This is a genomic window from Pseudomonas sp. FP1762, from assembly GCF_030687105.1.
GTDB lineage: Bacteria > Pseudomonadota > Gammaproteobacteria > Pseudomonadales > Pseudomonadaceae > Aquipseudomonas > Aquipseudomonas siliginis.
In genome coordinates this window covers 2,799,857-3,030,542 of sequence record NZ_CP117458.1, presented here as the reverse complement: position 1 = coordinate 3,030,542, position 230,686 = coordinate 2,799,857, and the positions used below count along the sequence as shown (strand labels likewise).

Genomic DNA, 230,686 nt, shown 5'->3' with positions numbered 1-230,686 from the left:
AGACCGACGCCAACTCCAACCTGTTCGTCCCCGACACCCTGCCCACCGGCAACGGCGTCTGGTCGATCACGCCGGGTATCTCGCTGGTCAAGACGTTTGACCCGGCGGTGCTGTTCGGCAGCCTTTCCTACACCCACAACCTCGAGGAGTCGTTCGACGACATCAGCTCTACGGTCAATCAGAAAAACCCGGGCAAAGTGCGCATCGGCGACAGCTTCCAGATCGGTGCCGGTATCGCCTTCGCGCTCAACGAGAAGATGAGTATGTCGTTCTCGGTCTCCGACCTGGTGCAACGCAAAAGCAAGCTGAAACAGGACGGCGGCGATTGGGAATCGGTAGTGTCCAGTGATGCCAACGCCGGTTACTTCAACGTCGGCATGACCATCGCAGCCACCGACAACCTGACGATCGTGCCGAACTTGTCGATCGGCATGACCGATGATGCGCCGGACTTTTCGTTCAGCCTGAAATTCCCGTATTACTTCTAAAAGCAAAAGATCGCAGCCTTCGGCAGCGCCTACAGTTCGTGTAGGCGCTGCCGAAGGCTGCGATCCTTTGATCTGTCGGCGTTTCGCTGCTGGTGCAACTCGCGACCACTTATCGGAAATACGTCCGCACCTGTCAGATCTGACAGGTGCGCCCTACCGCTGAATCCGCTTACATGACTCCAGCGCCTCGCACCGTGCAACAGGCCGTAATGGAGCATCGACATGAACCAGACGCCGGATGAAAACCGCATTCTCGCTCTGAATCCACCCTTTGTTTTGAAACAGGCCGTTTTGAAGGATGGGGGCTACGACGGTGGCATTTCGCTCGAGACCGTCGAAAATGATTTGCTGATCATCGTAGATCCGTGGGTAGGGATGGCGATGTATGACAACTGTAAAATGTATTTTGATGGCGTCGAGGTTGGGACAATTCCGGTCGATGAAAGCAACTTGAATAAGCGGCTCGAATTCAAAGTCCCCAAGGGTCAAGTCACCAATGGCGAAGCACTGATCGTTTACACCGTACAGCGCTTGGGTCAGGACCCGGTTAGCTCCGAGCCGGTACGGCGTGTGTGGGTCCAACTCACACAACCAGGTGGCACCGATAGCGACAGCGAAGAAGGCAACTCCGGCCTGATCTATACGCTTAGTCCGGATCCGTCCAATGGCGTGAATGAGGATTTGGCCCGGCGGGGAATCCGCATGAACATCGTACCCTATGAGAACATCGCCATCTTCGACACCATTCGGTGCCGTTGGGGTGATCAGGTGGTGACGTACTACCCGGTCACCAGAGAGCAGATCGACGATCCGGTCAACCATCCGATCTTCGCTACCTTCACCGAGGACGTCATCAGGGCGCAGGGCAACGGCAACAATATCGAAGTGAGCTATCAGGTCGTCGACCGGGTGGGTAATCTGCCGGATCCGAAGGCGCGGTGGGCGAAAATCACTTACGTCTCGGTGGATCTGAACAATCGCTTGCCGGCGCCGACGATCTGGGTCAACGGCCAGAACGTCACCACCATCGACCTGAAGGTACTGGGCACGAGCGACGCCGCTGCCCGGGTTTACTTCACAGGCCCCGACTACCAGGCTGGTGACAAGGTCGTCCTGACCTGGTCCGGCACGACGTCTGGAGGACAGCCCGTGACCGTCGGCCCGCTGGAAAAAACTGTCGACAGCGTGCCCGGCCATCACGACTTCCCGATCCCGAACGACAAGATCACAGCGATCGTCAACGGTTCGGCCAAGGTCGGCTTTCAGCTGCTGCGCGCCGGCGCACCTGCGCGCCCCTCCAATGACATTGTGATCGCGGTCACCGGCGAAGCCAGTCAGTTGAAACCGCCAACGGTTGTGCAGGCGCCCGATTACAGGCTGAACCCGAATCTGCATCAAAGCGGATTTACCGTGGTGTTTGACACTTCGACGTTTGGCGCCAATCACGAAGTGCAACTGGAAATCGCCGGCGGACCCGGCGCCGGCTCAGTGCCTCCCCAGCACAAGCCGGTGGCGGGACAGTCGAAAGTGCAATTCGATATCGATTCTTCTATCACCGGGGCAAATCTGCAGCGCAGTGTGGAATTGAAATACAACTTGATCGTCAATGGCCAGCCGACGCCTGTGCAGAGCGTGACGTTGTTGATTGGCGAGTTGCTGCAATCGAGCATGCCGATGCCGAAACTTGAGGGTTTTGATGGTGAGGTGCTGGATGTTGGAATGCTCAACGATGACACGAAGGTTTTGTGTGAGGCTTGGCCATTTCAGCAGGCGGGATTACCGATCTGGTTAAGGTATGTGGAGACGTTCACGAGTGGTGGAGAGCGCGTCAAGGAGCAGTTTGTCGGGGCGGCGCATGATCAGGAAGGGGGGCTTGATTATTTGGCTGAGGTGGAGTGGTTGCGCGGGTGTAAGGCTGATTCGAAGTTGGCTGTTGTATTGAAGGTGGGATTGCATGCGGGGGCGGTTGAGACTGACGCGGTGGCGTGTCGGGTGAGGAGTTATGGGGTCAAGGCTGGGTTGGATGATTTGACTACGTTTGAGGACTATGACTGGAATCATTGGTCGCTAAGTTCAGCACCTCATCACTCTAGAATAACATTGCTTTCCGGCGAGTACGTCCTAGAGGCGTTACCATTGCCAACTGTGAACTATAGAAAGATTTATATTACCAAGCCCTTCCAAAGAATCGAAACAGGTACGGAGCTTGAGTTGAGTTTCGATTATATAGTGCCAGTTACTCTAAGCGTGACCGTTGACCAAAATCTCTCCAAACAGTTTGAAGAGATTCCTCGAGCTACATCGTGGCAAACCAAGATTTTTCGGTTCAGCGTCGCGAAGTCCTCTACGCCAAGGTCACTGATGCTGTGTTTGCAAATGACGTCACATAACGAAACTGGTCCTACATACCTGAAAAATATAAGAGTCAAAGAAATATGATTGCTCTCAGAGTTTTTGGCCTGCCTGAGAGACGGTAATTATGAAATATTTTGGCAACTTAGCGCCTCTCCAGATTAATTAAAATCACCTGATTTGATGTTTATGCAACAACCGATAAAAAGTAGGCCGCGAAACTCCGAGGACTTTCGCGGCCACACTCAAATTATCACTGTGCCGGTTCAACACATCACACAACGCCTGCCGTTCCGCCCGGGTCTTGTAGTCTTCCAGCGTGCCCATCGGCGTGGCGATGGAATGCTGACTGATCAATCCCAAATCCCGCGCCTCGATTTGCCTCCCCTCCGCCAACACCAACCCACGCCTGACCCGGTTAGCCAGCTCGCGCACATTGCCCGGCCAGTCGTGCTTGCCCATGGCAATCAGCGCGTCTTCGCTGAAGCTTCTTGGTCGGCGCCCGGTTTCATGGCTGTAGAAGTGCGAGAAATGGTTGGCCAGCATCGATAGATCGCCATGACGTTCACGCAACGGCGCGGTCACCACTTGCAGGACGTTCAGCCGGTAATAAAGGTCTTCACGAAAGCGCTTCTTCTCGATTGCTGCTTCCAGGTCAACGTGGGTAGCGGCCAACACGCGCACATCCACCGGTATCGGCTGACTGCCCCCTACCCGTTCAATATGCTTTTCCTGCAGAAAGCGCAGGAGATTGGCCTGCAATTCCAGCGGCAGGTCGCCGATTTCGTCGAGGAACAACGTGCCGCCATTGGCCGCTTCGATGCGTCCGACCTTGCGCTGGTGCGCGCCGGTGAACGCGCCTTTTTCGTGGCCGAACAATTCTGACTGAATCAAATGCTCGGGAATCGCCCCGCAGTTGATCGCTACAAAAGGTTTGTTGTGGCGCTGGGATTGTCGGTGCAGGGTGCGCGCGACGAGTTCCTTGCCGGTGCCGCTTTCGCCGCGAATCAGCACGGGCGATTCGGTCGGGGCCAGTTTGCTCAGCAGTTTGCGCAGTTCGCGGATCGGCTTGCTGTCGCCGAGCAGTTCGTGCTCCGGCTGATCGACATGAATCGTACCCTGCCCGCGCAGGCGTGCCATGCCGAAGGCGCGGCCGAGGGTGACCTGTACGCGGGAAACGTCGAAGGGCAAGGTGTGGAAATCGAAAAACCATTCACAAACGAAATCGCCGACGTTCTGCAAGCGCAGGACTTCCTGATTGAGCACAGCGATCCATTCGGTGCCGCTACGGCTGATCAGTTCTTTCACGGCTTCGGGTCGTTCCAGGTGAAACGGCTGCAAACGCAGCAGGCCGACATCGCAGGCCCGGGATGCGGCGTTTTCCAGATTACAACTGTCGACATCCCAACCCACAGCGCGCAATCCGGGCAACAGGCGATAACAGTCGTCGCAGGGATCGACCACCAGTAAACGTCTCGATGCAGGCGCTTCGCTCATGACTGTTCCTTGGCGCCAAATTTGATAAATGATCGTAAAAACAGTCATTTGGCAGACCCGGTTGTAACACTAGCAAGATTTTGACGGGGGCTTGTACCGATTGCTTATAGGCTGGGTATTAAAAGAGTTATAAGAAAGTTGGTTGTTAGTTAGCTATCGACTATTTGCGGTGAATCCAAGAGCGGCCCCTCACCCTAGCCCTCTCCCGAGGGAGAGGGCTAGGGTGAGGTATACGCGAGGTCAGCCGATCTGAAAGACCGAGCCGAACTCGAGTTTGAAAAGCCCACAACTCGGCTCCCTCTCCTCGGGGAGAGGGCTGGGGTGAGGGGTGAATTCAGCGCGGTGTTCGGACATGTGCAGGTTTAACGAAACGAACTTACGTTATGTAAAGAATCTGAAATTTCTTTGTTTCACTTGTGACCCGCCCCCCGGTTGCGTGCATCAGTACAAGTAACCAGCCGCACGGTAAGCCCAACCGACGGCACATCATTTGATTGGGCGCCAATAGAGAGAAGACCCCATGACTGCCCCGCTGCGTATCAACGAAGCTCTTTTGATTGCCAACCACGCGTTCAAGCCTTTTCAATGCGTGGCCTGGGCGCCGCAAGACGGCAATGGCGAACTGAGCCTGACCGTCGTCGACCGCACCAACTCCCACATCGGTCGCAAACAGATCCCGAGCAGCGCCTACTCTGACCCGGCGCAACTCGAACAACTGCTGCAGCAGGCCCGCGCCGAGCTGAGCGAAGACGGCCACAAGTTGCAATCCTGGTCGATGCCACACTGATAACCGAACTAGGGCGGATGACGTTAAAGTCATCCGCCCTTGTTGTATGCGTAGTCAAATAAGCAACGTACTTGCAGCGCAGTTTCATCCAAAGTACTTGGCTCGCTTGCGACTGGTTCAACAAGACACTGTTCTGGCACAGTGCGACCGTCGTCTGTTTATTCGTCCAGTTGTACTTCTCGCGGTTCAGGGATTGAATGTTTCGCTCGTGCAGTCAGCCTCCCAACTACCGGGTATCGGCTCAGGCACAAGGAGACGCGTGCATGTCCACCCTGAGCCCTTACGCGCTGCCTACTGCATGGACCGCCCCCGGTTCGCTCGACCCGACATTCGCCATTGGCGGTGTTGCGCAGGTGTACTTTGCCGGCAGTTTGTCCAGCCAGACCCAACATGTCGAGCTTGATGCACAGGGCCGGATTCTGGTGGCCGCCAAGGTCGGTACGGCCAAGGGAAGTCGGTTCGGCCTGGCGCGGCTGCTGGCCGATGGGTCGGCGGATTTGTCGTTCGGCTTTCAGGGCAGCGTGATCGGCAGTTTCGTCGAGGGTTTCGAAGCCAAGGCCGGCAAGGTTCAGGTGTTAGCCGACGGCAAGATTCTGCTGGCCGGCCTGCATTATGAAGACACCCAACGCACCCTGCCCGCCCTCGCCCTGTTCGATGCCAACGGCCAGCCAGACCGATTCTTCGGCGATGACGGTTTCCAGGTGGTGCGACTGCCCGGCGAGCTGTCCATGGGCACCCGCGACAACTGGTTGCCGCCGGGCGTGCCGGGCGTCGAAGCCTGTGACTTTGTGGTGCAGGAAGACGGCCGTATTCTGCTGATCGCCAATCATCATTTCAGCCTTGCCGACCACGCCGGCATATTGATCCGCCTGCAGCCCGATGGATTTCTCGACGAATCATTCAACGGACGCGGATTCGTCGTGGTCCGCCACCTGCTGCTCAATACCTGGCTGAGCACGCTGTTGTTGAAGGAGGATGGGCGCATCGTCGTCGCAGGTTCCATCGACTTTCCTCAGCATGGCCTGCTGGCGGTGTATCGGCCCGATGGCAGCCTGGATGAGCGCTTCGCCGTCGATGGCTTCATGGCCTTCAAGGCTCACGGCAACAGCGCTCAGGTCAGCCAGATCATTGAGTGCGATGACAGGCTTTATTGCTTCGGCAGCAGCCGCGATCCAATCCGCTGTTTGACGTTTGTCCTGCACGCCAACGGTCGACCGGACCTGCACTGTCATCATGGCCAGCCACAGGTGTTGGACATCGGCCCCAGCGGATGCCAATGGAACGCCGCCCAGCAAATGAGCGACGGCCGCATCGTCGCCGTGGGCGCGACCATCGGCGGAGTCGAAGCTGACTTCATGGTGGCGCGCTATCAACTCGATGGCAGCCTTGATCCAGCGTTCGGTGAGGGCCATGGCTGGTTGCGCACGCGACTGGGGCGAAGTCTCGATACCGCCAATTCACTGACCGTACATACTGACGGGGCGATTGTGGTAGGTGGCTATTCGCTGGATGGCAACTACCGGGCAATGGTTGCGCGTTATCTGAATCCATAGAGCATTCAACAGGATCGAGGTTATCGGCGACTTGATCTTCCTTGAAACATCCGGCAACTTTCGCGCTTCTAAATAAAAGGAGCAGCCGATGTCCGGTTCAATCGCCCAGGCGTTCGCGCACAACTTCCTCGGGCAATCGCCACGCTGGTACAAGGCGACCATCGTCGGTTTTCTCATTCTCAACGCCGTGGTGCTGTTCACCATCGGCCCGGTCGCCGCAGGCTGGTTGCTGGTGATCGAATTCATCTTCACCCTGGCCATGGCGCTCAAGTGTTATCCGTTGATGCCCGGCGGCCTGCTGTTGATTGAAGCGTTGCTGTTGAAGATGACCACGCCGCAAGCGCTTTACGATGAGTTGCTGCACAACTTTCCGGTGATCCTGCTGCTGATGTTCATGGTTGCCGGCATCTACTTCATGAAAGATCTGCTGCTGTTTCTCTTCTCGCGCCTGCTGTTGGGCGTGCGCTCGAAAGCAATTCTGGCGCTGATGTTCTGCTTCTTGTCGGCATTTCTTTCGGCATTTCTTGATGCGCTGACCGTGACGGCGGTGATCATCAGTGCGGCTGTCGGCTTTTACTCGGTGTATCACCGGGTCGCGTCGGGCAACGATCCACGTGAGGACAGCGAATTCGCTGACGATGAGCATTTACCGTCGCGACACCATGAGGACTTGAATCAATTCCGCGCTTTCCTGCGCAGCCTGTTGATGCACGGTGCGGTCGGCACAGCGCTCGGTGGGGTTTGCACCTTGGTCGGTGAGCCGCAGAACCTGCTGATCGGTCATGAGATGGGCTGGCATTTCGGTGAGTTCTTCACCAAGGTTGCCCCGGTATCGCTGCCGGTACTGGTGGCGGGTCTGGTTACTTGCGTGCTGCTGGAGAAGCTGCGCTGGTTCGGATACGGCACGCTGCTGCCGGACAACGTCCGCGCTGTGTTGGCCAACTACGCTGCCGAGGACAACGCCAAACGCACGCCTCGTCAGACGGCGGCGCTGCTGGTGCAAGGTGCGGCGGCACTGATTCTGATTGGTTGCCTGGCGTTTCACCTGGCTGAAGTCGGCCTGATCGGATTGATGGTGATCGTATTGATCACCGCGTTTACCGGGATCACCGACGAGCATCGCCTGGGCAGCGCGTTCAAGGACGCCATGCCGTTTACCGCGCTGCTGGTGGTGTTTTTTGCCGTGGTGGCGGTCATTCACGATCAGCATCTGTTCGTCCCACTGATCGAGTGGGTGTTGGCGCTGCCGATGGATCAACAGCCGGGCATGTTGTTCATCGCCAACGGCTTGCTCTCGGCGATCAGCGACAACGTATTCGTTGCGACCATTTACATTACCGAAGTGAAACAGGCTTTTCTCGCCGGGCACATGACTCGCGAGCACTTCGAGACATTGGCGATTGCGATCAATACCGGCACCAACCTGCCGAGCGTGGCGACCCCTAATGGTCAGGCAGCGTTTCTGTTCCTGCTGACCTCGGCGATTGCACCGCTGGTGCGGTTGTCGTACGGGCGCATGGTGTGGATGGCGGTGCCGTATACCGTGGTGATGGGACTGCTGGGCTGGTATGCGGTGAGCTATTGGCTCTAAGCAACACTGAATAAACCTGTGGGTTACCGGGGTTTGCACGCGCCGCGAAAACCTGTGGGAGCGAGCCTGCTCGCGAAGAGGTCGTGTCAGGCAACGAATCTGTTGAATGACACACCGCCTTCGCGAGCAGGCTCGCTCCCACATTGGTTTTGGTGTTGGGTCAGTGCGGGAGGATGTATTTCTCGATCGCCAGGACCACGCCGTCTTCAGTGTTTGGCGCTGTAACGACATCAGCCTGGTGCTTCACCGCCTCTTCCGCCTGGCCCATGGCAATCGAAAAGCCAGCGCATTTGAACATCGCCGGGTCGTTGCCGCCGTCGCCGATGACAGCGGTTTGCTCCAGCGGCACGCCGAGGTATTCGGCGATGGTCGTCAATGCCGTGCCTTTGTTGGCCTCAAGCGCCGTAACGTCGAGATACACCGGCTGCGAGCGCGACACTTGCGCCATACCGTTGACCTTGGGCAGCAGCTGCGCCTCCAGCTCAATCAGCAACTCAGTGTTGTTGCTGGTGGCAACGATCTTGTCGATGCGCTCCAGATACGGTTCAAAACTCTCGACCACCACCGGCGGATAGCCGAGGCCACTCTGTTCACGTGGGACCATCGGCCCGTGCGGGTCCTTGAGCAGCCAGTCGCCGCCGCTGAACACCCAGATTTCCACCTCCGGTTGATCGGCAAACAGTGCCAGTGCGATCAGCGCTGTGGTCGCCGGCAAATAATGCGCGGCCAGCAGCGTGCCGTCCGCTTTGACGATGGTGCCGCCATTGAACGCCGCTGTCGGCAGATCAACGCCTAGCGCCTCGATCTGCTGCAACATGGCTTTCGGCGGACGGCCGCTGGCGAGGCTGAACAGCACGCCGGCATCGCGCAGCGAGCGCACGGCTTCGATGGTGCGTTGGTTCAGCGTGTGATCCGGCAGCAACAGCGTGCCGTCCATGTCGCTGAGCAGAAAACGTATGGGTTGTTTCGGCAAATCACTCATCCCAGGCCGTGCCAGACGCGACCATCGCGAGTCAGGAGATCTTCGGCTGCTTGCGGGCCATCTTCGCCAGCCGCATACGTCTCGACGCTCGCATCCTGCTGCCAGGCATCAAGGAAAGGCTGCACGGCTCGCCAACCGTTCTCGATGTTGTCGGCACGCTGGAACAGCGTCTGATCACCGGTCAGGCAGTCGTAGATCAAGGTTTCGTAGCCGGTGGAAGGCTGCATCTCGAAGAAATCCTTATACGCAAAACCCAGCTCGATATTGGCCATGTTCAGCGCCGGCCCCGGCCGCTTGGCCAGCAAGTCGAACCACATGCCTTCGTTTGGCTGGATCTGGATGCGCAGGTAAGTCGGTTGCAACTCGTCGACTTCGGTGTCGCGGAACTGTGCGTACGGCGCCGGTTTGAAGCAGATGACGATTTCGGTGTCGCGCACGCTCATGCGCTTGCCGGTGCGCAGATAGAACGGCACGCCGACCCAGCGCCAGTTGTCGATCATCACCTTGAGCGCGACGTAGGTTTCCGTGGTGCTGTCGGGCGACACGTTGGCTTCTTCGCGATAACCCTTCAATGGCTGGCCATCGCGCTCGCCGGCGCTGTACTGGCCGCGCACCGAGTTGGCCCGGGCCTCCTCTGTCGACCAGGGACGAATCGCCCCGACCACTTTGGCCTTCTCGCCACGCACCGCGTCAGCGCCGAAAGCAGCCGGCGGTTCCATGGCCACCATGGCCAACAGCTGGAACAGGTGATTGGGCACCATGTCGCGCAGTGCGCCGGTGTGTTCGTAAAAGCTGCCACGGGTTTCCACACCGACAGTTTCCGCCGCGGTGATCTGCACGTGGTCGATGTAATGATTGTTCCAGAACGCTTCGAACAGGCTGTTGGAGAACCGGCTGACCAGGATGTTCTGCACGGTTTCCTTGCCCAGGTAATGGTCGATCCGGTAGATCTGCTTCTCGCTCATGACCTTGAGCAGGCACGCGTTCAAGGCTTCGGCGGTGTGCAGATCGGAGCCGAACGGCTTCTCGATCACCACTCTTCTGAACGCTTCGGGGGTTTCTTCCAGCAAACCGGCGCTGCCGAGGCGGCGCACCACTTCACTGAAGAAACGTGGCGCGGTGGCCAGGTAGAACACCGCGTTGCCGGTGCCGCTGTCGGCGATTTTCGCCGCCAGGGCTGAATAGGTGCTGTCGTCCAGGAAATCGCCCTGGACGTAGCTGATGCCTTTGGCGAGCTTGGCCCACAAGACCGGATCAAGCATCTGATCGCCCTTGCCGACCTTCGCCGCCACTTCGGTACGGATGAAGTCTTCGAGCTTCTGCGCAAAGGCTTCATCGGTAATGGCGTTGTGATCAACGCCGACGATCCGCAGGTTTTCGTCGAGCAGACCGTCGCGACTGAGGTTGTACAGCGCCGGCATGAGCAGGCGCTTGACCAGGTCGCCGTGGGCACCGAACAGGAATAGCGTGGTCGGTGGTGCGGGTTCTGCCTTGGATTTTCTGCGGATCGTATGGGTCATTTTTTCGCGGTCTCCACGTGGCCGCCGAAGCCGAAGCGTTGTGCCGACAGGATCTTGTCACCGAAGGTGCCCTGCCCGCGCGAGCGGTAACGGGAGAACAGCGAGTTGGAAAGCACCGGTACTGGCACTGCTTGCTCCATGGCCGCTTCGATGGTCCATTGGCCTTCGCCGCTGTCAGCCACGGAACCGGAGAAACCGTCGAGCTTCGGATCGCTGGCCAGTGCGTCGGCAGTCAGGTCAAGCAACCACGACGACACCACGCTGCCACGACGCCAGACTTCAGCGATATCGGCCACGTTCAGATCAAATCGCTGATCTTCCGGCAGGCGTTCGCTGGATTTGGTCTTGAGAATATCGAAGCCCTCGGCGAACGCGGCCATCATGCCGTACTCGATGCCGTTGTGAATCATCTTCACGAAGTGCCCGGCGCCGGCGGGACCGGCGTGGATGTAACCGTGCTCGGCACGGTGGTCATCGGACTTGCGATCCTTGGTGCGCGGAATGTCGCCCATGCCCGGCGCCAGTGCGGCGAACAGCGGATCGAGACGCTGCACGGTTTCGGCATCGCCACCGATCATCATGCAATAACCGCGTTCCAGGCCCCAGACGCCGCCGGAGGTGCCGACGTCGATGTAGTGCAGGCCCTTGTCGTTCAGGGTTTTGGCCCGGCGAATGTCATCCTTGTAGTTGGTGTTGCCGCCGTCGATGATGGTATCGCCGGGTTCGAGCAGTTCGCTCAGGGTGTTGATGGTGTCTTCGGTCGGTGCGCCCGCCGGCAGCATGACCCAGACCGCGCGTGGCTTGTCGAGGCCGGCAACCAGTGCTGGCAAGTCGGCGACGCCGGTGGAGCCCTCGGCGACCAGGTTATCGATGAAAGCGGTATTGCGGTCGTAAACAACGGTGGTGTGCCCGTTGAGCATCAGACGTCGCGCAATATTGCCGCCCATGCGGCCCAGTCCAATAATCCCGAGTTGCATGTGCTGATGCTCCTTACTACAAATAAATGTGTGTCATTGGTTATAGCCCAACGCGACTGATGGAGGTTAGTCCAGAGCGTTGCGATGAAGTTTCCGGGCATTGTGCCCGATCCAGAGTGATAACGCCCCGAATCCTGCCGAAGACACACCGACCATGAAAAATAAAAAAGTTCCCTTCCAGGGCAAAAGAAATCAAAATTGGCGCCGATAGTAAGTCAAGCGCCTCAAAACGAGGAGTGACTTACAGTTGATGCACGCCATTTGCGAGGTGAGCAATGGGCACAGTACATACAGCAATGCCGCCACAAACCCTCTACGTTACGATCCGTCGCGATGAATTGCGCCAGTTGAAAGACGAGCGCGACCAGTTGAAGCACGAATTGGCGCAATTGCGCGCATTGACCCAGGGCTCGCAGCCGCAACCGCGTCCGGTTGTGCAGCGCGCACCCCACGCCTGATCCCCGCCTGCTTCGGGAACGGCCCTCGTCGTTCCCGACACGTTGCACCCCTGACCGCTTGATACACACCAACAGCGGCGCTTAACAAATCTTTCACAAGCCCTTGGGGATACTTCGCCCCATTCTGGCCGTGCCTGCGTGTACGGCCTCTGTTCGTCGGTGTCATGGAAGCGTTTCCGGCGTGGGTCTGATGATTGAGCTGGAGCGCTGAATGGCATTGTTCAAACGCAGCAAAACGACTGCGACCGGTTTCGACTGGGCCGGATTCATCTGGTTGTTCGTCTTCTTCTGGTACTTCTCGGGCATCACTCAACTGCTGATCCAGCTGACCGGCACGTCTGGTTTCACGGGATTTCGTCAGGCATTCGTGATGAGCGCGCTGTGGCTGGCGCCGATGCTGCTGTTCCCCAAACAGACGCGTCTGCTTGCGGCAATCATCGGTGTGGTGCTGTGGGCTTGCTCGATGGCCAGCCTGGGTTACTTCTTCATTTATCAGCAGGAATTCTCGCAGAGCGTCATCTTCATCATGTTCGAGTCGAACGTGTCGGAAGCGGGCGAGTACATGACGCAGTATTTCGCCTGGTGGATGATCCCGGCGTTCCTCGCCCATACCGCGTTCGCTTACTTTCTGTGGACGCGGCTGCGCCCGGTGTACATGCCCCGTGGTCGCGCACTGGTTGCAGCCACCGCAATCGTGATCGCCGTCGCCGGCTACCCGCTGATCAAACAAACCATGCGCATGGGCAATTTCGCCGAAGGCTTCGAGAAATTCGAAACCCGCATCGAGCCCGCCGTGCCGTGGCAGATGGCCGTGGCGTATCACCGCTATCTGGAAACGCTGGGGGACATGCAAGGCATGCTCGACAGTGCCAGCAAGATCCCGCCGCTGAAAAACCTCAAGGACGCCTCGGCCGGGCAACCGGCGACTTTGGTGCTGGTGATCGGCGAATCGACCAACCGTCAGCGCATGAGCCTCTACGGTTATCCGCGCAGCACCACGCCGGAACTGGACAAACTCAAGGATCAACTGGCGATCTTCGACAACGTCATCACCCCGCGCCCTTACACCATCGAAGCGCTGCAGCAAGTGTTGACCTTCGCTGACGAGCAGAACCCCGACCTGTACCTGTCGACGCCATCGCTGGTCAGCGTGATGAAACAGGCCGGTTACAAGACTTTCTGGATCACCAACCAGCAGACCATGACCAAGCGCAACACCATGCTCACGACCTTCTCCGAACAGGCCGACGAGCAGGTGTACCTGAACAACAACCGCAACCAGAACTCGGCGCAGTACGATGGCGACGTCATCGAGCCGTTCAACAAGGCGCTGGCCGATGCGGCGCCGCGCAAGCTGATCGTCGTGCACCTGCTCGGCACGCACATGAGCTACCAGTACCGATATCCGCCGACGTTCGACAAGTTCAAGGATCGCCAGGGCGTTCCGGCTGGCGTGCGTGACGATCAGGTACCGACCTACAACAGCTATGACAATGCCGTGCTGTACAACGACTTCGTGGTCTCGAGCCTGATCAAGGACTACGCCAAGACCGACCCGAATGGCTTCCTGCTGTACCTCTCCGACCACGGTGAAGATGTCTTCGACTCCGCCGGTCACGGCATGCTGGGGCGCAACGAAAACAAACCGACCGCGCCGATGTACACCATCCCGTTCATGGCCTGGGCCTCGCCGAAGTGGAAGGAAAACCACGACTGGAACTTCGCCGGCGACCTCAGCCGCCCGTACAGCAGCTCGCAACTCATTCACACCTGGGCGGATCTGGCCGGGTTGAGTTCCGATGAACTGGATCGCAGCAAAAGCCTGGTCAGCGACAGCTTTGTACCGCGCAAGCTGTTGATTGGCGACCCGTACCAGGCGCCGAGGCGCGCGTTGATTGACTTCAGTTTGATGAAGCCCAAACACCCTGCTCCGGCGGAAGTCGCGCAGAAGTAAAACGACAAAGGGCCGAGAAGGCCCTTTTTTGTGCCCATCGGCCGCAGTGTTTCTGTAATACGCCGCAATATTTGCGCTGAACCAGCGTTAACCCATTGTTAATGGCCGCGACGCAGACTTCTTTCGCGGTCTGCTTCACGGACGAACCGACTCCCACTTGTTCAGTAGGAGGCACCATGAAAACCACTACCTTCATTCTCACCACCCTGCTCGCCCTCGGCTCCACCAGCGCCTTCGCTGAAGGCGGTGCCGAACGCATGCGTTATTACTACGACAATTTCCCGGTCCAGCACGCGCAAAGCGAGCAGAAGGCCGACGCCAGTGCGAAAGAAATTCGCGTCCCTGCTGACCAGACGGCGCAGGTGACCGAGTCCTATCGCGACTGAGCTTTACCGAGCAACCGATGGACCTTCCGTGTCTCCGCTCTGGCCCGGAAGATGACAGTTCAGGCGCCCTGATCGGGGCGCCTTTTTTTATGTTGGTGATTGGCGGTGAGGAGCCTTCAGGCCTGTAAATCCTTTATCCAGAACAGCATCCGCCCGTGATCTGGATTGAACATCCCCGGTGCAAAGCCGAATTTGCGATATGAACCCTGCGCCACCGCATTGCCTTCCAGCACTTCCAGGGTGATCTTGCAGCAGCCGCGCTGACGGGCGATCTCTTCTACCCTCTGCAGCATTTTCTGACTGAGCCCCAGGCCGCGAAATTTGCCGACCACGGCGACGTCGTGAACGTTGACCAGCGGTTTACAGGCGAAAGTAGAGAAGCCTTCAAAGCAGTTGACCAGCCCGGCCGGTTCGCCGCCGACGAAGGCCAGCACGCTGAAGGCATGCGGGCGGCGGGCGAGCTCTTCGGGCAGGCGTTGCAGCAGTTCGGGCGCGATCGGATGACCGCCGCCCATGGGATCTTCGGCGTAGTGGTTGAGCACGATGCCGATGGCTTCGGCGTGCACCGGGTTGCTGTAGCTGGCCTGAAGTACGAGTATTTCTGCGGAATCCATTTCCATCCCCGATAAGCAAAAAGCCCCGGCGCGCAAGGTGCTAGCTGAAAGGCCTGGGGGGGACCTTAGCTTGGGTGCGCCGGAGAGGGCAACTTGAAAAGCTGCGATCTTTCGTGGTCAGTGGCCCCAGATGAGCTCTTCGGTCCAGCCCAGTTCGGCGAAGTCTTCGGCACGCAATGCGCTTTCGCCGACACAGAAAAATTCATCCAGTTGCGGTGGCTTGACCGCCGTGCCGCTGAGCATGGCGTGCACCTGGCCACGATGATGGAGCTGGTGCTCGAACAGGTGCGAGAGCATGCGCAGGCGGCTGTCATGTTGCGGCATGTCACGGGCGATGGTGACGATTCTCGACAGGTCGGCATCGCGCAGTTGCTCGCAATAGGCGATCAGGCGGCGATCAACGCGGGCCTGTTCTGCACGCAGCGCCGCAGCCTCGGTAAACGGCTCGTCTGCATTGAAGAAAACATAGCAATCAGGGTGTGGCTCGTCACCGCGCAATTCCCGCTCCAGCGCGTCGACGTAGAACCAGTCGCAAGTGAGAATGTGGTTGAGCGTGAGGCGGATGCTGGGGAAGAAGCTCACCCGTGCCGCCGCCAGTTCAGTGGTGTCGAGCTGGCTCCAGGCCTTTGCCAGGCGGTGATTGGCCCAGGCATTCTGATAGGCCATGGTCAGCAAATGATGGGACAGCGGTTGACTCATGTCGGCGCCCTCTTCTTTCAGGCTTCAGCGAAGCGCTGCAATTGCATCTCCTGCAAACGGCTGAGGGTGCGGCGGAACGGGAATTCCAGGTAGCCCTCGGTGTATAGCGCGTCCATCGGTACGCTTGCCTCGACGTACAGCGGCACCTTGCGGTCGTAGCATTCGTCGACCAGCGCGATAAAGCGGCGAACGCCGTCGTCATGCACCGATAACTGCGGCAATTCCCGGTCACCGGCGACCACGCGCTCAGCGCCATCTTCGGTGCCCCGCGCAATGCGCCCTTCGCGTTTTTGTGCGCTGAGGTTCGGCACTTCGCTCAACAGAATAGCCCGGTAGCGATCACACAGGGCAATGAAGTCCATGGCGGCGAAAGGTTGTTCGCACAGATCGCTGTAGCGGCACCACAGCACCGATTCGCTGGCTTGCACGACGTTGAGCGTGCGGTGGCCCACGGCGACTGGCTCCTCACTGACAGTCTCATCTACAGCCAGCGACTTGAACACGGCACCCAGTGCGCTCGGTGAATCGGCTTCATTGACAAAATAGCGCTGCTCGATCGCTCCGGGATGCAAGCGATGATCCTCGGCGCCATTCACCGCGACCACTGTCATGTGTGCCTTGATCGCCGCAATCGCCGGCGTGAAACGGTCGCGATTGAAGCCGTCCGCGTACAGGTCATCAGGCGGCAGGTTGGACGTGCAGACCACCACTACGCCTTCCTCGAACATCACCTGAAACAGCCGGCCGAGAATGATCGCGTCGCCGATGTCATTGACGAACAGTTCATCGAAACACAGCACCCGCACTTCGCCGGCCAGCTCTTTGGCCAAGGCGCGCAACGGATCGGCGATGCCACTGAGTTGAAACGAACGCTGATGTACCCAGCCCATGAAGTGATGAAAGTGTTGACGCCGCGCCGGCACGCGCAGGCTCTGGTAGAACTGATCCATCAACCAGGTCTTGCCGCGCCCGACCGGCCCCCACAGGTACACGCCGCTGATCGAAGGGGCACCGGCGTGCAAGGCTTCATGGCATTTCTGTAAGGCCCAGACCGCGTGTTCCTGAGCTTCATCCTGGATGAAACCCTTGTGGTCGACCGCGTATTGCCAGGCACTGAGGGGAGAGTCGAAAGTCATGCGCGGGAGTATGCCACGGGCGATTGGCCATTGCTGATTAACGGGCGTGGACGATCATTGTGGGAGCGAGCCTGCTCGCGAAGGCGGCTCGTCAGTCACCGAGATGCAGACTGAGCCACCGCTTTCGCGAGCAGGCTCGCTCCCACATAGGCAGTAAAACCTGACCTTTCAGGCAGTTATTGCTCGTTGCCCTCGCCGCCCTCTTCCGGCATTCTGCGCACCCATTTTCTGACCCGGCCCCGCCTTGCGGCGCGCACATCACCATGACCGCCTCTGACAAAACCCCGCGCAACAACGACCTGATCTACGGCCTCAACGACCGTCCGCACCTGACCGCCACGGTGTTCGCCGCGTTGCAGCACGTGCTGGCGAGTTTCGTCGGCATCATCACCCCGACCCTGATCATGGGTGGCGCCCTCGGTCTGCACAGTGAAATCCCCTACCTGATCAGCATGGCGCTGTTCGTCTCCGGCCTTGGCACCTTTGTCCAGGCCAAGCGCTTCGGCCCGGTGGGTTCCGGTCTGCTGTGTCTGCAAGGCACCAGTTTTTCCTTTATCAGTGTGATTCTCAGCGCCGGTTTCATGGTCAAGGCGCGCGGCGGTGGCACTGACGAAATCCTCTCGACCATCTTCGGCGTGTGCTTCTTCGCTGCCTTCATCGAAGTGGTGCTCAGCCAGTTCATCGGCAAGCTGCGCATGCTGATCACCCCGGTAGTCACCGGCACGATCATCACGCTGATGGGCCTGTCGCTGATCAAAGTGGCGATGACCGACATCGCCGGCGGCTTCGGTGCGCCTGATCTCGGCGCGGCCAGCCATGTGTTTCTGGCGGCGCTGGTGATCGGCACCATCGTTGTGTTGAACCGTGTCGACGTGCCGTTTCTGCGCCTGGGCGCGATCGTCATCGGCCTGACCCTTGGCTACGTGGTGGCCTGGCTGATGGGTACGGTGGATTTCGCTTCGATGCCCGAGGTGCCGTTGGTCAGCGTGCCGGTGCCGTTCAAGTACGGTTTCAACTTCGATTGGGTGGCGTTCGTGCCGGTGGCGGTGATTTTCCTCGTGTCGCCGCTGGAAGCGGCCGGTGACCTGACCGCCAACTCGATGATCTCCCGGCAACCGGTGAAAGGCCCGTTGTACATCCGCCGGATCAAATCCGGCCTGCTCGCCGATGGTCTCAACTCGGCCATGGCGGCAGTGTTCAACAGCATGCCGATGGTGACCTTCGCGCAAAACAACGGCGTGATCCAGTTGACCGGCGTGGCCAGCCGCTACGTGGCGTTTTTCATCGCCGGGCTGCTGGTGTTGCTCGGTTTGTTCCCGATGATCGGCGCGGTGCTGCAACTGATGCCGAAACCGGTGCTGGGCGGCGCTGAGCTGGTGATGTTCGGCACCGTCGCCGTGGCCGGGATCAAGATCCTCGCCGAAGCCGGCCTGCATCGACGCAACATGCTGATCGTGGCGATCTCGCTGGGCATGGGCCTGGGCATCGCGGCGGTGCCGGAAGTCCTGCGCGAACTGCCGCAAGCGCTGCGCAACATCTTCGAATCGCCAATCACTGTCGGTGCGTTGTGCGCTATCGTGCTGAACATCTTCCTGCCGGAAGAATTCATCGAGCTGGAAGAAGATGATTTCGACCCGGAAGCGTCGATTCTGCAGGTCATGGAAAACCCCGACGTCGCCGCCAAAGGTGAACCCGGCCAAGCGGCGGCTGTCGCACAGTTGAACCGCTGACGTCACGCCTCGAAAAAAAGGGCTGCACCGGCGACGGTTCAGCCCTTTTTTTGTCGAGAGATTTTTATGCGCCGCGTCCACGCCGTCATCCTGTCGCTTGTGCTGTTGTCGCTCAGCGCCTGCGCGCTGTTTCCCAACCGCGATCCGGTGAACATCAACGTGGTCGGCCTCGAACCGTTACCCAGCCAGGAACTGGAGGTACGCTTCGCGATCAAGCTGCGCGTACAGAACCCCAATGAAACGGCGATCGATTACAACGGCATCGCCCTGGATCTGGAGGTCAATGGTCATTCGCTGGCTTCGGGTGTGAGCGATCAGAGCGGCTCGATCCCGCGTTTCTCTGAAGCCATTGTCACGGTGCCGGTCAGCGTCTCGGCGTTCTCGGTGCTGCGCCAGACATTGGGGCTGAGCCAGACGCAAAGCCTCGATAATCTGCCCTACGTGCTGCGCGGCAAACTGGCGGGCGGGTTGTTTGGCACGATGCGCTTTACCGACAGCGGCAAGTTGAGCCTGCCTAAAGCGAGTGCGGCGACTTGGTAAAAAGTTTTCTGATCGGACACCGATCCCTGTGGGAGCTGGCTTGCCAGCGATAGCGGTGCATCTGCCAAAAAAAGATGTCGACTGACATGGCCCCATCGCTGGCAAGCCAGCTCCCACAGGTTCAAAACAAGTATCAAGGTCAGGAGTTGAACCGCACCCCCGGCTTCGCACGCTCATCAACGGTCAACTCGAAGACATCCGGCCGCGCGTAGTGGCCGACCACATCGTAGTCATACCGCGCGCGGATCAGTTCATCAGTGTCGATTTCCGCCGTGAGCAAGCCCGCTTCCCCGCGCAACGGCCCCGCCAGCACATCGCCCATCGGACCGACGATCACGCTGCCACCGGCAATCAACGGTCGATCACCCGGCCAATTGGCAATCTCCACCCCCAAATCATCCGGCGAGGCCTGCACCTGACAGGCGCTGACCACGAAACAGCGGCCTTCGTGGGCGATGTGGCGCATGCTGACCTGCCACATCTCGCGCTCGTCCACGGTCGGCGCGCACCAGACCTCAACGCCCTTGGCATACATCGCCGTGCGCAGCAGCGGCATCATGTTTTCCCAGCAGACCACGGCGCCAAGCTTGCCGACCTGGGTGTCGAACACCGGCAGCGTCGAGCCGTCACCCTTGCCCCAGATCAGTCGCTCGGTGCCGGTGGGCATCAGCTTGCGGTGTTTGCCGAGCAGCCCGGCCTGCGGATCGAAATACAGCACCGTGCAATACAACGTGCTGCCAGCGCGCTCGATCACGCCGATCACCAGATTGGCTCCGGTGCGCGCTGACAATCCGGCCAGCGCTTCGATTTCGGCGCCCGGTACATCGATGGCGTTGGCAAAATAACGTGCGAACGCCTCACGCCCCTCGGGCAGTCGGTAGCCCAATTGGGTGCCGAAGCCCTCGCCCTTCGGGTAGCCGCCGAGCAAGGCTTCCGGCATCACCACCAACGCGGCGCCGGATTCGCGGATTGCGTCTTCCCAAGCAAGGATCTGTTCCAGGGTTTCGCCTTTGCCGCCGGGCAATGCACCGATCTGCAACGCCGCCACTATGGATCTGGCCATCGTATTTACTCCATCAGGTTCAGGTGTTGCCGATTCTCCAGCGTCACGCGATCATGAATAAAGCCCTGCCGACTGCTGAATGATATGAGCCAAATGAATATCGCCGACATTGACCTCAACCTGCTGAAAGTCTTCGAAGCGCTGCACGACGAATCCAGTGCCAGTCGCGCCGCCCTGCGCCTGGGCGTAACGCAATCGGCAGTCAGCGCGGCATTGCGCCGCTTGCGTGAGGTGTATGGCGATCAGTTGTTCGTGCGCACCGGGCGCGGACTGGCGCCGACCCTGCAAGCCAATCAGCTGAAACCGGTGATCAGCGATGCGCTCAACAAATGCCGGCAAAGCCTGGCCATGCTCGATCCGGTGGCCAATCAATACGAAGGACGTTCGGTGGCGATCGGTCTGTCAGATGATTTTGAAATTGCCTACGGGCGCCACTTGATCGAGGAAATCGCCCGCCGTGCGCCGAAGCTGCGGTTGATATTTCGCCAGACCCACAGCCAGATCGTTGCCCGCGCGCTGATGGAACGCAGCATCGACCTGGCGATCACTGCCGGCGGCTTTTCCGAGCGCCTGCTCAGTCGTCAGGTGTTGGGGGAAGGCGGCTATGCGTGTCTGGTCGACCCGGCCAGTCTCGCGCCAGGCCAACAGCAGATCGCGTTGCAAGAGTTCGTTGAACGCGAGCACATTCTGGTGTCGTCGGGCGGCTTTATCGGCATCACCGATGAGGGATTGGCGGCAGTGGGCTTGAGCCGGCGAGTCTGCGCGTCGACCACGCATTTCGCCGCGCTGCCCTTCCTGCTCAAGGGCAGTCAGGCGGTGGCGACCATCCCGGCCCATGCCGCCGCAAGCATCGCGACGCTGAGCGGGCTGGCGTTGCTGCCCTGCCCTCTGGCTTTACCGCGCTATCCGGTGGAACTGGGCTGGCGCACCAGCACGCAGATCGATCCGGTGCTGGTCAAGGTTCGCGAGGCGATTGCCGCCACGTTCAGCCAGGCGTGAAGCGTATTATTTGTTCGCCGCCATCAGGCGATTGACTTCACTGCGCACCATGTTGGCGAACTCCGGCGGCGACATGCCGTCCAGTTCGGCGCGGACCCACTCGGCCCATTTGCCCTTGCGCTTGGAGCGCTCCCCAAACAAGCGCGCGGCTTCGCCTTTGGCTTTGCCCAGATTGTTCTGCCAGAGTTCGAACAGACGGGATTTCTCATCTTCCAGCGCTGCGCGCTCTGCGAGGGATTTGTCGGCCAGATTGAAACTCATGGGGATTTATCCTGCTGCGTAAAATGGCGACATCTTACACGCTCGATGGAAATCTCCGGTGCAGGTTTTTCCCTTCTCCGCGAATGACATGCAACTTTTGGCCTGCCGCTACACTCCATTGGTCACTGTCCATTCACCTGCAAGGAGTCACCCAATGGCCCGTAAAACCGCCTCGCAAGCTGCCGAAGAGCAAATCAAGGATCAAGCTTTCAGCGAGCTTCAGGCTCTGATCGAAGAATCGGACAAACTGCTCAAGAGCAGCGCTTCACTGGTCGGCGAAGAAGCAGAAACGCTGCGTGCACAAATCGCCCAGAAACTGCAGCTGGCACTGGATTCGGTGTCCAGCGTGCGCGATCGCACCAAACCCGCCGTCGAAGCCACCGAAAACTACATCGGTGGTCACCCTTGGCAAACCGTGGCGATCTCCGCCGGTTTCGGCCTGGTGGTGGGCCTGCTGCTCGGCCGTCGCTGAGTCAGGCGCACAGAAAAAGGCGAACCTCAGGGTTCGCTTTTTTAATGCCCACCGCTTTGCTTTTCGATTACTGAATTCAACTCGGTATCCCAAGTCGGCGTACCTCGCTCAAACCACGCGGTCAGTCCCCTCTCCCCCCGGGAGAGGGCTAGGGTGAGGGGCTTTTGACCTTGTCACTGCAATCGTCAGAACAACAAAAGACTCACTCCCCCGCCAACTCCCGCAACTGCCCCAGCGTCTGCTCATCCAGTACGATCCCTTGCGCCATTGAACGACTGCGCTGCAAATGCCGGCGATCCCCCGGCAAACGCTTGAGCCCGACCCCGTGCATCTGCCGCACCAGCTCCTCACTGCGCTGGGCAAAGCTCTGCCCCGCCGCTTTGCTCGGGTCGATGACGATCAACAGCTGGCCGGTCCATGGCGTTTTCGCGCCGGGATGGTTGGACCAGTCAAACTCGAATGAGAAATTGCCGCCGGTCAATGCCGCCGCCAGCAACTCGACCATCATCGACAGCGCCGAGCCTTTATGGCCGCCAAACGGCAACAAGGCGCCGCCTTCGAGAATCGCTTTGGGGTCCTGGGTCGGCTGGCCGAGGCTGTCGACGCCCATGCCGGCCGGGAGTTTTTCACCCTTGCGCGCTGCGATTTGCACATCGCCATGAGCGATGGCGCTGGTGGCAAGATCGAACACAATCGGCGCGGCGTTGGCCCTTGGCGCGGCGAAGGCAATCGGATTGGTACCGAACAATGGCCGATCAGCGCCATGGGGCACCACGCAGGTCATGCTGTTGACCACGCTCAGCGCCACCAGACCTTCGTCGGCGAAGGGCTCGACATCCGGCCACAAAGCGGCGAAATGATGCGAGTTGCGAATCGCCAGCACCGCGATCCCGGCATGACGCGCCTTCTCGATCAGCAGTGGTCGGGCCGCTGCCAACGCTGGCTGGGCAAAACCGTTGCCAGCGTCAACCCGGACAAACCCCGGCGCGACATCTTCAACCTGTGGCACGGCATGGCCATTGACCCAGCCGCTTTTCAGCGTCGAGACATAACCGGGGATGCGAAACACGCCATGACTATGAGCGCCGTCGCGTTCGGCGTTGGCGCAGTTGACGGCGAGTACCCGTGCGACTTCGCTGGAGGTGCCGTGGCGCAGAAAAATCGTTTCAAGCAGTTGCGTCAGTGCTTCGAGGGACACTGTGGACGAGCCATGATCGTGTGGCGCAGACATCTGAAGCTCCAGAATGATTATTGGAGGGAACAACAGCGTACGGTCGATTTTGCCCACCGATTAACCCTGTCCGAGCTGCCAGCTGTCAACCCTTCGATTCATTGCCATCGGTTGGCGCGCCCTGATGCACATTTTGATCTCGGCACGTGCGGTCACTATCTACCGCAAGTGCTCCACTCTGCGCATTTACTGTTGAGTTCCAGCCCAATGGCGCCCTGTTCAGAGTTGCAATGATGTCCACCCCGACTGCCCCGCTGTTGTTTCCAGTGATATTCGATTCACCCGGCCTGCACGCTGACCTCGGTCCGGCACACGGTCTCAACAGCAAAGACTTCGACTGGCTTGCACATGCGCAACTCGCTACGCAATCGCTGCGCAACAAGCAAACCCCGCCAATGCTGGCCGAACGCATCCTGCTCAACGCCGACAAGCAACTGGCCGTGCCGCTGGCAGGCAGCTTCATACTCAGCGCAGGGCCGGATGACAACGGCGTGTTTCTCTATACGCCCTACGATGGCCTGAAAAAATTCGCTGACCGGCAAGCCCTGACTGATGCCCTGCAGACACGCCTCGACAACGCCAGGGAAAACGATGATCTGCTGGCTTTCCTCTCGGTTTCATTGCGCAAGGAACTGGTGGAGAAACGCGGTATCACTCTGACTTGCGAAACCATCGAAGGTGATGTGTTCGAGGACCAGCAATTGGCAATCGGCGACTCTCTGGAGAGGTGCGCCCGTGACCTGCTGGACGAGCTTAAACGCCTGCCATCCCTTGCAACGCTGCTGGAAAAGATTCTCGACGAACTGCTCGAGGCGCATTTTGGCGCCTTGCAACAGTCGCTTACCCGGGTCGGTTTCTATTCGGTGACTTCTTCGGATGGGAAACAGTGGGTCGACTCGCTGTCGCTGACTGAAGCGCTGTTGGTGCACTTTCACCGTCAGGGCTGGCCCCACGGTCAGGCCGTAGAATTCACCCATCCCGCCCGTTCGGTACGCGAAGACGATCAGTCGGCCTGGACCAATGCGGTCAAGTCGGCGTCGGGAAAATTGACCATGCTGTTGTTTCGACAGCTTGAGGTGTTTTGGAACGGCGCCTCATTCGAAGGCTCGCCCAGACGTACTTTCTTCAGCCAAACGCTGCAGGATCAGGCGCGCGCGGATCTGATGATCAAGCGCGAAACGCAGATCCTCACCGCCAGCGAGTTCGACGCCCTGCACAGCCTGGTACGTGAGCCAACCGTTGCGGTACGGCGGCCAACGTTTGAAACCGTGTGTTTGAGTGAAGAGACAGCCTGTGTCGAGCTGGCCGGTTCACTGATGATCAATCACGACAAGGCTTATCTCTATACGCCCAGCCAGGGCCTGCAGGTACTCGCCGACTACGCGGATCTCAAACAGACACTGACCGCGAAAATGCGGGCTGCCGGACACGAAGACGAACTCTACGGGCTGATGAATCTGCAAGAGCGCAATCGTTACCTTGGCTTCGCTAACGCGCAGGTATCCGGGGAAAACATTGGCGGTGAGATCATGACCACGCTGTTCGAGGCCATCATCACCAAGCAACGTCAGAACGTTGAATTCGTTCTGCAGCGTTTTCGTCAGAGCGAGCGCACCACTGACATCCATGCGCTCTTCGACAAGGCGCTGGATATCCGCTCAATGATTCATGAACGGCTGCTCAAGCTCGACGTCAATCAGCGCTGGAGTACCCGGCCGTTGTTTACCAGTACACCGCCATCGTCACTCGTGCAGGCAGACAAGGCTGCGCAGCAGGCGGCACTTCTGGGGCGGACGCTGGATAATCTGACCAGCCACTTCAAAGACCAGCCGACCGCGCACGCCGCAGAACAGCGCGTCTTTCTCGAAGGCATTCTGTGGAAACTGGCCCAGGCATTCGAAGACGGCCTGCGTGGTGAGGCGTACCTGCGCAGCATCAGCGGGTCATGGCTGGAGGCAGAACAAAAGATCGTCGACACCGTGTTCGATTCCAGGCACCCGACACGCAGGGACCGCCAGTCACTCAATGGTTTTCGCCCCGATGCCTGGTCACTGACCCTCAACGGGGCCGAGCCCAACGCTGCGCTGCCGCTCGCTCACTGCGTGCTGCTGACCGAGCGCGGCGGCATGGACGTGAAACATTCCGGGCGCGCCATCCTCTGGACACCGGCCCTGGGCCTGGAGCTGTTTGACGACATCGCCAATGCGCAAAAGCAATTGCAACAACGACTGGACGACAACAATCAGAGTCACACGCTGCTGGAAAATCTGCCAAAGGCGCAACACAGACTGGACCAGCAATACACTCTGGGCGAGTTTCAATTGATTAATGGCAGTGTCTCCCGAGACCGCATGCAATCTGCCATTGAACAGTTCCTGGCGGAATGTGAACTGCTGCGAGTTTGCATCAAGGAGCCAAAGACATTGGCGAGCTTCCTTGATGAAATGAAGAATGCTGTCATCGATACCAACCTGCGACGCGCGATCGATCTTGCACGAACCCTTTCGCGTCATCTGGATTACCCGGACTGGTTGCGAATGGCCTCGGCGACGGAGCAACGCACGCAACTCGCGCTGCTGGATGAACTGCGGCATGCGTTCATCGATGGCAAGGATTTCCTCGATGAGGTCCCGGCGCTGGCCACTCATATCGAGCAGACCCTCAAAACCCTGCTCGATGCTCGCTTTCCAGGCAACGGGCTCAAGCCACAGGACATACGGATCACCCCCAATCTGATATTGGCCGGCCCTGCCTGCAACTTGCTGGAATTTGCCTTGCATCACTACAACGTCGTGCAGGGCAGCGGTTTCAAAGTCGCCTCGACAACGGCCACAGCCTTACCAAAAGAGTTTGCCCAGGCCGCGGTACGGCAATTACTGCAATCTCTTGATGTTGCTACCACCTACACCGCGAAAGTCACCGAAGCGCTGTCAGCCGACAGCCCGTCTGCTCGCACCAGCAAAGAACGATTCTTGCGCCAGTTGCCCTGGCAACTGATGCAACACGCCCACTCGATGAAATTGCAGCAACAGCTCTCGGATACCGGCTATGACTACATTTGCCAGGTCCTCGACATGCCCGACGCGATAGCGCGCGCTGCGGTCGAGGGCGCTCATGCCATCGCCTGTCCGCTATCGTTGATCAAGACCCCAGGCGCTGATTGCGTCGACACACTCGGTTTGTATGTCTTCGGTCCGGGCGCAGGGCAAACAGGCCCCCGGGTCCTCTATGCGCCTTACTCCAGGTATGTGTTTCGCGAATTCGAAAACGAAGCGCAGCTGATCGAAGCACTGAATACCCCCGGGCACTTCCAGGATTTGGTTATCCGGCGCCTGCCTGAGGCTCAGCAGGCGATATTCAAGAGCCTGTTGAAAACAACGATCGGCAAAGACAGTGAAATCACTCTTCATGGCGCGCCCATCAATGGCAACGTGCTCGAGCGGTTTCACCAGGACACTCTGCGTCTTCTGCCGCAACTGTTGCGCAGCCAGCCACAGGTCAATGGCCAAGCGGATTGGGAAGCGGTGAAGTTTCTCTTCAGTCACGGCGTGCGCCTGGTGCCACATTTGCTACCGGGCAAACTCGCGTCCGGTTTTTTTCTGTGGCGAAGCTACCAGGACTTCAAGGCGTCCGCCGAAGGCCTTCAGGATCACCACTGGGCAAATGCCCTGAAAAGCTTCATCGCAGGGGCGATTACCCTCTTCAGCCTGGGACGTCTGTCATGGGAAAGCGAGGCAGAAACGGCCGGCTCCGAATTCGCCGCAGAGGCGCAAGCACCTGCGGGTACAGCCACAACGGTGCAAGTCGCCTCTGGCTGGGCAAAGGTGTCGCCCGTCACGCCCGCTCGGATTGATTTGCAGCCCTTTGAAAGCAGTACGGCGCTGGAATCCCTCAAGCTTGATGCCAATAAGCTGGTCTATGGGGATTCGTCAACGACGCAGAAATACGCCGCCATTGCCGGCAAGGTGTATCCGGCAGTCCAGCTCGAAAAAAACTGGTATTTGCGCAAAAAAGACGGCAGTCAGGGGCCGGCACTCGAAGAGAAAAATGCCCGTCTGGTCGTTGCAAGCGCCAGCCAGCCGGTTCATCGCTGCCGATCAAAACGTCGTGACCCTGCTCAACATGAAGTCGAGGAAAACCGCTCAATAGAAATGTATATCCAGGCCAGAGGCATGGCCCAGATCCACCGTCGCTATCCGGCCAGGGCGTTCGTGATACAGCAAGCCGTAAACCGTGCAAGAGAATACGCAGTCAACTGCCTGCATAACTACGTTACACAGCGCAGCCACCCTGCGGGCACACGGCTGGAGAGGGTTTTGAAGGAGTTCTTCGAGGTGCATGAGGTAACGCCCTTGCTGCTCACAAAACTCGAGAAAGTGATAATTCCTGTCTGCCAGGAACTGACGAACCCAAAAGATGATTTGCTCTACACCGAGCGCTTCTTTACTGGTCTGAATGGGCCTGGCAGCGCCAATACCGTTGCTTTCGTTTTCAAACAGGACAAACAAAAAATAATTCATCTCACCGAGGTTTTTTTCAATCCCAGAATGGACAAATACACCGCCCATCTGCCTCCTCGATTCAATGTTGATTCACACGCACGCGCGGTAACGATTATCCATGAACTCTCGCATCTGGTTTGCGACAGCGAAGATCTGGTAACGATCCAGGCCATGGGGCCTTATCTCGACCTTATCGACACGACGACGGCAGAGGGGCAAGCGGCCAAGGACTCGCTTGAACGTTATCGCAGGTTATTGTCGCGCTACGGCAATCTCTCGCACCTTTTTGCGGTGAAATCCGATAACCACGTCTGGACCGATCTGGACAAAATGCCGACGCATGCCGCGGATTACCTGAAAGTCCTCAGCCTTACCAAAACCACAAACCTTGCAGACGCGCGCCGAGCGTTTCGCAGTCCTGTTTCAGCAGATGCGCGGGTCGACGTGATGCTCGCCAACGCCGACTCGATCGCCCTGCTCATCAGCGAACTGGGTCGTCAGCTCGACCCGCTTCCCGCGCCCATACCGCTATCGGCGCCGGTTGCAGATCAGGCGGGATCCTCGCAAGCGCTGGCGTGACGACAAAAAAAATGCGCCGGCGTAACGCCAGCGCATTGCTCATGCCAAGAATCAACGAGTGAGACGGTGCGTTAATCCTTCTGATCGCGCAGTACATTGCCCGAGGCGCCGTCGATGCGGAACTCGTAGACAATGCCGTCAGCCTTGCGCCCTTCGCCTTCCCAGTAGCCGTCATTGTCGGCGCCGATCTCATAGACTTCGACATAGCCGGCCTTGGTCTTGGCGACCTCGATGGCTTTTTCGATGGTGATCCAGCCTGCGCCCGGCTTGTCCGCCAGAGCGGCACCGGCGCTGAGCAGACCGGCAGTGGCAATCAGGGCTGCGAATGTCTTTTTGATCATTTTTTCACTCCATTTATGGATAGTAGGCAGTTGCTTCCTGTTTTTTTGGGCGCCACAGGGAAAAATAAGTTCCACGTTGATGGGTAAATGCCATGACGGATGTTCTCGGCAGCCTGCCGGCGAGGTTAGAATGAGCGAAATCAGGACGAGTCAATGACCCAAGACACTCTCTCGGAAGCCGAATACGATGCGATCACCGATGCCGCCGCGCACTGGTGCATGCGTCTGCACGCCGCTGACTGCACGGACGAGGAGCGTCGCGCATTTGAGACCTGGCACGCTGCACATCCTTTGCATGCCTTCGAATACGAAGCCATGCAAGAAATCTGGGAAGTCGCCGGAGATCTGCCTCGAACCGAGCCCGAGGCACTCGCCGCGCAGCGCAAGCCTTCGCGTTCGTGGCGCAAGTTCGCGGTCATTGCTGGCGCCTGCGCCCTCACCTTGCCAATCGCGGCTTACAGCGGCTGGAGTCTGGGCTGGGTGCCCAACAGTTATCAGCATTACGCCGCCACCGACAGTGTGCGTCAGATCACCCTGAGTGACGGCAGCCAGCTCGAACTCAACCTGCACACCGACCTGAGCTTCAGCAATTACAAACATGAACGTCGCGTCACCCTGAACAAGGGCGAGGCGTTTTTTAATGTCAGCCATGACGCGTCTCATCCGTTCGTGGTTCGCGCCGGCGACGGCAAGATCCGCGTGACCGGTACGCGGTTCAATGTGTGGATGTACGAAGATCAGGTGCGGGTCAATCTGATCGAAGGTTCGGTGCTGGTCAGCAGCAATCGCGACTTGCCTGGCGACGGTCTGCGCCTCAGTCCCTCGATGCAGGCGCGCTACCGGCATGGCGATTACGCGCCGCAAATCAGTCAGACCTACCCTGGCGATACTTCGCTGGCGTGGCGCAGCGGCCGATTGGTGCTCGACAACCTTGCGCTGCACGACGCCCTGCCGCTGATCAACCGTTACCTCGACAAGCCGTTGATGCTGGCCGACACCAATACCGGCGCGATCCGCGTGGGCGGCGTCTACAACATCAAAGAGATGAACCACCTCGCCAACAGCCTGCCGAAAGTGCTGCCGGTCTATTTGACCCGCAACAAGGAAGGCAACCCGGTAATCAATTCGATGCCGCAACGCCCGCCGAAAAGCTGAAGGCCGCGTCCCTTGCGGGAGGCGGCCTTCGTTTGTTTCGAGCTGTGACTGTTTTACTGCGCTGCCACCTTCCCTGCCTGATCCTGCTTGATCGTCTGCACCTGATATTGCGGATCCGCCTGGATCTGCTGTTCGGTGAACGGCAGAACACTCCACTGCTTCTTCGAAAATGCAGCAGTCTGATCCCGCGAGTATTTCGACATCGGATCACTGGATAACGAGAACGCCAGCAGCCCTTGGGCGTGCGGGCCTTTTTCATCGAAGCTCACAACTTGCAGATAGCTGGTTCCGCTGACCACTTCAAGTTTGCCGTCTTCGCGGGGCACGCTTTGCATCGCGTTGTAGATGCCCAGCGTCCCCGGCCCGCCATGAATCGGCGTTTGCTGCCCGCCGCTGCTGACCACCTGGACATCACCCCAGCGCGTGTCAGGTTTCAGGCCCATTTTTGCGACCCGCTCAACCGACGAGAGCATCGCTTCACGCAGTGCTTTGGCGACGGCAGGTTGTTCGACTGCCAGGCCGCGAGGAGTGTGTTGCGCATCTGCCGGATTGAATGCAACACGCCAGATATCCGCTGATTCAAGCAGCGCCTGCATGATGTTCTGAAAATGCACCAGACCGAGCCCGGAATCCAGATTTGCGCGGCCGTCCCAGGCTTTGAGGCTGGCGCACGCAGACTTGAGTGACGCGGCATCGCTGCCCAGATCGGCGCCGCAGAACTTCAGCAGATCGGGCATGACCTGCGCGGCCAGATAGACCTGATCGTCCATGACCATGTGCTGCAGATCCTTGACTGCCAGCGGGCCTTTCTTGCTCAGTTCACCCAAACGATCAAGCGCAAATCGTGAGCGCAGGCCCAGCGGTTGTCCTTCCTGACTGATCAGCGGTGAATAGCCGGTGAGCGGTTGCGCCGGGTTGGCCAGCCATGCCGAGTCGTTGGAGTGCTGAACGAAATCCTTGCGCAGCAATTGCGGCAACTGGCTGGAAGCGAAGATGCCCTTCTGCGCCGCGTGCGGATCGACATCCCAGGCACAGCCGCTGTTGGCACCGTCCAGCACGATCATGCGCAGACCGAGGCGTGGGTCGCTGCACTTGGCCAGTTTTTCCGCGCTTACGTTCGGTACCACCGACAGGTTCATGTACAGCGTCTGGCCCTTGTCATCCACTGCCAGGGTGTTGACCCACGGAATGCCCTGGACTTTGTGCACCGCGTCTTGCAGATCCTTGAGATTGCTGGCCTGGTTCATCGCATACCACTGTTCGAGCACGCGGTCGTTGTCGAGGTTGGCATCGCGCAAGCTGTAGGCATATTGCCTGTCCCAGTCGAGCTTGCCCGGCCATTGCACGATCGGGCCGAACTGCGAGCTGTAGATGTCGCGCGCAACCGCTACGACCTGTCCGTCAGCCTGCTTGACCTGCACGGTAACCGTCTGTTTGTTCAGCGGCAGCGACTTGCCATCGAGCAAATACCGAGTCGGATCCTTTGGATCAAGTTGCAGGCGATACAAGGTGAAGTGTTTCGACGAATCGACGGTGTGGGTCCAGGCCAGATGCTGGTTGAAACCGATGTTGATCATCGGCAATCCCGGCAAAGCGGCGCCCATCACATCAAGCTTGCCGGGGATGGTCAGGTGCATCTGATAAAAGCGCATCCCCCCGACCCATGGGAAATGCGGGTTGGCCAGCAACATGCCACGGCCATTGAACGAGCGCTCGCTGCCGACCGCCACGGCGTTGCTGCCGCGATCCAGGGCGAAACGTTGCTGGCGCGCGTCGGCCAACTGGAACGCCTCGGTGTCGCGCTTCACCTGCGCGGTCACTTGCGGCGGCGTCGCGCCAGCAAGGGCTTCGGCGAACTGCCCCACCCCACCTTCAACCAACAGGCGCCGCGTCAGTTTGACCAGATCCTCGGCGCTGATGTCACGTACCCACTCGCCTTGGCATTGCTGCGGCAACCCGTGCTGACGGCGTTCAGCCAGATAGCGGTTGTAACCGGCGGCATAGCCTTCAACCAGATCATGCACCTGCGCCGGTTGTGCCTGCCAAAAGGCTCCGACCGCTTCAGGAGTATTGAGCCAGGTGAAGAACACATCACTGACGCGGTTTTGCCGTTGTTCAACAGTCAACTGCTCCGGGCCGAAATATTGGGAGCGCTGACCATTGACCGTAACGATCTCGTTAGCCAGCAGGCACAGATTGTCCTGGGCGTAGGCGTAACCGATGCCGAAACCCAGACCGCGCTCGTTTTCAGCGCGAATGTGCGGCACGCCGAAACTGGTGCGGCGAATATCGGCGCTGGTTTGTGCAGCCGGGCTCAGTGCATGGGCTGACAGGCTCAGCCCGAACAAGGTGCTGGCGAGGGCCAGCCCGGTGAGTTGCCTGGAAATAATCACGCTTGCTCCTGATCGAAAGGTCGATTGCCCCTGCGTCCACGCGCAATGAGCCTGTCGAAGAAACGAAGCTGAGGGAAAAAATTTAGCGGGTAGCCCATTGGGGCAATGCCGTCATCACAAGGCTGAGACGAATTAGCGACGAAATTTCTACATCTTTTCTTTCATGATTTGTCGTGCTGAAACGTCTTGTTTAGAGAGCGCAACAAAACCTTTCCCGATCTGGCTCTGAAAAGGAGTAATCGCATGTACAACTCGCAACTACCAACGGACGGTAGCCAGACGCCACAGGGCGTTTCCATGGGTTCGCACACCGGCAATTTCACCCAGCGCGGCGAGCGTCCGGGCAATGAGCGTATTCGCGTGCTACTGAAGAGCTTCGGCCTGCGCACCAGCCTGATTCGCCTGAAAGTCATCGACGCCCTGCTGGTGGCGGCACAGAGCAATCGTCGCCTGGGCGTACGTGGCGTACATAGCCAGTTGCTCGATCTGGACGTGCCGCTGTCGTTTCTCAGCGTGCGAGAAGTGCTTAAACGCTTGTGCGCCGAAGGCGTGATCACCTTCAACGCCGACAAGAGTTACAGCCTGCACCCGCAGGCTGCAGCGGTCCTCAACCACGAATGAGGCTCGCCTTCAGGGCTTGACCTTGCGGCGCATCACGCCGTTGATGATGACCACCACGACCGCCACGCCGATTGCCACGTACTGGAAAGTCTTCTCGGTGATCATGCCGGCATTCTGCAGCCAGGACAGGCCCAGCATGATCGCCAGTACCGACAGAGCGATCAGAATCGAATAAATCAAGCGTTGCTTCTGGGTCATTGCGGTTTCCTGAAACATTGAAATGTAGCCGGTTGCACGCCGAGCGTTCCCCGGATTACGGGTATGCGCCGGGGCAAACGGGTGCTCATGTTACCGCCCCTGAGGTTTTTTGGCTGCATGGGCACCCAACCCTGAGACATGCCCGCCCTCCCTGATCCAGCGCAAACAATGCCCGCACTGACGAGGGCATCGTTGTTTGCGCCGCAATGGCAGCCAGGTAAACAGGTTTCACGCCGCGCCAATCCTTTAAACATGCCGTAAGTTTTTGAAATCTGCTGACGCAGCAAACGGCTAGGTCGGCTGTGCGCCTGCGCCTAGGCTCTGCGAACTTCCTACCACTCATAAAACAGGGATGTTCATGCAGAGAACACTTATCAATATCGGCCCCAGACAGGTTGCGGGTTTCTGTCTGGCGCTGACCGCTTTCGAACTGCTCACTTACATGGCCAGCGATGTGATCATGCCAGCGATGCTGGATGTCACCACCGACCTCGACGCGGACGTACGGCATGTTCCCCATGCCTTCAACCTGTATCTGTTGGGTGGCGTGTGCCTGCAATGGTTGCTCGGCCCGTTGTCCGATCAATACGGCCGACGACCACTGTTGTTATCGGGCAGCGCGCTGTTCGGATTGTCGTGCGCGGCAGCTTTTTTCACCGACAGTATTGGAGCGTTCAACCTGTTGCGGCTGTTGCAAGGCATGGGTCTGGGGTTTGTCGTCGCAGTCAGCTATCCGGCGCTACAGGAGGTGTTCTGTGAAGCGGACGCCGTCAGGCTGATGGCGTTGCTCGGCAATGTTGCGTTGTTATCGCCGCTGCTCGGGCCGCTACTGGGGATCCTGTTGCTGGAATGGCTGAGCTGGCGGGAAATCTTTCTGCTGCTGGGATTCACGGCAGCGCTGGTCTGGCTCGTTCTGTTGCTGTGGATGCCGGAAACCGTAGGCGTCGAGCGCCGCGATGGTCATCGAACACCCCGTGTGCCCTTCTCCTGGCGTTGCACTTCACGGCGCTATGGCGCGTTGTTAGGCAACCCGCGTTTTCTCTGCGCCAGTCTGGCGCTGGGCCTGATGAGTCTGCCCCTGATCACATGGATAGGCCTGGCACCGTTGCTGCTGGTGCGGGTGCTGGAACTGCCGCCGCTGGAATATGGCCTGTGGCAGATTCCGGTTTTCTCAGCGGTGATTGCCGGCAATCTGATTCTCGACCGCTTGCTGCAGACTCATTCTCTGACGCAATTGATTCAACTGGCGCTCTGGCCGTTCTGTCTAGGCCTTCTGTTTCTGGCCGCGTGCGCATTGTTCGGCGCGGGGCTTGGTCCGGTGGTGGCGAGTCTGTCGCTGTACGCCGTCGGGCTGGGCATGAGCAACGCGGCGGTGTATCGCCTGGCGCTGTTTGCCAGCGACGACAGCAAAGGTCTGGTGTCGGCGCTGACCGGCATGATTTCGATCGCCGTCATGGGCCTTGGCGGTTCGCTGATTGCGGCCATCGGTGGCGGCGGCCGTCTTGAATACTTCGCTCTCTGGGCCGCATTCGGCGGGCTGATGTGCCTGCCCATGGTTTACCGGCTCCTGCAAACCACCACAGCTGATGTGGCCTCGCCTCAGTAAGGAACACTGATGACTCACCTACCCTATGCCGACGCGCTGTGCGCGTTGAAGCAACCCTATTGCGCGGATTCAGCCGCGCCCGGTCTGTTTGATCGGGCGATGACTGAAATCAGCCGCTTTCACTGCGACCACACCCCGGGTTACGCCCATTGGCTCAACGCCCATGGGCTGGCACCGCAAGACCTCGACAGTCTTGATGACTGGTCACGTCTGCCGCCGATCTTTGCCAGTTTCTTCAAGCAACACCTGCTGCTCAGCAGCACCGGCGCAGACGCCCTCGAACTGACTTCGTCGGGCACCAGCGGGCAGAAAAGCAGGATGCGTTACGACGAACGCAGCCTGGCGCGGGCGCAGTTCATGGTTGCGCAGATCTTTCGCCATTACGGTTGGGACACTCCGGATACGCCGTGCAATTACCTGCTGCTGAGCTACGAACCCGAGGGTCACATTACCCTCGGCACTTCGTTTACCGACCAGTTTCTCTGTCGGTTTGCCCCGGTCAATCGCGTGGTTTACGCCTTGCGCAACACCGGTAGCGGCCATCAGTTCGACGTATTCGGTGTCATCGCCGCATTGCAGTCATTCGCTGAAGAAGGTTTGCCGGTGAGGATTTTCGGCTTCCCGGCGTTTCTCTGGCAGACCCTGCAACGCATGCAGGCTAGCGCTGTGCAGGATGTGCAATTGCCCGCCGGTTCGCTGGCCTTTTTTGGCGGCGGCTGGAAAACCCAGGCTGCGCAGGAAATTCCCAAACAGCAGCTCTACGCCCATATCCATCGGCAATTGGGCATCGAACCCGCCCGCTGCCGCGACGGTTACGGCGCTGTCGAGCATGCGGTGCCTTACATCGAATGCGCCCGTCACCGCTTTCATGTGCCGGTGTATTCGCGGGTGCTGATTCGCGATGCGGCGGATTTTTCTCTGCTGCCCTATGGCCAACAAGGCCTGCTCGGCTTCGTCTCGCCTTACATCTCATCCAGCCCGGCCCACGCCGTGGTCATGAGCGACCTTGCCACGCTGCACCCGGGCGCAAGTTGCGGCTGTGGATTGACCAGCGACTGGTTCGAACTGCACGGCCGCGCCGGCACCACAGCGGGCAGAAGCTGCGCAATGGCCGCCGCCGAATTATTGGGAAGTCACTGAAATGTTTTTGATCGATGGACAACTGCACGACATTTACAGCCTCGACCAAGCGCTGCAAGACCTGCAACACAAGTTGCCCCAGCGTTTGGCGACGTCGCTAGACAGCAGCACGGTCATCAAGGCGATCACTGTTTTTGCCCAGCTGCTGCGTGACTCGCGCACGGATCTGCCCCTCGACAGCGAACAACGGCAGGCCTTGATCGATTTCTGCCAACCTGAAGCCTTGACGACCAAACGCCAGCGCGAACTCGGCGTCGCTGCCGACTCCCTGCGCCGTATCGATTATCGCCTGCCACGCTTCGAAGCCTGGCGCCCGCTCGGGCTGGTGGTGCACATCACCCCGGCCAACGCGCCGCTGCTGGCCTTTTGCGCGGTGGTGGAAAGTCTGCTCGCCGGCAACGTCAACTGGTTGCGCCCCAGCCGCAGCGATCAAGGCCTGACGGCGCGACTGTTGCGCGCGTTGGTGAACTGCGATGCGAGCGGACAACTGGCCGGTCACGTGGCGGTGATTCCAGCGAGCACCGAGCAGATCGGCCAATTATGCAAATCTGCCAATGGTGTCGCGGCGTGGGGTGGCGAAGCGGCCTTGCAAGCCATTCGGCAACAGCTCGCGCCGGGTTGTCGCTGGATCGACTGGGGGCATCGCATCAGCTTCGTCTATCTCACTCCTGCATCGGCTACGCCAGAGGCGCTTGATGCCATCGCCGACGAAGTTTGCCGACTGGATCAGCAGGCCTGCTCCAGCCCGCAATGGCTGTTGGTGGACAGCGACGACACGCAAGTCTTGCGCGATATCGGTGAACGCCTGGCGCAGGCCCTGCAACGACGCGCCGCACAGTGGCCGGCACTGGTGCCGACACGCCAGGAAGCTGCGCAAATTACCACGCACACGCAAATGGCCCGCCTCGGTCAGAGTTTTGCCGGTCACACCGGGCAAGTGTGGAATGGCCCAGGCTGGCGGGTGATCTGGAGCCATGATCGGCAACTCGCACCTTCGCCGCTGTTTCGCAGCGTATTGCTGCACCCGGTGCCGCAGGCGCTGCTGCCCGCCACTCTGCTGCCGTGGCGCAACGTCCTGCAAAGCTGTGCGCTGGTATGCGCACAATCGCAAATTGTCGAGCTTACCCATGCGTTGATCGCTGCCGGAGTCACGCGGATCGCAACGATCGGCAACATTCACGACGGGTACGAGGGCGAACCCCATGATGGCGTCTATGCGCTGCAACGTTTGAGTCGACGGGTATCGTTGAGTCTTGCAGCCACGCAACTGCCGAATCAGGCCAGTCTCGATCCAGCACCATCAGCGGCGACGCCGTGCGCTGCGATCATGGACAAAGAAGCCTTCGTCGCCCAGCCCATCAACGATCAGGCGCAGTTGTATTTCCGCTCCGGAGGCAGCAGCGGCACCCCTGCTCTGGCCGGCTACAGCTATCGCGACTTTGATCGGCAGATGCGCGCGACCGCTGATGGCCTGTTCGCTGCCGGTCTGGATCCAGCACAAGACCGAGTCATGAACCTGTTCTTCTGTGGCGGGCTGTACGGCGGCTTTCTCAGCTTCAGCAAAACGCTGGAACTGCTCGAGGTGACGCACCTGCCCATGGCCGCCCCTGCTGATGACGATTATCGGGAGATTGCCCAATTGATCATCGACCAACGGGTCAACGTGCTGGTCGGTATGCCCGGCACCCTGCATCGTCTGTTCCTCAATCAACAGGAGCGTCTGCGTGCTTATGCCGGAGTCGAAAAGGTCTTTCTCGGTGGCGAGCACCTGAGCGAGCAGAACCGTGAATTGCTGCGCAGTTGTGGCGTCTCGACCATTCGCTCGGCGATTTACGGCAGCGTCGACGCCGGTCCGCTTGGGCATGCCTGCGAGGATTCGGCGGATGGGGTTTTCCATCTGATGAGCGAGATCCAGCAGTTGGAGATTGTCGCGTTCGATGAGGATGTGCCGGTGGCGGATGATCAGGTGGGCCGGCTGCTGGTGACCTCGCTCGCCCGCGAGGGTGGTCAGCGCGTGCAGCGTTATGAGATTGGCGACAGCGGACGCTGGCTCCCGGGCGTCTGCGCCTGCGGGCTGAAGTCGCCCCGCTTTGAACTGTTGCAACGCCACGGCAAGTTGTTGCGTATCGGCACTGACTTTATCTCCCTGAGCGAATTGGCGTCACGGCTGCAAGTGCCGTTTCAGTTGCATCTGGACCACAGCGCCGAGGGCGTCGAGCGCATGCAACTGCATTGCGAACTTACAGCCGCCACCGTTGAAACACGTCTCGCCGATTACCTGACCCTGACGACCATCATCGACAGCGGATTGCTGGTGCTGCAGATCGAGCAATGCTCGCCTGAACACTTCGTTCGAAACAAACACAGTGGCAAGACGCCGCTGGTCATTGACTCCCGCCGCTGACGCTTGCCGTGAGCTGGCTCATTCGAATCAAGAAGAACACACCGTGAAAACAACCGACTCGATTAGCGAATTAACGGGTTTCGCCCGTGAGCATTCGCCCTACTACAAGAACAGTCTCGCCAACATCCCCGAGGCGATAAGTTCACTGTGCGAACTGCCACTGCTTGATCCGGCAGACTTCTGGAAAGACAGCGCGGATCTCGCGCAATGGCCGGTCCTGACGGCCCCCATTGGGCACGCCTTGGTGTTCAAGACCGGTGGATCAACCGGCGGTGGCAGGCTGTCCGTGTATGCCCGCACGGAATGGCAGCGCACGGTGGAAGATTTCGGCCGCAGTCTGAGCGAGCAGTTCAGCCCCGGGGACCGTGTCGCCAACCTGTTTTTCGCTGGCGACCTCTACGCCAGTTTTGTGTTTATTCATGACTCACTCGCCCATGTTCAAACAGCTGTCAGCGAGTTTCCGTTTACCGGCGAGGTTGATCCACCGAAGTTGGCCGACGCCATCAACCAGCATCGAATCAATGTACTGGCTGGCGTGCCCGCGCAATTACTGACTTTCGCCAGTTGGCTCAAACAACGCGGCCTTACGTTGCCCCTGGTTGATAGTGTGCTTTACGGCGGGGAGAGCCTGTTTGCCTCACAACGCCAGCTCCTTGAGCAAGTGCTGCCCAACGCGCGCATTGCCTCGATCGGCTACGCCAGCGTCGATGGCGGATTCATTGGCGCCAGTCATCCTGAATGCATCGAAGGAGAACATCGCACACCCGACGGTCACGTCCTGTTGGAGATTGTCGATCAGCACAGCGGCGCAACGATCGAGGCCTGCAATCAAACCGGTCTGCTCGTATTGACCAATCTGCATCGCCGCTTGATGCCGCTGATCCGCTATCCCGTCGGAGATCTAGCGTGCTGGCGCGAACCGCCGGGCACTGCACGACGCAAATTCGCCCTGAGAGGACGCAGCGGCAATAGCCAGCGGGTGCGGGTCGGCATTCTGTCGCTGATGACCGATGAAATCAGCGAAAGCGTACGGAGCATTACTGGCAGCGACGATTGGCAATTGCTGATCGAACAAGCCAACAGCGCTGATGTCTTGACGTTGAAATACGCAGTCATCGAACGATCGGCGCTCATCGACGAGAAACTTGAGGCCCGCTTGATCGAACTGTACCCGCCGATCGCGCAACTGCGGGCTGAGCGGTTATTGGAGCTGCGCATCAAGAGTTGCCGGTTTGAGGACTTGGCGCGCCATCCTCGCGCAGGGAAAAGCCTGCGGATCGTCGACTTGCGCTGCTATGACCAGGAAGAGCGGGAGGTGCGTGATGGAGTCGTTGATTCTGCGCAATTACCGTGACACCGACGCCAAGGCCGTCAGCCAGCTGTTTCGCGAGGTCTACGGTGATCATTACGTGCAAACCGACGTTTACATGCCCTGCCTGATCAATCAGAACCACGCCGACAAACGCTGGCATTCACTGGTTGCAGTGGAGGGTGAGCGGATTCTTGGTCATGCCACTTTGTATCGGCAAAGCGAAAGCTCGCACGATGCCGAACTGGCCTTGAGCGTCGTACATCCCGATACCCGTGGAAAGAACATTGCCACGCGGCTGGGCGGACAACTGCTGACTCATGCGCAGGCGTTGGGTTGTCGCAGCGTCTCGATCAAACAGGTCACCCATCACCCTTACACCCAACGCATGGCTATCAACCTCGGTTTTCACAACACTGGATTGTTGCCGGACTATGTCCGCTCACCCTTTGGCTGCAAAAAACCCGAGTCGATCGTGTTGGGTGTACGTGCTATCGATGGCTATCAACGGCCATTGCCAGAACAGGCATGGCCAGCCAGTTGCCGCCCCTTGATGGAGCGTCTGAGCGCTGTGTTCGGCGTCGGGGCTGATGCAGGACGCTGGCGCGGAGCTTCGGTTCAGGTCCAGCAGCACGGCAGCCGCCATGAAATGTGGCTGGAAAAACTCAATCCGGAACTGCTCGACCAGTTGCGATCACTGCCCGGGCATTGGCTGGTTTCGATTCGTCTACAGCTTTCGCGACAGTTTGCCGTGGATCTGCACAGCCTCAACGCCATCGGTTTTGCTTTCACCGGCCTGGCGCCTGCACAGGATAATCGAGGGGGATGGCTGGCGCTGTTTCATCGTGGCTACCGCACGCGCAGGCTGACATTGCATTGTCCGCACATGCAGCAGTTGCATGACCAGGCACAACGTCACATCACTCGGCAAGCCGTGCCGGCGGCGTAAACAGCATGAGCCCGCACACGGATGAGCGGGCGTCATCAGCAGACGTTACGCCTTTGCCTTCAGGCCTTTGTCAGACGGAACTGCCGCATTGCCTTCGCCATAGGTCTTGAGATTCTGCAGGACGTAAATGGCTTTCTTGAATTCGGGGATCAGGCTCTTGCCGTAGTAATTGCCATTGAGACTGTTGGTCTGGATGGCATCGAGCTGAGTGGCGAAATATTCCAGCGCGTTGAACTTCGCCTCCGGGTCTTTCTGCACGCCGAAGCGGTCGAATTTGTCGCCGGCATTGAGCAAAGTGATCGAGGTGATCTCGGAAATCAGGCCGCGCCCGCGCAGGAATTCGCTGAGGTTGCCCAACTGCTTGACGGAAACGTTGGCCGGGTCGAAGCCCTTGATCTGCTTGCGCAAACCCTGCTTATCCATCTCCGCCACATTCAGCGCATTCGGATCGTTGCCGACCAGCGTCAGCATCTGCTGCACTTTGACGCTCTGCGAAACCTGCTTTTTCGCGCCGGTATCACGGACCATAACGCCCGCCTTGCTTTCCCAGGCGCCGGTATAACCGATCGTCATGCGAGGATTCCTTGTGCGATGAGCATGAAATGTCCTTGTTCCAACCAATTGAATGGGCGCGAGTATCGGCCGATGCGCCTGATCGCACCAAGTCTTTTGTGCGCTTTTTTACAAATCTCGTACATTCGTGACACAAGCCTGCATCCCGTAAACATTGGTTCAGAGCCGTCATCTTGATGTAACAAACGTGGCAATCCGGGGATTTGTACCCATCCCGATACCAACCGGTCATCGCCCAGCGTTGTTTCGGCGCGCGAGCACCTAAAGCTTCGGCCCGCAACGACGATACGCTGTGATACCCGCCCTGTTTTATTCCTGCCCTCCAACAAAAAAGCCGCTCAAGGATCAGTTCCATGCCCGCACTGCGCACTATTCAGGCTCGCTACACGCTGTTTCTGATTCTGTTCATTCTGCTGTTGTCCGTGCTGACCGTGGTCGGCATCAGCCAACTGGTGGCACCGACCCTGCGCGATACCGAAGAGAAGGTCGTGCTCAACCGCATCGCCGAAGTCGCCGTGCAGATTCAGGGCGAACTGAACAAGGTCCAGGCGCAGCAACGCAGCATCACCCAGACCATCCCACTGCTCGACAGCGCCGCCATCGACGTGGTGCTGCCAGGGCTGGTGGATCAGTATGGCGAGCTGAAAGTCTTCGGCGGCGGCATCTGGCCGTTACCGGGCCAGCGTGAAGCCGGGCGCAACAAATTCAGCACTTTCTGGCACCGTGACGCCTCTGGCCAACTCAAGGTCAACACGTTCTGGAACAGCGATGCGGCGCCCAACTATTACGACCAGAGCTGGCACAAGGGCGGCATGGCCACTCCGCGCGGCCAGTGCGCGTGGGCCGCTGCCTATAAGGACGACGCCAGCGCCGAGCCGCGCACCAACTGCGCCATGGCGATCTACAAGAACGGCAGCGCCTGGGGCGTTTCGACCATCGACGTGACCCTGGGCTTCTTCAACGACCTGGTGGCGCGCAAGGAAAAAGACCTCAACGCCGAAATGCTCATCGTCGAGGCTGACGGCAAGATCATCAGCAACAGCTCGCGCATCAGCGGCCCGATCGTGCTGAAGAACATCAGCGAACTGGCGGCCAGCTCGACCTTCGTCAGTCAGATCAAGACCGGCCTGCAGAATCGCGATACAGCGCAACGCGTCGAGTTCGATAACAACGGTGAAGACGCTACATTCTTCATGCGCCCTATCGAGGGCACACCGTGGTTCCTCGCCACCGCCCTGCCGACCAAGATGCTCACTGCCCAGCGCGACGACGTGCTCCATAGCCTCAGCCTGATCCAGATTCCGCTGGTGATCCTGCTGGTGCTGTTGCAGGTTTACGCGATTCGCAAACTGGTGCTGCGCATGAAAGCGCTGAAGGCCAACATTGATTCGCTGTCCAGCGGTGACGCCGACCTGACCCGCCGCATCACCATTCGCGCCGAAGACGAACTGGGCGCCATCGGTCACTCGGTCAACACCTTCATCGCCTATCTGCAGAACATGATCGGCGAAGTCACCCAGGCCACCGGCGCCATGGCTTCCAGCCTCGACAACCTGCAGCGCACCTCGGCACATACCGGCCAGATTCTGCTGCGTCACGCTTCGGAAACCGATCAGACCGTCACCGCCATCAACGAAATGAGCTCGACTGCTGAAAGCGTCGCGCAGAATGCCGCTGAAACCGCTGCATTCACCCAGCGTGCCAATGAGAACGCAGACCGCTCGCGCGTTGTGGTGGGGGAAGCGACCAACAGCGTGGTCGCGCTGATCGACGAAGTGGCCAGCGCTACACACAAAGTTGAAAACATGCAGCAGGACGCCCAGCGCATCACCGAAATCCTCGGCGTCATCGGCGCGATTGCCGGCCAGACCAACCTGCTCGCCCTCAACGCCGCGATTGAAGCGGCCCGGGCCGGTGAACAGGGGCGCGGCTTTGCGGTGGTGGCGGATGAAGTCCGCGCCCTCGCCGCCCGTACTCAGGCCAGTACCTCGGAAATCAACGAAATGTTGACCCGTCTGACGCAAGGCGTGAGTTCCTCGGTCAGCGCCATGGAAAACACTCAGGCCAGTTGCCAGTCCGCTGCTGACGCCACCGCCCGAGTCAACTCGGGGCTGGACGAAATGGCCGGTTCGGTCAGCCACATCAACAGCCTCAGCACGCAGATCGCCACCGCCGCCGAACAACAAAGCGCAGTGACTGAAGAGATCAACCGCAGCATGGTACAGATCCGTCACATGGTCGATGAACTGGTGCAGAGCGGCCAGGCCAGCGAGCTGAATACCCGCCAGTTGCTCGAAGCCAATAGCCGCGTGAGCGCGATCATGGGGCGGTTCAAGGTTATTTGAGCCAACCGCGACCACGGGGATTTCGGCCTTTACACCAATCCCCTGTGGGAGCGAGCCTGCTCGCGAAAGCGATTTTTCAGTCACTGTATCTGCGGCTGGTCAACCGCATTCGCGAGCAGGCTCACTCCTACACTGGTCCGGGTGTTTTGTAGCAACTGGAAACACTCAGTTGATGCCGGGATGGAAAAACCGGTCAAAATGCGTTCTTGCTGACCTTCACCGAGTCGAGAGCCCATTCCCATGCGAAGCCAACTGCGTCTGCTCGCCCTGAGCGCCCTGTTCATCTCCTCCCTGGCGCAAGCCGCCGAACTGATCCCGATCGAAGTGCACCGCGATGCCAATTGCGGCTGCTGCAAAAAGTGGATCAGCCATCTCGAAGCCAATGGCTTCAAAGTCGAAGATCACGTCGAAAGCGACATGAGCAGCTTCAAACAGCAGCACGGCGTACCACCGCGTCTGGCGTCCTGCCACACGGCGATCATCGATGGCAAATTCGTCGAAGGCCATGTGCCGGCCGATCAGGTGCTTGCGTTGAGCAAGCGCGACGATCTGCTGGGTGTGGCAGCGCCAGGCATGCCGATCGGCTCGCCGGGCATGGAAATGGACGGCATGAGCGATGCGTACCAAGTGATCGGTCTGAAGAAGGACGGCGCCGACGTGGTGGTGGCGGACTACCCGGCCCGTTGATGGGTGCGGCTTACTTCGGCCTGTTCTTTGCTGCGTTTGGTGCGGCGACGTTGTTGCCATTGCAATCCGAGGCGCTGCTGGTCGGTTTGATCGTCAGCGAGCGTTACTGGCTGTGGGGTTTGCTTGCGGTGGCGACGCTGGGCAACGTACTCGGCTCGCTGGTCAACTGGTGGCTGGGCCGTGGCATCGAGCGGTTTCAGGATCGACGCTGGTTTCCGGTCAGCCCTGGGCATATGGCCAAGGCACGCAAGCACTATGAGCGCTATGGGCATTGGTCGCTGCTGCTCAGTTGGCTGCCGGTGATCGGCGATCCGCTGACCTTGATAGCAGGCGTCATGCGCGAACCGCTCGGGCGCTTTCTGTTGATCGTCACCCTTGCCAAAGGCGCGCGCTATGGCGTGCTGGCCTTGCTGACACTGGGCTGGCTAGGTTGAACCAACCCTCAGTGTGATTGCCTTTGTTTAACGTCGGCGTAATCCCCGCCTTCCAGAGTCGGCCAATTTTCAAGGAGTTTGTGCTTATGTCCGTCACGCTTTCCCGCTGGCTGCCCGGCCTCGTCCTCAGCGCTGCCCTGCCATTAATGGCGCACGCGGCCACTGAAACTGCCCCCGCCGAAGGGCCTGCCTATGGCCCGGAGCTGCAAGGTTTCCAATATCCCTACACGCTTAAACACTTCGCCTTCGAATCCCAAGGCCAGAAGCTGCAAATGGGCTACATGGACGTCGCCGCCAATGGCAAGGCCAACGGCCGCACCGTGGTGCTCATGCACGGCAAGAATTTCTGCGCAGCGACCTGGGGCAGTTCGATCAAGGCCCTGAGCGACGCCGGCTACCGCGTGATTGCGCCGGATCAGATCGGTTTCTGCACCTCCAGCAAACCTGCGCACTATCAATACAGCTTCCAGCAACTGGCGACCAACACCCAGCAATTGCTCAAGGCGTTGGGCATTCAGAAAGCCACTGTGCTCGGCCACTCCACCGGCGGCATGCTCGCCACCCGTTATGCGCTGCTGTTCCCTGAGCAGGTCGATCAACTGGCAATGGTCAACCCGATCGGTCTGGAAGACTGGAAAGCCCTCGGCGTTCCGTATCGCACCGTCGATCAATGGTATCAGCGTGAGTTGAAGGTCACGGCCAAGGGCATTCGCGACTATGAGCGCACCACCTATTACGACGGCCGCTGGAAACCGGAATTCGATCGTTGGGTCGACATGCTCGCCGGCCTGAGCAACGGTCCGGGCAAGACCCAGGTTGCGTGGAACTCGGCGCTGATCTACGACATGATCTTCACCCAGCCGGTGTACTACGAGTTCAAAGACCTGAAGATGCCGACCCTGTTGCTGATCGGCACCTCCGACACCACCGCCATCGGCAAGGACCTCGCGCCGCCGGAAGTGAAAGCCAAAATCGGTCATTACGAGGTGCTTGGCAAACAGGTCGCCAAGCTGATTCCGCAGTCGACGCTGATTGAATTCCCGGGCATGGGTCATGCGCCGCAAATGGAAGAACCGGAGAAATTCCATCAGGCGCTGCTCGGCTGGCTGGGCAAGACTCCTTCCGCTCCTTGATGAGGCAAGCCGATGACGGTGCAGATTGCAGTGATCGATGACTGGCAAGACGTGGCCCGCGACGTGGTCGACTGGTCCGTGCTGGAGAGCATCGGTGAAGTGACCTTTGTGCATGATTACCCGGCCGACAACGCCACACTGGCCGAGCGCCTTGGCAAGTACGAGGTGATCTGCGTCATGCGTGAACGCACGCGCTTCGACGCCGATTTGCTAGGGCGCTTGCCCAATCTGAAGTTGCTGGCCACCGGCGGCATGCGCAATGCCGCGCTGGACATGCCGGCCGCAGCAGCTCTGGGCATCAAGGTCTGCGGCACCGATAGCTACAAACACGCCGCGCCGGAACTGACCTGGGCGCTGATCATGGCGGCCACCCGTGATCTGGTGAAGGAAGCCAATGCGCTGCGGGCCGGCCAGTGGCAGCAGGGCCTCGGCGGCGATCTGCACGGCAAGACGCTGGGTATTCTCGGTTTGGGCAGCATCGGCCAGCGGGTCGCGCAATTCGGTCAGGTGTTCGGCATGCGGGTGATCGCCTGGAGCGAAAACCTCACCGCCGAACGCGCTGAACAGGCCGGCGTGACGTACGTCAGCAAGCAACAACTGTTCGAGCAGGCCGACGTACTGTCGGTGCATCTGGTGCTCAGTGAACGCAGTCGCGGTCTGGTTGATGCCCGGGCGCTGGACTGGATGAAACCGACCGCATTGCTGGTCAACACCGCACGCGGACCGATCGTCGATGAAACCGCGTTGATCAAGGCGCTACAGAAACGGCGCATTGCCGGGGCAGCGCTGGACGTATTCGAGCAAGAGCCGTTGCCGGCCCTGCACCCGTTTCGCACGCTGGACAATGTCCTCGCCACGCCGCATGTGGGGTATGTCAGTCGGCAGAATTACGAGCAGTTCTTCCGGCAGATGATCGAGGATATTCAGGGTTGGGCAGCTGGGGAGCCGATGCGTCTGTTGAACTGAGTCCATCACTTTGAAGTTGAGTTGCTTCAACCGCCCTCTTCGCGAGCAGGCTCGCTCCCACAGGTTGTACGCGGTCCAATGTGGGGGCGAGCCTGCTCGCGAAGAGGTCATCTCAGATACCACGCTGAAATACCCTCGCACCACAACGGTGCAACCCGCCCATCCCCTAGCACAAAACCGTGACTGCCCAGTCACTGTTTTGGCCCACTCCGACCGAAAAACATGCCCTTCGTCGGAGCGTTTTCCCTCCTGAACCCTCGCTTACATCCCGACACAACCGATTGTCGAACAATTTACCCATTTGCCCCGACCCGCTCTAGGATCTGGCCTAGACTCATTTTTCAGTGGCCAAACCACTCGGTCATACCGACGAAAAAAAGTCGAAACTTTTGCTTCACGCCACAGGTCATCAGAACAACTGGGCGAAAGCGACTGGTGTAATCCTTGCAACGGCCTCACCACCCATTCTGCTTGCGCGTGTTGGGTCAGCATTTGCTCACCGATGCGTGGCGCCTTTGCGCCCGGCCACAGGACTTGGCCACGAAACAGCTTGTTCGAGACAAGAATCAGATCACACACGGGAGATACATATGATCAGTGCGGCATTGGATATTCAGGGAGAGCGTGCTCACCAGTCGCTTGGAGAATCGAGCACCATCAGTGTTCCCGGCAGCCGACAGATCAACGTACCCGGCACCAAGACGCTTGCTCCGGTAGCAAGCCAGAATCCCAACAAGAAAAAAGTGTTGTTCGTGACCTCTGAGATCGCCGATCTGGTCAAGACCGGTGGCCTCGGTGATGTCTCCGCCGCCCTGCCCCGGGCGATGGCCCACCTGCATGACGTGCGGGTGTTGATTCCCGGGTATCCGCAAGTGGTGCACAGCGAAAACCCGATTCACATCATCGGCGAGCTGGGTGGCCACGCCGCGCTGCCACCTTGCAAGATCGGTCGTATGGACATGCCCGATGGTCTGGTGATCTACGTGTTGATCTGCCCTGAACTCTACGAGCGTGAGGGTGGCCCTTACGGCGCCAACAACGGTCGCGACTGGCCGGACAACCATATCCGCTTCGCCCGTCTCGGCCTGGCCGCCGCCGACATCGCCGCCAATCTTGCGCAAATCCACTGGCGCCCGGATCTGGTGCACGCCCATGACTGGCCGGCTGGCCTCGCGCCCGCTTACATGCACTGGCGCGGGCAGCGCACGCCAACGCTGTTCACCATTCACAACCTTGCCTACCAGGGCGTGACCAGCCTCGGTTCCTGCCCGGAGCTGGGGATTCCCACCCATGCCCTGCAACAGGAAGGCATGGAGTTCTACGGCAAGATGTCGTTCCTCAAGGCCGGCATGGCCTATTCGAGCCATATCACTACGGTCAGCGCGACGTATGCGCAGGAAATCACCACGCCTGATTTCGGTTGCGGCCTCGACGGTTTCCTTGCCGCCAAGACCCAGCAAGGCCTGCTCAGCGGTATCCCGAACGGCATCGACGAGAGCTGGGATTCGGCGACCGACCCGCACCTGTTTGCCCCGTTCGCCATCGGCGACTGGGAAGGCAAAGCGGTCAACGCCGCCCACGTCCGTGAGCTGTTCGGCCTGAATGACTCCACCGGCCCGCTGTTCGCCGTGGTCTCGCGCCTGGTCTATCAGAAAGGTCTGGACCTCACCGAAGCGGTGTCCGAGTTCATCGTGCAGAACGGTGGTCAGATCGCGATCATCGGTCGCGGCGAGCCGGAGGAAGAGCAAGCCATGCGTGAACTGGCCCTGCGTTTCCCAGGCCAGATCGGCGTGCGGATCGGCTTCAACGAAACCGATGCCCGACGTATGTTCGCCGGCAGCGATTTCCTCTTGATGCCGTCGCGCTACGAGCCTTGCGGCCTGAGCCAGATGTACGCCCAGCGTTTCGGCTCGCTGCCGGTCGCGCGCAACACCGGCGGCCTGGCCGACACCATTGAAAACGGCGTCACCGGTTTCCTCTTCGATGAGTCCACCGTTGATAGCTACAAGGAAGCCCTGAGCCGCGCGTTCAAGGTGTTCGCCTTTCCGGAACTGCTCAACGCCATGCGCTGCCGTGCCATGGCTGCACCGTTCAACTGGAGCAAAGCGGTTGAACCGTACGCCGAACTTTACGAACAACTGGTCGCCAAGGCGTTGGGTAAAGCCAGCCACAAATAACCAGGGAGTTGCAGAAAATGCCGTCAAGGACCCAAGAAACCTGGCCCCACGGCGCGATCATGCTGGATGCCGAGCACACGCAATTTGCGTTGTGGGCGCCTGACGCGTTCTACGTCAGTGTGGAACTGGAAGATGGAAAATCGTTGCCCATGCTGCCTCAGGGTGACGGTTGGTTTGTAATCAAGGCCAATTGCCCGGCGGGCAGTCGCTACCGTTACTGCATCGATGGCGAACTGGAGGTGCCGGACCCGGCCTCCAGAGCGCAGGATGGTGACCTTGACCGCCACAGCGTGGTGGTCGACCCCCATGCCTATCAATGGCGGCACACGACCTGGAATGGTCGGCCGTGGAGTGAAGCGGTAATTTATGAGTTGCACGTCGGTGCGCTCGGTGGATTTGCAGAAGTCGAACAGCATATGGCGCGGCTGGTGGCGCTGGGCATCACCGCGATCGAACTGATGCCGCTGGCGCAATTTCCGGGTGATCGCAACTGGGGTTACGACGGGGTGCTGCCCTATGCACCTCAAGCCTCCTACGGCACCCCCGAACAACTCAAACACCTGATCGACAGCGCCCACGGCCATGGCCTGGCGGTGATTCTCGACGTCGTCTACAACCACTTCGGCCCCGACGGCAACTATCTGCATCGTTACGCCAAAGGCTTTTTCCGCGAGGACAAGCACACGCCATGGGGCGCAGCGATCGATTTCCGCCGCCCGGAAGTGCGCGAGTTCTTCATTGAGAATGCACTGATGTGGCTGCTCGAATACCGTTTCGACGGCCTGCGTCTGGACGCGGTGCACGCGATGGAAGACCCGGATTTCCTCAGCGATCTGGCCCGGCGCATTCGCCAGCAGATCGACCCGACCCGGCACGTCTGGCTGACCGTCGAAAACGAGCTGAACCAGTCGAGCCTGCTGGAAAACGATTACGACGCGCAATGGAACGATGACGGTCATAACGCGTTGCACGTGCTGCTGACAGGCGAAACCGACGCCTATTACGCTGACTATGCCGCGCAGCCCACCGAGCAACTGGTGCGCTGCCTGAGTCAGGGCTTCGTATTCCAGGGCCACATCACTCGCCATGGCGAACCTCGCGGCGAGCCGAGCGAACATCTGCCCTCCACCGCTTTCGTGTTGTTCCTGCAGAACCATGACCAGATCGGCAACCGCGCCTTTGGCGAACGTCTGCATCAGCTTGCCGACCCGCGTGCGGTGCAGGCGGCGACGGTGTTGTTGCTGCTGTCGCCGATGATTCCGCTGATGTTCATGGGCGACGAGTTTGCCGCCGAGCAACCGTTCCTGTTTTTCACCAGCCACCACGGTGAACTGGCGGAACTGGTGCGTGAAGGTCGGCGCAACGAGTTCGCCGCATTCAGTGCCTTTACCGATCCGCACAAGCGCGAACAGATCCCTGATCCAAATGCCGAAAGCACCTTCCACGCTTCGCAGCCGCGACTGTCCGGGAGCGGCACGCCATTGCAACAGCAGACCCATGAGCTCTACCGGCAACTGCTGAAGTTGCGCCATCAGTACATCATTCCCCATCTCTCCGGGACCCAGGCTCTGGGCGCGCAAATGCTCGGCTATGGAGCGGTCAGCGCGCGCTGGCGGCTGGGCAACGGCAGTGAGCTGCGAATTGACCTGAACCTCAGTGACACGCCAGCGGTCAACCCTGCACAGACCGATACCGAGTGGCTGTTTCAACAGCCAGCCGCGATCGAACTGTCGGACCCGAACCAACTGCCGGCGTACACCGCGCTCGTCAGCCTCACGGCCGCACCCCTTTTGCACCCCCTGGATGGAGAGCGCCTATGAGCGATGCGCAACTGGAAATACTCGCCAGTCGAGCCGGCCTTGCCGTCGACTGGATCGACGCCAACGGGCGTCAGCAAAAAGTCGCTCCCGCTGTGTTGCGCAATGTCCTGATCGGACTCGGCCACCCCGCCAGCACCGCGCAAGAAATCGATGCCAGCCTGTTGCAACTGCAAGAAGTCCAGCAAGACCGCCATCTGCCGCCCCTGCTGACCTGCGACGTTGGCGTTGCCCTCGACCTGAGTCGCTACTTCACACCGGAGACGCCCTGCGAGATTCATCTTGAAGACGGCTCGCAGATGAACCTCAAGCTGGACAACGAAGCCATGTTGCCCGGCTTGATTCCGGTCGGTTACCAGCAAGTGCACATCGGCGATCAGTATTTCACTCTCGCTGTGGCGCCTGAGCGTTGTTTCAGCGTTGGCGATGCGGTCGATAGCCCGATCCCGCGCGCCTGGGGTCTGAGCGCCCAGTTGTATTCGCTGCGCCGTCCGGGTGACGGTGGTTTCGGCGACACCCAGGCGCTGGAGGAATTGGTTCGTGTAGCGGGTGAACGCGGCGCCGATGCGCTGGCGATCAGTCCGATGCACGCGATGTTCAGCTCAGACAATGGCCGCTACAGCCCTTATTCGCCGTCCAGCCGCTTGTTTCTCAATTCACTGTACGCAGCGCCGGGCAGCATTCTCGGCGAGCGCGCATTGCGTGACGCAATCGATGCCAGTGGCCTGGCCGCGCAGTTCGACCAGTTGGAAAATCTCAAGCTGATCGACTGGCCTGCCGCCGCCCAAGCCAAGCAGAAACTGCTGCAAGCCTTATATGATGGTTTCGTCGCTGGCGAGCATCCGCTGCACGCCGACTTCGCCAGTTTCCGTCATGCCGGTGGCGAAGCGCTGGAGAATCATTGTCGCTTCGAAGCGATTCAGGAAATGCGCGCCGCCCGTGGCGAAAGCCTCGACTGGCGCGAATGGCCGGAGCACTGGCACGACCCGCGCGGCGCGGCGCTGGGCGCTTTTGCCGAAGAATATGCCGAGCGCATAGGTTATTTCGCCTTCTGCCAATGGCTGATCCATCGCTGCCTCGAGCGCGTGCAATCTGCCGCGCGCAGTGCCGGCATGGGCATTGGCCTGATCGCCGACCTCGCCGTCGGTGCTGACGGTGCCGGCAGTCAGGCCTGGAGTTTCCAGGATGAATTGCTCGCCTCGCTGACCGTTGGCGCGCCGCCGGACATCCTGAATCGCAGCGGCCAGGGTTGGGGCATTTCCGCGTTCTCGCCGGAAGGGCTGATCCGCAACGGTTTCCGTGCCTTCATCGAGATGCTGCGCGCCAACTTCGCCCACGCCGGAGGCCTGCGCATCGACCATGTCATGGGCCTGCAACGCCTGTGGGTGATTCCCAACGGCGCCGCCCCGGCCGATGGCGCCTATCTGTATTACCCGTTCGACGACATGCTGCGTCTGCTGGCCCTCGAGTCGCATCGGCATCAAGCCATCGTACTTGGCGAAGACCTCGGCACCGTGCCGGAAGGCCTGCGGGAAAAACTCGCCGCGCGCTCGATTCTGGGCATGCGCGTGCTGTTGTTCGAACAGGACAATACCCGCTTCAAACCGATTCTCGACTGGCCGGATGATGCCCTGGCCACCACCAGCACCCATGACCTGCCGACACTCAATGGCTGGTGGCATGGCCGCGATATCGACTGGAACGCGCGCCTCGGTCTGGTCGATGCCAACGGCGAAATCGACTGGCGCCGGCATCGCGAGCGTGAACGCGAAGGCCTGCGCGATGCGCTGCGTCAGGATCCACAGAACTTCCGCGAAGAGTCTCACGAAGCAGATCAAGTGGTCGATGCTAGTGTGCGTTTCCTCGGGCACACCCGCGCGCCGCTGGTGCTGCTGCCGCTGGAAGATGCCCTGGGTATCGATGAACAGCCGAATCTGCCTGGCACCACCGATTCACATCCGAACTGGTCGCGACGTTTGCCCGGTCCCAGCGAAGCGTTGCTGGACGGCCCCGATGCCGCCCGCCGCCTGGAACTGCTGGCCTGCGCGCGCCTTCAAGCCTCTGAGCGTGACCAATGAATCAACAGCAAATCCAGCCACTGCGCGCCACCTTGCGCCTGCAATTTCATAAAGGTTTTACCCTCGAACAAGCGGTGCCACTGGTGCCGTACTTTGCCCGACTCGGCATCAGCCATATCTACGCCTCGCCACTGCTGGCGGCGCGCGCCGGTTCCATGCATGGCTACGACGTGGTCGACCCGACCCAGGTCAATCCGGAGCTGGGCGGCGAGCCGGCATTGCGCCAACTGGTCAGCACCCTGCGTGAACACAACATGGGGCTGATCCTCGACATCGTTTCCAACCACATGGCCGTGGGCGGCAATGACAACCCGTGGTGGCTTGACCTGCTCGAATGGGGACGCCTGAGTCCGTACGGCGAATTCTTCGACATTCAGTGGCACTCGCCGGACCCGTTGATGGAAGGCCAATTGCTGCTGCCGTTCCTTGGCAGTGACTACGGGGTGGCGTTGCAGGAAGGCACACTCAAGCTCAAATTCAACGCGCAGACCGGGACTTTTTACGTCGAGCATTACGACCACCACTTCCCGATCTGCCCGAACAACTATGGCGAGCTGCTCAAGTCCGACGACACGCTGAAATCGCTGGCAGATCGTTTCAGTACGCTCAGTTACCAGACCGATGCTCACTCGCTGGCGATCCCGCTGAAGCAGGAGTTGCGAGAGCTGGCAAGCGATCCGCGTGTTCTGGCCACCATCGAAAGCAATGTCGCCCAATACGATTCCACCACTGACGAGGGCTTCCACAAGCTCCACGAGTTGCTCGAGCGGCAAAGCTATCGCCTGGCCAGTTGGCGCACGGCGGCGGACGACATCAACTGGCGGCGCTTCTTCGACATCAACGAGCTTGGCGGTCTGCGCGTGGAGCGCCCGGCAGTGTTCGAAGCAACCCACGGCAAGATCTTCCAATTGGTTGAAGAAGGTCTGGTCGACGGCCTGCGCATCGACCACATCGACGGCCTCGCCGACCCGCGTGGCTACTGCCGCAAGTTGCGTCGGCGTCTGGATCACTTGGCACCGGGACGTCATCTGCCGATCTATGTCGAGAAGATCCTCGGCGAGGGCGAAACCCTGCGCCGCGACTGGAGCGTCGACGGCACCACCGGTTACGAGTTCATGAATCAGCTGTCGCTGCTGCAACACGACCCGGACGGCGAACATGTCCTCGGCGAACTCTGGCAGCGCCGCACCGAGCGCCCGGCAGCGTTCATGGAAGAAGCGCAACTGGCCCGTCAGCAAATCCTCAATGGTTCGCTGGCCAGCGACTTCGAAAGTGTTGCCCAGGCGCTGCATCAGGTAGCACGTGATGACTTGATGACCCGCGACCTGACCCTGGGCGCGATTCGCCGCGTGCTGCATGCGTTGATCGTGCACTTCCCGGTTTACCGCACCTACATCAGCGCCTTGGGCCGCTCGGAACAGGACGAGGCGATTTTTCAGCACGCCATGGACGGTGCGCGGCAGACCCTCAGCGAAGCTGACTGGCCCGTGCTCGACTCGGTTGCCAGCTGGCTCGGCGGCACGCCATGGCGACGCAAGCCGCGCGGGCGCTCGCGCAAGATCCTCAAGCATGCCTGCGTGCGGTTCCAGCAACTGACTTCGCCGGCAGCGGCCAAGGCTGTGGAAGATACTGCGCTGTATCGCTCGGCGGTGCTGCTGTCGCGCAATGATGTCGGTTACAACACCGAGCAATTCAGCGCGCCGGTCAGCGAATTCCACGAAGTCAATCAACAGCGCATGGCCGAGTTTCCTGACAACCTGCTCGCGACTGCCACCCATGACCATAAGCGCGGCGAAGACACCCGCGCCCGGTTGGCCGTACTCAGCGAGCGCAGCCATTGGTACGCCGATCAGGTCGAACTGTGGCGCGCCCTCGCCCGCCCCGTGCGCATCGAAGATGACGCGCCTTCCGCTGGCGACGAACTGATCCTCTATCAGGCATTGCTCGGCAGTTGGCCGCTGGACCTGCAGGACGACGACAAGGCCGGTTTCGCCGATTACGCCAAGCGCATCTGGCAGTGGCAACAGAAAGCCCTGCGCGAAGCCAAGCTGCAAAGCAGCTGGAGCGCGCCGAATGAAGCCTATGAAAACGCAGCGCAAGCCTTCACGGAAAAACTGCTGACCGGCGAAGAAGGCGAATTGCTGCGCGCGGCGCTGAGCAAGACCGTCAACAGCATCGCCGCTGCCGGCGCGCTCAACGGGCTGGCGCAAACCTTGCTGCGCATGACCGTGCCGGGTGTGCCGGATCTCTATCAGGGCAACGAGTACTGGGATTTCAGTCTGGTAGACCCGGACAACCGCCGCCCGGTGGATTACGCCGCCCGCGAGCAAGCGTTGCAGGCATCCGTGCCGGGTACCGAACTGCTCAAGGACTGGCGTGACGGGCGCATCAAACAGGCGCTGATCAGCAAGGTGTTGAACCTGCGCAAGGACCACGGCGAACTGTTCCGCCGTGGCGATTACCAGCCATTGGAAGTACTGGGCAGTCAGGCGCACAACGTGCTGGCGTTCGCGCGTGAACATCTGGGCGTGCGGGCGATTGTGGTGGTGCCGGTGCGTTGCGCTACGTTGCTGGAAAACAGTGCCATCCCGCAGGTCGATGCGCTGCGCTGGGGCGATACGCGGGTGGTTTTACCGTCTGCCGCTTCGGATGCAAACCTGAAGGGACTTTTTGCAAGCAGCGTAGTCACACAAAACAGGGAGCTGAATGTCAGCGAAGCGCTGGGGGATGTCCCGGTCAATCTCTTTATCCAACACTTAACACAAGCATGAGTTCAGTTCAGGAGCATTGCGATGAGCACCGACGATAAACGCATTCGCGAATTCGCCTATCAGATCTGGGAGTCGGAAGGGAAACCTGAAGGCCACGAAGAACGTCATTGGGAAATGGCGCGCAAGTTGGCCGAGGCCGAAGCGCTGGCACCCAAGAAGCCACCCAAGGCGGCTGGCAGCAAAGTGGCTGGCAAGACTACAGCGGCAACAGCGAAAAGCACCGACGGCAAGACACCGGCAGCCGCCAAAGCCAAACCAGCGGCGAAAGCCAAGCCTGCGGCCACGGCAAAAGTAGTCCCGCCGGGCGAAAAGGCTGCCGAGAAAAAGCCGCGAGCAGCGAAGAAGCCTCCGGCGAACTGACCCGATCCATTTTTGAACTGAATGACTGTGTGGCGAGCGTGCTCGCCACAAGGGGTTCTTGCGCCCCGAAGAAAGCCCTTCTTGGGGCAAAACACACCACCCTGTGGGAGCGAGCCTGCTCGCGAAAGCGCTAGGTCAGTTGGTGAAAACGTCGAATGTACCGACGCTTTCGCGAGCAGGCTCGCTCCCACAAGGAAATCTCATTGCCTGAACTGTCCCGTTTTTTTGCAGGAGCAATCATGACCCGTCCAAAGAAAGCCGAACCCGCTGCGCACGCCGAGCCATCGAGAATCCGTGAAGGCCTGCCCTTCCCGCTGGGTGCGACCTGGGATGGTCTGGGGGTGAACTTTGCTCTGTTTTCCGCCAACGCCACCAAGGTTGAGCTGTGCATTTTCGACGATGCCGGCGAAGTCGAACTCGAACGCATCGAGCTGCCGGAATACACCGATGAGATCTACCACGGCTACCTGCCGGATGCGCATCCTGGCTTGATCTACGGCTACCGCGTTTATGGTCCTTATGACCCGGCCAATGGTCACCGTTTCAACCACAACAAACTGCTGATCGACCCTTACGCCAAACAATTGGTCGGTGAGCTGAAATGGTCGGAAGCCCTGTTCGGCTACACCATCGGCCACCCCGACGCCGACCTGAGTTTCGACGAGCGTGACAGCGCGCCATTCGTGCCCAAGTGCAAGGTCATCGACCCGGCCCACACCTGGGGCAATGACCATCGCGTCAGCGTGCCGTGGGACAAGACCATCATTTACGAAACCCACGTGCGCGGCATCAGCATGCGTCACCCTTCGGTGCCGGAAAACCTGCGCGGCACCTTTGGCGGCTTGATGGTCGACGACGTGCTCGAGCACATTCGCAAGCTCGGTGTTTCGTCTGTCGAACTGCTGCCGATTCACGCCTTCGTCAACGATCAGCATCTGCTGCAAAAGGGCATGACCAACTATTGGGGCTATAACAGCATCGCGTTCTTCGCCCCGGACCCGCGTTATCTGGCCAGCGGCAAGATTGCCGAATTCAAGGAAATGGTCGCGCACCTGCACGATGCCAATCTCGAAGTCATTCTCGACGTGGTGTACAACCACACCGCCGAAGGCAACGAGCAAGGCCCGACCCTGTCGATGCGCGGTATCGACAACGCCTCTTACTACCGCTTGATGCCCGACGACAAGCGCTACTACATCAACGACTCCGGCACCGGTAACACCCTGGACTTGAGTCACCCGTGCGTGCTGCAAATGGTCACTGACTCCCTGCGCTACTGGGCCAGTGAGATGCACGTCGACGGTTTCCGTTTCGACCTGGCAACCATTCTTGGCCGTTACCACGATGGTTTCGACGAGCGCCACAGCTTCCTCGTCGCCTGCCGTCAGGACCCGGTGCTGCGTCAGGTGAAGATGATCGCCGAACCCTGGGACTGCGGTCCCGGCGGTTATCAGGTCGGCAACTTTCCGCCGGGCTGGGTTGAGTGGAACGACAAGTTCCGCGACACCGTGCGTGCGTTCTGGAAAGGTGACGACGCTCAGCTTGCCGATTTCGCCAGCCGCATGACCGCTTCCGGCGAAATGTTCAACCAGCGCGGGCGCCGGCCGTATTCGTCGGTGAACTTCATCACCGCCCACGACGGTTTCACTCTCAACGATCTGGTCTCGTACAACGACAAGCACAACGAAGCCAACGACGAAAACAATCAGGACGGCAGCAACAACAACCTGTCGTGGAACCACGGCGTCGAAGGCCCGACCGACGATCCGGAAATCAACGCTCTGCGCCACCGGCAGATGCGCAATTTCTTCGCCACTCTGCTGCTGGCTCAAGGTACGCCGATGATCGTCGCCGGTGATGAATTCGCCCGCACCCAGGACGGCAACAACAACGCCTATTGCCAGGACAGCGAAATCGGCTGGGTCAACTGGGACCTGAGCGAGGACGGCAAGGCCCTGCTCAAGTTCGTCAAACGCCTGATCAAGCTGCGCCTGACTTATCCGATCCTGCGTCGCGGACGGTTCCTGGTCGGCGAGTACAACGAGGACATCGGCGTCAAGGACGTGACCTGGCTGGCACCGGACGCCACCGAAATGACCACCGAGCACTGGCACGATGCGCACAATCGCTGCCTGGGCATGCTGCTCGACGGTCGCGCACAGGAAACCGGCATCCGTCGCAAAGGTGCCGACGCAACTCTGCTGCTGGTGGTCAACGCACACCATGACATCGTCAACTTCACCCTGCCGGAAGTACCGGATGGTGGCTTCTGGACGTGCATGATCGATACCAATCAGCCGTCGATTCGCGGCCAGGAACGCTTCGAATTCGGCCACGAGTATTCGGTGACCGGGCGTTCGTTGCTGTTGTTCGAACTGCAACGTGACGAAGAAGATTGATATGGACTTTCAACATTATCTGGCTCGCCGTCCGCCAGATTACGCCGATACCAATGCCCTCGGCCGTTGCTTGCGGGCAATGGTCGAGGCCGGCCTTGACCGCTTGCCGTTGCCCGGCAGCGGTCACACGCTGGAGCGCTTCCAGCGTCTATCGGAGGTGGGCGGACACGATCTTGGGCTGTGCAAACTCTATGAAGGCCACACGGATGCGCTGGCGATCATCGAGCAATTGGGCGGTACGCCAACCCCAGGCAGCACGTGGGGCATGTGGGCTGCCGAGCCGCCGCAGGCGCGGGTAAAAGTTACGCCGGCCGGGCATATGGTGACGCTGAACGGGCGCAAGGCCTGGTGTTCTGGCGCGGCGGTGCTCAGCCACGCCTTGCTCACTGCATGGGACGCTGATGATCAGCAGCAATTGGTTGCAGTCGCACTCGATCAACCCGGCGTGACCATCACCGATCAGGGCTGGCAAGCCGTGGGCATGGCGGCCACCGGCAGCGTAGAAGTGCTGTTTGAAAACGCCGAAGCGCAGGCCATTGGCAACCCCGGTGATTACCTGCAACGGCCGGGGTTCTGGCAGGGCGGGATCGGTATCGCGGCTTGCTGGTACGGCGCTTCACGGCGGATTGCCGAAGGGCTGCGTCAGCATTGCGCGCAACGCGATGAACCGCACGCCCTCGCCCATCTCGGTGCGACTGACACAGCACTGCAAGCAGCGGCCGACGTGTTGCGCTTCAGCGCGTTGCAAATCGATGCGCAGCCTGAGGCTGACGCTGAACTGCTGGCCCGTCGCGCCCGCGCGGTGGTCGAACAGTCTGCCGAACAGGTCATGCGTGAAGTCGGGCGGGCGCTGGGTGCCGGGCCGTTTTGTCAGGATCGGCATTTTGCGCGACTGAGTGCCGACTTGCCGGTGTTTCTGCGCCAGAGTCACGCCGAGCGCGACCTTGCTGCGCTGGGCCAGCGGATTGCCGGTCAATCCTGCGAGGTCTGGGCGTTATGAAGGACAACCCGATCGTCGGCCAGGGCACTTCACTGCAGCAATGGCAGGGTTCGCGGCGTCTGGCCGAACTGCCCGCCATCGACGTTCTTGACCTGGTACCGCTGGGTTCGCGGGCGGTGATCATCGCGCCGCATCCGGATGACGAAGTGCTCGGTTGCGGCGGCATCATGCAGTTGCTGGCGGCAGCCGGACGGCCGTTGCAATTGATCTCGGTTACCGATGGCAGCGCCAGTCACCCCGGCTCGCAACGCTGGACGGTCGAACGCTTGAGCGTGGTGCGACCGCAGGAATCCGCCGAAGCTCTGCGCCGCCTCGGCTTGCCGATGCACAGCCTGAAATGGCTGCGCGGCGGGTTTACCGACACCCAAGTGGCGGCTCAGGAAACCGGGTTGAGCGAATTCATCGCCGGGTATCTGCATGCCAGTGACGTGGTTTTCACTACCTGGCGCCAGGACGGCCACAGCGATCATGAGGCCGTCGGCCGCGCCAGTGTCGAGGCGGCGCGACGCGTCGGTGCGACCTGCCATGAACTTCCGGTCTGGACCTGGCACTGGGCAACCCCGGAAGACGCCTCGGTACCATGGGAACGCGCGCGCAAGATTCTTCTGTCACCCACGCACATCGCGCGCAAACGCCACGCGGCCCACGCGTTCGCCAGCCAGTTGGAAGGCGACCGCGACGTCGGGCTCGGGCCGGTGCTTGCGCCCTATGTGCTTGATCGTTTGCTGCAACCTTTTGAAGTGGTGTTCCTGTGAGCGTCGATGATCGCTATTTCGACGGCCTGTTCGCGGGCAATGACGACCCATGGGCGTTCCGCCAGCGCTGGTACGAGCAGCGCAAGCGCGCGATCACCCTCGCCGCCCTGCCGCGTCCGCGCTACAGGTCGGTGTTCGAACCGGGTTGCGCCAACGGCGAACTGAGTGCAGAACTGGCTCCGCGCTGCGACCGCCTGTTGTGCTGCGACACGGCGAGCGCGGCAGTGAAGCTGGCGCGTACGCGCTTGAGCGTGTTCGAGCATGCCGAAGTCCGTCAGGGACGCCTCCCGGCTGACTGGCCGGAGGAAAAATTCGACCTGATTGTATTCAGCGAAATCGGCTACTACCTCGACGAAAAAGATCTGACAGAAATGATCCGCCGGATCAGTGAGTCACTGACCGCCGACGGCCAATTGCTGGCCTGCCACTGGCGCCCGCCGATCGAGGGCTGCCCGCTGAATGCACGTCAGGTCCACGATCAGATTCACGATCAATTGGCTTTGCCGCGTCTGGTGCTGCATCAGGAAGCGGATTTCATTCTCGAACTGTGGAGCCGCGAGCCACGCTCGGTGGCGGCACTGGAGGGCTTGCGTTGATCGGTATCGTGATTCCTGCACACAACGAAGAAGCGCTGCTCGATGAATGCCTGCGCGCCGCCCTGCGGGCCAGCCAGCATGGGCAACTGGCCGGCGAGCCGGTGGAAATCCTGGTGGTGCTCGACAGTTGCAGCGACGCCTCGGCGCAGATTGTCAGCGCTTATCCGGTGCTGAGCCTGCAGATCGACGCACGCAACGTCGGCGAAGCCCGAGCCGCCGGTGCGCGACTGCTGCTCGAGCGCGGTGCCCGCTGGATCGCCTGCACTGACGCCGACAGCCGCGTCGCCGATGACTGGCTGGCGGCGCAACTGGGACTGGAGGCGGACGCAGTGTGCGGCACGGTGACCGTCGAGCACTGGCACGAATCGATCGATGAAGCGGCGCAGATTCGCTATCACCGCCATTATCAGGCCCGCGATGGCCATCGACACATTCACGGCGCCAACCTCGGTGTCAGCGCCGAGGCTTATCGCCTGGCCGGCGGTTTCAAACCGCTGACCTGTGACGAGGACGTGCAACTGGTGCGTGCGCTGGAGCGCAGCGGTGCGAATATCGCCTGGAGTCATCGCCCGCAAGTGCACACCAGCGCCCGTCTCGACAGTCGGGCCAAGGGCGGATTCGGTGACTTTCTGCGCAATCTGGCACAGCTGGAATAAAAAAATACGGATCAGATTGATCTGTGACGCGACGAATCGGCTGTCTTGAGCAATACTCTGCCTCGCAGTAATCCAAGGGTTGGAGCACTGCACCGTTGCTATTCATTTGCCTTCACGGGCCGCGATCAGCGTTGGCTGCTCACGACTGAGGGCGAGCTACCACAAGGACGTCGCACTCATGAAATCGTCATTGCTCAACGAACACGGCCTGCCAGCACAGATCTGGAACAGCGCGCCGCAACTCGACAATATTCCCGTCATCAACACCCACAGCCTGGTTCCCGCCGGCGCCCGCGCCGTGGTCATCGCCCCGCATCCGGGCGATGAAGTGGTCACTTGCGGCGGTTTGCTGCAATTGCTCTCCAGCCTTGGCCATCCCCTGCAATTGCTCTCGATTACCGACGGCAGCGCCAGCCACCCCGGCTCGCGGCAATGGTCGGAACAACGCCTGAGTGTATTCCGCCCGCAGGAAAGCGTCGAAGCCCTGCGCCGCCTCGGCCTGCCCATGCACAGCCTGAAGTGGGTGCGCGGCGGCTTTACCGACAACGCACTGAGTGATCAGCAAAGCCAGCTCACCGAGTTCATCGGCCGCTACCTGCGACCGGGCGACGTAGTGTTCAGTACCTGGCGCAAGGATGGCCCGCCGGATCATGAAGTGGTCGGCCGCGCCAGTTTCGACGCGGCGCAAAAGGCCGGGGCGACCTATCACGATGTGCCGGTGTGGGCCTGGCACTGGCCGGAGCGCGAGCAGCGCATGATTCCCTGGGAACGCGCGCGCAAGCTGCGTCTCGACACCTGGACCGTAGCGCGCAAAAGCCACGCGACCCACGCCTACGCCAGCCAGCTCAAAGGCGAACCGGCCATCGGCATCGCCCCGCTGCTGCCGCCGGTGCTGCTGGAGCGGATGCGCTTGCCGTATGAAATCGTCTTCTTCTGAACGGCGGAAGCTCACAATACCTGTGGGAGCGAGCCTGCTCGCGAAAGCGGTGTGTCATGTGTCAGATGTATTGAACGTGATGAAGTCTTCGCGAGCAGGCTCGCTCCCACATTGGCCCAGCAGTGAATCATCGGAAGGAACTGCCACCCCCTCAAACCAGTCGCATGAACAGGCATGGCCCAAATCAGAGGAGTGAACGTGTCCAGCGATCCCAAGCGTCAAGTGGTCGACGCGCCAGTCATTCATCGCCTGCGGGTACTCACGGTCAACACCCACAAGGGCTTCACCGCGCTGAATCGACGGTTCGTTCTCCCGGAGCTGCGCGAAGCGATGCGCAGTACCTCGGCCGATCTGGTGTTTCTGCAGGAAGTGGTGGGTGAACACGAACGCCATTCGAGTCGCTACAACGACTGGCCGCAGACCTCGCAATACGAATTCCTCGCCGACAGTATGTGGAGCGATTTTGCCTACGGCCGCAACGCCGTTTACCCCGACGGCCACCACGGCAACGCGCTGCTGTCGAAATACCCGATCCGCGAATATCGCAACCTCGACGTGTCGATCACCGGGCCTGAACGGCGCGGGCTGTTGCACTGCATCCTGGATGTGCCCGGGCATGCCGAGGTGCACGCGATCTGTGTGCATTTGAGTCTGCTGGAAAGCCATCGGCAATTGCAGTTGCAGCTGCTTTGCCAGTTGCTTGAATCACTGCCCGACGATGCGCCGGTGATCATTGCCGGTGATTTCAATGACTGGCAGTTGCAGGGCAACGCCGCCCTCGCCCGTCGCGACTATTTGCACGAAGCTTTTGAACGTCATCATGGGCGCCCGGCGAAAACCTATCCGGCGCGTTTTCCGCTGTTGCGCCTGGACCGGATTTACCTGCGCAATGCCAGCAGCCACGATCCAAGGATTCTCGGCAACAAGCCGTGGACGCATTTGTCGGATCATCTTCCCTTGGCGGTTGAAGTGCACCTCTAGCTGCATTTTTGACAGCCATCTAATGACAGATCGTTCCGGCAATTACCGCTCGGAAGGACCTTTCGTCGGCGGCAAAAAACCGTCAGATGCACCCTTCGCAAGCGTTTTTCCATGCAAACAAGCACTTAGTTATGTGCAGAAAAACAAACGCTTGCGGTTGCTGATTTAAGCGCGCCATTCATCGTGCATTTTCTTGACGCGCAGGCGTCGCTCTTCTTATCTCTACCTTACTACCCCCGGAATCACTACTGGGGCTGACCTTCCGGCACTCGCGAAATCGAGCAGCCGCGGTTCGCCCCGCTCTATTCGGTCGCCCCTCGTTCGGGGTAGGAGAGACGCCAAACTCGAGATGACGCATGCGCTTGCAAGGTAGACCTCCATGAAAACTTCACTGACCCCACATGAATTGAAAATCACCTTTTGCACAGTGTCAGGTTCGCTGTTGCTGTGCTCGTCCATGGAGGCGCATGCGGAATTTTCGGCGGATGAACGCGCGTGGTATCGCGCCGATGTCCCTGTGATGACCTTGCCAGTGACCGTGATAACGCCCGGACCGCTGCCATTGAGTCAGCAGAGTTCGCGCCTGATCACCGAAGATCTTGCGCCCTCCGCATGGGACGAGCTGTACGGCAAAAGCGCCCGGCGCGCGCAGACGGATGCATTGTCCTCCGGTTACGCGATGCCTGGCGGCGAGTTCAAAGGCCCGGCGGTGGTCACGTTGAAAAGCAGCAGTGGTGCCACCCAGACCCTTGGTCTGATCGGCGGCGATAATCAGATTCAGATGAATGCCGGTGGTGCGCTGACCCGACGCGCCCTCGCCGACCGCAACACTGACAGCCTCAACCTGCAAGGCCAGAGCCTTGGCGCCTATTACAGCCTGGTCGGTGCGCAGGGCTGGCACGTCGACCTGTCGGCCAGTGGCGGTCGGGTCAGCGGTTTCAGTCGGAGCCCACAAGGCAATCGGCAAGCCACCGAAGGCAACGCGATGACCTTTTCCGTTGAAGGCGGTTATCCGATCGGCTTGAGTGACAACTGGGTGATCGAACCACAGGCGCAACTGATCAACCAGCGCATCAGCCTCGACGCGCCTTATGCCGGCTCGGGCAACGCCTCGTCGACCGACCTGACCGCGTGGAGTGGCCGTGTCGGTGCGCGATTGAAAGGCAGTTATGACTTGAACGGGTTGCCTGTTGAACCCTACGTGCGCACCAACCTTTGGCACACGGTGTACACCGGCAGCACGGTGACCCTCGATCAGGTCGACAAGATCAGCAGCAGCCGCAAGTCTTCAACAGTGGAATTGGGCTTGGGACTGGTGGCGCGGGTCACACCGGCGGTAAGCCTGTACATGAGCGCCGATTACAGCAGCGATGTGGATGACAATGACCTGAACGGCATTATCGGCAGCCTTGGAGTGCGGATGCGTTGGTGATCTGCTGAACGCTGAAGAACCTTGTGGGAGCGAGCCTGCTCGCGAAAGCGGTGCCACCTTCAACATCATCGTTGACTGACATGGCGCCTTCGCGAGCAGGCTCGCTCCCACAGGTGCTAGCCCTGCGGCTTGAGAATCAACACCGCCAATGGTGGCAGGTTCAGTTCCAGCGACAACGACTGACCATGGCTTGGCACTTCTTCGGTCACTGCCCCGCCGCCATTGCCATAGTTGGAGCCGGCGTAAATGTCGGCGTCACTGTTGAACAGCTCGGTCCAGCGCCCGGCAAACGGCACGCCGACCCGATACGCCTGGCGCGGTACCGGGGTGAAGTTGGCAACCACCAGCACCGGCGAGCCATCCTTGCTCCAGCGCAACCACGCGTAAACGCTGTTGATCGCATCATCGCCAATCAACCACTGAAAGCCCTGCGGCGCATCGTCCTGGTCGTGCAGTGCCGGCTCTTCGCGATACAGCCGATTGAGATCGCCCACCAGTTTCTGCACGCCTTTGTGCTCGGAATACTGCAGCAGGTACCAGTCCAGTTGCTGATCGTGGTTCCACTCGCGCCATTGACCAAACTCGCAGCCCATGAACAGCAATTTCTTGCCCGGGTGCGTCCACATGAAGCTCAGATAAGCACGCAGGTTGGCGAACTTCTGCCAGCGGTCGCCGGGCATCTTGTCGATCAGCGAGTGTTTGCCGTGCACCACTTCGTCGTGGGAAATCGGCAGGATGAAGCGCTCGGACCAGGCGTAGACCAGACCAAAGCTCAACTCGTTGTGGTGATGGGCGCGGTACACCGGGTCCTGCTGGATGTAGTGCAGCGAATCGTGCATCCATCCCATGTTCCATTTGTAGGCAAACCCGAGACCGCCCTGCTGGGTGCTCTGGCTGACGCCCGGCCATGCGGTGGACTCTTCGGCAATCACCAGCGCACCCGGCGCTTCCAGCTCAACCACGTCGTTCAAATGCCGCAGGAAGTCGATGGCCTCCAGGTTCTCCCGACCGCCGTGGCGATTCGGCACCCATTCGCCCGCCTTGCGCGAATAGTCGCGGTACAGCATCGAAGCCACCGCATCGACACGCAGGCCGTCGATATGGAAGTGTTTCAGCCAGTGCAGCGCCGAGGCCAGCATGTAACCGTGCACTTCGGTGCGACCAAGGTTGTAGATCAGCGTGTCCCAATCCTGATGGAAGCCTTCCAGCGGGTTGCCGTATTCGTAGAGCGCGGTGCCGTCGAACTGCGCCAGACCATGGGTATCGGTGGGGAAATGCGCCGGCACCCAATCAAGAATCACCCCGATGTCGGCCTGGTGACAGGCGTTGACGAACTCGGCGAACTGATCCGGCGTGCCATAACGCGCACTCGGGGCGAATTGCGAAAGCAACTGATAGCCCCACGAACCGCCGAACGGGTGCTCCATGATCGGCATCAGTTCGATGTGCGTGAAACCCAGCTCTTTGACATAAGGAATCAGGCGCTCGGCCAGCTCCGGCCAGGTGTACTGGCGCGCGACCTCACCGAGATCATCCAGCTCGCACTGCCAGGAACCGGCGTGCAACTCATAGATCGACAAAGGCTTGGATCGCTGCTGGCGATCCTGACGGGAATTCATCCATTCGTGATCCTGCCAGTCGATCTGTAATGGCGAGGCGACTTTCGAAGCGGTATCCGGCGGCAGGCTGGTGGCCAGTGCCATCGGGTCGGCCTTGAGCGGCAGAATGCCGTGGGCGCCGAGGATTTCGTACTTGTACAACTCCCCCGCTTGCAGCCGCGGGATGAACAGTTCCCAGACCCCGGAAGGATGGCGCAGCCGCATTGGGTGGCGACGACCGTCCCAGACGTTGAAATCGCCGACCACCGAAACACGGCGGGCATTCGGTGCCCACACGGCAAAACGCACACCGTCCACGCCATCAACGGTTTTCAGCTGTGCACCGAGGCAAGCGCTGAGGTCACGGTGATTGCCTTCGGCGAACAGATACAAATCCATCTCGCCGAGCAACTGGCCGAAGCTGTACGGATCTTCGGCGACCTGCTCGCCACCGGCCCAGCGCGTGCGCAACAGGTACGGTCGCGCCTGATCGAAATGGCCGACAAGCAGCCCCGGCGTCTCGGTCATCTCCAGCGGGCCAAGCTCTTCGCCGCTGTCCTTGTCCAGCACTGCCACACTCAGCGCACCGGGCAGATAGGCGCGGATGAACTGCCCGCCGGCGCCATCGCCGTGCGGGCCGAGAATGGAAAACGGGTCCTGATGTTCAGCGCGCACCAAAGCATCGATGTCGCGCGCCGAGGGTAACAATGCTTCCTTTACCACACCCTGTTCCTTGTTCGAGAAACTCATGACTACTCTCCACCAAGATCGGAAAAGGGTTTAAGCCCTGTCAATAATCCATACAAGCCGTGCAATGGCACGGGCAGCCACGTTGGGCGGTTTTCTGCCTCGTAAGCCACTTCATAAGCGGCTTTTTCCAGGCCGAACAACGCCAGCGCGGCGTCGGCACCCTCGGGATCCTGCCAGGCATGCTCAAGACTAGCTGCTGCCTCGCGGTATGCCTGGACAAATGCCTCGCGTGCCTCACGCAGATAACGCTCGGCGACCCGTTTGCGCGCCGCTTCGGCTTCGACGCTGTTATCAACGTTATGCACATTGATGGTCATCGCCGCTGCGTAATCGAACGAACGCAGTACGCCGCTGACGTCCTTGTACGGGCTGTGTTTACCGCGACGCTCGCTCAATGGCCGCGCCGGTTCGCCCTCGAAGTCGATCAAGTAGGCGTCGCCCTTGATCACCAGCACCTGGCCCAAATGCAAGTCGCCATGCACCCGAATGCGCAAGCCGCCGGTGGCTTTCTTCGCCAGATCCTGCACATGGGCAAGAATGGTTTTCTTCCCGTCGAGCAGACGCTTGACCAGTTTCTGATCCGCCGCATTCAACTCGCCTTGATGCTGTTTGAGCAGTTTCAAGGCGTGTTCGACCTGGGCGGTGACGTCCTTGCCTGTCGTGGCCATGTCCTTGCTCGACGACACTTGCGGCGCGAAGTCGGCATTGTCGGTTGGCGCAGCGAGCACCTGATGCATCTCGCCCAGACGCTGACCAAGCATGCCGGCGAAGTCCTTCAACTCGCCGAGGGCGTTGTAATGCTGCTCCTGCTCGGACATGGCGTCGGCCAGTTCATCGCGCAGCGCCCGTTCCAGGTTGTTCTGCGTCCATTCCCATGCGTCACCCTGATTGCTCAGATAGCCTTGGGCGATCATCAGCAAGTTGTCTTCGCCTTGCGCGTCGCGGCGAATCACCGAACCGAGCAGTGGAGAGATATTGGCAAACCCGGCCTCGGTCAGGTAAGCGCTCATCTCCAGTTCCGGGTGTACGCCAGAAGCGACTTTGCGTATCAGCTTAAGCACCAGACTGTTGCCGATTACCACTGAACTGTTCGATTGCTCGGCCGACAGGTAGCGCACATCCGACTCGGCGCCGAGGCCGAGTTTTTCCAGATGATCTGTCTGTTCGAAGCGGATTTCGCCTTCGATCGACTCCAGTACGGTGTTGTTCTGCATGCCTTGCAGAACGGCGCGGACGAAGGTTTCCAGGGTGAACGCATCGGTGATCAGGCCAACCTGACGCACACGGCGTACACGCGACAGCGCCAATTGCTGCGGCAACGGCGGGCCGACATGGTCTTCGCCAATGAAGCCGAACGGCAGTTGATAACGATTGGTCTGGCCACCGCTGGTGACTTCGATTTCGCTGAGCAGCACCGGATGCTGGGCATCGCCAAAACGCACGCCGTAAGCCAGATTGACCTTCTCGATCGCCGCATCCTTGCCGGCAAACCAGCGACGATTCTGCAGCCAGCTCGGCAGGATGCTTTGCTCCAGCGTCGTCCGCGATGGCGCTTCGAGCAGTTCTTCCATGCGTTTTTTCAGTACCAGCGTGGTGAAGTCCGGCAGGCTCTGTGCCGGCTCGACGTGCCAGCTCGGCATCTGGTTCTCTGCTGCCAGTGCAAACCAATAGAAACCGTACGGCGCCAGGGTCAGGAGGAAATTCAACTGACCGATCGGCGGGAACGCGTTACCACCGAGCATTTCCACCGGCACCATGCCGACATACGCCGACAGGTCCAGTTCGACCGCTTGCGCACTGCGCGAGACGTTCGCCACGCACAGAATGACTTCGTGCTTGCCGTCGGCATCGGTGTATTCGCGGGTGTAAGCCAGCACGCGACGGTTGCTCGGCGAGAGCATTTTCAAGGTGCCACGGCCGAACGCTTTCGACTGCTTGCGCACCGCCAGCAGACGGCGCGTCCAGTTCAACAACGAGTGCGGATCGCCGGACTGGGTTTCGACGTTGACCGACTGATAGCCATACTGCGGGTCCATGATTGGCGGCAGTACCAGACTGGCCGGATCGGCGCGGGAGAAACCGCCGTTGCGGTCGATCGACCACTGCATCGGCGTACGCACGCCGTCGCGGTCGCCGAGGTAGATGTTGTCGCCCATGCCGATTTCGTCGCCGTAGTACAGGGTCGGCGTGCCGGGCATCGACAGCAGCAGGCTGTTGAGCAGTTCGATGCGGCGACGGTCGCGTTCCATCAACGGTGCGAGACGACGGCGAATACCGAGGTTGATCCGCGCGCGACGGTCAGCCGCGTAGTAGTTCCACAGGTAATCGCGCTCACGGTCGGTGACCATTTCCAGGGTCAGTTCATCGTGGTTGCGCAGGAAAATTGCCCACTGGCAATTCGCCGGAATTTCCGGGGTCTGCCGGAGAATGTCGGTAATCGGGAAGCGATCTTCCTGCGCGAGCGCCATGTACATGCGCGGCATCAACGGGAAGTGGAAGGCCATGTGGCATTCGTCACCATTGACGCCAGCAGCGTCGGTGTCACCGAAATACAGCTGGGTGTCTTCCGGCCACTGATTGGCCTCGGCCAGCAGCATGCGGTCGGGATAGTTGGCGTCGATCTCGGCACGGATCTGCTTGAGGACGTCGTGGGTCTCGGGCAGGTTTTCATTGTTGGTGCCGTCGCGCTCGATCAGGTACGGAATCGCGTCGAGGCGCAGGCCGTCGATGCCCATGTCGAGCCAGTAACGCATCACCGACAGCACGGCTTTCATCACTTGCGGGTTGTCGAAGTTCAGATCCGGCTGGTGCGAGTAGAAGCGGTGCCAGAAGTATTGGCCAGCGACCGGATCCCAGGTCCAGTTGGACTTTTCGGTGTCGAGAAAGATGATTCGCGTGCCGTCGTATTTCTGATCGTCATCGGACCACACGTAGAAATCCCGCGCCGCTGAACCCGGCTTGGCTTTACGCGCACGCTGGAACCACGGGTGCTGGTCGGAGGTGTGGTTGATGACCAGCTCGGTGATCACCCGCAGCCCGCGCTTGTGCGCTTCGGCAATGAAGCGCTTGGCATCGGCCATGGTCCCGTAGTCGCTGTGCACACCACGATATTCGGCGATGTCGTAACCGTCGTCGCGACGTGGCGAGGGATAGAACGGCAGCAGCCAGATGGTGTTGACGCCGAGGTCGGCAATGTAATCGAGTTTGGCGATAAGCCCGGGAAAGTCACCGATCCCGTCATTGTTGGAGTCGAAAAACGATTTGACGTGAACCTGATAGATCACCGCATCCTTGTACCAGAGCGGGTCTTTGATGAAGGCGGCTGCCTTGGGTTTCTTCGCCATGTGGAACTCCTGAAAAATTCTCTGATACACCGAGGGACTCGCAGTGGTGAGCCCCTGTGGCGAGGGGATTTATCCCCGTTCGGCTGCGCAGCAGTCGCAAATTGTTAACGCGGTGCAGCTTGAAAAAAGGGGCCGCTGCGCGCCCCAACGGGGATAAATCCCCTCGCCACGGAGGCGGTGCAAATGTTACGAAGCGGTAATCCGCCAAATCCCGAACGGCTGATACGCCGGATCGATGCGCATGAACTGATATTTGCCGTGCCAGTCCCAGCGATGGCCGTTCATCAAGTCTTCGCCATGGGTGGTGGCATCGTCCGGCAGGCCCATTTCCCACAGCGGCAGTTCGAAATTCGCTTCCTGCACGTTATGCGGATCGAGGCTGACCGCGACCAGGATGAAATTGCTGCCATCGGCGCTGCGCTTGCCGAAGTACAGAATGTTGTCGTTCCAGGCGTTGTAGATCTTCAGGCCCAAATGGGTGTGCAGCGCCGGGTTCTGCCGACGGATGCGGTTGAGCTGGGCGATTTCGGCAATGATGTTGCCCGGTGCGGTGAAGTCGCGGACGCGGATTTCGTATTTCTCCGAATCCAGGTATTCCTCTTTGCCCGGCACCGGTGCCGATTCGCACAACTCGAAGCCGGAATACATACCCCACAGGCCCGAGCCCATCGTTGCCAAGGCAGCGCGGATGAGGAAACCGGGACGCCCCGACTCATGCAAAAACGCCGGGTTGATGTCCGGGGTATTGACGAAGAAATTCGGCCGGTAGCATTCGCGCCACGGCGACTGATTCAGCTCGGTGAAATATTCCGCCAGTTCGGCCTTGGTATTGCGCCAGGTGAAATAGGTGTAGCTCTGCGAGTAACCGACCTTGCCCAGACGCGCCATCATCGCCGGCGTGGTGAAAGCCTCGGCGAGGAAGATCACTTCCGGATACAGGGTGCGCACATCGGCGATCAGCCATTGCCAGAACGGCAGCGGTTTGGTGTGCGGGTTGTCGACGCGGAAGATCTTCACACCTTCCTTGACCCAGCCGACGACGATGTCGCGCAACTCGACCCACAGACTCGGAATTGCATCCGGCGCATAGAAGTCGACGTTGACGATGTCCTGGTACTTCTTCGGCGGGTTTTCGGCGTATTTGATCGTGCCGTCCGGGCGCCAGTTGAACCAGCCCGGATGCTCCTTGAGCCACGGATGGTCCTGGGAGCACTGGATGGCGAAGTCGAGAGCGATTTCCAGGCCATGGTCGGCGGCGGCGGCCACCAAACGGCGGAAATCTTCACGGGTGCCGAGTTGCGAGTGAATCGCCTCGTGGCCGCCCTCCTCGCTACCGATCGCGTACGGGCTGCCAGGATCGTCCGGGCCGGCAGTCAGGGAATTGTTGCGGCCCTTGCGGTGGGCGCGGCCGATCGGGTGAATCGGCGTGAAGTACAACACGTCGAAACCCATGTCCTGAATCATCGGCAGACGCGAGTGCACATCGTTGAACGTGCCGTGACGCTGGGGATCGTCAGTGATCGAGCGCGGAAACAGCTCATACCAACTGGCGAACTCGGCGAGTTCGCGCTCGACGTCCATGGGGAATTCGGCGCTGATGCTGAGGTAGGCGCGGTGATCAGCCTGGGCCATCAGCTCTGCACTGCGCGAGTGCAGAAACAGCGCAACCTGCTCGGTTTCGAGCAGGCCGGACAATTCATGGTGCAGCGCGGCAAGCTGCTCGCTGAGCTGACCTTCGCTGCGTTCTGCGGCCTGTTGCACCATGGTCCGGCCTTCCTGCAGCTCCAGGGAAACCGGCACAGCAGCGTTGTGCTTCTTTTCCAGTTCGTACTGGAAGCTGGCGAAATGGTCGATCCACGCTTCGATGCAATACAGATAGCGGCCCTGCTCTTCGGGGCGGAACTGGCCTTGCCAGGTGTTGTTGCCCTGATCGGACATGACCTCGGTCTGCCAGGTTTCCTGGCCTTCTTCGCGCCAGCGGATGCGTACGGCGAGCTTGTCATGGCCGTCGGCAAACACTTTGCTGGTCACCACCACTTCGCGCCCGGCAATCGACTTGACGGCAAACTGGCCGCCGTCGAGGGTCGGCATGGTGTTTTCGATGACGATTCGAGGCAGCAGCAACGCCTGCGACAATGGCATGTGCGGGTTGTAACTCAGCTCTGAAGGTCTTTCAGCAGTCATTGAGCATCTCTCCTTAACGCCCCAAGGACGCTCTTGTGCCGGAACAGTATTCGCGACAAAGCGCCGGCCCTGTCATGAACTCACTTAGGTTCCGAGCAACCGGCGCGGGGAAAAGTTCAGATGAAATTAACAAGACAAACCGGCGGATCGAATTTGCCGTGGCCGGGTCAACTTACTTAAGCACGTCCCACGCCATGTGCCATACGGAGGTCATCAGATGAACATCCCGATCCCGGCGGAAACGCCTGATCCGAACATCGACAAACCCACCCTGCCGGATACCGAGCCGCCACCGGTGCCCGAGCAAGAGCCACCCGGCACCACGCCACCGCCGAAAGAAGAGCCACCGAATACGATGCCGCCAGTGATCGTCTGACCCTGCCCCCCTGATCGTTCCCACGCTCCGCGTGGGGATGCCTCAACGGACGCTCCGCGTTCGGCTCCAGAAGGGACGCGGAGCGTCCCGGGCTGCATTCCCACGCGGAGCGCGGGAACGATCAGGCAACGATCAGGCAACGATCATTAGCCGGCGGGAAGTCAGAGGTGGTCGTTCTTGTCGACATCCTTTTCGAACACTCTCACCACGTAAGGCATCACGCTGAAAATCGCCAGTGCCAGAATGGTACTGAGCAATGCCGTCGCTTCCTTGCCCAGCCCCGCCGCCACGCCGATCGCCGCCGTCATCCATAAGCCCGCCGCCGTGGTCAGGCCTTTGACATGGGCCTCGTCGCCCTGCTGATTTTTCAGAATGGTGCCGGCGCCGAGAAAGCCGATCCCGGCAATCACACCCTGCAAGACCCGACTCATGGCATCGGATTCTGCGCCCGAGGTCTGCGGCACCAACACGAATAGCGCAGCGCCCAACGCCACCAGCATGTGCGTGCGCACGCCCGCTGCCTTGCCTTTATGCTCGCGCTCAAATCCGAGTATCCCGCCGAGAATCGCCGCCATCAGCAGGCGTACGGTGATCCGGGTCATTTGCGAGGCGTCGCCGATATCGGCAAATTCGGCTTGCATCGTGGCCCACACTTCATCCCACCAGTCTTCCATCGTGCTTCCCTTGTTATTGGCTTGATAAGCGATGGACAACAGCGACCATTAATCGGTTGCGCAGAACGAACTGCGCGCTGCGTTTCCTAACGTGCAGACCTCACTTGAAAGGACTGCCGCCATGACCGTTCGAATCGATGAATCCAACCCTGAGCAGAAAGTGTGTTTTTTCACCGTCGAGCATGGTGAGGAAATCCGTATCTGCGACACGTTGACAGTCGAGACCGATAGCGAAAAAGCCATGTCGTTCGTGGAAATCGAAGGCAAACGCGCCTACATCACCGAAGCAGAAGCCGATGTCTTGACCGTCGCCGGGGCCAAGGACGGGCGCAAACATCTGAAGGCCGATGACAGTGATTCGGTGGTTTGATTGATCTCGATCAACACCCGGCGCAGGCGCCTGCAATAGGCGTTTGCGCCGCGCCCACCCTGATGCTTCAAGTTGTCGCAGGGATTGCGCCAAACCCCATCTGATCCGCTTTTTATTGCCAAACCTGAGTCTGTTCTGCAAACAGATCGGCGCTCATAGTGCATCGGCCTGATGGAGGCTGATGAGCGAACGAACATGAGCGAGCAAATCCCCGTCCGAACCGTAGAAGCAGCGCCGACGATAAGAAGCGTACCCGCACGCCCTCTGAAAGCGACTGCCGGATCCAGCGACAAGCAGATCCACACCCGCAGTTTCACCGGCCTGTTCCGCAACCTGCGTATGAGCGGTGCCGGGTTTCTGTTCCTGCTGTTCTTCGGCACCGTGTGGCTGAACTGGGGCGGTCGGCAGGCGGTGCTGTGGGATCTGGCGGAGAGCAAATTCCACATCTTCGGCGCGACGTTCTGGCCGCAGGATTTCATTCTGCTCTCAGCATTGTTGATCATCGCTGCGTTCGGACTCTTCGCGATTACCGTGTTCGCCGGTCGCGTCTGGTGCGGTTACACCTGCCCGCAGAGTTCGTGGACGTGGATCTTCATGTGGTGCGAGAAGATCACCGAAGGCGAGCGCAACCAACGGATCAAACTGCAAGCGGCGCCGTGGAGCCTGAACAAACTGGCGCGGCGCGCCGCCAAGCACACGTTGTGGCTGGCGATCAGCGTGATGACCGGCCTGACCTTCGTCGGTTACTTCACCCCGATCCGGCCGCTGGCTGAAGATTTGCTGACCCTGCAGATCGGTGGCGTCAGTCTGTTCTGGGTGCTGTTCTTCGCCGCCGCCACCTACATCAACGCCGGTTGGCTGCGTGAAGCCGTGTGCATGCACATGTGCCCGTATGCGCGGTTCCAGAGTGTGATGTTCGACAAGGACACGCTGACCATTGCCTACGACGCCGCCCGTGGCGAAAACCGTGGTCCGCGCAAGCGTGACGTGCGCCCGGTCGAAGCCGGCCTGGGTGATTGCATCGACTGCCAGTTGTGCGTGCAGGTCTGCCCGACCGGCATCGACATCCGCGATGGCTTGCAAATGGAATGCATCGGCTGCGCAGCGTGCATCGACGCCTGCGATTCGATCATGGACAAAATGCATTACCCGCGCGGCCTGATCCGCTACAGTTCCGAGCGCGAATTGCAGGGCGGCAAAACCCATCTGCTGCGTCCGCGTTTGATTGGCTATACGGCGGTGTTGTTGGTGATGATCGGAGCGTTGGCGCTGGCATTGATCGAGCGGCCGATGGTGTCGCTGGACGTGACCAAGGATCGCGGGTTGTTCCGCGAGAACGCTCAGGGGCAGATCGAGAATATTTATTCGCTGAAAGTGATCAACAAGACTCAGCAGCGACAGGAATACCGGTTGAGTCTGGTTGATGGGGACGGGTTTGAGTTGCAGGGCAAAACGGCCCTGAGCCTGGCGCCGGGAGAGATTGTCGATGTGCCGGTGTCGGTGGCGATGACCACCGAGCGCCCGGCGAGCAGTTCGCAGACATTGAGTTTCAGGATTGAAGACAGTGACGAGCCGCAGGTATACAGCGTGGCGAAGAGCCGGTTTGTGGCGCCGATAAATCGTTGAGAATTTGGCATTGCTGCCCTCACCCCAGCCCTCTCCCGGAGGGAGAGGGAGCCGACCGAGGTGTCTGTCGCTATGCATCGACCTGAAAGACCGAGTCGATTATGGATTCGGCAAAGCACTGTCAGGTCGGCGTATTTCATCAGCATCCCCCAATCAGTCCCCTCTCCCGGAGGGAGAGGGAGCCGACCGAGGTGTCTGTCGCTATGCATCGACCTGAAAGACCGAGTCGATTATGGATTCGGCAAAGCACTGTCAGGTCGGCGTATTTCATCAGCATCCCCCAATCAGTCCCCTCTCCCGGAGGGAGAGGGAGCCAACCGAGGTGTCTGTCGCTATGCATCGACCTGAAAGACCGAGTCGATTATGGATTCGGCAAAGCACTGTCAGGCCGGCATATTTCATCAGCATCCCCCAATCAGTCCCCTCTCCCTCTGGGAGAGGGCTAGGGTGAGGGCTCCTTCCCTGACACACCACAAAATCATGTCCACCAAGGCCCACCGATGAAACGCTACGAAAAATTCGCCGACGACATCGCTGAACTGATCCGCTCCGGCGTCCTCGGCCCCGGCCAGCGGGTGCCGTCGGTGCGCTACGCCAGCCAGACCTACGGCGTCAGCCCGTCCACGGTGTTCCAGGCCTATTACCTGCTCGAACGCCGCGGCCTGATCCGCGCCCGGCCGCGCTCCGGTTACTTCGTCAACGCCCATACGCCGAGCACATTCTCCGAGCCGGTAATCAGCAGCCAGGTCAACGAATCCACTGAAGTCGACGTCAGCGAGTTGGTGTTCTCGGTACTCGATTCGATCAAAGACCCCAACACCGTGCCCTTCGGCTCGGCCTTCCCCAGCCCGACGCTGTTCCCGCTGCAACGCCTGTCGCGTTCCCTGGCCAGCGCCGCGCGGGAGATGGACCCGCGCATGGTCGTCACCGACATGTCGCCGGGCAATCCGCAACTGCGCCGGCAGATTGCCCTGCGCTACATGGTCGGCGGGCTGATGTTGCCGATGGAAGAATTGCTTATCACCAACGGCGCCCTCGAAGCGCTGAACCTGTGTTTGCAAGCGGTGACCGAGCCCGGTGATCTGGTGGCCATCGAAGCCCCGGCGTTCTACGCCAGCCTGCAGGTGCTCGAGCGCCTGAAACTGAAAGCCGTGGAGATCCCCGTGCACCCGCGCGATGGCATCGACCTCGGTGTGCTCGCGCAGACGTTGGAACGCCATCCGATCAAGGCCTGCTGGTGCATGACCAGTTTCCAGAATCCGATGGGCGCGACTGTGCCCGAGGCGAAGAAACAGGAACTGGTCGAACTGCTGCGTCAGCATCAGGTGCCGTTGATCGAAGACGACGTCTACGCCGAGCTTTATTACGGGCAACAGGCGCCAAAACCGGCCAAGGCTTTTGATACCGAAGGATTGGTCATGCATTGCGGCTCGTTCGCCAAAAGTCTCGCCCCCGGTTATCGCATCGGCTGGGTGGCAGCCGGACGTTTCGCGCAGAAAATCGAACGGCTGAAGCTGATGACCTCGCTGTGCGCTTCGATGCCGGCGCAAGCGGCTATCGCCGATTATCTGCAACACGGCGGCTACGATCGGCATCTGCGCAAACTTCGTTATGCCCTGGAAGAACAGCAGAGCGCGATGCTCGCGGCGATTGCCCGCTACTTTCCGGCGCAGACCCGGGTCAGCCAACCGGCGGGCGGCTACTTTCTGTGGCTGGAATTGCCGGAGCAGATGGATTCGCTGAAGTTATTTCAAATGGCACTGGCACAAGGCATCAGCATCGCGCCGGGGCCGATCTTCTCGCCGACCCAGCGCTTCAGGAACTGTATTCGCTTGAACTACGGCAGCCCGTGGACCGAGGAATCGGAAAAGGCCATGGAGACGTTGGGGCGGATTGTGCGGTCGTTCTGAGGGATAGATGTTGTCTGGACTGGCCCCTTCGCGAGCAGGCTCGCTCCCACATGGGGTCTGTATTCACAAATCCACTGTGGGAGCGAGCCTGCTCGCGAAGAGGCCGGTTTTAACACTGCAAACCCACCGGTTTACCGCCCACCCCCCAAATCAACAAACGTCCCGGTCGCATACGATGCCTTGTCCGACAGCAACCAGACAATCGCCTCCGCAACTTCATCCGGCCGCCCGCCCCGGGCCATGGGAATCGCCGATTCGAGCTTGCTGACCCGATCCGGGTCGCCGCTCAGCGCATGGAAGTCGGTATAGATGTAGCCCGGACGCACGGCATTGACGCGAATGCCCTCACCCGCGACTTCTTTCGACAGACCGATAGTGAAGGTGTCGAGCGCACCCTTGGATGCGGCGTAATCAACGTACTCGTTCGGCGAACCGAGGCGTGCCGCGACCGAGGAGACGTTGACGATGCTGCCGCCCTGCCCGCCGTGTTTGGGCGACATGCGCAGGATCGCGTGTTTGGCGCAGAGGATCGGCGCCAGCACGTTGGTTTTCATGATTTTGAGGATGCGGAATTCGGACATTTCATCGACTCGCGACTTCTGCCCGACGGTGCCGGCGTTGTTGACCAGCGCGGTAACCCGGCCCAGTTCGGCGTCGACGCGCTGAAACATCGCGATCACTTCGTCTTCGATGCTGACATCGGCGCGAACCGCGATGGCCTGCGCGCCCAAGGCTCGAACCTGTTCGAGTACGCTGTGTGCGGCCTGCTCATCCGACTGGTAGTTGATGCAGATCCGGTAGCCCTGTTCGGCTGCCAGCAATGCCGTAGCCGCGCCGATTCCGCGCCCGCCCCCGGTGATGACAATGACTTTATCCATGCTGGCCTTCCCCCACGTGCACACGTAACAGTCGGGGGAAGAATAACTGCCATTCATGGCTTTTGCATGAGTTCTATGGTGTTTGCACAAGCGCCTTCGCGAGCAGGCTCGCTCCCACAAGGGAATGCGATCACCTGTGGGAGCGAGCCTGCTCGCGAAGAACGATGACTCGGTATCTCAGACCACCGCCAGCCGTTGCCCACGCACGATGTCCTGCATGAAGCGCTCCGCCGGCATCGGATGGCCGAGCAGATAGCCCTGCAGCGAATCACAGCCCAGTTTGGTCAGGAAGTCCTGTTGCGCGCCGGTTTCGACACCTTCGGCGACAATCCGCAAATCCAGGGCCTGCCCCAGCGCAACAATCGCCGAGACGATTGCAGCATCATCGCTGTCGTGCTCCAGATCGCGGACGAAACCGCGGTCGATCTTCAGCTCATTGGCCGGCAGGCGCTTGAGGTACATCAGGCTGGAATAACCGGTGCCGAAGTCGTCGATCGACAGGTCGACACCCATGTCCGACAGCTCTTGCAGCACGGTCATGCTCGCATCGGCGTCGCTCATGGCCGTGGTTTCGGTGATTTCCAGAGTCAGGCTGTTGGCCGGCAGGTGATGGGTCGCCAGCGCCTTGGCCACGCTTTGCACCAGCCCGGCATGGCAGAACTGCAAGGCCGAGAGGTTCACGGCGATGCGCCAGTCGGTGTAACCGAGCACGTACCATTCGCGCATCTGCCGGCAGGCTTCGTTGAGCACCCATTCACCCATCGGAATGATCAGCCCGGTTTTCTCCGCCAGATCAATGAACTTGTCCGGCATCAACATGCCGTACAGCGGATGCTTCCAACGCAGCAGCGCTTCAGCACCGACCGGACGGCCATTGGCGGCGTCGAACTTGGGCTGGTAATGCAGACAGAACTGGTTGTGCTCGATGGCCGCGCGCAGATCCTGTAACAGTTGCAATTGTTTGCGCGCGTTGGTGTTCATCGATGCATCGAAGAAGCTGTAGCCGTTCTTGCCGCCGCCCTTGGCGTGGTACATCGCGGCGTCGGCGTTCATCAGCAGTTCCTGGGCGTTGTCACCGTTGCCCGGGTAGAGGGCAATGCCGACGCTGGCGGAAATCTGCAGATCATGTTCAGCGACGCGGAACGTGCGACCGATCAGGCTGACCTGACGCGCAGCCAGGCTCAAGGCGTCATTGGGCTCGCTCAAACGCACCAGCAGAACGAACTCATCGCCGCCGATTCGCGCAAGAGTGTCCTGGCTGCGCAAGTCTTCACGCAGACGCGCGCCGACCTCGCGCAGCAATTGGTCGCCCATGTGATGGCCGAATGCGTCGTTGACCGGTTTGAAGCCGTCGAGGTCGATGAACATCAAGGCGAAGCAGCCACCCTGCTCTTGCACCTTTTTGATCGCCTGATTGATGCGGTCGTCGAGCAGCATGCGGTTGGGCAGACTGGTCAGCGGATCGTGCAGGGCCAGTTGGGTGAGTTCGCGGTTGGCCACCGTCAGCGAGTGCGCCAGATCAGCCGTGCGCGCTTCGAGGCGGGCGTCGAGGATCGAGGTCAACAACGCAATCGACAGCACCGCCAGCGTGGTCACCACGACCAGACTGTCGAGGCCATTGCCCTTCAAGCCATTGAGCGTCGCGCCGCAGAAACTGCCGTCAGGAAATTGCGCAGCAGCCATGCCGGTGTAATGCATGCCGACAATTGCCACACCCATGATCACCGCCGCACCTGCGCGAATCAGCCGCACATAGGGCGAGTGCTGACGCAGGCGAAAGGCAATCCACAATGCCGCTGCCGAGGCGCCGACGGCGATCAGCAGGGAGGCACTGAACAGGGTCGGGTCGTAATCGATGCCCGGTGTCATGCGCAGCGCGGCCATGCCGGTGTAGTGCATGGCGCTGATGCCCGAACCCATGATCAGCGCACCGAAAGCCAGTTGCGCCAGCGGCAGTTTCGGTTGGCTGACCAGCCACAACGCGAAGCCGCAGGACAGCACCGCGATCAGCAGCGACAGCGCAGTGAGGGCGAAGTCGTAGCCCAGGTCGATCGGCAATTTGAAGGCGAGCATGCCGATGAAATGCATCGACCAGACGCCAACGCCCATCGCCAACGCCCCGCCCGCCGTCCAGAAATGCACGGCCCGGCCTTTAGCCGTGGCAATGCGCCCGGTGAGATCGAGCGCCGTGTAGGAAGCCAGAATGGCCACGCACAACGAAATGAAAACCAGGGTGAAGGAGTAGCTGCCGATGAGCATGGACGTTCTCGTGACAAGCCGAAACCGTACTGCTTCCATTCTCGGTCGGGCAAATGCGGCGATTGTACTGATTGCGCGGAAGAACGCACTGACAAAGTAACCAAATTGCCATCAAGCCGATGAAACGCTTGTTCGATCGTCCTACAAGGCTCTGCGGTGGGCTTTAACCTCACCCTGTGAAAGCGATCTCATGCCAGACAAAAATCCCCGTGGGAGCGAGCCTGCTCGCGAAGGCGTCGGCACAGCCACCATCGTAGTTGCCTGACCCACCGCTTTCGCGAGCAGGCTCGCTCCCACAGGTTCAGCGGTTGTCGCTGACGTCGAGTTGGCCGTCCCAGCCGCCGCCCAGCGCGGCGATCAGTTGCACGCTGGCGATCAGTCGGTTCTGCAGAATATTCAGCACACTGCGTTCGTTGCTCAGCGCCGTGGCTTGCACCACGACCACGTCGATATAGGCAATCAGCCCGGCCTTGTACTGGTTTTCCGTCAGGCGCAGAGAATCGCGGGCAGCATCCAGCGCTTCCTGGCGCACTGCCGCTTCGTCCTCATACACCTTGAGCTGGACCAGGTAGTTTTCCACTTCGCGGAAACCGTCGAGCACGGTCTGGCGGTAGCGCGCGACGGTTTCGTCATAGGCCGCCTCGCTGCGGTCAACCTCGGCCGAACGAATGCCGCCGTCGAACAGCGGCAGAGAAAGCTGCGGGCCGACCGACCAGAAACGGTTCGGCAGGCTGATCAGGTTTTTCGAGGTACTGCTGCTGTAGCCGCCGCTCAGGCTCAGGGTCAGGTCCGGGTAATACGCGGCTTTCGCCACGCCGACATTGGCGTTGGCGGCGATCACAGAGCGCTCTGCCGAAGCGATGTCAGGACGGCGTTCGAGCAATTGCGAAGGCAGGCTCAACGGCACTTGCGGCAGATTCGGGATGTTCTGGCTTTCGGCAATGCTGAAGTTGGCCGGGGCTTCGCCAGTGAGCACGGCAATGGCGTTTTCAAACTGTGCGCGCTGCCAGATCAGGTCGACCAGATCGGCCTGGGTGCTTTTCAACTGGGTTTGCGCCTGCGCCACCGCATCGCGCCCGGAAACCCCGGCGCGGTACTGGTTCTGCGTCATCTTCAGTGATCGCTCGTAAGCGGCAACCGTGGCTTCAAGCAAACGCTTCTGCTGATCGATGACGCGCAGTTGCAGGTAGTTCTGCACCAGCTCCGACTGCTGACTCAGACGCATCGCCGCCAGATCGGCAAAACTCGCCTGGGCGTTGGCCTCATCCGCCTCCAGCCCACGGCGCAGCTTGCCCCAGACATCGGCTTCCCAACTGACGCCCAGTTGCGCGGTGTAGGTATCACGAATACCGCTTGAGGAACTGCTCAGGCTCGAACTGCTGCTGCCGGTGCCCTGACTCGAGCGGTTCTTGCCCAGACTCAGGTCGACACTGGGGTAAAACGCCCCGCGTGCACTGCGCACCAAAGCCTGCGCCTGACGAAACTGCGCTTCGGACTGGGCGACGGTCTGGTTGGAGCTGTTGAGTTTTTCCACCAAGGCGTTGAGCTGCCGATCGCCGTACAACTCCCACCAGGCGCCCCGGGCCAGCGAGTCGCTGGGATTGGCCTGACGCCAGCCTTCGGCTTCCTTGAACTGAGCGATTTCGGCAGTTTGCGGGCGCTGGTAGTCCGGGCCGACTGCGCAAGCGCTGAGCAGCGCCACGCACAGCGACAGGCTCAATAGGCGCGAGCCGCGGACGGTGGCCAATTGGATAAGCGAACGGTCAGTCATAGCGGAGTTTCCAGAGCGGCATCAGTACGCACGCCACGCCATTTGTTGAAGCGATGGCGCAGCTTGTCGAGATAAAGGTAAACCACCGGGGTGGTGTAAAGGGTCAGGACCTGGCTGAACACCAGGCCGCCAATGATGGTCAGGCCCAGCGGCTGGCGCATTTCCGCACCCTCGGCGCGGCCGAGCAGCAACGGCAAGGCGCCGAGGATCGCCGCCAGCGTGGTCATCAGGATCGGCCGCAAGCGTTGCAGACAGGCGCTGCGGATCGACTCCAGCGGCGACAGGCCCTGATGACGCTCCAATTGCAGCGCCAGATCGATCATCAGAATGGCGTTCTTTTTCACCACGCCGATCAGCAGGAATATCCCCAGCAGGGAAATCAGGCTGAACTCGCCCCCCAATGCATAGATCGACAGCAACGCGCCAACCCCGGCCGAGGGCAAAGTCGAGAGAATGGTCAGCGGGTGAATGTAGCTTTCATACAGCACACCGAGCACCAGATACACCGCCAGCAACGCACCGAGGATCATGAACGGCTGGCTCTTCTGCGTCGCGGCGAAGGCGTCAGCGGTGCCGGCCATTTTCGCAATCACATCCTCCGGCAAACCGACCTTGGCGATCGCTCGTTCGATGGCGGCACTCCCCTGCTCCACGGTCACGCCTTCGGCCATATCAAATGAAATGCTTTCGGACGCAAACTGGCCTTCATGGCTGACGCGGTCGTTTTCCAGGCTGTTTTCGTAATGGGCGAACGTCGACAGCGGCACGCGCGCACCGTCAGCGGTAATCACCTCGACCTGCTTGAGCGTCACCGGATCCTGGGCGTATTTCGGATTGACCTCCATCACCACCTGATACTGATTGAGGCTGTCGTAGATCGTCGAAATCTGCCGCTGGCTGTAAGCGTTGTTGAGCACGGCGGTGACCATGTTCATGTCGACCCCCAGGCGCTTGGCCTGATCCCGGTCGACAATCAGTGTCACCTGCTGCGCCCCGGCACCTTCGCGGGCATCGATGGCGGTCAGCTCGGGCAAAGCGCGCAACGCGGTGACCACTTTCGGGAACCACTTGCGCAGCTCGGCGAGGTCGCCGCTTTGAAGGATGTAGGTGTATTGCGAACTGGTCTGCTCGCGGCCGCCGCCAAATTGCAGGTCCTGGTCGGCCATCAGCATCAACTGCGCCCCGGGCACCTTGGGCATTTCCTTGCGCAGACGCTCGATGACTTTCTGTGCCGACAGCTGGCGCTCCTTGATCGGTTTCAGGCGCACGATCATGAAGGCGTTGTTGGTGCCGTTGTTGCCGCCGATGAACCCGGCCACGCTTTCCACCGCTTCATCCTTGAGCACGGCGCGGCGGAAGGTTTCCATTTTCGGCTGCATGACGTTGAAGGACAGACCGTCGTCGCCACGCACGAAACCGATCAACTGGCCGGTGTCCTGCTGCGGCAGGAAGGTTTTCGGCACCACCACATACAGCGCAATGTTGACGCCAACAGTGAGCAGCAGACTGAACAAGGTCAGACGGCGATGACGCAATACCCAGTCGAGGCTGGTGGCGTATTTGCCGACCATCCAGTCGTTGGTCTTGTGGCTCCAGCGTTGCAGGCGGTTTTCCTGGCCCGGCGTGTGCGGCTTGAGCCAGCGCGCGCAGAGCATTGGCGTCAGCGTCAGGGAAACCACCAGCGACACCACGATTGCCGCCGCCAGGGTGATGGAAAATTCGCGGAACAGGCTCTCGACCAGCCCGCCCATGAACAGGATCGACAGGAACACCGCCACCAGCGAGACGTTCATCGACAGCAGGGTAAAGCCGACTTCCTTGGCCCCAAGGTACGCGGCCTGCATCGGCTTGACGCCTTCGTCGATATGCCGGGAAATGTTCTCCAACACCACGATGGCGTCGTCCACCACCAGTCCGGTGGCGAGAATCAGCGCCATCAGCGACAGGTTGTTCAGCGAGAACCCGTACAGGTACATCACCGCAAAGGTACCGACCAGCGACACCGGCACCGCCAGGGTCGGGATCAGCGAGGCGCGAAAGTTACCCAGAAACAGGTAAACCACCAGCACCACCAGGGCGACGGCGATCAGCAAGGTCATTTCGGCTTCGTGCAGCGTGGCCTTGATCACTGGCGAGCGATCCATGGCCAGATTGAGTTTGACGCTGGCCGGCAGCACCGCTTGCAGCGCGGGCAACTGCGCTTTGATCTCGTTGACCGTCTCGATGATGTTGGCGCCGGCCTGACGGTTGATCACCAGCAATACCGCCGCGTCGTCGTTGAAGAAACCGCTGTTGTAACGGTCTTCGACGCCATCGCTGACTTTCGCCACGTCCTTGAGACGCAATGCGGCGCCGTCAGCGTAGTGAATGATCAGCGACTCGTAATCCTTGGCTTTCTCCAACTGGTCGTTGGCCTGGATCTGCCACAGGCGCTCGCCGTCCTCGACCGAGCCCTTGGGCCGGCGCACGTTAGCGTCGGCGATGGTCTTGCGCACATCGTCGAGGGCCACGCCGTACTGGTTCAGCGCCTGCGGTTCGAGTTCGATGCGCACCGCCGGCAGCGAACTGCCACCGATCTGTACTTCACCGACGCCCTGCACTTGCGACAGGCTTTGCGAGAGGATGGTCGAGGCCAGGTCGTAGAGCTGGCCTTTTTCCAGCACATCCGAAGTCAGCGACAGCACCATGATCGGCGCCTGCGACGGATTGACCTTTTTATACGTCGGCATGCTGCGCATCCCGCTCGGCAGCAGATTGCGCGAGGCGTTGATCGCCGCCTGCACTTCCCGCGCCGCGCCGTTGATGTCGCGGTCGAGGTCAAACTGCAGAATCACCCGCGTCGAACCCTGACTGGAGCGGCTGCTCATGGTGTTGACACCGGCAATCGCACCGAACGACCGCTCCAGCGGCGTCGCCACCGTCGAAGCCATCACCTCGGGACTTGCGCCCGGCAGACTGGCCTGGACGACAATCACCGGGAAATCCATCTGCGGCAACGGCGATACCGGCAACAGCCCGAAGCTGACCCCACCGAGCAACATGATTGCCAGGGAGAGCAGCATGGTTGCCACGGGGCGTTTGATGAAAGGGCCGGAGAGGTTCATCGACTCTTGTTCTCCCCGCATACCTCTGTGGGAGCGAGCCTGCTCGCGAATGCGCCCTTACCTTCAACTTTGGCAGTGACTGACCTCCCGCTTTCGCGAGCAGGCTCGCTCCCACAGGGGAGATATATTCCGACAGTCATACCGCGACCTCTTCACCTTCGGCTTTGGATTTGCCAAAGCGCCTTCCGAGGCGGTCGAAGTACAGGTAAATCACCGGTGTGGTGAACAGCGTCAACACCTGGCTCACCAACAAGCCGCCGACCATCACCAGACCCAACGGCTGACGCAGTTCCGCGCCAGACCCCGTGGCCAGCATCAGCGGCACTGCGCCGAACAACGCTGCCAGTGTGGTCATCAGAATCGGCCGGAAGCGCAGCAGCGCCGCTTGATAGATCGCCTCTGCCGGGGCCATGCCCTGGGTGCGTTCGGCGTCGAGGGCGAAGTCGATCATCATGATCGCGTTCTTCTTGACGATACCGATCAACAGAATGATGCCGATGATCGCGATCATGCCCAGGTCGTTGCCACTGAGCAGCAACGCCAGCAAGGCACCGACTGCGGCGGACGGCAAGGTCGAAAGAATGGTGATCGGGTGGATGTAGCTCTCGTAGAGCACGCCGAGGACGATGTACATGGTCACCACCGCCGCCAGAATCAGCAGCAAGGTGCTCGACAGCGAAGCCTGGAACGCCTGCGCCGCGCCCTGGAACTGAGTCTGCACGCCGACCGGCATGCCGATGTCCTGCTGCACCTGCTCGATGATGTCCACAGCGTGCCCCAACGCCACGCCCGGCGCGAGGTTGAACGACATCATCACCGCCGGGAACTGGCCGATGTGAGTGATCGCCAATTGCGCCTGACGCTCTTCAACATGCGCCAGACTCGACAGGCGTACCTGCGCGCCGTCGGTGGTCTTGACGTGAATCTGATCCAGCGCCTGCGGGCCGATCTTCTCCCCGGCCTGGGCTTGCAGCACCACGCGGTACTGGCTGGCCTGGGTGTAAATGGTCGAAATCTGCCGCTGGCCGAAGGCGTCGTACAGCGCATCGGTGATATTCGCCACCGACACGCCAAGGCGCGATGCGGCGTCGCGGTCGATCACCAGATAGACCTGCAAGCCTTTGTCCTGCAGATCACTGGCCACGTCGGTCAACTCCGGACGCTGGGCCAGGGCTTCGACCAGACGGCCACTCCACTGGCTGAGCAATTCCGAGTCCGGCGAGGACATGCTGAACTGGTACTGGGTGCGGCTGACCCGATCCTCGATGGTCAGGTCCTGCACCGGCTGCATGAACAGCCGAATGCCGACCAGTTTGTCCAGTTGTGGTTGCAGGCGTGCGATCACTTCGCTGGCCGTCAGATCGCGCTCGCCATGAGGCTTGAGGTTGATCAGCAAGCGGCCGCTGTTGAGCGTGGCGTTGTCGCCGTCGACGCCAATGTAGGACGACAGGCTCTGCACCGCCGGATCTTCAAGAATGATCTTCGCCAGTTGCTGCTGCCGCTCGCCCATCGCCGCGAAGGAGATCGACTGCGGCGCTTCGGAAATACCCTGAATCACCCCGGTGTCCTGCACCGGAAAGAAACCCTTCGGCACGATCACGTAAAGGAATACGGTCAACGCCAGCGTGCCGATGGCGACCAGCAAGGTCAGCGGCTGATGCTTGAGCACCCAGCGCAGCATCCGCCCGTATTCCTTGATCATCCAGTCGATGAACGCACCGCTGGCGCGGTAGAAACGGCCTTGCTCGTGTTCTTGCGGTTCACGCTTGAGCAGGCGCGCGCACATCATCGGCGTCAGGGTCAGCGACACCACCAGGGAAATCAGGATCGCCACCGCCAGGGTAATGGCGAACTCGCGGAACAGGCGCCCTACCACGTCGGCCATGAACAGCAGCGGAATCAGTACGGCGATCAGCGACAGGGTCAGGGAAATCAGGGTGAAGCCGATCTGTTTCGCGCCCTTGAGCGCGGCCTGCATCGGGCTGTCACCCTCTTCGATGAAGCGCGAAATGTTCTCGAGCATGACGATGGCGTCGTCGACCACGAAGCCGGTGGCAATGGTCAGCGCCATCAACGTCAGGTTGTTCACCGAGAAACCGGCGAGGTACATCACGCCGAAGGTGCCGATCAGCGACAGCGGCACGGCGACCGAGGGAATGATCGTCGCACTGGCGCGGCGCAGAAACAGGAACGTGACCATGACCACCAGCGCGATAGCGATCAGCAGTTCGTGTTGCACGTCGGTGACCGAGGCACGGATGGTCTGGGTGCGATCCGTCAGCACCGTGACGTCGAGGCCGGCCGGCAGGTTGTCGGTGATGCTCGGCAGCAAGGCCTTGATGCGGTCGACCACTTCGATAACGTTGGCGCCTGGCTGACGCTGGATGTTGAGCAGCACCGCCTGATTCTGGTTGGCCCACGCGGCCAGACGCTCGTTCTCGGCGCCATCGACGATTTCCGCGACGTCCTTGAGCCGCAACGGTGCGCCGTTCTTGTAGGTCAGGATGAGGTTGGCGTAGTCCTCGGGCGAGGTCAGTTGGTCGTTGGCATCGAGCATCGACACCCGGGTCGGGCCGTCGAAGTTGCCTTTCGGCTGGTTGACGTTGGAGGCGCCGATCAGCGTGCGCACGTCCGACAGGTTGAGGCTGTTGGCCGCCAGCGCTTCGGGGTTGACCTTGATCCGCACGGCCTGGCGCTGGCCACCGGCAATGCTGACCATGCCGACGCCGCTGATCTGGGCGATTTTCTGCGCCATGCGCGTATCGACCAGATCATTGAGCTTGGGCAGCAGCATGGTTTTCGAGGTGATGGCCAAGGTCAGAACAGGCGTGTCCGCCGGGTTGACCTTGTTGTACACCGGCGGTGCCGGCAGGTCGGTCGGCAGCAGGTTGGTCGCGGCGTTGATCGCGGCTTGCACCTGCTGTTCGGCGACGTCCATGTTGATGTCGAGGCTGAAACGCAGGGTCAGCACCGAAGCGCCGCCGGAGCTGGTCGAGGCCATTTGTGTGAGGCCCGGCATCTGCCCGAACTGGCGTTCAAGCGGCGCGGTGACGGCGCTGGTCATCACGTCCGGACTGGCGCCGGGGTACAGGGTCATGACGCGGATGGTCGGATAATCGACCTGCGGCAAGGCCGAAACCGGCAGCAGGCGATAAGCGATCAGGCCGGCCAGAACAATGGCCAGCATGCTCAGGGTGGTGGCTACCGGACGGAGGATGAACAGCCGCGAAATGTTCATGCGCCCTTCTTGGCCTTATCGGCTGTGGTCGCATCGGGATTGGCGGCAGATTTGCCTTGCAGGTGTTCGGTCGGCGAGGTCGGCACTTCGCTGCTGTCATTGACCACTTCGACTTCGCTGCCCTCCTTCAGGCGATCGGTGCCTTCAAGCACAACGCGATCACCCGCGGCGAGGCCTTCGGTGACCACGGTGTTGTCACCGTCGCTGGCACCGATTTTCAGTTGGCGAATGGTGACTTTCTTGTCGCCGTCCAGCGCATAGACAAAGGTGCCATTGGTGCCGAACTGAATCGCTGCCGACGGTGCCAGCACTACACCTTTGAGCGTGTCGGCCAGCAAATGAACGTTGACGAACTGATTGGGGAACAGCGACTGGTCGCGGTTATCGTAACGGGCCTTGAATTTCAGGGTGCCGGTGGCAACGTCGATCTGGTTGTCCAAGCTTTGCAGCACGCCAGTGGCTTGCAGCTTGGTGTCGCCGCGATCCCACGCTTCGGCAGGCAACTTGGCGCCACTGCGGTAACGGGCGAGCACGGTGTCGAGGCTGTTCTCCGGCAAGGTGAAGGCCACGCTGATCGGTTGCGTCTGGGTGATCACTGCTAGGAACGTCGTGTCATTAGCGGCGACGAGGTTGCCGACGTCGACCTGACGCAGACCGACGCGACCGGCAATCGGTGCGCGGATCTTGGTGAATTCGAGATTGAGCTTGGCGTCGTTGACCGCCGCCTGATTGGTCTTGACCGTGCCCAGGTACTGGCCAACCAGCGCTTCGGCGGTGTCGAGGGTCTGTTTGGCGATGCTGTCTTCTTTATACAGACCGCGGTAACGCTCGACGTCGACCTGGGCGTTTTTCAGTTGCGCCTGATTCTGCAGCAACGTGCCTTCGGCCTGGAGCAAAGCGTTCTGGTAAGGACGCGGATCGATCTCGGCCAACAGGTCGCCCGCCTTGACCATCTGCCCTTCTTCGAAATGAATCTTTACCAGTTCGCCGCCCACGCGGCTGCGCACGTTGATGGTATTGAGCGCGGTAACCGTGCCCAGTGCCTTGTAATACAGCGGGAAGTCGCCCTTCACCGCCGGCGCCACACGCACCGGAATCGGCCCGGTACCGCCGCCGAAGCCGGGCCGCATCATTCCCGAGCGGCCGGTATGCCCAGCGGCCGCTTTGTCGCCTCCCGCCTTGTCAGCAGAGCCGGCGGGCCAGAATTTCCAGCACAGGACAGCGATGACCAACAGGACCAGCAGGCTGATCAGCCAGCGACGGGATTTGCGGGGGGACGATTGCATGGAGTTATTGACCATTGGGCGCGTGGGCTTCTATTACGGGAGGCTGAACGATAAGCACTGAGTGGATTTAAGCAAAGCAGCTTTACCGGCAATTTACCTTCCACTTACGTTTCAAGGTGTGAGGCAAAACCCTGATACACAAATGAAAACGGCCTGGACAGGGCCAGGCCGTTAACAATTGTAAAAGCCTTACTTGAGAACGGACAGTGCCGCTTCGTAGTTAGGCTCCTCAGCGATTTCCTTGACCAGTTCGCTGTGCAGGACGGTGTCGTTTTCATCCAGCACCACAACCGCGCGAGCGGTCAGGCCTTTCAGCGGGCCGTCAGCGATGGCCACGCCATAGTTTTCGATGAACTCGCTGCCGCGCAGAGTCGACAGGTTCTGTACGTTTTCCAGACCTTCAGCACCGCAAAAGCGTGCTTGGGCGAATGGCAGGTCAGCGGAGATGCACAGCACCACGGTGTTGCTGATGTCGTTGGCCTGGGCGTTGAACTTGCGCACGGAGGTGGCGCAGGTCGGGGTGTCGACGCTTGGGAAAATGTTCAGGACTTTGCGCTTGCCGGCGAAGTCTTGCAGGGTGACGTCGGACAAATTGCCGGCTACCAGGGAAAAGGCTGGCGCCTTGGAACCGGCTTGTGGCAACTGGCCGTTGACTTGAACCGGATTGCCTTTGAGGGTGACTTGAGCCATGACTTGAGTCCTTCTGTTTTTTGATTGGAAAGCATGCAAGAGGCGGAAGTTAACCACGAAATCGGCTGACGACCTATGCCCTGTTGGAAATTGTTGGGTGCTGAACGGTGACATTGTATACAACCCACCGCAGCTTCCCTGTAGGGCTGAGCCTGCTAGCAAAAGCGTTGTGCCAGGCAGCACATTCGAAACTGATACACCGAAATGCGAGCAGGCTCACTCCCATACTGAATACGAGTCCAGTGTGGGAGCGAGCCTGCTCGCGAAAAGGCAACCGGCCTTACTGCATCATTTGGCTTCAGATTTGAGTTTCAGATACGACTGATGCAGATCGCTCGCCCAGCCATCGATCACCGCTTTCATGTCGTCGGCTTTCATCACCTGGGAAGAGTTTTCCAGCGGTTTGCCGGTACCTTTGCGCACTACCTGCGCGATGACATGATTGGTCGCGCCGTCCATGAATACCGCTTCGGTGGCCAGCGTGGTTTCCTGGTCGCGGATGCCAGAGGCCGTACTTACCGCTGCGGCGACCAGTGCGATCGGGATCACTTCATAGACTTGCAGGCCTTCGGTCTTGCTGCTGACTGCGGTAATCGCCGGACGCACCACAATTACGCCCGGCCCGGGACCTGCGGCCAACGGCAGCGATTTGCCGAGTTCGCGCTTGAGCGCCTGATCGTAATAACTGGTTATGCCATTGAGAGTCTGCTGGGGGATTTTCTCGGTGGCTTGCGGCTTCGGGTAGAGCTGGCTTGGCTCTACGTAAACGCTGGTGAATTTATTGATGTCGAGTTTCGGGTCCATCCAGCGCATCACCTCGGCACCAGAGGGTGACTTGGCCTCCTTCAGCTGGCTGTAATCCTTGAGAAAGCCGGAATACTGGTCAGGCTCGACGGTTTTGCTGGAACAACCCACCACGCCAAGGGTGGCAATGCACAGCGTGCCCATCACGACGGCTAGCTTCATGCTGTAATTCCTTTGAGAAGGCCAAGACATTTTGCATAGGGGAGATACAGGTATAGCCAAAACCCCGGCAAATGCGATGGCCAATTGCAAAGTTCACATCCGACAGCGCGTGTGCCTCGCCAACCGGTATTACCAGGACGATGTCTCGCCACTGCGCAACGCCATCTCTCGCCGGCTATTGGCGCGCATCGCCTTGATCAGCGATACCGTTCCCACCAGCAGAATCGCCGCACCAAACAAGAAGTCGATGTTGTATAGCTGGAAATCTTCCACCGGCCCGATCAGCAATGTACGCACCACCGCAATTCCCACCAACGTCGCGAGAAAGTCGATCCCCGGTTCATCGCGGTAGAACACCAGCATCAGTGGCAGGCACAGCACCAGCAGAAGCAACAGCACCACGACCTTGAACGAGCCTTTGCGTTCGACGCTGAACGCGCACTCATGCGCCCCGTACGGCTTGTAGTCCTCATCGCGGATCATCGAGTTTTTCTCGTTGATGTAGTCGGCGCGGTTGTACTTCTGGATCGGCGTAAAGGTGTTGGACATCTCCATCAGCGTGGTGATGTTCTTGAAGCGCAAGTCGATGCGCTCGCTGCCCTTGAGGTAATACAGCACCGGTTTATAGCCGTAGCGATAGGTATCGAAGGGGAACGCGGCAGTCTGAGCGTGCACGCCGATTGCGCGAGGCTCAAGTTCGGCGAAGGCGCTTTTATTGGTCGACGAGAGGTTGCGGCTCAGCGGCTGCACCTTGACCTGCTCGAGGAAGATCGGCGTGACGCCGAACGACCACTGCAGCGGTTCCAGACGCAGGCGTAGTTCGTTGCGGCCCAGGTCGTAGCGGTTGAAGGTTCGTTCGGAAACCACCAGCGAGCCGCCAACCATGAATTCGCCGCGCAGGTTGTTGGTGACGCGCAAGGTCAGTTGATCCTTGCCCAGCAACGCCGCTTCACTGGTCGGCGGCGTGCCGCACCACGCGGTGCTTTCGCCGACACCGCCGAGCTGGCCGTTGCGGTTTTCCTTGAATACATAAAAGTAACTGGCCCACAGCGTCAGCAGCAAAAGCGACGCCGTGAGACCGAGGATTTTTTTACCCGGACTCACTGATCAGACTCCCTTCTTCGGTTCCATCGTCCAGCCGAAAACCCGCTGGCGACGGCGACTCTACCAAAAGGCCATCAGTGACCCAAGGGAAAATGCCGGATTGGCACCGAACCTAAGGGTTTCCCCGGTCTACGCCTCACTCCTCCTGCGGATGTGGCGCTGGCCCGGCGTCATGCTCAGATTGCTTGAGGGCTCAGGTGATGGAGATGCTTTTTGATGCGCTGGGCGTGATGTTTTTGTGGCTGGCGGCGGGCTGCCCTCACCCTAGCCCTCTCGCAGAGGGAGAGGGGACTGACCGAAGTGTTTGTAGGACTCACGTCGACCTGAAATATCGCGTCGAGCTCAAGTTTTGAACATCACTCGGTCTGCCCCCTTTCCCCCTCGCCCCCTTGGGGGAGAGCGCTGGGGTGAGGGGGTAAGCTTTTGATCTTAACCGCGATCGCGAGGTATCAGGCTCTGCAATTGCTGAGCAAGGAAATCGGCGTCGAAGGCAAACGTATCCGGATCCTTCAAGCCATTGGTCTTGCGCCACTGCCATGCGCCATCCGCCAGGCCAACCAGGGAAATGCTCCCGTACCGCGCCGCCGTCAGCCCCATCACTGCCAAAGAAATCTGCCCGCCGCTGCCCATCACATCCGGCACAAATTCCACCGGTTTGCCGGCAATCACAATGCTCAATTTTTCCGTCTTGAACGTCGAGGTTTCCACCGGCACGCTCGGCCCGGATGCGACATACGCCTCGCGACTGACCTCCAGCAGATTGGGCGCCTTGACCGGTTCAAGCCATTGTTCGATCTGGTCGAACAGCGCGCCAATCCGAGCCGCCCAAGCAGCCGATTGCGTGGTGAACAGTTGCTTCTTGTGCGCTTCGCTTTCGGCATAGTGGCGCAGCATCTCGCCCAGTTGCTGTACGTCGTTCATTGCGGTGTTCCTCGGAAAGGGCCTGCGAAGGGTGATAGTGGCAGATCCCCGGCGCGGCGTACGTTTAGTTCTTGCAGATGCACAGTTGCGGGAAAGATCGGCGGTACAGTCAGTCGGTACTGGCGTCGAGTCTCGAACAGAAGGAAACTTCAGGCAGCCCTGAATGCTCGACACTGACATTTGCTTGAGGAAATCCAATGCGCACCATCGGCCTTATCGGCGGCATGAGCTGGGAGTCCAGCGCCGAATACTATCGCCTGATCAACCAACAGGTTCGCGAGCGCCTCGGCCCGTTGCGCTCGGCGCAGTTGCTGATGTACAGCGTCGATTTCGGTCCGGTCGAACAGGCCCAGCACGCCGGGCGCTGGGACGATGCAGCGGCGATTCTGGTGGATGCCGCGCGCAGGCTTGAAGCCGGTGGCGCAGAATGCGTGGTGCTGTGTACCAACACCATGCACAAGGTCGCCGAGCAGATTCAGGCCGCGATCAGCATTCCGTTTTTGCACATTGCCGAACCCGCCGCGCAGGCTGCACTGGAAATCGACGCGCGCACCGTCGGGTTGCTCGGCACCGCGTTCACCATGGAGCAGGACTTCCTCAAGCAGCGTCTGATCGCCCAAGGCCTGACAGTGCTGGTGCCGGATGATGCCGAGCGCAAAGAGGTGCACCGGATCATCTACGACGAACTCTGCGTGGGTGTGATCAGCGAACAATCGCGAAAAATCTACCAAGGCGTCATCGAATCCCTGACCGCCCGTGGCGCCCAAGCGATCATCCTCGGCTGCACCGAAATCGGTCTGCTGATCAAACCCGAACACAGCGCCCTGCCCCTGCTCGACACTACCGAGCTGCATGCGCAGTCGGCAGTGGCGTTCGCACTGGGCGACTGACTCAGGGTTTCGACGAACCGCGCAGACGGGCCATGCTCAACGTGTCGACCCACTGTCCGTCGCGCACCGCGTAATCACGCAACAGCCCTTCGGTCTCGAAACCGAACTTGCGGTAGAGGCCGATGGCTGCCTCGTTATCGGCGTAGACCGTGAGTTCGACGCGGTGCAGATTCATCCAGTTATCGGCGACCTCCAGCGCCGCCGCCAACAACATCGATCCGACGCCCTTGCCCTGCCAAGCCGCCCCGACTGCCATGCCGAAGCTGCCGGCGTGGGCGCGGCGCATGCGGGAATAAGCTTCCAGGCCCAGATTGCCGATCACCACGCCTTGGTCCAGGGCAACCAGTTTCAGCGCACGTTCGTTATCAGCCTGAAGTCGCTGGCGCCAGACCTCGGTGGATTGAAACGGCATTTGCAGCACTTGCCGTGCAACGACGAGGTCGTTGTAAAGCGCGGTGATACCTTCGAGGTGGGATTCGTTGGAGCGTTCGAGATGGATCGTGGAGGTTGGGTCTGACATGGGATCGGTCCTTGATCAGCGTGTGGCTGGTCACTCTAAACCGCTGATCTGGAATCTGGCGAGATGAAATTGTGGGAGCGAGCCTGCTCGCGAAAGCGACCTCATAGCCAACACCTGCTTCCCGGCAAAAACGTCTACCGTGCTGTCGCCAATTTTTTGTTTTTTAAACGCCGCTGTTTAAATGACACCTGCTGACACGCCTTCCAGGCTACAAATCCTTGCGTCGTTGTCTACAGCCAAGCCAGAATCCGCCGGCTTGTGCGCCTTGGGGGCGGGTTCTATTGTGGTGCGGTCGCTGACGAATCAGCGATCGGGTCTCGCAGCCCGTCGATCTCTGGACGCACAACACCCGCTGTTTTTATGGCGGCTGTACGTGGGAGACCTTCGGGTCTGCCGGTTCTAGAGTCCCGGTCTGCGACCCGCGTACAGCTGCCACCAACCATTTCGTATCGCAGCGAAAGGTGGCGGCTCCGTCGACTCTAGGAGCTTCACCATGATCAAACCCACACCCAACCCACCCCAAACCGACCCCACCTCTCCCTACGAATCCCTCGACTCAAAAAAACTTCACCAAGCCGCCGACCGCGCCCTCGACCACTACTTCTGCCCACCCGGCTCCACCCCGCCGCCCTTCAGCCCCCGCGCCATGTACGCCGTCACCGCCGACACCAAAAACGAAGACCTTCTGGCCAACGCCTGCGAAACCCTCGCCTCAGCGAAAACCATCGCCCAGGAATTCGCCGGATTGGTCAAGCCATCCCAGCGCCGAACGCTGATGGGGATTGCGCAGTTGATCATGCTCGGCGAACTGGCGGTGAATCGGGTGCTTGATAATCTGGAGTTGCCGCAGTAGCGGGCCTTTGATGATCGTTCCCACGCTCTGCGTGGGAATACCTCAAGGGACGCTCCGCGTTCCAGCTCTGGTGGGGACGCAGAGCGTCCCGGGCTGCATTCCCACGCAGAGCGTGGGAACGATCAACGCGTAAGCAATGAAGATTCCTGTGGGAGCGAGCCTGCTCGCGAAAGCGTCGGAGCAGTCAGCATTGCAACCGAACATTACGACAAATTCGCAAGCAGGCTCGCTTCCGCAACTGCCGCGCGGACAAGATCCGGCAAGACCGCTCGTCTGAATACCGCCTGTACCTGTCAGATCTGACAGGTGTGCTTTTTTTCAAACTGGAGTGAGATGGATCCCATTCAATGCACGGCACGGCACGGCACGGCAAAATTCTCAGGGAGCGCTTCCATGGATATCCAGTCTTCGATTTTCAACGAATTGTTTGTCTTGTATCCGGTCATCATCAGGGGCTGGGTCACACCGGTGAAGCCGCAGGGCATTGCCCAAGGCGGGATTCCCAAGGTGCTTTACGATGGCGAGACGCAGGGTCTGGAATGTCTGATAGATCCGTGGACGGAAATGCAGCTCGCTTCCTGGACCATGGCCGCTGATGACCGCGTCGATCTGTACGTCAACGACAACCCTACTCCCGCAACGGGCAAGACCGTTGCCCCGGGCGAAGAACAACAGCGGGTGCGCTTGTACTTGCCCCACGGCTGGCTCAATCAGGGCGTCAATCGCCTGTATTACAAGGTCACGCGCGTAGGAGGTAACGATGAATCGTCTCGGGACACGCTAGCCCTCTACCATTTGCGTCTGCCGGAATCTCTGGATCTGATCATTCCGCCGGAAGTAGTACGTGAAGGCGTGGGGCCGGAGCTCGCCGCACGAGGTGTGACATTTGCGTTTACTTACACCAACCGACGCCACTTCGACTCCATCGTTTTTGCGCTCGGCGATACCACCGTGCGCTTCGACGTGCCCGACGCGCCGGCCCCGGTCAACCTGACGCTGTTCACCGATACCTTCCAGCGTGCCGGTGACAATCCGAATGCTGTGGCGGAATTCAGAGTATTTGACCAATTGGGCAATGCCGTCATGTCAGGTGAAAAGCGCGTGGACATTCACCTCGGTCGCCTTTCTCTGCTGGCACCACCGTCCGTGGCATGAACGGCAATCAGTTCAGTCCGACCACTCCGGAAATCAGAGTCCTAGTACCGCAGGGTTCGTTACTGCCCACCGACACGTTGTGGGTGAACTGGCAAGGCGCGACGGCTGTCCCTGAAGGCTCCTACCCAAGCCCACCTCGGCTGGTCAGTGCCGGCCTGGAGATTGCGGTACCGCGCTCGGTGCTCGCCTACAGCCTGGGCCAACGGGTTGCAGTCAGTTATTTTATCGACCGCGACGACAAACCCGTGGAGTCGGCTGTGTTGCTGCTGGACATTCTGCCGCTGCCGGCAACCGCTTTGAACTCCCCGAAAATTGTCGAGGCCGATGCCAACAATTTTCTCGACATAACGGCGCTTGGCACCAAAAACGCAACCATTCATGCGCTGCTGCATACCTTGATTGAAGCCGAACAGCCCTGCTGGCTGCGGCTAGAGGGCAAGAAGGCGGACGGCACTGCACATGACTTGACTCTCTGGGCTGGGTTGCCAGCTAGAGTCAACAGCACTTGGATCAACCAGGGTTTCTGGCCACAGACACTGGCAAACAGTTATCTCGTTCAATTGGGGCATGGCACGACGCTGACGCTTAAATACCTGGTGGCGCTGGACAAGAGCAATATCGAAACGAACGCAGTGAAATTTCCGAATCGGGTTTACACGATCAAGTCTGTAGAACTGGTTGTGCCGACACTGGACAGGGTATTGGACTCGAACGGTGAGGAAGTGCTGGAAGGGGGATGGACGGTCAGCACTAGCTTAACGTTGTCGGGAACTGCCAGTAAGGGACTGGATATCGAGGTGTTCGATGATGATGGGTCGAGCACGGTTGCCAAAGGCCGAGCGACGGCGGATCCGCTGACGGGAATCTGGACACGGGAAGTAACTGTTGCTGAAGGGAAGCACCGGTTATTTGCGAGATCGTTGTATCACAGTGGTGAGGTGGATTCTGACGCGCGGAGTTTTACGGTGACAGCGGATGTTGCGCCGACGATTGATTCGGTTAAAGGCTCTCCGAGTGGCAATGACATTAGTCATGGAGGCGTCATCGTTGAAACGGCTGTGGACCTCACTGGCACAGCGGCGAAGGGCGAGAAAGTCCAGATTCTGGACAATGGCGAGTATGTAGCAGAATCCTCAGCGGATACCAATACGGGCAAATGGGTTCTGGAAATCACAGGGCTGACAGAAAAAAAACATAGTTTTACGGCAGAGGTGAAGTACGGCCCAGGACAAAGCTCAGCCACATGGACGCTTACGGTAACGGCGCTGGTGATACCCTCCCTAACTAATATAATTGACGATATGGGTATGGACATTCCCAGCGGCCAAACTACCGCAAGCACGACATTGACACTCAAGGGCAAGGCAAGCAAGGGTTTGAAGGTTGAAATATTTGATGATAATGGTACGAGCGTTGAATCAAAAGGCGATGCCACAGCCGAGGCGTTAAATGGCACGTGGATGCTGCGACTGTTTGACCAGCAACTGGGTGCTCACAACTTCCACGCCAAATCCAAATACAGCGACGGCCATGTATCAAATTTCCACAAATTAACAATCGTTAACTATGTAGAAGAAACCTTTGATGACTTGCCTACCGGGCCTGCAACGGAAACTCCGACCATGTTTATATCTGGAACCGTTAGCATCCAAAAGAATTACCACTTCGCACCTGGTTACCCGACAGGTCACGCACTTACATCAGGCAGCTTCATTTACGAAAATCAAACATGCCGCATGCAACTTAAAAGGAGCTATAAAAGAATCACACTATTAATGCACTCTTCCAGCATCAGAGCACCTGGACATATACGCATTTATCGAGACAATACATTAATAAAAACCATACCAATCCATTACCTTGCCGGCAACACATCGGACTCACTCCAACTTACAGAAGAAGGAGGAATTGACCTTGTAGAAATTTATGGAAGTTATCTGGGGACGGTAGGTGCCTTTCAAATTGACAGCGTCCGAATGTATAAGTAATCGTTGGCACATCATGCAGATTTGCCGCGATGACTGCGATTTATTAAGTAATGGATATGGTGGTTGGGCTGACGTCATCGGGTGCACAAAAGGGACAGATTTAATTAACCAGTGATTGATGATCGTTCCCACGCTCTGCGTGGGAACGATCAACGCGTAAGCAATGAAGATTCCTGTGGGAGCGAGCCTGCTCGCGAAAGCGTCGGAGCAGTCAGCATTGCAACCGAACATTACGACAAATTCGCAGGCTGGCTCGCTCCCACAACAACCGCGCAAACAAGAGCCGGCTCGACCGCTCGTCTGAATACCGCCTGTACCTGTCAGATCTGACAGGTGTGCTTTTTTTCAAACTGGAGTGAGATGGATCCCATTCAATGCACGGCACGGCACGGCACGGCACGGCACGGCACGGCAAAATTCTCAGGGAGCGCTTCCATGGATATCCAGTCTTCGATTTTCAACGAATTGTTTGTCTTGTATCCGGTCATCATCAGGGGCTGGGTCACACCGGTGAAGCCGCAGGGCATTGCCCAAGGCGGGATTCCCAAGGTGCTTTACGATGGCGAGACGCAGGGTCTGGAATGTCTGATAGATCCGTGGACGGAAATGCAGCTCGCTTCCTGGACCATGGCCGCTGATGACCGCGTCGATCTGTACGTCAACGACAACCCTACTCCCGCAACGGGCAAGACCGTTGCCCCGGGCGAAGAACAACAGCGGGTGCGCTTGTACTTGCCCCACGGCTGGCTCAATCAGGGCGTCAATCGCCTGTATTACAAGGTCACGCGCGTAGGAGGTAACGATGAATCGTCTCGGGACACGCTAGCCCTCTACCATTTGCGTCTGCCGGAATCTCTGGATCTGATCATTCCGCCGGAAGTAGTACGTGAAGGCGTGGGGCCGGAGCTCGCCGCACGAGGTGTGACATTTGCGTTTACTTACACCAACCGACGCCACTTCGACTCCATCGTTTTTGCGCTCGGCGATACCACCGTGCGCTTCGACGTGCCCGACGCGCCGGCCCCGGTCAACCTGACGCTGTTCACCGATACCTTCCAGCGTGCCGGTGACAATCCGAATGCTGTGGCGGAATTCAGAGTATTTGACCAATTGGGCAATGCCGTCATGTCAGGTGAAAAGCGCGTGGACATTCACCTCGGTCGCCTTTCTCTGCTGGCACCCACCGTCCGTGGCATGAACGGCAATCAGTTCAGTCCGACCACTCCGGAAATCAGAGTCCTAGTACCGCAGGGTTCGTTACTGCCCACCGACACGTTGTGGGTGAACTGGCAAGGCGCGACGGCTGTCCCTGAAGGCTCCTACCCAAGCCCACCTCGGCTGGTCAGTGCCGGCCTGGAGATTGCGGTACCGCGCTCGGTGCTCGCCTACAGCCTGGGCCAACGGGTTGCAGTCAGTTATTTTATCGACCGCGACGACAAACCCGTGGAGTCGGCTGTGTTGCTGCTGGACATTCTGCCGCTGCCGGCAACCGCTTTGAACTCCCCGAAAATTGTCGAGGCCGATGCCAACAATTTTCTCGACATAACGGCGCTCGGCACCAAAAACGCAACCATTCATGCGCTGCTGCATACCTTGATTGAAGCCGAACAGCCCTGCTGGCTGCGGCTTGAGGGTAAGAAGGCTGATGGCACTGCGCATAATCTGACGATCTGGGCAGGATTACCGGCCAAGGTCAACAGCACTTGGATCAGGCAAGGCTTCTGGCCGAAGTCGCTGGCTAACAGCTATCTCGTGCAATTGGGGCATGGCACGACACTGACGCTTAAGTACCTGGTGGCGCTGGACAAGAGCAATATCGAAACGAACGCAGTGAAATTTCCGGATCGGGTTTACACGATCAAGTCTGTAGAACTGGTTGTGCCGACACTGGACAGGGTATTGGACTCGAACGGTGAGGAAGTGCTGGAAGGGGGATGGACGGTCAGCACTAGCTTAACGTTGTCGGGAACTGCCAGTAAGGGACTGGATATCGAGGTGTTCGATGATGATGGGTCGAGCACTGTTGCCAAAGGGCGAGCGACGGCCGACCCGCTGACGGGGATCTGGACACGAGAAGTAACTGTTGCTGAAGGGAAGCACCGGTTATTTGCGAGATCGTTGTATCACAGTGGTGAAGTTGATTCAGGCGCGCGGAGTTTTACGGTGACAGCGGATGTTGCGCCGACGATTGATTCGGTTAAAGGCTCGCCCAGCAACGTCGAAATACCTGAAGGAGGTTCAACGTCGGATACAAGTGTGACGCTGACAGGGAAAGCAGCCAACGGATTGAAAGTGAATATTCTGGACGGATTGACCTCCATTGGCGGCCCCACAGCCGATCCTGCCGATGGTGTTTGGACGATGACAGCCACTTTCAGCGTAGGCCTCCATGAAATCACCGCTGAGGCAGCGTATGGCTCAGGCAATAAGTCCGCAGTCAGAAAATTCAATGTTGTGGCTGCGCTGACCATCGACGAAAGTGTTATGAATCTAGACGCAGTGAAATTCGTACAAAGCTACGGCTGGGGCACTAAAGAAGTTCCCGGAAACGTTCTGACTCGTCAGGCACAAGGTGGCACTCCACCCTACACCTATCAATCAGATAATCCGGCCGTGGTTTCAGTGACATCTACAGGAAAGGTTACCGGATTAAAAAATGGCACAACAACGATTCGAGTGCGCGATGTCTCAGGCGCCGCCGTTTCGTTTAGTGTGAATGTTAAAAACGTTTATCGAATCACCAAGGGAAGTACGACGTATATCGGCGATCCTGGAGGCATTGCCGCGCAGCAATGGATCGGAAGCCAAGGTGGCCTCCATCTCGGCCAAATCCACAACGTTTGGCACGCCGCAACCCTTAACGCTAACTTCACAAACGTTTTCGGCGATTTGTTCGAGAGCATTCAATGGGGAAGCCCATTGTCATCGTGGGTGTACACTCACGGTCTCCCCAATGGGACTAGGTATATGTCCTGGTCAAATGGCATATCCTTTCACACCGGGACCTTTGCCCCCCCATTTCGGGCACTGTTCGTTGTCCCGACATGATGGTTGAAACTGTCCAATCGGCTTATTGATTTAAAGCCACCTGTCGCCTAAACCACACTCCGAAAAAGTGCCTAAATTACTGATGGAGGCCATACTCGCGCACCGGCAATCACCAAGTCTTACGGATGATGATCGTCCCCACGCTCTGCGTGGGAATGCCTCAAGGGACGCTCCGCGTTCCAGCTCTGGTGGGGACGCAGAGCGTCCCGGGCTGCGTTCCCACGCGGAGCGTGGGAACGATCAACGCGTAAGCAATGAAGATTCCTGTGGGAGCGAGCCTGCTCGCGAAGGCGGTGGGTCAGTCACTGAGGCTTCGACTGGCGGATTGCTTTCGCGAGCAGGCTCACTCCTACAGGGGGTCGGGTTAAGGCTGGAACCATTCGTGGCGTTCGTTGAAGGTTTGCTGGATGAGGTCGGTGAGGGCTTTGATTTCGGGGGAGTTTTGCGAGTCGGTGTTGACGGCGAGCCACGCGTGTAGCTGCATCGGTTCGGCGAATAATCCGGGCAGTGCGATGAGGCCACGGTCGAAGCGGCTCATGTATGCCGGCAGCAACCCGATGCACGCGCTGCAGCGAATCATCTCCAGCATCAATTCATAGGACTGCATCTGCACCACTCCAGCCAACCTCTCCTCCACCAATTCATTCCACGGCCGAAAGCTCTCAACCTGTCGGTCATGCTGCCATTGCACCAACATGAAATCAGCCAGATCTTCCGGCGTTTCCGGTCTAGCTGTCACCCGCGAATAGCGCTTGGCAATGTGCGGCAGATACTCGATCCGCGCGAGGTGTTGCGGTTCGCTGGTGGAAAAGGTCGGGCCGGGATTTGGGCATTCGCCTGGAGCAAGCCACAGGACAATGTCGGCGCTGACCGCACGCAATGCCAGTTCGCTATCCAGCGCGATAATTTCCAGACGCAGACTGGCATTGCGCCGCAGCAGTGCGATGAGGTCGCGGCCAAGGATGTCGTGGAGGATGGATGCGGCGACGGCGAGGCGGATCAGTGGCTGTTCGATGACCGGGAGTTTGCGTTCGTGGGCCAGGGTGATGAGTCGGGCCTGCAACTGTTGGCCTTCGCGGGTCAGGCTGAGGGCGCTGCCCTGGAAGCTGAACAGGCTGCGTTGCAGTTGCTGTTCGAGTTGCGCGAGTTGTTTGCGCAATACAGTTGAGCGCACGTTGAGGCTGCGCGCGGCTTGCATGAAGCAGCCGCAGCGAGCACTGACCAGGAAGTATTGGGCGACTTCGCTGTCGATGGTCGCGGCCTGGTTTAGCCAGGGCTCGGAGCGGGATTGCGGCGATTGATAATCAACGGTGCCCGGGCGTCCTGCGGGTTCGGTGAATGACATTGATGACTCCCTGTCGATCTAATGTGGTGTCGTTACGCAAATCTTTGTAGGAGCTGCGGCACGCTGCGATCTTTTGATCTTTAAAAGCAAAATCAACAGATCGCAGCCTCGTTTCACTCGACAGCTCCTACAGAAACACCGTGTGTCAGTTACCTATCACTTTGTTCAGTTCGGCACCGTCAATGCTCAGCGTCGCGGTGTTGAGCATGCCGTCCAGGTAAGCCTGGGCGATCTGTTCCTGGCGTTGTGCGCGCAGGGCCTGGGTCAGTTGGTCGCGCAGTTCCTCCAGCGTCGCGGTGCGGGCCGGTTGTTGTTCGGTGAGCTTGATCACGTGGAAACCGGCGGCGCTTTGCACCGGATCAGACACGGCGCCCACCTTGAGCCGCGCCACGGCGCCACGCACTTCCGGCACCAGCTGTTGCAACGGTTGCAGGCCGGTATCACCGCCCCGCTCTGCCGTGACGCGATCCTGCGAATGTTGCGTAGCGAGCGCCGCAAAATCGCCCGGTGCTGTCTGCGCCTTCTTGCTCAATTCAGCGGCTTGTTTGCGCACGGTTTCCAACGAAGCGGAATCGCTGACAGCAAGGAAAATCTGACTGACCCGATACAGCGCCGGCGTCTGCCAATTGGTCTTCCCCGCGTCATACGCCTGCTGCAACTCAGCCGCGCTCGGATACTCCGCCGGCACCTGACTCACCGAGCGCAAATAATCACGAAACACGATTTGCTCAGTCGCTGCGCGAGTCTGCCGGGCAACGTCCGGCCGCTGCGCCCAACCCTGCGCATCGGCCTGTTCAAGCACGGCTTTTTCCGCCAGCCGCGCACGAATCCAGCGCTCCAGCGCCTCACGGTTACCGCGCAATTGCTCGCGGGTTTGCGCCGGGACAGTGGCCAGCAGCGCCTGCAATTCCTCTGGCGAAACCTGCTGATTGCCCAACCGCGCCACCGCTGGCCCGGCTGCAACCGCCATTACCGGCGAGGGCTGCTGAGCGGCGACCGGATCACTGCCCGGTCGCAGCACCAGCGCCACGGCCACCACCAACAACGCCAGCGCTCCGGCGCCGATCACCATGGCAGGCTTTTTCACAGCGCGACTTCCTGTTGTTCGGCGACAGCGGGTTTGGCGGTTTGCACACCAGTGGCCTGACTGAAGTCGCGCAGGTAAACGATGAATTCCTGCAACAGGCGATCCCACAACTCCAGGTTGCCGCGCAGGTGCTCGTTGCTCACGCCTGCAGCTACGACCACGTCCATCTCCATGACCAGAAACTCACCCTGCAACGACAACCGTGCAAAACGTCGAGTAGCATTCCACTGCTCTGCAACTCCCTCAGGCAACTCACCCTGCACGCGCAGCGCACAGCTGAAGGTGAAATCAACAAAGCTGCCCTGCTCCACCGCAGGGTTGCCGAAACGCACGGCGTAGCCGATACCCTGACTGGCGCTGAGCAACTGGACGATGCCGTTCTGTTCACTCTGGTTGACGCGGTAACCGGCGGCCTGGAGGACGTCGGTCAGCGATTGCGGAGAAACGTGGGTGATCAATTGAGTCATGGCTTTCTTCCTTGCTATCAGTGAGCGATCGCCGCTTGCGGCGCGTCGAATTGGGTTTTGTACAGCTCGTCGCCGAAGCCCTGGGCCAGTTCATCGAACTTGACCCGGGCGCTGCCGGCGAAGGGCTGGCGGATCTTCATCACTTCGGCGACGTCGATGTTTTCGTAGGCCGTGAGGATCTGTTTGGCGACGCCGTACATTTGCTGATTCTTGGCTGAACATTGCTGCACTTGTGTGTCACGTTCCGCCAGTTGCGCTTGCAGCTTCGAGCGTTCGGCTTCCTTGCCGCGAGCGAGGACCAGCAACTCGTCGTAGGCTTTCTTGAACTTGCCGGTCTGCTCGGCACTGGCCGCGACTTGCGCCTGCGCCTGGCTGTGCAGGCTCTGTTGCTGCCCGGCGAGTTGCTCGGCGAGGCCTTTGGCCTTGGCCAGTTCGGCGGTCAATTGCTTGATTTGCGCTTGCGCTGCCTTGGCTTCGTTCTGCGCCGCCAGTTGCGCGGCGCTGGCCTGGGCCTGTTGGCTTTGCAGGGCCTGCAATTGCTGGGTGGTGCTGCGCAATTGCGTGCGCAAGCGTTCTTCCATGCCTTCGGCGCTCGCCCCGGTGGCAATCAACAAACCCAGGCCCAGCGCGAGAAAACGCGTGTTCATAAAGCTCTCCCGGCGCCTTAGAAGCGCGTGTTGATCTCAAGCTGCAAGACGTCGATGTCGAACGGCGCGCCGTACACCGCTTCGGTGCTCATCCAGCGACCCGTGGCGGAAACGTTCTTCGCCAGGCCGTAGTTGCCGCCCATGAAATAGCCCTTGGCGTTGGTGCCGCCGAGGTGGAACGACGAGTCGTTGAAGCCGTCGGGCAAGGCGTCCGGCTGGATGTACTTGTAGCCGGCGAACAGGTTCCAGTCGCCCTTGCGTTTGAGGTCCAGTGCGTTGCCGAGGGTGAACTGCACCATCCATGCATTGGCGCCGCTTTCGATCTCGCCGTTGCTGTCGAGGTTGTTGACGATCTGCCCGGCGGAGCGCTTGCGCATGTCGCCTTCGTCGTAGCTGAGGTTGTGGATGTAGTTGCCCTGGCTACGCAGTTTGAAGTCCTGCGGCAGGTCGGCGTCCCACACGACGTTGAGATCGAGCAGGTTGAACTCGGACGCAAGCCCGACGAATTGCGGCTGCGGTGTAGCGCTCGGGTTGAGCGGGTTCGGCGTGATGTCACGCAGCAGGAACACGCTGTTGCCCTTCTGCATGAACGCCGCGCGGGTGCCGTCGCTGTCGCAATCCGGCGCGCCGGCCCACGGTTCGCAGGGGCTGGAGCGCTGGCCCTGTATGTCATCGAAGCGGTAATAGGCCAGCGCGCCTTTGAGGCGGTTGTTGCTATTGATCGCCCATTTCGCGCCGAGCTGCGCGCCGTACAGCCACTTGTTGTCGCTCTCTTCCTTGTCGAAACCGTTGCTGCTGGAGGTGTCGTTGGTGTAGTCCACCGGGAATGCGCCGACGGTGCCGAACACCCCCCAATCGCGGTTGAGCTTGTGGTCGAAGATCGCTGCCACACCGTCGAAATTCAGGTCGTTGGAATAGAGCATGTCGGTGGACATGAACGGGTTGGCGAAGCGCCCGCCGGTCAGGGTCAGTTCGTCCGTTGGCTTCCAGCTCAGGTAACCCTGATCGAGCCAGATGTCCTTCTTGGCGAAGCCGCCACCGAGGTTCTGCGTGGTCGATACCGGGTTGTTGTCCGAACCGGTGCCGATGCGAATGCCGGCGGTCCACTCTTCCGAGATCAGCGCTTTCATGCCCAGGCGTGCGCGCAGGCGAAAGAGATTTTCGCGGTCTTCGCGGGTGTTGAGCAACGGCGGCAGGCTGGTGCTGCTGTTGGGATTCACGTCGTACGGGCCATTGTTGTTGAGCTTGGCGAAGTCGACGATTTCGTTGCTGTTGTTGCCCGAGTAGTAACGCGATTCGTCACGCAGACGAATGTCACCATCGAAACTGATGCGCGAGGCCCAGTCCGGAAAGGTATTCGGCGCTGCCCAGTTTTCCTGTTTGGCGGTGGCCATGACCTCGGCTTTGACCTGATCACGGATCTGGTCGCGCACCGCTGCCGGCACGTACTGCACGCGCACATCCCCCGGCGCGGCGACCGGTCCAGCCGCTACGGCAGTGGACGCGGCAGCCTGTTTGGCCTGCGCCGCTTCGTTCTGGGCCTGGGCGATCAGCGCGTCGGCCTTGTCCTGTTTGAGAATGCCCTGCTCGACCAGCAAGCGGATCAGATTGATCGTGGCGTTCTCCGAAGGCGCAGGCGCTGCCACGGCCTGACCGACCAGGGTCGCAATGACCATGCCGACCGCCAGGGACAATCGATTCACGTTGGAAATCATCTGCACACAACTCCTTTTGCCAAAGCTTGAATAAGTGAATTAACCCGGACGCCGCCCTTGCAGGGACAGGCGCACGGGCAAAGTAATGGAGGCCGGAGGCCGTTCGCTGAGGGCTGGCGCACCGCGTAAAGCGGCCAGCACCTGGGTATCGATTTGCGGGTTGCCACTGGACTTGATCAGCTCGACACGGGTGATCTCGCCGACGCTGCTCAGCCATACATCGGCCTGTAGCGAGAACGCGAGGTTGCGCAGCTCGGGGTTCTCGCGCAGCAAACGCTGGAAGGTGAACGCGAGAAACTGGCTGTACGTGCCCGTACCCAAACGCCCGCCGCCGGCACCGGCCATGCCGCCGCCCTTGCCCGCGCCGATGTTGAAAGCGTCGCTGCCGGCCTGCGCGTCGCCGTCCATTTGCATCGGGTTGGCCAGGTCGTCCGCCGGCGATGGCGGTGCTTCTTCTTCAGGCTTGACCTCCTCCGGCTCCGGCGTTGGCTCGGGCTCGACGACTTTTTCTTCCACCGGCGTTTCCGGCTCTGGCGGTTTCTCCGGCGGCGGTGGTGGCGGTGGCGGCAACGGAATGATCGTCGGCACCTTCGGCGCTTCGCGACGCACGCCGGCCATGTCGTTGGCCCACTGCCAGAGGAACCACGCGGCGAGTGCGCCGACCAGCAATCCGGCGCCCCACTTCACATAACGCAACGGCGACTTTTTCACGGGCGGCGGTTCGATCGGGAGTTGTGCGGTCATGACTCAGCCCTGACTCGGTTTGCCGGTGACGAGACCGACCTGGGACAGTTCGAGCCGGCGCAGCAGGTCCAGCACTTCGATGACTTTCTGGTACTGCACCGTCGCATCGCCACGCACGATCACCGGAAAATCCGGGCTCTGCGCTTTCTCGATGCGCAGGCGTTCTTCCAGCTCCGCCAACGTCACGGGATAGGCATCGAGAAACACCTGGCCGCCGTCGTTGACCGAGATCGCCTTGGTCTTGGCCTCCGACAGCGACACCGAAGCGCTGGCCTTGGGCAGGTTGATCTGGATCCCGGAAACCTGCGCGGTGGCAGTGAGGATGAACATCACCAGCACCACCATCAGCACATCGACCAGTGGGGTGATGTTGATGCTGTCGACTGCGGCATCGTCATCATCGTCGTGGGAGGCATTTACGGACGCCATGGCAGTACTCCTCAGGCCGGTACGGAGTGGTTGGCGTGATGGCCGCGCTGGTGCGACGCCTCACTGAACTGGCTCTCGCCATGCATCTCCGCCAGACGAGTGATGAACTCGTCGACGAACACACGCATGTCGGCGCTGACTTCCTTGTTGCGAGTGATCAGGCGGTTGTAGCCAAACAGCGCCGGGATCGCGACGAACAGGCCCATCGCTGTGGCGAGCAGTGCTGCGGCCATGCCCGGCGCGATGGCGTTGATGTTGACGTCGCCGGCCATTGCCGTGCCGAGGAACACCACCATGATCCCCAGCACCGTGCCTAGCAGGCCGATATACGGACCGCCGGCGATGGCGTTGGACAGGGTCGAGAGTTTCGAACTCAGTTGCTGGTTCTCGCGGGTGCGCACGCCGTCCATCGAGCAGCGAATGGCCTCGATAGTCGCGGCAGAGACCGAAGAGGTATCGGCGCCCTGCTCGCGGCGGGTGCGGATCTCTTTGACCGCCACCAGATAGAGGCGCCACAGCGACGAATGCTGCAGACGCTGAGCCAGTTGCGCGTCGTCGGCGAACATTTCCAGACGCGTGCCGACCTTGGCGAATTGCACGCGAAAGTCTTCGTTGGCCGCAGTGACGCGACTGAGGCTGCGGTTCTTGCGCAGCATGATGATCCACGACTGGAACATCATCAGCACCAGCACGGCGATGATCACCCAAGCGTCGATCGGCACCGCGTTGAGGAGGAAGCCGAGGCTGCCGAAACCGAAGCCGGATTGTTCTTCATCGACGCCGTAAGCGACCAGTTTCGACTCGGCGCCTTGCGAGGTGGCATCGGCCAGCAACAGCGCAGCAGGACGGGCGACCTTCGACAGGCGCAGCTCATCAATAGCGCCAGTGAATGGCTGCAACGCGCCTTCCTGCAGATCGGCGCCGATGGCCATGACCGAGTTGAACGCCGGCATCGCCTGAGCCAACGCAGCACTTTCGCGACCGTTGATGTACAGGGTGACTTTCGAGCCCTCGGCGGTCAGCGCAACGTGTTGCCATTGCGCCGGCGCCAGCGCCTGCGTGGCAGCGGCGCGCTGGCCGTCGATTTCGACGAACGGCAGGCCTTGGCTAACGCCGATCAGCAGGCTCTGCGAGCCTTCGCGCCGAGCCAGGATCAGTTGTTCGCCAGTGGCCTGATCCAGACGCAGCCAGGCACTGAAGGTGAACGCGCTGCCGGCGTTGTGTTGCAGTGAAGGACTGGCCGGTAGCAGTAACGGTTGACCGCTGAACTGTAACGCACGGCCGACGACGCCATCGATCGCTGTGCCGGTCGCGCTTTGCGCGGTGTTGCCGTACGCAGTGGTGTCTTTCGCCGGGGTGCCGGTGGCGCTGTCGAAGTGATACAGCGCGGTGTAACTCGGATCGAAGGTCAACTGGCCGTTGCCGGTAGCCGGGGCTTTCTGGTTGCCGTAATACATCCAGATGTCCTGACGCTGACCGCCCTCGACATTCGGCACATCGACCCAGATCAGCGCCATGCCCATCAGCGCATCGAAACTCTCGATCTGGTGGTTGAGCACGGTTTTGTCATCGGCAGCGACAAAGCGCAGATCGGAGCCGTCCTCTTTCACGCCGTCGAAGGTGAAGTTGCCGGTGTGCAGGCGCACCAGCAGCGCGGTGCGGCCGAGGGCCTGATTGATCGCCGCGCCTTGTGGCGTGGTGTCGACGGCGATCTGTTTGCGGTAATGCCAGTCGTCCTGCCACCAGGCCTGAGCCGTGGCCGGGAGCACGAAGCCCAGGCAGATCAACAACGAAAGGAAGAGGCGTTGCATGGACGTGCTCCGTTAGAAAGTGGCTTGAAGGTTGAAGTGCAGGCGCGATTCCTGCTTTGAGGTGTTCGGCCCTTCGAGTAGCGGGTAGCCCCAGTCGAGGCTGCCGGACAGCCATTTACTGAGGCTGGCGCGGGTGCCGAGGCCGACGCTGGCCAGGGCGTAATTGGCGTCCTGATCCGGCAGTTCGTCGCGCAGGTACAACTGCGCGCCTTCGGCGAAGGCATAGAAGCGCCAGTCCTGCATCCACGTGCCGGCGAATTTCGCCAGCGACGGTGTGCGCAATTCCTGGCTGAGCAGGTAGCCGTCATCGGCGGTACGTTCAGCCGCGAGATAGCCGCGCACCGAGGTGGCGCCACCGGCGGAGAATTGTTCGTTGGAAACCAGCGGCCCCGAGGCGAGTTGGAATGCGGCTTTGCTTGCGCTCTGCCAGTCGCTGTCGAAGGTCCAGGTGTAGTTGGTGTCGCCCTTGAGCACGGCGAAACTCGGTTTGGCGCGATAGCGTTTGTAGTCGAAGTCTTCGTCGTCGCTGCCGTAGCCGAACACGCTGCGCGTGGCGGCAACCAGACTCAGGCCGAGGCCGAGCTGGCTCTTTTCGCTGTAGCGATAGCCGTTGTAAGCGAAGGTGAACGGCGCATATTTGAGCGGTACCTTGTCGCTTTCGCCGGACAGGCTCAGGCGCTCGTCGAAGTCCTTGAAGTCGATGCCGGCCGACAGCGAGTTCGACCAGTTGCCACTCGATGGCAGCGTGTAAATTGCCGCGACGCCGTAGCTGTGACCCTTGCCGAGCACGTTGCTGCCGCCGATGGTGGCGACGTTGCTGTCGGACTGGTAACCGGAGAATTGCACGCTCCAGCGCTCGCTCAGCGGCGCGGTGTAGGACCCGGACCAGACCTTGGCGTTGTCGGTTTCCTGCGGCGCGGTGAAGAACGTCAGGTTGACGCTGTGACCGAGTTGCCAGAGGTTGTTGTAACCGAGGCTGGTGACGCTGCGCAGCTTTTCGGTGTCGGCGCTGTAGTCGTTGTTGAGGCCGACGCTGGCCGTCCATGGGTTCTGGTCTTCGACCTGCAAGTCGACATCCATGGTGCCGGGGCGCTGACCTTCGCGCACCAGCGGCATGACCTGGCGACCGGGGGTCTTGTTAAGTTGCGCGAGTTCGCCCTGGACCTTGGCGAAGTCCGGCACCTCGCCTTCTTTCAGCGCCGGGACGTTGTCGCGAATGTCCAGCGGCGAATAGTGTTTGGCGCCGACCACGCGCACCCGGCCGACCTTGGTTTCGCTGACTTGCAGATAGACGATGCCATCAGCCACGGCCTGCTCGGGCAGCTCGACAAATACCGATTGATAGCCGCGCTCCTGATAGGCCTTCTGCAACGCATCGCGGGCGCCTTCGATATCGCTCAAGGCTTTCTGCGGGCCGAGAAACGGGTACACCGCTTCTTCGATCGCCCGCGCATCAAGCACGGTGTTGCCGCGCACGAAGTATTCGTTGACGTCGACCAGTCGCTGCGCGGCGGGCGCTTCTGTGCCCTCCTCGGCCAGCGCCGGCTGCGCGCCCGCCGTCACCAGCAGCCAGCCCCACAGTGCCAGCCGTGACGTGAAAATCCGTTCCACACTACCCCCTGAAATTCGCGATGACCTGTAGGCGTTAGCGCCCGATGTGATGCGTCAATTGCTGATCGTTGTGGCGCAGGCATGCTTGCCCAGCCAGGTGTGCAACAGCGCAAAGTTCAGCGAGAACTCGGGCATTTGCAGCAAGGCACCGCAGAACACTTCGCCGATGATTTTCTGAATCAGCAGCACCGCACGCGGCTCGTTGAGCAGCGTGGCGATGTCACGGCTGAGGGCGGTGAAACTCCAGACCTTCTGGTTCAGGCCAAGGCCGACGAACCAGCGGAACAGCAGGTTGTAATTGAGCTGTTCATAGAGCTGCTGTTCGCTGGGCACCGAATACAGCAATTGCAGGAGCAGGATGTGCATCACCGTCTGCGCGGGAATGAGCATGCCGGGTGCGGCATTGAGGTCGCGCAGCAGGTCCTGGTGGGCGTCGAGCAGATCGTCGATCTGCGGGCGCAGCAGCACCAGCGAATGGCCCGGCGGAATGTAGCTGGAGACCTCTTTCAAAGCGCCCTGCCAGTCATCCTGCGAGACGATCCAGACCCACGGCGCGCCGTAGCGATACACCGAAACCGGCTTCTTGCGCGCGGCTTCGACGATCTTCGACAGGCGTTGATCGAGCTCCTGCATGCCCACTTTCCAATAGCGTTCCATAGTCCCCATTGCCTCACTCCCGGCGTCCCGCCTCGGCTTGCAAAGTGCGCCCCGAAAGGCCCCTCAAGCGCGTTACACAGGCATGACCGGACTGGCAAAGGGCTACCGAACTTTTGTCATAAAAGCTTCATTACCGAAGATGGCATCGGTGGTGCCGATGCCCTGTAGGAGTGAGCCTGCTCGCGATGGCGTCAGGTCAGCCAACTTCTCTGTGACTGATACACAGCGATCGCGAGCAGGCTCACTCCTACACGGGAATTGTGTGTGGCAGGCCCTCCTGGTTGTGCACATGAACCTGTGGGAGCGAGCCTGCTCGCGAAAGCGCTGTGTCAGGCAATGAGGATGTTGGATGTGCCGCCGCCTTCGCGAGCAGGCTCGCTCCCACAAGGTGGACTGTGGTTGCACCGTTGCGTGACATTCGCGTGACATTCACGGGGTTAAATCCCGGCCCGTTCAGGCGTATAACCTTCACAAGACTTTCAATCGGCACGCCGACTTCAACACAGGGTAGTGACATGACCACAGCAAACATCCTTGGCAACCTGTTCCCTTCGGTCAGCGACATCCCGGAAAAATATCGCCTCGACGCTCAGGTCGAGCAGCGTGAATATCTGGTCGATGGCCAGTTGCGCCGCTGGGACGGCCCGCTCGCGCAGGTGCGCAGCCCGGTCTATCTGAAAAGCGAAAACGGCGAAGAACAGGTGATCCTCGGCAGCACGCCGCTGCTGGATGCCGACACCGCCCTCACCGCCCTCGACGCTGCCGTTCGCGCTTACGATCGCGGCCAAGGCCTGTGGCCAACCATGCGCGTGGCCGAACGCATCCAGCACGTCGAAGCATTCCTTGGTCGTATGCGCGAGCAGCGCGAAGCCGTGGTCAAGCTGCTGATGTGGGAGATCGGCAAGAACCTCAAGGACTCGGAAAAAGAGTTCGATCGCACCTGCGATTACATCGTTGACACCATCAACGCATTGAAAGAACTCGACCGCCGCTCCAGCCGCTTCGAGCTGGAGCAGGACACCCTCGGCCAGATCCGCCGCGTGCCGCTCGGCGTCGCCTTGTGCATGGGGCCTTACAACTACCCGCTGAACGAAACCTTCACCACGCTGATTCCGGCACTGATCATGGGTAACACCGTGGTGTTCAAACCGGCCAAGCTCGGCGTGCTGCTGATTCGGCCGTTGCTCGAAGCCTTCCGCGACAGCTTCCCGAGCGGCGTGATCAACGTCATCTACGGCAGCGGCCGCGAGACCGTCAGCGCGCTGATGGCCAGCGGCAAGATCGATATCTTTGCCTTCATCGGCACCAACAAGGCTGCCAGTGACCTGAAGAAGCTGCACCCGAAACCACACCGTTTGCGCGCCGCTCTCGGTCTGGACGCCAAGAACCCGGGCATCGTTTTGCCCGAAGTCGATCTCGACAATGCAGTCAGCGAGGCCGTCACTGGTTCGCTGTCGTTCAACGGCCAGCGCTGCACCGCACTGAAAATCCTCTTCGTCCATGAAGACGTGGTCGACAGCTTCATCGAGAAATTCAACGCCAGACTGGCCACGCTGAAACCAGGCATGCCGTGGGACAGCGGCGTGGCGCTGACGCCACTGCCGGAGTCGGGCAAAGTCGACTATCTGCACGGTCTGGTCGCGGATGCGCAAAGCAAAGGCGCCCAGGTGGTCAACCCGAATGGTGGCGAGTCCCACGCCTCGTTCTTCTACCCGGCAGTGCTGTATCCGGTGAATCCGCAGATGCGCGTTTATCAGGAAGAACAGTTCGGCCCGGTCGTGCCCATCGTGCCGTACCGCCACCTCGATACCGTGATCGACTACGTACTGGAATCGGATTTCGGTCAGCAGTTGAGCATCTTCGGCACCAACCCGGTGGCGGTCGGCCGGCTGGTTGACACCTTTGCCAATCAGGTCGGGCGGATCAACCTCAACGCCCAGTGCCAGCGCGGCCCGGACACTTACCCGTTCAATGGCCGCAAAAACTCCGCCGAAGGCACGCTGTCGGTTCACGATGCATTGCGAGTGTTTTCGATCCGCACCCTGGTGGCGACCAAGTTCCAGGAGAGCAACAAGGATCTGATCAGCGAGATCATTCGCGGGCGTGATTCGAGCTTCCTGACCACCGATTACATCTTTTGACGGGTGATCGGCAGGATTGAATGATCCTGCCGATCCGTCAGCCCCCCGGCGATTCAGTGACTACACTCAGCCCAGCATTGCTGGATGCCCGGGAGGCTGACCATGCTCGATTACTTCGCATTGGGTCTGTTGGTTTTTGTCGGTCTCGTGCTGTTTTACGGGATCATCGTGCTGCATGACATCCCGTACGAGATCGCCGTCCACCGCAACCACCCGCACCAGGACGCGATCCATGCCACGGGCTGGGTCAGTCTGTTCACCTTGCATGCACTCTGGCCGTTTCTGTGGATCTGGGCGATGGCTTATCGCGAGGACCGCGGTTGGGGGTTCGGCGATGGCAAACCCATTCAGAATCACGTCAATCAACTGGAGCAGCAGGTCGTCGAGCTGCAAGCCCGGATCGAGCGGCTCGAAGCGCAGTCGCCGGTTGCGCCGCAATCTGACAGCCGGGGGATCTGAGCATGGATCTGTTGCTCATCCTCACGTATGCCGCGCTCTGCGTCGCCATCTTCAAGATCTTCCGCATTCCGCTGAACAAATGGACGGTGCCCACCGCTGTGCTGGGTGGCGTGCTGATCATCGGCGCGCTGATTTTCACCATGAACTACAACCATCCCTATTCCGAGGTGGCGCGCTCCTACTTCGTCTCGGTGCCGGTTATTCCGATCATCAGTGGCCAGGTGATCGACGTACCGGTAAAGGGCAACGAACCCCTGGAAAAAGGCGACGTGCTGTTCCGCATTGATCCCACGCCTTTCCAGAACCGCCTGAAATCGCTCAAGGCGCAACTGGTTGCAGCCAAAGGCGACCGCTACCGCATCACCGAACTGATTCGCCGCAACTTCGGCACCCAGCGTGAACTGGACGCGGCCATCGCCCGCACCGACGATCTGCAGGCGCAACTGGACAATGCGCAGTTCGAGCTGGACAACACCGTGGTTCGAGCACCGAGCAAAGGCTTCGTCACCCACGTTTCGCTGCGACCGGGGATGATGGCGAGCAAGCTGCCGCTGCGCCCGTCGATGGTGTTTATCCCGCAGGAAGGTCAGTACTTCGCCGCTTGGATGCGTCAGAACAGCCTGCTGCGTCTGACCGTGGGCGACGAGGCCGAAGTCGCCTTCGACGGCATTCCCGGCAAGGTCTTCGCCGGTCGGGTGAAAAGTGTGATCGGGGTGATCGCCGAGGGCCAGGTGCAACCTTCCGGTACCCTGATCAGCTACACCGGTTCGCCACCGGCCGGACGGGTGCCAGTGATCATCGAGATAACCGATCCGGCGTTCGCCGAATACAGCGCGCTCATGCCGGGCGGCGCCTACGGGCAAGCGGCGCTTTACAGTCAGCACTTTCACCACATCGGCGCGATGCGCAAAATCCTGCTGCGCATGTCCGCCTGGATGAATTACATTTTCCCCTTCCACTGATTTGACTGACTCACGAGGTTCGCACTGACTACTTACAGCACCCACCGCCTGCCACCGCTGTTGCGCCGTATCCTGCGTCCGTTGCTGGACCCGTATCGGCGCTACCGTCACGCCCGACTGATCCATTCCGTGCGGGTGGCCTTGGGGTTGCTGGCGACGATTCTGCTGACCACTGGCATCAATCTGCCCCACGGCGAATGGGCATCGGTGACCATGCTGGTGGTCATCGGCGGTTTGCAGCACCACGGCAACATCGGCAAAAAAGCCGCCGAGCGCGCCATCGGCACCCTGATCGGTGCAGGGGTCGGATTGGCCCTGGTGGCGCAGCACGCCTGGCTGGGCATGCCGTGGCTGACCTATTTTTCCATGGCTGTGGTCTGTGGTTTTTTCTCCTATCACGCGATTGGCAAGGGCGGCTACACCGCCCTGCTCTCGGCCATCACCGTGTTCATCGTCGCCGGGCATGGCGACAACCCGATCACCGATGGACTGTGGCGCGGGGTCGACATCCTGATCGGCATCGCCCTCGCCCTGGCGTTTTCCTTCGCCCTGCCGCTGTACGCGGTCTACTCGTGGCGCTACAACCTCGCCGATGCCTTGCGCGACTGCGCCACGGTGTACGGGCGCATCATCAACGGTGAAGCGGTCAGCGCCGACGAACACGTGCGGCTGATGAGCAAGGTCGGTGCGGTGATGGTGCAGTTGCGCTCGCTGATGCCGTCGGTGTCCAAGGAAGTGAAAATTTCCATGACCGAGCTCGACGCCATTCAGCGCAACCTGCGCATGTGCATCAGCACGCTGGAGATCCTCGGCAATATCCGCCCCAACGCAAGCGACCCGCAGGCCACGGCACATCTGCAAACGGCACTGAAGGCTGAGCACCGGCAAATTCGTGTGCAGCTGATCGGCATGGCTCGCGCGTTGAAAACCGGGGCCTCGCAACGGCTGGAGCGACCGATGGAGCTGCCAGCAGTGGACCTTGATGCGCCGGTTGCCAATACGCTCGACGGCTACCGGATGTTGACCCGACAACTGGCGGCCAATATCAGCGAGATGCGCCAGCGCCTGGCAGCGACCGCACCGCGCTGGAACATCTGATCCTTACTGCGCCGCCAGCCGCCGGGCTTTCCCGCCCCAACCTTGTTGCATGCCGGCGGCCGCCAGCAGGATCGCTGCGACGCCTATCCATTGCAGCAATTGGAGGCGATGGCCGAAGGCGAACCAGTCAACGAAAATCGCCGCGATCGGATATATAAAGGACAGCGCGCCGGTCAATGCCGTCGGCAATTTTTGAATCGCGCCGTACAGCAAAACGTACATCAGACCGGTGTGCACGATCCCGAGAGTCAGCAGACTCGCCCACGCATCGGCGCCTTGTGGCAACGCATCGAAATGCGCGAACGGCGCGAGCAACAACACACCGGTGCACACTTGAACCAGCGCGATGAGGTGCGGCGGCGTGCCGGTCAGGCGCTTGATGATCAGTGCGGCAATCGCATACAGAAACGCCGCGCCCAACGCCAGGGCAATTCCCAGCAGATAGTCATTGCCGCTCTCGCCTTGGGTACCATGGGCGCTGACAATCGCCAGCATGCCCAGAAACGAAATCGCCAACCAGAACAGCTTCTGCAAGGTGATTTTTTCGCCGAGGAACAACGCCGCCAGGCCGACCAGCATGAACGGCTGCACGTTATAGACCGCCGTACCAATGGCAATCGAGGCGCGGGAATAGGATGCGAACAGCAGCACCCAGTTGCCGACAATCGCCATTCCACTGAGCACCGCCAGCAGAAACGTTGTGCGGGTCAGAATCCCCGGACGCAGGAATCCGAACGCGGCGCAGACCAACAGCAAGGTGCCGGCGCCGAACACGCAGCGCCAGAACACCACGTCCAGCACCGGTTGCCCGGACACCAGCACAAACCAGCCGATCGTCCCGGATATCAGCATGGCGGCGGTCATTTCCAGCGAACCGCGGCGGATTGCGTTGTCCATCATCTTCTCCTGAGGCTGTGAGCGAAGCATGGCAAAAGTATGCCAAGCGCACCTCGGGCTGCTCCAGCGCATAAAGCAGGCTAAACTTGGTTTTCGCCTTTTTTATCGAGGGTGATTCGCGCCCTTCGCCTAATCCGGAGTTTGAATGTGACTGACGATATCGATCAGATCCTTATCAGCGCGCTGATGGAAGACTCGCGTCGCTCGCTCAAAGCGCTGGCGCAGATCAGCGGCCTGTCATCGCCCAGCGTGGCCGAGCGGTTGCGGCGTCTGGAAGAACGTGGCGTGCTCAAGGGCTACACGGTAGAGATCGATCCGAGATGCTTCGGCTATCAGTTGCAGGCGATCGTCCGTGTGCGGCCGCTGCCAGGGCAACTGCAGGAGGTTGAGCGGCAGATCATGTCGATCCCGGAGTTCACCGAGTGCGACAAGGTCACCGGCGACGACTGCTTTATTGCCCGCCTGCACGTGCGCTCGATGGAGCAGCTCGATACCCTGCTCGACCGACTGAATACGTTGGCCGAAACCAACACCGCGATCGTCAAGAAGACCCCGGTCAAGCGGCGACTGCCACCGATGGCGTAGGTGTCTTTTACCAATGATCAGGGTAGATTGGGTTTTTTTGCGGCTAAGGAATGGCGCTATGAAAATTCAGGCAATACTGCTGGCCGGCATGCTGCTCGGCGGCTGTGGCACGATTCAAACAGTAGCGCGCAACGATCAGGCTGCCGTTGACGGACTCAAGCAGCAGAAAAGTTATTGCGGCGCGGTACCGAGAATCTACAGCGGCCTCGCTTATGACTTCTGCACGCTGAACGCTCCGCTGGCCTCAGGCATCGATCCCGATGATCACCGCAACGCGGCGATTCCGGTGGTGCTGGTGGACGCCGTGGTCTCCGGCGCCCTAGATACCTTGCTGCTGCCCTACACGATCTACCGTCAGCAAGTGGACGGCAGCATCGTCATCAACTGAGCAGACACCTTTGTCCAGACGATAAAAAACCCGCCGAAGCGGGTTTTTTATTGCAGCCATTACGATCAGTCGTCGCGGCTCATGATGCCGAACAGTTGCAGCAGGCTGACGAACAGGTTGTAGATCGATACATACAGGCTGATGGTCGCCATGATGTAGTTGCGCTCGCCGCCGTGGATGATCGCGCTGGTCTGGAACAGAATGCAGACCGACGAGAACAGCACAAAGCCGGCGCTGATCGCCAGTTGCAGGCCGCTGATCTGGAAGAAGAAGCTCGCCAGCGTAGCGCCCAGCAGGACAAAGAAACCTGCGGTGATGAAGCCGCCAAGGAAGCTCATGTCCTTGCGGGTGATCAGCACGTAGGCCGACAGACCACCGAACACCAGTGCGGTCATGGCGAAAGCCGAGCTGACCACTTCAGCGCCGCCCTGCATGCCCAGGTAACGGTTGAGGATCGGGCCGAGCAGGAAACCCATGAAACCGGTCAACGCGAAGGCGGATACCAGGCCCCACGCGGAATCACGGAGTTTGTTGGTGAGGAAGAACAGCCCGTAGAAGCCGATCAGCACCACGAAAATGTTCGGGTAGCCGACACGCATCTGCTGGGCTACGAAGGCCATCACACCGCTGAATGCGAGGGTCAGAGCCAAGAGACCATAAGTGTTGCGCAGGACGCGGCTAACCTCTAGCTGCTCAGCCTGCACGCTGTTATTAACTGCGTAATCCTGTTCGCGCATGGCGACACTCCTGTTGGTTTGAAACGTTCAGTCGCAAAGATCATAACAGACGCTCTGTAACAAGCCATGCAGAGAGTTTGACAGTGTGTTTCATTCAGGTATTATGGCGCCCGCAACGCAAACGGAGGTGTGGCCGAGTGGTTTAAGGCAACGGTCTTGAAAACCGTCGACTGTAACAGGTCCATGAGTTCGAATCCCATCGCCTCCGCCATCTTATGTACGACAAAGCCCTGATTATGCAGGGCTTTGTCGTTTCTGGCATTCAGGAAATTGGCTCCTCTGTCTACGGATCGTTTCCGCATCTTTTCGGGCATTTCCGCAACCCTACCCTTCTGACACCGTTAAGTGCTCAACAAAACTAAGCACAGCGCGACGGCAGCATTGAATGCTCAGTAGACCGCTTTCGGCCATAAGCAGCCGTTCAAGACGGCTCGTTTTTCAGGCGGCAGAGGCCCATCCCGTCGCCGCTACCTGGCGCTCACCCTCCACAACTGATCCAGCTTCGTCGTATAACTCTGGTAGGCTCCCTGATCAGCAAAGACTGAGGGGGGCAGGCAGCGCCTTTACGCTTTCCGGCTTCGAGTCTCCTAGCCCAATTGGCTCCCTGGCGCTTGCCGACCGATAATCAGCGTCTTCGATGCCGCTCGTTGTGAGGGCTATGCTTGGCATTACGCCCATTTAAATTGGGGAAATCTCATGATCAACGTACGCACAGCCCGCATGCTTGCCGATTACAAATGCTGGGCCGATCAGCGCCTCTTTGACAGCCTGGCCGCACTGCCTCCTGGCGAAGTCAGCAAAGAGCGAGTGTCGGTGTTCAAAAACGTAATCGGCACTTTGAATCACATTTACGTCGTGGACTGCATTTGGCAGGCTCACCTCGAAGGCCGGGGGCACGGCTTCGAAACTTCACATGATCTGCTGCATCCCGAACTCGCTGATTTGCGCTTGGCACAAAAGGAGATCGATCACTGGTACAGCGACTGGAGCGCCCGGCAGAGCGAGGCATCGCTGGATAGACTCGTCGAGTTCACGTTTGTGTCTGGGGAACGCGGCACCATGAGTGCCGGAGCAATGCTGATGCATGTGGTCAACCACGCCAGCTATCACCGTGGGTGGGTTATCCAGATGTATTTCGACATTCCGGCCATTCCGCCAATGACAGACATGCCGATATTCCTGCGCGAGACCGATCCAAATTTCAATTCGCTCAATACACCGGCAGAGGGGTCGCCATGTGTTGGGCAATTAATGAGCGCAACCAACGCTCTGCCGGATCGTTATCGTTGACCCCGCTCCAGACCATCGACAACTCCGACGGCACGATGTCAAAGGGCGGGTCATCAGCACGCAACTGGCTGCTGCCATCGATCAGCGCGCACGCCGCGTAGTCCGGCACTGCGGCTAGCATTTCCGTGCCCGCTAATAAGGCACGCAGTCCTGAGAACTGGGGTACCGCCAGCATCACTCGCCGCGAGCGGCCGATGCGTGCCAGGTCGGTATCGATGGCACCGGTCAAATCCCCGGAAAACGACACCAGGGCGTGAGGTCGTTCGCAATACTCATCCAAGGTCAGGGGGCCAGGACGATTATCGCCGCGCAGTATCTTGACGCGCAGATCCCGCAGCTTCTTGCGCTTGGCGTTGGCCGGCAACTCGGTGGTGTAACTGACTCCGACGGAAATCTCTCCGGAGGCAAGCATGGTCGACATCAGCAGAAAGTTAACCCGCCGTACCACTACGATAACCTTTTGCGCCTCTTCGCGAAGTTGATTGATCAATGGTGGAAATAGGCCGAATTCGGCATCGTCGGAAAGGCCGATTCGGAATACGTCCCGGCTGGTGGATGGGTCAAAATCCTTAGCTCGGCTGACAGCTCCGGAGATGGTGTCCATGGCTGGTTGCAACTCTTTAAGAATTGCCAGCGCTCGCTGGGTCGGCTCTAAGGTACGACCGTTGCGTACTAGCAAGGGATCGTCGAACAAGTCGCGCAACCGCGCTAAAGCGGCACTGACGGCGGGTTGGCCTAAGAACAGTTTCTCCCCAGCCCGAGTCAAGTTCCTTTCGAACATTAAGGTTTCGAAAATAACCAGAAGATTCATGTCCACGCGACGCAAGTCGTTTCGATTCATTCCCAGGCCCTCGCAGGCAGCATAATTTTCAAGTAAAGCAGCTACGCGGCAGAACACCGTGTTTCTGCTGCAACTAGACTTTGAATACGCCTTATTCAATCTCTTTACATTTGACCGGAAATGGATCGGGTGCGTGTAGCTCAAATTGGCGTGGGGAGTACGTCACGTATTTCCCTTAGCGAAGCATTAGGACTCAGAGAGCTCTCCCCTCCAAGCTATGTCCGATGTGCAAAGCGGCACGCCACTTCTTGTCGCTCTTTAACCTTCGCATCTAATGACAGGCTGAAGTCATCAGCAAAACGAGCTAAGTGCGATTCCCGTGCCCGCGAACCAAAATTTTTTGTTTCAATTTTGCAGCAAAATCCGAGGGGCAGTCTGTGTTAGACCAGTGCTCGCGACTTTATTGATAAAAACGAAATCCAGTGGTCCTTTTCCTCGCTTGTCCGCCTTCTCTCCCGAGTGGATCTTTGTACTAATCAACCCATGATCTGCGTTGCGGTGTTCCTAGGCAGGTAGAGCAATTTCGTAACAATTGCTGCCAACAAAATTACAAAAGGTCGGAGGACTTATGCGCCAAGATCAGCTTGATGGTCTTGGTTAAATTCTTAGAGGTAGCAAAGCAGCGCAGCTGCACTTGGGCATCCCACCATTGGGGGGGGCTCCCCCTGCTGTAAGCTAGGTAGAGAGAAACCTCGAACGAAGGCTCGGTGTTGTATTGTTCAAACGTACTATCCGGAGTGTCAGTCTGACGTAAGCAGGTGGTCAGTGTCTCAGTAAGAGTCCAGTGAATGCTTCAACTTTGAAATGTCTGTGCGTAACCAGCGCACTTTGACTCGCTGCCGGCCTGCTTAATTTAATTAGGAGTGATGGCGGGGCGTACAACTGGCCGGCTAATGTGCAATTCAAATCATACTATTCAGCCATGCTGACAACCTGCGCGCTTATTGCCACTCAGCCCCTCGTGTCCATAGGAATGGGTAGAAAGACACGCATTGATCTCCGCCCACTCACTGAATGTCGTTGCGCCAGGATTACCAACGTAGGCCCTCTTAGTAGGCCGCCGTACGATTGCTCACAGCTCATTCCAAGAAGGCGGTATAATCGATGCCCAATGGCTCCCACTGCAGAATATCGGGCGCCTAGTAGTACACCGCTCCCACATCATCACCCAAGCCGCCGCCGTTGATGGAAAAGCATCCACCTGCTTCGTCATCTGCCACCAGCAGCTGCCCTTACGCCCGTCCCTCGCTCCATCCCGCCAGGCCCCGATCAATCAGTATCCCGCCAGTCTCAAATGCTATAGCCCCCAAAGTAGACTTGGTTGTTACCTGTAGCTGTAGAAGAACGCTGGTGTTTTGAGGTGAGGTGGAAGCAAGTCTTAGGGGCGGTCGGCAAGCTCCAGCATCTCCCGTATGTAGATCATGGCGGGGTCATTAATTTCAAGCGACTTGGCTGCACCATGTGAAGTTTGAAACCAACTGAGGCGACTCATGATCAATTCCTCTCTGTAGGCGGTATTAAGAGGGGGACATGCGGCCCATGGCTGCCGACCCGGGCGAACAGCTCTCCCGAAAATCAAAAAGCTAGGCTCAGCTTCAGGCATCGCTGCCGACCTTTGTACTTCGGCCGTCTGGGGCACCGGCTTCAGGCAACTGTTTCATGAGTCCTAGTTTCGATTTCCTCATGAAAGAACGTGTGCACATCGTCGTACCCTATTTTCTGCGCCGTTTTTAGCGCGTCCGTCCCTTTTGCTGTGCCTTCAACGGTGAAGTAATGCACCTGATTGAGACCGATGGTTTTCAGCACTGCGGATAGGTAGGGACGAAGAAAGTCGGGTTGCCGTGCCCTCTCACCGCTAATGTAGCCGCCGGTGGCTACGGCAACGTAGACGGGGCGATCCAATAACGTTCCAACCTTACCTTTTGATGTGCTGAGGAAAGTTTTTCCGACGCGTACGACGTGGTCAATCCAGGCCTTGAGCGGCGAGGGCACGCTGTAGTTGTGCATGGGAGTAGCGATAAGCAGCACATCGCAGGCATTCAACAGGATGATCATTTGGTCGGAGCGACTCAATGTACCTTTCTGATCCTCGGTAGCTATTTCGCTCGGATGGGCCAAGGCATGGGCATAAGTCGCATCGACTGGCGATAACGTGTTCAGGTCTATATCCGTCAGTTCAATCCCGCGTATGCCAGCGCGTACTGTCAGAGCGTGCAGAATCCGCTCAGACAGTTTCAAGCTTTCAGATGCATTACCGTTGGGACTGGCAATCAGGCGAAGGATTCGCAAAGGAGCGAGGGGCTTCTGAGACGGGTTCATGATATTGCCTCCTGTACGGGTGATGCGGTCATGGGGTATCGAACTGTTTTTGAAAACGCAGCGCGCCGGTATAAAGGCCTTCGCGGAAGTAGAAGCGTTGGGCGCGCGCGTTGGCCAAACCCGTGTCAAGCACAAGGCGAGCACAACCGCTGGCACGAGCCAGTCGTTCCAGAGCTCGCAATAACCGGGAGCCCCACTGGCCGCCGCGCTGGGCTTCATCGGTGATGAGGTCATCGACATACAAGAATGGGCCATAAATCAGATTCTCCTGAAGGCGGTAACCTGCAAGCGCCACGAGAGCCGATGACTCGAAGGCTCCAACCAGGCGATAGCCGCCGGCTCGCATTCGTTCGATACGACTCATAAAATCGGCCTCGCTTGTTAGGTGGGGGCGCAATTGCTGCATTACCGGGAAAGCGATTTTCAAGTCATGGCGGCTGTCTAGAGGACGCAGGGCAGTGTCGGCCAAGTCGAGCACGCTGGGCACGTAGTCTTGAAGATTGAACGTCATGGGAGAGGCCTTAGTGGGTTGTGATGGTCAAATCTTGAACTAACATTGCCTCAATTTATTGAACCAAGAAGTGAGATATGAACTAGGCCATGATGACTTCCTGTTCGCACCCTTTCGCCTCCTTGGATGGGCAACCCGGTTCGCCTCTGTACCGTCAGTTATATGACCGAGTACTCGCCGCCATCGCCGCTGGCACGCTTTCCCCTGGTGACCGATTGCCTTCGGTGCGAGCTCTCGCCAAGGATCTCGGCGTTGCTCGTGGCACCATCGAACTGGCCTATTCGCTGCTCACGAGCGAGGGCTACCTCTTGGCCCTGGGGCAGAAGGGCACCGTGGTCAATCCCGAATTGCAGAAGCCGCTACTGTCTGCCCCCGCTTTATCCGTCAGCAGCGAGGTGATTGAAAACTCCCCAGACGCACTATGGCGTCCACCGCAACTTTTGCCGTTTCAGATGGGAGTGCCTGCAATGGATGAGTTCCCACGCAAGATCTGGGCGCGCTTGGGTGCCCGTTATCTGCGAGGCATGCGTTCAGGCGATCTGGACTATCCGCCGCCGCACGGCCTGCCTGCCTTACGCAGCGCCATCGCCTCATATCTGCAGGTGTCTCGAGGTATCGATTGCGGCGCCCATCAGGTTTTTATCACCAGCGGCTGGCGCAGTAGCCTGTCGCTGATCGCACATACTTTGCTGCGCGCAGGGGAGCGAGCCTGGGTCGAAGATCCTGGCTACCCAACCACGCGCCAAGTGCTTCGTCAATTCGGTATTGAGCTTGAGGCAGTGCCAGTTGATGCCGAAGGTATGGATGTGGAGCAGGCCATTGCCAGGCATCAGGCTGCACAGGTCGTCATGGTGACGCCGGGGCATCAAAGCCCACTGTGTATGGCGCTGTCTTTGCCTCGGAGACAGTTGTTACTCGATTGGGTGGCCCGGAGCGATGCCTGGGTTGTCGAGGATGATTACGACGGCGAGTATCGCTATGTCAGTCGCCCCTTCCCGGCGTTGGCGAGCCTGGATCGCAACGGGCGCGTGCTGTACGCCGGGACTTTCAGCAAGGTGCTTTTCCCCGGTATCCGCCTTGCCTACCTAGTGGTGCCTCAGGGGCAAGTGGCAGCGTTTGAGCGTGTAAGTCGGGCGTTATTCTCCGCAGGCTCGCCAGCGATTACTCAAGCGCTGGTCGCAGAGTTCATTGTCGAGGGGCATTTCACTCGGCACATTCAGCGCATGCGAAGGCTCTACAGCGAACGACGCGCTTTGACTATTGAAGCGTTGGAGCGGAGTTTACCCAATGGACTGCTGGTGGAGCGCTCGCCAGGGGGGATGCACTTGGTACTCCGTTTGCCGGAGGGAGTAGTCGACACTGCCCTGACTGAGCAACTGCTGGCCAAAGGCATCGCCGTGCAACCCTTGTCGCGATGGAGTGTTTCGTCGCGGCGTCAATCTGGGCTGCTGCTGAGCTTCACCAACTGCGCCTGCGCTGCTCAGGGCGAGCAGCTTGGCGCGTTGATAAACCGTGCGCTCAGTTGAGGTTGGCTTTGGTCAGGCCGAACACCTCATCCGACGAACCAGGGACTGCCTGAAAGGCCACATTGAGGCGATTCCAACCGTTGATGGCGACAATCAGGAACGACAAATCCGACAGATCCTGTTCGGAAAACTGCTCACGCACATCCGCGTAGAGGCTTTCAGGTACACCATGGGATGGCAGTTGGGTCAGGGCTTCTGTCCAGGCGAGCGCCGCGCGCTCTATTGGCGAGAACAGTTGCGATTCACGCCAGACCGCAATGTGATGGAGGCGCAATTCGCGCTCGCCATGGATCTTGGCTTCCTTCACGTGCATATCCACGCAGAACGCGCAGCCATTCAATTGAGACGCCCGCAGCATTATGAGGTGGGCCAGGTCAGCCAGTAGCGGCTTCTTACTCAGTTGCATCGTCAGCTCCACCAGCTTATTGGAAGCCTGAGGCGACTGTTTGAAGTAATCAATACGGTTGTTCATGGCGGTCACTCGCAGCGGGTTTAGGGTTGTTGGAGCCCACTGTAGCCACGCGTGGTCTAGTCAGACAGGGCCAAGAAAAGACCTTTCAACTAAGCCATGCTGTTCTGATTCGCGATTTGCCGTTCGCCGATGTTGCCAAGCCGGTTGTCCGTGAACCCGGCGGAAGGCGACCCAAAGCCGGTGTATAAACTGGCACAGTAAGCGGCAACTGAGTTGCGATGCGCGATAGTTCTGGGGTGGATAACAGGTGCAGCGCCTTTGTGAAGACTGATTCCTCTCGCCGGTCGACAAAGCCGAAACAGATCGCAAGAGAGTGGGGCGGTGGGCGGTCAATCCGCAGTTCGCGGAGCAACTCGGGCGTGTTTACGAAGAGTGGAGTGGTATTTTCCTCTCAAAGAAATTCGATGCGACCGGATTTTCAGTCCTATAACGCACTTGAGAACACAGCCATTGGTGCGTGTCAAAAAAACCTATTTGTCGTCATTTCGACTAAAACGAATAATGGTCAAATTGACTCGGTATAGCTTCTGCACCCTGATTTTTATGACGTTTTAGGTTGGCATGAAATGTGTCAGTGATGGGTAAATGGTTTAATACCCAAGGAGCTGAAACATGAAAAGTGAGTTCGACAATCGTGTCGCTGTGGTAACCGGAGCAAGTTCAGGCATCGGACTGGCAGTCGTTCAACGATTACTAAGCTATGAAGCGACGGTAGTGGCGATGTCCCGTGGCCGGGGCGGCCTGGCTGCACTCAAAGACGTTCATGGTGATCGCCTCCATATTGTCAGTGGCGATGTTACGGTAAGTTCGGATCTTGAGAAGCTTGCACACTGCGTCTCCAGAATCGGGCCTGTAGATTTTCTAGTACCGAATGCAGGAGTCGCTGTACTTGAAGACAGCTTGGCGAGTAAGGGATTCGAGCGAAATTGGGCCATCAACGGAGCAGGTGCGCTTAACACGCTTTCAGCTTTGCGAGCCCAATTGGCGAGACCCGCTTCGGTAGTATTTGTGGGGACTTTTCTTTCCGCTTTGGCCTTCCCAGGCTTGGCTGGCTACATTGCGTCGAAAACAGCACTGACAGCGCATGCTCGAACCTTAGCCGTCGAACAGGCTGAGGCCGGAATTAGAGTGAACGTCGTATCGCCAGGGCCAACAGCTACGCCGATCTGGCGATCACTAGGGTTGGATAATGCGACGTTGTCCTCAGTCGCGGAAACGGTCAATCAGCGCTTACTAGAGGGTAAGTTCCTTGAGCCGGAAGCGGTGGCAGATGTGATTCTGTTCCTTCTATCAGAGCGAGCACGTGGCATTTACGGCCAAGATATTGTGGTAGATGGTGGGTATACCTTGCGGTAGGGCATAGAAACGCGAAGAGGTCGTGTAGACATGTATTCGGTGCGGATCGTGCGCTCGGCCTCTTATTTTTTCTTGCGCTAACTTTACCTCGATTGACGCGATCAACTCGGGCCCTTGATTACGTACATTCCCCCCATGGTTGCCCACCTTGTATCTATGAATCCTCAGCTGGCCGGTGCCGACACGCCCAGCACGCCTTGAACGAAAGACCCACATGGGCAAGCCCGCAGCGGTGACCACCTTTGCTATATGCATGCCTCATTTATGTCCGCTTTTGGCCGAAAGCGGTCATTCATAAGCGTCTGCTTCCGGCCAAAAGCGGACGTTCGACTGATTAGAATGAAGTGATTAAAGCTGCACGACTAAGTTGGTCAGGGGAAATGGTAAAGGCTTAATACTCGCCCGAACGACTGACGCCACCCTATCTAACCCGAACATCCTGGCCGGTTGCTCGGGTCGAGTCCGCTTGTGCACTTGACTCCTTGGTTCGCCTCCAGCCATTTCGTATGATGAGCAACCTTAGTTTGGGATGCTTGGCGTGAAACCAACATCAAAAAAAGCTTCAATCAATCCGCCCGTACCAATCGGCGTCACCCAGAATTTAAGCGATGCTGTAAGTCAGCTTTCTTGGGACGACTTGCGAATCATCAAAACGCTAAGCGAATGCGGTAATAGAGCAACGACTGCAAAGAGGTTGGGGATTAATGTATCCACCGTATCGCGTCGTGTGGCTCAAGTGGAAAAGACACTTGGGGTCGCTTTATTTGACCACCGCCGCTCTGGGTACATGCTGACGCCCGAAGGTATTGAATTAAGAGCGCTCGCCGAACGCGTCGAGCTTGATATCGTCAGCGTTACACGTCGGGTTTCTCGGGCAGGTCAAGGGCTGCTTGGAAAGCTTAGGATCACTACCAGCGACTCGCTGCTGCTGTATTTTCTCACGCCGATCATCGCCGACTTCAAGGCACTTAATGAAGGAATTGCCATCGAGGTTCTGGTTGGCAACGAGACGTTAAGTCTGGCTCGCGATGAATCTGACGTAGCGGTGAGAGCGACCAAAAAACCTGCCGAAAGTCTAGTCGGGCGCAAGCTCGCTTCGATCGCATGGGCGCCTTATGGCAGCATAAAACAAGCGACTAGTGCCCCGTTCGCAGAAGGCCAACCGTGGGTGTCCTATTCCGCAGGATTATGTGGACTGAAGGCCAAAAGCTACGTCGAAGACAGAGTCAGCGCCGACTGTATTTCTTATCGTACGGACTCAGTCGCGGCCGCGAGCGTCGCAATTGCGGCAGGACTTGGTTATGGGTTTCTTCCGTGCATGCTGGGTGACATTACGCCTGGGTTAACACGCGTAGGGCCAGTTGTGCGCGAGCTACAGGACGAGCTCTGGCTGCTTACGCATCAGGACATTCGAAAGTCATGGAGAGTCAAAGCATTCATGACTTTTTGTGCAGCAGCCGTAGCGCATCAAAAGCCTTTGATCGAAGGGCAGCTGAATCTCCCGGTTGCGCAGGGCGAAACCGGGAGCGTCTCTTAGTCGGCGCTAGATCCGATGACAGCCTTGCAGACAATTTCAATCAGCTGTGAACGTTGAGCCAACCTGGATACACCGATGATATTGCTCGCGCACTGGGGCCGCTCAGTGCGATATGCGGCTTTGCGCACATCACCTACCACGGCGAATGCCGCGTCCATATCCAAGACGTAGAGCGTTTCTTCGACGACATCATTAAGGGTTGCTCCATAGAGCGCGAGCAACTTGGCGATGTTGTCGTAGGAGACGCGCATCTGCTCTCCTATCGATGAGAAATCGCTCGGTTTGCCCTCGCTATTCAGGGGCGCGGGAGCAACGAGATTACCCGCCTCATCGTGGTTGAACTGACCCGAGATATAGATCTCGTTTCCAACTTTTCTGGCCTGGGGGTAGCCGTAGCCCTCCTCCCATGAGACTCCCCAGTAAGCGGTGTTTTTGCCGTGCGGTTGTGAAGCAGCCATTGCTTTCTCCTTGCAGATGACGGATCGAATGACGTCGATTCGAGTTGTCGGGAAGCAGAGGCTAGCACTGGAAACACTACTGAAAATGCGCAATTTTGCGCCTCCAGCAGCGCAAAAATGCGCCCCCATCTCGACGCGACTTCCGTTAAATTTTTCCCAATCGACTGACCGCTGGATTGAGCTAATCAACCGGCTACTGGGAAAAAGGAATCAGGATGAAAAAGGAAACATGCGCGTCCTCACTTAAGGATTTGACTAAACAAACCGGACATTTGAAACCTTGGCAGATCCAGCGCGCCAAGCAGGTGATGCTCGATAACTTGGACGCAGGTATCTCCGTGGCAGCTATCTCACAAGCGTGTGCGCTATCGCGCAGCCATTTCACCCGTCAGTTTAAAAGAAGCACTCTCGTCTCACCCAAAGAATGGATGCGAGAGCAGCGGATTTTGAGGGGCAAGCAGCTACTTCAGACGTCGAGATTGCTAATTGCGGACATTGCACTGGAGTGTGGCTTCTCTGACCAGTCACACTTCTGTCGAACATTCGTGCGAACCGAAGGTGTAACTCCGCGGGCTTGGAAACAGAACAATCAATCGCCTGCGCTGTGACTTGATGAGCTGGATAGCGGAGCTAAGTCGTACCTGGAGGCTTAACCCTAGGAGGCGACGCATGGGAACGGCGCCTCGGTCGCATTACGGTAAACACACAATCATCGCCCGCTAGTGGCCGTTAACGGTCGAGTGCGAGCGTCTGCTTTTGGCCGAAAGCAGCCGTTCACGAACGACTACCTTCGGCCAAAAGTAGCCCTGATGGAGGGCTATAACTCTCTGATGCTCAGAATAAACGGGGGATGACAGCGGGGTAGAAAAATAGGCTGTAAGTCGACGCTGCCTCATAACACCACCCACGATAGAGAAGCCATCGGGCTTTCTATTTTAGGCGAACGAAAGACCATTCAACGCTACAGGTGAGAATTGGCGGTATGTGCTTCTCCCTTAATAATACTGGCCTACGGCGAGCAAGCTCTCGAGACACGTCTAATCATAACCCCTATCCTCCGAGCTTGACCGGTTGAGGAAGGAGCTCTCGGCTGAAGAGGGATTGCGACGGCGAAAAGTCCGTATCCCAGGCGAACGCAGTGGCGCTCGAACAATCTCGGTCGGTACCCAGGTGACGGTTAGCGGCGAAAGAGCCACTGCAATGGCGAACGCATTCAGTCCCCCTGTGCCGATAACATCAGAGCAGATAGCCCTTTTTTCGCCATTGAAGGTACATGCGGCAAGATTATCAAAGAGCATCCGAGTGCGAGCTTTATCTGACTGTTGTAAAGGTGGCCTGGACTGAGCCTGCAAGAGAGATTGGAAATCTGCTCCATCACTCGTTGCCCGCATCCTGGGTTCTGATGTTGGCCAGTCGGATGGTGCTGGCGGTACTGCAGAAATACCGGTCATCGGCATGCCTCATATCACGCTTGGTGTCATGAATCTCGCCAGTGTTCCTGGCGTGACAGTTCCGTTCTTTGCTTCATCAGATCCCGCTGAACCAGTTGTAGCCCTGGTCTTCCCAATACCCGCCCGGGTTGTCGTTGCTGACGAAAATCTCGACAACATGCTTGGGGTTTTTGAATCCCAGTTTGGTGGGGACCCGAACCCTCAGCGGATAGCCGTACTCGGGCGGCAGCGCCACGTCAGCGTAATCCAGTGCCAACAGCGTCTGCGGGTGCAAGGCAGTCGGCATGTCCAGACTGGAGTAGTAACGATCGGCACATTTGAAACCGACAAATTTCGCTGTGGTGTCGGCGCCGATGTGTTCCAGGAAGGTTTTCAGCGGTACACCTCCCCATTGACCGATCGCGCTCCAGCCCTCAACACAGATCAGCCGAGTGATATCGCTGCGTTGCGGCAGCTTGCGCAAGCTTTCGAGTGTCCACGGCGCCTTGTCCCTGATCCGGCCGGAGACGGCGAGCGAGTAACTGGTCAGGTCTACTTCAGGGATATCGTCCTGACCATAGAAAGCGTTGAACGGAAACGGCTTGGTGATCTGCGCGCGGGCGAAGGTCGGCGCCAGTTTCCGTCCACTGAACAGCCACGCCTGGACCCGGTCGTTCCAACGCGACATGGCCCAAAGCACTTTGTCGACCTGATCGCCGTCCTGCAGGTTGCAACCGGTCAGCATCGACATCGCGCCAACCGTCAGGCCGGCCCGAAGAAAATGCCGGCGCTGAATGTTTTCCAGTTCAAGCTGTTGCGCAGGTTCAATCCTGACGCGCTGACGCGTTGTTATTTTAAATTCAGTCATGACCCATTTTTCTCGTTATTAGGCGTCCGCACTCCACCCGTGATCATTGGCACCAGGGTTTTTGGTACCAGAATCACCAAGACCAGGTGAATCACTACAAACGCTGCAATCATCGCCATGGCCGCAAAATGTACGTAACGAGCAACGTCATAGCTGCCCAGTAACGCGACCAGCTCTTGAAGTTGAACCGGTTTCCAGATCGCTACACCCGAGATCACGATCAGTACACCTGCCGCCAGCACGATCCAGTACATCAGGCGCTGTACTGCGTTATAGACACCCTTTTCATGCACCAGCCGAAAGCGCAAGGCATCGGTCAGATCATGCTTCAATGCGGCAATGCCGATGGGCAGCAGCTCACGTTTGAAATGACGACTGGCCAACCCGTACAGCACATAGATTGCGCCGTTGATCAGCAGCAGCCACATGAACGCAAAATGCCAGGCAAGTGCCCCGCCCAGCCAACCGCCCACGGTCAATGACACCGGAAACCTGAAACTGAACATTGGCGAGGCGTTGTAGATAGCCCAACCGCTCATGAACATGCAGACCATGCAGGCCGCATTGAGCCAATGGGTGAGGCGAACCGGCCAGGGATGCAGTTTCTTCTGTCTCACGTGGTTCCCCTTGCAAGCCTTCCGTGTAGCGGAGCGTTGCCAGACGGCAACGCTCAAGCTTTCTCAGATGATTACATCGGTGGCTGGAAGCCATCCTTGCCGACTGCAATGCCGCGTGCGGTGCCATCTGCAGCGGGGAACACGACGATTTTCGTTCCTTTGACCAGCTCATCGGCTTTGCCTGGCTCGACGTAGGCGATAGGCACGTCATCCGGCACGACGATTTGTTTCTCGCCGCCCTGGTAGTTGACGGTCAACGTGCGGCCGTCGGTTTTGGACAGTTTGCCAACGGTGCCGTTGGTCATGGTGCCAGTGCTGCCGTCTGCGTTCTGCCAACCGTAATGACCTTCGCCGCTGCCCTTGAGCCTGGCGTCGAATACCGTGACCTCAAGCGCCTTCAAGGTTCCGTTGGCCTGCGGGATGGCCGCCGAGCCGATGAAGCTGTCGGATTTGATCGAGTCGATATTGGCCTTCGATACCCGGCTGATACCGGTCTTGTCAGTCAGTCCGATCGTCTGCTGGGCGCCAGAGCGGACAGTGAAGGTCAGCGTGTTGTTGCTGACGCTTTCCACCGTACCGCGCAGTGGTTTGATGACCGGCATGTCGGCGGCGGTGGCAATGACGGCAGCGCTGAGCATCACCAAACCGAACGTGGTAGACAGGGCGTTTTTGAGTTGCATGGCGACGATTCCTCATGGGTTGATGTGTCGCCATCCTCGACCGCAGACCGGGACGTCACGATGACCGTCGAATGACATTTTTGTCATTCGCCAACCCTGACCATGTATGACAGAAATGTAACCGACTGCGCCCGCTCATCCCGTTACACTGCACAGCCGAGATACCGATGTCGCGGACTTAACCCCGTCATGAAGAAACCCGAGCGCGCCTGACGATGCATATCCTGCTGATCGAAGATGACACCAAAACAGGTGAGTACCTGAAAAAGGGGCTCGGTGAGTCCGGTTACAACGTCGACTGGACCCAGCATGGCGCTGACGGCCTGCACATGGCCTTGCATACGACCTATGACCTGATCGTGCTGGACGTGATGTTGCCCGGGATTGACGGGTTTCAGATCATCGAGCTGTTGCGCGCCAGACAAGACGTACCCGTGCTGTTCCTTACCGCGCGCGACCAGTTGCAAGACCGCATTCGCGGTCTGGAACTGGGCGCCGATGATTACCTGATCAAACCTTTTTCGTTTACCGAACTGCTGTTGCGCATCCGCACTATTCTGCGCCGCGGTGTCGTGCGCGAAGCCGACCATTTCCACCTTGCCGATCTCGAACTGGATCTGGTCCGGCGCCGCGTGACCCGCCAACAACAGGTGATCGTGCTGACCAACAAGGAGTTCGCCCTGCTCCATCTGTTTCTCCGTCGAGCCGGCGATGTGTTGTCCAGGACACAAATCGCTTCGGAAGTCTGGGACATGAATTTCGACAGCGATACCAACGTGGTGGACGTCGCTGTCAAGCGCCTGCGCAACAAGGTCGACCAGCCCTACCCGATCAAGCTGATCCATACCATTCGCGGTATCGGCTATGTCTGCGAGGTGAGGCCATGCGGTCCCGACGCCAACCCTCGCTGACGCTGCGATCGACCGTGGCGTTTGCCATGGTCGCGATGCTGGCCGTGGCCGGCGCGGGCTTCTATCTGTATCAGACGATGAAGGCCTCGGTATTGGTCTACAGCGATCACGCGGTGATGGGCCGTCTGGAGCATTTTCGCAAGCTCCTGCATTACGAACTCGCCATCGAAAAGCTGCGCGACAGCCCGCAGATTTTCAAGAACATGCTCGACAGCGAAGACGACATCTTCATCATTGAAGAGCCGGGGCAGCCACCGGTCATCCAGGTCAATCCACTCAACGTCACGTTGCCTGAACTGCCGGTGATCGGCCAGGACACAAAGCTGAGCGTCAGTGATCTGCGCAGCGGCGTGACCGACTCGGGAACAAGGCTGCGCGCCGCCTCCGTAGTCACGACGTCGGGTGGCCGTGTAGTCCGATTGACGGCCGCCCACCTTATGGGCAAGGAAATGGCGATGCTTGCAGCGTATCGCGAGCGCATCTACCTGGCCGTGGCCCTTGCCTTTCTGGCAACCGCGTTGCTGGGTTATCTGTTATTGCGTCGCGGGCTGCGTCCGCTGCGCAAAATGGCCGCCCATGCCGCAGCCATAACGCCTGAGCGTCTGCACAGCCGTATGGACAGCGCCGATACGCCGGTTGAATTGCAACAGCTGAGTGACGCCTATAACGCGATGCTTGATCGTCTTGCTCAGGGTTATCAGCGACTGACGCAATTTTCCGCCGACCTTGCCCATGAAATCCGCACGCCGGTCGGGTCGTTGATGGGACATTGTCAGGTTGCCCTTCGCCAACGCCGTAGCGAGGACGAATATCAGGCGCTGATCGCTTCGAACCTTGAAGAACTCGAACGGATCTCGCGCATCGTCGAAAGCATTCTATTTCTGGCGCGCGCCGATGAAGCGCAAGCCGTAGTGGAGCGCCAGCAACTGTCGCTGCATGACGAATCACAGCGCATCGCTGAGTATTTTGAGGGTTTGGCTGAAGAGCGGCGAATGAGCTTCCAAATAACGGGCGATGGTATCGTGCTCGCTGACCCCTTGCTGCTGCGCAGAGCGTTGAGCAACCTGGTGGCGAACGCTGTTCGCTACGCTTACGAGGGCACCGAGATTCTGATACGGGTATTGGAAACCCACGGAGGTGCCCGGATTGAGGTGGAGAACCAAGGGCCGGTGCTGGGCGACGAAACCCTGGGCAAACTCTTCGACCGCTTTTACCGTGGCGATGCGTCTCGGCACCAGAATTCCGACTCCTACGGGCTTGGCCTCGCCATTGTCGTGGCCATCATGCAACTGCATGACGGCCACGTGGGTGTCGAACAGCCAAGGGCCGGGACTATTCGTTTTTCGCTGTCGTTCCCTTGAGCTGCTCGAACGGTGCAAACTGTTCTTCGCCCGCTGCGGGTACCCAATCTTTTAACGGCGTCAGGAAATGCATTTCAAAACGACGTGACAGGAACGCCCACTTTCCGTCCCGACGTTCAAACCTGTCGTGGTAAAGACCGCTGACTTGCACCGGGCCTTTTTCAATGTCATGAAACAGGCAATCCGCAGCTACCGTGCCCACTGCGCTGTCACCCTCGATTTCAATCAGCGGGTTGGCCATCCAGTGGTGCATATGGGGCATCTGGCGCCAGCTGTTTTGCGCCATCGCCAGGATTTCGTCACGGTTTCCAGCCTGGCCAAAACCCGGTAGATCCAGTGTCGACTCTTCGTGCCAGATTGAGCTAAGAAGCGAGGCGTCGATGCGGTCGAAAGCATTGGCGTAGGCGCTGATCAGCGACTCGATGGCGGCGCGACTTTCCAGGGCGTCCAGTCGGGCTGTCAGTTGTTCATTGTTCATGATGAGGTTTCCTGCAGGGGCTGCGCATAAGCGAGGAAGGCAGCCCTGCGCGAGGGCTGCGCTACGGTTGAGCACGTGGTCAGATCTGCGACAGGCCGCCGTCGACCATCAACTCCACACCGTTGACATATTTCGCATCGGCAGACGCAAGAAACAGCGCCGACGAGGCGATTTCCTCAGGCTCGGCCATGTACCCCAATGGCGTGATCTGCTCGACGTGCTGACGCAGCGCGGCGACGTCGCTTTCGCTCATCTTCAAGCCGTTATCCATCAGCGGTGTGCGGGTGAAGCCAGGGCTCAGGACATTCGCTCTAATCTTGCGACCTTTGAGTTCGTTGGCCCACGTCCTGGCAAAGGAACGTACCGCGGCTTTGGACGCGTTGTAGAGGCTCAGTCCTTCCATGCCATTGCTGGAACAGATAGAGGCCGTCAGTACGATCGAAGCGCCATTTTTCAACAATGGCATCAACGTCTGTACAGTAAAAAAGACTCCCTTTACGTTGATGTCGAACATGTTGAAATAGGCGGCCTCGGTGGTCTCGCCCAGCGGGTTCTTTTCACAAATACCCGCATTGGCAAACACTGAGTCCAGTTGATCGTCGTACGCCTCAATCGTCGCCTTGAGCTCGTCCAGATCAACCTGGCGCGCGACATCGGAAATGACCGCGACCGCCCTGTCGCCAAGCTTGGCCACCGCAGCCTCCAGCGTGGCTGCAGAACGCCCGGTGATGTAAACGCGCCTGGCGCCCTCGGCAATCAAACCCTGTGCAATCGCAAATCCGATCCCGGTGGACGCGCCGGTGACGACTGCGCCCTGATCAGCGAATTTACCTGACATAACTGACTCCTCGATTTCGATTGTGTGGCTCGACTGGAACCACAGTGCGGCCATTTTGCGAGGAGGCAGGGGCGCAGCGGCACTGCCATAAATGAACATTGGCCGTTCATTTATGTGAGGCGTCAGCCAGGGTTTGATCGTTTAGATTGAAGTCAGCTGATTCAAAGCATGACGCGCAATCGAAAATATTCTGGAGCCGAAGGGTTTCAGAAAGGAGACCTTATGCCTGAGAAAATAGTAGCCCTTCCGGAACAGCGGCGCTGGCTGATGTTCGCCATCCTGTTGGTCGGTGCATTCTTGCCGCCGCTGGATTTCTTCATCGTGAACGTAGCGCTGCCTTCGATTCAGCAATCGCTAGGCACGGCCTCCTCTGCCGAACAGTTGATCATCTCTTCTTACGCGACGCTGTATGCCGTGACACTGATCACCGGCGGACGGCTTGGTGACATCTTTGGCCGCATGAGAATGTTCTTCGTTGGCCTGATTGGCTTTGCCGTCGCTTCACTGATCTGCGGTGTCGCCGAGTCACCCTGGGTGTTGATCGCCGGACGCTCGCTGCAAGGCGTGACGGCCGCTGTCATGGCGCCGCAGGCACTCGCTTCAGTGCAGGCGATATTCCCTGAGTCGGAAAAACCCTTGGCGTTGAGCCTGTACGGTGCGGTGTTTGGTTTGGCGTCGGTAGTCGGCCAGGCACTTGGCGGGATTCTGATCTCGCTCAACCTGATGAACCTGGGCTGGCGGACGATATTTCTGGTGAATTTACCGATTGCGTTGCTGGTCATTCTGATCGCCATCCCCGTGGTCAAGGAAACCCGCGCACCCCAGACCAGCAAGCTGGATCTGGGTGGAACGCTGTTGTCGATGGTGACGCTTGCGGCGCTGATCGTTCCGCTGATCGAGGGACGTGAAGCGGGCTGGCCGTTGTGGGCCTGGCTGTCGCTGGCGGCGGCGCCACTGCTTGCCTGCCTGTTCTGGCGCTACGAAGCCCGTTTGTATCAAGCGCAAGGCGCGCCGTTGCTGAACCCTGCTGCACTGCGTGCGCCCGGGATGGGCCGGGCATTGCTCGTCGCACTGACCTTCTACGCAATCGGTGTGTTCTTCCTGCTGTTTTCCATCTATTTACAGGGCGCGCTGCATACGAGCCCACTCAGTGCAGGTCTGGTCTTCCTTCCATTCGGCGCAGGTTTTTTGCTCGGGCCGCTCACCACCCATCTGTTTCGGCGTTTGCTGGGGTCTTATGTGAATCCCTTCGGAATGTCACTCGAAGTGCTGGGGTTCGTGCTATTGGCCTGGCTCGTGGCGCACACACCAACGGCCGTCACGCCCTCTGCGCTGCCCCTTGCCGTGATTCTCTTTCTGATCGGCTTCGGACAAGGACTGGCCCTTCCGACATTGATGCGCATCATCACAGGACGCGTGGCACCGGCGTATTCCGGCATGATTGCGGGCATCACCAGTTCCACCCTGCAAATCAGCACGGCACTGAGCGTGGCGATCATCGGTGGCATTTTTTACACGCTTCTGGGCAAGGACACGGACGCGGCGGCCATCACCCACGCCTTCACCGTCGCCATACTGTGCATCGCTGCCTGTCTGGCCGTAGGCGCAGGACTGAGCCTGAGTCTGGCGCGCCAACCTGCCGAAGAGCTGCAAACGGCGGCCATGCACCCGGCAGAGTGAATCAACCGCCTGCCTGAGTGCCAATCATGACGGAGGCCAGGTCGGCAAGCGCGCGCAGACTGTCCATCTGGCGCATGTCCTGATGGTAGCCCATCCAAATGTCGCGGCCTGGTGGCGGTTCATCTGAATCGATCAGACGCAGCTCCGTCAACTGGTCGCCCAAAGCGCGGGGCAATACCGCGACGCCCTGCCCCTGCGCGCACATTTGCGCCTGGACTGTGCGGCTGCTACTGGTAAACACGGTACGCGCCAGAGGGTAACGCTGCCGCAGCCACTGCACATCGGGATAATGAGACTGGGCAACACTCATGGTGATCAGACCCAGCCCGGCGCCCTGTGGCTCAGGGTCAGCAGATCCAACGGCTGCGTATAATCCGTAAGTCAGGGAGATCAGCTTGCGGTGCACGATATCGGGTTCGGTGAACGGAACGATTCGAAACGCGATGTCGGCGTCGCGGCGAGCCAGATCAAACAATCGATGCCCGGCAATGACCTCGGGCACGATCAATGGATAACGACGGCGCAGTTCACTCAGCACCGGGGCCAGGACATAACAGGCGAACCAGTCAGCGCAGGAAATGCGCAGCACACCTTCAGGCTGTGCGCTGCCCCCCGCGAGGCGCCTTTCGATGGCCAACGCACTTTGCTCCATTTCCTGCGCGAGGCTGAGGAGCTTCTCGCCGCTGTCGGTCAACACGAGACCTTGGTTGGTACGCAGGAAAACGGGTTGGCCACTGAGCTGTTCCAGCACCTGCAAGCGCCGCCCCACGGTCGGATGGCTGACCCCCAACAGCTTGGCGGCAGCCCCCAATGACCCGCTGCGGGCAATCGCGAGAAAGACCCGCACATCACTCCAGTCCATGCTCTGCCCCCTTACAAAAATGAACAGTGAGAGTGCAGCAATGGCAGTGCCGTAGCAATCCCGTGCCCGACATACTTGTCTGCATTCACCGTCGTCGAATACCAACCGGAGACTGCAAATGAAGATTGGTTTTATCGGAGTGGGAAGCATGGGCAGAGCGATCATTCCACTGCTCGTTCGCGCTGGCCATCACGTCTCGGCATGGAACCGCAGTCACGCGGCGATCAAGGATCTCGAAGGCATCAGCGTTATCGAAACGCCGGCCTCGGCGTTCCAGCAAGAGGTAGTCATCACTCTTCTGGCCGATGACGCCGCCGTCAGGCAAGTGCTGCTCTCCAGCGCTGTTCTGGAAACTGCAGACAAAGCTTGCGTGCATGTCGTGATGTCGACCTTGTCGCCTTCGCTGATGTTGGAGTTGCAGCGAGAACATGAAGCCGTCGGCATGCCATTGATCGCGGCGCCGGTTTTCGGCGTGCCCGCCGTGGCGGCCAAGGGCGAGTTGAATATCCTGGCGGCCGGATCGCAGGCCGCTGTCTCGACCGTCCAACCGCTGCTCGACCTGCTCGGGAAAAAAACCTGGTATCTGGGCGATCAACCTGAACAGGCCTGTATCGCGAAAATCGCCGGCAACATGATGATCACCCAAGCCATCCAGTCTCTGGGCGAAGCCAGCGGACTCGTTCAACGCCACGGACTGAGCCCTTCGATTTTCATCAAGCTCATGACCCAGACCCTGTTCGCCTGCCCCAGTTATCAACGTTATGGGCAGAACATCGTCAGCAGCAATTTTGAACCGGGATTCAAACTGTCGCTTGGCCTCAAGGATATGAATCTGGCGATCGATGCGGGTCGTCTCAAAGGGCTGGAGTTGCCAGCGGCGGATGCCGTTCGATTGAAAATGAAGTCGGCGGTAGCCAGGGGGGATGGCGACAAGGACTGGTCGGTTTTCGTTCAGCAGACGAATCATTGAGAAGCTCTTTCGAACACCTGCCACGAGGTCATTCATGGAAAACTCCGACATCGCGCGTCAACTCTCAACATTCAGGAAAACCATCGACAATATCGACGCCGCGCTCATCCATCTGCTCGCGGAACGGTTTCGCTGTACCGATGAGGTCGGATTGCTCAAAGCCCGATATCAGTTGCCTGCGGTAGACGAGGCCAGAGAGCAGCAGCAATACCAGCGTCTGGCAGCACTTGCTCAGGAGGCTGAGCTGGATACGGCCATCGTGCAGAGGCTGATGCAGTTGGTCATTGGCGAAGTGGTCGAGCGCCACAGGCAGATCGCCGCCAGGCATGCCCCGACACCCCCAATAACCCCACCCCTCGGGGCTGACCCCGGCGCCACTTATCGAAGCAATCAGACAAACGAGCAGAACCGCATGAAATGGCCAACGATCGAGCAAATTCGCAGCTTCACCGATTTACCCTATGGCTACAGTTGGGATTACCTGAAACGTGAGGAGATCAATGTCGCGACAGATTTTTTCCGGACATGGTTTCCCTCCATTTCGGTGGGGTTGGCAAGCCCGTTTCTGGACCAGCAGTTCTACGCAGACAACGTGGTGCTCGAAGACGATCCGGATCGAGGCATATTCGCTACCGTCGTCCGCCAGAACGATGAAATTGTCGCTATCGCCACGTGGGAAAAAATTGACGGTGCTGACGTTATTTTCGGGCGGGTCGGCGCGGTAGCCAAACCGCACAGACAAGCCAGATTGGCCGTTGCGGCCCAGGACCTGGGAGAAAAAATCGGCACGTTCATGGGCGCGGGGCTGATCTATGGCATGGCAACAACCCGCACGCCGTATATGCAACAAGCACTGGAGCAAGCCGGTTACAAAGCGGTAGGGATAATGCCTGGCCTGGACCGGGAAGAAACAGCACCTGGAATCGTGCGCAGGGTTTACGAAGTCATCTACGTAAAACGGCTCGCACCACACGCCGACTTTCTCATTCCTACCGGTCATAACCTTACCCCTACAGTCGCGCGACTTTACGCAGATATATTTCAAGGTGATGACGACACGAACTGACGAGCCAGCCTAGTAGCGAACCAACCATCGAAATGCTTCTGATCAGTAACGCTCCCCGCTCGCGCCTTTTGCATCGATCGAGGTAGCCACATTAGGTAATGAGTTCAAAAAGACTCAGCAGCGGCTAAAAGCACCTGTGGGGTTGATTAATAGATGAGAAGTGAACTGAGTGGACGCGGCTCTGGCCCCTGAGTTAGCTTTCGTAACCGTTCTAACTTGGGGCTCCGCAATCATGACTGACCGTCAGATCATTGTTCCAGATGGCATGAGATTGATCTACGAGCGCGCGGGTTATGCACCAGCAGTAAAGGTAGGAAAAACTCTTTACTGCGCAGGTCAGGTAGGCAGGACGCCGGAATTATCCGTCATTGAAGAACCTGAGCAGCAGTTTTTAGCTGCATGGAACAATCTCCGGATCGTCTTGGAGGCAGGTGGCTGTAAATTTGAAGATGTCGTAGAAATGACAACTTACCACGTCGACATGCACCGTCACATGCCAATTTTCAGACGCGTAAAGGATAAAGTCTTTCCGAGAAGCACTTGTGCATGGACCTGCATTGGTGTCAGTGAATTAGCTCGACCTGGCCTTCTCGTGGAGATCAAGTGCGTCGCAGTAGAGCGATAACCTTCTGACAAGCACCTGCATATCCAGATCTTAAAATGGGTGACTACGCATGCGGTGGTAGATTCAAAATTACACTCGCCTGCTGCATCGGTAGGCGCGTGATAACACTTTACGCCGACGGCTAATACTGACTGGAAGCAGGCGCCAATCAATTCCGATGCGAGCAGAAAAATGCCTATCAGCGGATATCCTTAGCACTCGCTCAACGCAAATCCAAAGTCATCGCTTGACACTTGTGCCGCTTCGTTAAGTCGTTGGCGCAGCGCAGCCGTTAGCTGCCTCTCCACCTCCCACGGATCCGACAGCGCGGCGAGTTGTGGCGCCAATTGCGGCGACAGGCTCATTAGCGAATGATTAAGCGATCGCGCCGTTTCAAAAGCGGCTTTCTGCACAAAGCTGATTTCCACCAGCTCCCCCTGCGCCTTGCGAAACTCCATCTCAGCCATCCGCGCCAAGTAGTGCTCGCGATGTGCACGCGCTTTCTGAAAGTCCGGGGACTGCCCTTGCGCGAGATCAACGGGCGGGGGCGCAGCCATGTTAGTCGACTCGGATTTTGCAGCGACGTGGCTGTACACATCACGTTGAAGCCGCTCCTGTTGGTGGCGAGCAGCGACGGAAGCCTTGCTCGGGTCAGCGGTATCGCGGATCAATGCTTCAGTGGCCAGAACGTCGACCTGCTTGCCATTGGGAGACAGGACCAGTCGACCGTTTTCCTTCAGCCAGGTGATGTAACTCGGCGACCGTCCGATGTGCGCAGCAAAGGCGCTCTTTGACAGGTACGTAGCTGTGCTCATAAGCCCTCCTTTTCAGCGGCTTTTCAATGAATCCTTTCAAGATTTCAGTGGATTGAAATTTCAGTAAGCTGGCGGGTCTCCCACTAACACGATCCCGCGGGTTTCCGACCCCGTGTCTTTTGAAAATCCCTAGGGTCCCCCGCCCTTTCAGCTCCATTATCGTTGCGCTAGTCTGCGTCAACGATCCTCCATCACATCAGGGAAGAAACGTGTTCTGGAACAAGCAAAAGAAAGTTCAGGTGGAGCTCATGACTCCGATAACTATCACTCATCCGAACTGTGCCAGTCCGCAGCTCCCGAGCCCGGTGCCACCAGCCGTGAAAGGACTAGACAAAGACTTTGCACTGAAGCTGATGATCAGCATTGCGCTATTCCTACAGGCAGCCCTCTTTGTGGATGGCTATCTGGGGTTAACCACTTACTACGAGCAGTTTGGTGTACAGACGGGTGAGCTTGATTTAGCTAGCCCAACCATCTTGGCGGCAGGCTATCTGCATAGCTTGACTGGTGTGATGAACTGGGTTGATGGAGTGCCATTCATTGGTCCTTTGCTCCCATGGATGCCATTTGCGGCCGTGGCACTAATCTACGTTCGCGTGCTGGCAAATCCTGAAACGAAAGGGCAGGCACTTTTCGTGAAGGGATTCCTGGGCGGGATATCACTGTTCACTTTGTTTGTTGCGCCTATGTGGGGAGTGCAGCACGGCATCGACAGAGGTCGAGAGGACATCACCTCAACAACAGGGTTAAACGCTATAAAAGGTGTCATTACGGAGCATAGCCTTGTAACCAAGGATGGCGAGAAAATCATCGGCCATCTCCTCGCGGCAGACACCAAGAGCACTTTCCTACTCTCTAATCACACCGTTTATAAAATCGACAACAGGACAAACCGAATAATGAGACAGGTACTACTGAAGGAGAAACCTATCAAACCTCTCTGAGCCTTTACCAATCCAAGCCATGCCCTCTCCCTTTGGAAAGACGGACATCCCTGCAAAGGTTTCAGCTAGAGAGATCTCGCGAGTTCGATAACCCGTGTAGGGGGCGGCCCTCGGGGAGGACCCGTAAAAATCGGCGCCCCACCCGGCCTGCCCTGCTCATGCCTTCGGCTCGGCCTCGCTCAGGTCCAGACGCTTGGCCACCCAGCGTTCGTACAAGCCGATGGCGACATCCGCGCCGGCCATTGCGGTCAGGCAACCCAAGGCGCCCGCCGTCCAGATCGACAGGCCTGCACCGAACAACAACATCATCGCTGACACGCCGCAGACGATGCAGGCGCCGGACCGAAGTGCGAGGCGCCGCAGTAACGCCCAGCCTCGTGCCCCATCCTTGTCGGCGCGCCACATCTCGCCGGAGACACCTCCAACCAGGGACAGGGCAATCACCAACCAGATCGGCATCTCTGCCAGTGCCTGTTGCTCGTTCGTCATTGCCCTGCCCCTTAAACAAAAAGACCCGGCGCAATGGCCGGGTCAGGTGGTGGATGGCCTGCCGCGCTTTGCGGTCGCACCCATCGAAGATGGCCCCTTTTTACAGGTCGATTCTGGTGGCAGCAAGACCGTTTTAATGCCATCCGGTGAATGTGTGGGTTACGCCCGGTGAACGGCTGGCGAATGTCGGTGAATATCTATCCCGGCTGTCTTTTGCTTTTCTGGCGTCCCATGCGTCCCACTTCTCTAAAACAAGGTGGGACGTCTGAAAGCCCCGTAGATTGGGGCTTTGCCCCACCGTCCTACTTTTATCTCTCTTTTCTCGTGTATAGAGAGAATATTTAAAAACACGCGTGCGCGTGAACACGCGCATTGATGCCCGCTACGCATACATGGGCGGGAGGCATGAAAAAGGTGGGACGGTGGGACAACCCAACAACGACGTGGCCTGCGCCCGTCTCACCACTGCAAAAAGCAGTGGGACGGAGGCAGGCCGGTGGGACGGCGTGAGCCAGAGGGATGCCCACGATCAAGCCGCTTCCCCAAGGAGGAAGTGCTCGACCACGATGTGAGCGTCATGCAGGCGCTGGTAGTAGAGGTTGCGTGTGCAGCCACTCTCAGCCAGACGCGCAGTCAGAGGCGCATCAGGCTGGAAGTAATGCACTTGGACCACCGTCATCAACTCGGGATCAAGGCGTTTTTTGACGATGCGCTCGATGTCCAGGGAGGCCTCCAGCGGCACCCTGCTCCCGCGCCTTCCGCGCACAATCTGGCCACCGCTTTCCATCATCATCGCGACCATGTTGCCGCCCGAGTAACCGGCGGCGACCTCATCGCTGTGCAGCTCCTGCGCCCATTGCTTGAGGGCCATATCGATTGCCTTAATCATCGAAGCACGGCTCCTCGAACTCAGGTTGTTCCAGCGCAGGCGCCCTGCCCCAACCCTCCGGTTTCTTGTACGCCCAAGGCCGCTGACCGCTCTTGCTCAAGGCACCCAAACGGAACCGTCGCCACCCCAATCGATGCAGGATCGCTCCCACACGCATCTGCTCCGGTTTACCCCAATGACCGGGATCGAGCTTGAGCGCCTGACTCATCACCTCACTGCCGGTAGTGGTCTCGCCGATCTGCGACTCTTCGAGCCAGGTCAGGATGGGCGTTTCCCATTCGTCCACCACAAAGCGTTCGTCCTGCTCCTCGCTGAACATCGGCGCTTCTTCTCGCGTTACCCACCAGAGGTCGCCGGCCTCAAAGCAGAACATCGCTTCGGCCCACAGCTGATCGCGAATCTCGCGCAGCAACGCCACGTCGACCTTGGTACAGGCCACCGGCCAATACCGGCGGTTGCCGGTGGCATCCTTGAGGTACTCGTCCTGGTTGGTGGTACCGACGAAGACACACTGACGTGGCACGTCCAGGGTTCTGCGGCCATAGCTTTCGCGGTAGGTGTCGGTCGACGCCGAGAAGAATTGCTTGGCCTTGGTGCTCTCGGCCTTGTTGAAGCTGTCCAGTTCGCCCAGCTCGACGATCCACTTGCCGCGGATCGCCTGAAAGCCATCCTTGTCACCGAGAGCAAACGGCGTATCCATGAACCACTCACCGCCGAGCACGCTCATGGCGGTCGACTTACCGGCGCCTTGTACGCCTTCGAGGATCATCACCGAGTCCGCCTTGCAGCCGGGTTTCATCACCCGTGCCACGGCCGAGATCATCCAGCGCTTGCCGACCTTGGACGTGTAGTCCGTTGTCTTCACGCCCATGACATCCGTCAGCCACCGCTCCAGGCGCGGCACACGATCCCATTCGAGTTTTCTCAGGTACTCGCGCACCGGGTGAAAGGCGTGGTCGTGTGCAACCACGCTGACAGCCTCGATCACGTGCGAGGACTTCACGCGCAGGTTGTACTGCTGCGCGAGCCACTTCATCACGCGCACGTCGTCGATGTCGGCCCATTCGCCGGTACCACCGCCATAAGGAGCGGCCCGCAGCTTGACGATCTTCGAGCTGAAGGCGCAGTAGCTGATCACCCCGGCCCAGCGTTCGTCGTGAGCGAGGATCAGTTCGACGTTCTGCATGTGCGCGATCAAGGCGCCGCTTTCACTGCGGGCCAGTTGATCTTTCCAGCCACCAGCCGCCGGTGGACGGACCACGGCCAACACCTGACGGCGCACAGCATCAAGGCCTTCGGCGACGTGCAGGTCGTTGAAGTCGGTCCACTTGTCGTGACGTTCGACCGAGAAGATCGGCGCAACAACTTGGGCGCCGACGATCAACGCGGCGTTGCTGGCCTTCTCCTCACCCGGGTTCCACGCATCGCCGTTGGGCTTGGTGGTCTTCCAGTCGTCATCGCGGCAGATGATCAGCGGGCAGCCGGCAAAGCGCTCACGCATGACCTTGCACACGGCCAACAGGTTGCCCGCATCGAAGGCCACCGCTACCGCAAGCGACGTCGCCATGTGCAGGCTGGCGCCGGTGGCGTAACCCTCACAGACCAGCACTGGTTCGCCCGGTACCGGGTGCGGACCGAGCAGGTGGAATGTGCCCTCCTTCGCCATGCCGTAAGGCCAGTAGGATTTGTCGCGGCCGGTGTCTTCTTGCTTGTTCGGGAAGATCACCTGCAGGCCCATGATCTGGTCACGGGCGTTCTTCATCGGCACCAGTACTGCACCAGTGCGTGGCGCATAACGTACGTTGATGCCAACAATCTGTTTGCGATCCAGGTAGTCGCTGCGCCCGGTGGTCGGCATGCGCTCGAACAAACCCTGCGCCCTTTTCGCGGCCCGCCGCGCAGCGTTACTCGCGATTTCGGCGGCGCGGCGCTTGGCTTCCTCCTGGCGGGCGCGCATCACTTCACGCACTTCCGGCGACATGCGACCGGCCTTGACCTTGATCTTCTGCGTCTCACCCGAACGCCAGTCACCGAAAGCGCCGAAGATCAGCGTATCGCCCTTCTCCGTGCGCTGCTCGTGAACCACGTACCAGCCGTTCTTTTCCTTGCCCTTGTCCTGCGATGTCTTGCAGCGGGTCAGCTTGCCGAACACCAGCGGTTGCGCTGGTTCCAGACCGTAATCGGCGAATTGGCCCAATACCTCATCGAGCATGCTGAATCCCCCGCTCAGAGAGAGACTGGCAGCTGATGCACTGCGAGCAACCCGGTTGGGCCAGGCGGCGCGCTTCCGGAATCGGGTCGTCACAGGCTTCACAGAACAGCAAGGAATGAGCAGCGCTTTCGGCCTTGGCAGCACTGCGCGCCGCCATGGCCTGATCGATGCGTTCCTGCACCAGATCGTTGGCGAAATCGGCGATGTCAGCCACGGTCAGCACCTCGCGTCGTCTGGTTGACGTAGGTGGCGCGGTTGAACAGCCCCAGCAGCCCTTGAATGCCCCGGAACACCTGCAGACGAATCGCAGCCAGTTCCTGATCAGTCACCACACCGTCGCCGATGCTCTTGGCCCACGTCTCGGCCAGATCAGCGACCTGGCGGAAGTATTCGGCGATACCCGTGGTGAGAGTTTCGGGCATGTCGTTGGTGTAGGTGTCGGCCAGCTCCTGCCAGACCGTGTCACCGACCAGCGCATGCACCGCATCGAGAATGCGGCGATCCTTTGTCAGTTCGAGGATCTCGCCAAACTCCTGAATGTTGATGGAGTGGCTCGGATGGGTAGGCGACAGTTTGTGCTGCAGCGTGGTCGGGTTACGACCGGTCGTGGCTGCGATGGCGGCAGCGCCGCCCGGGTAATCGCGAGCGGCGTGGTATAGCGCTAAATCGAGCGGCAGGATTTCCCGCTGCGCCCGTTCCAGAGAACTCAGAGCGATACGGCTCATGGCATTAATCCTAAAAGTTGCCAGTGCCGCGCGACAGAAGTTGGTGATACATTTGCCGCGTGGTCTGGAGAGGCCCAAACGCCGGCTAGGTTCGTAAGACCAACACCGGCACCGTGCCGAGGCGAACAATCCGTTGTTCACCCCTGGCGCAACAGCTGCCAGCTCTGTGGTAAGAACGGCAGCAACACCAAGGCTTCCGAGCCTTGGAACGCGATGAAAGTCGGCGGCATGTGGTGTGCTCGCCTTCTGACATCGCGACCCGATAGCATTGTGGTGATGCTATCGGGAGAAACTGGGCGACCCTTGGGTCGCCTTTTTTCTATGCAGCTTGTATTTGAGCGTCGGATTCGGCTGGGAATATCTCGGGTAAATCCGGCCTAAGCTGATGAGGTAGAAGCGCTCCAGAAAGTGCTTTCGATAGATGTCGAACCTGTGCGACTGGAATACCTCGCCGACGCCAATTAAAGAATCTCTGAGGGCTGATTTTGCACTCTCGCGAAAGCTGGGAAGGGCTTTTGCCGGAGGCCTCAGCAACCTGCAGTACCAAATCGAATATCTGAGCAGGTGTACTCATGACGTTATCCATACCAAACAATTTGAACGGAAAGACCAAACAATACGTTTGTTATCATCTGAATGCAAGCGCTGTAACATTCTGTTTATGAGTAAACAAACGCAAAACCTCAAAGGCCAACGCTTCCGTGAAGCGCTCGAAGACTCCGGATTGACGGGGGCCCATCTCGCTCGAATTCTCGATCTTGAGAACGACCAGAACATCACGAACTGGAAAGCTAGGGGCGTCCCCGCGTACATGGTCGGCGAAGTTGCGCTGACACTTGTCGTGGAGCGCGAGTGGCTAGAAGGGAAAGATGTACCAATGCGGACCAAGAGCACTGAGCGAAACCCATTACGCCCGGCTGCTAACGATTCGCCGCTTTACGTACTGGAGCCAATGGCTCCTTGGGACTCAGAAACACCAATAGACAATGACGAGGTGGAGCTAAGGTTGTACAAGGAAGTGGAGTTATCCTCTGGACCTGGAAAGGTTGCGCGTACAGAGGTTCAGGAGATCGCTGGGCCCAAGCTTCGTTTTTCACGAGCTACGATGAGGACTTGCGGAGTAGATCCCTCAAACGCTGTATTTGCCACCAACAGCGGGAACAGTAATCACCCACTGATTCTTTCGGGAGCGACAGTCGGCATTGATACAGGAATGACGCGAATCGTTGACGGCGAAATGTACGCAATCGACCACGACGGGCATTTTCGGATTAAGTTTCTTCAACGTACTGCCAACGGCATCAAGATGAGGAGCTTCAATTCACAGGAATACGCTGACGAAGACTATGACTTCGATCAGATCATGGCTCAACGAGTGGTAATTCTTGGCCGCATATTTTGGTGGTCATCAATACGTCCATTGAAAGGCCCCTCTCTGATCTGACACCAAACAAAATGTGTTGACCAAAAACCAAACAGATTGTTTACTTGCCTCACTCTCCAACCACAGTGAGGCATCACCATGCGCGCCACCGCATCCCTACATGTCCATCCTGCATGCGTCAGCAATCGCAAACTGATCGAACAGCTGCAGCTCGCCACGGGCTGTCTGGTCGTCATTCATAACAGCAAACCAACGCTTGTCGCAAAGTCCTGCCAGCCCTCTCCTATCGATCCGAACGGTGGAGGGCACGCAGCATGATCAAGTACAAGATCGACAACCGCACCCTGCAGCTGCTCAACGCCCAGGTCAACCTGACCGAGACCTTCAACCATGTCCTGCGCACAGCACCGAAGCGTGAATGCCTGGCATTCCGCCTGAAAGCTGAACGCGGCACCGTGAAAAGCACTTTTGTCATTGAACTGGGCAGCGAACGCCATACGCTGACCCTGCCAAACGACAAGAAGATGCACCTCAAGCTGGCCGACTTTATTGAAGAGATTGCCAACGGTCCGTTCGACGCGAGCAACTCCAGCGACCCGGCGCCTCTCCCGCACGCCGATCGCCAATACGGCCGTTTTGAGGTCCGGGACAAGCAGCGCGTGTTCGAGCTGGTGCACACCGGTGGCGTGCTGAGCCTCGACATGGGTATTGAGCTTCCCCTGCATGTGGCGCTGCATCGCACACATACACGCCGCGGCGTCACCGTCATCTTGAGCATCGGCAACAAGAGTCCGAATACGCGCTGCTTCACCTTGTACGACCCCGATGCCGAGATCTACGCAAGGCTCATTGAGTCCATCAACCACCTTGCTGCGGCGGCCACTCCAGCTGCGCACGCAGCATAAGGAGGACGCTATGGAACGCACCCTCGCCCAAGCAGCCGCTCAACTCGGCCTCACTCGCCCCAAACTGATGACTCTCATGCGAGAAAAAGGTTTGCTCAAGGGAAACCTGCCGGCGGACCCGAAGCGCGATAAAGCGTACCTGCGGGTCAAGGACAGTCCCTGGTATGACGAGAAACACGGAATGCAGTACAGCCAGTCGACTCGGGTCAAGCAGGCAGGTATCCGCTGGCTGGCCGAGCAGTTGGACATCGATCTTCCTGCCATCCCGGCAGATCGCCGTGACGTGGCCTAGGGAGTACGCCCGCCAGATCGTTGCCATGCGCACACGCGAGGAGCGCAACGCCGCGCTTCTCGAAGTGCCCGAACATCTGCGCGAGCTGACCAGACGCCACTGCCTGAACGCCTGGAACCACCCGGCACGACTACAACGCAAGGAGGCTCGACAAGGCCATGAGTAACGCTGCACAGAATCCGCTTCGCCTGCATCCGGCACCCGAATCGGCCACCGTCGAACTGCTCTATCGCATCTTCGGCGACGTCCTGATCCCGCTGGAGAAAGTCCGCGAGCAGTACTTTCGCAATCTCAACGAGCAGTCGTTCGTGACAGAGATCAACAGCGGCCGGATCCAGCTTCCGATCACCACGCTGGACACCAGCCGCAAGGCGCTGAAGTACGCACACATCCGCCATGTTGCCTCGCTGATCGACATCCGCGCCTACAAGGCTGATGAAAGCATGCAACACCAACAGGACGCGCCCAAACAAGCAGAAGCGAGTTTAGAAAGGGAAAAGCATGGAAATTCATAACGAAACTCTTGCCGAGGACGAGTTGGTCGCAATCACCGGATATCAACGACCTTCATTGCAACTGGACTGGCTCAATCGGAATGGCTGGAAGTACGTACTTACAGGCGCAAGACGCCCCGTTGTTGGCCGCATATACGCTCGAATGAAACTGTCTGGCGTAAAGCCTTCATCTGAAAATATTGCGGCCGAAGCTTGGTCGCTTGATCTTTCACGCGTGGGGTGAAAATGAGACCAAGAAAGTCAGTAAATCGAGATCTGCCACCTCGAATGATCAGGCGAGTTAGGTTGATGAAAAGTGGCTCAGAGTGGGTCGGATACTATTACGACGGGAGAGACGATCAGGGAAAAAGAAAGGAAATTCCTCTTGGAACAGATCTGGATGTCGCCAAGGCGGAATGGGCCAAACTCGATTGCAAGCCTATTCCACAAAAGAACGCCTTACTGGGTAAAATTTTCGACCGGTATGAGGCCGAGATCATTCCAGGAAAACAGCCTAGAACTCAAAAGGACAACTTGCTTTCGCTGAGGCAGCTTAGGAAAGCATTCAGTGAAGCACCAATCAATGCAGTAACACCCCAGGTCATCGCGCAGTACCGCGACAAGCGAAGCGGAAAGGTTAGGGCTAATCGGGAGATTTCGCTGCTCTCGCACATCTATAACATCGCCAGGGAATGGGGTATCACTGATAATGAAAACCCAGCCGCTGGTGTGCGCAAAAACAAAGAAACTCCTCGTGATTTTTACGCCGACGCCACAATCTGGAATGCCGTCTACGAGGTAGCTGTACCAGAGCTCAGAGATGCGATGGATTTAGCCTATTTGACCGGTCAACGCCCTGCGGATGTGCTCGCAATGAGAGCCCGCGACGTCGTCGATGGTTTTTTGCAAGTGTCTCAAGGCAAGACCTCGAAGAAGCTAAGAATTCGCTTAGTAGTAGGCGACATTCCAAATGGTTTAGGGGTGTTAATTGAGCATCTTCTTGAGCAAAATAAAGCGCGCGTTCTTAAAAACCCTTACTTAATCGCTACTCAAGACGGTCGCAAGGTCACTGCCGCAATGCTTCGAATTCGCTTCGACGACGCTCGAAGAGTTGCAATCAAACAAGCAACTGAAAAAGAAGACAACCAGCTCGCAGCCAATGTTCGAAAATTTCAGTTTCGAGATATCCGTCCAAAAGCAGCCAGCGAAATTTCCGATTTAGGACACGCAAGCCGTCTACTTGGGCATACCGACAAACGCATTACTGAAACTGTATACAGAAGAGTTGGAGAAATAGTAACTCCAACCCGTTGAGCCTACAGAGCATCTAGAAAATTATGATTCCCACTGAGACACTTACTACCAGGGACAGTGAGAATTTATACTGGAGCTCGACGAAGCGTGGTGAAAGATTGCCAGCTGGCAGTCTTTCACTACCCAATTTTAATCTAGAGCAGTCGCCTCCCCTTCAGTTCCTAGGCTATCAATAATCTACCTTAGATGCTTTCTTCGCAGGCCAAAACCTCAGCGACCGATCATCCGCTCTCAAACCAACAAGAACAGACTTAACTTCGTTAGAAGTATTATATTCGCGTGAAGATTTATACTTATTAAGTTGCACGATAAAAACAAGCTGCCGATCTAGGCTTGATAACGTCGTATCAAGCCAATCATTTGAGGCCCATAAGATTTCACCATCTTCGTGGTGATGCGACTGCCTATGATCGGGATCAGGCGCCCAACGCCCCCAAACCTGGCTTTTCAACACGAGGCGTCCATCTCTAATACGCCAGTCTCCGCTTAATGGCTCATTTATCAAGTCAAGATTTCTTGTGAGATCTATTCCAAGTCGTGGCCGTCCTCCCGGTCCCATAGCAGCAATTTCGTCGCCCTCATCGATACCGCAATTGTGTCTATCAGGCACCCACACAAACGGCGTAAATGGATTCTCTCGCCGAGACCGATCGTCATAATAGCCGTTGTCCCAAAACTGCGGCAGCCAAATGTCATGGCTGGTTCTTTTCGAAAATGCAGCACATTGAGACAGTGCCGAATTGCGCTCGGTTAGCGCGGATGTAATCGTCACCGTTACTCCATCAGGAGATGACCAACTGCCATATAATGGAAACATTCCTTCGCTAGAACTGCATATGACACCTAATTTCTGTAATACAGTTTCTTGATCTAACAACACATCTTGCCTATCCACCTTACTACCTAATAACTCTTCCTTCGCTTGTTGCGGAACTGGATCCTTACGGTCGGATAACCATGAGCCGTCATCAAATGTCACATCGTAGCGTCCGCGCCATCTTAGCCAGGGTGACTCTTCTTCGACCTCGTAACTACGAACCACAATCGGCAGCGATTTTGAAAAATTGCTGGCGACAGTTAAAAGCGCATGCCTCTGAATATGCTCTCTGAAGAATTCGAATCTATCTCCCTGGGACAAATCGTAGCGCTCATGACCGGGAAAATAATCCATTGAAGTAGCATCCGGCCAAAGACGCTTTATTTCCTCTGCAATAGCATTCTCAACAACTGCCTCCGCCACACCAAACAGGTCTGCAAGAGATCTTATTTCATGTTTTGTAAACTCGTAATCAAAACCAAAATCTGTTGTCTGCTTTACTGCGACGGGATAGCTATCGGAAACGATGGTGCCGTGCTTAGGCTCATTAATCTCATTGAGCAACTCTTCTAAAAATGGATCGGGCGCACTTGTACCAGCTATATGGATCAAGCATCTAGCGATATGAAGCTTATTGATGACGTGCACATCGGATCGTTTTGCTAAAGCCATTAGTTTTGGTTTAATGAAATTAAATGACAACCCATATTGCGAGGTTGTACGCGCCAATCCCATTAGTAACCATTGCTGAGAATTTTGGAAAGATAGTTTTTGATCAGCTGTTGCCATTGTCGCAACTGATGTTTGGTCGAAACGATCAAGCAGAAGACCTAGCTCATGAGTCAGCCCAAGCTCATGAAGTGTGTTAAAGCGCCGGGCCACGTTCCAACGGATGTAACCATCGTCATTGCCTAAAAGGTGCCAAATGAGATCAGAAATGACTTCTGCCTCATCAGTGACAATTGCTTGCTCCGGGGAAAATGCACCCTCTCCAATTTCGTCAGCCATGCGAGCCGTAGGGCCAGACAATAAATGCTCCAGCGCATCCAGACCAGCTTTTCCTGTCGTAACCTCACATAGAGCAGTGGCCAGCTGCAACCAATGGTCCCCGTCGAGATCCACTCCATCTGCCGTGACCTTACGAAGAACGAGCTGCATGACAAACCGCTTGTCTTCGCAGAGACTGGCAAGCTTACGTATGTCGCGCGCAATATTAGGAAATTGATCTTCAAAAAGCTCTGAGCTTCTGGCCGTAAAAAGTCGCTCGACCAGTTTTTTGGCCTCCAAGACAACGTGGGCAGACGAGCCACTCCAAAAAGACAGGCTCTCGTTTAGTATGTCTATTGACTGGTCAAAGCGAAGTTCAGCGGAATCACAAATTGCAAATAAAAAAGCCAAACGCTTAGGATAAGGACACGCTGCACGTAATTCAACTATGAAGCGCTGTCGAACATCATAAGGAAGATTTCCTTCAGCCAAAATAGCTTTGAGAGATCTGTCGATTGAGCTAGCGGAGGATGGATCGCATTCTGCAGCTAATTTTGTGATAAAACGCTGAATACGCTCTTCAGCCGGCGTGCTTGTTTGATCGTCTAGAACGCTTGGTGAGGAACTATTACGGCGATTAAATTCATCCTGTTTTCGCTTTGCATTCACTCTGAGTTGATTGATCTCCTTCAACTCTTCGCTAGTGATTGCATTTGGATATTGCTTGCCAGTCTCCAACAAGCTTTCCCAAAGCGAAGCCCATCCACCAAAAGTATTCTCTTCGCGCAACTTATTAATTATTGTATGAAAAATTCTCTTCTGATCCGCCGTTTCTGCTATTTCAAGTAGATCTGCTACTCCTTTTCCGGTCCGCCAATCCCACCACCCATGATCCTCACAGATAGTGACCACAAAAGCGGCTCGTCGCGGATCGAGATGCCCCGTCTGCGCAAGAAAACAAGCAAGTTGTGGTAGTCCATAGGAAAAATCGGCAACCTCTTGGTCGTGCCAACGTACCAGTTTGGCGAGAGCTGGAAACCCAATAGTTTTTGCTGCAGCTTGTGCAAACAGCGTCCAGCCGAACTTTTTAGGTTCATTATAAACAATGGTCTGGCATAAGTTCATAAGGCGCTGTGCTAGTTCAGGCTTTAAGAATCCGCCTTGCTGTTCACTTGCGAAATTAAGTAAAGAGTAAATTTGCTCATAGCTCTCCCCACCTATCTGATCCAACTCTGCCAAACCTTGTCGGTAATAACCGCGGGCTTCGTCAATGCTCATCGAAACTATGGAGGAAGCGAGATTTACATATGTCTCTCCACGTCGCCCTATATCGTCATCCTGGCGTATTTGTGCTGCAATATGCTGAGCAAACTCTCCTGCAAGATTATGGAGAGATGGCCATTGAGCGATCTGACGCAGTACACTAATTTTATGCTCAATCTTGACCCCTGTCGTGGATATCAGGCCTAGCAGGGTCTTAACGTCTTCAGCCGAGTGATCAGTCGAATGTAGTAATAATACACTTGCGCCGCCGAAACCAACCGCGCGAACAAGTGCGTCAGCAGCGGTTTCAGACCGCCAGTGCGTGCCCGACTTGGTATTTTTAATCCATACAGCTAGAAAATCGGCAAAGGTACTACCCGACAAGCTCTTGTGATCAAAAAACGCGTTTTCGATTGGTTCAATCAACTCATACGCAAGGAAAATACCCTGGCTAATATCCTCACATTCACGATCATTGAATTTTGTTTTGAGCTTACGATCTCTAATATTACCTACACCGCTTGCCGTTGGTTCACGAAGACTTTTCAAAAATTTCCGCAAATCCGTACGGTTAGTAGCAGCCTTAGCATTTTTGGTTATCTTGATGTTTTGCGGCAGTAGGTCATGGAGTGCAACTCGCTTACCAGAGGCCCAAGCACGAACACAAGCTCGAAAAATAGAGGGCCAGATTTTAGAGTGGCCAAAACGTTCACCGTACTCGTAACTCGACGGGCGAGAAACAGGTGCACTTTTTAAGATAGTTGTTGCTACTGCTCGGGAGCTGTACAGCAATGCAGTTAAAGCCGCCTTAGTTTCAGCAAATCCGGCTTCGGCGTCATATGAAAAACTCTCCTCTCTGTCTACCTTAGGAGTTCCAGAAGTAGAAATTGATTTTGTTAGCCCCCTTACTTTTGACCTATTAAGTAAGTGAGGCCTCCCAATAAATGATAGTTTCAGCTCTCGAGAAGTACAAATATCGGAAGCCGCAAATAAGGAAAAATCTGTTAATATTTTCGCATCATTTACTTGATCAAATAACTCCAGCAATACCAGAAGCTGCTCACTTGCATCCAGCGAAAAGCGAGTAGTCCAATTAGATAGGTTACGGTCAACCAGAGCGAACTGCCCCTCAACGGTTCGCTGAAATAATACCGCAACATAATCCTCCAAACTTGGCGCTTCGAGGTCACGACTTTTCTCGTCGCGCGGCTGCCCGATATACCAGTTAATCCAACGAATTGTGCTTTCACATTGGATCTGCGCGTCATCGGGGTTACCCGCAAACCGGTGCGCGATTGTCAATCGAGCACTTCTCGCACCACGCCAACCTGTGCGATTCGCGAAAAGACGCCGATAAGAGTCAGAATCGCCAAGAACTATCGCAAGTGCAGGCGATTGAAGAATAAATCCATCGCCCCTCATGTTCGCAGTTTCAACTTGACCTAGCCGCATGCTTAAACCGAGCACGCGATCTAGGTCATCTTGTGCGACCGCCAGTCTGAAAGCCGCGCGCAGCCTTTCAAGCGAAAGTCTCCGGCGCCCGAATTCAGACTGTACTGTTGTTGGAAAACTGGTTGAGTCAGCTAGGGCAAATGCTCTATCGCTGTCATTGATTACAACTAAAAAGTGTGGCAGCGCTTCAGCGGCGTAGCTGGATGTGGCTTGCGAAGAAAGAAGCCGATCTGCGATAACTGTTTGAGCTTTCGCTTGTTTGGAGTAAGTATCCCGTACAAATGTTTCCGTTGGCTCGTCCCTGAAGATAGCTCCGTGCGACGAGATCTCTAGCATTGGAGCTAAATCAGAAGCAGCCGTATTTACCTGAGCCACAGACCATCCGAGCGCATCTGCCAATTCTTCCAGTGGAATTGGTGGTGGGAGAAGTGAAAGCGCGACGAAAAATTCGGTTACATCTGCATCACACCAACCAGCAACATGGAGATCCGAGACGATTTTGGTGCAGCGCTGAGCAATGATGTCGGGTACCGAGATTGGTACTGCCGTAACATCAGCCACGACATTGGTATCCCACGTTTGCACTAGGTAATCGAGAACTCGTGCGTTCCGCCCAGATCGTGCCAATGCGGTAGACATTTCCACGCTGGACGCATTTGGCCTGCGAGCAATTAAAAACTCACGAGCCTCCAAATCATTGAATGGCCCCAGCTCCACCTCATTCACTTGCGCTCGCCCAATTACGGAGTTTTTACGATGGGTGCGTGCCGTGTACAAAAATTTTACGCTGTCGATCGGGTCTTCATCGATCGCTGCCAAAAGACGTTTCGGAAAAGACTCTTCGTGCCGATAATCTGCTTCAAGTTGAGCATTGTCCGAAGCATCTATGATGATAAGCAAGCCAAGTTTTTTTGACTGAGTTCGGATTGCTACTGCCGCTTGTGCAAAACGTCTGCATGCCGCCTTAATGATTTTACGACTGTCATCGCCCCCTGGTAGCATCGGATCACATAATGCGCGTGAAGCCAGCTCATTGACGATTTGCACGAGTCCAATTTTAGGTAAGTGTCGTGCTTGATTTTCTGAACGATACGACCCCCCCCCAAAGCAATCAAAAACAACAATCTCAAATTCTGTCGCCATCCGCTCAGCGAGGCTTTGGACAAAAACAGTTTTACCCACCCCGCCCTCCGCATGGACGACGACTGGTAAAACTGACGCTTTTATCAAATCGCTGGTTTTAGAAAGCTCTGCTCTCTCAACAACTCTTCCAACGTCGATAAAACGAGACTTTGCTGGAAAAAGATCCTCCGGTTCGCAATCCATTGCATCCAAGACATCCTCCCGCCGAATCAAATTTTTACCTTGGCCACTTGGCCCGGCTTTCTTTAAAACTAAATCCTGCAGATCGTGAAGCCGAAGACGAGCTTCTGTATCTGAGCCTGGTGACCAGTCAGTAAGAGTTCTCTTAAGCAAGCTATCTTGGCCCGCAAGACTCTTTTCTCCCGCTCGAAAAACTATTTTAGAAAAGAGACGACTCACGTCAGATAAGCCACGCTTGGCACACCATTGTGTGAGGTTCCTAGCCTGAGTAGTTGCCCCCGACGACTCAGGCTTTGATCCGTCTATGAGAGAACTAATTGCTTCCCAGAGACTTTCCGTAAACTCTGAGTTCGTCACGAAAATAAACGAAAGCTTTTTGTCGACCTGGGTTATAGAAAACTCTTTTTCGTAACCCAAGATCGTATCGCTAAATTTCTCAATTGTTTTGCGAAGATAAACTGCTGTGACAGCGTCCTCCCGCAATTTGTATTTGAATTGAACCGTCTCTAACCGATCACATGTCCTGAAGTTATCCCCACTACCATAGTAGAGAACGAGATCAGCTACCTCTTCCGCTTGAGCTCCTGGGCTCGAGGTCTCTGTAGACGACACCCCTTCTACGGCGATCGCGAACAGTCGGTCATCGGGAAAGACTAGTTGCAAGGCTTTCCTAGCAGCCCAACGCTCATGAAAGGTGTGCCCCGCGCGGGACGCGCGGACTGTATCGATCTCTGTTGCAATACTCGACATTGGTGTTGTTTCGTCCTTTTACCAACAGCATTGAGTTTCATGACGCCGGAGCCGATGGCTAATTTGAAGTCAGCTTGCAGCAATACGGGTTGATGCGCTGGCTTTTCTTGGTCATTCGGCACTGACACAGCCACCCTTTCAATCACTGAATTGTACTAATTTCACTCTGTTCCGCGGCGCCAGCTAAGGTCAGCACATTTGGGTTTACCAATCATTGCCAACAGAATAAAAAGCACTCCATCGGTAGGCGCAATCGAGAATAACGTCAAAATTCATTTCCGCAACTACGTTTCTCACCCTTTAGTTCAAGGGCCAAAACCGGTTAACCTAGAGCAGTCGTGCGGAAATTAAAACGACACAACCTATTGATTCTAATCGATAAATCGTAAGACTTGAAAACCGTCGACTGTAACAGGTCCATGAGTTCGAATCCCATCGCCTCCGCCATCTTTATACGACAAAGCCCTGATTATTCAGGGCTTTGTCGTTTCTGCGAGATATGTTTTGCGCAGCATCGTTTGCGCATCTGTTGAGTCATTTCACAGCAGTGCCTCGTACACCTGAGGCGCTGCTGCCCGAATAGCCAATGCGTACCCGCTCAGCCAAGCGACTCAAAGACAGCCTCCGCACGCTGTTGCACCGGCGCCTGAGGTCTGAGCATTTGCTGCCAGGCGAGCTGCGCCTGGACCTTGGCCACCGAATCCAGCACTTTCTGCGCCCAGCGATCATCCTCGGGATGCACCACGACCACCCGGAAGCCATGATCCTTGCCTTCAATCTGCACGCCCTCCGAATCATCGACATGCAAGTCGATATCGAACGCTGGCGGATACTTGGAAGGCGCATTCGACATCCCGTGCGCCGTCAGCGCACGGTTGTGCAGCACGCTGTTGACCACGCCATCGACGCGGATACCGTACAGCGCCAACCAGCGCCTGATATAGGACGGCGTGCGCCCGGATGAGGTGTAGACCCAGACACTGCAATCCTGGCGACGCAGCTCTCGGATCAGCGATCGTGTGCCCATCCGCAACGGTTCACCCAGCCAGCGATGAATACAGGCCGGTAGTCGACTCTTCTCCACTGCGCAGTGGTGGAGCTGGCAAGCGAGCGTGTCATCGATATCGAACGAAATTCGTATGCGCTGACGTTCGAACAACTGCGGCAAAGCGCAGCGGATAGCCTGCCCTGCCCGGCTGCCGAAGGTTCTCAATCTGGCAAATGCTGGTGCCCAGTTCATCAATGGCCACCTTGAGAGAGAGGCAAAGGCTTGCCTTTGAGAAAGAACTTCATTGGATCGGGCGCCTGTTCTTCTAAGAATGCTGCATATTTTTTCTTGATCTTGGGCAATTCGTACAACGCCTTGACGCCATGCTTGGCGGAGTTGCGGATGACCGAAGACGGGTTGAAATAGCCCTCGGCGTTTTCCAGCGTCAACACGAATGGAGGCAGCCCCGCCCGCATGAGCAGGTAGCTCACAATGAGCGAGCCACTACGGTTATTGCCTTCGATAAACAGCTGCGGCTTGCTCAGAATGCGCACATAGACACCGGCTGCACGCTTCCAGACCGATTCACTGCGATACGCGCAATACCAGTTGTACAAGTCCTTGATGCCTCCCTCAACATTGTTGAAGAAGTGCGCCTCAGTGGCTGCCAGATGCTGGGCGTATTCCAGCCGGCGCGCCGGATCCCGGCCACAAAGCACTGTGGCATTGATCTCCAGCATCAGGTTCAGTTGCTGCAGATCGAACAGGTCGATGCCGCGGGCAACATATTCGTCAACCAACGCATAGCCTTCAAGCACATTGTGCAGAACTTCGTCAGTGAACGGGTCCCGAGGCTCGGTGAAGTGCCGGCTGAGCTCGGCAAAACGGCTCTGCACTTTCCGCAGTGCGCGTTCAATCGCAGGCAAATCAAGGCGATGCGTGGCAGGCATTGGAGCTCCTTGGAAACGCTTGGTAAATGTCCACCGATGCCCGCCAAATCCATTTGGCTTGTGCAGGTAGGCGGCCGTGACCGGTGGCAAGGCTCAGCTGAACTTGCCGCTGATGTAATCGCCGGTCATCTGTTCACGCGGGTTGTCGAAGATCTGCGCCGTCGGCCCCATTTCGACCAGATAACCGGTGCGTGTGCCCTGGGAAATATCCACCGAGAAGAACGCCGTGGTGTCAGCAACACGGATGGCTTGCTGCATGTTGTGGGTCACCAGTGCGATGGTGTAGTCCTTCTTCAACTCGACCATCAATTCTTCGACGCGTCGGGTGGCAATCGGGTCCAGTGCCGAACAAGGCTCATCCAGCAGCAGGACTTCCGGCTCAGTGGCGATCGCCCGGGCGATACACAGGCGTTGTTGCTGGCCACCGGAGAGCGACAGGCCGCTGACCTTGAGCTTGTCCTTGACTTCGTCCCACAGCGCGGCGCCTTGCAGCGCATGCTTGACCCGGTCGCCGATATCGCCCTTGTAGCGATTGAGGCGAAGACCAAACGCGACGTTGTCGTAGATGCTCATCGAGAACGGGTTAGGCTGTTGAAACACCATGCCGATGTAGCGACGTACGACCACCGGATCGACGCCCTTGCCATAGACATCCTGGCCGAGGAAATGCACATGGCCCTCGAAACGAAAGCCCTTCACCAGATCGTTCATCCGGTTGAGACTGCGCAGCACGGTACTTTTGCCGCAGCCTGAGGGACCGATGAATCCGGTGATCTTGTTTTTCTCGATGGGCACGTGGCTGTCACGTACTGCCATGAAGTTGCCGTAGAAAATCTTGTCCAGTTTGCAGTCCATGACTACAGGCGCCTGGGTGACAAACGGAGCGGCAATTTGCGCAGTTGATACGTTCAAAATCAGATGCTCCCGTTCTTAATACTTGGGCTTGCCGAAAATCCGGCTGATGATGTTCACGAACAGCACGATCATCACCAGCACCAACGAGGCCGCCCATGCGAGCTCGAGCTGGTTATCGAAAGGCATGCCGGAGAAGTTGTAGATCAGCACCGCCAGCGACGCAGTCGGATTCATGACATCGAGATTGCCCTGGTGGTAGATCCAGTAGTTGCTGAACAGCGCGGTAAACAACAAAGGGGCCGTCTCGCCTGCGGCACGCGCCACGGCGAGCATCACGCCAGTCAGGATCGCCGGCATGCCGGTCGGCAAGATGATTTTCCAGATGACCTGCGAGCGGGTGCAGCCCATGCCATAAGCAGCATCTTTCATGATCTTGGGCACCATCCGCATCGATTCTTCGGCGGTCAGTACCACGATAGGCAGCATCAGGACGGCGAGCGCCACGCCACCTGCCGGTGCCGAATACGTGCCGGTGGTCATCACTACCAAAGCGTAGGCAAACACCCCCGCCAGGATCGACGGCAGGCCCGTGAGCATCTTGGCGGCAAAACGTGCGGCGTTCCCCAGCTTGCTGTCAGGCCCCAGTTCAGCCAGAAAAATGGCCGCCATGATCCCGACCGGCACCGCGATCGCTGCCGCGATACCGACCATCACAAAGGTACCCGCCATCGCGTTGCCGAAACCGCCGCCCATCTCGAAGCCGGTCGGCGGCAGTTCGGTAAAGACTTCCAGGTTCAGACGCGCACCACCGCGGGTGATCAGCATGTAGAGCACGGAAATCAGCGGTACGCTGGCGAGCAAAGCACCTGCCCAGACCAGGGTGGTCAGGATCAGGCTGCGCAGCGCACGGCCTTCGAACCTGCGTTGCAAACTGGGCATCGCACCGGTTGGCGCCGTCAGGTCTGTTGCTGCGGTCAGATCAGTCATCACTTGTTACCCCGTTGGGCGTACATCATGATCATCGAGCCGAAAATGTTCACGATCAGCGTAATCAACATCAGCACGAGCGCGGCATACATCAACACCTCGATCTCGTTCGGCCCGGCTTCGGGGAAGTTCAGCGCCAGCAGAGCGGCAAGCGTGTTGGCCGGTGCAAACAGCGAGAGGGAAATGTTGTTGGCATTGCCGACCAGCATGGCCAGCGCCATCGTTTCACCCAGCGCGCGTCCCAGGCCCAGCACCAGAGAGCCGAAAATGCCGGTGGCGGCCGAAGGCACCATCACTTTGAGAATCGCTTCCCAATGGGTAGTGCCCATGCCGTACGCGGCCTGTTTGGTTTTCATCGGCACAGCCGTAAGCGCGTCCTGCGAAACGGCAGCAATGGTCGGCAGAATCATGATGGCGAGCACCAGAGCCGCGGGCAGCAGGCCCGGACCGCTCAGGGACGTGCCGAAAAAAGGTATCCAGCCCAGTTCGCTGTTCAACCAGGTCGTCAGCGGCCGAATCGCCGGGATCACCACATAGATCCCCCACAGGCCATAGACCACGCTGGGAATGGCTGCGAGCAGTTCGACGATGGTGCGAAACAGCGCAGCGAGCTTGGTTGGCAGGAAATCCTGGGTCAGGAAAATCGCCATGCTCACACCAAAAACACCGGCGATCAGCAACGCGATGAAGGCGCTGTAGAGCGTGCCCCAGATGGCTGGCAGAATGCCGTATTTGCCTTGGTTGACGTCCCATACGCTGCCCAGAAGCACATCGAAGCCGTGCTTCTCCATACCGGGAAGTGCCTTGCGTCCGACTTCGAACACCAGTGCAAATACCAGCGCCAGAATCAGTACCACACCGATGCGCGCGAGCGCGCGGAAGGTGCGATCGACCAGAAAATCCTTCGTCGAGGGTGGCTGGCAGGCAGAGTCGGGATTAACCGGTACGACAAAAGGTTTGTTCATGGGCTAAGTCCGGAACAAGGGGAAAACTCTCCCGGCGTGGTGCAGACGCACACGCCGAGAGAGACCTCACGGCGTTACTGAATGTTGGCGGACGCTTTGCGAACCTGTTCGACGACCGATTGCGGCAACGGGATGTAACCCATCGAATCGGCAATCTTCTGCCCCTCGGTCAGGCTGTATTCGACCATTTCACGCATGGCTTTGGCCTTGGCCGGGTTGCCATTATCCTTGCGGAAAATCATCCAGGTATAAGAGGTGATCGGATAGGACTTGGCACCGTCCGGATCAGGCAGCCAGGCCACCAGGTTTTCCGGCATCTTCACCGCCGCCAGGGCCTCGGCACCGCTTTCGGCGTTTGGCACGACGTAATTGCCTGCCTTGTTCTGCAACTGGGCAAAGTCGACCTTGGCCAGCTTGGCGAAGCCATATTCGATGTAACCAATCGCACCAGGGGTCTGACGCACGGTAGCGGTTACGCCATCGTTTTTCGGCGACTTGATGAACTTGTCACTGGCCGGCCAGTTGACGGTGTTGCCCTCACCCAACGCCTGCTTGAACTCGGCGTTGACGGTTGCCAGGTGCTTGGTGAATACGGCGGTAGTACCGCTGGAATCTGCACGCACGACAACCGTGATCGGCGTATCGGAGAGTTTCAGGTCCGGGTTGGCTGCGACGATCTGCGGATCGTTCCAGCGCGTGATTTTGCCCAGGAAAATGTTGGAATAGACGTCGCGTGGCAGCTTCAGACCCTTGGGATTGCCCGGCAGGTTATAGGCCAGCACGATTTCCCCGGCGGTCATTGGCAGCAACTGCACGCCTTCGGCGACCTTGGCGATATCTTCGTCTTTCATTGCCGAGTCACTGGCAGCGAAATCCACGGTTTTGTTCAAGAAGTCCTGTACGCCCGCGCCGCTGCCCTTGGATTGGTAATCGACAGTGACGCCATCGGATTTCTTGCTGAAATCCTTGAACCAGGTCAGGTAGATCGGCGCCGGGAAACTTGCTCCGGACCCCGTCAGGCGAACATTTTCTGCTGCAAATGAGGCCGAGGTGGCACAAAGAGATACCGCAATGGCGAGCGCAGCAGACTTCATCAAACTTTTCATTAAATGACACCTAGTGATTACGGGCTCCCGAACTCTGCAGCAGTTTTGTGACGATTTCATGAAAGCAAAGTGGCAAGCGTTACCCTCATGGTCCGCAGCAGCGCATATGGACGTAATCGGCTTCCGGGTTTCGAAAAATCGAATCTTCCTGTGCCGGACTTGTCACTACCCCCTGATCCCGAGCAGTCACGTGCCAGGTTCACATTGCAAAAACGCTACTTTTCCCCAGCCTTTATGGCCCTCAACCGGAAATGGCGTTAGCATTTCACTCATTCGGCTGAACAAGCCTGTTTATTCAGATCAGGGTTGCATTGTGGAAAAGCTAAAACGCCTTCAAAGCGGGATCGAAGGGCTCGACGCGCTGCTTCAGGGGGGCTTTGTCGCGGGCGCCTCGTACATCATTCAAGGGCGTCCGGGCTCCGGCAAGACCATCCTTGCCAATCAGCTCGGATTTCACCATGCCCGCAACGGCGGCCGTGTGCTGGTCGCCACGTTGCTGGCCGAGTCCCACGACCGTCTGTTCCAGTTTCTGTCGACCATGAGTTTCTTCGACGCCTCGCGAGTCGGCGCGGAAATTCAGTTTGTCAGCGCATTCGATACGCTGGAAAACGAAGGCCTTGATGAAGTCGTGAAGCTGCTGCGACGCGAAATCACCCGGCAGAAGGCGACCGTCATGGTCGTCGACGGCCTGCTCAATGCACGTTCCAAAGCCGACTCGCCGATCGACACGAAAAAATTCATCTCTGAACTGCAAGGCCATGCCGCATTTGCCGGTTGCACCGTGCTGTTCCTGACCAGCTCGCGCCTGGATGACGGCAGCCCCGAGCACACGATGGTCGACGGCGTCATCGAAATGGGCGAAGAGCTGTTCGGTACTCGTTCGGTACGCCGCATTCATTTGCGCAAGACTCGCGGCAGCGGCGCGTTGACCGGTCTTCACGAATGTGAAATCACCGATAACGGCCTGGTCGTCTATCCGCGCCTCGAAAGTCTCTACAAGCGCCCTTCCGCCCCTGACAGCGCGGACTTGACGCGCATCCCAAGCGGCATTGCTTCACTGGATGACATCCTCGGGGGTGGCTTGCACAGCTCCAGCGTGACGCTGGTCATGGGGCCTTCCGGGATCGGCAAGACCACGCTGGGTCTGAAGTTCATCGCGCAGTCGACGGCCGAAGCGCCGGGCCTGCACTTCGGCTTCTATGAAAGCCCGCAGCGGCTGCGGCTGAAAGGCCGTTCGCTGGGCATTGATATCGAACACATGGAACACAGCGGTGCGCTGAGCATTGCCTGGCAGCCAACTACCGAAGGCTTGCTGGACGGCCTCGGCGCACGCCTGCTGAGCCTGGTCGATGAAAAAGGCATCAAGCGCCTGTTCATCGATAGCCTCAGCGGCATGACTCGGGTTTCAACCACGCCGGAACGCATCACCGACTTTTTCAGCGCGCTGATGAATGAGCTGCGATCCAGAGGCGTTACGGTGTTCGCCTCATGGGAAATGCGCGATTTGTTCGGCTCCGAGGTCAGCGCACCGAACTCCGACCTGTCCAGTATTGTCGACAACCTGATGCTCATGCGTTTCTTTGAGAATCACGCTGAACTTCGCAGGACGCTTTCCATTCTTAAGGTACGCGATAGCTCCTACAACCCGTCGCGGTTCGAGGTGGTTGTACGCGATCAAGATGTGTTCCTGGAAAAGGCTTTGAAAAATGAACCTTCAGTCGCAGCTGAGTCATTGCCTGGTTCAATTTCGTAAGTCTTCAAGCGGGTTGAAATAACATGACCACCATTCTGGTAGTCGACGACGAGTATCTGATTGCTGACATTCTTGGCTTTGCGCTTGAGGATGAGGGCTTCATGACTGTGACCGCGAGCAATGGCAAGAAAGCGCTCGAGGTGCTGGAAAGAGAACGTCCGGCGCTGGTTATTACCGACTTCATGATGCCGGTCATGGACGGCCTCGAATTCGCCGAAGCCGTGCGTGCCCAGCCGTCCGTCAAACACTTGCCGATCATTCTCATGAGTGGCGCGCAAGCGCACATCGGCATGCAGCGTTCGGATCTGTTTGATGTGGTGGTGCCCAAGCCGTTTGATATTGCGGTGATTGTGGCTGAGGTGAAGAGGCTGTTGGGCTCATAGATACTCGACGACAAAGGCAATTTCGGCATTGGCATCGCCCGCTCGCATTTGCGCATTGGAAGGCTCGATGCGCACGAAGCGGGCTTGCAAGGAAATATATGCATTGCCGCCTTGCGATGTGGGCGCTTTCATTATGTAGTTCTGATTCAGTTTGAGTGTCGACTTGTCACTGAAGCGCATCTGCAATGCCAGACCTTTGGCAGTGGAATTACTGTTCAGATTTACCATGCCAGTACCAGCGTCCCACACAGGGCTGCCCGCAGTGGGTGAGAAGGAAAATCGGAAGTTGTTAATTCCTGTGGGACAGTTTTTCATATTGAGAGAAAAGTATTGCTCCTTGGCAGATGCGCCGTTCTCGGGGAAATCGCTCAAGTTATAGCTGCCCATATCGACTTTCACATCGGGTGTTTCGCAAGACTGTGAGACTACCCGCGTGCCGCTGGTATTCATTGCCAAAGGCTCGATTTCAGCAGCGACAAACGTCCCCAGTTGGCCTGAAGGTATCGTCGCACTGCCGGAAATAGTGCCCGTCTTTACAAAACGCAAGATGTGCTCCGAACCATTCCAACCCCAACCGCCAGCAGTGTCGGTAGTTCCTGGAAAGCCCTTCCACGCTTTCCCCGATGGCGGTCGGACCCATTGCCAGCCGATTCCGGTATTCCCAATAGGAAAAATCTCCACGCCCGGCTGAGTAACGCCGACATTATTGCGCACACCTTCATTGTGCACTGCAGAGCACCTGAACGAACTGGGAATGGAACCCAGCGTCACGATCGGACTTTCATAGATAACCGTGCCATTCGGCGCGTCACGTGGTACCGAGAGAGTGGCCGGCAGTATAACCCGCATATTGCCCATGGAATTGTCCGGATAAAATTCGCATACCGCCGCCATTGCGTTTGACGACAGCATATACAAGAGCCCGACAATTAATACACGGCACAACTTCATAACACTCTCTCTGACTCTATCTAGCGTGTAAACAACTGAATGGCTGACGTAGCCACACCTATTTAATTGGCAGCAAAATCACCACGACCGGAACGAGAAGATAATAAAAAAAGAACACTTGAGCAAAAATTTATTTATTCAATAACAAGACAATTCTCATAGATTTATAACCAGCCAGTCAGACCTGAAAAATCTACAAACAGACACGCTATTTAGCATCACACTTACTCAGCGCAAATAACTAAAGCCAATTTAAGACTCGTCTTAAATGCACAGTGGAACTCGGCCAGTACCCTGACTGTTCTTGATAGGAGAACAGATTCCGTGAGAGCCCTCGATACCCTCAATAGCGCAAAACCCCACAGCAACGCCGCCCTCTACTGCCTGACGATTCTGGCACTGGCGCTGATCGCCATGACTGTCGTCGCCGGTTATGAGCTCAACAATCTCTTTCCACTGAAGGCCGTGGTGCAACAGCAGGAGATCCAGCTCAAGCAGCGCTCCGATACCATCCAGTCAATGACCGCTGAACTCAAGCGTCTGGCGGAACAAAAGCAGGCCCTGGAAACCGACCTGCTTACCGCGAAGGAACAGGCGAAGGCCGCCGAGGCGGCAAAGACCGAACTCGAAAACACTCAACGCGCAGCACAAACCAGCGCGGCGTTAGAGGATGAAGACTCACTCTGCGCGATCATCGAGCAAAATATCCGACTCGTAGCGGACCAACTCAGTCGCGACGACTTCTTTCGTCTGCGTGATGAGCGCGAAGCTGAAGCCGAAGCCGTGCTTGAAAGCTATGAAAAACAACTCGCCACCTGCATTGAACAACTGACGGCACACACCGAATCGCCAACACAGAGTTGAGTCAGCACTCGTTGCGCGCTGCGCTTGATCGCGGATCAAAAAAGCCCTGGCAATCAGGGCTTCCCGTTAACGTCTTAAAGCTTGAATTCCTTGGTCAATTTATTCAGCGACGCCGCCAATTGCGACAGCTCCGCCGATGCGACTGCCGTCTGTTTCGACCCCTCTGCGGTTTCACATGACAGGTCACGAATGCTGATCAGGCTGCGGTCGACTTCCCGCGCAACCTGAGCCTGCTCCTCGGCAGCGGTTGCCATCAGCAGGTTTCGCTCGTTGATGAGATTCAGCGAGCCAGTGATGTCGGTCAGCACTTCGCCGGCGATATTGGCCATTTCGAGCGTTCTCTCGGCCTGAGCGCGGGTGTGGCTCATGGAGGAAACTGCGCGGCTGGTGCCCGACTGAATGGAGCTGACCATGGACTCGATGTCCTCGGTCGACTTCTGAGTACGCTGCGCCAGCCCTCTCACCTCATCGGCAACCACGGCAAAACCGCGACCCGCCTCCCCCGCCCGCGCTGCTTCGATCGCTGCGTTCAAGGCAAGCAGATTGGTTTGTTCGGCAACCTCTCGGATAACGTCCAGCACGCTGCTGATATCGCTCGCCATGGTCGATAGCGCCTGCACCTCAGCCGAGGTGCTGTGCACGCTGGACACCATCAGATTGATTGCGGCTACCGTGTCGCTAACCTGGCTTCGACCGGCGACGGCTGCCGCACTTGATTCCGACGTCAGCTGCGAGGTCGATGCGGCGTTGTCTGCAACCTGCTCCACCGCTGCACTCATTTCAGTGACGGCGGTGGCGGCCATTTCGATTTCATGGCTCTGACGTTGAGTGATACGCGAGATATCTTCAGTGACGCCGTGCATGACCTCCGAGGTTTCGGCCAGCTGCGTGGACGAATCACGGATCATGATCAAGGCATCTCGCAGACTGGTTTGCATCGCCGCCAATGACGACAGCATTTGCGCCGCCTCATCAGAGCCATCCAGCGCAATGGTTTCGCTCAGATCATTGGCGGCGATGCATTCCGCCACCCTTAGCGAGCCTGCAATGGGTACCGTCAGGCTGCGGGTATACAACACGGCCAGGGCCAACGAAGCACCGATCGCGATGAGAATGAACACACTGACGATCAACAGCGTGTGCTCATAGACATTGTCGGCCTGCTTGCCCGCCTCATAAGCTTCTATTTCGTTGAGTGCAATCAGCTTCTTGAGCGCGACTTGTACGCCATCCGAGGCAGCACGCATCTGATTCTTTGACAACGCAATGGCCGCTTCAAGCTGCCCGTTCGCCACGGTTTGAAGGTATTGCTCCTGAGCCAGATCGTTGACCTTCTGTGCTTTGGCAAACTCCTCGAACGCCTCGCGCCCAGCGTCAGTGGCCAGCAGATCAATGAGCGCTTGCTGATGTTTTTTGATCAGCTGACGCGACTGCTGAATGTCCATCAGGGCTTGCGCCTTGCGCTCAGGGGTTTCGATGGGATTGCGCAAGCGAGCGTTGTTGCCCTTGATTTCGACGAACTCTCGATCGAGTTGGCCGAGCAGCTTGATACTCGGCACGATCGTCGTCTCGACGTACGTTTCTGCCTTGTTGAGCAAGTCGACTTGCTGCAGAGCGATCAATCCGATCGCGATAATCATGAGACAGAACAAGCCGAAACACAGCGCCGAACGAGGCGCGAGATTGAGTTTACGAAGCAGCATGATGCCTTACCTTAGAGTGTATTCAAGACAATGGGGCAAACGAGTGGGCGGCACAGCAGGCGCTGGGCAATAGCACCTCAGCGTCTACGTGGATCATCGCGGGAAGGTGCAGCAGCTAGCGGTTTGCGCACGAAGAGAGTGTGGAGTCGGTCGAGGCCGGCTCCGCAAGTTCCTTGAGCGCCGGGTCGGCCAGCATCAGAAAATCTGCCAGGCGCGGCAGATTGATTTTCGAGACCAGGCGCATCCAGCGTTGCGGATGCGGGTTGAAGAAGGTCTTCGACCACTGGTGATCATCGTTGGGATTGAAAATCAGCAGATGACGAATCAGCGGGTTTTCCCCGAAAAAGTCGAGCGGATCCATCGCCATCTCGCTGAGCAGCTCAGCATTGACGACGACCAGGCTCAACCGTTGGGGGCAGTAATACGTCAGTATTCTCAGGTCGCGATAAGTACACACGTTCAAGACGCTGAGACAGCCCAGCTTGTTGAACTGCTGTTCGATCGACTGGCCTCTTCGCACGTCGCTGTCGGCGATCAGGATCCGCAAGGATCGACTGCGGTTATTTTCAAGAAACATCGGACACCTTTGGCAGCTCCATTCTTCCTTTCAAGAAAATAACCAAGGGCCGATCTGTCTGATATGAGACTTGTCTCAAAAATGAACGCAGGGATAGATGATAAAAAGCCACACCTTGACGACAGCCCACGCGATCGGCGCATGGTCTGGCTCAGAGAGTGTTGAAGGAGGGATTTTGCAACGCAGGGGAGTGGCGACAAGCCAGAAGCGCGGGACGGTTCTGTGCGAACCAGACAATTCTCATTATTAACGCCCCTTTTCGTCAGTAACCTTGAAACAAGGGGCGCAGACTCATTCTTTCCAAGCCATCAAGGCAGCGTCATCGTCACTACGTAATTACCGCTCGTTATCTGGTGACCCTTGTTGTCCGTGAGCAGCAAGCGCTGGTCGTAATAATCGTCCTGCTCATGAGTATCGGCAATCACCTTCACAAACACCTGCTGGCGCGACTCACCTCGCCCTGCCGCACTGACGTTGTTCACGGTAAAAATCTGCCCGGTGCTTGCCTGGGGGCAATCAAGCAACTCGACAGAAGAATGGCTGGCGCCACTGGCAATGCAACTTGCCTCGACAATTCGACCGCTGAAGCGAATCACTCCGCTGACCGGCGCAGACTGGGCTGCGCTGACGGTGTCAAAACCGAGCAGGCAAAGGCAGGCAATCAATAAAGGACGTCGAATGATCATCGCGAAACTCCATGGTTATTACCAAGGTATCGCCCGCTGCAAAATGATCTTTAACGTCAGCTTTAATGCAAGGCCAGTCGGATGGTCATGAGCCGATACGTTTACAGCTCGATCCGTTTGATTTTCTTGATCAGATCAGCCTGTGCATGCTCCAGCTTCAATGCACTGCGATTGAGGTCCAGCGGATCGATAACAGGCGCCTCGCACTCGGCTTCAAGCTCGTTACACGCCTCAATGACCTGATGCTCGGCAACAATGCGCGCCGCCCCCTTGATGCGGTGCGCCAGGTCAGCCAACAGCCCGGGATCGCTTTCGGGTATTAGCGAATGCAACTCCTCCAGATCCTTTTCGCAACTCGACAGCGCCTCGCGCAGAAGTTCTTTCATCATGTCGAGATCGCCTCCGGTGAGCTCGTCAAGACGCTCGCGAATCGAACCCAGCTCCTTGATAGTCGCCGCAGGCGGGCTTTCAAATGGCTGGGTTTCAACATTTTTTTCCCAGCCTGCAAGCATGATCGACAAGGTGCCGAGACTGATCGGTTTGAACAGACAATCATCCATCCCGGCCTCCCGGCATTTCACTTTTTCTTCCGGCTGCGCGTTGGCCGTGAAGCCCAGTACGATGCACGGCGATCCACCACTTTCGCGTTCGTCCTGGCGAATGGTGCGGGCCAGCTCATAGCCGTTCATGACCGGCATGTTGCAGTCCGTGATCACAATGTCGAACGGCTCCGAGCGCCACAGCGCCAATGCCTGGGCACCGTCGGCGGCATCACGCACCGCCTGGCCAAGGAAACTCAGCTGCTGCGTCAACAGCAGGCGGTTGGCGCTCTGGTCATCGACTACGAGAATCCTGAGTGTCGGTACCGGTTTGTCCTGAACAACCGAAACAGGCAGCACTTTGCCGCCAAGCGGGCTGAGAATATTGAAGAACAGCGACACTTCCAGGCAGGTGCCTTTGCCAAGCGTACTGGTAATGTTCAGCCGCCCGCCCATCAATTCGCACAATGAACGGGAGATCGCCAGTCCCAGACCGGTGCCGCCTCTGCTGGAGGGGCCATGATTGGCTTGGGAAAACGGCTGGAACAGATTCTGCAGATCGGCGCTGGAAATGCCGATGCCGGTGTCCTCGACCTTGAGGTCGACCTGTAAGCGTTCGTCAGCGAGACGTTGGCCGCGAATCGAGACGGTGACATGACCGGTGTCGGTAAACTTGATCGCGTTGCCCACCAGGTTCGAGAGCACCTGCTGGAAGCGCATCGGATCAACCAATACGTCACAGCCGACAGTGGCGTCGATGTCGAGCTTAAGCACCAGACTCTTCTGCCTGGCCAAGCCGTCGAACACCCGCGCCACGGATTCGACCAATTCGCGCAGGTTGGCACGTTTCGGCGAAAGGCTGACATGGCCCGATTCGATGCGTACCACATCGAGGATATCGCCGATCAGTTCCAGCAGACCTTTTGCCGAGTCGTATGCCACTTCAATCGCCGGCCGATCGAAGTGACCTTGCTCGGCACGCTTGAGGGTAAGTTCGAGCATGCCGATCACGGCGCTCATCGGCGTACGGATTTCGTGGCTCATGGTCGCCAGGAACGTGGTTTTGGCGCGGCTCGACTCGTCAGCCAGCTCTTTCGCCGAACGCAACTCCTCGATCAGTTCACGGCGTTCGCTGATATCGATCCAGCCGCAGATCACGCCTCTGACTTCACCCGCCGTGTCGTGATACGGCTGGATCCAGTGGTAAATGATCAGCCGCGTATCACCCACATGCAGCGTGCGATCCACCTCGTAAGGTTCGTCCTGCTCGATGACGCGCAGGTAGTCGTCGTGAAATTGCAACGCCTCCTGACGATTGCGCTTGCCGCTTTCGAGCACGGTCTTGCCGATCACGTCCTTTTCTGACAGGCCAAATGTTTGCAGATAATTATTATTGCAGGTCACCAGCCGACCTTCCCGGTCACGTACGTAAATGGGATGCGGCGTGCCGTTGATCAGCGCCCCCATGAACTTCAGCTGATCGCCGAGCAAGCGCTCTGCACGACTGCGTTCGCGAATCTGCCGACGGATGTAGAAATTCCACGCCAGCGATCCCAGGATAATCAGGAACGCGCCAGCGCTGATCTGGTAGATCAGCGCCTTGTAATCGCGCCACGACAACCCCGAAAACGCTGCAATGGGACGCCACCTGTTGAGGATTACGTCCAGCTCATCCGGCGGAATGCTCAGCAGCGCCTTGTTCAGAATGCTGACCAGTTCGGTATCGGCACGCCGCGCGGCGAAAGCGAGGAAGCCTTTGTTCATGCCGACGATGTTGGAGATACGCAAGCTGTCGCTGTAGATGTGGGCGATGTAGTAGCGCGCACTGTGCAACGTGGTAATCATCGCGTCCGCTCGACCGTCCTTCACGTCAGCCAAGGCGCCCAGAACTGTTTCGTTATCAACGATCTCGATGTCGGGGTAGTCCTTGAGCAGCTCACGCTCAGCCGAACTTTCGGGCACTGCGACGCGCTTGCCGCGCAGCTCCTGCAGGCTTGAAGGCGCGCCTGCGTCCTTGGTGGTGACGATCACAAAGGGGCTGGCAAGGAACGGATGAGTGAAACGCATGCCGACTTCCCGCGAGACCGTTGGTGTCAGCAGAGAAATATCCGCGCTGCCATCCAGCAGACGCGTGCTCAGACTGGAAAAGCTGTCGGTGCGCTCGACATTGATCTGCAAGCCGGTACGCCGCTGGATGAGCTCGAGCAGATCAGCGCCGATCCCGCCAAAGTTGCCGTCACCATCAAAGAATGCAAACGGTGCCTGATCGTCATTGATCACGAACCGCGCGACCGGATGCAGCTCAAGCCAACGTGCTTCGCCGGGTGTCAGGTCAATGCGTTTGGGCGTCAGCGCCCCGCCGCCGCCCGACCAGCGCTTGGTAATTTCGGCAATCTTCGCATCACCCAGCGACTCGAGGGTCGAATCGATCAGACGCAGCAATTGGTCGTTGCCCCGGCGCAAGGCAAAGCTGAAACCGCTGGTTTGGGTTTTGACGAAAGAGTGCAGCCGCACATAGTTGAAGTAGTTGAGGTTGATCAGGTAATTGCTCGACACCGTATCGCCGAGAAACAGGTCGACCTTGCCAAAAGCCAGCGCAGCCAGTGCCAACTCGTTCGATGGAAAAAGCACGAATTCGGCGTTGGGGTATAACGCGTGTAATTGACTGGAAGGCAGGTAATCGTCGGCAACCGCAATACGCAAACCGGCCAGATTGGCCGGCATCGGGCGCCGATCATCACCGCGCATGAACATTGCCGGCACGTCTTCGACATAAGGCTTACTGAGCGTGACGAGGCCGTCGATCAACTCGAAACTGTTGGAACTGCCCAGCATGTCGATGTCGCCACGCTCGAGCGCCGCCATGGCGTCGCGACGGTCGGGATAAGCCTTGACGGTAACTTCGACATGCAAGGCCTGACCGATAATGCAGGCGATGTCGGCGGCTATTCCCTCGTACCGCGTACCGCTGGCGGTCATGACATAAGGCGGGAAATCCGGAAGCGCCGAGCCCAGCACCAGACTGCGCTTCTGCCGCAGCCAACTCCAGTCTTCATTGGCCAGATCGACCTGTAGCTCCTTGCAGTCAGACCGACCGAACACCTGCAGAGTGCGCGGCTCTGCTGCCCACAACGACCCGCTACCGAACATGACAAGCACACTGACTAGCAAAACACCGCGCAACAGATGAAACATAAGCGAGTTATCCCTGGTTGTCCGCCGTCAGGCTGTGCTGCAACTTGAACAGCTCCGCATCACCACGAATGCCAAGCTTTTTGAAAGCGGCCTGTTTTTGCCCGCTGATGGTTTTGCGACTGCGCGAGAACTTCAAAGCGATCTGCGTCACTCCCATCCCCTCGAGGCAGCAGCGCAATACTTCTTTTTCTTTCGGTGACAGAAGAGGATTACTGAGGAAGTCGTCGCCGTGCGCCGCGCCATCGTCATTGGCACCAGCAGGTTCGTCGACCGACGCAGGCAGCACATCGAGTTCGAAGGCCATTTCCGGCGAAAGATACAACTGGCCGGACGCAGCACTGCGGATGGCGGTGATCAGGTCATCGACCGACTGCGACTTGCCGAAGAATCCGCTGACGCCCGCCCCGATCGCCATATTCACTACCGCCGGGCGCTCTTCGGAAGATGAGACAAGGATGCGCATGCCCGGATATTGCTTGCGCAGCAGGCGGATCAGATTGAGCCCGTCCAGCTCCCCATCGTGCAGTTTGTAATCGAGTATCAGCAGGTCGATGTCGATTTCGCGCAATCCGGTGAGCAACTGCGCGCTGCTGCCATACACACCTACGACACTGAACTCGGCTTCGCGCGTCAGCCGCGACTTCATCGCCAGACGTATGAGCGAGTGATCATCAAGGATGGCAACGCGTAACGGATTCACGACTGACCAATGCATGAACAGCTCCATGATGAAGAGTGTTGGAGGACCATCAGCACTTGGCAACCGCAGCAAATCCCGGGCATCACCGAAGCATTCAGGTGCATCTGATTGATTTCTCGGCACATGATGAGTGTTTTGAAGGCGTGACGAAATAGGGCTTTGTCCCAAAAGTCAGAATGCCGCTTGCATCAACGATCGGATGTGCCTATTGCGCGGCGCCAGGACGACTTCTGGCCTTCGAAACGCCAGTCGACCAAATGCGCCCAATTCATCGGGCGAGCATAGAAGAAGCCCTGCCCCCACTGACAACCAAGCCGCGCCAGATGCTGAACCTGATCTGCGGTTTCAATACCCTCTGCCACCACGCGCATGTCCAATTCCCGCGCCAAGGCCAACGCCCCGTGGATGACCGCGCTGTAGCGCGCCTGATGGAAATTCTGCACGAAGCCGGCGTCGAGTTTGATTTCGTTGAACGGCATCTGGCACAGCCGCTCAAGTGAAGAATAGCCGACACCGAAATCATCGATTGCCAGACTGAAGCCGAGCATGCGCAGGCGCACCATGTTTTCCATGCTGATCTCGGGCATCTGCAGCAGGCCGGTTTCCGTGAGCTCGAAAATGAGCCCAGCTGGCGAGGCGCCATGGATGCGCAACAGCGCCTTGATCCGGTCGACAAGATTCGGATTGGCCATCTGCGTCACGTCGAGATTGAACGCCAGCTTGAACGGCTTGCCGTGAGACTGGACGAAGCGCTGCAGACTCAAGCCTTGCGTGAGCAGGCTGAAAAACATCTCATCGAGCAGCCCGCAGCGCTCGATCGTCGGCAAGAACATGCCTGGCGAAAGCAAGCCGCGACTGGGGCTCTGCCATCGCACCAGCACCTCGGCGCCATCCACCTCACCACTGCGCAGATGAAACTTGGGCTGGAAGTAGGCGCGAAATTCCTGACGGCGTATCGCTTCGAGCACTTCGTTCTCCGAAGGCTGATCGAGATGACTTTCCACCACTTTGGTATCGCCCGGAGTGTGCGGCCGATAACGCGCCAACAATGGCCCCAGCACATCGATCATCAGAGGCTTGCCGACACTGCCAAGCAATTCCAGCCCCTGCAACGTGACAATCCGGTCAACCGTGCGCAACAAGTCTTCAGGCAGTGAACTGCAGATGATCACTGCACGAATCAAACCGGCCTCTCTCGCCAGTCGCAAGAACGTCAAACCATCCATCCCGGCCATGCTCAAGTCACACAATGCAACGTCCACGCCTCCAGCCTGGGATATCACAGCCAGCGCATCCTTGCCGTCAGCCGCCTGAAAGATATTTTTGTACCCCAGACTATTAAGCGCACTGACTGCCGCCGTGCGCTGAAAGGCGTGATCTTCCAAGACCAATATACGAAGCGTGTTCACAAACCTGGAACCTCTTTCTATCAGTCGTTAATAGCGAAAGTTTGAATAATCTTTCAAGCAGGACGCCCGCTCACAAACTTTGCGTTGACTGAGAATTTCTGCATCCGCGAATACTAGCCAGACAAAGACCGCACGACTTTGAGAATTGTCTCATTTGGTTCGCTGCACCATTACCGCAAATATGAATACGCCACTGCCATATTACTGACCGGCTCGCACCTTTATCGCTTTAAGACAAATCCCAAAGACCCGCCACCACCGCACACCTAATATGGCCTGGCATTTCAATGCAGCACTTCACAATAACTTCGGATATAAACATGAAAAAGTTCGCTTTCGCAGTACTCACTCTTTCCGTACTGGCTGCCTCCACTGGCGCAGTGGCTGAAGAAGAAGCCGCTAAAGCTGTCAAGGGCGGCAGCGGTCAAATCAGCTTCACCGGCGTTATCAACAACGACGCCTGCTCGGTAGACGGCGCTTCGGGTAACGACAAGATGATTGCCGTGGACATGGGCAGCGTGTCGATCAAAGACATGGGCACCGACTCTGCTCCGGGCGCCGGTCGTGTGGCCGCCAACGATTTCAACCTGAAAGTGAACTGCAACGCTGGCACCAAGGTTTCGATGCTGTTCAAACCAACCGTAAACGGCGGTTCGGGCCTGGTTGATGGCAAGAAAGTTCTCAAGCTGCAGGGTGCAGACGCGGCCAAGGGCGTTGGTATCGCACTGCTGGACAGCAATGGCCAGTTGATCGACCTGAGCTCCGAAGCCACTGCCAAAGTGCAGACCAACCTGACTGGCGACGCAACCACAGGTGGTGATGGCACCCTGTCGTTCGCAGCCGCTTACGTCACCACCGGCGACAAGACCACCGCTACTGCCGGTACCGGTAACGCCACTCTGCCGTTCGTTCTCGAATACGAATAAGCAGCCCGCAATACCTGGACGGGGCCGCTGTGCCTCGTCCTTCCCGAACAGATTAATCGGTGAAATCTATGTTAAGTCGCTACTTTCCGCTTTGCCTGGGGCTTGCCGGGGTGTTGATGACGCACTCGGCATTCGCCAGCATCTCCTTGAGCTCCACCCGGATTATCTTCGATGGCGCGCACAAAGAGGCGAATGTCACCGTGCGCAACGGCGGACAAACCATTCTGGCGCAATCGTGGCTGGATGCCGGCGACACCGCTGGCAGCGCACCGCCTTTCGCAGTTACTCCACCACTGGCCAAACTTGAGCCCAATCAACAGCAATTACTGAGGATTCTTTATGAAGGCCGCGGCATGCCTGCGGACAAGGAGTCGGTGGTATGGCTGAACGTGCAGGAAATCCCCCAGGCCAGTGCTGCCGATGTCAACACGCTGCAATTGGCGGTACGTCAGCGTATCAAGGTCTTCTTCCGCCCGGACGGACTCACCGGTGATGCCGCAAAGGCACCGGAGCAACTTGCATGGCAATTGGTCACTCAGGCTGGCAAGTCGGTGCTGAAAGTAAAAAACCAAAGCAACTACCACGTGTCGCTGGCCGATCTGAAAGTCGTTGCAGGAAAAAAAGCGGAATTGGTAATTGATTCGACAATGATCGTTCCAGGGGAAGTTCGCTCATTCAATCTGAAAGATCTGCCAGCTGGTACTTCGCATTTGAGTTTTTCAGCAATTAACGATTACGGCGCACAACAACGATTCGATGCACCACTAAGCGTTGCCGAAAGCCATGCCGAGCGCGTGAAAGATGCCTCCGCCCAGTAAATCCCCCACCCCACCCTGCCAACTTACAAGCTATTCACAAGTTCCGGACTCCGGTTGAAGCAACACGGACTGATAAGGCAAATTGCATGTTTTCCTCCCAACACCACACATCTGAAAGTTGTGTTAAGCATCATGTTGCGCGCCAGAAAAACAAAGCGGCGTTGGGCTGCCTGCATCCATTGTGCTTTGCTATCAACATGGCCATTTGCGGATTCGCCGTGGGCGCCGAAGCCCCGGCCGCAGTGGCGAGTGAATCTTTCAATACGCTGTTCCTTGAAGGTTCATCGGCGGTCGATCTGCAACCGTTGCTGAATGCCAACAGCGTCTTGCCAGGCCAATACCGCGTCGACGTGTTCAGCAACGGCACGCTGGTCGGGCGTCGCGATATCGATTTCGCGGCCAACCCGGTCAACGGCAAAGTCGAGCCACGCATCACTCTGGAACTGTTGCAGCAGCTGGGTGTGGACATGCGCAAACTTCGTGAGCAGGGTCTGGTTGACGAGCAACACCCTGCCGATCACTACGACCTGCCTGCAATGATCGAGCAAGCCAGTCTCAGCTTCGATGCCAACCGCCTGCGCCTCAATATCAGCGTGCCGCAGGTCGCCATGGCGCGTGGCATGCGCGGCTATGTAGATCCAGAGCTTTGGGACCAAGGTGTGGCCGCCGGTTTCATCAACTACCAGCTGAGCAGCACCCGCAGCAAAACCGATTACACCACGCAAATCTCCAATAACCTGGGGCTGCGCAACGGCATCAACTTTGGCGCCTGGCGTCTGCGCAACGAGTCCAATCTGAGCAGCTCCACCGGCCGGCCCAATCGTTTTGTCAGCAACCGCACGTTCATCCAGCGCGACCTCACGGCGATCAAGGGGCAACTGAGCGCGGGTGAAATCTTTTCCGATTCGGATCTGTTCGACAGCGTGCGCTATCAAGGCGTCAAGGTGGCCTCTGATGAGGGCATGCGCGCAGACAGCGAGCGCGGCTATGCGCCGATCATACGTGGCGTTGCTGAAACCAACGCCACGATCGAGGTCCGCCAGGATAACTACATTCTCTACACCACCAACGTGCCGCCGGGTCCGTTCGAGATCAGTGACATCTATCCATCGGGCTCCAACGGCGATCTGGAGATCACCATTGTTGAAGCGGATGGACGGCGCAAGGTCACCCGACAGGCATTCTCCGCCCTGCCGACGATGGTGCGTGAGGGACAGTTGAAGTACAGCCTGTCGAGCGGCAAATTCAATAACAACAGCGAGGGCTATGACAAGCCCGCCTTCCTCAGCGGCACGTTCGCCTACGGCTTGACCAGCAACCTGACAGGCATTGCCGGCCTTCAGGCCAGCAATGGTTTCAAGGCGATTTCAGTCGGTGCGGCGAAGAACACCTCGATTGGCGCAATGTCCCTGGACGTGACGCAATCGTCCAGCAAGGCATTCGGCAAAACCACCCAGGGCAGCAGCATACGCGCGCTCTATGCAAAGACCTTCACCGGCACCGATACCAGCTTCACCCTCGCCGCTTATCGTTATTCGACCGAGGGTTACCGCACGCTGACCGACCATGTCCAGGACACCAGCTCGGGGGCCACCCGGCGCCTGGGTAATTCCAAAACCCGCACCGACCTCACGGTCAACCAGACTTTGGGCGAAGCACGCCAGTTCGGCTCGCTGTACCTGAACGCCAGTGACCAGCGCTATTGGGATCGCGGTGGCTCGCGGAGCTTTTCCGCCGGCTACAACAACAATTGGCGCGACCTGAACTACAACATCAGCCTGAGCAAAACCCAGGAGTTCGGCGCGCGCGGTGACACCAGCAACGACACACAACTGAGCGTCTCGATTTCGTTTCCGCTCGGTTCGACACCCCGCGCACCGCGCGCCTACATTTCCAGTAACCATCAGAACACCGGTACCAGCACCCAAGCCGGGATCAACGGTTATCTGACCGAGGACAGCGACACCTACTATTCCGTGCAGACCGGGCGCAGTGTCCAAGGCGATCGATCTGGCTCGCTGAGCCTGAGTACCCGCACATCGATGGGCGACCTGAGCCTGGGTTACAACCGAGGCAACGGTTATGAATCACAGAACTTGAGTGCCGCCGGATCGCTGGTGGCCCATGCAGGCGGCATCAATATGGGCCAGACCGTCGGTGAAACGTTCGGTCTGGTGGAAGTGCCCGGCATGTCGGGCGTCGAAGTCAGCAGCTATTCGGGTGTGAAAACCGGCCTGAACGGCTATGCGGTTCTGCCTAACGCGCAACCGTACCGCGTGAACTGGGTAACGCTGGACACGCGTAACCTGGGCGGTGAGATCGAGCTGGACAATGCCACCCAGCAACTGGTGCCAAGACGAGGTTCGATAGTTCTTGCACGCTTCGAAGGCAGCAAAGGCAGACGCGTCCAGTTTGAACTGTACGATGCCAACGGCCAGCCGATTCCATTCGGCGCGGTGCTGTTGGATAGCGACGGCAAACAACTGGCATTGTCAGATCCGACGGGCAAGGCCCTGGCGCTGGTGACCAAAGATCACGGTGTCATCACCATCAAGTGGCAGGGCAAAAGCTGCCCCGTGCCGTACAAGCTGCCGGAAAAGGTCGAAGGCTTGAACTATGAGCAATACCGGTTGGCCTGCTCTTCGAGCGCGAAGTAGACCGACCGCGAGCTTGTCACTCTACGCCCCCTCAACCAAAACTCAGCCCTGATGATTCAGGGCTTTTTAATGCGCAGTTTGAGCATCGCGTTGATCAATACGCTGCCCCCAGAGCTGAACGTCAGGAGACCTTCCACGGATGCTCACGCCACTTGTTCTGAAAAAACTCGATGAACACTCGTATCCGTGGACTCAAATGCTTGCGATCCGAATAAAGCAGGTAGATCGGCTCAACCACACCCGTTTTGAAATCCTCAAGCAACGGCACCAGCGTTCCCGCTTTTACATCAAGCCCGATATGAAAGTCCGCAAGCTTCACCACGCCAGCGCCTGACAGCGCCATGTCGCGCAACAGATCGCCTTGAGTAAAAGACGCGCTGGCGTTCACCGGTACCGAGACGCCGTCTCCATCCTGCAAAAATGACCATTTGTTCCACGGGCTGACGAAGCTGAAATTGAAGCAACGATGATTCAGCAAATCTGCGGGTGTGGTTGGTGTGCCGTGTTCAGCCAGGTACTGCGGCGAGGCACAGATCAGCCATTCACATTCGCCGATGCGTCTGGCAATGCGTGATGAGCTGGGCAATACGCCGCTGTGGATGGCGATATCGAGCCCTTGCTCGAAGTGATCGACGAATTGCGCGCCGAGTTGGATCTCAACGTCCAGTGAGGGATACAAATCCAGAAATTCCGGTAGCCACGGCACGATCTGGTGTTTGGCGAAAGAGGTCATGGTGTGGATGCGCAGGGTGCCACTGACCCTGGAGGGCAACGCCTCGGCCAGCGAGTCCGCCTCGTTCATGGCTTCAACGACGGCTTTGGCGCTGCGCAGGTAAGCGGCGCCCTCCTCGGTCAGCGTCAGCACGCGTGAGCCGCGCTGGAACAGCCGGACCTGCAAGCGATCTTCCAGGCGGGTGATCAGTTTGCTGACCGCTGATGGCGTCAGGTGATGGGCGCGCGCGGCAGCAGAAAAACTTCCACATTCGGTAGACCATATAAAAGCGAGCAGCTGCGAATAATTGTCCATGGCCGGTCCTGGCGAAAAGCTTGAAGGCATGTTGTCTCAACGCTTATGAAAAAGCGCGCCGAAGCGCGCTTTTTCCTGGGGTCCGGGTCAGCGAATGAACTGTTCGATGTAGTCGTCCGGCAAGCCCAGCGTCTTGTAATGCGCTCGGGCGGCTTCAAGCTTGGTGAACACATCTTCGTAACCCACGGCAACGCCCTGCGGATCGACGTAAGTGTAGCCACCCTGCACGTGGAACCAGGTGATCATTTCACTCACATCCTCGGGGACGAACAGGGTATGCGTTTCACCGGGCGGCTCATAGGCAAAAGACCCCTCCTCCGCGACCCAGTCATGCTCCAGGTAGTACCAGCGACCCTTGAGCACGATCGCATGCACGCCGCCGGTATGGCGGTGACGCGACAGCACGCCGGCCTGACGCACCCGCAACAGGTTGATGTAATAGCCGCCGCTGGTGTTGAGCAGCAATGGCTTGAAGGAGACAGATTTTGTTACCGGCACCCACAGCGCATCGTCTTCGAGCCACTGCGTCATGACGCCCGGATGCACCATGTCGGGCGTCATGAATGGAACTTGCGGCAACTGATACGCAATGGCGAGTTCATCAGGTTTAACAGGAGTATTCATAGTCAGGCCTCTCGGTTTTTTTGACGAATTCACAGCACTTGATTGCGCCAGGATTTCGCTTGAGGGAAAGGTTATGGCGTCGCTGTACGGGAGAAAACAGCTACTTGGTCACACCTGTTGTGACGCAGGATCACAGTGTCGGGGCGGGTTCGCGCAGACTCTGACCAGCCGTGAACCAAGGCTGTCAGCCGCCGCCAATCCTTCCACCAGGCGCTGGTAGTTCAAGGGCGGTTGCATGTTTCTGGCGTAAACCGCCGATAAGGTTGCGTCCACGAGAATATTGATCTGCGCCGTCGTCAACGGCGTGCGCTGACCCAGTTCAGCGAACGTCACGGGCAGCTTCACCGCGTGCAGCAGACGCGCGACCTGTTCAATCTCTTCGGCCGGTCGCGCCTCCACCGCCATCTGCACCAGCGTGCCGAACGCCACCAGTTCGCCATGCAGCATCGACGCCATCGCCGGTATCGCGGTCAGCCCCCGAACCAGGGCATGGGACAGTGACAAACCACCGCTCTCGAAACCGACACCGCTAATCAGCACGGTGCCTTCGATGACCCGCTCGACATCATCGGTGAGTTCATGTCGACACACCGCCTGATATGCCGGGACGCCGTACTGCATCAGCGTGTCGAAAACCAGGTTGGTGAGCATCAATGCCGTGTGCAGCGGCGGTGTGCCGAAAGAGTTGTGGCCGCCGGCGGCGTAGCACTGTCGGGCTTCGAATTTCTTGCTGATGGCATCGCCGATCCCGGCCGCGAAGAACCGTGCCGGCGCCTGAACGATGACCTCTGTATCGACAATCACCGCAGCGGGATTCATCTTCAGAAACTCCACGCCCACCACTTTGTGCTCTTCGTCGTAAAGCACGATCAGCCGACTCGTTGGCGCGTCACTTGAAGCGATCGTGGGGCAGACAATGATCGGCACGTCGAGATTGGCCGCCAGCCCCTTCGCCGTATCGATGGTCTTGCCACCGCCCAGCGCAATGATCGTGTCGGGGGCGTGCAGCAATGCCTGCTCGGATAACTGCGCAATCGCAGCGCGCGTGCACTCGCCGGGAAACTCGATGTGCAATGGCTCCAATCCCTGGTCCTGCAACGTGGCGCCAACCTGCGGCCATAGATGCCGGGCGACAAACTCATCGCAAAGCACCAGCGGCCGTGATCGGCCCATGTCGTTCAGCACTCTGCCCAATTGTTGCAATGCATTCGGACCCTGCTCGTAGCGCCCGGGAAATCCCATCGTTTTAACCATGACAAACGTCCTCGCAAGAAGTCATCAGCGCATCAACCAGCCGCCCGCGACATCAACCACCTGGCCGGTAATGAAGTCGCTTTCGCTTGACGTGAGAAAACACGCCGCTCTCGCCACCTCAAGCGGTGTGCCCAGCCTGCGCAGCGGTGTCTCGTCGACCACGGTTTGATTGGCCTGGGCCGATACGGTCTTGAGCAATGGCGTTTCGATTCGTCCAGGTGCCAGCGCATTGGCGGTGACACCGAACGGCCCGAGTTCGCCGGCCAGGTGGCGGGTAAAGCCGATGATTGCGGCTTTGGTCGCACTGTAGTGCGCTGCGACAATCGGCAGGAACGCGCTGCCCGCCACCGAAGACATATTGACGATGCGCCCGAACCGGCGCTCGACCATGCCGGGCGCGAGCACTCGCACCAGGTTGAAGGAGCCATTGAGGTTGATATCGACAACCCGCTGCCACTCATCCGGTGCCATGGTCCAGATCGGCGCGGGTGCGCCGTGGTGTTTGGGCGAAATGCCGGCGTTGTTGATCAGGGAATCGATGGGGCCGAGCTCACCTTGCACGCGCTCGCATGCAGCAGCGCAGTCTTGAAAACTCGCGACATCAGCCAGCGCCCACGCGACCGCAAAACCCGCATCACGCAACGCCTCGGCCTGCTGTTGCACCTTGTCGGCATCAGCGTCGAGCAGCGCCACGGCTGCACCTTCTTCGCAATACAACCGCGCGATCGCCGCACCGATGCCGCCACCGGCACCGGTGACCAATACGGTGCGCCCGGCGTGTCTGGAATGAGTCATGAGCTGTTCTCACTTGCAGATGAATGGACTGGGTCAGAGCCCCAGATAAGCACGCTTGACGTGCGGGTTTTCCAGCAGTTCCTGGCCGGTGCCGCTGAGCACCACTTCGCCGTTCTCCAGCACGTAACCTCGATGAGCAATGCGCAGCGTATGAACGATGTTCTGCTCGACGATCAACACGGTGGTGCCCAACTGGAGAATCCTGTTGATGATCTCGAAGACCTGCGACACCAGCAGCGGCGACAGGCCCAGCGAGGGTTCATCAAACATCAACAATTTCGGCTCGGCCATCAGCCCCCGGGCGATGGCGACCATTTGTTGTTCGCCGCCCGACAGTGTCCCGGCGTTCTGATCAAGGCGTTCGCGCACCCTCGGAAACAGATCGAGAATATTGTCCAGACGCTGCCTGTAGCCCGCTCGTGCACTGCGTTTGTAGGCGCCCATCAAGAGGTTGTCGCGCACGCTGATGAAGGGAAACAACTGGCGCCCCTCCGGTATCAGTGTCAGGCCCGCGTCGACAATCTGATCGGGGCGATTGCCATCGATGCGCTGGCCTTCGAATTCGATCGTGCCTTGGGACGGTGTGACGATGCCGCACAAGCTGCGCAGGGTCGTGGTTTTGCCGGCGCCGTTGGCGCCGACGATAGTCACCACCTCACCGGCATTGACCTCGAACGACACGCCACGAAGGATCTCCGTACCGCCATAGCCGCTGTGGACGTTGTCGAGTTTAAGCATGGCTGTACTCCTTACCGAGGTAGGCTTCGATAACCTGAGGATCGTTGATCACATCGTGAGGCGCGCCCTGCATCAGCAGCGTGCCGGAACTGATCACGACGATGCGGTCAGAAAGGCTCATGGTGGCTTGCATCAGGTGCTCGATCATCAACACGCTGACGCCCGAATCACGCACCCGGCGAATCACTGCGATGGCCTTGGCAACATCCGTCGGGTTGAGGCCGGCCATGACTTCGTCGAGCAACAGGATGCGCGGGCGGGTCGCCAGAGCGCGGGCCATTTCCAGGCGCTTCATGCCGCCGACCGTCAAGTTGCGCGCCCGGGTGTCGAGCAGCGCGGTGAGTTCGGTCAGCTCGGCGACTTGCTCGGCGATCGCCCTCGCCTCCTTCGCGTCGGCGGTGTGCATGAATGCACCGAGCATGATGTTCTCGCAGACACTCAAATCAGCGAATGGCTGCACGATCTGAAAGGTCCGGCCAATGCCTGCCCGGGCGAACTCGGCCGGGCTGTTCGGGGTGACCCAGTCGCCATTGAGCAGGCGCACTTTCACTTGGCCTTTGGATGGCAGAAGAAACCCGGAGAGCTGGTTGAACACCGTAGTTTTGCCGGCGCCGTTCGGGCCGATCACACCCACGATTTCGCCTTCGGCCAAGCTCAGCGAAACATCGTTGGTGGCGTGCAGTCCGCCAAAGAACTTGTGCAGGTTTTCTGCGACCAGAACCGGCTCACCGTGCGTGGCCGAGTGGGCTTGCGCCAAGGTCGGCCCGATCGGTGCTTTTGTATTTGCCATCGAACGACGGCCGCCGGGCAATGAGTCGATCCAGGCAAATATCCGAGCCCCAAAACGCCCCACCACGCCTTGCGGAATAGTCAGCACCACCACGACCAGCACGATGCCATAGACCAGACCGTGCACCCCGCTGCCCAGATCGCCAAGCCAGCCGCGTGCCAGTTCAGCCAGCGGCAGCACCAGCAAAGTGCCGATCAACGGTCCCGATACCGTGCCCAGTCCACCAATCAACGCGAACATGGCGATCTGAATCGACATCTCGAGAGAAAACATCGAGCCGGGTTCGATGAAGGTCAGGTACATCGCATGAAAGCTGCCGACCAGGCTGGTGATAAATGCGGACAACACCACGGCGATCAGCTTGACCTTGACCGAGTTCACGCCCACCGCATGGGCGGCGTCTTCACGTTCACGCACGGCGATCAGGTAATAACCCAGTCGGGAATTCTTGATCTTCCACGACACCGCCAATGTGATGAGCAGAAACGCGAAGGCGATCAGCAGGTACGGCCAGCGCGGGCGGAACAACATCCACTCGAAACCGAGCTTCAGCGGTACGCCCAGCCCTGCCGCACCACCGGTCACGTCATGCTGATTGATCGCCACCAGACGCACGACCTCCAGCACCGCAATGGTCGCCAAGGCAAAAAACGGCCCGCGCAATCTGAAGCACGGCCAACTGATCAGCACCGCGACAATCGACGACAGGATTGCGCCAGCGAACATGCCGATCCATGGACTGATGCCCAGTTTCATCATCAGCAGCGTCGTCGTGTAAGCGCCCACCCCATAGAACACGGCATGCCCCAACGACAGCTGGCCGGCAAACCCGCCGACGATGTTCCAGGCACTGGCCAGTGCCGCATAACTGCATATGAGGATGAACAGGTGATAAACGAACGGCGAGCCAACGCTCAATGGAATGATTAGTAACAGCGCCAGGGCCAGTGCACTGACATAGACACGCGGGTGCAAAATATTCATGAACATCTTCCTCACTCAGACCCGCGACCGGCGCCGAAAAGACCTGTCGGACGAAACACCAGGATGCCCAGGAAAATCGTGAAGTAGACGACCTCCTTGAGGTCCGGCGCGATGTAGTAACCGGCGAGACTGTCGACGATGCCGATCAGCATTGAACCGATCAGTGCGCCGGACAGGCTGCCCAGGCCGCCCAGCACCACAATCACAAACGCCGTCAGCACGAAGAAAGTGCCAACGGTTGGAAAGACCGGATATTGCGGAGCGATCAGTCCCGAGGCGACGCCCAGGCAGGCGCAACCCAGGCCGAAGGCAAACACATAGATGTTCTTGACGTTGACACCCATCAGTTGCGCCGCGTTGCGATGCTGTGCAGTAGCGCGGACAGCCCGGCCGAGAAATGTGTTCTGCAAAAACCAGTGCAGCCCCGCGACCAGTGCGAGCGACGCGACAAACGTGATCAACTGACCGCTGCTGACGCGAAAGGCGCCGAAGCTGACGGTCGTGGTACCGACGCTGATGTTCTTCACCGTCATGACGTCGGCACCGAAGATCAGCAACGCGCCGTTCATCAGGGCAATCGAGACGCCCACGGTGGCGAAAATCTGGATATGTCCCTCGGCGCCAAGCAACGGCTGAATGATGAAACGCTGCATTGCCGCACCAGCGGCAAACAACAGGATCGTCGCAGGAATGATCGCCATATACGGGTGGATGCCGAAGTGCGAATTCAGCAAGTACACGGCATACAGGCCGATCATCAGAAACTCGCCATGGGCGAAGTTGACCACACGCACGATGCCGAAAATCAAAGTCAGGCCGATGCTGATGATGGCCAACGTGCCACCGAGCAATAAGCCGTTCAACAGGAGCTGGATGAAAATTTCCACGGTTGGCGCCCTCTTTGCGAGCGAACGAACCCGTGAAGCTCAATGATCAAGCTTCAGCAGATTGCGGGGTTCAGGTATCAGGGTTGGTCGGAAAAACGCGCTTGGGCAACGGCGGCTGCCTGGGGGTAAACGGTTTTCAGCAGACCGTTCTGCCACTGCATGATTGCCGTATTGGCGCGCTGGTTCTGGCCGTTCTTGCCAAACCTGGCACCGATGCCGGCAGCCGTGCCGCCGAGAGGAATATCGATGGTTGCCACCGAGGCACGGATCGCATCGGCGTCCAGCGAAGTACTGTTTTCCATGGCATCGAGGAATATCTTCGCCCCGACATAGTTGATCAGGCTGTGGCCCGAGCGCGGTTCGCTGCCGTAGCGATCCTTGTATGCCTTGGCGAACGCCCCGATACCGGGAGCGCCGTTTTCATTGGTCTGGAACTGTGGGAAATCGACATCGAGCACGCCTTCCATATTGGCTGCGCCGACGACCTTGACCGTGTCCTGCATGGAATAGCCGCCGCCGGCGCCGATAACGGCTTTGGGCCTGAAACCGGCTTCGCGGATCTGGCGGAAAAACAGCGTCGTGTCGTTCTGATAACTGGTCTGCAATACCACATCCGCCTGGGCGCCTTTCAAACGCAGGATCAGCGATGAGAGATCGACCGCTTTGGCCGAATACGGTAATACCTCGACCACATTCAGACCTTGCTCCTGAGCGATTTTTTTCTGAAACCCGGCGATGGTCGTACCGTACAGCGCATCCTCGTGGATGATCGCGACCTTCAATTGTTTCGGATCGACCTTGAGCGATGGGCTGACAATCTCCGTGATGGCGGTGATGGTGCCTTCGGCAAAATTCCTGGCGGTCGGGTTGCTGCGCATCACGTAGCTCAGATCACGCTCAGTGATGTGGTCGGACACCGCACCCAACTCGAAAAATGGCACCCCCGCCATCTCCGTCACCTGCGTGGCCGCAAATGACAGCGCCGAGGAATAGCTGCCAAATACAGCAGTGACGTTCTCAACAGAGGTGAGCCGGCGCGCGGCACCGACCGCTTGTCCCGCATCGACTGCGTCGGCCTTGAGCAATTTGATCGGCTCGCCCTTCAAACCGCCCGAGGCATTTCGTTCGGCGACGGCCAGTTCGAGGCCACGGAAGCTCTCGTCGCCCAGCAACGCCAGGGATCCACTCAGGGGATAAAGCGCACCGATCCTGATGTCCGCGAGCGCGGCAACCGGAGTGGACAGGCAAAGCAGGATGCCGGCAGCTCTCAGCCAGCTTTTCGCGGTAGCCGCCACGGCCACGGCTTCCTCTTGAGCGAGTCTCATTGGATTCATCTCCCGCAGATATTGTTTTTATTGTTCCTTCAAATGATCCGTGCCGAGCACAGACATCGTCGGATTACAGTGGCGATGACACGCAAGTTTCTGCGCCACTGTTTGCAAGAGTACGGCTCGCCAAGATTGGCTGGATATAGCTGAAAAAGCACACCTGCTGTGAATTTGCGGCACAGCTCCTATGGCGGGCTGATCACTCCCAAGGCGCCGGTGACCACGCTTCCACCAGCCTGTCGATAAACAGCCGAATCTTCGGCGACAGGTGTCGCTTGCTCGGATAAATCACCCGGATCGGCTCGGCAGCCTCGGCGTGCTCTGCGAGCAACTGCACGAGCTTGCCACTGCGCAAGTCATCGTTGACCACATAGGATGGCAACGTCGCGATACCGAGGCCTGCGGCAGTCGCCTGATGCAAGGCTTCAGCGCTGTCCATCTGCAGCCGCCCGGCGTGAATGACCGGCACAGGCTGACCATTGACGCGAAAATTCCACGCCAGCAATCGGCCGCCGCTGACGAAGTGCAGGCACGCATGCCCGGCCAGATCTTCGGGTGTCTGCGGTGCCGGATGTTCTTTCAGATAATCGGGCGAGGCACAGGTGATCATTTGCTGGTAAGCCACCGTGCGCGTGAGTAGCCCGGAGTCTTCCTTGGGCGGACCGATGCGAATCGCCAGATCGAAACCCTCGTCGATCAGGTCGACCAGCCGATCGGAAAACGTCGCATCGATGGCGAGCGACGGCCAGTCTCTCAGGCAGCGCTCGATGTGCTGCACAACGTGCAGCCGGCCCAGTGCTACCGGCAGGCTCATGCGCAAGCGGCCGCTGGGCGTCGAACGGCGGAACGCCAAAGCCTCTTCGACCTCGTCCAGATCCTGCAGGATGCCCACGCATCGCTCATACAGCACCCGACCATCGTCGGTCAGGCTCAGGCTGCGGGTGGTGCGGTTCAGCAGGCGGACCTGCAGACGCGATTCGAGCCGCACAATCGATTTACCGACGGCCGAGCGGGTCAGCCCGAGTTGCCTGGCCGCCGCCGTAAAACTTCCGGCATCCACCGAGGCGACGAAGGCGGCGATGTCGTTCAGGTTATGCAGTTCCATGTGGCCTCCGGGTTTGGCATTCAAGCGGCTTGGCACCGGTTATGGGGAACCCTATTCCCCAATCATGAGCATAACATCTCGATTAGTTAATCCATCACCAACGCCTGATTGAGGTCATATGAACACTGAAGTAAAAGCAGCCGTGCAAACCTGGGCCAACAGCCTCAGCGATCTGGTACCCGTGCTCAAGGGCACCGATACCACCACAAAGATGAGCGACATCCGCGATGCCTACGCAAAAATGCTCGGGCATAATCAGCCGCCGGCTGGCGTGAGGTTTGAAACAGTCGACATGGGCGGCGTGCCCGCTACGCTGGTGACTCCGGATGAACTCAAGACCGACGCGGTGCTGATGTACATCCACGGTGGCGCCTACATCGTCGGTCGACCTGACGGCTACCACGGCATTGGCGGCAACTACGCAAAAATGCTTGGCGCGCGGGTGTACATGCCGGATTACCGCCTTGCACCCGAGCATCAGTTCCCCGCCTCCATCGATGACACTTTGCGCGCCTATGAGTGGCTGCTCGAGCAGAACATCGCCGCCAGCAAGATTGCCTTCGCAGGCGAGTCGGCGGGTGGCGCGATGGTGGTCAGCGTGATGGTCGCGGCAAAATCCAAAGGTTTGCCATTGCCTGCGGTGGGCTCGTCAATTTCGCCATGGGCCAACCTCGAACACACCGGCGCCTCCATGAGCAATCGTGAAGGCCTTGATCCGCTGAACTCCAAGCCCGTGCTGGACATCCTCGCGCGAGCCTTTCTCGGCGACACCTTGGCCAACCATCCGCTGGCGTCGCCGGTGTTCGCCGACGTCACCGGACTGCCACCGATTCTGGTGCAGATCGGCGAAAACGAACTGATGCTCAGTGACGCGATGCGTCTGGCCAATCACCTGGCGGACAACCGCGTCCGGGTCAATCTTGAAGTGTGGCCCGGCATGTTTCACGCCTGGCATTTCTACGCGGGCATGCTGGCCGAGGGGCAGCAGGCGCTGGAGAGCTCGGTGCGGTTTATCGAGGCGGGGTTGACTGAGGCTAATCGCTGACCAAACTGCGTCCGCTGCTGATCGGGGACACTTGTCGCTGTATTGCTCGGCGCCTTGGCGGTATGGTGATTTGCCGACCGCCGAGGAACCCTGAATGCCGAAAAAACCACCAGCCCCTGACAGCACCGCCAGCGCAGCCGACATCGAACGCGCCATTCTGGCCTTGAACAAAATGGCCGAGCGTCTGTGGGGTGACGGGCGTGAAGCCGAGGCCAAAGCGTTGCTCGATGCACTGGATGCGTTGAACCGCGCCCTCGACCGGATCCGCATCGGGGAAAGTCGCAGGGCCGTTACGCTGCACTGAATCAGACCTGATAGAACTCGCAATACCACTGCACGAACGCTTGCACGCCCTGCTCGATCGGCACGTGCGGGCTGAAGTCGATGCAGCGCGCCAGCGCCGACACGTCGGCCCAGGTCTTCAATACATCGCCCTCCTGCATTGGCAGATAACGGCGCTGGGCCTTCATGCCCAATGCCTGCTCCAGGCATTCGACGAAGCTCAATAGCGCTACTGGACTGCCGCGACCGATATTGAACAGCCGGTTAGTACCACGCTCGGCGCTGAGTGCGGGCGGTTTGTCGAGCAGTCGCAAAATCCCTTCGACGATGTCATCGATGTAGGTGAAATCCCGCGCCATTTCGCCTTGGTTGTAAAGGTCGATGGCGCGCCCCTGCAGCATCGCTTCGGTGAACTTGAACAGCGCCATGTCCGGTCGACCCCAGGGACCGTAGACGGTAAAAAAACGCAGGCCGGTGGCTTGCAAGCCGTAGAGATGGCAGTAACTGTGCGCGAGCAATTCGTTGGCACGCTTGGTCGCGGCGTACAACGAAACCGGTTGGTCGACCGGGTCGTCTTCTGCAAACGGCATCTTGGTATTGGCGCCATACACCGAGCTGCTCGAGGCGTAGATAAAGTGCTCCGGCGGATGACGACGGCATGCCTGCAGAACGTTGAGAAACCCGACCAGATTCGATTGCGCATATGCATCAGGATTGTCCAGCGAGTAGCGCACACCGGCCTGGGCGGCCAAGTGAATGACCTGTTTGAAGTGTCCGTGCTGTAACAGCGCGTTCAACGCCGCCTGATCAACAATGTCCAGTCGATGGAAAGTGAAATTGGCCAGCGTCTGCAATCTGTGCAAACGCGCCTGTTTGAGTTTGACATCGTAATAAGGATTGAGATTGTCGATACCCACAACCTCGAGCCCCTCGCGACACAAACGCATGACCGTGTGATAACCGATAAAACCTGCGGCACCTGTCACCAGAACACTCATGATCACCTCGGCTCACCGGTTGGACTTTAAGGAGATACACAGCACCGAACATTTACCGGCCAACAACGGCAACTATTGATAGACGACCCTAGTTACCCTGGCCAGCAGCATCCGACGCGAGGTATTTAAAAGCCGAACTGCCGATGAATCGAAAGATGTAAGATTGAAACTAATTTGCTATCACGGACGCCATCTAACACCCGCGACTTCAATAACTTCGAAAAGTTTAAAAAATCCGACGAATAAATTTCACCGTTCACAAACAATGACTTACGAAACACGGCCATTATCAGCGGATGAAAGGCAGTCTTTTTGACTGTTATTAATTGACAGCTTGCAAAGACTGGTCGATAACTTAGCACTGCCCGAAGAGCTCGCGCCGCCGCGCACTTTTCTGCTCTCCGGCTACTTATGTAATTAGATCCTGAAGGTCGCAACTGCGAACCGTGCGGTAGCTTTGCCTGAATGAAAGCGCGCCGATTCGTTATAGCCAAGACGGCCACGGATATAACAATAACCAACCAAGTTGATTCATTTTTGAAACACTTCTTCTGCCAATAAACATTGATGCATCTGGCTCGGCACTTTGCCTTGATCAGCCTACTACCTACTAGCAAGCTTGGCGGCTAGTCCCACGTTATCGGCCGCCCTGCTTACACGATCGCTATGTATGGAGTACTCCAGCATGCTAACGGTTTGCCGCAACGGCTCTAACTGGTATTTATTGCAGTGCAAGCCCCGCCAGGATGAACGGGCACAACTCAATCTGCAGCAACAGAACTATTCGACCTTTCGGCCGCAGCTGGTGAGCGAGCGAAGTATTCGTGGCAAACGCCAACGAACACTGGAATCGCTGTTTCCCGGCTACGTGTTCATTCAACTGAGCCGCGACGACAACTGGGCACCGATTCGCTCGACCCGTGGTGTCAGCCGCATCGTCGAATTCAACCATGTGCCCGCCCGGGTCGATGAAGACGTGATCGCGCAATTGCGTGAGCGCAGTCAGGAGTCGATCGGCTTTCCTGCGGAACCGACACTCAAGCCCGGCGAACCTCTGCAAATCGTCCAGGGTCCACTGTCCCCGCTCGAAGGCGTGTTCCTGTCCATGCAGGGCGATGAGCGGGTAATGATCCTGCTCAATTTCCTCAACCGCCAACAGCACGTCAGCGTCCCGCTGAGTTACCTCGAACGCCAGCGACAATAGTCCGGATCCGCTTCGCCCTGACCCCGACCCCCTTAATCAGGAGCGTGATCCATGGCTCTGAAGCCTCGCTGTTCCCTGGTTTTAGTCGTCGCATGCTGTGCCCCCGAAGCTGCCTGGAGCGTTGAGCCGCAAGCGATCAATGTGTACGGCTTCGATTTCACCCCGACCTTTGCCTTGTCGGAAAGCTACGACGACAACTTTCGTGAAGTCGAACACGATGTCGAATCGACCATGGTCACCCGCCTGGCGCCGGCCTTCGAGCTCAAAGCCGAGGACCGCAACAGCGCCACGCGGGTGATCTGGGAGCCGACCCGCTACATCTACCACAGCGCCTCGGACGCTTCGAACACCGCCCAGCGTCTGCGCGCCGACAGCATCATGGAGTTCACCGACCGGCATCGGCTGAAACTCGAAGCCGAGGCACGCAAGTACGAGCGCACCACCTCGACCGCCGTCGACGGCATCAACGACAAAATCGAGAGCCAGCGCGTCGGCGGCGTCTACACCTTCGGCGCGCGCAGTGCGCTGAACCAGATCGACCTCGGCGCCAGTTACGCACAGCTTCGCTATGACAACGCCGACGGCATCAACGATGACAAGGAGCGCAACACCAGCAATCTGTCCAGCACTTGGTATCACCGCCTCGGCAGCAAGACCCGTGGCCTGCTCGAATACGACCACACCCGCTTCGATTACCTGCAATCGAACAGCCCGCGCAGCAGTCGCTCCGACGCGGTGCTGGCTGGGGCCGAGTGGGACATGACAGCGAAAACCACCGGCAAGCTGCGCGTCGGTTACGAGCGAAAGAATTTCGACCAGAGCGGTTCCGACGACCTGAGCAACCCCACCTGGCAAGTGGATCTGGCGTGGAAACCGCGCACCTACTCGACCTTCACCTTTCTCGCGCGCCAGGCCATGGCCGAAGGCGATGACGGCTCCGACGCGGTGAAAGCCACCTTCACCCAGATCGGTTGGCGCCACGGCTGGACCGAGCGCATCACCACCGTCGCCGAAGCCGGCATGGGTCATTACGTCTACGAAGGCCAGGACCGCAGCGACGATTTGCAGGACTACAAACTCGGCGTGAATTACGCAATGCGCCGCTGGCTGGACGTCGAAGTCGCCTACCGCCACCGCGACAACGACTCCGATGCCGACAACGAAAGCTTCACCCGCAATGTTTTCCAGATCACGTTCGACGTCAGTCTTTAGGAGGGTTGGGCCATGCACACGCGCCTGATTTTATTGTTGTTGCTGCTCTGGACAGTGCCCACGGTCGAGGCGGCGGACACCGACACCCATTACCGCTTGGCCGCTGGCGATGTCTTGCGCATCATCGTGTTCGGCGAGCCGGAACTGAGCTTCAAGAAGATTCGCCTCAATGATGCCGGCACGTTCTCCTACCCGTTTCTCGGCGAAATCGTCGCCAAGGGCCTGACGCCCAATCAGGTCGAACAGAAGATCGTCGATGGCCTCAGGCAAGGCTATCTGGTCGATCCGAAAGTCAGCCTCAGCCAGATCGAATACCGCCCGTTCTACATCAACGGCGAGGTGCAGAAGCCCGGCAGTTATCCCTTCCAGCCCGGTCTCACTCTGGAAAAAGCCATCGCCCTGGGTGGCGGCCTGACCGAACGCGCCTCAATGAAACGCGTGACGATTTTGCGCGGCAGTGGCGGCCCGCCGGTCACTGAAAACGTCTCGCGCACCACCGTCATCGCCCCCGGCGACACCATTTCCATTGCACAAGGCTTTTTCTGATCATGGACAACAGCCCAAGCACCTACCTCGAACGTCCGCTCCAGGGCCACTTGCCAACGCAAGCCGCCGACGAGTCGGACACCCTTGATCTGCTGCATCTGTGGCGGGTGATCTGGTCGGCGAAGTGGAACATCGCCTGGCTTGTGCTGCTCAGTTGCGCGCTGGCCGTGGTGGCGCTGTCGTTCATCACGCCGCAATATGTCGGCAGTGCGACGTTGCTGATCAAGGACAAGACGCCGCCCGTGATGAGTTTTCAGCAAGCCGCCGAAGCCGGTGGCGCGACCACCACCGATTACTTGCAGACCCAGCAAGCGCTGCTGCAATCGCGGGAGCTGGCCGAGCGCGCCGTACGCAAACTGGGCCTCACCACCCACCCGGTCACCGATCCACGCCAGCAGGCGCAGAGTTGGTTCACCCCGCGCCAATGGCTGGCGGAGCTCAATCGCGACCAATGGCTGCCATGGCTGGACCTGTTGCCGCCGCCGAAGCCGCCAGCGACTGAAGAACAGGTGTTCAACGACGTCACGCAAAACCTGATGCTGCACACCAGCGTCAAGTTTGTCGGCAAGAGTCAATTGCTGGAGATCGACGTCGAACTGCCCGACCCGGCACTCGCTGCGGCGGTGGCCAACGCCCTCGCCCAAGGCTTTATCGACAGCCAGCAGGACACCAGCCTCAAGTCTTCGCAAAACAACACCAGCTGGATGAACACCCGCCTGGTCGAGTTGCGCGACAACCTGCGCGTTGCCGAAAACAAGTTGCAGGCCTACCGCGAGGAACAGGGTCTGGTCGATGTCGACGGTGTCGCCACCATCAGTGCCAACGAGCTGCAGATGACCGGCAACCGCATGATCGATGCGCGCCGCGACCGTGCTGAAGCGGAGAGCCAGTTCCGTCAGGCGCAAGCCTTGAGCAACGGCGACATCAGCCGTTTGTCCAGCGTGCCGGCAGTGCTGAGCAATCCGCTGATTCAGCAGTTCCAGGCCGACCTGGCCAAGGCTCAGGCCAAAGTCGAAGAGTTGTCGGGCCGCTACGGGCCGAAACACCCGGCGCTGATATCCGCCCGTTCCGAACAGCGCACCGCCGCCAACAGTCTGCGCCTGCAAGTGCAGCAAGTGGTCGCCGGCATCGAGCGTCAATACCAATTGGCGGTGGCCAGCGAAGACGCCCTGCGCAAATCCTTCAACAGCAACAAAGCGCAGATTCAGGACATTTCGCGCAAGGAATTCCAGCTGCGCGAATTCCAGCGTGAAGTCGACAGCACCCGCGCGCTGTATGAAACCTTCGTCACCCGCCTCAAGGAAACCGCCGCCACTTCGGACATGGATTCGGCCAAGGCGCGCATCGTCGACCCGGCGATCGCACCGCTGGAAGCGAGCAAACCGCGCAAGAACCTGATTCTCGCGATTGTTGCGCTGGTCGCTGCGGTGGTTGGCGTCGCCCTCGCCTTCCTCTTCGATACGCTCAGCAATACCTTCAAGACCGACGACACCGTCGAGAGTCTGCTCAATGTGCCGTTGCTCAGCGTCGTGCCGCTGGTGATGAAGAAGAGCCGGCGACAGTTGGCGCGGCTGTTCGAAGACAACGACCACCCGCGCTTCTGCGAAACCATCCGCAACCTGCGCACCTGGCTGATGCTGCAGAACAACGAACGCCCGGCGCAGGTGGTGCTCGTCACTTCCTCGGTGTCGGGCGAAGGCAAAAGTACCATCGCCAACAACCTTGCCTCGTCACTGGCGCCACTGGAACGGGTGCTGCTGATCGATGCCGACATGCGGCAGCCGACGCTGTCGCTGAATTTCGATTTCCCGCCGCAGAGCCCCGGCCTCGCCAACCTCATGGCCGGCAGCGCGCGGCTGGAAGACTGCATTCGCAGTGTCGGTAATCTGGACATGCTCCCGGCCGGCTGCCTGACGCCCGCAGCTCTGGACCCGTTCGAGGCACCACGCTTGAAAGCCTCGAGCAGTTCGAGCAACGCCGTGGCCCCCGCGCAGGACTTGCTCAGCTCACCGCGCCTCGGTCGGCTGTTGCAGATTCTCAAGTCGCGCTACCGGCACATCATCATCGATTCGCCGCCAGCGGAAATCGTCAGTGACGCGCTGTTGCTGGCGCAGCATTCCGATGCGGTGATCTACGTGGTCAAGGCGCAGAGCACGCCGGTCGGCCAGGTGCGCAAGAGCATTGCCGTGTTGCAGCAGAGCCAAGCGCCGGTGTTCGGCGTGGTGCTCAATCAGGTCGATCTGCGCAAGGCGCGCAAGTACGGCCATGGCCATTCCCGTTCCTTCTACGACTACGACTTCGCCCCGCGCTGATCCTTCGGGCCGTGCCGCCCGGCCGCAGCCTGTCCTTCCCTGTTCGATGAATCGGAGATCGCGCCGATGACCTCGCAATATTCCGCGCAAATGGCACACCGTCGCGGCCTCACCTTCTGGGGGCAATGGTTGTGCGCAATGACCCTGGTCAATCTGTTGCTGATTGTTCTGGTCCACTGGCGCATCGGCGCCTTGCCCAGTGAATACCGGCTACTGATCATCCTCACGGTGCTCGGCTCGATGCCGGTCTACAGCCTCGTTCAGGTCTACCACAAACGTCATGGCCTGCTGGTCGGGCTCGGCCGTTTGCTGGCCGGCTGGCTGATTCTGCTCGGACTGCTGATGAGCATCGCCTTCGTCACCCAGACCAGCGCGTTGTTCTCCCGGCAGGTGGTGATTGTCTGGGCGGTGGTCGGTTTTCTCGCCCAGGCGGCGACGTTTCTGCCGCTGCATCTGTTCGTGCGCATGTACACCAAAATGATTTGCAACGAGCGCCGCGCGGTAATCATCGGCACCTGCCCGACCGCCCATGAACTGGCGCGCAAACTCCTCGACCCGGATCGCGCGTTACTGCTCGGGTTTGTCGCGGCGAAAGCCGACAGCGGCCCGGCGCCGAGCATTCTGCCGCTGCTCGGTGAAGTCGAGGACATCCGCGAAATCATCACGCGCTTGCAGGCGCGGCGGGTGTACATCGTGCTGCCGATGGCCGAGGCGGCGACGATCGAAGCGTTGTACATCAATCTGCTCGACATGAACGTCGACGTGGTGTGGATTCCGGATCTGGGCAGCATGGTCTTGCTCAATCATTCGATCTCCGAGATCGAGCGGATGCCGGCGATCTATCTCAACGAAAGCCTGCTCACCTCGCACCCCGGCAGCCTGTTCTGCAAGGACCTGTTTGAACGCAGCGTCGCTGCGGTGGCGCTGATTCTGCTCAGCCCGCTGCTGCTCGGCGTGGCCATCGCGGTCAAGCTGAGCTCGCCGGGGCCGGTGCTGTTCAAGCAGAACCGCCATGGCTGCGACGGCGAAGTGATCCGCGTGTGGAAGTTTCGTTCGATGCGCGTGCACAACGATCAGCAAGTGCGTCAGGCCACCCGCGACGACGACCGCGTCACACCGCTAGGACGCTTTCTGCGGCGCAGCTCCATCGATGAGCTGCCGCAACTGTTCAACGTGCTGTTCGGCCACATGGCGCTGGTCGGGCCGCGTCCGCACGCGGTCACCCACAACATCTATTACACCGGCAAGGTGCGCGCCTACATGGCACGGCATCGGCTCAAGCCTGGCATCACCGGTCTGGCGCAGATCACCGGGCACCGCGGCGAAACCGAGACCGTGGAAAAGATGCAGCGCCGGGTCGCTCAAGACCTCAATTACATCAATCAATGGTCGCTGTGGCTGGACATCAAGATCCTCCTGAAGACGCCCTTCACCCTGTTCTCGAAAAACATCTACTGACAGCGGCCAGCGCTCTGGCCCACCCCGCCACGCATGAGGTTTTCCCATGAATGTGAGTGTATTCGGTATCGGTTATGTCGGACTGGTCCAGGGCGCCGCGCTGGCCGAGGTCGGCCACAACGTGCTGTGTGTGGATGTCGACGCGGCCAAGGTGCAGGCCTTGAACGACGGCACTCTGCCCATCTACGAGCCGGGTCTGAAAAGCCTGGTGCGGGACAATCATCACAGCGGCCGTCTGCAATTCGGCAGTGATCTGGCCGCTGCGGTAAAGCACGGCGATGTGTTGCTGATCGCCGTCGGCACACCGCCGGACGAGGACGGCTCGGCGGATCTCAAACATGTGCTCAGCGTCGCCCGTACCATCGGCGAACACCTGCGCGGCGAGCAGATCATCGTCGACAAATCCACGGTGCCGGTGGGCACGGCGGACCGGGTGCGCGAATGCATCAGCGCCATCCTCGGCGAAAGCGGGCGTGGTGCACTGACCTTCGATGTGGTTTCCAACCCGGAATTTCTCAAGGAAGGTTGCGCGGTCGACGACTGCATGCGCCCCGACCGGATCATCATCGGCACCGACAGCCCGCGCGCCGAAGCGCTGATGCGCGAGCTCTACGAACCGTTCAATCGCAACCGCGAAAAAATCATCGTCATGGATGTGCGCAGCGCCGAACTGACCAAGTACGCCGCCAACTGCATGTTGGCGACCAAGATCAGTTTCATGAACGAGATGGCCGGGCTTGCCGAAAAGCTTGGCGCCGACATCGAAATGGTTCGCCATGGCATCGGCTCGGATCCGCGCATCGGCTACCAGTTCATCTACCCCGGCATCGGTTATGGCGGTTCGTGTTTTCCCAAGGATGTGCGTGCACTGATCCACGCCGCCCACGGCGTCGACATCGATGCGCGCCTGCTTCGCGCAGTCGAGTCGCGCAACAACGAGCAGAAAAGCACGCTGTTCCACAAGATCACCGAGCACTTCAACGGCGCGCTGGAAGGCAAAACCTTCGCGCTGTGGGGCCTGAGCTTCAAGCCCAATACCGACGACATGCGCGAGGCCCCCAGCCGCGTGTTGATGGAAGCGTTGTGGCGAGCCGGCGCCAGCGTGCAGGCGTTCGACCCGAAAGCCATGGAACAGGCGCAGCAGCTTTACGGCCCGCGCGATGACCTGACGCTGGCCGGCACCAAAGAGGCGGCGCTGAAAAATGCCGACGCGCTGGTGATCGTCACCGAGTGGCAAGCGTTTCGCGCGCCGGACTTCGAACTGCTCGCCCGCCAGCTTAAAAATCCGCTGATCTTCGATGGCCGCAATTTGTTCGATCCGCAACGCCTCAGCGCACGCGGTTTCACCTACATCAGCGTCGGCCGGCCAACCTGCGCCGCCCAAGCACAGGATCTCGCGTCATGATCCGCCTGGAACTGCTGGATCGTTATTCGCCAGCGCTGCTGGAATCCAACCGGGCCTTCTCCTTTCTCAACTTCGCCTCGATCGGCAGTTTCATCCGCCAGCCGCCGTCGTCGCTGGCGTATTTTTGCGACGGCATGCTGATGTCCGGGTTCATGTCGCGCATCACCGGGCGCGCGGTGCAGCGGGTCAGTTTCGATTTCACCTCGATTGCCGATCCGGTGTTGCGTGAATCCGAGCAGCGCGGCAAACGCGTCTACGTGGTCGGTGCGCGGCAGGCCGAGCTTGATCGTTTCGTTGACAAGCTCGGTATGCAGTACCCGCGCCTGCAACTGGTCGGCGCGCACAACGGTTACTTCGACGCCGAACAAGGTGCGGCAATTCAAGCTGACATCCGCCGACAACGCACCAACCTGCTGCTGGTCGGCCTTGGCGCCGGTCTGCAGGAGCGCTTTATCCTCGAAGCACTGCGCGGTGGTTTCAGCGGCGTGGCGTTCACCTGCGGCGGTTTCATTCGTCAGGAGGCCAATGCCAGCGAGCGTTACTACCCCGACGCCATCAACCGCCTGCACCTGCGCGCCTTCTACCGCATGTACCGCGAGCCGCACACGATCAAGCGCTACCTGCTCGACTACCCGAGCAATGCCCTGCGCCTGACCGAACTGATTCTGCGCCAGCAAGTGGCAATCAATGTCACTGCCCCATGAGGATTGTGCCGATGCATATTCTGTTCACGCTCAAGGATTACCAGACTGGCGGCGGCGTCGAGTGCGTGCAGCAACGCCTCGCCGAGCAGTTTCTGGCGGACGGCCGGCGGGTGAGTTTTTTCGTCATGAACGGCGACTCGCCCAACGTCGACGGCGCGCCGAGCATGGCCGGTGGCGGCAGTGGGCTCGCGGGCTGGCTGAAATCGATCGTGCTGCTGCGCCGGCTGATCCGCCGTGAGGGCGTGACGCATCTGATTGGCGCCAAGGAGCAGGCCAACCTCTGCACCTGGTTCGCCACCCTGGGCAGTGCCTGCAAAGTCATCTACACCCGCCACGCCGCGCTGGATTGCGCCGAACAGAACACCGGGCGCGCCAGCCTGCGTCTGTTGTACGCGCTGTACCTGTGCGGCAGCGGCAAGGTGGTCGCGGTGTCCCACGGTCTGCGCCAGTCCCTTGCCGGGTTGATGCCGTGGGGCCAGCCGCGCATCCGTTATTGCCCGAACGCGGTGATCAGCGAGCAACTGTTGCGCGCGGCACAGGCGCCGTTGCCCGGTGGCGTGCCCCATCATTATTGGCTGGGTGTCGGCCGGCTAGCGGAAACCAAGGGCTTCGCGCTGCTGCTCGACGCCTACGCCCTGGCGGCGCAACAACGCACGCTGCCCTATCTGGTAATTGCCGGCGACGGGCCGTTACGCGCAGCGCTTGAAGCGCAGACACAACGGCTGGGCATCGAACGCCTGGTGCATTTCACCGGGCATCTGCGCAATCCCTATCCGCTGATCCGCCATGCGCAGTTGTTGGTGCTCAGCTCATTGCACGAAGGTTTGCCGACGGTACTGGTCGAGGCGCTGGCGCTGGGTACGCCGGTGATCTCCACCGATTGCGGCAGCGGTCCGCGCGAGTTGCTCGACGATGGACGCCTCGGGCGTTTGGTCAAGGTCAACGATGTGCCAGCCCTGGCCGAGGCGCTGCTCGACAGTCTGGCCAGCCGCGAACCCGAGCCGCCGCCCCGACGCTCAGTCAGCGACGCGATCCTGCCCTATACCAGCCAGTACGCCGCGCAGGCTTATTACCAGGTGTGGAACCGATGAAAAAGCTGCTGATCATTCTCCAGGACCTCGGCGCCGGCGGCGCGGAGAAAATGATGGTGCGCCTCGCCGGTGCCTTGGTTGAGGCCGGCAACGAAGTCACGCTGCTGATGCTCACCGGTGCCGGCATCAATCAGCCGGCGCTCGACCCACGAGTCAGACAAGTGCTGCTCGACAGTCCGCGCAGCGCGGCGGCTGTGCCGGCACTGACACGGTTTTTACGCAGCAATCAGTACGACGCGCAACTGGCTGCCCTCACCCACGTCAACGTCGTGGCGATTGCCGCCGCCGCGCTGTCCGGGACGCTGGCGCGGCTGCATGTCAGCGAGCGCAATGCCTTTTCGCGGGACAAACACGTCAACCCGGCATTGTCGGTCAAGCTCGCCTACTGGCTGGCGCCGTGGCTGTACCGGCTGATTCCCAACCCGGTGATCTGCGTGTCACAAGGCGTCGCCGAGGATCTGGTCGACACCACCATCGCCCGTGCGCGCGATGTGACGACCGCTGACAACCCGGTGCTCGACAACGATTTTCGTGACAAACCCGCCGCCGCGCCCAGCCATCCCTGGCTCAAGGCCAAAACCACTCCGGTGATCGTCGCTGTAGGACGCCTGGCGCAGCAAAAAGGCTTCGACACTTTGATCGACGCCTTCGCCCGCCTGCCGCAAGGCAATGCGCGGCTGATCATCTTCGGCGAAGGCGCCCTGCGCGGCGAACTGCTGGCCCAAGCGACAGCGCTCGGCGTCGCAGAGCGTTGCGATCTACCGGGATACGCCAGTGACCCTATCGCCGAGATTGCCCGAGCGGACTGTTTCGTCCTGTCGTCGCGTTTCGAGGGCAGCCCCAACGCGTTGGTCGAAGCCCTGTCGACCGGCACGCCGGTCGTGGCGACCCGCTGCCCGTACGGCCCGCAGGAAATCCTCGCAGATGGCGCCGTCGCCCCCTTGGTCGAGGTGGACGATCCGGCCGCCCTCGCCAGCGCAATCAGCGCACAAATGGCCGCGCCACGAGCCCTGCATCGCCAGCGGCGGATTGATGCCGCCGCGCGCTTCGTCAGCGGCCGCGCGGTGCAGACCTACCTCAAGGCGTTACTCGGGAGGCGCTGAGATGAACCGCCTGCAAGTGCGTTATTCGACACTGGCCGACGCCTTCACCTTGTTTGGCGTGCTGTTCTATACGCAAGTGATCGGCTTCTTTCTGCGCCTGGGGAATGTGAGCACGCTGGACGATGCCCAGCAGGATCTGGAAGGCAATCTGGCCAATCAGGTCTGCGGCTTGCTGACGTTGCTGGTGCCGCTCTTCTTCTTCATTCGCCACAAAGTGTTCCTCAGCAAGAGTTTCTACCGGCAGAACCTGTTTTTGCTGTTGTTTCTCGGCTGCGTGGCGGCGTCGATCAGTTGGTCGAGCGAGCCGATGCTCAGTTTCAAGCGTTTCGTTGCGCTGCTCAGCGTGGTGTTTTTTGCCGGTTTTATCGCTTGGCGCTACAGCATCGAGCGGATCGCTTTTCTGTTTGGCTGCGTGATCGGTGCAGCGGCGCTAGTCGGGTTGATCTTCGCCGTGATTCGCCCGGACATCGCCTTTATTTCCGGCGGCATCCGTGACGGGGCCTTTCGCGGGGTGTTCGCGGAAAAGAACGCTGGCGCACGCCTGAACGCGATTGCGATCCTGTTGCTGCTGCCGATGATCCGCCAGCGCAACCCGCTGGCCATGCTGTATGGGCTGTTCGCGCTGATCGCCATCGGTCTGGCGCAGTCAGCCACGGCGATTGCGCTGATCGTCGCCGGCACCGCCAGTTACGCCTACTTCATCACGCTGATCCGGCTGCGCATCAACCGCTCACTGCTGGCCTTCACCGCCGCCACGCTGGTGTTCTTCCTCTTGTGTGGGGTGCTTTACGCCAACTACGCCATGCTGCTGGAACTGGTCGGCCGCGACCCGTCACTCACTGACCGCACGTTGATCTGGGAGCTGTTGCAGCCGCTGATCGATGCGCAATTTCTCAAGGGCTATGGTTTCGGCGCGTTCTGGGCCAGTGCCGATGCAGATGCGTTCATTACGCGCTGGGGCTACATCGGCAACGCGCACAGCGGCTACGTCGAAACCCTGCTCAATGGCGGCCTGATTCAGTTGATCGCCCTGCTGCTGATGTTTGCCCAGGCCCTGAGCAAGCGCTATCGCGCAATCACCGCAGATCAGTCCGCGCGCTATCAGGCCTGTGCGCTGGTGATCATCGGCCTGTTCGTCGTTACCAATTACGTCGCCTACGTGATCCCCAACTATCGCTCGGGTGAGTTCCTGATTTTCTGCGTGCTCAGCCTGACCTTCCGCCACCACCTCGTCGCCCGTCCGCAGCCGCTGCCAGCGGCGAATGCTCGGCCAATGCGCGGCACTTTCCGGGAACAACGCCCATGCTGAATGATCCCTCGGCCGTCACCGTGTGCGTGGTGGTTCCGCTGTACAACGCCGCCGCCAGCATTCAACGCACACTGGACTCGGTGTGCGCACAGACCCGCCCGCCGGACAAAGTCATTGTCGTTGATGACGGTTCCAGCGATGCCGGGCCAGAGATCGTCAGGCAGTACGCCGCGCCCTTCCCCATCGTGCTGTTGCAGCAGCCCAACCAAGGCCCGGCCAGTGCACGCAATCGCGGCGTGTTCAGCGCCGAAGAAACCTTTATCGCTTTCCTTGATGCCGACGACCGCTGGCATCCGGAAAAACTGCAAAAACAACTGGCACTGCACGCGGAATTGACCCGACAGGGACGCAAAGTCGGTTTGATCGATTGCTTTCAGATGAGCGAATTCAGTGATGGCAAACGCCAATTGGAGGATCGCTGTAAACACGGCGAGCACTTTGCCGACTTCATGCGCGAGAACATCATCAACGGCACCTCCGGCGTACTCGCCCTGCGCGAGATCATCGTCGCCATTGGCGGCTTCGATCAGAGCCTGCGCTTCGCTGAAGATCGCCTGTTGTGGACGCGCATCGCGGAAATCAGCGAGATCCACAGCGTGCCGCAGATTCTGCACTGGCGCGCCGTCAATGCCGCCAACATCACCGCGCAACCGCACAAGTATTACCCGCACAAGCTGCGCTTCATCCAGCTGTACCTGGCGCGTTACGGCACCCGGCTGAACCAGCAGCAGCGGATCTATTTCGTCCTCGCCAATCACGCGGAATTTCTCAATGCCTTTTCCCGGCGCGGCGATCATCGCCGGGTCATCGAGGTGTTCCGGCAGATGCTCGGGCATTCGTGGCAGACGCTGTTGTTCTCCCGGGGCAAACCGACCCTGCGCTACCTCTACGCCTGCTTCAAAAGTCTGGGCAACAGCCGCTGAATTTCAGGGATCGCGCCATGGCCAACCGTCGCCTGATGACCCTCGCATGGATTTTCACCGAGAAGTTCGGCCTGATCTTTCTGTCGATGATTACCTTTGTCGTCTACGCGCATCTGCTGACGCCGACTGAGCTGGGCATCGGCACGCTGATCATCGCCGTGGTCGAAGTGGTCGGCATTCTGTTCTCGTCGATGCTGGAAGACCCGCTGGTGCGCCTGCAGCGGATGGAAGACAAACACATCAGCAGCGTGTTCTGGTTTGCGGTGCTGGTCAGCCTGCTATCGATCGCGTTGATTTCGCTGGCGGTCGTGCTCTATACGCCGTCCACCGCGCTGCGCTGGATGACCGCTGTGGCCTCGGTGAAAATCCTTTTCACCCTGATGGCGCGGGTGTATGTGGCACAGATGCGCCGCAGCGGCAATTTCAAGCTGCTGGCCTCGCGCACCTTGCTCGGCAAAGTGGCTGGCGGGGTTGGCGGCGTGGCTGTTGCGCTGCTGGGTTTCGGCCCGTGGGCGGTGGTTGCCCAAGCGCTGATCATGGACGGCGTTTCCACGCTGGTGCTGATGCGCAGCGAACGTCGGCGCATTCCCTTGCTGATCGACCGCCAGGTGCTGGGCGAACTGCTGCGCTCCGGTCTGCCGGTCTGCGTCAACGTGATGAGTTCGCAAACCCTGCAACGCGGCGTCAATCTGATTCTTGGCCTGACTGCCGGGGCGCACGCGGTGGGCATGTTCAATCTGGCCATGCGCATCATCGATCTGCCGCGCTCGGCGATCTACAACGGCTTGATGAGTTACGCCTTGCCGGTGTTCGCCCGGCGCAGTGCCGAACCGGCGCGGCTGATCGGGATGATTGGCGATTCCACGGCGATCAGCGGCTTCGTGCTCACGCCGCTGTTCTTCGGCATCGCCCTGACCGCCGAAGACATCATCCTGCTGATCTTCGGCGCGAAATGGGCCGACGCGATTCCCTTGCTGCAAGTGCTCGCCTGCACGGCGGCGCTGGGCAATCTGGCGCTGTATGCAACCACTGCGCTGGTGGCGGTCAATCGCACGCACTTGACCCTCAAGGCGGAAGTTGCCACCACCCTGCTCGCGCTGGCGCTGGTCTATTTGCTTGGCGCGACCTACGGCGGCATGGCGGCGGCGCTGGCATTGCTGCTGCGCATGCTGCTGATCACGCCGTTGCAGGTACGCGGCCTGCACGCCGCGATCGGTTACGACTGGCGCAGCTTCTTTCAGTCCAGTTACCGCAGCCTGCTTGCCTCTTCCGTGATGGTCGTCGTGGTGATGTGGCTGTCGCGGCAGACCGGCCTGTCCGGTTATGCGCACCTGGCCGGCGACATTGCCATCGGCACGCTGACCTATGCCTTGGCCTACAGCCTGCTGCACCCGCGCTGGCCGCAAGAATTCAAGTTGGTGTTCACCGCCCGCTGAGCCGGATTTCCTCGCAATGGAGCACGTCGTCATGCGCAAAACCACGTTGATCACGGGCGGTGCCGGCTACATCGGTTCGCACACGGCATTGCAACTGATCGAAGCCGGACACTCGGTGCTGATCCTCGACAATCTGTGCAACAGCAGCCGCGAAGCAGTCGCACGGCTGGAGCTGTTGAGTCATTCGCACGTCGATTTCATCGAGGGCGATATCCGCGACGCAGCGCTGCTGGAAGAGATTTTCAGCACCTACGCGATCGACGCGGTGCTGCATTTCGCCGGGCTCAAAGCGGTTGCGCAAAGCGTGCGCCGGCCGATGGATTACTACGCCAACAATGTGTTCGGCACGCTGAACCTGTGTCAGGTGATGGCCCGCGCCCACGTGTTCAATCTGGTGTTCAGTTCCTCGGCGACGGTGTACGGCGAGCCGGCCCGCATGCCCATCGTCGAAGAGCACGGCACCGGCAAACCGGTTAATCCCTACGGGCGCTCGAAGTTGATGATCGAAGAATTGCTCAGCGACCTTGCCCTCGCGGATGCGCGCTGGAACATCGCCGTGCTGCGGTACTTCAACCCGATCGGCGCGCACCAAAGCGGATTGATCGGTGAAGCGCCCAATGGACGGCCGAACAATCTGCTGCCGTGCCTGACCGAGGTTGCCAGCGGCCAGCGCGCTGCGTTGACCGTTTACGGCAACGACTATCCAACAGTCGACGGCACCTGTATTCGCGATTACATCCATGTGCTGGATCTGGCCGAAGGTCATCTCAAGGCGCTACAGGTTTTGCAGGACGACGAGCATGGCCTGCACGTGTGGAATCTCGGCAGCGGCACCGGCTACAGCGTATTGCAGATCATCAGCGCCTTCGAAGACGTCACCGGCCTGCGCATTCCCTACCGCTTCGCCCCACGCCGCGCCGGAGATATCGCCGAGTGCCGCGCCGACGCGAGCAAGGCCGGGCGCGAGCTGGGCTGGCGGGCACAACGCGAGCTGACGCAAATGCTCATCGACAGCTGGCGCTGGCAGACCAGCAACCCATGGGGCTACCGCCCGCAACCGGCGCCGCTGCTGGCGGTGGGTAGCTGAACCGGCGCACATCCATGTTAGGGACGACTCATGAACAGATCACGATGCTTGCTGTTTGTCTTGCTGCTGCTGAGCGCTGGCGCCCGCGCCAATATTCCCCAACCGGTGGCTGACGGACTGTGCTGTGGCTGGACGGCAATGATCCCGCCTCGATGACTCTGGAGGGGCAAAACCAGGTCGTGCGCTGGCTGGATAAATCCGGCAAGGGCAATGACGTCACCGTCGACAATCGCGCGGCGACGACATTGCCCACGCGCGTCGACAACGCCCTCAACGGCCACGGCGTGGTGCGCTTCAGCGGCACAGCGGCATTCATGGGCCAGGCGATTCGCACGAGCAAAGGCCCGGTGACGGTGTTCGTCGTCTCGCGGCGCTTGCCCGAGCAGGCCGGCGGCAAGGCCTGGCAGCGCCTGTTCAGCTCGCGGCCGCAACTGGCGGACAACGACAACGTCGCACCGAATTTCGGCATCAGTGTGCAGCAGACCACCGCCTACGAGCCGGCGCTGGCGTTGCTGGAAACCAGTGACGTGCCGATCGGCCCGTTCGCGGTGGCGCGCAATGTGGTGGGCACCTCGGAAATCCTCCGCGGTGACATCGCCGAAGTACTGGTTTATGACCGCCCATTCAGCAGCCAGGAAGAACGCCGCAACGTGTTCGAGTATCTGGCGCAAAAGTGGGCGGTCGCCATTCCGCAACAGGTCGATGCCTGGACTCGCGTCGGCCCATTAGGCCCGACCCCGACGCACGTTACGCCCGACCTGCCGTTATCGGACCAGGCCAATGCCGGCGGTTGGAAACGCGATACGCGGCTGTCCGACGAATTCAACGGCAGCGCCCTCGATGCCGAACGCTGGCACGTCAACAACGCCACCGGCACCGATTCCCTCGGGCGCAAACCGGCGCTGTTTTTGCCGGAGAACGCCAAGGTCGGCAACGGCAATCTGAACATCACTTTCCGCAAACAGACCTTGCCGGAAAAATACCTAGCCCTGGGCTATAAGGATTACAGCTCGGCGATGGTGCGTACCCATGAACGGGGCATGTACGGCTATTACGAAGCCCGGGCGAAGCCGATGAACTCTGCCGGCTCCAGTGCGTTCTGGCTGGCGTGGACCGGGCTTCCGGACAACGCCACGGAAATCGACATCTTCGAAATCGGCGGCAAAACCCGCAACGAAGCGTTCGACCGCCGGTACAACATGAACGCCCATGTCTGGGCCAGACCGCAGAATGATCAACACCTGAGTTCCGGCAGCACGTGGAATGCCCCTTGGCGGCTGGCCAGTACCTTTCATGTCTACGGTTTCGACTGGCAACCCGAGACCTTGCGCTGGTACGTCGACGGCGTATTGGTCCGGGAGGCGAAGAACAGCTACTGGCATTTCCCGATGCAAATCGTCTTCGACAGCGAAGCGATGTGGGACTGGTTCGGCGTGGTCGACGATGCTGACCTGCCGTCGGTGTTTCGCATCGATTACGTGCGGGTCTGGACGCGCTCAGCGCAGTAGTGCTGTGTTCAACGGTTTTGTACCCTCGCTTGCATCCGCCACCGCGCGCGGAAAACTCCCTGACGCTCGCGCAGTTCTTCCGGCGTGCCGTCCTGCACTAACTCGCCTCTCTCCAAGCGCCATCCCCCGCCCCTCGATACCCGCAAACATCACTCGATCCTGCTCGCAAAGGTTGACGTGCGCCAAGCCAACCGAGCGGCTGCCCTCGCCCTTTGCTCTACCATCCATCGGCTGTGTTGGAAAATCATCAAACCCAAGTGCAAGTCCGTTATCAGAATCGATAACCACTCCAGCAACAGACATCCTCGAGGACACTCATGGCTAATGATCCCTCCAACTCCGATCGCATCTGGTCCAGACCGGAGCATGCGGTCGAGACAACCTTTCCTGCCAGCAATCCGATTTCACCGTGAGTCTTGACCGGCGCAGCCTCAATCTTGTCGCGGCAGCGTTCGCGCTGACGGCGTTGTCCTATGGCCTGGCGCGCTTCGCCTATGGACTGCTGCTGCCGCAGATTCGTCAGGATCTGACGCTCAGCGTGACCGCTGCCGGCTGGATCGGTGGCAGTGCGTTCGCCGCTTACTGTGTGGGCATCGTTGCGACGTTTGTCTGCAATGGCAAAATCAGTCCGCGCGGGTTGACGGTGATGGCCGGTGCAGCGGCCACGCTGGGGATGGGCCTGGTGGTTGTGGCCTCGTCGGGGCTGACGTTGGGCTGTGGTGTGGCGCTGGCGGGATTGAGCACGGGTCTGACTTCGCCGCCATTGGCCAGCGCGGTGGCAGCGCGTCTTGATGATGCGGATCGCCCGCGGGCCAATGGTTTTATCAATGCCGGGACAGCGGCGGGAATCGTTTTTTCCGGTTTTGCGGCGATATTGGCGGCCGGGCAATGGCGCCAGCTGTATGCCCTGTTTGCCTTGATCGGCATCGGCGTTACGCTCTGGCTCTGGTTTGCGGTACCGCGCCGGGTCGAGCGTGACGTCGCGCAGAACTTCTCGCTGGCAATGCTGCGTCGACCCGGCGTACTGCCTTTGTGCGCCAGTGCATTCCTGATGGGGTTGGCGAGCACGGCGATCTGGACATTCGGCGCCGATATTTTGCGCAGTAAGGCTGGTTTCTCCGATCAGGCGATTGCGTGGGCGTGGATCGTATTGGGCGCTGCGGGAATCAGCGGCTGCATGACCGGCGTGCTCACTGGCCGCTTCGGTGTCGCACGCATGCAGCATCTGGCGCTTGCCGTGATCGCGCTCGGGACATTGGGCCTTTCTGCCGCATCAGTTTCCGCCGGATCGGGCCTCGCCGCGATGTGCCTGTTTGGCGCGGCCTACATCGTTTCTTCAGGCGTTTATCTGCTGCAAGGCATTCGTTTGTTGCCGGACCGCCCGGACCTGGGACTGGGCATTCCGTTTCTGCTTCTGGCGCTCGGTCAGACCGCTGGCACGCCGGTTTTCGGCGCTGTGCTGGAGGCTGCCGGCGTAATCGTTGCCCTTTGTGTTTTCGCGGCGGCCGCATGCGCCGCTATGGTGCTGTGCCCAAGAGATGGTGAAAGTCCGCGCAGACAGATGTGCCAATCCACCGAAGGCTTGGGTCGCTAATGATTTTTATCGTCAGGAGTACAAACCATGGCCGTAAACATCAGCAATCTCACCCTCTCCACCCCGGTACCCGTCTCGGCAACCAATCCGGTGGCACTGGAACTCAACGGCGCCGAGGCCATTGCGCAGTTCCCGAGCATCGTCACGGTGCTGCCCGACGGATCCCTGCAACTGTCCGCGCCGACCAAAGGCGCCTCGAGCAAGAGCACTCACCGCACCCGCTGCGAATGGAAAGAATCCTTTTATTGGTCGCTGAGCAGCGCCGCTGACCACCTCAACTATCAGGAAATGACCGTGACCAAGGTCAACTCTGCGCAGAAAGTCGTTATCTCGCAGATGCATGTGAAAAACGACGACAGCCCCGCCATCAAGGTGTTCTGGCAGAAAGGCAACATCACCATGGGCTTCCGCCAGAGTTTCAACCAGCCCACCCCGGTCAACACCACGGTGCTCAAGGGCGTACCGCTGGGCGCGAAATTCAAGGTGACCATTCGCGCCAACTCTGCCGGCGTGGCCCGCGTCACCGTCGACTACAACGGCGTTGTCGGAACATCAGGTGATTTGCAGCTCGACTCAACCTGGAATTCGCAGGTGTTCAATTTCCACGGAGGGGTCTACAACCAGATCGACTACACCGACGCCACGCCGCCAGAGGATGGCTCGATCTGCATCATCAGTGACTTGTTGATTTCGCATACTTAGGGGCGCATACGCACAAGGGCCTGCGTAGCTTTCGCTGGCAGGCCCTTGTGCAGGTCCAGACGCCAATTACGACGCGTCGATCCAGATGGTTTTCAGTTCAGTGTATTGGTCGTGCGCCCAAATCGACTTGTCACGTCCACCGAATCCCGATTCCTTGTAACCGCCGAACGGCGTCGAGGCATCGCCTTCGCCGAAGCAGTTGACCGTGACGATCCCCGCGCGAATGCCGCGTGACAACTTCAGCGCGTTGCGCAGGTTGCCGGTGTAGGCCGAAGCAGCCAGGCCATAGGCGGTGTCGTTGGCCAGAGCGATGGCTTCATCGACCGTGTGAAAGGTGGTGACGCTCAGCACCGGGCCGAAGATCTCCTCTTGGAACAGGCGACTGTCGGGGTTTACGCCATCGACGATGGTCGGCTCGACGAAGATATCGTGGCGAGTCTGGCCGCCCACCAAAAAGCTGAGATGCTCGTCGCGGGCGATATCGAGATACAAACGCACCTTGTCGAAATGCGCCTTGCTGATCATCGAGCCCAAACGGTTCTCCGGGTCCAGCGGGTCACCCATTTTCCAGTCGCCGAGCTGCGCCTGAACGCGCTGCAAGAGTTCGTCCTTGATGTCGGCGTGGACGATCAGGCGCGATGAGGCTGAGCAGTTCTCGCCCATGTTCCAGAACGCGCCATTGACCACATGCTGCGCGACCACATCGATGTCTTCGACATCGTTCATGACCACCGCCGGATTCTTGCCGCCGCACTCGAGCACGATGCGTTTCAGGTTGGATTCGCTGGAGTATTTGAGGAACAGCCGGCCGGTGTCGGTCGAGCCGGTGAAGCTGACCATTGCCACATCGGGATGACGCCCCAGCGGCTCGCCCGCCTCCTTGCCGCCGCCGGGCACGACGTTGAACACACCGGCAGGAATACCCGCCTGATGCGCCAGTTCGGCGACACGCAAGGTGCTCAGGGTGGTTTCCTTGGCCGGTTTGACCACGATCGAACAGCCTGCGGCCAGTGACGGGCCGATCTTCCAGGCGAGCATCAGCAGCGGGAAATTCCATGGCAACACCAGCCCGACCACGCCGATCGGCTCGCGCACGACCATGGTCACCGCGCCGGAACCGACCGGCGCCGTGGCGTCGTAAATCTTGTCGATCAGCTCGGCGTGCCAGCGCAGGGTATGGATGGTTTCCGGCACGTCGATGGTCTGGCACTCACGAATTGGCTTGCCACTGTCCAGGCTTTCCAGCACCGCCAGTTCATGAGCGTTGTCTTCCAGCAATTGGGCAAAGCGCAGCAACAGCGACTTGCGCGCCGACGGTGCGAGTGACTGCCAGCGGCCGTCATCAAACGCTGCTTTCGCTGCTGCAACGGCCTGGTCGATATCGTCGGCATCACACGCGGCAATCTCGGTCAGCACCTGCTCGGTGGCGGGATTGGTCGTGGTGAACGTCTTGCCGGACTTTGCCGGACAAAAACGCCCATTGATAAAAGCCTGATAGCGAAATTCCAGCTGCCCCGCCAGTTCACGGTATTGCTCTTTACTCAGCAGATCTGCCATTTCAAGCCTCCTCGACAATGCGCGCGACGTTCTTCTGCAGGGTTTCGATGACGTTTTTCAGTTGCTCTCTCTCGGCGGGCTCCAGCGCTTGCAAAGGTGCGCGTACACCGCCGGCACGCAGGCCGCTGAGTTCGCTGCCATGCTTGATCGACTGCACGAACTTGCCGCTCTCGAGGACGTCCATGAGCGGCAACATCGCCGACATGATCCGCCGGCCCTTGTCGAAGTTCTTTTCCAGTACGCAGGCTTCGTACAGCGCAATGTGTTCACGCGGGATGAAGTTGGAACCAGCGCAGACCCAGCTGCGTGCGCCCCAGGCAAAGAACTCCAGCGCCTGATCATCCCAGCCGCAGGACAACTGGATCTGCGGGTGCGAGTGAGCCAGACGATGCAGCCGTGCGGTCTCGCCCGAACTTTCCTTGATCGCGGCGATGTTCTTGCAATCGGCAATGGCAGCGAAGAATTCATCGCCCATCGCTACGCCCATCCGCGACGGATAGTTGTAAAGCATGATCGGCAGACCGGCGGCCTTGTCCACTGCGAGCACATGGGCGGCAATCTCTTTCTGCGTCGGCAAGGCATACGGCGGCGAGCCGACCAGAATCGCGTCTGCTTGCAGTGCCTTGGCCTTCTCGGCGAAGTACACCGAATCTTCGGTACGAATGCCGCCAGTGCCAACCACCAGTGGCAAGCGCCCGCGAATCACCTCTTTCGCGCGCTGGGCCACGGCGACCCGCTCCTCCGCGGTGTGCGCGTAATACTCGCCGGTCGAACCGCCGATCACGATGCCGTGCACCCCGGACTCGATCAGGTATTCGATTACTTCGGAGAACGCCGCATAGTCGATCTGGCCATCGGCGGACAACGGGGTAATGGCCGGGGTAAAGATTCCATCAAAGTTCATCGCGTTTTCTCCAGGGTTCAATATTCAGGATTTCGGGCTTCAGGTAATTCAGCTTTCTCTGCCGGCGCGGTACTGCCCCCACTTGAGGTTCATGTTCACCCCCAGCGATAGGAACGGTTCTGGCGGGTTGCTGTTGGGACCGGGGGTTTGCAGGAGGAAATCGATCAGCCCGTCGCGTTGGCCTGCCAGCCAGTCGGCCAGCAACTTTCCAGTGACAGTGCCGCGAGTGACACCGAGGCCGTTGCAGCCCAGCGCGCCGTAGACGTTGTGCGCCAGCTCACCGAAAAAGCCGTTGTGATTGCGCGACATCGCCAGCGCGCCGCCCCAGGTGTAGTCGAACGTGACGTTGGGCAGCATCGGGAAACGCTGGTCGAACGACGCCTTGTGCCGGCGCACGAAACGCTCGTTGTATTTGCGGTTGCTGCGGCCATCGGGGTTAAAGGTGAAGCTGTTGCGGATCAGCAAGCGGTTGTCCGGCGTGCGGCGCACCGTGGTGCCGAACGGATCAGCGGGAATGGCGCCCCAGAACGGTTTGCCACCCAAGCGCGTCTGCTCTTCCTCGGTCAGCGGCCGGGTGATGCTGGCGTAGGTGTAGATCGGCAACATGCGCCCTTGGAGGAAACCGAAACGCATTCCGAAGGAATTGTTCGCCAGAATCAGTTTGTCGGCCGTGATGCTGCCGTGGGCATGTTTAAGAACCGTCCTGGCGCCGTACTCGACTTCGAGAATCGGCGTGCGCTCATACAGCGTGACGTTGGCAGGCAGATTGTCGGCCAGGCCTTTGACCAGCCCGGATGGCTGCAGCAACACCGCGCCCGGCGTGAACAATGCCTTGCGGTAGAAATGCGTGCCCAGATGTTCAGGCAACTCATCGGCGTCGATCATTTGAAACGGCTGATCGAGTTTCTCCAGACCGCGACGATAAGCATCAAGCACGGCGATACCGCGATTCTCCACGGCAGCCTGATATTTGCCGCACGCCTTCATCTGACAGTCGATGCGGTACTGATCGACCAGATCACGCAGGATCGACTGCCCGGCCAGATTGAGTTTCAGACTGGTGCGCGCCAGTGCAATGTCACCGATGTAATCATCGGCGCCGATATCGTGCGGCAGGTCAATGGCAAAACCGGCATTGCGCCCCGATGGCCCTAATCCAACTTCCTGTGCTTCGACCAGTACTACTTCGTCATCGGGAAAATTCAACGCCAGTTGCCGCGCACAGGCGAGTCCGGTGAAACCGGCGCCGATGATCACCCACCGCGCCGAGCGCTGCCCACGGTGCGCAGGCTCGGGGCTACGCGGTTTGCTCAGATGAAACCAGCCACAACTGTCATCATCGGCGGGTAATGAACTGACTTTCATAGTGTTGAACCGTTAATCGTTGAAGTTGCAAAACGCACGCGGCACAAAGCGAACGCACGCAGTGGCGTTGATCGGAAACTGGTAAAACCGTGACTGGTAAAACCGTCAGTTCGCGCGGCTGATTCAGTAGCTGGCGGCTAAGGCATAGCGCCCGTGGCTGGCAGAGTCGCTAGCGTAGTGGTAATCCCTGAACGTCATCGGCGGTAAGCCGAACAGATCCTTGAAGCGCTTGTAGAAGTGCGGATAACTGACAAATCCGGTCGCCAGTGCCACGTCTGTCATCGAGCGATCACTTTGCACGATCAATTGCCGTGCGCGGGTCAGGCGCAACTCCAGGTAATAGCGATTGGGCGCAGCGTTCAAATAGCGCGCGAACCGGCGTTCCAATTGTCGGCGCGACACTCCGACGTGACTGGCGATGGCATCGATTTCCATCGGTTCCTCGATGTTGTTTTCCATCAGGTCGATGGCGATGTTCAGCGGCTTGGGAATCGCTGCAGGCCGAACACCGTCGGCAGCTCCCGCAGGTTTGCCCTGTGCCGGCTGATGGACCCGTCTGATTTCATCGAGCAGCGCCACATCGTTGTGCGAACCCAGTCCTTGCATGATCGCCAGGGTCATATCCAGTGCCGCATGAGCGTTGGCACAAGTGGCTCGGCGCTGAGCGACGATGAATTCACGGCTGGAGGCTTTCAACTGTGGGAAGTACTCGCTGAGCAAACCGCAGCTGTCGCGGTGACAGGCGAATTCCTCAGCGCCGAGCAATCCCGCATCAGCCAGGTAGAACGCTGCATTCCAGCACCCGGCGACAATGCCCTTGCCAGCGGTTTTCTTCAGCACTCGGCGCAGCAGCGGTTGCGGCGCCAAGCGGACGCGCTGACCGCCGATCACAATCAGCGCGTCATGGTTGAAGCCCTCTGCGACCAGTCGTTGCGAATCGACCGGCACGCCAATATCGCTTTCGACACGTCCGCCCTTGAGCGACCAGGTCGAGACGGTGTACAGCGTTTCGCCATTGATGAGGTTGCCGGTAACCAGCGCGTCCATCGCCGTGGACAGGGTCGTCAGGGAGAAATTCTCAAGTAATACGAAGGCCACTCGCACCACTCGGGCCTGTCCGGCCACCGACGCGGACTGGCGAAAGCCGATGTTCTGCTGCTTCAACGGACTCTGAAAGGTTTCCATCTTCGCCTCACTCACTCGCCGTTCACTGACACCTGCGATCGCAACGTTAGCGACGGGCTGAGCCGCCGCCAAGCGCGGTCGAACCGATTACTTCGCCGCCGCGCGTGCGTCGCTCAACCAACCGTCATAAGCCTGCTGATTGGCCTTGATCCATTCAGCGGCGTGACGCTTGATGTCGGCGAGGGATTTTTCACCCTTTTGCATGCGCAGGTTCTGTTCGCTTTCCGCGCTGGTCGGAATGCTGACCTCGGAGAGGAATTTGCGCGCCACCGGGTTCTTCTCGGCGAATTCCTTGTTCATCACGGCATTGACTGTGTCTACCGGGAAACCGAGGTTCTTGCCGTCATGGAAGGTGTCTTTGCTTTCCTTGCCGTCTGGCAGCGAGGTGAACGGCACTGGCAACCAGACCACATCGCGTCCTTCCACCAGCACGCCGGCAATCCACTGGGGTACCCAAGTGAAGAACAGCACTGGTTTACCCTGTTGAAAGCGCGCGATGGTGTCGGCCATCAAGGCGAAATACGAGCCGCGGTTATCCACCACGGTCGGACCGAGACCATAGGCCTTCATGTGATGTTCGATCATGATTTCGCAGCCCCAGCCCGGGTTGCAGCCGGTCAGGTCGGCCTTGCCATCGCCGTTGCTGTCGAACAGTTTGGCGATCTCCGGCTTTTTCAGATCGGACAGGTCCTTGATCTGGTAAGCCTCGGCGGTTTTCTTGTCGATCATGTAGCCCTGCAGCACGCCTTTCATGACCTGCCCGACCTTGACCATCACGTCATCGCCGCCCGCCTTTTCATAAAATGCCTGGTGCAGGATTTCCCATTCATGCACGGTGAAATCCGCATCGCCGTAGGACAGCGCGAGAAACATCGCCGGGTAGTCGACCTCTTTGGGCGCTTTCACTTCGTAGCCCAATTCCTTGAGGCCGGCGATCACCACCTCACCGCGAAAACGCTCTTCGGCGATGCTCGGGAAAATCGGCGTGATCGACACACCGGCGCCCGGTTTGTTGGCATCGGCTGCGTAGACTGCCGAGCACAACAGAGTGCCGAACAACGAAGCCATCAGGCCTTTCTTGAAAGTTGTCAGTTTCATGTTTCACCACGCTTGAAAGTGTTTATGGGTGAGCAGGCAAATTCAGTTGGTCACGGGAAGTGCAACGGTTTTCTTTTTTTTCAGTTTCATCAGCAGCCCTACCGGGCCGGTGTCGTACCAGCGCTGACCGGTAGCCAGATCGCTGCTGCGTTCGCCCATGGCTTGGGTCAATCGGTCGAGAAACACCGCCAGCAACACCAGACCGGCGCCGCCGACACTGGCCAGGCCCATGTCGAGGCGGCCGATGCCGCTCAACACCATCAGACCGAGACCACCCACCGAGATCATCGAGGCAACCACCACCATCGACAGCGACAACATCAAAGTCTGGTTGAGCCCGGCCATCATCGTTGGCGCCGCCAGCGGCAATTGCACCTTCAGCAGCATCTGCGTGGCCGTGCAGCCGAACGCCCGCGCCGCCTCGACCTTGTCGGCGGGCACCTGCCGGATGCCGAGGTTGGTCAGCCGCACCAGCGGCGCGACGGAAAAGATGATGGTGACGATCACCCCGGGTACGTTGCCAATGCCGAACAGCATGACCACCGGCACCAGGTACACGAATGCCGGCAGCGTCTGCATGGCGTCGAGAACCGGGCGGATGATCATTTCGGTGCGATCACTGCGCGCACAGAAGATGCCCAGCGGGATGCCGATGACCGCGCAGAACAATAGCGATGTCAGCACCAGAGCCAGGGTGACCATCGCGTCGTTCCACACGCCGATCAGGCCGAGGCCGGTGAGCGTGGCGACACTGAAAATGGCGATTCGTTTGCCGCCGATCTGCCAACTGATCAGTCCGGCAATGATGATGAAGACGGTGGGAGGTACCGACAGCAGGCTCCACTGCACGCCGTCCAGGACCTGGTCGACCGGCCAGCGAATCGAGCGGAACACTTCACGAAAGTTGCTGACCAGATATTTAAGCGCGGTTTCGACCCACGAACCCAAAGGAATGTTGATGCTCTGGAAAGGATCCAGAATATTGAAATCTGACATGGTGCTACCTCGCCCGCAGAAACTGCTTTATCAATTCTGACTGTTCGGAGTTCAGCTGTTACTTAGGCAGCTCAGTAAGTGCCCTTGGGAAATCGAACCTTTATAAAGTCCAACTTCATCGACCACCGGCATTGGAGTTGCCGACGCGGCAACAATATGAAAGATGTCTCGCAACGAGGCCTCAGCCTTGATCGTTACTTGACTGCCCGGCAGATAAACAACATTCGAATCCTGCTGGGCGATATCCCCGGCCTTCAATATTCGACTGGTGTCGAAACCATTGAAGAAGTCGCGCACATATTTATTCACCGGGTTGCACAGCAGTTCACGCGGAGTGCCGATCTGCACCACGCGTCCGCCTTCCATGATCGCGATGCGATGGCCGATGCGCACCGCTTCTTCAATGTCGTGGGAGATGAAAATGATCGTGCGATCCTGCTCGGCCTGAAGTTTGATCAGCTCGCCCTGCATCTCGCTGCGGATCATCGGGTCGAGCGCGGAGAAAGCTTCGTCCATCAGCAGAATGGCGGGGTCGTTGGCCAAGGCGCGGGCCAGGCCTACACGCTGCTGCATGCCGCCGGAGAGTTGATGGGGAAAGCTGAATTCCTGGCCGGACAGCCCGACCTGCTCGAGGGCGCCCATGGCCCGGCAGTAGCGTTCTTTCTCGCTGACACCGCTGATTTTCAGACCGAAACTGACGTTATCGATGACGCTCATGTGCGGCATCAGGGCGAACGACTGGAAGACCATGCCCATGTCCTTGCGCCGCACTTGCAGCAGATCCTTGTCGCCCAGGCCGGTAATTTCCTTGCCGTTGAGAAAGATCTTGCCGGAGGTCGGTTCGATCAACCGGTTGAACAAGCGGACCATGGTCGATTTGCCGGAGCCGGACAAACCCATGATCACAAAGATTTCGCCTCGGCGAACGGAAAAGTTGGCATCGAATACACCAATGGCCTGACCGGTCTTTTTGAATACTTCAGCTTTCGAGGCGCCCTCTTCAATCATCTTCATGGCCAGCACTGGCTGGCTGCCGAAGACTTTGAAAACATTCTTTACGCAGATGATCTCGTCGGAACTTGTCATACCATGCCTCCTTCGCGTCGCACTTCGATCACTTTAAACGGCAAGTAATCAAGCGAAACTGTGTTTAAACGGCAGAGGTAATGAATAAATGTCTTCACGACGGTTTCCTTTTATTATTTTTGGGTGCCCAGGAAAGAAGGGATGTTGCAAATCTATTAGCATCACCGCGCTTAATCCAACTACATTTACAGGGACAATTTGATAACGTCGGGTTATCGGTTGCGGGATCGGGCGTTGCTGATCCAAAGCCTTCGCACCGTGAGCGACCGGGTCTATTCCCAAAGCGACGCTGGCGTGGCCTTGCGAGGAGCGTTCCGTTACCCTCCACGCGCTTCGTTGGGGAGCTGTATCGTTAGGAGAGTGTACGAATGACCAAGCATGTCGACCCTGACACCATCCTGCTGAAAATGCCGTCCTTGAGGGCTGTGAAGGCATTTGTCGCCGCCGCCAAATACGAAAGCTTCACCCGTGCCGCCGAGGCGTTGTGCGTTTCGCAAGCGGCGATCAGCCGGCAGATCCGCGAGCTGGAAAGCTACCTGGGCGCGCAACTGTTTACCCGGGTGGGTCGTGCGGTAGAACTGACCGCTGCCGGTGCGGTGTTCTTTGATGCCGCGCAACTGTCGTTCGTCAACATCGCCCAGGCCGCCGAACGGATTCGCAACAGCCAGTCGAGCAAGAAAGTGCTGACCGTCTGCTGCTCCCCGGCCTTTTCCGCGCTGTGGTTATCAGATCACCTGCAGGAGTTCTTCGCTCAGTGTCCTGACATTGAACTGAACCTGATCACCACGCAGAACTTTCTGACCATGGAACCCGGCGTGCAGCCGGACATCTTCATCACCAAGATTTCGCGCATCCGCGAAGGCTATAGAAGCTATCCGCTTTGCCACGACGTGATCTACCCGGTGTGCACGCCGCAGTATCTGGAGCAGCATCCGGAGATTTCCACCATCGAGGGCGTGCGCGATTCGGCGCTGCTCAACCTCAGCCCTTACGGCCGTTCGCAAGTCGCCGAACACGTCGACTGGGGCGTGTGGCTGGCGTTTCAGGCAATCGATATCGACGACCGCCCGGCCAACAGTCCACAGATTTTCAACGCCAACGACTACAACCTGCTGATCAGCATGGTGCTGACTCATCAAGGCATCGCTCTGGGCTGGAATCACCTGGTCACGTCGCTGGTGCAGCGAGGCTTACTGGTGCGACCGATTGAGCAGCAGGTACAGCTGCGCAACAGTTGGCACTATTTGAGCTGCCGCGAAAATTCGGACAATGAAGACGAATTGCAGCGCTTCCGTGAATGGATTCTGGGGAAGTTTCCCCGCCGTTGATCTGCTCTGCGCCAGCGTCGGTCGTTTTGGTTATCAATAGCGCGACGAAAATGTCGCTGGAGCAGCCTGCCGTCCCTGACCCATTGTTGAGCGACGCCGACCAAGCACGGTCGCGCTCAACACACAGGAAGGGCTTGTTGCATGTCACTCTTCGAATTCACTCGCGATTTTGATTTTCTCGACGCTCCGCAGAAAACCCGCGCGATCGTACAAAACAGTCTGCTCGACATTATCGGAGTCATGGCCGGCGCGGCGAGCAACGACACCAGTGTCGCGATGCGCCGGTTTGCCGAACGGCACTATCCGGCCGGTCTCTACAGCAGTCGCCTGATTTTCTCCGGGCAGCGCGTCAACGTGCTCGGCGCAGCGTGGGCCGGCGGCTTCAGCGCCGACAGCCTCGACGCCCATGAGGGCCATTTCAAATCCAAGGGCCACGCAGGGGCGACCTTGGTACCCGCCCTGCTCGCCCTCGCCGATGCACTGCATCAGCAGGGCCAATCGATCAGCGGGCATGAGCTGCTGAGCGCTTTATGCATTGGTTACGAAACCGCGTTGCGCGCAGGTTCGGCATTGATGGCGACCTCACCTACGTATCACGCTTCCGGTGGCTTTTCAGCCCTGGGCGTGGTCTGCGCTGGCGCGCGATTGTTGCGTCTGGATGAGACAACGTTCCGCCACGCCTTGGGCATTGCCGAATACTTCAGCGCACGCTGCCCGATGATGCGCGTGGTGCAAGCGCCGACGATGCTGCGTGATGCTCATGGTGCGGGCGCATTCACCGGTCTGAACGCTTTGTTCATGGCCTTGGAAGGCATTACCGGTGCGCCAGCGGAAACAGTCGAAGACATCGCCGTTTCAGAGCATTGGCGCGACCTCGGTCAGCGTTGGGAAATCGACAGTCAGTACTTCAAACCCTGGCCCGTCTGCCGCTGGGCGCAACCAGCGCTGACCGCAATGCTTGAGCTGCAACGACAACATCCTTTGCTCGCTGCCGATTCGATCGAAACCATACGTGTGGAAACGTTCTATGAATCGATGTGCCTGCAGGGACATTCACCGAAGAACGCCGATCAAGCGCAATACGCCTTGGCGTTTCCACTCGCAGCGCTGGTTGTCAGGGGCAAGGTCGGGCCTGAGGAAGTCACCGGTCTGGCGATTACTGCGCCGGATATTCTGGCCCTCAGCGCCCGCATCGAAATCGTCGAAGCCGCCGATATCTCGGCCAGATTCCCCGAGGAAATCCTCTCCCGGTTGAGCATTACTCTGAAGAATGGCGAGGTGCTGGTGAGCCCGATCACCGCTGCGCGCGGCGATCCGCAGACGCCTTTGAGCGTTGAAGAGCTGGAGCAAAAGTTTGATCTGTTCGCTCATGGGCTCGGCCTTGAACGCAGTACCGCTGTGAAGATGGCAATCAGAAACATCGCTAAAGCCGACTGCGCCGTCACTGCACTGCAAGCGGTTTTTCAAGCGGTGCCGACTTCACCCTGACTCTGTCACTCATAACCGCAAATCATTAATTGCCCGCAGCAAATGTCGGTTGTGACGTTTGTTCTGTGCCGGATAGGCTGAGGCTTATCGTTCGCTTATTTAGAAAGTCACGGTTAAAGGTGACCGCTCAAGATCGAAGTCCTGGGAGGATAACAATGAACAACAAGCAAAGCGTTTATGACCTGATCGCACAACGCAAACCGTGGCATTCGCTGCCGGGCGCGCTTTACCGCAGTGAGGACGTATACCGTCAGGATCTTGAGCAGATCTGGCACCGAGACTGGATCTTCGCCGGCCACACCTTTGAAATCACCAAACCGGGGCAGTATTTCACGTTGCAGATTGGCGACTATCCGGTGGCCGTCGTTCGCGGCAAGGATGGTGAGGTTCGGGCCTTCCACAATGCGTGCCGGCACCGTGGCGCGAAAATCTGCGAGGCTGACCATGGCAAAGTGGCGAAGATGGTCTGCCCGTATCACAAGTGGACTTACGAGCTGGACGGCAACCTGTTGTTCGCCGGCAACATGGGCCAGGACTTCGACAAAGCGCAGTACAACCTGAAAAGCGTGCACTGCGAAATCGTCGACACCTACATCTACGTCTGCGTTGCCGCCAAGGCACCCGACTTTGAAGGTTTCCGCAAAGCCGTCAGCCCTTTCATCGCGCCGCATTTCCTTGAAAACTGCAAAGTCGCGTTCGAGTCGAACATCGTCGAGAAAGGCAACTGGAAACTGGTCTTCGAAAACAATCGCGAGTGCTACCACTGCGACGGCTCACACCCAGAACTGCTGCATTCGTTTGTCGATAACCTTTCAGTCGGAGGCATCAGCGGCGAAGACGATCCCGAGCTGTCGGCATATTGGGCCAAGTGCGAAAAGGCCGGATTGCCAAGCCGTCTGGTCATGGACATCAATGGCCAGTTCCGCATGACGCGTATCCCGCTTTCATCAGGCGCCGTCAGCTACACCATGGATGGCAAGCCCGCCGTCAACGGCCGCCTCGACAAGACCTCCGAAGCCGACATCGGCGCGCTGCTGTACTTCCACTACCCGTCCACCTGGAACCACTTCCTCGGCGACCATGCGCTGAGTTTCCGCGTGCTGCCGATCAGCGCCACTGAAACATTGGTCACCACCAAATGGCTGGTGCCCGACACGGCGGTGGAAGGCGTTGACTACGATATCGAGCGCCTGACCAAAGTGTGGATTGCCACCAACGATCAGGATCGCACGCTGGTTGAAGGCACCCAACGCGGGGTGACCTCGCCCTCCTACGAACCCGGCCCGTATTCGGAAACCGCCGAGACTGGCGTTTGTCAGTTCGATGACTGGTACTGCGTGACGATGATGGATCGGCTCAAAGGACCGATTCCGTTGAAGTCGGTTGGTTGATCGGCGCTTATCGTCCATGAGCGGTTGCACATCATCCCTGGCAATACGCGAAAACTACGGCGAGCGCGCGTCCACGCGGATCGTTTTCCTGATCACCGGCATTGTCATGTCGGCCTGGGCGCCGCTGGTTCCTTTGGTAAAAGCGCGCACCGGGCTGGACGAAGGTGGCCTGGGACTGCTGTTGCTGGGCTTTGGCATCGGCTCGATCGTGGCCATGCCGTTCGCCGGATACCTGACCGCGCGTTTTGGCTGTCGGCCGGTGATCATCGCCTCAACTCTGGCTCTGTGTGCGGTGCTGCCGATGCTGAGCCAGCTGACGTGGCTACCGGGGCTGGCGCTCACGGTGCTGTTGTTCGGCGCGAGCATGGGCATGCTCGACTGTGCGATCAATATCCAGTCGATCATCGTCGAAAAGAACAGCGGCGAAACCCTGCAATCGGGTTTTCACGGGCTCTATAGCGTGGGCGGTATCGCCGGTGCCGTGGCGATGACGGCGATGCTCAGTATTGGCCTGGATCCGCTGCCATCGGTGCTGTGCCTGGTGGCGATCATTCTCGCCTCGCTATATAAGGCTGCACCAAACCTGCTGCCTTACGGTACCGAGCGCGACGGCCCGATCTTCGCGGTTCCGCGCGCAATCGTCCTGTTGCTGGGTGTCCTCTGCTTCATCGTGTTCCTGACCGAAGGCGCAATGCTCGACTGGAGCGCGGTGTTTCTTGTCTCGCAACGCGATATGCCATCGAGCTACGCAGGATTGGGCTACGCCTGTTTCGCCGCAACCATGACGCTAGGACGGCTGACCGGCGACGCGATTGTCAGCCGACTGGGCGGCATTCGTGTAGTGACGCTCGGCGGTATCTGCGCGGCAGTCGGCATGCTGATTTCGCTGGTGTTCGATGGCTGGCCGGCGTCATTGCTGGGCTATGCGCTGGTCGGCGCCGGATGCTCGAACATCGTTCCGGTGTTGTTCAGCGCCGCAGGTCGACAACAGCGCATGCCGCAGCGCACCGCTATTCCGGCAATCATTTCCATGGGTTATGCGGGGATTCTGATGGGGCCGGCGTTCATTGGCCTGATCGCCCATTTCAGCTCGTTGACGATCGCCTTGGGTGGCGTGGCCGTGCTGTTGTTGTTTGTCAGCTGTGCCGCGAGGTTGCTCAAGCCCTGAACGCGGCGAACTCTGACGGGCCTGCGTCCTAACGTCGCAGCCGTCAGCTATTGGCAAATCCTGCGTAAGCCGTAGAATCCCGCGCTCTCGCATCGCGCGTCCGGTCACAGACGCGAACTTGCAGGGCTGGCCATGTCGTCCGACGTCACCACCCTGCCCGATCGGCAGACCCCCTGCACAACACCTGTTCCAGCCTGGCAACCGCACGCGCAGTGGCGCACGTTGCGCTGTTCGATTTTCTTGAGGTTTTTATGTCTCCGCGTTTGCTGGCCATGGCGCTGGCGCCCCTGCTCGGGCTGTTCATTATTGCTCTGGGCAATGGTTTTCTGTCTTCCCTGACCACCCTTCGCCTGGACGCCGCCGGTGCCTCGGCGACGATGATCGGAGTTGTTTCGTCGGCCTACTTCATCGGCCTGACGCTGGGCGCGGTGTTCAACGACCGGCTGATTCTGCGCATCGGCCATATTCGTGCCTACGGCAGCTTCGCCTCGCTGATCGCCGTGACGATTCTGTTGCAGGGTCTGTTCTACGACACCTGGGGCTGGCTCGTCCTGCGCCTGATCAACGGCTGGGCCACGGTGGGTGTGTTTCTGGTGATCGAAAGCTGGCTGCTACTGGCCGGTGACGAGAAGATTCGCGGGCGCTTGCTCGCGCTGTACATGATCGTCCTTTATGGCGCTGGCGTTTTGGGCCAGGCGACGCTCGGGACCATCACCGGCATGAGCGACAGCGCGCCGTTCATGGTCGCCGGCATGCTCGCTGCGCTGTCGGTGCTGCCGATCGTGATCCTGCCGCGCGTGTCGCCGCTGCTCGATCAGGTCGAGCCGCTCAAGCCCCGGCAACTGCTGGGCGTGACGCCGACCGGGCTGGTCGGCTGTTTCGGCTCGGGGGTGACCATCGCGGCGATCTACACCTTGTTGCCGCTGTATCTGCAACGCAGAGGTCTGGACGTCGGAGAAGTCGGCAGCATGATGGCCTGGACGATCCTCGGCGCGATGCTGCTGCAGTATCCGGTCGGACGCTGGTCCGACCGCACGGATCGCTTGCAGGTGCTGACGCTTCTGACGGTGGCGTGCACCGCGTTATCACTGGTGATTGTGCTGCTGCCGCTGTCTTCGACAATGCTCGCGGCGATGCTGTTTCTGCTCGGTGGCGGCGTCTTCGCGCTGTACCCGGTGGCCGTCAGCCACGCGGCCGACCGCGCGCCGGCCGAAGCGTTGGTGCCGATGATTCAGGGTTTGCTGCTGATCAACTCGCTGGGCTCGGCCATCAGTCCGATGATGATCTCGCCGGTGATGAACTCGTTCGGCGCCAACGGCCTGTTCTGGGTATTTGCGGTGGTCAACCTGAGCATGGTCAGCTTTTTCTTCTGGCGCCGCGGCAAACGCCCGGTGCCGGCCAACCCCGCACCTTTCACGGCGGCAGCAACCTACTCGCCGACGGGTGCGGAGTTGCGCGTCACCGAGGATTTGCGTGTGGCCGCTGAGGAGCATCCGGCGATGATGGATGCGATCAGCGGGGAACTGGTGACGCAGCCACGGTGACCGCTGATCAGCAACTGCCCGGCGGGATGCCGTCCTTGTTGAAGTCCTTCAAGCGCTCGCGCTCTTCTTCGGTGGAATGCGCCGGGGTGGTTTGATCCGGTACCTCTTGCGGCACTTCGGTATTTTCTTCAGTCATGGCTTTGCCCTCGTTGTCGATGCTATTTCGGCATCGGCGAGGGCTGGCAGTTCCGGATTTTCAGCTCCACCGCAGCCATGCGCTTGAGTTGCGGCGAACATTACCTTCAGCGAACAGCGCCAGATGCTTGCCTCAAGAGCGGGTACGCTCAATCAGCATCCTCTGCAACGTGTTGTCCTTCACCCAGTAATGATGGAACAGCCCCGCCAGCGCGTGCAGGCCGATCAGCCAGTAGCCGGCACTGCCAATCCATTCGTGCCAGTACTTGAGTTGTTTGGCCAGGTCCGGATCAATAGCCACCGGCGCCGGCACATGGAAACCGAAGTACGGAAACGGTTTATCGCCCGCCGCGAGCATCAGCCAGGCGAGTAGCGGTGTGACAATCATCAATCCATACAGCGCCAGGTGCGTCAGGTGCGCGATTGCGGTCTGCCACGCTGGCGGCTTGGGGATGATCGGTGGACGCGGGGTCAGGCGGCCGATCAGGCGAATCCACACTAACGCGAAGATGCTTGCGCCAAACAGGCCATGCATACCCATCAGCAGGCCGCGTGCTTCGCTGCCTTTGGGCATATAGCCTTTGATTTCGACGCACGCATACACACCAACGAACAACGCCAGCATCAGCCAATGCAGGATGATTGAGAGTTTTCCATAACGGGTTACAGCGGTGTCGCGAATCATAGGAAACGCCTCGTGATTGTTGTGGAGCGACGATCATCTCGCTCGAAATTATCGATCCGGTTGCCCTGAATCAAGGCTGACCATGCTTGCCCAGCCTTAAGGGAGTCTGAAGATCGGCGCTGCGGTTAACGGTTTTTCATCTTCAGACTTCGTTAAGAAATGGCTTGGATACTGCGCTCAAACCCATTGAGGGAGGCGTTCTGCCCATGCCCGAATTCGACTGGAACATCCCGCTGCCCCTGCACTTCGGCCAGGCCGAATCGTTGCCGATGACGCTGAGAAACGCGTTGCCGGAGGACGAGCTGCGCGCGCCCTTCGAAGCCTTTATCCAGCAGCGTTTTCGTACGGCTCACGGTGCCGAAATCCGCCATTTCATGCCCGAGCTGTTCGGCATGCACAACAGCGATGGCCAGTTGTGCGCAGTGGCCGGGGTCCGTCGAGCGCATCTGGAGGCACTGTTTCTCGAGCGCTATCTGGATGAACCGATCGAGCCGTTGATCAGCGCCGCCGCCGGTCGTGCAGTGGATCGCAAGGTCATTGTCGAAGTCGGCAACCTCGCCGCCAGCGACACCGGCAGTGCGCGCCTGAGCATCATCGCCATCACCTATCTGCTGGCCATGGGCGGCCTGGAATGGGTGACCTTCACCGGCAACATCGGGCTGGTCAACAGCTTCCATCGCCTCGGTTTGAAGCCCG

Annotated in this window: 193 protein-coding genes, 1 tRNA gene and 3 pseudogenes (2 of these 197 cut by a window edge); 104 read left to right on the top strand and 93 right to left on the bottom strand. The window is 58.8% G+C overall.

The annotated features are described in order from the left end of the window. Together PSH90_RS13505 and PSH90_RS13500 are read left to right on the top strand one after the other, a co-directional pair. Positions 1-488 carry the 3' end of a hypothetical protein gene (locus PSH90_RS13505; RefSeq protein ID WP_110645251.1) on the top strand. 829 nt of this gene lie to the left of the window's left edge, so the window shows 488 of its 1,317 coding nt (coding positions 830-1,317); its start codon lies beyond the left edge, outside the window; it ends in the stop codon at positions 486-488. 222 nt (positions 489-710) lie between these two features. Next, positions 711-2,927: a hypothetical protein gene (locus PSH90_RS13500; RefSeq protein WP_305383094.1), complete on the top strand. Its 2,217-nt coding sequence runs from the start codon at positions 711-713 to the stop codon at positions 2,925-2,927. 84 nt (positions 2,928-3,011) lie between these two features. Here PSH90_RS13500 and PSH90_RS13495 read toward each other — a convergent pair whose 3' ends face one another. Continuing rightward, positions 3,012-4,337 (bottom strand): sigma-54 dependent transcriptional regulator, encoded by a 1,326-nt coding sequence (locus tag PSH90_RS13495; RefSeq protein ID WP_076563015.1) that lies wholly within the window; start codon positions 4,335-4,337, stop codon positions 3,012-3,014. Between the two features lie 520 nt (positions 4,338-4,857). Between PSH90_RS13495 and PSH90_RS13490 the strand changes: the two genes are divergently transcribed. From PSH90_RS13490 to nhaB, 3 genes are all read left to right on the top strand, one after another. Further along, complete coding sequence (locus PSH90_RS13490) at positions 4,858-5,124, top strand: hypothetical protein (RefSeq protein WP_016774677.1); 267 nt, start codon at positions 4,858-4,860, stop codon at positions 5,122-5,124. A 263-nt stretch (positions 5,125-5,387) separates the two neighbouring features. Then, entirely contained in the window at positions 5,388-6,677 is a 1,290-nt protein-coding gene (locus PSH90_RS13485; RefSeq protein ID WP_305383092.1) for a hypothetical protein, read from the top strand. Positions 6,678-6,765: 88 nt separating this feature from the next. Further along, positions 6,766-8,268 (top strand): sodium/proton antiporter NhaB, encoded by a 1,503-nt coding sequence (gene nhaB, locus PSH90_RS13480; RefSeq protein WP_305383091.1) that lies wholly within the window; start codon positions 6,766-6,768, stop codon positions 8,266-8,268. Positions 8,269-8,428: 160 nt separating this feature from the next. Here the strand turns inward: nhaB and PSH90_RS13475 are convergent, their stop codons facing one another. Genes PSH90_RS13475 through gnd form a run of 3 tightly spaced genes read right to left on the bottom strand, consistent with a single transcriptional unit; the run spans position 8,429 to position 11,747 of the window. After that, positions 8,429-9,250 (bottom strand): HAD family hydrolase, encoded by an 822-nt coding sequence (locus tag PSH90_RS13475; protein WP_305383090.1) that lies wholly within the window; start codon positions 9,248-9,250, stop codon positions 8,429-8,431. After that, positions 9,247-10,770 (bottom strand): glucose-6-phosphate dehydrogenase, encoded by a 1,524-nt coding sequence (zwf, locus tag PSH90_RS13470; protein ID WP_252886011.1) that lies wholly within the window; start codon positions 10,768-10,770, stop codon positions 9,247-9,249. The genes PSH90_RS13475 and zwf overlap by 4 nt, the downstream gene beginning before the upstream one ends. Beyond that, complete coding sequence (gene gnd / locus PSH90_RS13465; protein ID WP_095179978.1) at positions 10,767-11,747, bottom strand: phosphogluconate dehydrogenase (NAD(+)-dependent, decarboxylating); 981 nt, start codon at positions 11,745-11,747, stop codon at positions 10,767-10,769. Before gnd ends, zwf begins: the two co-directional genes overlap by 4 nt. 275 nt (positions 11,748-12,022) lie before the next feature. Here gnd and PSH90_RS13460 point away from each other — a divergent pair, with 275 nt between their 5' ends. The 3 genes from PSH90_RS13460 (at position 12,023) to PSH90_RS13450 (ending at position 14,545) form a co-directional block, all read left to right on the top strand. Beyond that, positions 12,023-12,205 (top strand): DUF6026 family protein, encoded by a 183-nt coding sequence (locus tag PSH90_RS13460; protein ID WP_016774671.1) that lies wholly within the window; start codon positions 12,023-12,025, stop codon positions 12,203-12,205. 211 nt (positions 12,206-12,416) lie between these two features. Then, positions 12,417-14,159, top strand: a complete 1,743-nt coding sequence (locus tag PSH90_RS13455) for a phosphoethanolamine transferase CptA (protein ID WP_305383089.1) — start codon at positions 12,417-12,419, stop codon at positions 14,157-14,159. Positions 14,160-14,335: 176 nt separating this feature from the next. Next, entirely contained in the window at positions 14,336-14,545 is a 210-nt protein-coding gene (locus PSH90_RS13450) for a hypothetical protein (protein WP_041479703.1), read from the top strand. Positions 14,546-14,661: 116 nt separating this feature from the next. Here the strand turns inward: PSH90_RS13450 and PSH90_RS13445 are convergent, their stop codons facing one another. The 3 genes from PSH90_RS13445 to zapE form a co-directional block, all read right to left on the bottom strand. Continuing rightward, positions 14,662-15,159 carry a GNAT family N-acetyltransferase gene (locus tag PSH90_RS13445; protein ID WP_160769110.1) on the bottom strand — a complete coding sequence of 166 codons (498 nt, stop codon included), beginning with the start codon at positions 15,157-15,159 and terminating at the stop codon, positions 14,662-14,664. A 117-nt stretch (positions 15,160-15,276) separates the two neighbouring features. Then, complete coding sequence (locus PSH90_RS13440) at positions 15,277-15,858, bottom strand: DinB family protein (protein ID WP_305383088.1); 582 nt, start codon at positions 15,856-15,858, stop codon at positions 15,277-15,279. Between the two features lie 17 nt (positions 15,859-15,875). Further along, a complete protein-coding gene (gene zapE, locus PSH90_RS13435; protein ID WP_305383087.1) occupies positions 15,876-16,994 on the bottom strand; it encodes a cell division protein ZapE in 1,119 nt (372 codons plus the stop codon). Positions 16,995-17,257: 263 nt separating this feature from the next. Here zapE and PSH90_RS13430 point away from each other — a divergent pair, with 263 nt between their 5' ends. Together PSH90_RS13430 and PSH90_RS13425 are read left to right on the top strand one after the other, a co-directional pair. Continuing rightward, positions 17,258-18,724: a nucleobase:cation symporter-2 family protein gene (locus PSH90_RS13430; RefSeq protein ID WP_016774665.1), complete on the top strand. Its 1,467-nt coding sequence runs from the start codon at positions 17,258-17,260 to the stop codon at positions 18,722-18,724. Between the two features lie 66 nt (positions 18,725-18,790). Beyond that, entirely contained in the window at positions 18,791-19,264 is a 474-nt protein-coding gene (locus tag PSH90_RS13425; protein ID WP_056785875.1) for an LEA type 2 family protein, read from the top strand. A 139-nt stretch (positions 19,265-19,403) separates the two neighbouring features. On the opposite strand, the gene PSH90_RS13420 is transcribed toward PSH90_RS13425, so the two are convergent. Then, positions 19,404-20,327 carry a carbon-nitrogen hydrolase family protein gene (locus PSH90_RS13420; RefSeq protein WP_305383086.1) on the bottom strand — a complete coding sequence of 308 codons (924 nt, stop codon included), beginning with the start codon at positions 20,325-20,327 and terminating at the stop codon, positions 19,404-19,406. A gap of 84 nt (positions 20,328-20,411) precedes the next feature. Between PSH90_RS13420 and PSH90_RS13415 the strand changes: the two genes are divergently transcribed. Further along, entirely contained in the window at positions 20,412-21,326 is a 915-nt protein-coding gene (locus PSH90_RS13415; protein ID WP_305383085.1) for a LysR family transcriptional regulator, read from the top strand. Between the two features lie 6 nt (positions 21,327-21,332). On the opposite strand, the gene PSH90_RS13410 is transcribed toward PSH90_RS13415, so the two are convergent. Further along, positions 21,333-21,587 (bottom strand): hypothetical protein, encoded by a 255-nt coding sequence (locus tag PSH90_RS13410; RefSeq protein ID WP_003224595.1) that lies wholly within the window; start codon positions 21,585-21,587, stop codon positions 21,333-21,335. Positions 21,588-21,741: 154 nt separating this feature from the next. On the opposite strand from PSH90_RS13410, the gene PSH90_RS13405 reads away from it, so the two are divergent. Beyond that, positions 21,742-22,059, top strand: a complete 318-nt coding sequence (locus PSH90_RS13405) for a YqjD family protein (protein ID WP_016774661.1) — start codon at positions 21,742-21,744, stop codon at positions 22,057-22,059. A 202-nt stretch (positions 22,060-22,261) separates the two neighbouring features. Here the strand turns inward: PSH90_RS13405 and PSH90_RS13400 are convergent, their stop codons facing one another. Next, positions 22,262-23,290 carry an Ldh family oxidoreductase gene (locus tag PSH90_RS13400; RefSeq protein ID WP_095179972.1) on the bottom strand — a complete coding sequence of 343 codons (1,029 nt, stop codon included), beginning with the start codon at positions 23,288-23,290 and terminating at the stop codon, positions 22,262-22,264. A 233-nt stretch (positions 23,291-23,523) separates the two neighbouring features. On the opposite strand from PSH90_RS13400, the gene PSH90_RS13395 reads away from it, so the two are divergent. After that, the gene (locus PSH90_RS13395; protein ID WP_305383083.1) at positions 23,524-28,371 is read left to right on the top strand and encodes a dermonecrotic toxin domain-containing protein; all 4,848 of its coding nucleotides are present in this window, start codon (positions 23,524-23,526) and stop codon (positions 28,369-28,371) included. A gap of 71 nt (positions 28,372-28,442) precedes the next feature. Here the strand turns inward: PSH90_RS13395 and PSH90_RS13390 are convergent, their stop codons facing one another. Then, complete coding sequence (locus PSH90_RS13390; protein WP_041480965.1) at positions 28,443-28,712, bottom strand: PepSY domain-containing protein; 270 nt, start codon at positions 28,710-28,712, stop codon at positions 28,443-28,445. Positions 28,713-28,865: 153 nt separating this feature from the next. On the opposite strand from PSH90_RS13390, the gene PSH90_RS13385 reads away from it, so the two are divergent. Continuing rightward, the gene (locus PSH90_RS13385) at positions 28,866-29,867 is read left to right on the top strand and encodes a FecR family protein (protein WP_305383081.1); all 1,002 of its coding nucleotides are present in this window, start codon (positions 28,866-28,868) and stop codon (positions 29,865-29,867) included. A 53-nt stretch (positions 29,868-29,920) separates the two neighbouring features. Here PSH90_RS13385 and PSH90_RS13380 read toward each other — a convergent pair whose 3' ends face one another. Further along, complete coding sequence (locus tag PSH90_RS13380) at positions 29,921-32,260, bottom strand: acylase (protein WP_305383079.1); 2,340 nt, start codon at positions 32,258-32,260, stop codon at positions 29,921-29,923. A 243-nt stretch (positions 32,261-32,503) separates the two neighbouring features. Here PSH90_RS13380 and PSH90_RS13375 point away from each other — a divergent pair, with 243 nt between their 5' ends. After that, positions 32,504-32,881, top strand: coding sequence for a fe2+ zn2+ uptake regulation protein (locus PSH90_RS13375; protein ID WP_024012892.1), 378 nt, complete (start codon positions 32,504-32,506; stop codon positions 32,879-32,881). A 9-nt stretch (positions 32,882-32,890) separates the two neighbouring features. Here PSH90_RS13375 and PSH90_RS13370 read toward each other — a convergent pair whose 3' ends face one another. Next, positions 32,891-33,079 carry a hypothetical protein gene (locus PSH90_RS13370; protein ID WP_041480969.1) on the bottom strand — a complete coding sequence of 63 codons (189 nt, stop codon included), beginning with the start codon at positions 33,077-33,079 and terminating at the stop codon, positions 32,891-32,893. Positions 33,080-33,437: 358 nt separating this feature from the next. Here PSH90_RS13370 and PSH90_RS13365 point away from each other — a divergent pair, with 358 nt between their 5' ends. The 5 genes from PSH90_RS13365 to PSH90_RS13345 are packed head-to-tail and all read left to right on the top strand — an operon-like array spanning position 33,438 to position 40,487. Further along, positions 33,438-34,685 carry an MFS transporter gene (locus PSH90_RS13365; protein ID WP_305383076.1) on the top strand — a complete coding sequence of 416 codons (1,248 nt, stop codon included), beginning with the start codon at positions 33,438-33,440 and terminating at the stop codon, positions 34,683-34,685. 9 nt (positions 34,686-34,694) lie between these two features. After that, positions 34,695-35,825, top strand: coding sequence for an acyl-protein synthase (locus tag PSH90_RS13360; RefSeq protein ID WP_305383074.1), 1,131 nt, complete (start codon positions 34,695-34,697; stop codon positions 35,823-35,825). A gap of 1 nt (position 35,826) precedes the next feature. Then, entirely contained in the window at positions 35,827-38,229 is a 2,403-nt protein-coding gene (locus PSH90_RS13355; protein ID WP_305383072.1) for an aldehyde dehydrogenase family protein, read from the top strand. A gap of 43 nt (positions 38,230-38,272) precedes the next feature. Beyond that, positions 38,273-39,583: a phenylacetate--CoA ligase family protein gene (locus PSH90_RS13350; protein WP_305383132.1), complete on the top strand. Its 1,311-nt coding sequence runs from the start codon at positions 38,273-38,275 to the stop codon at positions 39,581-39,583. Continuing rightward, positions 39,552-40,487: a GNAT family N-acetyltransferase gene (locus PSH90_RS13345; RefSeq protein ID WP_095179965.1), complete on the top strand. Its 936-nt coding sequence runs from the start codon at positions 39,552-39,554 to the stop codon at positions 40,485-40,487. The genes PSH90_RS13350 and PSH90_RS13345 overlap by 32 nt, the downstream gene beginning before the upstream one ends. A 45-nt stretch (positions 40,488-40,532) precedes the next feature. Here the strand turns inward: PSH90_RS13345 and PSH90_RS13340 are convergent, their stop codons facing one another. Then, the gene (locus PSH90_RS13340) at positions 40,533-41,060 is read right to left on the bottom strand and encodes a hypothetical protein (protein ID WP_024012886.1); all 528 of its coding nucleotides are present in this window, start codon (positions 41,058-41,060) and stop codon (positions 40,533-40,535) included. A 353-nt stretch (positions 41,061-41,413) separates the two neighbouring features. Here PSH90_RS13340 and PSH90_RS27510 point away from each other — a divergent pair. From PSH90_RS27510 to PSH90_RS13250, 19 genes and pseudogenes are all read left to right on the top strand, one after another. After that, a pseudogene (locus tag PSH90_RS27510) lies at positions 41,414-42,496 on the top strand (cache domain-containing protein); the annotation flags it as partial. A gap of 381 nt (positions 42,497-42,877) precedes the next feature. Beyond that, a pseudogene (locus PSH90_RS27505) lies at positions 42,878-43,405 on the top strand (methyl-accepting chemotaxis protein); the annotation flags it as partial. A gap of 240 nt (positions 43,406-43,645) precedes the next feature. Then, positions 43,646-44,092 (top strand): DUF411 domain-containing protein, encoded by a 447-nt coding sequence (locus PSH90_RS13330; protein WP_305383068.1) that lies wholly within the window; start codon positions 43,646-43,648, stop codon positions 44,090-44,092. Beyond that, on the top strand, positions 44,092-44,526 hold the full coding sequence (locus PSH90_RS13325; protein ID WP_150742084.1) for a YqaA family protein: 435 nt from the start codon (positions 44,092-44,094) through the stop codon (positions 44,524-44,526). The genes PSH90_RS13330 and PSH90_RS13325 overlap by 1 nt, the downstream gene beginning before the upstream one ends. 86 nt (positions 44,527-44,612) lie before the next feature. Next, positions 44,613-45,659 carry an alpha/beta fold hydrolase gene (locus tag PSH90_RS13320; RefSeq protein WP_305383066.1) on the top strand — a complete coding sequence of 349 codons (1,047 nt, stop codon included), beginning with the start codon at positions 44,613-44,615 and terminating at the stop codon, positions 45,657-45,659. Between the two features lie 12 nt (positions 45,660-45,671). Further along, positions 45,672-46,625: a D-2-hydroxyacid dehydrogenase family protein gene (locus tag PSH90_RS13315; protein WP_305383064.1), complete on the top strand. Its 954-nt coding sequence runs from the start codon at positions 45,672-45,674 to the stop codon at positions 46,623-46,625. Between the two features lie 590 nt (positions 46,626-47,215). Then, positions 47,216-48,802 carry a glycogen synthase GlgA gene (gene glgA / locus PSH90_RS13310; protein ID WP_016774645.1) on the top strand — a complete coding sequence of 529 codons (1,587 nt, stop codon included), beginning with the start codon at positions 47,216-47,218 and terminating at the stop codon, positions 48,800-48,802. 17 nt (positions 48,803-48,819) lie between these two features. After that, positions 48,820-50,622 (top strand): malto-oligosyltrehalose trehalohydrolase, encoded by a 1,803-nt coding sequence (treZ, locus tag PSH90_RS13305; RefSeq protein WP_305383062.1) that lies wholly within the window; start codon positions 48,820-48,822, stop codon positions 50,620-50,622. Continuing rightward, on the top strand, positions 50,619-52,697 hold the full coding sequence (gene malQ / locus PSH90_RS13300) for a 4-alpha-glucanotransferase (RefSeq protein WP_095179954.1): 2,079 nt from the start codon (positions 50,619-50,621) through the stop codon (positions 52,695-52,697). The genes treZ and malQ overlap by 4 nt, the downstream gene beginning before the upstream one ends. After that, positions 52,694-55,468 carry a malto-oligosyltrehalose synthase gene (locus PSH90_RS13295; RefSeq protein WP_305383060.1) on the top strand — a complete coding sequence of 925 codons (2,775 nt, stop codon included), beginning with the start codon at positions 52,694-52,696 and terminating at the stop codon, positions 55,466-55,468. Before malQ ends, PSH90_RS13295 begins: the two co-directional genes overlap by 4 nt. Positions 55,469-55,489: 21 nt before the next feature. After that, a complete protein-coding gene (locus tag PSH90_RS13290) occupies positions 55,490-55,828 on the top strand; it encodes a DUF2934 domain-containing protein (RefSeq protein ID WP_095179950.1) in 339 nt (112 codons plus the stop codon). A 239-nt stretch (positions 55,829-56,067) separates the two neighbouring features. Next, positions 56,068-58,227: a glycogen debranching protein GlgX gene (glgX, locus tag PSH90_RS13285; protein WP_041480983.1), complete on the top strand. Its 2,160-nt coding sequence runs from the start codon at positions 56,068-56,070 to the stop codon at positions 58,225-58,227. A 1-nt stretch (position 58,228) separates the two neighbouring features. After that, complete coding sequence (locus PSH90_RS13280) at positions 58,229-59,227, top strand: acyl-CoA dehydrogenase (RefSeq protein ID WP_041480984.1); 999 nt, start codon at positions 58,229-58,231, stop codon at positions 59,225-59,227. Continuing rightward, entirely contained in the window at positions 59,224-59,982 is a 759-nt protein-coding gene (locus PSH90_RS13275; RefSeq protein WP_252878128.1) for a PIG-L deacetylase family protein, read from the top strand. Before PSH90_RS13280 ends, PSH90_RS13275 begins: the two co-directional genes overlap by 4 nt. After that, a complete protein-coding gene (locus PSH90_RS13270) occupies positions 59,979-60,578 on the top strand; it encodes an SAM-dependent methyltransferase (RefSeq protein ID WP_056785814.1) in 600 nt (199 codons plus the stop codon). The genes PSH90_RS13275 and PSH90_RS13270 overlap by 4 nt, the downstream gene beginning before the upstream one ends. Continuing rightward, positions 60,575-61,234 carry a glycosyltransferase family 2 protein gene (locus PSH90_RS13265; RefSeq protein WP_095179947.1) on the top strand — a complete coding sequence of 220 codons (660 nt, stop codon included), beginning with the start codon at positions 60,575-60,577 and terminating at the stop codon, positions 61,232-61,234. Before PSH90_RS13270 ends, PSH90_RS13265 begins: the two co-directional genes overlap by 4 nt. A gap of 178 nt (positions 61,235-61,412) precedes the next feature. Then, the gene (locus PSH90_RS13260; protein ID WP_130912937.1) at positions 61,413-62,171 is read left to right on the top strand and encodes a PIG-L deacetylase family protein; all 759 of its coding nucleotides are present in this window, start codon (positions 61,413-61,415) and stop codon (positions 62,169-62,171) included. 198 nt (positions 62,172-62,369) lie between these two features. Next, the gene (locus PSH90_RS13255) at positions 62,370-63,152 is read left to right on the top strand and encodes an endonuclease/exonuclease/phosphatase family protein (RefSeq protein WP_056786852.1); all 783 of its coding nucleotides are present in this window, start codon (positions 62,370-62,372) and stop codon (positions 63,150-63,152) included. Between the two features lie 379 nt (positions 63,153-63,531). Continuing rightward, positions 63,532-64,584, top strand: coding sequence for an autotransporter outer membrane beta-barrel domain-containing protein (locus PSH90_RS13250; RefSeq protein ID WP_252885986.1), 1,053 nt, complete (start codon positions 63,532-63,534; stop codon positions 64,582-64,584). Between the two features lie 116 nt (positions 64,585-64,700). On the opposite strand, the gene glgB is transcribed toward PSH90_RS13250, so the two are convergent. The 3 genes from glgB to PSH90_RS13235 all read right to left on the bottom strand — a co-directional run bounded on the left by glgB (position 64,701) and on the right by PSH90_RS13235 (position 72,460). Further along, positions 64,701-66,932, bottom strand: a complete 2,232-nt coding sequence (gene glgB, locus PSH90_RS13245) for a 1,4-alpha-glucan branching protein GlgB (protein ID WP_252887902.1) — start codon at positions 66,930-66,932, stop codon at positions 64,701-64,703. Positions 66,933-66,934: 2 nt separating this feature from the next. Beyond that, positions 66,935-70,276, bottom strand: coding sequence for a maltose alpha-D-glucosyltransferase (gene treS, locus PSH90_RS13240; RefSeq protein ID WP_305383058.1), 3,342 nt, complete (start codon positions 70,274-70,276; stop codon positions 66,935-66,937). A 186-nt stretch (positions 70,277-70,462) separates the two neighbouring features. Continuing rightward, positions 70,463-72,460, bottom strand: coding sequence for an alpha-1,4-glucan--maltose-1-phosphate maltosyltransferase (locus PSH90_RS13235; protein ID WP_305383056.1), 1,998 nt, complete (start codon positions 72,458-72,460; stop codon positions 70,463-70,465). Between the two features lie 217 nt (positions 72,461-72,677). Here PSH90_RS13235 and PSH90_RS13230 point away from each other — a divergent pair, with 217 nt between their 5' ends. Next, the gene (locus tag PSH90_RS13230) at positions 72,678-72,836 is read left to right on the top strand and encodes a hypothetical protein (protein WP_167351302.1); all 159 of its coding nucleotides are present in this window, start codon (positions 72,678-72,680) and stop codon (positions 72,834-72,836) included. 161 nt (positions 72,837-72,997) lie between these two features. Here PSH90_RS13230 and PSH90_RS13225 read toward each other — a convergent pair whose 3' ends face one another. Next, a complete protein-coding gene (locus PSH90_RS13225; RefSeq protein ID WP_056785798.1) occupies positions 72,998-73,510 on the bottom strand; it encodes an MgtC/SapB family protein in 513 nt (170 codons plus the stop codon). A 121-nt stretch (positions 73,511-73,631) separates the two neighbouring features. On the opposite strand from PSH90_RS13225, the gene PSH90_RS13220 reads away from it, so the two are divergent. The 3 genes from PSH90_RS13220 (at position 73,632) to mapR (ending at position 77,416) form a co-directional block, all read left to right on the top strand. Beyond that, a complete protein-coding gene (locus PSH90_RS13220) occupies positions 73,632-73,880 on the top strand; it encodes a DUF3203 family protein (protein ID WP_056785796.1) in 249 nt (82 codons plus the stop codon). Positions 73,881-74,075: 195 nt separating this feature from the next. Further along, positions 74,076-75,506: a cytochrome c oxidase accessory protein CcoG gene (ccoG, locus tag PSH90_RS13215; protein ID WP_305383054.1), complete on the top strand. Its 1,431-nt coding sequence runs from the start codon at positions 74,076-74,078 to the stop codon at positions 75,504-75,506. A 500-nt stretch (positions 75,507-76,006) separates the two neighbouring features. Next, a complete protein-coding gene (mapR, locus tag PSH90_RS13210; RefSeq protein WP_041480995.1) occupies positions 76,007-77,416 on the top strand; it encodes a GntR family transcriptional regulator MpaR in 1,410 nt (469 codons plus the stop codon). A gap of 131 nt (positions 77,417-77,547) precedes the next feature. Here mapR and PSH90_RS13205 read toward each other — a convergent pair whose 3' ends face one another. The 10 genes from PSH90_RS13205 to PSH90_RS13160 form a co-directional block, all read right to left on the bottom strand. Then, the gene (locus tag PSH90_RS13205) at positions 77,548-78,294 is read right to left on the bottom strand and encodes an SDR family oxidoreductase (protein ID WP_024012870.1); all 747 of its coding nucleotides are present in this window, start codon (positions 78,292-78,294) and stop codon (positions 77,548-77,550) included. A 177-nt stretch (positions 78,295-78,471) separates the two neighbouring features. Further along, positions 78,472-80,553, bottom strand: a complete 2,082-nt coding sequence (locus tag PSH90_RS13200; RefSeq protein ID WP_305383051.1) for a bifunctional diguanylate cyclase/phosphodiesterase — start codon at positions 80,551-80,553, stop codon at positions 78,472-78,474. Positions 80,554-80,854: 301 nt separating this feature from the next. Beyond that, complete coding sequence (locus PSH90_RS13195; protein WP_150635394.1) at positions 80,855-82,324, bottom strand: efflux transporter outer membrane subunit; 1,470 nt, start codon at positions 82,322-82,324, stop codon at positions 80,855-80,857. Continuing rightward, positions 82,321-85,428 carry an efflux RND transporter permease subunit gene (locus tag PSH90_RS13190; protein WP_071172349.1) on the bottom strand — a complete coding sequence of 1,036 codons (3,108 nt, stop codon included), beginning with the start codon at positions 85,426-85,428 and terminating at the stop codon, positions 82,321-82,323. The genes PSH90_RS13195 and PSH90_RS13190 overlap by 4 nt, the downstream gene beginning before the upstream one ends. A 136-nt stretch (positions 85,429-85,564) precedes the next feature. Beyond that, positions 85,565-88,666, bottom strand: coding sequence for an MdtB/MuxB family multidrug efflux RND transporter permease subunit (locus PSH90_RS13185; protein ID WP_252885980.1), 3,102 nt, complete (start codon positions 88,664-88,666; stop codon positions 85,565-85,567). After that, positions 88,663-89,967: an MdtA/MuxA family multidrug efflux RND transporter periplasmic adaptor subunit gene (locus PSH90_RS13180; protein ID WP_041481001.1), complete on the bottom strand. Its 1,305-nt coding sequence runs from the start codon at positions 89,965-89,967 to the stop codon at positions 88,663-88,665. Before PSH90_RS13180 ends, PSH90_RS13185 begins: the two co-directional genes overlap by 4 nt. A gap of 174 nt (positions 89,968-90,141) precedes the next feature. After that, the gene (tpx, locus tag PSH90_RS13175; RefSeq protein ID WP_076563099.1) at positions 90,142-90,642 is read right to left on the bottom strand and encodes a thiol peroxidase; all 501 of its coding nucleotides are present in this window, start codon (positions 90,640-90,642) and stop codon (positions 90,142-90,144) included. 288 nt (positions 90,643-90,930) lie between these two features. Beyond that, a complete protein-coding gene (locus PSH90_RS13170) occupies positions 90,931-91,608 on the bottom strand; it encodes a DUF3313 domain-containing protein (protein WP_071172345.1) in 678 nt (225 codons plus the stop codon). Between the two features lie 129 nt (positions 91,609-91,737). Further along, positions 91,738-92,712, bottom strand: a complete 975-nt coding sequence (locus PSH90_RS13165; RefSeq protein WP_150635397.1) for a hypothetical protein — start codon at positions 92,710-92,712, stop codon at positions 91,738-91,740. Between the two features lie 429 nt (positions 92,713-93,141). Further along, entirely contained in the window at positions 93,142-93,633 is a 492-nt protein-coding gene (locus tag PSH90_RS13160; protein ID WP_252878121.1) for a hypothetical protein, read from the bottom strand. Between the two features lie 197 nt (positions 93,634-93,830). Here PSH90_RS13160 and PSH90_RS13155 point away from each other — a divergent pair, with 197 nt between their 5' ends. Continuing rightward, positions 93,831-94,523 (top strand): aspartate/glutamate racemase family protein, encoded by a 693-nt coding sequence (locus tag PSH90_RS13155; protein ID WP_236168885.1) that lies wholly within the window; start codon positions 93,831-93,833, stop codon positions 94,521-94,523. Between the two features lies 1 nt (position 94,524). On the opposite strand, the gene PSH90_RS13150 is transcribed toward PSH90_RS13155, so the two are convergent. Beyond that, complete coding sequence (locus PSH90_RS13150) at positions 94,525-95,043, bottom strand: GNAT family N-acetyltransferase (RefSeq protein WP_305383049.1); 519 nt, start codon at positions 95,041-95,043, stop codon at positions 94,525-94,527. Positions 95,044-95,536: 493 nt separating this feature from the next. Between PSH90_RS13150 and PSH90_RS13145 the strand changes: the two genes are divergently transcribed. The 4 genes from PSH90_RS13145 to PSH90_RS13130 all read left to right on the top strand — a co-directional run bounded on the left by PSH90_RS13145 (position 95,537) and on the right by PSH90_RS13130 (position 102,087). Further along, positions 95,537-95,896, top strand: coding sequence for a DUF6124 family protein (locus tag PSH90_RS13145; protein ID WP_252878118.1), 360 nt, complete (start codon positions 95,537-95,539; stop codon positions 95,894-95,896). Positions 95,897-96,289: 393 nt separating this feature from the next. Continuing rightward, the gene (locus tag PSH90_RS13140; protein WP_305383048.1) at positions 96,290-97,051 is read left to right on the top strand and encodes a hypothetical protein; all 762 of its coding nucleotides are present in this window, start codon (positions 96,290-96,292) and stop codon (positions 97,049-97,051) included. Then, positions 97,048-99,039, top strand: a complete 1,992-nt coding sequence (locus tag PSH90_RS13135) for an Ig-like domain-containing protein (protein WP_305383045.1) — start codon at positions 97,048-97,050, stop codon at positions 99,037-99,039. The genes PSH90_RS13140 and PSH90_RS13135 overlap by 4 nt, the downstream gene beginning before the upstream one ends. 435 nt (positions 99,040-99,474) lie before the next feature. Further along, complete coding sequence (locus PSH90_RS13130; RefSeq protein ID WP_305383044.1) at positions 99,475-102,087, top strand: Ig-like domain-containing protein; 2,613 nt, start codon at positions 99,475-99,477, stop codon at positions 102,085-102,087. A 364-nt stretch (positions 102,088-102,451) separates the two neighbouring features. Here the strand turns inward: PSH90_RS13130 and PSH90_RS13125 are convergent, their stop codons facing one another. From PSH90_RS13125 to PSH90_RS27500, 10 genes are all read right to left on the bottom strand, one after another. Next, positions 102,452-103,432, bottom strand: a complete 981-nt coding sequence (locus PSH90_RS13125) for a LysR family transcriptional regulator (RefSeq protein WP_056785761.1) — start codon at positions 103,430-103,432, stop codon at positions 102,452-102,454. 145 nt (positions 103,433-103,577) lie between these two features. Then, entirely contained in the window at positions 103,578-104,519 is a 942-nt protein-coding gene (locus PSH90_RS13120) for a peptidylprolyl isomerase (protein ID WP_305383043.1), read from the bottom strand. Further along, positions 104,516-104,986 carry a YbjN domain-containing protein gene (locus tag PSH90_RS13115; protein ID WP_305383042.1) on the bottom strand — a complete coding sequence of 157 codons (471 nt, stop codon included), beginning with the start codon at positions 104,984-104,986 and terminating at the stop codon, positions 104,516-104,518. The genes PSH90_RS13120 and PSH90_RS13115 overlap by 4 nt, the downstream gene beginning before the upstream one ends. A 17-nt stretch (positions 104,987-105,003) precedes the next feature. Further along, positions 105,004-105,633, bottom strand: a complete 630-nt coding sequence (locus tag PSH90_RS13110) for a hypothetical protein (RefSeq protein ID WP_056785753.1) — start codon at positions 105,631-105,633, stop codon at positions 105,004-105,006. A gap of 17 nt (positions 105,634-105,650) precedes the next feature. Continuing rightward, positions 105,651-107,348: a putative porin gene (locus PSH90_RS13105; protein ID WP_305383041.1), complete on the bottom strand. Its 1,698-nt coding sequence runs from the start codon at positions 107,346-107,348 to the stop codon at positions 105,651-105,653. Positions 107,349-107,387: 39 nt separating this feature from the next. Further along, positions 107,388-108,092 carry an energy transducer TonB gene (locus PSH90_RS13100; protein WP_122692655.1) on the bottom strand — a complete coding sequence of 235 codons (705 nt, stop codon included), beginning with the start codon at positions 108,090-108,092 and terminating at the stop codon, positions 107,388-107,390. Between the two features lie 3 nt (positions 108,093-108,095). After that, a complete protein-coding gene (locus tag PSH90_RS13095) occupies positions 108,096-108,521 on the bottom strand; it encodes a biopolymer transporter ExbD (RefSeq protein ID WP_003201710.1) in 426 nt (141 codons plus the stop codon). Positions 108,522-108,532: 11 nt separating this feature from the next. Further along, positions 108,533-110,332, bottom strand: a complete 1,800-nt coding sequence (locus tag PSH90_RS13090; protein WP_305383039.1) for a DUF2341 domain-containing protein — start codon at positions 110,330-110,332, stop codon at positions 108,533-108,535. A gap of 12 nt (positions 110,333-110,344) precedes the next feature. Continuing rightward, a complete protein-coding gene (locus tag PSH90_RS13085) occupies positions 110,345-111,943 on the bottom strand; it encodes a ShlB/FhaC/HecB family hemolysin secretion/activation protein (RefSeq protein ID WP_122704462.1) in 1,599 nt (532 codons plus the stop codon). A 54-nt stretch (positions 111,944-111,997) separates the two neighbouring features. Then, a complete protein-coding gene (locus PSH90_RS27500) occupies positions 111,998-112,609 on the bottom strand; it encodes a transposase (RefSeq protein WP_370695125.1) in 612 nt (203 codons plus the stop codon). 506 nt (positions 112,610-113,115) lie between these two features. Here PSH90_RS27500 and PSH90_RS13075 point away from each other — a divergent pair. The 4 genes from PSH90_RS13075 to PSH90_RS13060 all read left to right on the top strand — a co-directional run bounded on the left by PSH90_RS13075 (position 113,116) and on the right by PSH90_RS13060 (position 117,260). Further along, on the top strand, positions 113,116-114,741 hold the full coding sequence (locus PSH90_RS13075) for an NADP-dependent glyceraldehyde-3-phosphate dehydrogenase (RefSeq protein ID WP_016774600.1): 1,626 nt from the start codon (positions 113,116-113,118) through the stop codon (positions 114,739-114,741). 102 nt (positions 114,742-114,843) lie between these two features. Further along, on the top strand, positions 114,844-115,200 hold the full coding sequence (locus PSH90_RS13070) for a DUF3302 domain-containing protein (RefSeq protein WP_016774599.1): 357 nt from the start codon (positions 114,844-114,846) through the stop codon (positions 115,198-115,200). Positions 115,201-115,202: 2 nt separating this feature from the next. Continuing rightward, positions 115,203-116,162: an HlyD family secretion protein gene (locus PSH90_RS13065; protein ID WP_016774598.1), complete on the top strand. Its 960-nt coding sequence runs from the start codon at positions 115,203-115,205 to the stop codon at positions 116,160-116,162. Positions 116,163-116,219: 57 nt separating this feature from the next. Beyond that, positions 116,220-117,260, top strand: a complete 1,041-nt coding sequence (locus PSH90_RS13060) for an FUSC family protein (RefSeq protein ID WP_243242787.1) — start codon at positions 116,220-116,222, stop codon at positions 117,258-117,260. A 3-nt stretch (positions 117,261-117,263) separates the two neighbouring features. On the opposite strand, the gene PSH90_RS13055 is transcribed toward PSH90_RS13060, so the two are convergent. Then, complete coding sequence (locus tag PSH90_RS13055; protein ID WP_305383037.1) at positions 117,264-118,157, bottom strand: DMT family transporter; 894 nt, start codon at positions 118,155-118,157, stop codon at positions 117,264-117,266. 147 nt (positions 118,158-118,304) lie between these two features. On the opposite strand from PSH90_RS13055, the gene PSH90_RS13050 reads away from it, so the two are divergent. Both PSH90_RS13050 and PSH90_RS13045 read left to right on the top strand, forming a co-directional pair. Continuing rightward, positions 118,305-118,742 (top strand): Lrp/AsnC family transcriptional regulator, encoded by a 438-nt coding sequence (locus tag PSH90_RS13050; RefSeq protein ID WP_095179888.1) that lies wholly within the window; start codon positions 118,305-118,307, stop codon positions 118,740-118,742. A gap of 58 nt (positions 118,743-118,800) precedes the next feature. After that, entirely contained in the window at positions 118,801-119,130 is a 330-nt protein-coding gene (locus PSH90_RS13045) for a YceK/YidQ family lipoprotein (RefSeq protein ID WP_130910296.1), read from the top strand. A gap of 65 nt (positions 119,131-119,195) precedes the next feature. Here the strand turns inward: PSH90_RS13045 and PSH90_RS13040 are convergent, their stop codons facing one another. Further along, on the bottom strand, positions 119,196-119,867 hold the full coding sequence (locus PSH90_RS13040) for a Bax inhibitor-1/YccA family protein (RefSeq protein ID WP_008006561.1): 672 nt from the start codon (positions 119,865-119,867) through the stop codon (positions 119,196-119,198). Positions 119,868-119,990: 123 nt separating this feature from the next. Here PSH90_RS13040 and PSH90_RS13035 point away from each other — a divergent pair. Further along, a tRNA-Ser gene (locus PSH90_RS13035) sits at positions 119,991-120,078 on the top strand. Positions 120,079-120,563: 485 nt separating this feature from the next. Then, complete coding sequence (locus PSH90_RS13030; protein WP_064361695.1) at positions 120,564-121,157, top strand: DinB family protein; 594 nt, start codon at positions 120,564-120,566, stop codon at positions 121,155-121,157. Here the strand turns inward: PSH90_RS13030 and PSH90_RS13025 are convergent. The 4 genes and pseudogenes from PSH90_RS13025 to PSH90_RS13010 all read right to left on the bottom strand — a co-directional run bounded on the left by PSH90_RS13025 (position 121,078) and on the right by PSH90_RS13010 (position 124,828). After that, a complete protein-coding gene (locus PSH90_RS13025; RefSeq protein ID WP_042609825.1) occupies positions 121,078-121,998 on the bottom strand; it encodes a LysR substrate-binding domain-containing protein in 921 nt (306 codons plus the stop codon). The genes PSH90_RS13030 and PSH90_RS13025 overlap by 80 nt on opposite strands. Before the next feature lie 1,139 nt (positions 121,999-123,137). Continuing rightward, a pseudogene (locus PSH90_RS13020) lies at positions 123,138-123,314 on the bottom strand (DUF2625 family protein); the annotation flags it as partial. Positions 123,315-123,642: 328 nt separating this feature from the next. Further along, entirely contained in the window at positions 123,643-124,317 is a 675-nt protein-coding gene (locus PSH90_RS13015) for an FMN-dependent NADH-azoreductase (RefSeq protein ID WP_042609824.1), read from the bottom strand. 28 nt (positions 124,318-124,345) lie between these two features. Next, positions 124,346-124,828, bottom strand: a complete 483-nt coding sequence (locus PSH90_RS13010) for a GNAT family N-acetyltransferase (protein WP_042609823.1) — start codon at positions 124,826-124,828, stop codon at positions 124,346-124,348. An 89-nt stretch (positions 124,829-124,917) separates the two neighbouring features. Between PSH90_RS13010 and PSH90_RS13005 the strand changes: the two genes are divergently transcribed. After that, entirely contained in the window at positions 124,918-126,354 is a 1,437-nt protein-coding gene (locus PSH90_RS13005; RefSeq protein ID WP_122704474.1) for a PLP-dependent aminotransferase family protein, read from the top strand. On the opposite strand, the gene PSH90_RS13000 is transcribed toward PSH90_RS13005, so the two are convergent. After that, positions 126,347-126,826 carry a carboxymuconolactone decarboxylase family protein gene (locus tag PSH90_RS13000; RefSeq protein WP_064361697.1) on the bottom strand — a complete coding sequence of 160 codons (480 nt, stop codon included), beginning with the start codon at positions 126,824-126,826 and terminating at the stop codon, positions 126,347-126,349. The genes PSH90_RS13005 and PSH90_RS13000 overlap by 8 nt on opposite strands. Before the next feature lie 612 nt (positions 126,827-127,438). Between PSH90_RS13000 and PSH90_RS12995 the strand changes: the two genes are divergently transcribed. Next, entirely contained in the window at positions 127,439-128,182 is a 744-nt protein-coding gene (locus PSH90_RS12995; RefSeq protein ID WP_064361698.1) for an SDR family NAD(P)-dependent oxidoreductase, read from the top strand. A 529-nt stretch (positions 128,183-128,711) separates the two neighbouring features. Further along, positions 128,712-129,719 (top strand): LysR family transcriptional regulator, encoded by a 1,008-nt coding sequence (locus tag PSH90_RS12990; RefSeq protein ID WP_080902523.1) that lies wholly within the window; start codon positions 128,712-128,714, stop codon positions 129,717-129,719. On the opposite strand, the gene PSH90_RS12985 is transcribed toward PSH90_RS12990, so the two are convergent. Continuing rightward, positions 129,716-130,177, bottom strand: a complete 462-nt coding sequence (locus PSH90_RS12985) for a Rid family hydrolase (protein ID WP_042609819.1) — start codon at positions 130,175-130,177, stop codon at positions 129,716-129,718. The genes PSH90_RS12990 and PSH90_RS12985 overlap by 4 nt on opposite strands. 215 nt (positions 130,178-130,392) lie before the next feature. On the opposite strand from PSH90_RS12985, the gene PSH90_RS12980 reads away from it, so the two are divergent. Beyond that, positions 130,393-130,785: a helix-turn-helix domain-containing protein gene (locus tag PSH90_RS12980; RefSeq protein ID WP_042609818.1), complete on the top strand. Its 393-nt coding sequence runs from the start codon at positions 130,393-130,395 to the stop codon at positions 130,783-130,785. Positions 130,786-131,704: 919 nt separating this feature from the next. On the opposite strand, the gene PSH90_RS12975 is transcribed toward PSH90_RS12980, so the two are convergent. The 3 genes from PSH90_RS12975 to PSH90_RS12965 all read right to left on the bottom strand — a co-directional run bounded on the left by PSH90_RS12975 (position 131,705) and on the right by PSH90_RS12965 (position 133,772). Further along, the gene (locus PSH90_RS12975; protein WP_039760272.1) at positions 131,705-132,475 is read right to left on the bottom strand and encodes a molybdopterin-dependent oxidoreductase; all 771 of its coding nucleotides are present in this window, start codon (positions 132,473-132,475) and stop codon (positions 131,705-131,707) included. Further along, positions 132,472-133,029, bottom strand: a complete 558-nt coding sequence (locus PSH90_RS12970; protein WP_370695138.1) for a cytochrome b/b6 domain-containing protein — start codon at positions 133,027-133,029, stop codon at positions 132,472-132,474. The genes PSH90_RS12975 and PSH90_RS12970 overlap by 4 nt, the downstream gene beginning before the upstream one ends. A 134-nt stretch (positions 133,030-133,163) precedes the next feature. Then, positions 133,164-133,772 carry a hypothetical protein gene (locus tag PSH90_RS12965; protein WP_042609816.1) on the bottom strand — a complete coding sequence of 203 codons (609 nt, stop codon included), beginning with the start codon at positions 133,770-133,772 and terminating at the stop codon, positions 133,164-133,166. Between the two features lie 215 nt (positions 133,773-133,987). On the opposite strand from PSH90_RS12965, the gene PSH90_RS12960 reads away from it, so the two are divergent. Beyond that, the gene (locus PSH90_RS12960; RefSeq protein ID WP_039760267.1) at positions 133,988-134,683 is read left to right on the top strand and encodes a heavy metal response regulator transcription factor; all 696 of its coding nucleotides are present in this window, start codon (positions 133,988-133,990) and stop codon (positions 134,681-134,683) included. Next, positions 134,656-136,044, top strand: a complete 1,389-nt coding sequence (locus PSH90_RS12955; protein ID WP_039760264.1) for a heavy metal sensor histidine kinase — start codon at positions 134,656-134,658, stop codon at positions 136,042-136,044. The genes PSH90_RS12960 and PSH90_RS12955 overlap by 28 nt, the downstream gene beginning before the upstream one ends. Here PSH90_RS12955 and PSH90_RS12950 read toward each other — a convergent pair. Then, positions 136,016-136,522: a nuclear transport factor 2 family protein gene (locus PSH90_RS12950; protein ID WP_042609814.1), complete on the bottom strand. Its 507-nt coding sequence runs from the start codon at positions 136,520-136,522 to the stop codon at positions 136,016-136,018. The genes PSH90_RS12955 and PSH90_RS12950 overlap by 29 nt on opposite strands. Positions 136,523-136,601: 79 nt before the next feature. Next, positions 136,602-137,360, bottom strand: coding sequence for an SDR family oxidoreductase (locus PSH90_RS12945; protein WP_305383034.1), 759 nt, complete (start codon positions 137,358-137,360; stop codon positions 136,602-136,604). Between the two features lie 168 nt (positions 137,361-137,528). Between PSH90_RS12945 and PSH90_RS12940 the strand changes: the two genes are divergently transcribed. Continuing rightward, on the top strand, positions 137,529-139,040 hold the full coding sequence (locus PSH90_RS12940; RefSeq protein ID WP_305383032.1) for an MFS transporter: 1,512 nt from the start codon (positions 137,529-137,531) through the stop codon (positions 139,038-139,040). A gap of 1 nt (position 139,041) precedes the next feature. On the opposite strand, the gene PSH90_RS12935 is transcribed toward PSH90_RS12940, so the two are convergent. Next, positions 139,042-139,902: a LysR family transcriptional regulator gene (locus PSH90_RS12935; RefSeq protein ID WP_305383131.1), complete on the bottom strand. Its 861-nt coding sequence runs from the start codon at positions 139,900-139,902 to the stop codon at positions 139,042-139,044. Positions 139,903-140,050: 148 nt separating this feature from the next. On the opposite strand from PSH90_RS12935, the gene PSH90_RS12930 reads away from it, so the two are divergent. The 3 genes from PSH90_RS12930 to PSH90_RS12920 all read left to right on the top strand — a co-directional run bounded on the left by PSH90_RS12930 (position 140,051) and on the right by PSH90_RS12920 (position 142,563). After that, positions 140,051-140,872 carry an NAD(P)-dependent oxidoreductase gene (locus PSH90_RS12930; RefSeq protein WP_305383030.1) on the top strand — a complete coding sequence of 274 codons (822 nt, stop codon included), beginning with the start codon at positions 140,051-140,053 and terminating at the stop codon, positions 140,870-140,872. A gap of 34 nt (positions 140,873-140,906) precedes the next feature. Continuing rightward, the gene (locus PSH90_RS12925) at positions 140,907-141,938 is read left to right on the top strand and encodes a chorismate mutase (RefSeq protein ID WP_305383028.1); all 1,032 of its coding nucleotides are present in this window, start codon (positions 140,907-140,909) and stop codon (positions 141,936-141,938) included. A gap of 232 nt (positions 141,939-142,170) precedes the next feature. Then, positions 142,171-142,563: a RidA family protein gene (locus tag PSH90_RS12920; protein WP_305383026.1), complete on the top strand. Its 393-nt coding sequence runs from the start codon at positions 142,171-142,173 to the stop codon at positions 142,561-142,563. Positions 142,564-142,754: 191 nt separating this feature from the next. Here PSH90_RS12920 and PSH90_RS12915 read toward each other — a convergent pair whose 3' ends face one another. Beyond that, complete coding sequence (locus tag PSH90_RS12915; RefSeq protein WP_305383024.1) at positions 142,755-143,357, bottom strand: terminase small subunit; 603 nt, start codon at positions 143,355-143,357, stop codon at positions 142,755-142,757. 209 nt (positions 143,358-143,566) lie between these two features. Between PSH90_RS12915 and PSH90_RS12910 the strand changes: the two genes are divergently transcribed. Next, on the top strand, positions 143,567-144,301 hold the full coding sequence (locus PSH90_RS12910) for a hypothetical protein (protein ID WP_305383023.1): 735 nt from the start codon (positions 143,567-143,569) through the stop codon (positions 144,299-144,301). Positions 144,302-144,457: 156 nt separating this feature from the next. Here the strand turns inward: PSH90_RS12910 and PSH90_RS12905 are convergent, their stop codons facing one another. The 6 genes from PSH90_RS12905 to PSH90_RS27495 form a co-directional block, all read right to left on the bottom strand. After that, positions 144,458-144,790, bottom strand: a complete 333-nt coding sequence (locus PSH90_RS12905; RefSeq protein ID WP_008080174.1) for a phage holin family protein — start codon at positions 144,788-144,790, stop codon at positions 144,458-144,460. 529 nt (positions 144,791-145,319) lie between these two features. After that, a complete protein-coding gene (locus PSH90_RS12900) occupies positions 145,320-145,679 on the bottom strand; it encodes a hypothetical protein (RefSeq protein ID WP_150734424.1) in 360 nt (119 codons plus the stop codon). Further along, entirely contained in the window at positions 145,672-147,891 is a 2,220-nt protein-coding gene (locus PSH90_RS12895; RefSeq protein ID WP_150734425.1) for a VapE domain-containing protein, read from the bottom strand. The genes PSH90_RS12900 and PSH90_RS12895 overlap by 8 nt, the downstream gene beginning before the upstream one ends. Continuing rightward, the gene (locus PSH90_RS12890) at positions 147,881-148,105 is read right to left on the bottom strand and encodes a TraR/DksA family transcriptional regulator (protein ID WP_008080171.1); all 225 of its coding nucleotides are present in this window, start codon (positions 148,103-148,105) and stop codon (positions 147,881-147,883) included. The genes PSH90_RS12895 and PSH90_RS12890 overlap by 11 nt, the downstream gene beginning before the upstream one ends. Then, a complete protein-coding gene (locus PSH90_RS12885; protein ID WP_083368989.1) occupies positions 148,098-148,616 on the bottom strand; it encodes a phage regulatory CII family protein in 519 nt (172 codons plus the stop codon). Before PSH90_RS12885 ends, PSH90_RS12890 begins: the two co-directional genes overlap by 8 nt. A 319-nt stretch (positions 148,617-148,935) precedes the next feature. After that, entirely contained in the window at positions 148,936-149,100 is a 165-nt protein-coding gene (locus tag PSH90_RS27495; protein WP_224791276.1) for a helix-turn-helix domain-containing protein, read from the bottom strand. On the opposite strand from PSH90_RS27495, the gene PSH90_RS12880 reads away from it, so the two are divergent. The 7 genes from PSH90_RS12880 to PSH90_RS12850 all read left to right on the top strand — a co-directional run bounded on the left by PSH90_RS12880 (position 149,038) and on the right by PSH90_RS12850 (position 153,005). Then, on the top strand, positions 149,038-150,060 hold the full coding sequence (locus PSH90_RS12880; protein ID WP_224791267.1) for a S24 family peptidase: 1,023 nt from the start codon (positions 149,038-149,040) through the stop codon (positions 150,058-150,060). The two genes, PSH90_RS27495 and PSH90_RS12880, sit on opposite strands and share 63 nt — an antisense overlap. A 254-nt stretch (positions 150,061-150,314) precedes the next feature. Continuing rightward, positions 150,315-150,905: a hypothetical protein gene (locus tag PSH90_RS12875; protein ID WP_150734429.1), complete on the top strand. Its 591-nt coding sequence runs from the start codon at positions 150,315-150,317 to the stop codon at positions 150,903-150,905. A gap of 10 nt (positions 150,906-150,915) precedes the next feature. After that, on the top strand, positions 150,916-151,197 hold the full coding sequence (locus tag PSH90_RS12870; RefSeq protein WP_150734430.1) for a phage antirepressor KilAC domain-containing protein: 282 nt from the start codon (positions 150,916-150,918) through the stop codon (positions 151,195-151,197). Continuing rightward, the gene (locus PSH90_RS12865; RefSeq protein WP_150734431.1) at positions 151,184-151,363 is read left to right on the top strand and encodes a hypothetical protein; all 180 of its coding nucleotides are present in this window, start codon (positions 151,184-151,186) and stop codon (positions 151,361-151,363) included. Before PSH90_RS12870 ends, PSH90_RS12865 begins: the two co-directional genes overlap by 14 nt. Then, positions 151,356-151,712: a pyocin activator PrtN family protein gene (locus tag PSH90_RS12860; protein ID WP_150734432.1), complete on the top strand. Its 357-nt coding sequence runs from the start codon at positions 151,356-151,358 to the stop codon at positions 151,710-151,712. Before PSH90_RS12865 ends, PSH90_RS12860 begins: the two co-directional genes overlap by 8 nt. Continuing rightward, positions 151,699-151,935 carry a DUF4224 domain-containing protein gene (locus tag PSH90_RS12855; protein WP_150734433.1) on the top strand — a complete coding sequence of 79 codons (237 nt, stop codon included), beginning with the start codon at positions 151,699-151,701 and terminating at the stop codon, positions 151,933-151,935. The genes PSH90_RS12860 and PSH90_RS12855 overlap by 14 nt, the downstream gene beginning before the upstream one ends. 2 nt (positions 151,936-151,937) lie before the next feature. Continuing rightward, positions 151,938-153,005, top strand: coding sequence for a tyrosine-type recombinase/integrase (locus PSH90_RS12850; RefSeq protein WP_150734434.1), 1,068 nt, complete (start codon positions 151,938-151,940; stop codon positions 153,003-153,005). Positions 153,006-153,174: 169 nt separating this feature from the next. Here the strand turns inward: PSH90_RS12850 and PSH90_RS12845 are convergent, their stop codons facing one another. The 7 genes from PSH90_RS12845 to pstS all read right to left on the bottom strand — a co-directional run bounded on the left by PSH90_RS12845 (position 153,175) and on the right by pstS (position 165,448). Continuing rightward, positions 153,175-159,597 (bottom strand): hypothetical protein, encoded by a 6,423-nt coding sequence (locus tag PSH90_RS12845; protein WP_150734435.1) that lies wholly within the window; start codon positions 159,595-159,597, stop codon positions 153,175-153,177. Between the two features lie 598 nt (positions 159,598-160,195). Beyond that, positions 160,196-160,837, bottom strand: a complete 642-nt coding sequence (locus tag PSH90_RS12840; protein WP_236169731.1) for a hypothetical protein — start codon at positions 160,835-160,837, stop codon at positions 160,196-160,198. Continuing rightward, positions 160,837-161,535, bottom strand: coding sequence for a hypothetical protein (locus tag PSH90_RS12835; RefSeq protein WP_305383022.1), 699 nt, complete (start codon positions 161,533-161,535; stop codon positions 160,837-160,839). Before PSH90_RS12835 ends, PSH90_RS12840 begins: the two co-directional genes overlap by 1 nt. A 93-nt stretch (positions 161,536-161,628) precedes the next feature. After that, a complete protein-coding gene (gene pstB / locus PSH90_RS12830; RefSeq protein ID WP_240996754.1) occupies positions 161,629-162,390 on the bottom strand; it encodes a phosphate ABC transporter ATP-binding protein PstB in 762 nt (253 codons plus the stop codon). Between the two features lie 75 nt (positions 162,391-162,465). Continuing rightward, positions 162,466-163,377, bottom strand: a complete 912-nt coding sequence (gene pstA / locus PSH90_RS12825) for a phosphate ABC transporter permease PstA (RefSeq protein ID WP_016774590.1) — start codon at positions 163,375-163,377, stop codon at positions 162,466-162,468. Beyond that, the gene (gene pstC, locus PSH90_RS12820; protein WP_024012838.1) at positions 163,377-164,342 is read right to left on the bottom strand and encodes a phosphate ABC transporter permease subunit PstC; all 966 of its coding nucleotides are present in this window, start codon (positions 164,340-164,342) and stop codon (positions 163,377-163,379) included. The genes pstA and pstC overlap by 1 nt, the downstream gene beginning before the upstream one ends. 74 nt (positions 164,343-164,416) lie before the next feature. After that, positions 164,417-165,448, bottom strand: a complete 1,032-nt coding sequence (gene pstS / locus PSH90_RS12815; protein ID WP_051600442.1) for a phosphate ABC transporter substrate-binding protein PstS — start codon at positions 165,446-165,448, stop codon at positions 164,417-164,419. Between the two features lie 313 nt (positions 165,449-165,761). Here pstS and PSH90_RS12810 point away from each other — a divergent pair, with 313 nt between their 5' ends. Together PSH90_RS12810 and PSH90_RS12805 are read left to right on the top strand one after the other, a co-directional pair. Next, positions 165,762-167,201 carry an ATPase domain-containing protein gene (locus tag PSH90_RS12810; protein WP_305383130.1) on the top strand — a complete coding sequence of 480 codons (1,440 nt, stop codon included), beginning with the start codon at positions 165,762-165,764 and terminating at the stop codon, positions 167,199-167,201. A 23-nt stretch (positions 167,202-167,224) separates the two neighbouring features. Then, positions 167,225-167,584: a response regulator gene (locus PSH90_RS12805; protein WP_016774585.1), complete on the top strand. Its 360-nt coding sequence runs from the start codon at positions 167,225-167,227 to the stop codon at positions 167,582-167,584. Here PSH90_RS12805 and PSH90_RS12800 read toward each other — a convergent pair. Further along, complete coding sequence (locus PSH90_RS12800; protein ID WP_150635413.1) at positions 167,579-168,535, bottom strand: fimbrial protein; 957 nt, start codon at positions 168,533-168,535, stop codon at positions 167,579-167,581. The two genes, PSH90_RS12805 and PSH90_RS12800, sit on opposite strands and share 6 nt — an antisense overlap. 324 nt (positions 168,536-168,859) lie before the next feature. On the opposite strand from PSH90_RS12800, the gene PSH90_RS12795 reads away from it, so the two are divergent. Next, complete coding sequence (locus tag PSH90_RS12795) at positions 168,860-169,399, top strand: hypothetical protein (protein WP_095179878.1); 540 nt, start codon at positions 168,860-168,862, stop codon at positions 169,397-169,399. Positions 169,400-169,473: 74 nt separating this feature from the next. Here the strand turns inward: PSH90_RS12795 and PSH90_RS12790 are convergent, their stop codons facing one another. The 6 genes from PSH90_RS12790 to PSH90_RS12765 form a co-directional block, all read right to left on the bottom strand. Beyond that, positions 169,474-171,102, bottom strand: a complete 1,629-nt coding sequence (locus tag PSH90_RS12790; RefSeq protein WP_095179876.1) for a methyl-accepting chemotaxis protein — start codon at positions 171,100-171,102, stop codon at positions 169,474-169,476. A 115-nt stretch (positions 171,103-171,217) separates the two neighbouring features. Beyond that, complete coding sequence (locus PSH90_RS12785; protein WP_305383021.1) at positions 171,218-171,649, bottom strand: hypothetical protein; 432 nt, start codon at positions 171,647-171,649, stop codon at positions 171,218-171,220. A 338-nt stretch (positions 171,650-171,987) separates the two neighbouring features. Beyond that, entirely contained in the window at positions 171,988-172,365 is a 378-nt protein-coding gene (locus tag PSH90_RS12780) for a type 1 fimbrial protein (RefSeq protein WP_016774580.1), read from the bottom strand. 101 nt (positions 172,366-172,466) lie between these two features. Then, a complete protein-coding gene (locus PSH90_RS12775; RefSeq protein WP_236169724.1) occupies positions 172,467-176,054 on the bottom strand; it encodes a transporter substrate-binding domain-containing protein in 3,588 nt (1,195 codons plus the stop codon). Positions 176,055-176,106: 52 nt separating this feature from the next. Continuing rightward, a complete protein-coding gene (locus PSH90_RS12770) occupies positions 176,107-176,814 on the bottom strand; it encodes a response regulator transcription factor (RefSeq protein ID WP_041478777.1) in 708 nt (235 codons plus the stop codon). Between the two features lie 173 nt (positions 176,815-176,987). Further along, a complete protein-coding gene (locus PSH90_RS12765; RefSeq protein ID WP_056785675.1) occupies positions 176,988-178,208 on the bottom strand; it encodes an EAL domain-containing protein in 1,221 nt (406 codons plus the stop codon). Between the two features lie 320 nt (positions 178,209-178,528). Here PSH90_RS12765 and PSH90_RS12760 point away from each other — a divergent pair, with 320 nt between their 5' ends. From PSH90_RS12760 to PSH90_RS12750, 3 genes are all read left to right on the top strand, one after another. Beyond that, positions 178,529-179,134 (top strand): fimbrial protein, encoded by a 606-nt coding sequence (locus tag PSH90_RS12760; RefSeq protein ID WP_056785673.1) that lies wholly within the window; start codon positions 178,529-178,531, stop codon positions 179,132-179,134. A 68-nt stretch (positions 179,135-179,202) separates the two neighbouring features. Further along, on the top strand, positions 179,203-179,952 hold the full coding sequence (locus tag PSH90_RS12755; protein WP_041478776.1) for a molecular chaperone: 750 nt from the start codon (positions 179,203-179,205) through the stop codon (positions 179,950-179,952). Between the two features lie 197 nt (positions 179,953-180,149). Continuing rightward, the gene (locus tag PSH90_RS12750) at positions 180,150-182,609 is read left to right on the top strand and encodes a fimbria/pilus outer membrane usher protein (RefSeq protein ID WP_305383019.1); all 2,460 of its coding nucleotides are present in this window, start codon (positions 180,150-180,152) and stop codon (positions 182,607-182,609) included. A 121-nt stretch (positions 182,610-182,730) separates the two neighbouring features. On the opposite strand, the gene PSH90_RS12745 is transcribed toward PSH90_RS12750, so the two are convergent. The 9 genes from PSH90_RS12745 to PSH90_RS12705 all read right to left on the bottom strand — a co-directional run bounded on the left by PSH90_RS12745 (position 182,731) and on the right by PSH90_RS12705 (position 192,141). After that, on the bottom strand, positions 182,731-183,636 hold the full coding sequence (locus tag PSH90_RS12745) for a LysR family transcriptional regulator (RefSeq protein ID WP_305383018.1): 906 nt from the start codon (positions 183,634-183,636) through the stop codon (positions 182,731-182,733). Positions 183,637-183,723: 87 nt separating this feature from the next. Next, complete coding sequence (locus PSH90_RS12740) at positions 183,724-184,260, bottom strand: 2,4'-dihydroxyacetophenone dioxygenase family protein (protein ID WP_024012829.1); 537 nt, start codon at positions 184,258-184,260, stop codon at positions 183,724-183,726. Positions 184,261-184,368: 108 nt separating this feature from the next. Beyond that, positions 184,369-185,514, bottom strand: a complete 1,146-nt coding sequence (locus PSH90_RS12735) for a glycerol dehydrogenase (protein WP_095179870.1) — start codon at positions 185,512-185,514, stop codon at positions 184,369-184,371. Positions 185,515-185,538: 24 nt separating this feature from the next. After that, on the bottom strand, positions 185,539-186,309 hold the full coding sequence (locus tag PSH90_RS12730; protein ID WP_305383017.1) for an SDR family NAD(P)-dependent oxidoreductase: 771 nt from the start codon (positions 186,307-186,309) through the stop codon (positions 185,539-185,541). 33 nt (positions 186,310-186,342) lie between these two features. Beyond that, a complete protein-coding gene (locus PSH90_RS12725) occupies positions 186,343-187,047 on the bottom strand; it encodes an ABC transporter ATP-binding protein (protein ID WP_073474647.1) in 705 nt (234 codons plus the stop codon). Next, positions 187,040-188,821: a branched-chain amino acid ABC transporter ATP-binding protein/permease gene (locus tag PSH90_RS12720; protein WP_252878103.1), complete on the bottom strand. Its 1,782-nt coding sequence runs from the start codon at positions 188,819-188,821 to the stop codon at positions 187,040-187,042. The genes PSH90_RS12725 and PSH90_RS12720 overlap by 8 nt, the downstream gene beginning before the upstream one ends. A gap of 11 nt (positions 188,822-188,832) precedes the next feature. After that, positions 188,833-189,708: a branched-chain amino acid ABC transporter permease gene (locus tag PSH90_RS12715; RefSeq protein WP_024012825.1), complete on the bottom strand. Its 876-nt coding sequence runs from the start codon at positions 189,706-189,708 to the stop codon at positions 188,833-188,835. Positions 189,709-189,785: 77 nt separating this feature from the next. Further along, positions 189,786-191,033, bottom strand: coding sequence for an ABC transporter substrate-binding protein (locus tag PSH90_RS12710; protein ID WP_305383016.1), 1,248 nt, complete (start codon positions 191,031-191,033; stop codon positions 189,786-189,788). Between the two features lie 202 nt (positions 191,034-191,235). Then, on the bottom strand, positions 191,236-192,141 hold the full coding sequence (locus tag PSH90_RS12705) for a LysR family transcriptional regulator (protein ID WP_305383015.1): 906 nt from the start codon (positions 192,139-192,141) through the stop codon (positions 191,236-191,238). A 118-nt stretch (positions 192,142-192,259) separates the two neighbouring features. On the opposite strand from PSH90_RS12705, the gene PSH90_RS12700 reads away from it, so the two are divergent. Further along, positions 192,260-193,186: an alpha/beta hydrolase gene (locus PSH90_RS12700; protein WP_305383014.1), complete on the top strand. Its 927-nt coding sequence runs from the start codon at positions 192,260-192,262 to the stop codon at positions 193,184-193,186. A gap of 94 nt (positions 193,187-193,280) precedes the next feature. Continuing rightward, positions 193,281-193,490, top strand: coding sequence for a hypothetical protein (locus tag PSH90_RS12695; protein WP_056785649.1), 210 nt, complete (start codon positions 193,281-193,283; stop codon positions 193,488-193,490). A gap of 1 nt (position 193,491) precedes the next feature. On the opposite strand, the gene PSH90_RS12690 is transcribed toward PSH90_RS12695, so the two are convergent. Then, positions 193,492-194,466 (bottom strand): NAD-dependent epimerase, encoded by a 975-nt coding sequence (locus tag PSH90_RS12690; protein WP_305383013.1) that lies wholly within the window; start codon positions 194,464-194,466, stop codon positions 193,492-193,494. 685 nt (positions 194,467-195,151) lie between these two features. Here PSH90_RS12690 and rfaH point away from each other — a divergent pair. The 16 genes from rfaH to PSH90_RS12610 all read left to right on the top strand — a co-directional run bounded on the left by rfaH (position 195,152) and on the right by PSH90_RS12610 (position 214,060). Next, entirely contained in the window at positions 195,152-195,670 is a 519-nt protein-coding gene (gene rfaH, locus PSH90_RS12685; RefSeq protein WP_305383012.1) for a transcription/translation regulatory transformer protein RfaH, read from the top strand. 51 nt (positions 195,671-195,721) lie between these two features. Next, positions 195,722-196,882 carry an outer membrane beta-barrel protein gene (locus PSH90_RS12680; RefSeq protein ID WP_305383010.1) on the top strand — a complete coding sequence of 387 codons (1,161 nt, stop codon included), beginning with the start codon at positions 195,722-195,724 and terminating at the stop codon, positions 196,880-196,882. Positions 196,883-196,894: 12 nt separating this feature from the next. Then, a complete protein-coding gene (locus tag PSH90_RS12675; RefSeq protein ID WP_305383009.1) occupies positions 196,895-197,428 on the top strand; it encodes a polysaccharide biosynthesis/export family protein in 534 nt (177 codons plus the stop codon). A gap of 2 nt (positions 197,429-197,430) precedes the next feature. Further along, the gene (locus PSH90_RS12670) at positions 197,431-199,740 is read left to right on the top strand and encodes a polysaccharide biosynthesis tyrosine autokinase (protein WP_252878099.1); all 2,310 of its coding nucleotides are present in this window, start codon (positions 197,431-197,433) and stop codon (positions 199,738-199,740) included. A gap of 66 nt (positions 199,741-199,806) precedes the next feature. Beyond that, a complete protein-coding gene (locus PSH90_RS12665) occupies positions 199,807-201,198 on the top strand; it encodes an undecaprenyl-phosphate glucose phosphotransferase (protein ID WP_252878098.1) in 1,392 nt (463 codons plus the stop codon). 46 nt (positions 201,199-201,244) lie between these two features. Beyond that, the gene (locus tag PSH90_RS12660) at positions 201,245-202,603 is read left to right on the top strand and encodes a UDP-glucose/GDP-mannose dehydrogenase family protein (protein ID WP_236168960.1); all 1,359 of its coding nucleotides are present in this window, start codon (positions 201,245-201,247) and stop codon (positions 202,601-202,603) included. Further along, the gene (locus PSH90_RS12655; protein WP_305383007.1) at positions 202,600-203,307 is read left to right on the top strand and encodes a WecB/TagA/CpsF family glycosyltransferase; all 708 of its coding nucleotides are present in this window, start codon (positions 202,600-202,602) and stop codon (positions 203,305-203,307) included. Before PSH90_RS12660 ends, PSH90_RS12655 begins: the two co-directional genes overlap by 4 nt. 11 nt (positions 203,308-203,318) lie before the next feature. Then, on the top strand, positions 203,319-204,398 hold the full coding sequence (locus tag PSH90_RS12650) for a glycosyltransferase (protein ID WP_236168962.1): 1,080 nt from the start codon (positions 203,319-203,321) through the stop codon (positions 204,396-204,398). Further along, positions 204,395-205,501, top strand: coding sequence for a glycosyltransferase (locus PSH90_RS12645; protein WP_056785623.1), 1,107 nt, complete (start codon positions 204,395-204,397; stop codon positions 205,499-205,501). The genes PSH90_RS12650 and PSH90_RS12645 overlap by 4 nt, the downstream gene beginning before the upstream one ends. A 1-nt stretch (position 205,502) precedes the next feature. After that, complete coding sequence (locus PSH90_RS12640) at positions 205,503-206,810, top strand: O-antigen ligase (protein ID WP_305383006.1); 1,308 nt, start codon at positions 205,503-205,505, stop codon at positions 206,808-206,810. After that, positions 206,804-207,733 carry a glycosyltransferase family 2 protein gene (locus PSH90_RS12635; protein WP_305383005.1) on the top strand — a complete coding sequence of 310 codons (930 nt, stop codon included), beginning with the start codon at positions 206,804-206,806 and terminating at the stop codon, positions 207,731-207,733. The genes PSH90_RS12640 and PSH90_RS12635 overlap by 7 nt, the downstream gene beginning before the upstream one ends. A 17-nt stretch (positions 207,734-207,750) precedes the next feature. After that, positions 207,751-209,169, top strand: coding sequence for an oligosaccharide flippase family protein (locus tag PSH90_RS12630; protein ID WP_305383003.1), 1,419 nt, complete (start codon positions 207,751-207,753; stop codon positions 209,167-209,169). A 31-nt stretch (positions 209,170-209,200) separates the two neighbouring features. Next, complete coding sequence (gene galE, locus PSH90_RS12625) at positions 209,201-210,256, top strand: UDP-glucose 4-epimerase GalE (RefSeq protein WP_305383002.1); 1,056 nt, start codon at positions 209,201-209,203, stop codon at positions 210,254-210,256. 152 nt (positions 210,257-210,408) lie between these two features. Further along, positions 210,409-211,764 (top strand): family 16 glycosylhydrolase, encoded by a 1,356-nt coding sequence (locus PSH90_RS12620; protein ID WP_305383001.1) that lies wholly within the window; start codon positions 210,409-210,411, stop codon positions 211,762-211,764. A 409-nt stretch (positions 211,765-212,173) separates the two neighbouring features. Beyond that, on the top strand, positions 212,174-213,358 hold the full coding sequence (locus tag PSH90_RS12615; protein WP_056785604.1) for an MFS transporter: 1,185 nt from the start codon (positions 212,174-212,176) through the stop codon (positions 213,356-213,358). A gap of 27 nt (positions 213,359-213,385) precedes the next feature. Continuing rightward, positions 213,386-214,060 (top strand): polysaccharide lyase family 7 protein, encoded by a 675-nt coding sequence (locus tag PSH90_RS12610; RefSeq protein WP_305383000.1) that lies wholly within the window; start codon positions 213,386-213,388, stop codon positions 214,058-214,060. A gap of 66 nt (positions 214,061-214,126) precedes the next feature. Here the strand turns inward: PSH90_RS12610 and PSH90_RS12605 are convergent, their stop codons facing one another. From PSH90_RS12605 to PSH90_RS12575, 7 genes are all read right to left on the bottom strand, one after another. Continuing rightward, positions 214,127-215,617 carry an aldehyde dehydrogenase gene (locus tag PSH90_RS12605; protein WP_305382999.1) on the bottom strand — a complete coding sequence of 497 codons (1,491 nt, stop codon included), beginning with the start codon at positions 215,615-215,617 and terminating at the stop codon, positions 214,127-214,129. A gap of 1 nt (position 215,618) precedes the next feature. Next, positions 215,619-216,521, bottom strand: a complete 903-nt coding sequence (locus PSH90_RS12600) for a dihydrodipicolinate synthase family protein (RefSeq protein ID WP_252878087.1) — start codon at positions 216,519-216,521, stop codon at positions 215,619-215,621. A gap of 48 nt (positions 216,522-216,569) precedes the next feature. Then, positions 216,570-217,886 carry an FAD-binding oxidoreductase gene (locus PSH90_RS12595; protein ID WP_305382998.1) on the bottom strand — a complete coding sequence of 439 codons (1,317 nt, stop codon included), beginning with the start codon at positions 217,884-217,886 and terminating at the stop codon, positions 216,570-216,572. Between the two features lie 123 nt (positions 217,887-218,009). After that, positions 218,010-219,071 (bottom strand): GlxA family transcriptional regulator, encoded by a 1,062-nt coding sequence (locus tag PSH90_RS12590; protein WP_252878085.1) that lies wholly within the window; start codon positions 219,069-219,071, stop codon positions 218,010-218,012. An 87-nt stretch (positions 219,072-219,158) separates the two neighbouring features. After that, entirely contained in the window at positions 219,159-220,139 is a 981-nt protein-coding gene (gene proX / locus PSH90_RS12585) for a glycine betaine/L-proline ABC transporter substrate-binding protein ProX (protein ID WP_370695137.1), read from the bottom strand. Between the two features lie 72 nt (positions 220,140-220,211). After that, positions 220,212-221,165 carry a glycine betaine/L-proline ABC transporter permease ProW gene (gene proW / locus PSH90_RS12580; protein WP_252887859.1) on the bottom strand — a complete coding sequence of 318 codons (954 nt, stop codon included), beginning with the start codon at positions 221,163-221,165 and terminating at the stop codon, positions 220,212-220,214. Positions 221,166-221,216: 51 nt separating this feature from the next. Continuing rightward, positions 221,217-222,251: a glycine betaine/L-proline ABC transporter ATP-binding protein gene (locus PSH90_RS12575; RefSeq protein WP_305382996.1), complete on the bottom strand. Its 1,035-nt coding sequence runs from the start codon at positions 222,249-222,251 to the stop codon at positions 221,217-221,219. A 368-nt stretch (positions 222,252-222,619) separates the two neighbouring features. On the opposite strand from PSH90_RS12575, the gene PSH90_RS12570 reads away from it, so the two are divergent. The 5 genes from PSH90_RS12570 to PSH90_RS12550 all read left to right on the top strand — a co-directional run bounded on the left by PSH90_RS12570 (position 222,620) and on the right by PSH90_RS12550 (position 229,170). Beyond that, complete coding sequence (locus tag PSH90_RS12570) at positions 222,620-223,579, top strand: LysR family transcriptional regulator (protein WP_122610472.1); 960 nt, start codon at positions 222,620-222,622, stop codon at positions 223,577-223,579. 141 nt (positions 223,580-223,720) lie between these two features. Further along, complete coding sequence (locus PSH90_RS12565) at positions 223,721-225,067, top strand: MmgE/PrpD family protein (RefSeq protein ID WP_305382994.1); 1,347 nt, start codon at positions 223,721-223,723, stop codon at positions 225,065-225,067. Positions 225,068-225,222: 155 nt separating this feature from the next. Next, positions 225,223-226,458, top strand: a complete 1,236-nt coding sequence (locus tag PSH90_RS12560; RefSeq protein WP_305382992.1) for an aromatic ring-hydroxylating dioxygenase subunit alpha — start codon at positions 225,223-225,225, stop codon at positions 226,456-226,458. A gap of 16 nt (positions 226,459-226,474) precedes the next feature. Further along, a complete protein-coding gene (locus PSH90_RS12555) occupies positions 226,475-227,626 on the top strand; it encodes an MFS transporter (RefSeq protein WP_252878079.1) in 1,152 nt (383 codons plus the stop codon). A gap of 251 nt (positions 227,627-227,877) precedes the next feature. Continuing rightward, positions 227,878-229,170, top strand: coding sequence for an MFS transporter (locus tag PSH90_RS12550; RefSeq protein WP_095179835.1), 1,293 nt, complete (start codon positions 227,878-227,880; stop codon positions 229,168-229,170). Between the two features lie 7 nt (positions 229,171-229,177). Here the strand turns inward: PSH90_RS12550 and PSH90_RS12545 are convergent, their stop codons facing one another. Beyond that, complete coding sequence (locus tag PSH90_RS12545) at positions 229,178-229,306, bottom strand: hypothetical protein (protein WP_095179833.1); 129 nt, start codon at positions 229,304-229,306, stop codon at positions 229,178-229,180. 132 nt (positions 229,307-229,438) lie between these two features. Next, on the bottom strand, positions 229,439-229,990 hold the full coding sequence (locus PSH90_RS12540; protein WP_041478765.1) for a cytochrome b: 552 nt from the start codon (positions 229,988-229,990) through the stop codon (positions 229,439-229,441). Between the two features lie 206 nt (positions 229,991-230,196). Here PSH90_RS12540 and PSH90_RS12535 point away from each other — a divergent pair, with 206 nt between their 5' ends. Next, on the top strand, positions 230,197-230,686 hold the 5' portion of the coding sequence (locus PSH90_RS12535; protein WP_056785596.1) for a thermostable hemolysin. It continues 188 nt past the right edge of the window; the window shows 490 of its 678 coding nt (coding positions 1-490); it begins with the start codon at positions 230,197-230,199; the stop codon falls past the right edge of the window.

Bases quoted from the DNA above. Each gene is read 5' to 3' on its own strand.
- PSH90_RS12725 (WP_073474647.1), bottom strand. From the start codon at position 187,047: ATGCTTAAACTCGACAACGTCCACAGCGGCTATGGCGGTACGGAGATC.
- PSH90_RS12965 (WP_042609816.1), bottom strand. From the start codon at position 133,772: ATGCAACTCAAAAACGCCCTGTCTACCACGTTCGGTTTGGTGATGCTC.
- PSH90_RS13500 (WP_305383094.1), top strand. From the start codon at position 711: ATGAACCAGACGCCGGATGAAAACCGCATTCTCGCTCTGAATCCACCC.
- PSH90_RS12930 (WP_305383030.1), top strand. From the start codon at position 140,051: ATGGGCAGAGCGATCATTCCACTGCTCGTTCGCGCTGGCCATCACGTC.
- PSH90_RS12630 (WP_305383003.1), top strand. From the start codon at position 207,751: ATGGCCAACCGTCGCCTGATGACCCTCGCATGGATTTTCACCGAGAAG.
- PSH90_RS12670 (WP_252878099.1), top strand. From the start codon at position 197,431: ATGGACAACAGCCCAAGCACCTACCTCGAACGTCCGCTCCAGGGCCAC.
- PSH90_RS12920 (WP_305383026.1), top strand. From the start codon at position 142,171: ATGACTGACCGTCAGATCATTGTTCCAGATGGCATGAGATTGATCTAC.
- pstS (WP_051600442.1), bottom strand. From the start codon at position 165,448: ATGAAAAGTTTGATGAAGTCTGCTGCGCTCGCCATTGCGGTATCTCTT.
- PSH90_RS13115 (WP_305383042.1), bottom strand. From the start codon at position 104,986: ATGACTCAATTGATCACCCACGTTTCTCCGCAATCGCTGACCGACGTC.
- PSH90_RS13075 (WP_016774600.1), top strand. From the start codon at position 113,116: ATGACCACAGCAAACATCCTTGGCAACCTGTTCCCTTCGGTCAGCGAC.
- PSH90_RS12665 (WP_252878098.1), top strand. From the start codon at position 199,807: ATGACCTCGCAATATTCCGCGCAAATGGCACACCGTCGCGGCCTCACC.
- PSH90_RS13495 (WP_076563015.1), bottom strand. From the start codon at position 4,337: ATGAGCGAAGCGCCTGCATCGAGACGTTTACTGGTGGTCGATCCCTGC.
- PSH90_RS13425 (WP_056785875.1), top strand. From the start codon at position 18,791: ATGCGCCGCGTCCACGCCGTCATCCTGTCGCTTGTGCTGTTGTCGCTC.
- PSH90_RS13355 (WP_305383072.1), top strand. From the start codon at position 35,827: ATGTTTTTGATCGATGGACAACTGCACGACATTTACAGCCTCGACCAA.
- PSH90_RS12995 (WP_064361698.1), top strand. From the start codon at position 127,439: ATGAAAAGTGAGTTCGACAATCGTGTCGCTGTGGTAACCGGAGCAAGT.
- PSH90_RS12605 (WP_305382999.1), bottom strand. From the start codon at position 215,617: ATGGCAGATCTGCTGAGTAAAGAGCAATACCGTGAACTGGCGGGGCAG.
- PSH90_RS12840 (WP_236169731.1), bottom strand. From the start codon at position 160,837: ATGAACTGGGCACCAGCATTTGCCAGATTGAGAACCTTCGGCAGCCGG.
- PSH90_RS12595 (WP_305382998.1), bottom strand. From the start codon at position 217,886: ATGAAAGTCAGTTCATTACCCGCCGATGATGACAGTTGTGGCTGGTTT.
- PSH90_RS12950 (WP_042609814.1), bottom strand. From the start codon at position 136,522: ATGAACAATGAACAACTGACAGCCCGACTGGACGCCCTGGAAAGTCGC.
- PSH90_RS12900 (WP_150734424.1), bottom strand. From the start codon at position 145,679: ATGATTAAGGCAATCGATATGGCCCTCAAGCAATGGGCGCAGGAGCTG.
- PSH90_RS12655 (WP_305383007.1), top strand. From the start codon at position 202,600: ATGATCCGCCTGGAACTGCTGGATCGTTATTCGCCAGCGCTGCTGGAA.
- PSH90_RS13415 (WP_305383085.1), top strand. From the start codon at position 20,412: ATGAGCCAAATGAATATCGCCGACATTGACCTCAACCTGCTGAAAGTC.
- PSH90_RS13105 (WP_305383041.1), bottom strand. From the start codon at position 107,348: ATGATTTCCAACGTGAATCGATTGTCCCTGGCGGTCGGCATGGTCATT.
- proW (WP_252887859.1), bottom strand. From the start codon at position 221,165: ATGTCAGATTTCAATATTCTGGATCCTTTCCAGAGCATCAACATTCCT.
- PSH90_RS13385 (WP_305383081.1), top strand. From the start codon at position 28,866: ATGACCCAAGACACTCTCTCGGAAGCCGAATACGATGCGATCACCGAT.
- PSH90_RS13095 (WP_003201710.1), bottom strand. From the start codon at position 108,521: ATGGCGTCCGTAAATGCCTCCCACGACGATGATGACGATGCCGCAGTC.
- PSH90_RS13205 (WP_024012870.1), bottom strand. From the start codon at position 78,294: ATGGATAAAGTCATTGTCATCACCGGGGGCGGGCGCGGAATCGGCGCG.
- PSH90_RS13405 (WP_016774661.1), top strand. From the start codon at position 21,742: ATGGCCCGTAAAACCGCCTCGCAAGCTGCCGAAGAGCAAATCAAGGAT.
- PSH90_RS13190 (WP_071172349.1), bottom strand. From the start codon at position 85,428: ATGAACCTCTCCGGCCCTTTCATCAAACGCCCCGTGGCAACCATGCTG.
- PSH90_RS12620 (WP_305383001.1), top strand. From the start codon at position 210,409: ATGACTCTGGAGGGGCAAAACCAGGTCGTGCGCTGGCTGGATAAATCC.
- PSH90_RS12860 (WP_150734432.1), top strand. From the start codon at position 151,356: ATGAGTAACGCTGCACAGAATCCGCTTCGCCTGCATCCGGCACCCGAA.
- PSH90_RS13420 (WP_305383086.1), bottom strand. From the start codon at position 20,327: ATGGCCAGATCCATAGTGGCGGCGTTGCAGATCGGTGCATTGCCCGGC.
- PSH90_RS13485 (WP_305383092.1), top strand. From the start codon at position 5,388: ATGTCCACCCTGAGCCCTTACGCGCTGCCTACTGCATGGACCGCCCCC.
- PSH90_RS13360 (WP_305383074.1), top strand. From the start codon at position 34,695: ATGACTCACCTACCCTATGCCGACGCGCTGTGCGCGTTGAAGCAACCC.
- PSH90_RS13065 (WP_016774598.1), top strand. From the start codon at position 115,203: ATGGATCTGTTGCTCATCCTCACGTATGCCGCGCTCTGCGTCGCCATC.
- malQ (WP_095179954.1), top strand. From the start codon at position 50,619: ATGAGCGATGCGCAACTGGAAATACTCGCCAGTCGAGCCGGCCTTGCC.
- PSH90_RS12640 (WP_305383006.1), top strand. From the start codon at position 205,503: ATGAACCGCCTGCAAGTGCGTTATTCGACACTGGCCGACGCCTTCACC.
- PSH90_RS13315 (WP_305383064.1), top strand. From the start codon at position 45,672: ATGACGGTGCAGATTGCAGTGATCGATGACTGGCAAGACGTGGCCCGC.
- PSH90_RS12660 (WP_236168960.1), top strand. From the start codon at position 201,245: ATGAATGTGAGTGTATTCGGTATCGGTTATGTCGGACTGGTCCAGGGC.
- PSH90_RS12565 (WP_305382994.1), top strand. From the start codon at position 223,721: ATGTCACTCTTCGAATTCACTCGCGATTTTGATTTTCTCGACGCTCCG.
- PSH90_RS12975 (WP_039760272.1), bottom strand. From the start codon at position 132,475: ATGACTGAATTTAAAATAACAACGCGTCAGCGCGTCAGGATTGAACCT.
- PSH90_RS12755 (WP_041478776.1), top strand. From the start codon at position 179,203: ATGTTAAGTCGCTACTTTCCGCTTTGCCTGGGGCTTGCCGGGGTGTTG.
- tpx (WP_076563099.1), bottom strand. From the start codon at position 90,642: ATGGCTCAAGTCACCCTCAAAGGCAATCCGGTTCAAGTCAACGGCCAG.
- treZ (WP_305383062.1), top strand. From the start codon at position 48,820: ATGCCGTCAAGGACCCAAGAAACCTGGCCCCACGGCGCGATCATGCTG.
- PSH90_RS12845 (WP_150734435.1), bottom strand. From the start codon at position 159,597: ATGTCGAGTATTGCAACAGAGATCGATACAGTCCGCGCGTCCCGCGCG.
- PSH90_RS13155 (WP_236168885.1), top strand. From the start codon at position 93,831: ATGCGCACCATCGGCCTTATCGGCGGCATGAGCTGGGAGTCCAGCGCC.
- PSH90_RS12925 (WP_305383028.1), top strand. From the start codon at position 140,907: ATGGAAAACTCCGACATCGCGCGTCAACTCTCAACATTCAGGAAAACC.
- PSH90_RS13185 (WP_252885980.1), bottom strand. From the start codon at position 88,666: ATGAACATTTCGCGGCTGTTCATCCTCCGTCCGGTAGCCACCACCCTG.
- PSH90_RS12610 (WP_305383000.1), top strand. From the start codon at position 213,386: ATGGCCGTAAACATCAGCAATCTCACCCTCTCCACCCCGGTACCCGTC.
- PSH90_RS12940 (WP_305383032.1), top strand. From the start codon at position 137,529: ATGACGCGCAATCGAAAATATTCTGGAGCCGAAGGGTTTCAGAAAGGA.
- PSH90_RS12800 (WP_150635413.1), bottom strand. From the start codon at position 168,535: ATGAAGTTGTGCCGTGTATTAATTGTCGGGCTCTTGTATATGCTGTCG.
- PSH90_RS12555 (WP_252878079.1), top strand. From the start codon at position 226,475: ATGAGCGGTTGCACATCATCCCTGGCAATACGCGAAAACTACGGCGAG.
- PSH90_RS12850 (WP_150734434.1), top strand. From the start codon at position 151,938: ATGAGACCAAGAAAGTCAGTAAATCGAGATCTGCCACCTCGAATGATC.
- PSH90_RS13330 (WP_305383068.1), top strand. From the start codon at position 43,646: ATGCGAAGCCAACTGCGTCTGCTCGCCCTGAGCGCCCTGTTCATCTCC.
- PSH90_RS27500 (WP_370695125.1), bottom strand. From the start codon at position 112,609: ATGGGGACTATGGAACGCTATTGGAAAGTGGGCATGCAGGAGCTCGAT.
- PSH90_RS13130 (WP_305383044.1), top strand. From the start codon at position 99,475: ATGGATATCCAGTCTTCGATTTTCAACGAATTGTTTGTCTTGTATCCG.
- PSH90_RS12720 (WP_252878103.1), bottom strand. From the start codon at position 188,821: ATGAATATTTTGCACCCGCGTGTCTATGTCAGTGCACTGGCCCTGGCG.
- gnd (WP_095179978.1), bottom strand. From the start codon at position 11,747: ATGCAACTCGGGATTATTGGACTGGGCCGCATGGGCGGCAATATTGCG.
- PSH90_RS12700 (WP_305383014.1), top strand. From the start codon at position 192,260: ATGAACACTGAAGTAAAAGCAGCCGTGCAAACCTGGGCCAACAGCCTC.
- PSH90_RS12885 (WP_083368989.1), bottom strand. From the start codon at position 148,616: ATGAGCCGTATCGCTCTGAGTTCTCTGGAACGGGCGCAGCGGGAAATC.
- PSH90_RS13220 (WP_056785796.1), top strand. From the start codon at position 73,632: ATGACCGTTCGAATCGATGAATCCAACCCTGAGCAGAAAGTGTGTTTT.
- PSH90_RS13180 (WP_041481001.1), bottom strand. From the start codon at position 89,967: ATGGTCAATAACTCCATGCAATCGTCCCCCCGCAAATCCCGTCGCTGG.
- PSH90_RS12915 (WP_305383024.1), bottom strand. From the start codon at position 143,357: ATGAGCACAGCTACGTACCTGTCAAAGAGCGCCTTTGCTGCGCACATC.
- PSH90_RS13295 (WP_305383060.1), top strand. From the start codon at position 52,694: ATGAATCAACAGCAAATCCAGCCACTGCGCGCCACCTTGCGCCTGCAA.
- PSH90_RS12575 (WP_305382996.1), bottom strand. From the start codon at position 222,251: ATGACAAGTTCCGACGAGATCATCTGCGTAAAGAATGTTTTCAAAGTC.
- PSH90_RS12590 (WP_252878085.1), bottom strand. From the start codon at position 219,071: ATGGAAACCTTTCAGAGTCCGTTGAAGCAGCAGAACATCGGCTTTCGC.
- PSH90_RS13160 (WP_252878121.1), bottom strand. From the start codon at position 93,633: ATGAACGACGTACAGCAACTGGGCGAGATGCTGCGCCACTATGCCGAA.
- PSH90_RS12790 (WP_095179876.1), bottom strand. From the start codon at position 171,102: ATGCTGCTTCGTAAACTCAATCTCGCGCCTCGTTCGGCGCTGTGTTTC.
- PSH90_RS12955 (WP_039760264.1), top strand. From the start codon at position 134,656: ATGCGGTCCCGACGCCAACCCTCGCTGACGCTGCGATCGACCGTGGCG.
- zwf (WP_252886011.1), bottom strand. From the start codon at position 10,770: ATGACCCATACGATCCGCAGAAAATCCAAGGCAGAACCCGCACCACCG.
- PSH90_RS13135 (WP_305383045.1), top strand. From the start codon at position 97,048: ATGAACGGCAATCAGTTCAGTCCGACCACTCCGGAAATCAGAGTCCTA.
- PSH90_RS13225 (WP_056785798.1), bottom strand. From the start codon at position 73,510: ATGGAAGACTGGTGGGATGAAGTGTGGGCCACGATGCAAGCCGAATTT.
- PSH90_RS12985 (WP_042609819.1), bottom strand. From the start codon at position 130,177: ATGGCTGCTTCACAACCGCACGGCAAAAACACCGCTTACTGGGGAGTC.
- PSH90_RS13390 (WP_041480965.1), bottom strand. From the start codon at position 28,712: ATGATCAAAAAGACATTCGCAGCCCTGATTGCCACTGCCGGTCTGCTC.
- PSH90_RS13000 (WP_064361697.1), bottom strand. From the start codon at position 126,826: ATGAACAACCGTATTGATTACTTCAAACAGTCGCCTCAGGCTTCCAAT.
- treS (WP_305383058.1), bottom strand. From the start codon at position 70,276: ATGGCGAAGAAACCCAAGGCAGCCGCCTTCATCAAAGACCCGCTCTGG.
- PSH90_RS12690 (WP_305383013.1), bottom strand. From the start codon at position 194,466: ATGAGTGTTCTGGTGACAGGTGCCGCAGGTTTTATCGGTTATCACACG.
- PSH90_RS13045 (WP_130910296.1), top strand. From the start codon at position 118,801: ATGAAAATTCAGGCAATACTGCTGGCCGGCATGCTGCTCGGCGGCTGT.
- PSH90_RS13440 (WP_305383088.1), bottom strand. From the start codon at position 15,858: ATGAGTCAACCGCTGTCCCATCATTTGCTGACCATGGCCTATCAGAAT.
- PSH90_RS13400 (WP_095179972.1), bottom strand. From the start codon at position 23,290: ATGTCTGCGCCACACGATCATGGCTCGTCCACAGTGTCCCTCGAAGCA.
- PSH90_RS13365 (WP_305383076.1), top strand. From the start codon at position 33,438: ATGCAGAGAACACTTATCAATATCGGCCCCAGACAGGTTGCGGGTTTC.
- PSH90_RS13150 (WP_305383049.1), bottom strand. From the start codon at position 95,043: ATGTCAGACCCAACCTCCACGATCCATCTCGAACGCTCCAACGAATCC.
- PSH90_RS12855 (WP_150734433.1), top strand. From the start codon at position 151,699: ATGGAAATTCATAACGAAACTCTTGCCGAGGACGAGTTGGTCGCAATC.
- PSH90_RS13090 (WP_305383039.1), bottom strand. From the start codon at position 110,332: ATGCAACGCCTCTTCCTTTCGTTGTTGATCTGCCTGGGCTTCGTGCTC.
- PSH90_RS13140 (WP_305383048.1), top strand. From the start codon at position 96,290: ATGGATATCCAGTCTTCGATTTTCAACGAATTGTTTGTCTTGTATCCG.
- PSH90_RS12710 (WP_305383016.1), bottom strand. From the start codon at position 191,033: ATGAGACTCGCTCAAGAGGAAGCCGTGGCCGTGGCGGCTACCGCGAAA.
- PSH90_RS12745 (WP_305383018.1), bottom strand. From the start codon at position 183,636: ATGGACAATTATTCGCAGCTGCTCGCTTTTATATGGTCTACCGAATGT.
- PSH90_RS12905 (WP_008080174.1), bottom strand. From the start codon at position 144,790: ATGACGAACGAGCAACAGGCACTGGCAGAGATGCCGATCTGGTTGGTG.
- galE (WP_305383002.1), top strand. From the start codon at position 209,201: ATGCGCAAAACCACGTTGATCACGGGCGGTGCCGGCTACATCGGTTCG.
- PSH90_RS13030 (WP_064361695.1), top strand. From the start codon at position 120,564: ATGATCAACGTACGCACAGCCCGCATGCTTGCCGATTACAAATGCTGG.
- PSH90_RS13280 (WP_041480984.1), top strand. From the start codon at position 58,229: ATGGACTTTCAACATTATCTGGCTCGCCGTCCGCCAGATTACGCCGAT.
- PSH90_RS12880 (WP_224791267.1), top strand. From the start codon at position 149,038: ATGTCGAACCTGTGCGACTGGAATACCTCGCCGACGCCAATTAAAGAA.
- PSH90_RS12870 (WP_150734430.1), top strand. From the start codon at position 150,916: ATGGAACGCACCCTCGCCCAAGCAGCCGCTCAACTCGGCCTCACTCGC.
- PSH90_RS12650 (WP_236168962.1), top strand. From the start codon at position 203,319: ATGCATATTCTGTTCACGCTCAAGGATTACCAGACTGGCGGCGGCGTC.
- PSH90_RS12550 (WP_095179835.1), top strand. From the start codon at position 227,878: ATGTCTCCGCGTTTGCTGGCCATGGCGCTGGCGCCCCTGCTCGGGCTG.
- PSH90_RS13015 (WP_042609824.1), bottom strand. From the start codon at position 124,317: ATGAACCCGTCTCAGAAGCCCCTCGCTCCTTTGCGAATCCTTCGCCTG.
- PSH90_RS12675 (WP_305383009.1), top strand. From the start codon at position 196,895: ATGCACACGCGCCTGATTTTATTGTTGTTGCTGCTCTGGACAGTGCCC.
- PSH90_RS13410 (WP_003224595.1), bottom strand. From the start codon at position 21,587: ATGAGTTTCAATCTGGCCGACAAATCCCTCGCAGAGCGCGCAGCGCTG.
- PSH90_RS13455 (WP_305383089.1), top strand. From the start codon at position 12,417: ATGGCATTGTTCAAACGCAGCAAAACGACTGCGACCGGTTTCGACTGG.
- rfaH (WP_305383012.1), top strand. From the start codon at position 195,152: ATGCTAACGGTTTGCCGCAACGGCTCTAACTGGTATTTATTGCAGTGC.
- PSH90_RS13005 (WP_122704474.1), top strand. From the start codon at position 124,918: ATGATGACTTCCTGTTCGCACCCTTTCGCCTCCTTGGATGGGCAACCC.
- PSH90_RS12960 (WP_039760267.1), top strand. From the start codon at position 133,988: ATGCATATCCTGCTGATCGAAGATGACACCAAAACAGGTGAGTACCTG.
- PSH90_RS12545 (WP_095179833.1), bottom strand. From the start codon at position 229,306: ATGACTGAAGAAAATACCGAAGTGCCGCAAGAGGTACCGGATCAAACC.
- PSH90_RS13430 (WP_016774665.1), top strand. From the start codon at position 17,258: ATGACCGCCTCTGACAAAACCCCGCGCAACAACGACCTGATCTACGGC.
- PSH90_RS12980 (WP_042609818.1), top strand. From the start codon at position 130,393: ATGAAAAAGGAAACATGCGCGTCCTCACTTAAGGATTTGACTAAACAA.
- PSH90_RS12560 (WP_305382992.1), top strand. From the start codon at position 225,223: ATGAACAACAAGCAAAGCGTTTATGACCTGATCGCACAACGCAAACCG.
- proX (WP_370695137.1), bottom strand. From the start codon at position 220,139: ATGGCTTCGTTGTTCGGCACTCTGTTGTGCTCGGCAGTCTACGCAGCC.
- PSH90_RS13320 (WP_305383066.1), top strand. From the start codon at position 44,613: ATGTCCGTCACGCTTTCCCGCTGGCTGCCCGGCCTCGTCCTCAGCGCT.
- PSH90_RS12935 (WP_305383131.1), bottom strand. From the start codon at position 139,902: ATGGACTGGAGTGATGTGCGGGTCTTTCTCGCGATTGCCCGCAGCGGG.
- PSH90_RS13345 (WP_095179965.1), top strand. From the start codon at position 39,552: ATGGAGTCGTTGATTCTGCGCAATTACCGTGACACCGACGCCAAGGCC.
- nhaB (WP_305383091.1), top strand. From the start codon at position 6,766: ATGTCCGGTTCAATCGCCCAGGCGTTCGCGCACAACTTCCTCGGGCAA.
- PSH90_RS13460 (WP_016774671.1), top strand. From the start codon at position 12,023: ATGGGCACAGTACATACAGCAATGCCGCCACAAACCCTCTACGTTACG.
- PSH90_RS13490 (WP_016774677.1), top strand. From the start codon at position 4,858: ATGACTGCCCCGCTGCGTATCAACGAAGCTCTTTTGATTGCCAACCAC.
- PSH90_RS13450 (WP_041479703.1), top strand. From the start codon at position 14,336: ATGAAAACCACTACCTTCATTCTCACCACCCTGCTCGCCCTCGGCTCC.
- PSH90_RS12775 (WP_236169724.1), bottom strand. From the start codon at position 176,054: ATGTTCGGTAGCGGGTCGTTGTGGGCAGCAGAGCCGCGCACTCTGCAG.
- PSH90_RS13110 (WP_056785753.1), bottom strand. From the start codon at position 105,633: ATGAACACGCGTTTTCTCGCGCTGGGCCTGGGTTTGTTGATTGCCACC.
- PSH90_RS12970 (WP_370695138.1), bottom strand. From the start codon at position 133,029: ATGGTCTGCATGTTCATGAGCGGTTGGGCTATCTACAACGCCTCGCCA.
- mapR (WP_041480995.1), top strand. From the start codon at position 76,007: ATGAAACGCTACGAAAAATTCGCCGACGACATCGCTGAACTGATCCGC.
- PSH90_RS12760 (WP_056785673.1), top strand. From the start codon at position 178,529: ATGAAAAAGTTCGCTTTCGCAGTACTCACTCTTTCCGTACTGGCTGCC.
- glgB (WP_252887902.1), bottom strand. From the start codon at position 66,932: ATGAGTTTCTCGAACAAGGAACAGGGTGTGGTAAAGGAAGCATTGTTA.
- PSH90_RS13445 (WP_160769110.1), bottom strand. From the start codon at position 15,159: ATGGATTCCGCAGAAATACTCGTACTTCAGGCCAGCTACAGCAACCCG.
- PSH90_RS12945 (WP_305383034.1), bottom strand. From the start codon at position 137,360: ATGTCAGGTAAATTCGCTGATCAGGGCGCAGTCGTCACCGGCGCGTCC.
- PSH90_RS12990 (WP_080902523.1), top strand. From the start codon at position 128,712: ATGCTTGGCGTGAAACCAACATCAAAAAAAGCTTCAATCAATCCGCCC.
- pstB (WP_240996754.1), bottom strand. From the start codon at position 162,390: ATGGACTGCAAACTGGACAAGATTTTCTACGGCAACTTCATGGCAGTA.
- PSH90_RS12875 (WP_150734429.1), top strand. From the start codon at position 150,315: ATGATCAAGTACAAGATCGACAACCGCACCCTGCAGCTGCTCAACGCC.
- PSH90_RS13260 (WP_130912937.1), top strand. From the start codon at position 61,413: ATGAAATCGTCATTGCTCAACGAACACGGCCTGCCAGCACAGATCTGG.
- glgX (WP_041480983.1), top strand. From the start codon at position 56,068: ATGACCCGTCCAAAGAAAGCCGAACCCGCTGCGCACGCCGAGCCATCG.
- PSH90_RS12895 (WP_150734425.1), bottom strand. From the start codon at position 147,891: ATGCTCGATGAGGTATTGGGCCAATTCGCCGATTACGGTCTGGAACCA.
- PSH90_RS12735 (WP_095179870.1), bottom strand. From the start codon at position 185,514: ATGGTTAAAACGATGGGATTTCCCGGGCGCTACGAGCAGGGTCCGAAT.
- zapE (WP_305383087.1), bottom strand. From the start codon at position 16,994: ATGACTTTCGACTCTCCCCTCAGTGCCTGGCAATACGCGGTCGACCAC.
- PSH90_RS13290 (WP_095179950.1), top strand. From the start codon at position 55,490: ATGAGCACCGACGATAAACGCATTCGCGAATTCGCCTATCAGATCTGG.
- PSH90_RS13395 (WP_305383083.1), top strand. From the start codon at position 23,524: ATGTCCACCCCGACTGCCCCGCTGTTGTTTCCAGTGATATTCGATTCA.
- ccoG (WP_305383054.1), top strand. From the start codon at position 74,076: ATGAGCGAGCAAATCCCCGTCCGAACCGTAGAAGCAGCGCCGACGATA.
- PSH90_RS13475 (WP_305383090.1), bottom strand. From the start codon at position 9,250: ATGAGTGATTTGCCGAAACAACCCATACGTTTTCTGCTCAGCGACATG.
- PSH90_RS12540 (WP_041478765.1), bottom strand. From the start codon at position 229,990: ATGATTCGCGACACCGCTGTAACCCGTTATGGAAAACTCTCAATCATC.
- PSH90_RS13200 (WP_305383051.1), bottom strand. From the start codon at position 80,553: ATGCTCATCGGCAGCTACTCCTTCACCCTGGTTTTCATTTCGTTGTGC.
- PSH90_RS13025 (WP_042609825.1), bottom strand. From the start codon at position 121,998: ATGAATCGAAACGACTTGCGTCGCGTGGACATGAATCTTCTGGTTATT.
- PSH90_RS13125 (WP_056785761.1), bottom strand. From the start codon at position 103,432: ATGTCATTCACCGAACCCGCAGGACGCCCGGGCACCGTTGATTATCAA.
- pstC (WP_024012838.1), bottom strand. From the start codon at position 164,342: ATGAACAAACCTTTTGTCGTACCGGTTAATCCCGACTCTGCCTGCCAG.
- PSH90_RS13275 (WP_252878128.1), top strand. From the start codon at position 59,224: ATGAAGGACAACCCGATCGTCGGCCAGGGCACTTCACTGCAGCAATGG.
- PSH90_RS13010 (WP_042609823.1), bottom strand. From the start codon at position 124,828: ATGACGTTCAATCTTCAAGACTACGTGCCCAGCGTGCTCGACTTGGCC.
- PSH90_RS13055 (WP_305383037.1), bottom strand. From the start codon at position 118,157: ATGGACAACGCAATCCGCCGCGGTTCGCTGGAAATGACCGCCGCCATG.
- PSH90_RS13145 (WP_252878118.1), top strand. From the start codon at position 95,537: ATGATCAAACCCACACCCAACCCACCCCAAACCGACCCCACCTCTCCC.
- PSH90_RS12770 (WP_041478777.1), bottom strand. From the start codon at position 176,814: ATGCATTGGTCAGTCGTGAATCCGTTACGCGTTGCCATCCTTGATGAT.
- PSH90_RS12635 (WP_305383005.1), top strand. From the start codon at position 206,804: ATGCTGAATGATCCCTCGGCCGTCACCGTGTGCGTGGTGGTTCCGCTG.
- PSH90_RS12695 (WP_056785649.1), top strand. From the start codon at position 193,281: ATGCCGAAAAAACCACCAGCCCCTGACAGCACCGCCAGCGCAGCCGAC.
- PSH90_RS13100 (WP_122692655.1), bottom strand. From the start codon at position 108,092: ATGACCGCACAACTCCCGATCGAACCGCCGCCCGTGAAAAAGTCGCCG.
- PSH90_RS12750 (WP_305383019.1), top strand. From the start codon at position 180,150: ATGGCCATTTGCGGATTCGCCGTGGGCGCCGAAGCCCCGGCCGCAGTG.
- PSH90_RS13170 (WP_071172345.1), bottom strand. From the start codon at position 91,608: ATGAAGCTAGCCGTCGTGATGGGCACGCTGTGCATTGCCACCCTTGGC.
- PSH90_RS12835 (WP_305383022.1), bottom strand. From the start codon at position 161,535: ATGCCTGCCACGCATCGCCTTGATTTGCCTGCGATTGAACGCGCACTG.
- PSH90_RS13070 (WP_016774599.1), top strand. From the start codon at position 114,844: ATGCTCGATTACTTCGCATTGGGTCTGTTGGTTTTTGTCGGTCTCGTG.
- PSH90_RS12705 (WP_305383015.1), bottom strand. From the start codon at position 192,141: ATGGAACTGCATAACCTGAACGACATCGCCGCCTTCGTCGCCTCGGTG.
- pstA (WP_016774590.1), bottom strand. From the start codon at position 163,377: ATGACTGATCTGACCGCAGCAACAGACCTGACGGCGCCAACCGGTGCG.
- PSH90_RS12730 (WP_305383017.1), bottom strand. From the start codon at position 186,309: ATGACTCATTCCAGACACGCCGGGCGCACCGTATTGGTCACCGGTGCC.
- PSH90_RS13375 (WP_024012892.1), top strand. From the start codon at position 32,504: ATGTACAACTCGCAACTACCAACGGACGGTAGCCAGACGCCACAGGGC.
- PSH90_RS12570 (WP_122610472.1), top strand. From the start codon at position 222,620: ATGACCAAGCATGTCGACCCTGACACCATCCTGCTGAAAATGCCGTCC.
- PSH90_RS12805 (WP_016774585.1), top strand. From the start codon at position 167,225: ATGACCACCATTCTGGTAGTCGACGACGAGTATCTGATTGCTGACATT.
- PSH90_RS13195 (WP_150635394.1), bottom strand. From the start codon at position 82,324: ATGACTGACCGTTCGCTTATCCAATTGGCCACCGTCCGCGGCTCGCGC.
- PSH90_RS13235 (WP_305383056.1), bottom strand. From the start codon at position 72,460: ATGACTGCTGAAAGACCTTCAGAGCTGAGTTACAACCCGCACATGCCA.
- PSH90_RS13325 (WP_150742084.1), top strand. From the start codon at position 44,092: ATGGGTGCGGCTTACTTCGGCCTGTTCTTTGCTGCGTTTGGTGCGGCG.
- PSH90_RS13230 (WP_167351302.1), top strand. From the start codon at position 72,678: ATGAACATCCCGATCCCGGCGGAAACGCCTGATCCGAACATCGACAAA.
- PSH90_RS13250 (WP_252885986.1), top strand. From the start codon at position 63,532: ATGAAAACTTCACTGACCCCACATGAATTGAAAATCACCTTTTGCACA.
- PSH90_RS12645 (WP_056785623.1), top strand. From the start codon at position 204,395: ATGAAAAAGCTGCTGATCATTCTCCAGGACCTCGGCGCCGGCGGCGCG.
- PSH90_RS12680 (WP_305383010.1), top strand. From the start codon at position 195,722: ATGGCTCTGAAGCCTCGCTGTTCCCTGGTTTTAGTCGTCGCATGCTGT.
- PSH90_RS13040 (WP_008006561.1), bottom strand. From the start codon at position 119,867: ATGCGCGAACAGGATTACGCAGTTAATAACAGCGTGCAGGCTGAGCAG.
- PSH90_RS13340 (WP_024012886.1), bottom strand. From the start codon at position 41,060: ATGACGATCGGTTATACCGGCGCCTGGGAAAGCAAGGCGGGCGTTATG.
- glgA (WP_016774645.1), top strand. From the start codon at position 47,216: ATGATCAGTGCGGCATTGGATATTCAGGGAGAGCGTGCTCACCAGTCG.
- PSH90_RS13370 (WP_041480969.1), bottom strand. From the start codon at position 33,079: ATGACCCAGAAGCAACGCTTGATTTATTCGATTCTGATCGCTCTGTCG.
- PSH90_RS12740 (WP_024012829.1), bottom strand. From the start codon at position 184,260: ATGAATACTCCTGTTAAACCTGATGAACTCGCCATTGCGTATCAGTTG.
- PSH90_RS12600 (WP_252878087.1), bottom strand. From the start codon at position 216,521: ATGAACTTTGATGGAATCTTTACCCCGGCCATTACCCCGTTGTCCGCC.
- PSH90_RS12780 (WP_016774580.1), bottom strand. From the start codon at position 172,365: ATGATCATTCGACGTCCTTTATTGATTGCCTGCCTTTGCCTGCTCGGT.